Source organism: Marinicella meishanensis (assembly GCF_019931145.1).
In the GTDB taxonomy this organism is placed as follows: Bacteria; Pseudomonadota; Gammaproteobacteria; order Xanthomonadales; family Marinicellaceae; genus Marinicella; species Marinicella meishanensis.
In genome coordinates this window covers 286,140-469,478 of record NZ_JAIOUV010000004.1, presented here as the reverse complement: position 1 = coordinate 469,478, position 183,339 = coordinate 286,140, and the positions used below count along the sequence as shown (strand labels likewise).

Sequence of the window (183,339 nt, the reverse complement as noted above, 5' to 3'; positions counted from 1 at the left end):
CGGTCAATTCATCCATCCAAGTATCTGGATTGAGTCCCATTCTAGCGAGGATTGGTGGTAGGTTTTCAGGGATGTATCCACGCTTGTTTTCAACGATGGCCTGGCCTGAATAATCGACCAATTCCAAATATCCTGAGAGTGAAAAAGGCAGGTCTTTGTCGTCCTTGCCAAAGCCAATCAATCGGGTGTTTGAGTTTTTGATGCGTTCTTGAATCGAAGTGTAGTCAGATTGTTCAGGCGTCTTACACATGGCAGCTCTGATGGGGTTTAAGTCCACATAAGCCATGCAAGTCAAAAGTGCCCGCTCATCCAGCAATGCCTGGCTTTTGAAGCGGGATTCCCAGAAGTGGCCGGTACAACCATCTTCAATATTAGCCCTTCTGGCAATGTACTCATTGAGAGTCTTCATAAACCAAGATATGTCCATCAAACGCTTGCGGTATGTTTCAGTCTTATTGATGACGAATTCCAACTCTGGCTTGGTCAGTTGCTCGCCCCTGACAAAGCGCTCACAGATTAAGGGTAAATCAAACAAGCCAGCCCAGGTCATCAGCACTCTTTTGTCTGCCCAATCTTGGGTTGAGTTGACTTTCAACACGATGTGAAAATGATTGCTCATGATGGCATAAGCACAGATATCCACGGCAAACAATTTGGCCAAGTATTGCATCCGCTGAACCACCCATTTTCTGCGGTGTTCGAAGGACCTGTCAGAGTCTTTATCTTCACCGCAAAGGAAGGCCCTGCGCACACAACGACTGACCACATGGTAATAGGGGGTTTCATCCACACAAATTTGGAATTTCCTGGCCAGGCCCATGATTTTCTCCATTTAAAACGATGATTTTGGTTGTTCGTATCAATTTTATCTGTGGCAAAGCCTTGATTGGCGTGTAAGAATATTTCTATGGAGTGCCTGTCCCGAATTAAACCCCGCCGACATGGTCACGGCCATCATTAAGCCCAACACCGGCCAACAGTTTGAGTGGGTCTATGCGCCGATTTCAGCAGAACTGCCAGGTCGCAGCCATTTCCCCTTGTACACCACTTCAGAACGGGCCGATGGTTGTGACAGCAACCCTGGCACCTGTGGTGACGGTTACATTGATGGTAAATTGGAAGCCATCCAATCTTGCTTTTATTTCAACTCTTCCATGTATGTGGTGGCAGAAATGAGTCAAATCACTGGTTTGGTAGAAGGCTTTCATAATGCTTACGACAACAATGTCATCAACAAAACCCACTACAGCTATGAAGACGCGGTTTACAACAACGAAGGTCGAGGATTCCAAGGCTTCCGCAGAATCTCGGTGTTGACCGAACCCAACTACAGTGAAGATTTGGACCAAAGTACTGGCTTGGGCCAAACCCTCAGCGTGTCCACCTTCCATCAACTGTTTCCTCGGGCCGGTAAACTCGACACAGTCAAAACTTACCAATACCTCAGTGACCTAGACCGCCCATTAATCCAAACCACAAAGTACAATTGGTGGGAAGACAATTTGAGTGAATGGACAGACCACGGTGTTGTTCACATTCCCATGCGCTCACAAACAACCAAAAATTTCGCAGAATTCCAGTATGACGAAATCAACGGTGACCTCAGTTCCGAACAAATCAGACGAAACTACTGCCAATTGGGTGTCAACAGCATCGATGAATATGGCAACATCGAGTGCGCAATAGAAACCACCACCATGCACACCCAAGTGATGCATCACCTAACCGGCGCTGTTGGCTTACAGACCACCACCAACGAGGTGGAAACGCGCAACACCTACAGCAACGATGGAATCAATGGGGTCAGAGACGTTGATTTTATGGAGTGCCTGTCCTGAACAAGACTATATAGCTATATTCTGAACAACCCACTTTCTGGGTAGTGTCAAAAATCTTTCGCACATTTTTCTCACGGCGGTCTCAAGCAGTGAGTTGATTGTCAATTTTCAATTGTTGTAATTTCTCCATACACAAGAAATCAATGGGGTCAGAGACGTTGATTTAGTTCTAAGCCTGAATAGATGTCGAAATTTTCTTACAAAATATTGCGAAAAGGTATCTGTTGCTTCAGTTTACTGGGCACTAAGATGCTTGTATGGCTCGTTTACCCAGATTAAATCTTCCTGATATACCGCAGCACGTTGTGCAAAGAGGTAACAACCGTCAAGTCTGTTTCTTTTCTGATCAAGATTATGTTGTTTACCTCGACAGATTAAAGCATTACAGCCGAAAGTACAAAGTGGCAATTCATGCTTATGTTTTGATGACCAATCACGTGCATTTATTGATGACGCCTTCAGATGAAAAAGGTGTGAGTCGATTGATACAAGCATTAAGCAGTGCTTATGTCAGGTACATAAACATGACCTATGGTCGAACCGGCACTCTTTGGGAGGGAAGATTTAAGTCCTCACTGGTTGATAGTGAAAATTATTTTTTGGTGGTCAGTCGATACATAGAATTGAACCCTGTCAGGGCTCAAATGGTCTCTCACCCCTCAGAGTATCCATGGTCCAGTTATCGTAAAAATGCGCTTGGCATCCCAATCAAATTAATAACTCCGCATTGGTGTTACCATCAACTAGGCAAAAACGATGAAGAAAGAATTCTGACATACCAATCACTGTTCAAGGACAGGATACCTGATTTTACTTTGGCCGAGATTCGAGACTCGATCAATAAAACATGGGTTTTAGGCGATAGCAAATTTAAATCACAAATCGAAGAACAAACTGGCAGGAGGGCCAGTCCTTTACCCAAAGGTGGAGACAGGAAGTCTGAAGAGTATAAAAGTTAGCATCTATAAAAATCAACTTCTCTGACCCCATTGATCTGTGTAAAAATCAACTTCTCTGACCCCATTGATCTGTGAATTTGATAGCTCCGGACATACGCATGTTGAAGGAAATTTGTTCAGCGGACATGATATCCAATATGTTACAAGAGGTACAAAATCTGAAAATGATGATAGAAAGCTGTATTTGGCTGCTCCTGATGGAAAGTTATATTTATTAACACCAAATGTAGCGATTGCAAATAGTAGAAAAGATTCTGCTATCACGTTGTTACCCGTTTATAATCATTTATCAATAGACAAAGTTGAAGACAAAGGATCATACTAGTATGAAAATTTTCCTATTTATATTTCTTTATTTATGGTCCCATGAGGTTCTCTCTCAAATTGATGGTCAGTTAGCAAAGGATGACTGGAATGAATTTCAACATTGTTTGAAAATAAATAATGTAGAACCAATAGCTAACAAAATGAAATTAATTGATTTTTTGGCTGACAGTGAAATACGAGATGAGGATCAATATTTAATCTTGATTGAAAATAGTTTCACTCAAGATATTAGAGATATCTTAAAAGTATCTATTAAGAAGACTGCGTCAAATATCTCGAAATTAAAGAACTATTCTAAAGACCCAGTAACTCTATCGTGGGACATGAGTTATCTTTTTATTAATTATTTCAAAAAATCTTATTCAAATAGATTTGATTTCAAAGACTGTAATAAATTAAATCCAAACTTGTCAGTATTTAACTATTTTTATGTTTTTGGTGAGACTGAAAAAATTATTGAAAAGTTTAAGTTAAAATCAGATGAATGTTGTGAAAAAGAAAATTGTGAAAAGTATTTGACGTTTGCATATTTAATGAAAATGGCAGTTCTTCAATATGAACCGAAATTAGCTGAATATGTAAGTAAAGACATATTACTGCAATGGCAGAATGTGAATAAAAAAGAGAATCTTGGAATTAAAGAGATAAATTACTTGGACGAAATTCTAAATCAAGAGTGGTAAGAGATACTATGGAGAAAAGCAACTACTAAAGGACACACACATCTTAGAAAAGCCAGCTTGAGAAATTGAGCTGGTTTTTTCATATATTTGAAGCGGATTTTCTGGATCTGGAACCTGAATCAATGGGGTCAGAGACGTTGATTTATAGTTTTTCAAAAGAAGAAAAATACAGAACAAACATCAAAGAAGGCTTATCAACCGTCTGAAAGCAACCAGTCCATTGAACCGCAGAATCATTAACATGATGCATTTTATTCAAAGTAAAAATCTTGGTGTGTTGATTGTATTGATCTGTCTGTGGATGACCGGTTGCAGCAACCATCGGTTGTCTGGAGTCAATCATATCTATTTGGATTGGAGTGCCTATTGTTTTGAAGGGTTTGCAGAGCGGGCGCAAGAATTGGTTGCTGGCCAACACCACAATTGTGGGTTTTTCAGCATTTCAAAAAAACATGATCAGGCTGGTAGGTTTTATCGCAATTTGTCTAAAGGATTGACCTGCGTTGATGAAGCCAGCAAGAACCAACAAGCTTTCATCTACGGCATCCACACCCTTTGGCGAGACACCTATGTCTGTGAGGCTTACATTGGCTCCAATGACGGACAGTTGTACCGTTTGTTTTATGATTTTGACGTCAGAGGTGGAATGGACACCACTGGCAAACATGATTGGTATGTTGAAGAAGTTTGTGATGCCATCTCCATCGAAGAACAAATCAGGGTCCCCCATTACATGAACCACATAGTCGATTCGGGATGCCGGCGATTGGATGATTGACTTTTAAGGGGGACAACAACAAGAATGCACACACACAATTAGTAATCGGTTTAACCAAATACTCCACTCTGTAACAGGAGCTCAGTCATCAGTCCTGCAACAACAAATCGAGTCAAACAAGGATTGCTGTCTGTATTACATGAAAAATAACACCAAATTCAGGACCGATCAGGTCAGAATTGTGCCTGGTGATGTGTTGTGATGGGTGCGTTTGTTACAATTCACCGTGACATGTCCTGCGGCCTGTTGGTTGGGTTGCAGGCTTATTTGAATAACCACAGAAAAGGAACAATCATGAAGCAAAAACTGGGCCTGATTTTGGGCTGTTTGTTGGTGTCGGTGCCCGCAGTGGCGGAGCGTTATTTTGCCCTGAAGTATGCACAAAACAAACAGACCCACCACAGCACCTTGCTGGAATTGAATGCCGAATCCGGTGCCGTCATGCAGGAATGGGTGTTGGGAGAAGCCGATCACCGCCCGGTGCAGAAAATGGCCCTGCCGGCGGGCGATTCGATGTTTTTTTATGCCGAAGTGGCGAAAAAACAAGCCCAGGTTGTGCAGGTCTCGGTGGCTGACAGGCGGGTTTTGCCGCCGGTGGCCATTGACCCATTGAACAAGCGGCTGCAGGACAACGGCTTGTGGTACCGTTTCATGCATTTGTCTGAAGACCAGACGCGGTTGTATTTACACACCGGTCACAAAAAGACCCAACAGTTGACCGTCATTGATGTGGTCAACAACCGCATCAGCCAACAAATACCGCTCAACAAACACGACCATGAAGTGCGTTTATCGGCAGACCAGCAGTATTTGATCATCACCGATTTGAAAAAGAACCACCTGTCCTTGTACAGCTTGGCCCTAGGGGCGGTGGTGTTCCAACAGGCGCTGGGTAAACGCGGCCATTTTGGGTTGATCCATCAACACCATGTGTACCTGACGCGGTTTGATGGCAGGCACCGCGACACCAGAAACTCGGTGGCAGATCACATGTTTGGTACCAATTTGCTCAATGACTTCAGCCGCACGAAATACTGGGTGGAAGTGACTGACTTGACCTCTCAAAAGCAAAACACCATCGCCTTGGACAGCACCTATGCACCGGCCTATGCGGTTCAGCCAGCAGCGGATCAGGTTTGGGTCTTGTCCACCACCGATAAAGACAAGACCGCCGTTTTGACCCAATTGCACGGCACCCAAGCCACCGAACTGAAACGTTATGATGTGGCCATTTCGCCCGAAGCCCTGCATTACGATGAGGCGTTCAACCGCTTGTTGGTGATTGGTGGCCATGATTTGGCCTTGATCAACCTCAACGACCTGGATCAATTGACCTTGATTGATCGACCCTTCGATGTGGTTGATCATGTGTTCAGCAGCGATGGCCAACAACTGTATTTGAAAGAAGGGGTGGGCTCTGAAGTGGCGGTGGTGGCGGTTGACAGCGGGCAAATCCTGGGCCGTTCTGGTACTGGCCGACCCGGGGTCAAGGTGGGGCATGCCATGGCCACCGTGGCCTTGGCAGCGGCCACTGGCAGCCAAGGGTTTGGGGTTTATGTGGCGATCTATTCAAACACCGGCATGATCCTCGATGCCAGTGAAAACCACCTGTATGTGATCAACAGCAAAACCCATGATGTGACCCGCTTTCAGGCCAAAGACTTGTCAGACCGGCAGGCCTTGCCCACCGGCCGAGGCACTTTTCTGGTTTACCAGAGTGAAGGCGAGGACCGGCCAGTTTGGGTGTTCAGTCAGCAGCAAGTCAATCAAATTGACAACGCCACGTTCAAGCCCGACAACACCATCGAATACGAAGCCTTGGTTGGCTTGGATTGGGCCCAGGATTCATTCACCATTCAGACCAAGGATCACTTGCAAGTGATGGATCTCAAGACTGGGGCCGTGCGGCAACAATGGCCCATCACCCCAGTCGATTACCTGTGGTCACAGTGAACACTCATTAAGCCGCGTCAACGTCGACTGTTCACAAGCCCGCACACTCGGCGCCGCGGTGGAACACGTCATTGGCGGCCAGTTGCGCTTCGATGATGCCATAACCGATGTCCATCATGTCGCAGCCACAGGCAATGGCGGCCTCGGCGCGGTCTTCGGGTTTGAGCAAGGCGCCGTAACGGTCCACAAAGGCGTCTTTGATCAGGCTGCAAGTGCTTCTTTTTTCGATGAAGGCGCCGGAGCGCAGCAAGTCACTGATGGTGTTTTTGGCCAGCCGTTCGCCGATCAGGTTGAAGTTGATCGATGGTAGGGGGCTGGGGTCACCGGCGACGATGCTGTCTTGGATTTGGCGAATAAACAGCTGCATTTTCTGCGCTTCGGCCTGAGTCATATAGCCGCCGCTCACTTTGTACACAATCATGGGTGTGGGGGTCGGATCGGCTTGGGCCGGCGACAGCATCAGAGCCGAAATGGCGGCCAACAGTGTGGTGGTTTTTTTCATGGTTATCCCTCTGAGAATTGATGTTAATTGGAGGTTGGGCATGCCTGGTAAGAGCCGATGGAAAAATCAGTCCGTTGCGGACACATGTCAACCGTTCACCCATTAATTCGAAAATGCACAAAAAAACCTGACAGGTGAAACTGTTTTTTTGCGGATTTATCGGTACGGGGTTGTGTTCAATACAATTGATAGACCCAGGTGAGGATGCCGGACAGCATCAACCACATGATGATGGTCAGGGGGATGCCGACTTTGACGAAGTCGATGAATTTGTAGCCGCCGGCATTCATCACCAGCAGGTTGGTTTTGTAGGCCATCGGTGTGGCGAAACTGAGGTTGGCGCCAAACAACACGCCGAGCACGAAGGGCTCCACCGGCATGCCCAAGCGTTGCGCGATGCTGACCGCAATCGGGGTGCCGATCACAGCCGCGGCGTTGTTTGATAACACATTGGTCATCACCGCCATGAAAAAGATCAAAATGGCCAACAGGATGCCCGGCGGCATGCCGTGGGTGGAGACCACGAACAGGTCGGCCAGGTAGTCAGCGGCGCCGGTGATAATCAAGGCCGTGCCGAGGGCCAAAGACACCACAATGATCAGGATCACCTGGGCGCTCAAAGCATGGGTGGCATCGCGCCAGCGCAAACAGCCGGTGGCGATCAACACAAAACAGCCGGCTGCGGCACTGGTGGCAATTGGCAAAATACCAAAGGCGGCCAGACCCACCACCACCATCATCACGGTCAGGGCGATGGGCGCTTTGGCGGTGTGTGGCAGCTCTTCACCACCGTCCAGCACCAACAACGAACCGGATCTTTTCACATCCAGGATGGCTTGGTTGGTGCCTTGCACCAGCAGCACATCGCCGGCTTTGAAGATCAGGTCTTCGATGCCTTTGCTGGAAGCCACGGTTTCTTTGCCTTGAGAGTGCACGGCCAACAGGGTCAAGCCATATTTGCTGTGTAAGCGGGCGTCGCCCACCCGCACCCGGTCCAACAAGGAACCACTGGTCACCACCAGTTCGGCGATTGATTGGTCACCGGCGTCCAAGGGATTGGATTCATCGACCACCCCTTCGCCGGTGTACAAAGAGCCGCCCAACTCAGTGGCGAAATCACGCAGTTTATCGGCGGTGTCTTCCACCAACAGGCGATCACCGGCTTTGATTTTGACGTCTGGCAGGGTGGCGATTGACAGGTTGTCGCCGCGCACCACGCGGTGGATGTGCACCTTGCCATCGGTCAGCTCCCGAATCGCCAGGATGGTTTGGTTGACCGCCACGCTGTCTTCGTGAATTTTCACCTCGGCGGCAAAGATGCGCGGTGAGGTATCGGCCATCGGTGGTTGGCGGTCAGGCAAAATTTTGGGCGCGATCAACCACAGGTACATGATGGCCACGATGCCGGTCAGCACCACCGGTAAGGTGAAATCAAACATGCCGAATTTGGGCACACCCAGGTCTTCGGCCACCTTGACCACCAACAGGTTGGTCGAGGTGCCGATGGTGGTGGCCATGCCACCGAGCAAGGTGGCCAGGCCCATGGGCATCAAGGTGCCGGCGGAGGGTTGGCCGGTTTTCATCGACACACTGATTAATACGGGCAACAGCAACACCACAATCGGGGTGTTGTTGACAAAGGCGCTGAGCACCGCGCCGGTGATCAGGGTGAACAACAGCGACAAAGAGGGGCTGATTTTCCACATTTTGGCCAACAGCCGGCCGATGGGTTCCATGGCGCCGGTGCGCACCAGGGCTTGTCCGGCAATCATCAAGGCACAGACCGCAATCAGCGCTTCATTGCCAAAGCCCAAGAAGAATTCTTTGACCGCAAACTCCGCACCATCTGGGGTGGTGTATGGGTACAAGTGGAAGCCCACGGCCAACACGATCAACACAAACAGGCTGGAGGTTTCCAGCGGAATTCGGTCGCGCGTGAACAGGAACAAGGCCAACACGGTCAACACCAACACCGCGATGGCGTGGGGTTGTGGGGAGTTGATGATCAGGTCGGATCCCATCGGTCTGTTGGCTCAATAATCAGGTCTTAAAAGTCTACCAAATCCACCAGAAAAAGGGGTAAATATCGGTCGACGTGGCGCGCTTAACTGTGGTCACAACCACACCGCTGAAGTGCCGCTTTGTGGTGCCATAATGGTGTTTCAGAGTAATTTAAGGTACTTTGGTGCTGCCAGGTGATGCTTTTGCTGTCGTCACACACAGACATACACGGCCGCAGTAAGCTGGTTTGATTTGTGGTGGCTGTGATGGGTAAAAGGTGGCTGATGATGGGACTGTGTGTGGGATGTTGGATGGCCAGTGCAGCACCGCCCCAAGGCTTAGACGGTCACCAATTTGAGGGCACCCTCAAGGCCCGCAACACCTGGTTGCGAGTCGGCGTCAAAGGCCGCATCCTTTTTCAACAAGGCCAATTTTCCTGCCAAGCCCTGGATGAACCGCAGTCAGGGCCGCAGGCGGCTTATCAAACTCAACGAGTGGGAAACTTGCTGCATTTTCGGGTGACGGTACCGGCCGCCGCAACTGGCTTGAATCAGGTGCAGTGGCAGGGAACTTTTGACGGATAACAATTACACACCGTGTCGGCCTTGTGGCTGCGCCAGAATGCCGATTTCATCCATGATTTGTTGTTGCCGGAGCGGGTGATTTTTGATTTCATACCCGATCCGCCACCGGTGCAGACGGTGATGTCTGTGCATCGGTGGTAGCGGTGTGGTCAGCTGTGGTCCTTTTTTGTTGCCAAATGTATCCATGCATTTAAACTGAGGTCTGAATCGGGTATATTGGTGGCTCGATGTTTGACTGCCGCCTGGGATGAAATATTACACGCCGTTGATTCCATTCTCTTTGGGGATCTTGTTGCTGTTGCAACTGCCGATCTTTGCGGATTTGGTGTGGGCCAATGGCATCCTGCAGTTGTTGGTGTTCATTGCCCTGGCCTCATTGCCGGCCTTGCGCACTGGGCGCATGAGCTATGTCGATTTGGCCTGGCCTTGGGGGCTGGTGTTGTTGGGTTTGATCACCTTGATCAATTGCCCCCAACTGAACCTCCGGGTGTGGTTGATCTCAACCCTCTATATCCTGATGGGCTTGCGCATGGGCTTGGGCGCCATCAAATTGTGGCAAGCGGGTTATCTGAACAGTGAACTGCCCCGTTATCAATACCAACGCCGGCGCTGGCGGCGCAAAGGCAAGCACAAAACCCCCTTGGCCATGCAAGTGGAGATCATCCTTCAGGGCTTGGCCAACGTTTCATTTTTGGCCATCCCGGCGTTTGTCATGGCCGTCGATCCGGCCCCTTCAATCGCCATCATGACCTGGCTGGGTTTGCTGTTGTGGATCGCTGCGTACACCATGGAATCGGTGGCTGACATGCAAAAACTCAACTTCTTGCGCGAGATGAGAAAAGCCGGCACCCCCAATCAAGTGTGCAATGTGGGTCTGTGGGCCTACAGCCGCCACCCCAATTATTTCGCAGAATGGATGGCTTGGAATGCCTTGATCATCATGGCCGTTCCATCTTGGTATTACCTGCTTTCCAGTCAGCCGGTGGTGTTGTGGCTGACCCTGGGGGTGGCTTTGGTGTTGGTTTCTTACATCATGTATTCCACCTTGGTGTATTACACCGGCGCGGTCCCTGCTGAATATTATTCGGTGAAAAAACGGCCCCAATACGAGACCTATCAAAAACACACCAACCGCTTTTTTCCCGGGACCAAAAAGTAAGCCAAGCGCCCTGGAATTGCCCATCAATTTGATTTCCATCAACCCACTGGCTGTCCAGTTGCGGCATAATCATTGATTTCACCAACACTGATTCAGGTTTTGAGCGGTATGGCACTGTGGCAAGCAATGGCGGGTTTGGGGTTGTTTCTGTTTGGCATGAAACAGCTGGAGGCCGCCCTGAAATTACTGGCTGGACCGCGGTTCAACCATTGGATCGTGCGTTCCACCAACCAACCCCTGCGTTCGGTCGCCACCGGTATAATGGCCACCGCCATGGTGCAAAGCAGTTCTTTGGTGGGGCTGATCACTTTGGCTTTTGTCGGTGCCGGCATCATGCCTTTGGTCAATGGCATTGGGGTGGTGTTGGGCTCCAATTTGGGCACCACATTCACGGGCTGGATGGTTGCCACCTTGGGTTTCAAGGTGGACATGTCGTTGTTGGTTTACCCCTTGTTGGGCTTGGGCGGCCTGGGCTATGGCCTGCTCAAAGGCCGCAGCCAGTCGGTGGCCTTGGCGGTGCTGGGTTTGGCTTTGCTGTTGTTGGGCCTGGGCTTCATGAAGGACAGTGCCACGGCCTTTTCAGATCAGTTGAGCCTGGGGGTGTTGCAAGGCCACCCGTTGATCGTGTACTTGTTGTTTGGGGTGGTGGTCACGGCCATCATCCAGAGCAGTTCGGTGATGATGATGTTGGCGCTGGCCGCCTTGTATGCAGACCTGTTGACCTTACCCGCAGCGGCGGCAGTGGTGATCGGGGCGGATTTGGGCACCACCAGCACGGTGCTGTTGGGGGGCTTGCAAGGGGCCGCCGCCAAACGCCGCCTGGCCTATGCCCATGTGGTGTTCAATTTGGTGGTCGATGCCCTGGCATTTGTCTCGATTCATGGCATTTTGTGGGTGATAGCGCAGTTGCAGATCAATGACCCGCTGTTGGGATTGGTGGCCTTCCACAGCTTTTTTAACCTGCTCGGTTTGCTGTTGTTTATACCCTTCATCCATGCGTTCAGCCGCTGGTTGGAACGGCGGGTGAAGAACAAAAAACCCGAGCAAATCAGTGCCTACATCAATGCCGTGCCGGTCTCAGTGACCGAAGCGGCGATGCAGGCCTTGTCGCTGGAGACCCACCGTTTGTTGGCTTTGGTGCTGTACTTCAACATGCGCCTGTTGGGCATCAAACACCAACACATTACCCCCAATGACTTGCCTGAGGCCTTTCGCAAACTCAATGACCTGGCATACTACACCGCCTTGAAACGGTTGGAAGGACAACTCATCGGCTATGCTTTGCAGGTGCAAAAATTCAGCCAGGATCGGCCCGACAAGGCCCCGGTGTTGTCCGATTTGGCCCACCAGATTGACCACCACATGCAAGCCATTCGGGCCGCCATTTATGCCGCCAAATCGATCAAAGACATCCAGGGCAACATCCAGGAATTTCAACTCAATTCAGCACCCAGCACCCAAGCCTATTTTGCGCAAATCATGGCTTTCACGGGCCAACACTACCAAACCTTGGCCGCCATGATGGCCACCGATGGGGCCATCTTGCGTGAAGACTTGAACACCCTCAAAGACCATGCCAACAACGCCCGCCGCCAATTCCGGTCGCAAATTCATCAGCACATGGGCAGCACCGATGATGATGCCTTGGTGTTGTCCACCTTATTGAACGTCAACAAAGAGGTGTACAACTCGAAAAGTGCTTTGATCAAAGCTTTGCATGAAGTCAGCCACTATGCCACCGAAGGCTGATGCAGTGGGCGATCAGTAATTGCCAATCAAACATTGGATCAAAGCATCGATGTCTTCGGCTTCCAAATTGGCATTCAGGGTGATGCGCAGGCGGCATTGGTTTTTTGGGACGGTGGGTGGGCGAATGGCTGAGGCGATGATGCCACACTCTTTCAAGTAGGCCGATTTTTCCAGGGCTGCTTGTTCGGTTTTCAGCATGATCGGCTGGATCGGGGATTCGTTGAAGTGCGCTTGATCGGCCAGGCCATATTGTTCGCAGCCTTGTTGAAACTGGTAGATCAGCTCGAGAATTTTTTCCCGCCGCCAGGGCTCTTGTTGGATGATCTCCAGGGCTTTGAGGGTGGCGGCCACCACCGGCACCGGCAAGGCGGTGTTGTATTTATAAGTGCGGGCCTTTTGGATGATGGTCTCGACCAAGGTATCCGAGGCCGCCACATAGGCCCCGGCGGTGCCAAAAGCTTTGCCAAAGGTCCCCGACAGGATCGGCACTTCGGTGTCGCTGAGGACCATGGTGTCCAACACCCCACGGCCTCGCTCACCCAACACGCCCACGCCGTGACAATCGTCGACCCACAACAGCGCATTGTAGGTGTGGGCCGAGAGGGCCGCAGAAAATAAATCGTGGCTGTCCCCATCCATGCTGAACACCCCTTCGGTGACCCACAATTTGAATTTTTTGATGTCCTCACTCAACAAGGCTTCGGCTTTGTCGTTGTTCAAATGCGGGTAGCGTTTCAACTCGGCCCCGGTGATTTGTGCGGCATCGATCAGTGAGGCATGGTTGAGTCGATCCTGGATGAACCAGTCTTTGCGTTTGAGCAAGGCTTGCGCCACACCGAGGTTGGCCAGGTAGCCGGCGGAGAACAACACCACCCGGGGGTAGCCCAAAAACTGGGCCATGGCAAATTCCAACTCTTGATGGATCGAAGTGTAACCCGACATCAGTGGCGAGCCGGTGGCACCAAAGCCAAACTTGCTGGCCGCATCTTGTGCCGCCAGGATGACTGCTGGGTGGTTGGCCAGGCCCAAATAATCGTTGCTGTTGAAATTGAGCATCTGGCGGCCGTCGATGGCGACGTAGCGGCCAGCCTGCGAGGTCCGGGTCATGCGTTCGCGGAACAAATGATCGGCTTTCAGTTGGTCCAGTTGTTGTTCAAAATTCATGCCATGAGGCTCGGTTCAACGGTTTGGTGATTCATTATAGCGGTTTACCGAAGGCAATGGCAGGTGCTTAAATCATTGCCCATGCTGGAAACAGATCATGGGTTCATGTCATAAACCGATACGATTTGACAACCAGGCACATGGCCGTCATGCGCAAATTCAGACAACAGGTGTTGTTGAATTTGTTGGACGGTGGCCAAATCTTTGATCAGGCCATTGCGGCCCAGGTGTTGGTTGACCATGGTGTTGTCGTTGCCCCAATTGGTCAGCAAAGAAACGTCAAACTGGCCGTCGATTAAATCAAAACCCAGAAACTGCGGATGGTTGGGTTCATGTTGTTCCAGCTTGATCCCCACCAAATCGCCTTCACCGATGATTTGCAACAGTTGTATGGCAAAGCCGTGATCGGTGATCAAATGCAGCATGCAATTTTCGTTGACCACATGGGCCCATTCCGTGGGGGTGTTGGGGGTGTGAAACAAGGCGCATCTGAGCATGCCATCGATTGATTCAAAAGCATCCAAGGTCAACCCCCGCCAGGCCACATAAGCCGCCCAGCCTTCACTGTGGGGACCAAAGGATTCAACGATGCTGAAATACACCGGTTAATGCTGTTTGGGCATCGGCTCAATGCCCAGCTTTTTGAACAAGGCCAGGTCTTGGTTTTCTTCCGGGTTGGCGGTGGTGAGCAGCTTTTCACCGTAAAAAATGGAATTGGCGCCAGCGAAAAAGCACATGGCTTGCACCGCCTCGGACATGTCATTGCGGCCGGCTGACAAACGCACCATGGAACGCGGCATCATGATGCGGGCCACCGCGATGGTGCGCACAAAGTCGAGCTCGTCAATTTTTTCGATGCCATGCAGGGGCGTGCCTTTGACCTGCACCAGCGCATTGATTGGCACACTGCCGGGGTGTTGTTCGAGGTTGGCCAAGGCCATCAACATGCCACCACGGTCACGCTCGGACTCACCCATGCCAACGATGCCTCCGGAACAGACATTGATGCCGGATTGTTGCACGTTTTTCAGGGTGTCCATGCGCATTTCGAATTTGCGGGTGGTGATGATTTGGTCGTAGTATTCCTCTGACGTGTCGATGTTGTGGTTGTAGTAATCCAAGCCAGCGGCCGACAGTTTGTTGGATTGTTCTGGCGACAACATGCCCAAGGTCAAGCAGGTTTCCATGCCCAGGGCTTTGACCCCTTGCACCATTTCGATGACTTGATCCAGATCGCGGTCTTTGGGGCTGCGCCAAGCGGCGCCCATGCAAAATCGGGTGGCGCCTTGTTGTTTGGCCAGGCTGGCTTGTTCCAGCACGGTGTCCACGGCCATCAAGGGTTCGGCCTCCACTTCGGTGTCATAGCGCACCGATTGTGGGCAGTAGTTACAGTCTTCAGGACAGGCGCCGGTTTTGATGCTCAACAAGGTGCTGATTTGCACGTGATTGGGGTTGAAGTGTTGGCGATGAATTTGTTGCGCTTGGAACAACAAATCATTGAATGGCTGGGCAAACAGCTGTTCCACTTCTTCGATGGTCCAATCATGGCGGATGGCGGCGAGGTCAGTCATGCGGTGGTGTTGAAAAATTCAAAACCCGAAGTATGCGACACCGGCACTGACTGAGTCAATGCCTGTGTCGGTTTTTACCCTGCAAGCTGAAATCAGGGTGACCTTCATTCAAAATCATCGGCAAAGATCAAATCGGTGGGCATCACGGCGTTGTTGCTGTCCAGTGACCGGAGGTAAGCCAACAAGTCGGCAAAATCTCCACCAGACAGGTTCAAGGCGTTGCGGTGCGGCGCGGCCATGGCCCAGTCATCGGTGGTGGACACGATCACTTCGTCAATCGAGATTTCTTGGTTGCCGCTGTAGGCGAAGCTGATGGTGTTGCTGGTGCCGGCATTGAGGCTGATGCCTTCCAAGCGGTGCGGCTGCCAATCCAGGCGGATGTTGCTGGGTGGCAAGCTCAGGGTGTGGTTGCTGCCATTGACGGTGACGGTCAGGTCAACGGTGATGATGTCAGAGCCGGTGGCCCTGATTTCCAACGCCCCGGTGCCGCCGCTGCCACCATCCACCTGGCCCAAGGTCATGGTGCCCGGCAGGCGCACGAATTCGCCATGGGAACTGGAATCCTGGTTGTATTGAATGAAATCGGGGATCGAGGCACCACCGGACAAAGCCGCGGTTTCGGCCTGATATATGTGGCCGCCGGTGACGGTGAACACATCGCCCAGTGTGGGCGCTGAACCGTCATGGAAATAAGGCGCCGTCTCCCACACCCCCAACAAGGTTGGGGTGTCGATGCCTAACAAGGGGCCGTCCAGTCGTTGGCCGGAACTGTCTCGCAAGGTGCCCACATCATGCAACAGGGCATTGCTGCCCAAGCGGGAATCGGTGAATTCGCTGTTGGGCAGGTGGCAAGAACCACAACCTGACGCCAGGAACACCGCGGCGCCGTTGGCGGCTGCTGGGGTCAAATCACCGGCGAAGTCGCGATAGGGACTGGCCGGTAAGCTCAGTCGATCCAAGGACGTGACGTAGGCGCTGAGTTGGTCCAACTCCACCGCGGTCAACGCGTTGGGTGCCCCCAACGGGTCATTGGGATTTTGACCGGCAGGCAAGAAGCCGGTACCACCAAAATGGTTCACCATGTCCAGCACAAAATCCTGTATTTCGTCGAAGTTGGCAGACCAATGGACATTGCCGTGGCCGACCCCGCGCCGGCCGCGCAGGTCGGTGGTGTTGCGGAAACCTTCGCCGCGTTGGGTGAAGTCCCAAGTGCGGCCATCATGGGAACCATCGAGGTGACAGCTGGCACAAGAAATGTAGCCCTCAAAACTCATGTCATTCTGTCCCACTGGGTTGTTGCCGGCAAAGTAAAAATGGGTTTTGCCGGCCAGCACATCAGCGGGCAGCGACTCAAAACCCACGGTGCCCACGGTGTTCTCATTGAACTGCAAGGTGCCGTTGTTGAAAAAGCCTTGCAGATCAAAGCTGGTCAAATCCCGCGACATGAAGTTTTTGACCCACAGCTTTTGGCGCACGGGGTCGTATAAACTGGCTTGTGGCGCGGCGCCGGTGGCGGCCCGCCACACGCTGCTTTGGGCGACGTTGTCGCGCACCGCAAAATCATCAAAAGCCGCCACGGTGTCATTGCCTTGCAAGGTCACAAACACATAATCGCCGGTGGCATTGAAGGTGATGGAAGACGGCGAATCGGCGTTGTCCACATCCAAGCGGGAAGGGGTGCCGTTGAATCCAAAGAACTCGGGCTCACGTGGGGGTGAGGCGTTCAAATCAATCCGACCCAACACCGCGCGCAAGGTGCTGTCGTGGGAAGCGGCCATGTTTAACTCGGTCGCCTGTTGGAAAAACAGGCCGCGGAAGGTGTCGGCTTTGATGCCGGCAAACCACAGCCAGTCGTGTTCGGGGCTGATGGTCAGGTCGGTGATGTAATTGGGCACCCCGGGGCCATCGCTGCCGCCGGAATCCAGACCGCTGAGGCCGCGATCACGCATCAGGTAGATGCTGGGATTCAGACTCATGTTGCTGGTGTTGATGTGCCACACCACGGCGTGGTTATCGCGGGCCATGAACTCTGCCACAAACAGTTGCGAACCATCACCGGTGAGGGCCATGGCTTTGGGCAAGGGACCGACTTCCACCCGGTCCATCTCTTGGCGGGTGTTGGCGTTGAATTGAATCACCTGGCCGTTGCTTGGGTCCGTGGCGCCGCGGCTGCCGGTGGTCACATACATGAATTGTTGGTCATAGGAACTGAGCACCGCCTGGGGTCTGGAGCCATAACCCAGGTTGATGGTGTCGACCAATTGTCCGGCCGGTGAGATCACCACCAGTTGGTCACCGTCGCGGTCGGTGACCCAGGCATTGTGGTTGCCATCCAGCGCCACTGCAGTGGGGTGCGCTGGGATCGATGATCCGGTCAGCACATTGAGGTTGAATTCAGCCTGTAAAGTTTCGGTGGCACTGTTCACGATGGACACCGAGCCGTTGTCAGGATTGACGGCCCACAGTCGTTGGTTGCTGCCATCCAGCGCCAGCATGGAACTGCTTTGCGGTGGGTTGTCCAACACCGAGACAATCACGGTCTGGGTGAGGGTTTGGGTCACCACCGAGGAGGTGCCATTGGGTTTGATGTCGCGGACCTGGAGTTTGACATTGTAATGGCCGGTTTCACTGAACGCGTGGTTGACCTGGGCGCTGCTGGTCCAGTCAGTGGCTGGTGATCCGTCACCAAAAACAAAGCGGTATTCCACCGGATCGGCCTCCGGATCGGTGGCGTTGGCGCTGAAGTTCACGCCCAAACCCGGGAACGTGGGACTGGCGCTGGAGGTGAATGATTGGATGCTCGGTGCGGCGTTGGTGCCACTGACCGCGCCACCGGTGGCAAAGCTGAAGGCATAGCCTTCGATGCCATTACCGGCCGCGTCTTTGATGCCGCCAGCGGGGATGATCACTTCATAGGTGGTGTCCTCCGCTAAGTACACTTTGGGGGTGATGGTCAGCACGCCATCGTGGGAGAAGGAATGCCACACATCAAGCGGCTGCCCCCCCACGGGCCGCACGATCAAGGATTCGCCGTTGACGATGGTGAACGACTCCAGCTCCTCGGCTATCACCAAGCTGATGGGTGCGCCGGTGGGGTAATTGCTTTGTCCATCTCGGGGGATGTGGTGGCCCACATAAGGTCCCTGGGTGTCGGGTTGGCTGTCGTGACACCAAACCCCGATGGCGTCGCGTCCGGCCGCTGAATAACCACCTGAAATCAGCAGGTTGCCCAGCGGCAACAGGTATTGGCTGGTGTCGATTTGTCCCGCCACGCTGCCCGGAGGGCGGTTGTTGCCCACTTCGTCAAACTCATGCACGATTTCAAAGGTTTCCATGTTGATTTTGTGGCGGCGGGCAAAGATGAACTCGTCTTGGGTTTGCACATAAGGCACATTGGTGCCGGCGTTCAGGTCATCATTGCCGCGCAAGTCAAAGGTCTGGACCAAGCGCATGTCGGTGGGGTCACTGATGTCCACCACTTGTAAGATGTCACGGTCACTGCCGCCAGCCAAGACCAAGTAATCTTGCCAAATGGCGCCCAAATAGCCACCCACCAAACCATTCAAGCGATCGACCAAAGCCGGATCCTCTGGTGGGTCGTTGAACACCGGACTGATGTCGTACACCGCGATGCCGCGCATGGTGGCATCGGAAGTGATGAACAACAAATTGCCCAACAAGATGGAATTGCCGGCGATGCCGTGATCCCCCAATGGCTCCCACTCGGCCAACAACTCCTCGGCACGATACAAGCGGGCGGTCGCTGGGGTCGGGCCATATTGCAACCAATTGAACGGCACCGACCAAGGATAGAAAATGCGGATGGAGCCACTGTCCGGTGCGGCCTGTTGGTCTTGCCAATCAACCCAATCAGGCGGTTCTGGGGCATCCATCAAATTCACCCCCACGCCGACCCGTTGGTAGGCGGCACGCCAGTGACTGGAGGCATAATCGCCAATTTTGAAATGACCGTGGTTGCCTTGATTGGCCAAGGATACCAGGCCGGTATCGGCATTCAGAAAAAAGCTGCTGGGGTCGTTGGTGTCGCTGAATAAAAATTCCCTGACATCACCACCGGCGACGTTGTTGGTGTAGATGTGGCCATTGTGATAGACGATGTTGGTGATGCGTTCCAGACCAGCTTGGCGAAAGAACAGTTGACCTGGGGTACAGGCCTGATTGGGGAAGGCGGCGGGCACCGGTGGGATCTGCGCCCAGCTGGTGCAGCTGACCAACAACAAGGTGAGGAAGCTGATGAGGCGAAGGTTCATGTCGGGTCTCCGTGGCATGCTGGTTGGTTAAGGGCTTTCAAAGCCGGTGAGAAAAATGACGTCGTCCGGTGCGCTGGTGGGCCCGGTGATTTTCAGCAGGCCAGACCACGCCACGGCATACAGTTCACCGGCCTCGTCCTCACCCATGCTGGTCACCGCAAAACCGCCAATCAATTCGCCCATGTTGTGGACTTCCCAACCTTGGGTGGTTTGTCTGGCGGCAAAAAAATCACCGTCACACCAGTCGGTGAACAGGTACCAGCCAGTGAGGCCGCCATACTCAACCCCGCGGTATCGGTAGCCACCCACCGCGGTGCAGTAATTGCTGCCGGGTTGGTCGTGTTCCAAGGCTGCGAATGGCAGCTCATTGGGACCATTGATGTCGCAACCACCGACCCCAGAAAAATCGCCGCCCTCAAAGCAGGGCCAGCCAAAGTTTTCCCCACCATTGCTGGTGGCGGCCACGTGATTGAACTCTTCCCAGGTGTCCTCACCGACATCGCCAATGAACAGATCGCCGGTGACCCGGTCAAAAGAAAAGCGCCATGGATTGCGCAGGCCGCTGACCCACACTTCATCGGCCCCGGTCACACCCACATACGGGTTGTCAGGTGGGATGGCGTAGTTGCGTTGGGTGTCGCCGGGGAAGTCGTCGCCGTCCACATCAATGCGCAGCATTTTGCCCAACAAGCTGTCGAGGTCTTGCGAGGCCATGGGGTCGCCACTGCCATCACCGGAACTGATGTACAAGTAGCCATCCAATGGCCCGAAATTCAAATCACCGCCATTGTGTGCCCCGAATGGTTGTGCGAAAGTCAGGATGATGAGGCCCGAGGCAGGATCGGCGATGTTGGGGTCGCCGGCTGACACCGAGTACCGCTCAATCACGGTGTCGCCATTGAGGTCGGTGTAATTCACATAAAAATAACCGTTGCTGGCATAGTTGGGGTGAAAGGCCAGGCCCAGCAACCCCCGCTCACCGCCAGAAGTGATGCTGCTGCTGATGTCCAAAAATGCGGTCGGCAAATGCACCCCGCCGTCGACCACTTTGATCTGTCCGCCTTGTTGGGTCACGAACAAGCGGTCACTGCCATCGCCGGCATGGGTCACACTGATGGGGCCGGTGAAGCCGCCAGCGACGTCTTCGGTGTCCAGAAAAGCTGGTTGGGCCCACAAGACTGGGGTGGTGATCAAACAGACCACAAATAAATATTTTTTCATTTCTCACCTCTGATTCATGTTTTTTATGATCACACCCTTCACCCGACACGTTTGTGACGCGGTGCCAAGAGTCTAGAGAGGGCCAAGCAAAAGTTCCAGCAGCAATGTCATGAACGGCATTTTTTTTGGGGCCAACGGCAGTCAAATGACCCCATGGTCACGAAATCTTCATCGGCGCGTTGTCCCATCAACTGCTCAGTTCTGTTAGAATCATGGCCAATTCAAACCCCAGTGTCATATGCCCGTTCATGAAATCAAGCACCCCTTGGTGCAACACAAAATTGGCTTGTTGCGTCAACAAGACATCAGCGTGCAAAAGTTCCGCCAAGTGGTGGCAGAGATCGGTGCCTTGTTGACCTATGAGGCGACCCGGGACTTGCCCACCAGTCACCAAACCATCGACACCTGGGCCGGTCAAACAGAAGTCAAAAAGGTCAGCCAAAACCACCTGTCAGTGGTGCCCATATTGCGGGCTGGACTGGGCATGCTGGATGGGGTGTTGCAGTTGTTGCCAGGGGCCGGTGTTTCGGTGGTGGGTTTTGCCCGCAATGAAGAGACGTTGGAGGCCGAAGCCTATTATGAAAAGCTGGTCAGTGACATCAAAGACCGCGAAGTCATCGTGGTGGACCCGATGTTGGCCACCGGCGGCACCTTGGATGCCACTTTGGACTTGTTGAAACAAGCCGGCTGCAAGCGCATCAAAGGCATATTTCTGGTGGCCGCCCCCGAAGGTTTGGCCCGCATTGAAGCGCGCCATCCAGAGGTCGAAGTGTATGTGGCAGCCATTGATGACCACCTCAATGATCAAGGTTACATTCTGCCGGGATTGGGTGATGCCGGCGACAAAATTTTTGGCACCCTCTGAGCCGCCTTGCAACGCCGTCAAGTTTTCCACACCATGATCTCCTTGGCCTTGCTCAAAGTGTTGTTGGGGCCGGTGTTGTTGATCCAAGGCTGGTGGGTGCGGAAGCACACCCCCATATTGCCAGAGCCAGTCAAACAAAATTCTGGCAAACACGGCCAAGGCCAGGCCTTGAGTCTGATGTTGTTGGGCGACTCATCAGCGGCCGGTGTGGGTGCCCCCACTGCTGAACAGTCGCTGTTGGGACAACTGCTGCAACGCTTGTCCACAGACCATTGTGTGAACTATCAGCTGCGGGCTGCCACGGGCAACACCACCGCCGATGTGTTGACCGAGTTGGCCCAACAACCAGCCGAACATTGTGATGTGGTGGTCACCGCGTTGGGCGTCAATGACGTCACCAGCCAAGTCTCGTTGGGTCGTTGGCGGCGCCAACAATTGGCTTTGATTGACTTGATTCAACACCGATTCTCACCGCGTTTGATCATCATGTCGGGGTTGCCGCCGGTGCGTGAGTTTCCGGCGTTGTTGTGGCCATTGAATGCCTATTTGGGGGCTTGTGCCGACGCCAAGAATGAGCTGTTACAAGCGATGTTGGCAGCGCAGGATGGCGTGCATTTTTTGAGTTTGCGGGGCTACCCTGAATCAGCCCAGGCCGCCACCGATGGTTTTCATCCGGGACCTGAGGTGTATGAAATTTGGTCTGAAGACATCGTTAAGGTCATCAAAAACAACCGGTCTGGGTGATATAATCGCCGCATGATCAACCAACTGCTGAATCAACAAACCATCGCGCAAATCGAGCAACTGGCGCAATCCTTTGCCGCGGCCAAGCCATTCGGCCATGTGGTGATCGATGATTTTTTTGCGCCTGAATTTTGTCAGCAGTTGTTGGATCAATTTCCCGACTTCAGTGAACGGGATGCCATTGATGAGAACCAAACGGTGGGCAAGAAAGCCGTGGTCGAGCGGGTCAGCCAAATCGGTCCGGCCTACCGGGCCTTGGATCAACTGGTGCAAAGTGAAGACTTTTTGCAAGCCATTGGCCACATCACCGGCATTGATGACCTGCTGTATGATCCGCATTACATCGGTGGCGGTACCCACAACAACCTGCATGCCCAGGAACTGGATCCGCATGTGGACTTCACCCACCATCCCATCACCAGTGACCACCGCCGTCTCAATTTGATTGTGTACCTGAACCATGAGTGGGAAGCGTCTTGGGGCGGTAACATTGAATTTCATCAAGACCCCCGGTTACCGGCGGCCGAAGATCGGGTGATCAGCGTCAGACCGCTGTTCAATCGCGCGGTGATCTTTGAGACCCACAACCATTCATGGCATGGCTTTCCGCCGATTCAGTTGCCAGCGGATAAACAGCACCTGACCCGCAAATCTTTTGCTTTGTATTATTACACCAAAAAGCGACCGGCTGGCATCGAGCCACATTCAACCATTTATGTCGAACGCCCTTTGGATCAGCAATTCCAAGCCGGGCACACCTTGAGCGCGGCCGATGCCGCGGCCTTGCACACCGCTGTTGATCGCCGCGACCAACACCTGGCGCGTCTGTATGCCACCATCACCGACCAAACCAAACAAATCAGCCAATTGCGCGCTGAAGTGTCAACCCTGAAGTTTTTGCAAGGTGGCCCCAGCAAACAAGAAAAAGATTTGTTGCGGAAAATGGAGCTGTTGAGCTTTGATGAAACGCGGCTGTTGAATCGCATCCAAGAACTGGAAAACTCCACCTCCTGGCGCATCACCGCGCCGCTTCGCCAACTCAAACGCTGGCTCAAGCGCTGAGCGAATTATTCTGAATCGATGCGGCCATAGGTTTGGGGTTCGCCCCAACCAATCAGCTGCAATTGATTGACCTGGCCGTTGTCATCGACATCAAAGGTCATTTTGACTTTGGCCAAATTCAATGTGAAGGTGTGGTCGCCCACATGGGTCATGGCGTACCTGGGTTGTTTGGGCGCCACCATGAACAAGCGGTCATTTTTTCGTTCAATGCGCAGGGTTTTGTCCGAGTTCTGATGTCGATATTGGCCCAGGTATGGGTCCAGTTGACTGGCTTCAATGGGCACCGGGAAGTCATGTTGGCGCATGGGGGCGTCGGGATTCATCAGGTGCGCCACGATGTCTTCTACGTCGTTGTTGCTGCTGTTGGTGATGCCCGCCACCACCCGTTGGTTTTTGGGATCTATCATCAGCATGGAACGGAAGCCACCGGTCCCGCCGTTGTGCCAAATAATGCCGCCCTGACCGAAGTGCCAGCCCAGTCCCACTTGCAGCTGGCCTTGTTCGTAATGAACCGCTGTGGCCAGATCCATGGCGGCTTGCAGCGGTGATTCGGTGGCCGACAAATGGGCCACCCCATAGGCCAACAAATCGCGGATGTCACTGCGGATCGATCCGGCACCGGCCAGTGCCGCAAAATTCCAAGCCTGGCTGGCTCGGTTGCCATTGTGCCCTTGGGCCAAATGGGCCTCAGGCACCGCATCCAGGGTCATGTAAGTGTGTTGTAAGCCCAAGGGTTTAAGAATTTGATCGCTGACCAATTGGTTGTACGGGGTGTTTTGCATCACCGCCAAAGATTCACCCAACAGGCCTGCGCCAAAATTGGAATAAGCATATTGGGTGCCGGCTGCTTGGGGTTGGGCCATGCTGACCCCTTTGAGTAATTGGGCCCGGTCGTATTGGGCATAGGGGTCGGTTCCAAACGCCATCAAGTTGCCCGGGATGCGCGGCAGGCCTGAGGTGTGGGTGGCCAATTGTTTGAAGGTGATGGCTTGTTGTTGTGCATCGACCAACTGTAACGGCGCTGGCCAGTGGTCTTGCACAGCGGCATCCAGGGACAGGTCATGCTGTTCGGCTTGAATGGCCAACAGCAAGGCGGTGAAGGTTTTGCTGATGGAGCCAATCTCATAGACCGTCTCGGTGGTGGCCGCGATTTGTTGGGCGGGGTCCTGCCAGCCAGCGGTGTGAAAAACCGACTGGCCATGTTCATAAACGCCGATCACAATGGATGGGTTGAGTCCGTGTTGAACCCTGAGGTTGATTTGTTCCTGAACATTGGCCGGAATCTCGGCCTGGACCGCACTGGCCATCAGCCAGCCCAAAAGCAAGGTTTTCTTCATGGTGATTACTTGTTTGATGAATGCATTCATTGTACCGCTTGACGGGTGCCAAGCCCATGGGCAGCAGGTCATGATTGTGCCCCACAGGGCGTAACAGATCCGCCCTGCCAGACCAGACAATCGTGACCAACAGCACTATAATTTCACCGCTTGACGCTTACAATGATTGTCTTTTCGATTAAATCATTGGAGCGTATATTATGAAGAGCAAATTTTTCACTGTGGTGGCCTTGTTGGGATCTTCCTTGGTGGTCCAAGCTGAAGACATGACCCTGGACACGGTGCTGGAAGGCTACATTGAAGCCAAAGGCGGCATGGAAGTGATCAACAGCATGAAAACCATGCGCACTTCCGGCAAAATGACCATGGGTCCGATGGAAGCCCCGTTTGCCTTCACCTACAAAGCACCGAATAAAATTCACACCACTTTCGAGATTCAAGGCATGAAAGGCATTCAAGCCTATGACGGTGAGATGGGCTGGCAAGTGATGCCGTTCATGGGCAAGCCCGATGCCGTGGAGCTGTCTGAAGATGAGTTGAAACAAGTCAAAGACCAGGCCGATGTGGAAGGTCCTTTGGTTAATCACAAAGAAAAAGGCATTGAGCTGGAATTGGTTGGCAACACCGAAATTGAAGGCACCCCAGTGATTGAAGTGAAAGCCACCAAGCCCAATGGCGACGTGGTTCACGTGTTTTTGGATGAAGAGTACATGATCGAAGTCATGACCCGTTCGAAAATGAAAATGATGGGTCAGGAAGTGGAAGCCGAGACCTATTTCAGTGACTACAAAGAAGTCGGTGAAAACAACGTACCAGTGGCGCATTCTATGGCTGTTAAGATGAACGGCCAGGTGGTGCAAAACCTGACTTTTGATACGGTTGAAGTGAACGTTGATGTGGAAGACTCGCTGTTCGACATGCCTGAAAAAGCCGCAGCCGACGCGACTGAAACCACTGAATAATCTGGGGTCAAGCACATGCAGATCAAAACTTTATGCTTAATCGCAGGCAGCCTGTTGCCTGCGACTTTGTTGGCCAAACCGGTCAAAGTAGACTCCTATACTTTTGGCGGCCTCCAGGCCCGGGCCATCGGTCCAGCGGTGATGAGTGGTCGCATTTCGGCCTTGGACGCGACCCACGAAGACACCCCGGTGATCTACGTCGGCACGGCCAGTGGCGGGTTGTGGAAATCAAAAGATGGCGGGGTGGGCTTTGAACCCATCTTCGACGATCACAACCAATCCATTGGTGCGGTGAAAGTCGATCCCAGTAACAACGAAACCATTTGGGTGGGTACCGGAGAATCTTGGGTGCGCAACACGGTTTCGGTCGGTGACGGGGTTTACCTGACCACCGATGGTGGCGAGAATTGGCAACACTTGGGTTTGGAAAAAACCGAACGCATTGCCGCCATTGAAGTGAGTAACCAGTCCAGTGACACGGTGTTTGTCTGTGCCACCGGTGCTTTGTGGAATGATGCCAAAGAACGCGGGGTGTACCGCACCACCGATGCCGGTAAAACCTGGGAACAGGTGTTGTACCTGAACCAATCAACCGGGTGTTCTGATTTGGTCATTGACCCCAACAACCCGAACATCGTTTATGCCGGTATGTGGGAATTCCGCCGCTATCCCGATTACTTCACTTCGGGTGGTGAAGGCAGTGGCCTGTACCGTTCGGTTGATGGTGGTGACAGTTGGCAGGAATTGACCAATGGCTTGCCGGCCGATGACAAAGGCCGCATTGCCTTGGCCGTTGCCAACTCACAAAGCACCACGATCTATGCCACGGTTGAAGCCGAAGAAACCGCGTTGTACCGATCTGATGACATGGGCAAAAGCTGGCAACGCAAATCCGATTCTGGCATGGTGCAAATGCGTCCCTTTTACTTCGGTGAGTTGAAAGTTGACCCCACCGATCCAGAACGGGTTTACAAGCCCAGCTTCATCACCGTGACCAGCACCGATGGTGGGGAAACCTTCACCTCCATGTTTGGCGGTGGCTTCAACATCCCCATCCATCCCGATCACCACGCGCTGTGGATCAATGACACCAACCCCAATCAATTGGTGCTGGGCACCGATGGCGGGGTCTACATCAGTTACAACAAAGGTGGTAACTGGCGCATGGTGGGTACTTTGCCGGTGAGTCAGTTTTACCACGTGTCACATGATGACCAGTGGCCATATCACGTCTATGGTGGTTTGCAAGACAATGGGTCTTGGGAGGGTCCTTCGCGGGCACCCGGTGGCATCAAACCGGGAGATTGGAATTCCATCGGCATGGGAGATGGTTTTTGGGCCTTCGTTGACAAACAAGACCACAACACCATTTACTCTGAGTACCAAGGTGGTAAGTTGCTGCGTTTGAACCGCAACATCGGTGAGCTGAAAAACATCCCACCGGTGGCTTCAGGTGACGAAGAACAATTGCGCTTCAACTGGAACACACCATTGTTGGTCAGTGAGGCCAACATCGGCACCATTTATTATGGCTCTCAATACCTGCACAAGTCGACCGATCGCGGTGAGTCCTGGCAAACCATTTCGCCTGATTTGACCACCGATGATCCGAAACGCCAACGTCAAGCCACCACCGGTGGCATCACCATCGACAATTCAACTGCCGAGAACAACGCCACCATTTACACCATTGCCGAGTCCATGTTGGATCCGCAGTTGTTGTGGGTCGGGTCAGATGATGGCTTGATTCATGTCTCGAAAAATGGCGGTGACAGCTGGCAAAATGTCGGTAAAAACATCAAAGGTGTGCCCAAAGGCACCTGGGTGTCGCGGGTCACCACCAGTCCGCATCAGGCCGGTTCCGCGTTTGTGACGTTTGACGGGCACCGCACCGGTGACATGAAAACCTACACCTACCGCACCGATGATTATGGCCAAAACTGGGTCAAGCTGGGGGCCGATGATTTGGGCTATGCCTGGGTTTTGAAACAAGATCCGGTGAACCCAGAGCTGTTGTTCTTGGGCACCGAATTCGGTTTGTACATCAGTCTGGATGCCGGTGACAGCTGGGCCCGTTTCAAAGAAAACTTGCCCAAAGTGGCGGTGCATGATTTGGTCATTCACCCGACCGAACACGACGTGATCTTGGGCACCCACGGCCGCGGTGTGTACATCATTGATGACATTTCTCCCTTGCGGGCCCTGACCGCAGAAAAACTGGCCGAAAATGTGGTCATGTTGCCTTCGCGCCCAGCGGTGATGGTTGAAGGCGGTGCTTTGCAAAGCTTTTCCGGTGGTGATGATTTCATTGGTGCCAATCCGTCTGAAGTGGCGGTGATCACCTATTACCTGAAAAAACGCCACATGTTTGGTGACATGAAAATCAACATCCTGGATGACAACGACCAAGTGATCACCACGTTGGTGGCAGGCAAACGCCGCGGCATCAATCGGGTGGATTGGCCAATGCGCTTGAAAGCCCCGAAATTCCCACCGTCGACTTCATTGGTGCCCGGATTCCTGGGCCCCAGGGTGGCCGAAGGCACTTACAAAGTGGAGTTGATCAAAGGCAAGAAGAAGTACTATTCAACCGTCGATCTGGTGCCCGATCCCCGTTCTTTGCACACCAGCGAAGACCGTCAGGCACAACAACAGCTGTCGATGAAATTGTACGACGCCATCAATGACCTGACCTTCCAGTTGAGTCAATTGAAAGACGTGGTGGAGCAATTGGATGAGAAGACCGACCTCTCGTCTTCAGTGCAAAAGAAAGCCGAGCGATTTGAGGCGGCCTACAAAGACCTCAATGCCAAGTTCACGGCCACCAAAAAAGGCCTGATCACCGGAGAGTCGAAGTTGCGCGAGCAGCTGGGCACGCTGTTTGGCAATGTGGTTGGATACAACGGCAAACCCAGCCAAACCCAGTACCAAACAGCCGATCGTCTGATTGGCGAAGTGGCCGACGCTTTGCAAGAAAGCCAAGCCGTACTGGACAAACAGTTGCCGGGTTTGAACAAGTCTTTGGGTGAAGAGGATGCCATCAAATTGATGGACCGCGCCACCTGGGATGAAAAGAACGGCATGGGCCTGGCCACACCACCGGTTAACAAAGCCTGGTTGGTCAATGGCATGCACATCCACCATTGATGTTGGCTGTTTTTCAAGTCAAACCAAAGGGGCCTCTGGGCCCCTTTTTCACATGGCGGGCTTGATCCGTCCGGCCCAACCCGCCCAAGCACCTGTCTTGAGTGATCTGGCTCAGCGATCCAAAGCCCATTGGGGCTATCCAGCAGATTTCATGCAAGCCGTGGTGGCGGAATTGACTTATTCACCGGAATCCATCAGGCGGCACCCCACCCAGGTGCTGATGGACGGCGAGCAGGTGTTGGGTTTTTATCAGTTGCAAGCCACCAGTGCTGAGGCCGTGGAGTTGGAAGCCTTGTTTGTTGACCCGCAACACCTCAGACAGGGTTTGGGGGGAAAATTATTTCGCCATGCGGTGCTCTGGGCCCAAAGTCAGGGCTTTCAAGAGATGACCATTCAATCCGATCCCCATGCCGCAGCGTTTTATGCCATCCAGGGCTGTACCCAAGTCGGGGAGATGGCGTCTTTGAGCATTCCAGGTCGGCAGTTGCCCTTGTTTCGCTTGTCTCTGTGAAGGCCTGGGTGGGTGCTCAATTTAAATAAATCGCCCCATCAAAAGCGGTCAGGCGATGTGCCGTTTGGCTTTTTCGGCTCCATACCTGGCCAGTAAAGGCGTTTGAGATTTGCATAAAAAAGCGCGCAAAGTCGATGAAACTGGTGCCTTTGGAGTAGCCCCTGGCATGGTCGTCCAGGTTTTCAATGAAACGGGTAGAATCATCCAGCGCCGCCCCCAAATAAACATGTTCCTGATTGGTTTTGATGTAAGTTAAGCGCTGGTAAATGTCGGCAAAGGTTTGCATGTGCGCCGCATCAAGCGAATCCACATACTCACCTGAGAAGCGGGTGTTTAATCGGTCCAGCAATTGCGGCAATGCCGAGTGGTCGTTTGCTTTTTGGAATTTCTCAAGGGTGGTGCACAGGAAGTTTCGGTCTTCCAGGTTTTTGATGGTTAATTTCAGCAGCAGGCTGTCATTGAGGCCGTTGTTGTGGTGGGCTTGGTAAAAATCCGCCCAATGGTCAATGGCCTTTTGGGCTTTCAAGTGGTCTTTGACGGCGGCCAGCTGTTGCTCAATTTCATCGGCTGGCACAAAGTGTTTCATCACGGTTTTGTTCATCAAGCTGAGCCAGCTCAATTTGGCTGATTGTTGGTGGCTCTGTGGATCGCTGTCGCCATCCCAGGCGATCACATGCCAGCAAATGGCTTTTTTGGATTTGCCAATGAACTTCTCCACCGCTTGGTCGTCATAAGTCCTGGCCCAATACTCAAACTGTGGAATCTGATCGAATTGGTCAAAGACCTCTTCCCAGCCCTGTCCCCAGGTTTGTAAAATCGCGTATTGACCTTTCAGCACCAGCTCACTGATGGTCAGTGGATTGGTGGCCAAGGTGCTTGGTTCATCAGGCGACTCAGGCTGAAAAGAATGGGCTGCATAACAGGCAGCCAAAGTGTCCTGGGTGAATTGGTTTTCGGTGTTTTTGAAGGTTTCTTTTAATGCCGCATTCAATTTGATGACGACCGTGCCGGTGCATTCGCTCATGGTGGTGTTTGTCCTGTTCTCAGATGAAAAAACCACACCCCACCGGCCAGTCTGAAGCCTACATTGGTGGTGGCGCAGCCCCAAAAAAGTGGGCCATGTTAACACATCAATGGTGGCTTCCGAACAGTGCGATTGGTCACTGTTGATGGCTCATTGCTTGGCCGTGTCCAACAGCTTGTATGCCGCCATCAACACATTGTCAGTTGGGTTGGCGTCAGGTTTGACCAGCTGATCTGGGGACACCCGTTCGCGCGGGGTGCCGTTGACATGAAACAGCTGTTCAATCGGCATTTGAAACCCATAATTCACGCCGTTGATCGCAAAGCCATTGATGGCACCAAGTAAGCCAGCCATGTCTGTGCCCACCAGGGTGGCGCGTTGCATGCCTTGCAGGCCGATGGCCAGCCCTTCGCCCATGCTGCCGGTCCAGTGATTGACCAACACCACCAGCGGTTGGCGGTAGGTGGTGCCTCGTGGTTCAACCCATTCGGTCCAGATCCGGGGCACCCCGATGGCCCCTTCGCGTTGCTCGACAAAGCGGTGGGTTTGGTACGGCTTGGCCTGTTCGATGAAGCGACCCATGATGGCCCGTGCCAGGTAGCTGTCGCCGCCCCCAATGGTGTGTCGCAGGTCCAACACCAGGCCTCGGGTTTCGGACATCGCATCCAGGGCCTCGTCAAAAGCCGCGATCAGCTCGCTTTGACCCAGTGAGTTGTGTAATTTGATGAGGCCAAACCCAGCATCGGTGATGTGGTGGCTGAGCAGGCCTTCGGTGTGCTGGTACGTCCATGCATCCAAGTCAATGGTGCGTCGTTCATCGCCCTGCTGGATGGTCAGGAGGCGGGGTTGAGAGTAAGTGCCAGCGAGGGCTTTGTTGAGGATCCAGACTTGGTTGTCTGCTTGGTTTTTGTCCAGGCATTGGGTGGGGAATTGGTCAATGACTTGTTGGGGGGTCAAGCCATTGAGCTGCAACAACACCGCGCCGCTGGCCAACCCAACCGGATTTTGCAGGTGGTTTTTCCAGTGGTCATCGATGGTGAATTGATCCCCGCTCAGGGCCACCGTGACCGGCCCATATAGGCGGTATGAGTGCTGGGTGTTGGTGTTCAGGTGCATGTGGTTGTCGGCAAATTCCAACATCAAATGTTCCAGTTTGGTCAGCAAGGCCGTTGGCGACTCCTCGCCGGTGAGGGCATAAGCCTGCTGCAGACAAGCCAGGTCCAAGTTTTGCTGGGGCCAGTAGGCGTGGTGCTGTTGAATCAATTGCAATGTGGTTTGGATGGGGTGGCTGTTTTGGGCCGATACATTCAAGGCCGTTAACTGGGCCACCAAGGCCCACCACCAGGTGCTTAATAACAATGCTTTCATTGGTCTGCTGTTGGTTTTGACAGGCGCCCATTGTAGCCATTGTCCAAGCCCCCGTCTTGTACGATATTGCAGACCGGTTCGGTCAGGATTGTTGAAATGTGGCTGGGGTTACGCCCATGATTTTTTTGAAATGGCGGTGGTAATGCGCGGCGTCATAAAAGCCGGCAGCCAGGGCGCTGTCGGTGATCGATGCGCCAGCAGACAAGTGGTCCAGGCTGTACTTGATGCGGTGGTGAATGACCCATTGGTTCGGCGTCATGCCGGTGCTGTGTTTGAAAGCACGGATCAATTGGTAGGGGCTCATGCCCAATTCCTGGGACCAGGCCGACAGGTCGAAGGGCGCCAAGTAGCGTTGTTGTGCAAACTCATTCAAGGCACCATCCAATGGTTGGCATTGGCCGTTGGTTTGGTGTCGTTTCAGCCGCCGCAACAAACGCCGCAACAAACGCTCACTGGGCGCTTGGTCCTGTTGCACCGCAGCCTGGATGGCCGCCATTAAACAGACCAACTCAGGGTCCTCAATCACATGGTTGAAGCGCCATTGATCGGCGTTTGTCGGCCTGCCCAACAACGGCGGTGGCAGGTATAAGGTGAAAAAAGCATGACCACCTGGCACCTCGCAGACGGTTTGGTGAACCTCTTTGGGGTGAGAAATCGCCAGGGTGTTGGGGCCGGCATGTTGGGTTTGGCCATTGATGTGGTTGACGAAAGTGCCACATCGGTTCCATGTGACTTGTAAGCTGTTGTGGTAGTGGGGGGCAAAGCGGTTGCTGTAGGCTTCGGTGTCCAAAGCCTTGAGGCCGTCATATTGATCAAATTGATGAAATGAAACCAGACTCATGGCCACCAGATCAGTATTCCAAGGCATCGAATTCCTGGATGTTTTTCAACAACAACAAAGTGCTTTTTTCAATGTTGACCCGGTCGTTGGCATCGGCCAATTGGCGCATCGAGTCGGTGATGGCAATCCACCAACGCATGTGGTTGGCGCTCAACTGCGCCGCCACCGGCACCAAGTCGCGCACCAATGCCAATGAGTGGATGCAGGTTTTTTTCAAAAACACCATGCTCTCCAGGTCCAATTGCTGGCTTTCCACCTGGTCGATGAAGCGCTGAATGATTTTGGGGTCTTTTTCCAGCGCCACCGATGGCATGGGCTCGGCGTGCTGGTCCAAAAAGCCGATGTCCAAATAGGACAAGAAGCTGCGCAAGGAACCGCGCAACGACAACCACAGCTCACTTTTGCGTTGCATTTCGCGGGATTTTTGAAAATAGGACAACAGCCCGATCCAGAAAAAACCCTCCAAACAAAAGCCGATCAATTCCGGCACGATGTTGTCTCTGAACGCGCCAGGGGTGTTGTCATGGAAAAAGAAACGAAACAGGAACAAGGCGGTCAAGCCAAACACCGCCATGGGGGCATACATCAGGTATTTATTCATGGCTGGCTCCACCCCCATCGGTCTGTTGCACATAGGCTTTGACCACGTTGACGATTTTGTCCGCTTCGGCGGCACTGAGGTTCAACGGCAAGCCTTGCAGGTACACAATCAAGCCTTCACGCAAAGGAATGGGGATGATGTCATCTTGGGTTCCGGCATGGTGCAAGGCGATCGACTCGAGGGCTTTTTGTTCTTCCAGGTCGCGCTTTTGTACCGGTTTGGCCGGGGCCAGGTTGCTGCCGGTGGAGGTGAATGCTTCGGGGTTTTTCAGGTAGTTGAAATAGTCATCCATCGCCGCTTTTAAGCGCGCATTGTACAGGTTCATGGCCTCTTCGCGAATCGACGAATCTTCCATTTTGTGGATTCTGGAGCACAGTTCATCGACGTCCAGCTGGCGCAGGTTGATGCGTTCTTCGGCATTGAGGTGATCCAACAGTTTTTGGGCGGCGGTTTTGCGACTGCGGGCCACACCTGGGTTCATGATGCCGGTGACAGCGGCTTCTTTGAGGAATTGCATCAGGCCATTTTTGCTGTAGTCCAAGTCTGCCATTTCACGCCCTGCTTTAAAAAATTAGATTATAATCATTACGAACGAGCAACACAAAAGTTATCCCCATGATCAAATTGACCCTAAAAATATGCCTGCTGACTTTTTTTTTACCTGTGACGATGGCTGCTGATCGCGTCACGGGCTTGGGATTTGCCACCCGTTCTCCGGTGTTGGCTTCCGAAGCCATGGCCGCCACTTCCCAACCATTGGCCACCCAAGTGGCGCTGGATGTCATGCGCCAAGGTGGCAACGCCATTGATGCCGCCATCGCGGCCAACGCCATGTTGGGCTTGGTGGAACCCACTGGCAACGGCATCGGTGGTGATTTGTTTGCCATTGTGTGGGATGCCAAAAGCCAAAAACTGTATGGCTTAAACGGCTCAGGCCGCTCGCCCCAGTCATTGTCGTTGCAATGGTTTTTGGACAACGGCTATGACAAGATCCCATCCCATGGACCCTTGCCGGTGTCGGTGCCCGGTACGGTGGATGCTTGGTTTATGTTGCATGAACGCTTTGGTCAACTGCCCATGAAACAGGTGCTGCAACCCACCATCGACTACGCCGAGAAAGGTTTTCCGGTGAGTCAATTGATTGCTTATTACTGGGACCGATCGGTGCCCCGGCTCAGCGAGTTTCCGGGCTTCAGTGAACAATTCACCACCGATGGTCGGGCCCCCAAAGAAGGCGAAATCTGGCGCAACCCGAATTTGGCCAACACCCTCAAAGCGGTCGCGTCCGGCGGCCGGGATGCGTTTTACACCGGTGACATGGCCCGCACCATGGCCGATTACATGCAGGCCAACGGTGGTTTTTTGAGTTATGAAGATTTGGCCAGCCACCGCGGAGAATGGGTGGAACCGGTCAGCACCAATTACCGGGGTTACGATGTGTGGGAACTGCCACCCAATGGCCAAGGCATCGCCGCTTTGCAAATTCTCAACATCATGGAACAGCACGACCTGAGTCAAATGAGCCATGTTTCGGCAGAATATGTGCACTTGTTCACCGAGGCCAAAAAGGTGGTGTTTGAAGACCGCGCGAAATACTATGCCGATCCGGCCTTCAATCAAATCCCTGTGGCTGAATTGATCTCAAAACCCTATGCCAAACAGCGGGCGGCCTTGATCGACCCCAACCAAGCAGGCCGACATTACCCCGCTGGAAATCCGGCTTTGGACCACGGTGACACCATCTACCTGACCACCGCCGACAGTGAGGGCAACATGGTGTCCTTGATCCAAAGCAATTACCGCGGCATGGGTTCAGGCATGGCGCCCCCAGGACTGGGGTTCATTTTTCAGGACCGCGGCGAGATGTTTTCCTTGCAAGCAGGTCACTTCAATGTGTTTGCTGGCGGAAAGCGCCCCTTTCACACCATCATTCCGGCCTTCATCACCAAAGACGGCCAGCCGTGGATGAGTTTTGGTTTGATGGGCGGGGCGATGCAACCACAAGGTCATGCCCAGATTGTGATCAACATGATTGATTTTGGCATGGATGTGCAAGCCGCTGGTGATGCCCCCAGGATTCACCACACCGGTTCTTCTGAGCCCACCGATGAGGTGATGACCGACGGTGGGGTGTTGAATCTGGAAACAGGCTTTCCCTACAGCACCATCCAGGCCTTGATGAAGAAGGGCCACAAGATCCAGTTTGCCCATGGACCCTATGGTGGCTACCAAGCCATCATGAGGGCTGAAAATGGGGTGTACTGGGGTGCTTCAGAATCCCGCAAAGACGGGCACGCCGCGGGTTATTGATTCCAAGGCTGAAGATCAGGGCCTGTTATTAAGGCCCAATCAAGCCCTGGTGTCAACCAAACTTGACAGCTGTCTGCCAGAGTTGCCAATTGGGCGTCTGTGCATTATGCCGCTGTGAAAATCACATTGATCTGGGCTCATTTTGCCCCGGCAATCTGCCCAAACAGCTGAATTTTGGCCTAAAACCTCAAAAAATAAATGTCTATATATATCAATGTTTTACGGGTGTTTATTAAAAAAATAGTGAAATAATTTACTTTATAGCTTGCATCAAAAGCATTCTGTATGTTATTGTTTTACTTAGCAAATGTGCCCTAGAACCGATTTCTCAAACATTCGGTTTATACCTCTTAATCCCAAACCGCCTTGGCTTGGGATTTTTTTTGCCTGTCTGTCACCGGCCATTGAAGCTCAGAAATGGTAGTCAAAAGTCGCCAAATCACCGGCAAAGCGGTCGCTGATGATGCTTTTGGATGTGTCATCAAAGTAATCTCGATAACTGACTTTTTTGGATGCTTTCAAGTGGGGTAAACGCACGTTCAAGTCAAAACGCCGCGCCAAATCCGAAAAATCGGCGGCCAATTGTTCAAACCGATACACCTGATCGACCAGTAAATGGCCTTGGGCATCTGCCAACCACTCGACTTGCGGCATGAACATTTTGGGCTTGTCATAATACTGGGGATCGCGATCACCGTAGCTGCGCCGGACCCATTCGTTGAAAGAAATCGGTGATGTTTGCATTTGTGTTTGGTTGGTCCTGACCCGATAGCGGTAGTGCGAGCAGACCTTGTCAAACGGGTTGCGCACAAACGAAAAAGTGAATTTGCTTTGCCATTTGTTTGCCCCGACCTCGGCTTTCTTTTCCAAGGCCGTGAGGTGTTCAAACGGCAGGCCCAAGGCCTTTTCCACACTGCTGCCACCGGTTTTGTTGATGTGAATGAAGATGTAATCGGGTTCTTCATACCACAAAGGGAAGGTGTGCAGCTTGCGCTTCACCCAACGCCGTTTACTTTTCAATTGGGTTTTGAGCTGTCGGAGGGCGTTCATTGCTGGGTTTTTTTGATCAACTCGGCATGAAAGATGGCATTGATGATCCAGCGTTGGGTGCCATACCAAAAAGCCCGGAAATTGGGGTTGAAGCCAAACTTGATCAAAGTACCCTGGCCAGACCGTTCGGCCACCACCAAGGGTCTGTTTTGCAGTTTTTCCTGCCAATGGTCAGACACATAGCCAGCCGCCCGCACCGTTTCGGTCACTTGTAAGGGCACATGGAAGTAGGCTTCACTCGCTGGATCAATGGCTTGCAGCAGCGACGAACCTTTCATCAACACGTGCTGGGTGGCCAGGTGGGTACCAAAAGCCAGGGGATGGCTCAAGTCGGCTTGGGCCGAAACGATGGCGCCGCCGAGGATTTTTTCGGCGGCTTGTTGGTCGTAATCGGCATAGCTCAAACGCTGTGGTGTTTTGGGTTCGGCTGATTGCTCGCTTGATTGTTCGCCGGTTTTTTTGTCTTTGGCCGTTTCCTCTGAATCGGCTTGCAGGTGTTTTTCCACCCACACAGCACCCCGTTGTAAAGCCACCAAGTGGCCGCCTTGCTTGACCCAGGCAGCCAGGGCTTGGGCTTGTTCATCAGACAGGTGCTTGGCGTAATTGCCATCAGGCATGATGATGTGGGTGTAGTCACTGAGTTTGACCGTGGGCAAATGTGACAAGCGCACCTTGGTCAAGGGTAAATAGACTTGGGTATCAAACAGGTGCCACAAACTGCCCGCTTGGTAGGCGTCGATGCCTTGTCCCACCAACATCATCACTTTGGGTGATGGCAACAGCCGCACATTGGGTGAACCCAAGTCAATGCCTGCCTCCGCCAACGAGGTGGTCAATGGGTACCACTGCACGCCAAAGGCATCGGTGATGGTGCTCAAAGTGGCAAACAGCTCATCCTGGTTGGTGTCTTTGGGCACCGGCAACACAAAACTGCCTGCTGGCAGTTGCCGACCATTGATGGTCATGTCTTTGCCGCTGATGAACACCGATTCGTGTTGTTCGGCGAGGTAGCGCAAGGCCGCTGGGGCGTTGCCACTGTGCCAGTCAAATGCGTAGGCAATGGCTTGGTTTTGGTAGGCGTTGTTGGGCTTGAATGCGGGGATGTCGTCATGCGTTGCAGGGGCCGATTTGACTGCTGACCAATGCAGTCCCCAGGCCATGCCCAAGTGCCAGGCCGAAACGTCATAAAAGGTGTTGTCTTGGAACGAGGTGTCGGTGTTGAACAGCGATTGCACCAATGTGGTTTGATCTTGATTCAAAGGGATGTAGATGGCCGAATCTTGGCGGTAGACGTGTCCTTCGATGTCTTTGTTGCTGCTCAAGAACCGATGCTCAATGCGGTGCTTGTTCAAAAACCAATGCACCTTTTGGGTACCGTGATGGCCATTGGGTGCTTCGACCACATAGCCCTTGGTGGACAATTTGGCGGCCTGTTGCTTGGCCTGGTCGAAAAAGTTTCTTTTGTATGCCAACAACGCCTGTTTGTGTTGTTGGGCCCCTTTGAAGGTCGAAACAGCAGTCAAGAACTGGTTGTGGATGCCAACCGCCAGGGAGCGCTGGCCATTGTGGGTATCGATCACCCCGCCCATGGCCCGGGCTTGTTCAAACAGGATGCCAATGCTGCCTTGCAAATCGGGATAGGTGGACCCTTTGCCCGGATAAAAATCATCAAAGCTTTCTTTGCTGTAGTAAAACTGGCCGGCCTGGTCCAAGGCGTCGGCGTGAAATTGGGCCAATTGGCTGGTTAATGCCACATTTTGCTCGGTGATCAAGGGATTTTTGCGACTGGGCACGCCTGGCTGGAAGAAGAAACTGGCCGCCGAGCCCATTTCGTGGTGGTCGGTCAACACATGAGGCTGCCATTCATGGAATTGATCAATGCGAGACTTGGACTCGGTTTGGGTCAACAGCAACCAATCCCGGTTCAAATCGAACCAATAATGATTGGTGCGGCCACTGGGCCACACTTCGACATGAGACAGGTCATTGGGGTCACTCACGGTGGACAAGGACCGTTGGTTGTTGACGTAGGTGGTGAAGCGTGACAAACCATCGGGATTGATCACCGGGTCGATCAGCACCACGGTGTCTTGCAGGCCGTTTTTGATCGTTGGGTTGTTGGTGGCCAGCAGGTACCAGGCAAACAACACCGACGCATTGGCGCCGCTGGATTCATTGCCGTGGACACTGAAACCCGCCCACAATTTCAGGATGTTTGGATCACTTTTCACGGCATCCAAGTTTTGGATGTTGTCGGCCGCACTGATGGCCAACAACACCAGCCGCCGGCCTTCATTGGTCAAGCCATAATCGATCAAGCGCGCCTCAGGTCGGGAAGCGGCCAACACACTCAAATAGCTGATGATTTGATCGTGGCGCAAATGGCGGTCGCCCAGCTGTTGGCCCAACACCGCCGGTGGTGAGGGGATGGTGGCATCAAACATCTCACCTTCTGGCAGGTAAAATTCCAACGGTTTGGCGGCGGCCAGACCAGTGGCCAGGAGTAAGAACAGGCCCAGGTATTTGTAGTTCATTGTGTGGTCAAGTCAAATGAGGACGTACAGATTGTATGGCAGCGATGCGCAATTGTCTAATCTGCTCACCGAGTTCTTTGCCGGTATAGCCTTGTTCAAACAAGGGTTGTTTGTCGATGTGGCGGGCGGCATTGAACAAGTGTTGGATGGCGTCGGCTTGTGGATAAGACTGAAACGCTGCACCCCAACGACCGGTGGCATCGGCCTGACAGGCGGCGATGAATTTGTTGAGAAGTTTGGGTTGGCGGTAGGCATTCAGGCGGCTGAAGAGCTTTTCAATGGTGCTGGCCCGCAATTCCAATATGGTGTGGGCGTGTAAGTGCCATTGGCAAACCAACAAAGCCAGTTTTTTGTAGTGGTTGGGCACCTTGAGTCGTTGGCTGACGGCCTTGACCAATGGCACCCCGGCGGTTTCATGCCCCCGGTGACTGGGCAGAATGTCAGGCGGGGTGATGCCTTTGCCCAAGTCGTGCACCATCACGGCATAGGCCACGTCATTGTCCAGCCCTTGGGCTTGATCAATGGCCAGCATGGCATGCAAACCGGTGTCCACTTCAGGGTGCCACATGGCGGTTTGTGGGATGCCAAAAAAGTCACTGATTTCAGGCAGCAAAACAGCCAAGGCACCACAATCTTGTAAGGTCAGGAAGAACGCCGAAGGGGTGCTTTGGTTGAGGCTGCTTTTGACTTCTTGCCACACCCGCTCAGCCACCAGATTGGCCACTTCGCCAGCGGCCACCAACTGCCGCATCAAGGCCATGGTTTCGGGGTGGACGGTGAATCCCAGGTGCTGGTAGCGGCTCATGAATCGCGCCACCCGCAACACCCGGACCGGGTCTTCGGCGAAAGCTGGCGAGACGTGTTTGAGCACACGGTTGTTCAAGTCTTGTTGGCCACCGTGGGGATCGATCAGTTGACCGTCTTGGTCCATGGCGATGGCGTTGATGGTCAAATCACGGCGCAACAAGTCGTCTTCCAAAGTGACCCCTGGATCGGTGTTGAAGGTGAACCCATGGTAGCCGGTGCCGGACTTGCGTTCGGTGCGGGCCAGGGCATATTCGTCTTTGCTGTCGGGGTGTAAAAACACCGGAAAATCTTTGCCCACTGGCAAAAAGCCCTGGTCCAACATGGTTTTTGGGTCGCTGCCCACCACCACATAATCACGGTCTTTCACTGGCAAGCCCAACAATTGGTCACGCACTGCGCCACCGACCAGGTAAATTTGTGGCTTGGCTTGGCTCATGGCAAGCAAACCGCTTGGGTGGTTTGTTGTGGGGTGGTCTTGTTGGGCCAGGCCCGACTCGGACTCTGGTTGATCGGCAAGGTGGGCATCCAACTGGTAATGCGGCGCGGTGTTTGGTTGATCAACCAATCATAGATGGTGACGTTGGACAGGATGCGGGTGATGTAATCACGGGTTTCCCGGTAGGGGATGGTTTCCAGCCACAGGTCTGGTGATTGCGGGAAATCCTGGCTCCAGTCCAGCGACTTGCGTTCACCGGCGTTGTAAGCTGCCGCCACCAAGATCGGGTGATCAAATTGTTTGAACAGGTTCTTTTGGTATTGCACCCCCAATTTGATGTTCAACGGCGCTTGGTGTAAATCGCGGCTTTGGTTGACCGTCAGACCCAATTGGCTGGCCACTGAGCGGGCGGTGGAAGGCAACAATTGCATCAGGCCATGGGCATTGGCATGGGACACGGCGTCTTTGGTCCAGGCACTTTCTTGTTTGATGATCGCCATCACCCATTGGGGCAAGGGGTCGTTGCTGGTTTCCTGGCGAATGATTTGCTCGTGGGCCACCGGATAGCGGGAGTGGTAATTCTCCCAGTGACCCAAATCGGCCATGATGGCAATTGACTTGGCATACCAGTGTTCTTGTAACACCCGCTCGGCCAAGGCAATTTTTTGGTCTTTGTTGAGGCCCTTGTAAGCGGTGTTCCATTCCCGACGGGCTTTATACAGCAAGCCCGCATGGTGCAACTCGATGGCCCGCACAATGGCCAGCGGCGGGTTGAAGGCCGCCAACGATGAACTGACTGGCTGGTGGCACAAATGGTAGGGCTGACGCAAATGGTCGGCCGCCAAAAAACCATAGTAATTGGACTCTCGGCTGAGGTTGGTGAAGATCTTTTTGGCTTCATCTGGCTGGCCCAATTTGGCCAAGGCCCGGGCCGTCCAATACTGCCAACGGTCCTGAGACAGCTGTCTCAGGCTCATTTTTTTCAAGGCATCCAAGACATCGGCCCATTGTTCATGGTACAGGTAGTAACGCACAATCCAGGCATGAATTTGGTCGTCTTTCATGCCCGCCGGTAAGCGTTTCATGGCATCGATGGAAAAGGGTTCGTAATCGGTGGCCGCAAACAAGGCCATTTGCCGTTCAACTTGATCGATGTGCGCCTGTGGCAATTTGTGCGCCGCTTTGATTTGTGGCCAAATGGGGTGTAGTTGGGCCGGCATTTTTTTCGCAGCACGCATGCCGGTTTTGTGCAGCAACCAAGGCAATTCGGGGTTCGGTGGCCAGCTGCTGGCTTGACCCAGGGCGGCAATGGGGTCTTGCAGCAGATCCATGGCTTGTTTGACCCAAACCGGTTGACTGCGCAGCTGGGTGCGCAGGTGATTGACCAATGACATGTTGTTGCTTTCAAAGGCCAACTGGATCCGTTTCAAACGTTTTTGATCGGTCAAATGGCCTTCGGCTTGCCACCATTTGAAGGCAAAATCACAGGCATCCGGAGCGGACAGTCCGGACATCCACATGGTCTCTACCAAAGGTGCCAGGCCCTTGAGTTGCTGTTGTTGGATGCGGGCACGCAGATACCAGCACTGTCGTTTGCCGCGGTCAAAACCGTTGTGATACTGCAGGTATTTGGCCCACTGTTGTTGTTGGCCCAAGTGGTCCAGCAGGTATTCCTTGAGCTGTTTGTTCAAGGGGCTGTCCGGGTGTTGTTGGGCAAAATCGGCCACCGCTTGTTCCGGCAAGTTGTGCATGTCGTGGCGGATCAGCGCATAATCCAAATAATGGGTGATGGGGTAGTTGTCCAGCGGTGCCCGCCGTTGGGCCACCTGGCTGGCATCGCCATTCAGTGCCAGGGCATACAGTTGCCGAAACAATTGCCGCTGTTGGTCGGTTTGTGCCCAGCCAGCCAGGCACCAGGCAAGCAAAGCTGCTGTGATCAACAAGCGGTGTCTTTTGTGGTGGCTGTCACGGCCCATGGTTCAAGTCATTTCTCCTTCCAACTGTTGTAAAAACTGCTGCATGAATTGGTGGCGTTCAGTGGCCTCCGATCGCGCTGCGGCGGTATTGAATGAATCTTTCAGCTTCAACAACTTGGTGTAAAAGTGATCAATGATCGCGGCTTGATCGTTGGCTTCCCTATGGTAACAAAACGGATCTTCATGAAACGTTAAAGGGTGGCCAAAACCGGTGCCCACCATCAAGGTGCGGGCGATGCCAATGGCCCCCAATGCATCCATGCGGTCGGCGTCTTGCACCACTTGGGCTTCCAAGCTTTGGCACGGGATGTTGGCCGAATAGCTGTGGGCACAAATGGCGTGGTGGATGGCTGCCAGGTGTTCCTTGGGATAGTGCCATTGTTGCAGCAGGTCCACCGCCGCATCGGCCGCCAGTTGTGAGGCTTGGGACCGAAGTGGCGAATTCTTCGCCACCGGCACACAATCATGCAACCAGGCCGCCGGCAGCACCACCCACAGATTGGCCCCTTCGGCTTGGGCAAACTGCAAGGCCGACTTCACCACCCGTTTGATGTGATTGAAATCATGGCCTGGGTCCGCCGCTTCGATGTGGCCGACGTGTTCGGCCAATCGATCGGTCCATTGTTGTTGGCTGCTGGCATCCATGTCAGTGACTGGAGAACACGTCAAACAAGGCTTTGAACATGGCCCGGAGTTCCAAACTGAACAAGGTGAAACGGCTGTCCAGTAATTGCCATTCAGATTCAATGGATTCATCATCCAATTGGTCCAACACCACGTCGGTGAACTTGATCTTTTTCAGGCCCAGGTCGTGGCCCAACACCAATTCGATGCGGTCGTTGAACAACAAGCCCAGTTGGGTCACCAAATAGCCATTGTCGATGTGCTGTTTCATTTGGTCTTCCAGGTGTGCGATGTTGCGGCCACGCACCACCCCTTTGCTGTCGTCCAAGGTTTCCAACACGATTTCATTGTCTGGCTGAAAGCCCGCATCGCCTTGGGCCTTGATCACCCATTGGGTCAGCACTTGGGCCACCGCGGAGGAGGGGCCGAAAGCCGAAGCTTTGAATGAGCCCAGGGTTTGGCGCAATTGCGAGACCAGGTCTTCGGCGGCATTCTGACTGGCACAATCAACCACCAACAAGTCCAGCTTCAGGTCCAGATAGGCCATGATGGTTTTGGGCTTGACAAATGCTTGGGGCAGCATTTCCAGCATCAGCTGTTGTTTCATGTCGGTTTGTTGCTTGCGGCCGGGTTTTTGTCCCGATTCGGCTTTGATCGATTCCAGCTGTTGGTTCAGCTGGTGGTTGACCACCGCCGCGGGCAGCACCTTTTCTTCCACCCCCAAGGCAAACAGCATGGCATGGCCACTTTTCAGCACAAACAATTCACTGTCAGAACCAAACGGCGACACCCAGCCTTTGGACACGGCTTCCATCGGGGCACAGGCTTTCAAAGCATCGTTTTTGAGGGCGGCAGACAGTTGTTCCGCGTCCAGGGTCAAGGTTTCATTGAGTTGAAACAGGCGCGCATTTTTAAACCACATAGATCATCCTGAATTGAAAGCCGTTATTTTAACCAATCAGGCGTCAATTCACACACTTATTGCAGCCCTCAGTGCCACCCCAGTTGCGGGTCGGATTGTTCAATTTTTTACTGCAGCCAGGCACCATTTGTGATACCGTAATCATGTGGGGGTTAAGCTGAGTGGTGCCACCCAGTTTGACCCAAATGATATTCCGGGACCCGGTTTCATGAAGCCATCAATGGACCAGGTTGTTTTGATTAGGTGATGACGATGTTTGGTTTTTTTAAGAAAAAGAAAAAAGAAGTGAAACGGGTGGACAAGCGCAAAAAACAACGCCGCAACAACGAAAACCCCAGACGCAGTACGGTCCGCTGGGAACCGGATAAAGATGACCGTCGCAGCGGCGAGGACCGCCGCAAAGCCAACAACACTTGGAACGACACCAACACCAAGTAGTCCCTGACGACCCCAGTTCGGTTTATTTATGCGGGTATTTACTGAAATTTCATCCGTGGTGTGGTATTTTTATTGGGTGTGAGAAACTCAAATGACCAGTACCACACAGGTATTTCAGTAACAAACGGGGCCTTTAACATGTTTGAGAGCAACGCCACTTCAGGTTCAGATACCGGCAAAAAAATCAGGTACGAACCGATAGAACGCAGACGCCGAGACCGCCGCAGTGCGGTGTCTGATCGCCGCACTGAAGAGCGGGCCGACAGCGATCGGTCTGATCGTCGACAAAAATCAGACCGCCGAAAAAAATAAGTTGACCAGGGGCCTATTGACACCAACTGAACGACTGCTGTTCAGGCTCCAATGGTCACAATCAAGGCGCGAATCACGTGGTTTGGTCATTCCAATCGAGCGGTGAGTAACACAGGGTGTGGCCATTGCAGTCTGAACCCGTGGGACTGGGTCGTATTTTCCACCCTTCAGCTTTATTCACTCGTTCATGTGGAGTGACCACACATCACGACTGAAGCCTTGATGGATGAAAAATACGATCCAGCAGTCGCCTTTCGGTTGGTATCAACAGGTCCTAATGCCAACTGGATTGGTGATGCTTCGGTGGTAAGGCACCGAGGTATTCATCCAGCGTCAACAATTCAATACAAGGCACCACGCCTGCCGTGGTCTGATTTCGCATAATTTTCTCGCACATCAACACCGCTGGCATTGCCGGCACCCACGGTCCCTGTCCATCGAATACCTCCAAGAACCAAGTTCTCTGGATGCGATCCCCTTGTTCGTTGCGGCCTTCGATGGCCACATGCATGCCGCCATCGGCGGTTCCCAAGCGGTCAAACCAGTGACTCATGCGCAACAATTTGTCCGCTTGTTTGGTCAAGTTGAGGGGCAGGCCCAAACGCACCAATCCGGCTGCCAACCACATCAACACATGCAACAGCTTGCTTTCCATCCCGGCGGCAAAAGACAGTGACTTGATGTTGAAGTGGGCCGCAAAAAAGTCCAAGTCAGCCGCTTCGCAATGCCCCATCAAGCGGCGACCTATGGTGGGATAGGCTTGGGCATGCAAACCGAGCCAGCCATAACTGGTTTGGCGCATGCCTGGCCAGGGTGCCAAGCGCCGGCCCAAATAGGACAGCACCGCTTGGGTGGTGGCCAAGCCCCGGGGTGTTTTTTGGCCGGGCGTGATGCCGATGCGCACCTGATCAAATTGTTGGATGCCATGTCGATCACGCAGTTGCGCCAAGACCGCCGAGGACAAAGCCGGTACGGTGCTGGCGGCAGTGATGGCACTCACCCCACGGGCTTGGGCAGCGGCATCCAGGGCCAACATGTTTTGCACATAATCGCGGCCATCGGCCAGATCGATGTAATGACAACCGGCTTGGATCACGGCCTTGGCGATTTGGGTGTCTTGGCCTTGAAACGGGCCGCAGGTGTGGACCACCACCCGAGGTTTGAGCTGGGCCAATTGGGCAGACAAATCTTGGCTGACATCAAACACCGCCACCGCTACCGAGGCGTTGGGGTGCTGGTGTCGCAAGCGATTACGCAAAGCGATGGCCGGGGCCTGTCGACGGCCATTGATGATGACATGGATGGCCCGCTGGCACAGGGCGGAGGCGATGCGATGGCCAAACACCCCGTAGCCACCCAGCAACAAAACGTCAGGTCGCTTGGCGCTCATGAAACACACCGGTTTGGTAAAAGGTGCGGCCCAACACAGGGTGGTCCATGGTGATGGTGAAACGGAAATCGTCACCACCCAAATCCTGGTGGATCACGTGGGTTTCACCGGGGCTGAGCCAATGCGGCAAGGGCACATACCAGCGCCATAATTTCCAGAAATAGCGGCTGCTTTTGAAATGCAATTCACCGTTTTTGGCAAACACGTCCAAGAACATGCCAAAGCCACCGCCGACCATTTCCATCATCCGCCCCCGGTCGTCTTTTTTCACTGAGGTGACACTGAAGGGCCGTTTGCCTGGAAATTGGTAGGTGCGTTGCCAATAAACCCCGGGTTTGCCAGGGCGGGTGGTCAGCACCACTGCCATGGGCACATGGGTGCCTTGGTGGGGACTCAAAGGGTTGCCAATGATTTGCGACAGGAAGGCGAACAACCAGCCGGCCCGGGAACAGGCGACTTGCTCCATGATGCCATCATATATGATCGGCGCGCCTGCACTGGGTAAGCGGTTGAAGCGGCGTTGCACATTGGGGTGGAGTTGATGCCAATGGGGACCTAAGTGCCATTTGATGGTGTTTTTTTTGGGCATTGGAGGCGTCCTTTGCGGGTGCTGTCATGTTACCATGTGCGGCCACACAATCCCATTGAAATCGCAGGTCACCTGCCATGCTTGAATCGTTGTTGAATCTGGTGCTGTTTGCCGCTGTGCTGCTGGTGGTGGGCTTGATCATGTGGCTGCCTGAGTGAGTACCGGGCGTGGTGCTTGGTTGACGGTGGTGGTCTGATGATGGGACAATTCGCTGATGTACCAAGCATTGGAAATCAGCAAAATCATCCAAACCATTGACCGATTAAGCACACGGATCAATGACTGCTTTCCCGAGTCCGGGATCAAGGGCGTGTGTGTGGAGTTGTTGCAATGTGCCAGGGGCTTGAGTCAAAAAATCTGACAAAAAATGGATTTCTTGCGCCACTGATCCCCTTTGGGTTCCCCGCCCACAAAAAATCCGACAAAAAAATATAACCAAATCCGTGGTGGCTGCGTTTAAGCTGGCATGATGAATGAAATCGATGACAAAACGGTTGTCAAAGCAACCCAGGGCGATAAGAACGCATTTCGCCTGATCGTGTTGCACTATGCACAGGCGGTCAACCGTTTGGCCTATCGATACACGGCCGATGCCAGCCACGCCGAAGACATCGCCCAAGAAACCTTTATCAAAGCGTTTCAAGCGATTGGGCGGTATCAATCCAAAGCCAAGTTTTCCACTTGGTTGTTGCGCATCACCACCAACACATCCATCGACTACCTGCGCAAAGCCAATCGCCAGTTGGCCCATTCACTGGATCAGGAATGTCCCCAATTGGAATTGGCCGAAGACGGCATCGACACAGTGGATCAGCTGGATTTGAATCAGCGTTTGATGCGTGCCATGTCGGACTTGAGCGATGTGGAACGGTTGGCCATCACCATGAAACACCACCAGGGCTATTCCATTGAGGAAACCGCCCAGGAACTGAAAATCAAAAGCAATGCCTGTAAACAAACCATATTCAGGGCGGTGCGAAAGCTCCGCAAACAACTGAAAGTAGAGGTGAGCGCATGAATCACAAAGACGACGAAAAATTATTGATGATTTATTTCAATGAGACCGATGACAAGACCCGCGATGACGGCTTGCAGTCGCCCGAAGTCTGTGATCAATTGAACCAATTGGAGGCTGACATGAACGCCATAGAACGCGCTGCAGAACAACAACATCCACTGGCCGAAGATTATGGCCAACAACTGTGGGAACGGATTGCCGACCGGCTTGACGACAACCCAGGCATTGAATTACCCCGCTTGAGCTGGTGGCAAAAATTGCAGAATTACTGGCTGATGCCACAGTATTCACTGGCCAGTTTTGCCTTGGTGATTGGTCTGGTGTTGGTGTCGTTCTACGTCGGTAAAAACCAAACCGATGATGCGTTGAATCGGCAGCTACAAGAGCAGTTGCTGGCCCAAAACATCCAGTTACACCTGACCCAAAGTGAAATCTTTTTGACCCAAGTCAGCAACGGCAATGGCGCCTTCAACAGCCAAGCCACGGCGCAACGCTTGCTGTCATCCAATCGCCTGTTCAAACGGGCCTTGGCGCAACACGACAGCCAGTTTACCAGCCAATTGTTACAAGACCTGGAACCGATTTTATTGGAGTATGCCAATGGCTCAGCCGCAGGCAACCCCAACCAAACCCATGGCCAACCCCGAGTCAATTGGGTCAAGGACTCATCGTCCAGCGACCTGATGTTTCAAATCAAAACCATGAAACAACAACTGGCTCAAACCAACGATCTTATTTAGGAGCAAACCCATGCAAACCATTCATTTAACCAAAGCATTCAAATCCATGGCACTGGGATTCATGCTGTGCAGCCACACCTGGGTGATGGCCCAATCAGCGGATGCCCTGGAAGCCTATGAATTGGGACAAGTCTCGATGCAAAGCAAGGATTGGCGAGATGCCATCGAAGCTTTCGAGGAGGCTGCCAAAGACCGCAAATTACAGGCCGCTGCACAATACTGGCAGGGCTATGCCCATTACCAGGTCAAACAACGGGCCCAAGCCCGCCGTTTGCTGGAGCGCTTGATCCGCAATCACCCGAACTCTGATTGGGCCGATGACGCCCAAGTGTTGTTGTTCGAACACGGTGACAGCGATGAACAAGGCACGCATCAGGCGGCCTTGGATGAAGAGTTGAAACTGTTCACCTTGCAGCAGATCATGTTCAACAACCCCGAAAAAGCCTTGCCCAAAGTCTATGACATGTTGGAGCAATCGAATTCAGAACGGGTCAAAATGAACGCCATCCAGCTGTTGGGCATCAGCGACAGCGAGGCGGTCGTGGACTACCTGTTCCGTTACATTGGCACCGAACAAAATCAGGGCTTACAACACCAGGCGATTCAAATGCTGAGCTTGCGTGATGGCATCGAAAGCCGCAAGAAACTGTTGCAGCTGTATGAAAACAGCCAAAGCCGCGACCTCAAAGCGGCCATCATCCAGGGCTTCATCCACCACGATGACAGCGACGAATTGATCGCCTTGTTGAAAAAAGAAAGTGACCCTGATTTGAATGTGAGCCTGATCCGCATGCTGGGCATCAAAGGGGAGTCGGCGGCTTTGAAAGACCTGTATCAAAAGTCCCAGGGTGACTCGCGCCGGGCCATTTTGGAAGCCTTGGCTTTGTCCGGTGATGCCGCCTATTTGTACTATGTGATCGACAACGAAAAAGACCCCAGCATCAGAACCAAAGCGATCCAATCACTGGTCATGGTGGATGACGACAACATGGGTGATTATTTGGCCCGCTTGTATCAAAAAGCCACCGATGAGTCGGAAAAGGATGCCATCACCGGGGTGTTCATCGCCACCGATGTGGACCCGCAAGTGGTGATTGACATTTTCCAGCAAGAAAACAGCACCGAGCGCAAACAGTCTTTACTCAGCACCTTGATGGCGATGGACGAAGTGGACGGTTTGCGACAGGTATATGACACGGAAACCGACCCCGAAATCAAGTCCGCCATCATCCGTTTGTTCGGGGTGATGGACGCCACCGATGTGTTGATGGGCCTGTATGAGGCCGACCCCGAATTGGCCAATGACCGCAGTCTGTTTGAAGCTTTTGGTATGAGTTCATCTGAACTGAATGTGGATTTCTTGATGGACCGCTTCAAAGAAGGTGATGCCGAAGTCAAGCAAGGCGTGCTGCATGCCTTGATGATGCAAGGCAATGCCGATGCCATGGTCCAGCTGTTGAAGCAAGAAACCGATCATGAAGTGAAGAAGATGATCATCAAGACGATTGGTATCACCGATCCCGATGCTTTGATCGACGCCATCGAAGACTGACCCCAACAGGGCTGGGCAACCGGCCCAAATCCCCCACCTTGAACTGAACCCGCGCTGGGCCCCAAGTCCAGCGCCAACCGGAGACCTTTATGTTGAAAAAGATGAAACACACCCTGGCCCTGACCGCTGTTTTTTGCAGCAGCGCATGCTGGGCCCAATTCCCCCAGTTGGACATCAATCGCGTTGATGCGTCCTTGTCGGCCCACAGCCAAAAACACGATGGCTGGCTGGCTTACAGCGTGCCAGCGGCGGTGGACACCCCTTCCATGTGTTGTTGGAACCAGGGTGAACAAACGGTCTGTGATTTGAATGAAAAACAGTATGGATATGGCTCGTCCAGTCACAGCCCCAACACCGACTTCATTCATGTGTTTGTGCACATGGATGACGGCGCCATTAAGCGCATGCTGCCAGTCGGAGACCACTGCGAGGTCAAAGCCGATGGACTGACCATTGATTGGCTGACTGCGGTGGACAGCCAGGACAGCATTGATTGGTTGACCGACACCGTCACCAACCAACAAGAAGGTGATGAAAATGGCGCCTTGTATGTGTTGAGTTTGCATGCCGGTGAAGCCGCTGCCCGCGCCTTGTACGACCTGGCAGCCAACAACCAGGACGGTTACTCTGAGCAGTCGGTGTTTTGGCTGGGACAAAGAGAGCAAGATGGGTTTGCCCATTTGCAGGAACTGTATGAGACCTTGCCGGTGGGTGAGGTCAGACGCAAAATCAATTTTGCCTTGAGTCAAAACCGCACCACCGAGGCGGTGGAACTGTTGCAAGCCATTGCCCAAGATGAGTCAGATGGTGAACAACAAGCCGATGCGATTTTCTGGTTGAGTCAAACCGATCAAGTGGCCGATTTGCCGGCATTTTTGGTCGATTTGATGAGCCACACCGAGCGCCGTGAGGTGAAAGAAAAAGCCATCTTCAGCCTGTCACAGATCAACAGTGACGAGGCCAATGACGAATTGGCCAAGTTGGTCAAAGACCACTTGGATGCCGAAGTGCGCGAAAAAGCCTTGTTTTGGTTGGCGCAAAACAGCCCCCAGCGGGCCGAGAAAGCCGCCTTGGCATTGTTGAACACCCGCCAAGATCGCGGTGAATTGGACAATGCGGTGTTTGTGTTGTCGCAATTGCCGTCTGAGCAGTCAGCCAAAGCCTTGTTGCAAGTGGTCAAAGGCCATTATGCCCGCTCGGTGAAAAAGCAGGCCTTGTTTTGGTTGACCCAAACCGAGGATGAAGCCACCTTGAAACAGTTGGAAGACCTGCTCTGATTGACCGTGGCCCCGGGGCCATACCCCAGCCGCCAGGGTTTTCGCTGGTGGCTGGGTCTTCAGGGCCAGCCAACACCGGATCATCGTGATGTGGCTCACGGTAAAACATCGTCCACCATGCTACCCTGAATAAACCAGTCAGCCACCAACAACCATGAGTCACACATTTGGCATCCAAGTCACGTTCAAAGCCGTCAAGGGCAAGGGCGACGATTTGGTCCGCATCCTGTCCGAAGCGGCCGCCATCATTGAAAACCTGCCTGGTTGTCAATCGTTCATCGTGTTGCAGGGCATGGCCGATCCAGACCGGGTGATGGTCACCAAAATCTGGGACAGCCAACAATCCCACCAAGCCTCGCTGGCCAACAGAGAGGTGTTAGGGACTGATGTCGCCAACGAAAATGTATCTGTTAATTCTGAAAATGTCACAATCCAGGCGCGAATCGCGTGGTTTGGTCATTCCAATCGAGCGATGAGCAACGCAGTGTGTGGCATTTTCAGCCTTAACCTTTTGGGCTGGATCGTATTTTCCAGCCCCCTGCGTTATTCATTCGCTCATGTGGATTTACCACACATCACGAATGATGCCTTGATGGCTTAAAAATACGATCCAGCAGTTGCCTTTTCGTTGGCGATATCAGACCCAAATTCAACCCGCTGCCTGATCAATCAAATGGCGCACCACGCCGGTCGCCCCATCACCCACCGCCACCAACAACTCCGACCGATCAGTGCCTGAGTTGGTCCGTTTCAAGTCAATCCGGTAGGACTGTGCCAAACCCTCCCCACGCAGTACCCTCTGTTAACCATGCCGATTGCCCTTTGAAAGCGGTATAATTGAAAATGGTTTCAAACGCAGGAATTGAAGATATGTCGATGAATGTAGTGGCCTGGTTGGTCTATGTGTTGCTGGCAGTGGGGGCATTTTATTGGCATGGACATCCGGAGCTGTTGGTTTTCAGCGGTGCGCTGGGGTGGCTCAAAGCCCTGTTGTGGGCGGTGTTTGTGGCCTTCATGCTGTACACCATTCACTGTTCTCGAAAAGAAAATTTGATCCTCACGGTGCGCAGCATGGCAGGCTATTTTTGGGGCCGTCAAATTATGCTCGACTTGTACATGGGCTTGATCCTGACTTTGCTGATCATCGGCTTGCATCAAGGACTGTGGGTGATGCTGGTTTGGACCCTTCCGGTGTTGTTGTATGGCAACGCCATTGCCTGGTTGTACCTGTTGATTCACTTTGAGTCTTTGGTGGCCATGTTGGGCTCATGATGGCGAAACGCACAGCCATCATGCAACGATCACTGTGGGTTTGGCTGCCAGTGATGTGTTTGCTGTTGCCGGGATGGGTGGCCGCCATGGACATCCGTTTACCCAAGCCGGCTGAAATTGGCCCGGGCTGGCAAGGCGGCACCGGTGTGGTGATCGAAGACTTGCACAACCCACCGGCGTTTTTTGCCCAGTCCATGGGCCAAACCATTGAACAGTACCGCACCATTGGCGTCACCAGCATGGCCAACTTGGCCTACCGCCAGGCCAGCAACCTCACGGTCCAGGTGGAATTGAAATACTTCGAATTCGAGTCGGCGGCTGCGGCCTTGGCCTGGCAACAAAAAAAATATATGTATACCGGATGGAAACAACACTATACCCGCTTGGAAAACGACGGTGTGGTGATCTATGACAGCACCGAAATCAACAAGCGCATCGTGTTTCTGGAGCAACATTGGGTGACGGCTTCAGTCAACGCCGATTCGAAAGACCACATGATGTTTATGAACCACATCATCAGACAAATCAAAGCCCATGAATGAACCTGAGAACAAAGCCAAGCCAAAGCCAACGCCGAAATTGGTCAGCAAAACGAAGTTGGCCATCATGCTGTGCTGGATCCCATTGGGCATTGGCTTCAATGCTTATTTGACCCTGGAGCGGGGTGGGGCATTGAACACCCGGTGGTTGCTGGCTGCTGGAGCCACAGCGGTGATTGCGTTGGTGATCATTTTGTGGCTGTCCTGGTATGCCAACAAGCCGGAGGATGAATGATTGAGATCTATGAAAAATACAGTGGTTTGATTCCTCTCTTGGGCGGGTTGTACTTGACCTTGTTGGCGCATCGGGTGTTGCCCAGGAAAATCAAAGACCCGGCCAAACATGAATTGTGGCATAAAAAATTTGGCCATTCGGCCAAATACCTGGGCCCCTTTTTGATGCTGGCCGGATTGCTTGAGTTGCTGGGGTTCTTGGGGTGACAGCAACCACCGAAATTGAACACATCAGAACCGAAGTGGGCAATCAGATCATCGCGGATCTGAAGCAAACCGGCTGGCGCAAGACCCAGGAATACAGCCCATTGGCCTTTGACAAAGGTATAGATTACGACAGCCTGACTTTGACCAAGGGTGCAGAGACGCTTGAATTCGAATGGAGCAATTGGTTTGAATGGTCGATCAGTGGGCCGGCGGACAGGCTGCAACAGTTGCAACAACAATACGCACTGAAATGACCACAAATCATGCGCTCGGGGCAGCGGTTCTGTTAAGCTAATAAGCCGTTTCAACACCAGGTATCAAACATGGCAATCAAAGACAACCGAGAACGATATGGTTTGGTCAGTCGCACCTTGCATTGGGGCATGGCGCTGTTGATCTTGTGGCAATTCCTCAGTGCCGGCGCGCACTATTTTCTTGAAGACACCGCCATCGAAGCGTTCTTTTGGCCCAGCCACAAACCGTTGGGCGTGTTGTTGTTGCTGTTGATGGTGTTGCGCTTGCTGTGGGCCTTGTTCAATGCCAAGCGGCGCCCGCCATCGATCAATCTGGCGGCCAAGCTGGGTCATGCGATCTTGTACCTGTTGGTGATTGCGGTGCCAACCATTGCTTTGATCCGCCAATACGGGTCGGGCCGGGCTTTTGAGCCCTTCGGCATCCCGCTGTTCGCTGGCTTTGAAGGCGATAAAATTGACTGGATGTTGAAGTTGGGTGGTGACTGGCACGGTGAATTGGGCTGGGTGTTGCTGGTCTTGTTGCTGGGGCACGTGGCCATGGCCCTCAAACACCGCAAAAGCCAAGCCGAAGTGTTTAAGCGGATGGGTGGTTGAGCCAATCCCAATCAGGTCTTAAGTCGCTAGGCAACTCATGATTCACACCCTGTTATCAGCGAGTTTGTTGATGCTCGCGGTGTTGCTGTTGGGTTTGTCGATCAAGTCTGCCCGCCACGACCGTTATTGGCCGATGGTGTTGTTCTTGTTCTGTGTGGGGGTGCAGTTGTTGCAAGCCCTGCTCAGCATGGGCACGTTTTATGAACGCCATCCCAACTGGTTGCATGCCGGTACTTGGCTGCTGTTTGCCAATGGGCCAACCATGTGGCTGATGCTCCACCCCAAACAACCCAATTGGTCTCAAGTGCGGTGGCATGGGGTGCCAGCGCTGTTGGCCTTTGTCTGGTTGTTGACTTTTTACCACCTGGATCCGGCACTCAAATCAGCGGCGTATTATGGTCGGGGTGCGCACAAAATGTGGTTTTGGTTGTTGTTCTTGTTGCACTGGTTTGGGTACTGGCTGTTGATCTGGCGTCGCTTTGGGATGCAACCACAGCCCAATCGCAGCCTGATGTGGCTGGTGTTGGGCTTGTCAGGCAGTTATTTGCTGAGCTCTGGCATCACTTGGCTGGGATTGTTTGTGGGGCAGCGGTATTGGGCGTTTTGGGACCTGCTGTCGCTGGTGTCCCTGGCGCTGCTGGTGGCCGGCATCACTTTGTTGCATGTGACCCGCACCGGACATTTGATTCAAGCCCAGCGACCCGCTCCCCCAATCGATTTTACCGCACCCTTGCAACGCCTGGTACGGGAGCAAAAAATCCATCGAGAAGCAACCCTGGACTTGCCGGGTTTGGCCCAGGCCTTGGGCTGTTCCGCACGGCTGTTGTCAGCCTGGTTCAATCAACCTCCCAACAGCGGCTTTCACCACTGGCTCAACACCCAACGCGTGGCAGATGCCCAACAACAAATCTGCAACCGGCCTGAAGCCCAGGTATCCACCATTGGCTATGATGTGGGCTACAACAGTTCGGCGACATTTTATCGGGCCTTCAAACAAATCACCGGCCAGTCTCCTGGTGTCTTCAAAAAACAGGCGCCATAAACCGCTTTATTATGGATCAATGTTTCTCATCTACCGCCGTTGAGAAGACGGCAGCGGCTTGAGCCCTATCATGGGTGGTTTTCAATGGGAGCAAATGATGAAGATGACGAAGATGTTGGCCGCTGGCTGCACCTTGGTGATGGCAACCTTGCCGGCTGGAGCCGCCACCCCCACCGACTACCAATTCAAACTGGGCCATTGGCAAATCGAGGCCAAGGCCATGCAAGCAGATCAGACCCACGTGTCCGGTTCGGGCACGGGTCATGTGTACCGCAATTCGGTGGGCGTGATCCAAGATGATTTGTGCATCGACATGGCGCAGTCCGCTGATGCGGTGGGTTCCACCCTGCGCACCTGGGATCCGGTGAAACAATTGTGGCAAATCACCTGGGTACCCTTTGGCAGCCCTTCAGGCACAGGTACGGCGATCGCCCAAGCGGGTTCGGTGATTGAATCCTTTCCTGGCCAAGACCAACACGGCACCTATGTGGATCAGATGCGCTTCACCAGCCACAGCCCGGATCACTATGTGGCCAACTTGATCCGCATTTACGACAATGGCGGCTTTCAGTTGGATTGTATATGGTGCTATGAGGCGAAGCGGGTGGCCGCGCCCAAGTCGACCGCATGTGCTTTGGTCCCATGAGCCCGATGGGCCTCAAACTTTGAGTTGTGCGTAGTCAAAAAAGCGCCTGCGGGACTCGCCTGCGGCGCTGGAATTAACCTTGTTGGGGTGTTTCAGCTTGCGCCAAGCGCTGACCTGATTGCCGGCGTTGAGGTGTGGGAAGTCCAGGTCGGCAGGCGCGCTTTGACCCATGAACGCCAACAAACGGCTCAGGCCACCGGCCTGATCGATGGCCAGGCTCAAGCAATCTCGGCGGTGGCTGAAATAGTCCGTCACTTGTTGGTGGTGGCGGTGGAAACAACGACTCAAATTGGCCACCCCCAACGGCTCAGGGTCCTGTAACAGGTCGAAGGTGTCGTTGAAACAGCGTTTGATCACCGGGTTGAAATGGCCTTCAGGTCGCATCTGGACTTGCATTTTGTGCAACAGCTGTTGCATGGATGGCAACCAAGCAGCCAGCGGGCGCTGCAGATGGACAAACCCAGACCCAGGAAACAAGCGGTCCAATTGTGCGTAGTCGGCATAGCACGGGGTGTCGGCCACCACTTGGGCCAACTCAAAGGTGCGGATGGTGTAGGCGGTGTGGGCCACCTTAAACCCGTGTTCTAACAGCGCGGCACACAAACTGGTGGTGCCGGTCCGGGGCAGGCCAATCACGAAGGTTTTGTTGTGGGTCATGGCAGGCATCTGGCTGGCATTCAGTTGTTGTTTTGGCCTCTATGATAACAAATCTGATGCCTTTGCCAAGAAGATTGACTTGGGTCAATCATCGGCCTCGGTGCTTGGCCTACAATCTTGATTCCATGTCAGCAAACCGGAGTCCATGATGAAAAATTTTCCCGCCCAATACGCCGAACTGAACCAATGGATGGAGCAATTCGGACAAGACCAACCGGCTGTGATGCAAGCCTTTGGCAAGCTGCATGAGGCCAGCGTCGAGGCCGGTGTCCTGGATGGCAAAACCAAAGAATTGATAGCCCTGGGCATCGCCATCACGGTGCGCTGTGATGGCTGCATCAGTTTCCATGTGCACGATGCCATGGCCGCTGGTGCCAGCAAAGCCGAAATCGCCGAAACCGTGTCGGTGGCCATCCTCATGGGTGGCGGACCTTCGGTGGTTTATGGCATCGAAGCGATGCAGGCCATGGCCCAGTTCCAAGAGCAGGGGTTGTGAGCTGACATTTCGACGGGTTCAGTCATCAGGCTGATGCCCTTCGACCAATGTTTTCAAGGCGTGCAGTCTTTGATCCCACTGTTGTTCCAACCGTTCAATGAAGCGGCGGGCTTGTTGCAGTTGATCGACGGCCAATGACACTTCGGTTTGGCGGCCTTTTTGCCGCAGCTGGATCAACTGCGCAGACTCCAACACTTTGAGTTGTTTGCGGGCCCCTTGGCGGCTCATGCCGAGGTCGGCCGACAGTTCACCAATGGTTTGCGGTTCGGCCGTGGTCAGGCGGCTGATCATGGTCAGCCGCGCTGGGTCGCCCAGGGCTTTGAACACCTGTGCTTGATTCATGCGGCAGCCTGCAGCAACTGCACCAGGCGATTGACCATGAAATCCCAACCCTGGTTGTTTTGTTGGAAGGCATCGGTTTTGATGTCATCTGGCAAGCCAGCAAAACCCGATTCGGTGACCGTGACGGTGCAGTGGTTGACCGCTTCTTCGGTGATGGTGAATTCCACCAAGGTGGTGGCCACCTGCAACACATCGCCTTCGTAATGGTTGGCGCCTGGCACCCAACGGTAAGCAAAGTAATGATGCGGTTCGGCTGCCACCACATAGATCCGGCTTTTGCCGTGCTCACCGAAGCCAAACAGCGGTTGCTCCCCAGGGGCCAGGCTGCCTTCCACCGAGTTAGGAAACCATTGAACCAACTGTTCGGGGTCGGTGATGGCGGCGTAGATTTTTTCCATCGGGGCCTGGATTTGAATGGTTCGTTCGATCACATCTTGCATGGTTGTGCTCCAAATATTGAGGTTGATGGCATTAAAACATGGTTGTCAATAATATGCAACCTAAAAGTTGCATAAAGCGGAAATCACCCACCGCTCAGCTCAAGCTCATGGCTGATCAGCTGCGCTGATGTCAGCGACTGAAGTCGCTGCTCCGAATAAACGCTGGAGCGGCGACTTCAGTCGCCGTTGTTGTGGCTTGATGGTGGCGTTCAAGTCGTTGGGTCTAAGTCCAATGCGTTGGCCCATTGTTGGTATATGGCTGGGTCATCGAATTCATCGCGGTACGACACGGCAGGTAGCTGGCGTTGCCACTGAACCAGGGTTTTGGTGATCTGGTAGCGGTCATGGGCTTTGATCAGCGGGTTGTTGGGGTGCAGGATTTCACGGGCGGCACCGATGTTGTGGGCCATGACCGGGGTGCCCAGCGCATTGGCTTCGGCATAGATCAGACCAAAGGTCTCGGCAAAGCTGTCTTGGGGGTAAAACACGCACAGGCTGCTGGCCAGGTGTTCACGCACCTGGGCCGCTGGTAAGGCGCCGAGGTAAGTGACATTGGGGATGTCGGTTGGGTTGTCTAGGCGGTAGCCGGGGTTGGCCACAAACAGGCGCAAATCTTTGAGGTGGCGATTGATATGCTGGAATGTTGTGAGCACTTGCCCCAGCCCCTTGTTGGGCGCTGACAGGAACAGCAGCTTGTTGGGGTCGCGCTCGACTTTGGGTTGCTCGCTTAAGGAGCGGGGAATCGGGTTGTAGCAAGTGGCAATGGGCAGCCGGGCTTTGAACAAGTTCAGCAGGCGCCCGACGACACTGCGGTTGACCAAGCGATCACAATGCGCGGCGTGGGTGTGTGAGTTGGTGATCAATTGCCAAGCGGGTAGGCGGCGACCACGTTTGAACACATATTCCCAGTTTTTGTAGGTGTGGATCCACAGGTGCAAACGGGCTTGTGGGAACTGCCGGTGAAAACGAAACAACTGTGGATACTTGCGCAGCACCACAATGTGATCGGGCGCGGACAATTCACCCAATTGTTCGGGGCCGATGAAGTGGATGCCCTGCTGATTGGCCGCCCTTTCGCGGGCTTGTTGGTACACAGTCACCGGATGACCCTGGTTGTGTAAAATGGCCGCGGTGCGCAACAGGCTGGACTCGGTGCCGCCCATGGCTTGGGCCGCCAGGTGGTCAAAATCATAGGCTTTGGGGTGACTGGTGTCGGCCAACAGGATGTGTGACATGATCAGTTGCTTTTGCAGATCACTTCGTTTTGGCTGACATCCGGATAACTGTCTTTCAAATCAGGCAGCCCAGCCAGTTGGGCTTCGGTGACGCTGAAATCCAACCAAAATTCAGGCCACTGTTCAATGCGAATTTCTTTTTTCACATCAAAGCCTTTTTGTGACAACTCGGCGATGCGGTTGTCGGCATTGTAGGGTTCGCGGTACAAGCCCAAGGAAATGGAGTTTTCGTTGTCGCCTGAGGTGACCACGTAATAATCTTTAACAAAAGCAGCGGCCAGTTCGCGGCCTTGTTTCAAGGCTTCGGCGCGGCTGGCCAAGGCCGGCAGGTAGACCCAATAGCCGGCTTCCTGGGTGGTGGTGATTTTGCGGATGTGGGTTTTCAGCACCACCGGATCCATCGATTCTTTGGCCGCGTGGACATTGGCTTCGACATCAAAAGGCCCGGCAGAGAAGCACATTTGTTGCACGTTGGCATTCAACGCGGAGTTGTTGTCGCTGCCGGCGCTGTGCACCACCGCTGGTTCCACCTCACTGGTCAATGACAACTTGGCCACCCCGTCATCCACCACTTTGAAGTTGCTTTGGGGTTGTGGTGACATGCGCTGGGCCCAGACAAAAAATGCCACGTTGGCCAACAACAAGATGATGAACAAATAACGCATGTTTACTTTTGGATGTGGGAGTTGTTAATGGGGCAAATTATAAGGCCTTGACGCTGACTTCGCCACTGGAGAAATGTTTGATTCCTTCAGCGGTTTCCAGGCACAGCTGGCCTTGTGGGTCAACCCCGGCATAGCGACCACTGTGGTTTGGCCCTTCACCGACCAATGCCAGGGTTTGGCCACGCAAAGCATCGTGGGCCTGCCACACAGGTAAACTCGGGGACAAACCATGAGCCACAAAGGCCTGGTTGTGCCGCTGGATGTGTTGCAGCAAGCGAATGATGAAGGCGCTGCGCGTGGGGTGTTGGGTCAACGGCACATTGGTCACTGGCCGTGCCACTTGCTGTCGTTGCGCTGGGGTCAGGGACCAATTGAGGCCGATGCCCAAGGTCACTTCGGTTTGGTTTTTTTGTGGGCGCAGGGTGATCAACACCCCAGCGAACTTGGCGCCGTTGTGCAACAAATCATTGGGCCATTTCAGGGCAACATCAGCGGTGGCTTCAAAGGACCAAATGGACTCGGCAATGGCCACCGCCGCCACCATCTGATACCCAGCCATTTGCGCCGGTGGCAGGGGCAAAGTGAAGCGGTGCGACAAACAAACGGAACGTCCCTGTGGGGTCAGCCAGGCATGACCGCGGCGTCCTTGACCGGCACTTTGGTGATCGGCGATCAACAAACCATCGGCCACCACGGCGCCCTGGGTAGAGTCGATGCTGTCGACATACTGACAGTTGATGGCAGGCAATGCCTGCTGGATGGCTGCCAGATCGATCGGGTCGGGGTGCTTGGGTTCGCTGGTCACCGGCACACCTCACATCACAGCACACACATCAACAGGTGACCTTCAAAGGGACAGCAGAAACCGTTTGATGTCTTCCAATTCATCCATCGACACCCCGTGTTGCAAGGGGTATTCGTGCCAACTGGCCTGATAGCCGGCGGCTTTCATGGTTTGGTAGGACTGCTCGCCCAGCGCTTGGGGGACCACCGGATCAAAGGTGCCATGGCCCATGAACAGGGGCGTTTTGAGGTTGTTACCGGTCTGTTCGGCCGTCAACTTTTCAGGCATCGGCAAGTAACAACTCAGGGCCACGATACCGGCCAGGCGTTGGGTCATGCGGGCGGCGGTTTGCAAAGTGATGGCCCCACCTTGGGAAAACCCTGCCAACACAATTTGCTCACTGCGAAAGCCGGCGGCAATTTGGGCCTCAATCAGTTCCAGCACCGCCTGTTCTGATTCGCGGATGCCGGCTTCGTCGGGTTGTTTGCCGATGTCCATCATCTTGATGTCATACCAGGCGCGCATGCGCATGCCACCATTGATGGTGACGGCTTGAATCGGGGCATGGGGAAAAATGAACTGAATGGCTTTGTCGGGGTTGGCAAATTGCGGCACCACGGGTTCAAAATCGTGACCATCTGCGCCCAATCCGTGCAGCCAGATGACCAAAAGCTCGGGATTTTCGCCTGTTTTGTGGGTTATGAATTCTAACATTGGGCTGGTGACTTGTTATCCGTTGAAAAGCGTTCTATTATACCGCCAAGTGAGGGTAAATCATGTTTAATCAAAAACATCAACAGGGGACCAATGCCATGAACCACAAACCAACTGATTCCACACTTTTCGCCAAGCGCCTGTGGCGCGGTGGCTGCTTGCTTTGCGGGATGTGGTTGTTGAGTGCCTGTGGCAACAAGGGTGATTTGTACATCCCCAAAGAGCCAGTAGAAACTGGCCCCGCCGTTGAGGCTGTTGATGAGGTTGATGATGGGGGCACTGGAGATGGACTTGATTGAAGTTGTGAACTTCGAAAAAATGCACGCCTTGGGCAACGATTTCATGTTGTTGGATTGCCGTGCCGAACCTTATTTACCACCGGCAGCACAAATTGCTGAATGGGCCAATCGCCGCTCCGGCATCGGTTTTGATCAACTGATCATCATTGGCCAAAAAGGCGATGACCTGACCTACCGTTTTTTCAATGCCGATGGCGGCGAACCCGAACAATGTGGCAATGGCCAACGGGCCATCGCCTTGTACTTACACCGCCAACAGGTGGATGTCACCCACCTCAGGCTGACTGGTCTGGGGGGCGAAGTGCACCTGACCTACAAAGACGACGACCACATTTCAGTGACTTTTGACCAAGCCGTGCAAGTGCGGGAACAGGCCATCGCTGGGGTGGATGGGTATTTTGTCGACATCGGCAACCCCCATTGGGTCTACCATGAGCCCGATTTGACCAAAAAAGACCTGGAGCCGTTCAGCCACATCGTGGCCAACCAGTTCCCCAAAGGCGTCAATGTCGAGGCGGTGAAGAAGATCGACGACCACCACATCCAACTGCGCGTGGTGGAGCGGGGTGTGGGTGAAACCCAGGCTTGTGGCAGTGGCGCATGTGCCGCGGCCATTGCCAGTGCCACCTTATTGGCCACCACCACGCCGTTGACCGTGTCGATGCTGGGTGGTGATGTGAAAGTCAGTTATGATTTGGACAGTGATAAAATCACCCTAACCGGTCCCGCCCGCGCCACCTACCGTGGTCAAGTGGTGGTGGCCGACTGAATGGACAACCAGACCCCATGAGTGAAGAACAAAAACTGCAACAAGCGGTGAAAAAATACCTGCTGAAGAACCCGGGCTTTTTCAGCCAGCATCCCGAATTGGTCAATACCTTGGAGATCACCCAGGCGGATGGTTCGGTCAGTGACTTCACCGCCCACCAATTGCGCAGCCTGCAACAAGAAAACCAACAATTGAAAACCCAATTGGCCAACCTGATCCGCAACGCCGGCCAGAGCGAGTCCATGATGAACCGCTTGTTTGATCTATTGACTCAGTTGGCGGTGGTTCGGGAGCAGGCGTTTTTGCCGCAGCTGGTTGAGTTTGTCGAACAAAACTTCAGCAGCGACTATTTCAAGTTGTTATTGGACGCGGCATTGGTCACCGAAGCAACGGATCACCTGGCCGTTATCACCGCCAACCAACGCAAGCAGTTCTCGGTGTTCCAGGCCAAAGCCGAACCGCTGTCAGGACGCCTCAAACAAGAACAGCTCAACGGCCTGTTTCCCGGGGTTAATGACATCGCCTCCGCGGTGGTGTTGCCGATTGGCAGCCAGGCCCAACATGGTCTGATGGCCTTCGCCAGTCGTGATCAGGAAAAATTCCACCCCAATTTGGCCAGTGACCTGTTGCAAAAGCTCAGTCAGATCGTGGCCACCCATTGTGCCCAACAACCTCCGGCCGATGAAACTCAAGTCATGTCTTGAAGCCTATTTGGAACACCTCAGCACCCACCGACAGCTGTCGCCTTTGACGGTGGACGCCAACCGCCGCGACCTGAACCACTTCGCCGCGAGCTTGACCGCAGCCCAGCAGCAGGACCTCAGTCAAATCAAAGAACAGCACATCCGCCAATACCTGATGCAGCGCGCAGCCAAGGGGGCGGCGGCCAAGTCCATGGCCCGTTACCGCTCCAACCTGAAAAACTTTTTTGCCTTCTGTCAACAGCAGCATCCGGGCGTGCTGACGCACAACCCAGTGGCCTTGGTCGGCACTCCCAAGATCAAACGCACTTTGCCAGAAGTTTTGGATGTGGACACCTTGTTCAAATTGTTGGACATCCCAGCCACCACTGAAATCGCGATTCGCGACAAAGCCTTGTTGGAGTTGTTTTACTCCTCGGGCTTGCGCCTGTCAGAGATCGCCGGTCTGACCTGGCCGGATCTGGACCTGGCCTCTGGCCTGGTGCGGGTGTTGGGCAAGGGGCGCAAGGAGCGGGTGGTGCCCTTGGGCAAAATGGCCAAGCAAGCGTTGCAACAATGGCAGCCGCTGTCGCTGGCCTGGAACCAGAGCGACACCCCGCATGTGTTCATCAGCAAGCGCGGCGCGCAGCTGAAAAACCGCAGCATTCAAGCCCGGGTCAAGCATTGGGCCCAACAGCAAGGGCTGTGGGAGCGGGTGTACCCGCATTTGTTGCGCCATTCCTTTGCCTCACACCTGTTGGAGTCGTCGGGAGACCTCAGGGCGGTGCAAGAAATGCTGGGGCATGCCGATTTATCGACCACCCAAATATATACCCATTTGAACTTCCAACACCTGGCCAAAGTGTATGACCAATCCCACCCCCGGGCGAAGAAAAAGAAAGGCCCATCTGTCAATGAGACGGAGTCTTAATTCATCTCATCGTTGATCGTCATGAATCGACGCGAATTTTGCCCGAAAGCGTTGCGTTGCCAAGGTTTAACCATTATAATGCACCCGCTTTTAGTTGAGGCAATCCCATGGGCGGGTCTGATCCCGATGCAGATGGGCTGCTTCCAAGCCACAAATGACCGAACCACTGACCTTGAAAGAGGTGAAGAAAACCGTAATCAAAATACCCATTTATCAGCTGTTAATTGGGCTTCTGATTGCCACCCTTTTTTACTTTTTACAAGGTGACACCGCGGCTTTTTCAGCCGGTTCAGGCGCGCTGGTCAGCGCTTTGGGTTCGTTGGCTTTTACCCTCATTGTCTGTTGGCCCTTCGGCAACCCCGAATCGCTGGTTGGCAGAATGGTCAAAGGGGAAGTGATTAAATTTGTGGTGATTGGTTTGTTGTTTTATGTGGCACTGACCAATTATGCGTTCCAATTGATGCCTTTATTGATTGGATTTATTGCCACCTTACTGGCGTTTTGGGTGGCGTTGTTAACTTCTTTTAAGTGAGAATGATCGATGGCAAGTGGCGAAGGCGGCGCTGGTGGATACATTGAACACCACCTGGTGAATCACACCACACAGTTGGTAGAAGACAATTCCTTTTGGACCATGAACACGGACAGTGTTTTCTACACCATATTGTTAGCAATTCTTTACATCTGGTTTTTCCGCCGCGTGGCCAAAAAAGCCTCAGCCGGTGTTCCCAGCAGAACCCAAAACTTCCTGGAACTGATCATCGGCTTCATCGATGCCCAGGTCAAAGACATCTTCCATGGTAACAGCAAAGTGGTCGCTCCACTGGCTTTAAGCATCTTCATCTGGGTGTTCCTGATGAACTTCATGGATTTGATCCCGGTTGATTTGTTGCCTTGGCTGGGCACCCTGGTGGGCATTGATTACATGCGGGTCGTGCCTTCAACCGACCTGAACATCACCTTTGGCTTGTCATTCGGCGTCATGCTGCTGGTGTTCTATTACAGCTTCACCGTGAAAAAACCTTTTGCTTTGGGTTACTTCAAAGAGTTTGCCACGCATCCCTTTGAAAGCCCCAATTTGTTGGTCCAAATGATTTTGGCCATCCCCAACATTTTCCTGAACATCGTCGAAACAGTGGCCAAGCCGGTGTCATTGGGCTTGCGGCTGTTCGGCAACATGTACGCGGGTGAATTGATCTTCATCCTGATTGCGGTGCTGACTTTGAATTACGGCGCGGCTGACTTGTTCAGCGTGGGCGGTGGCATCATGACCGTTTCGCAATTCTTGTTGGCCTTGGTCTGGGCTTTGTTCCACATCCTGATCATCACCCTGCAAGCCTACATCTTCATGATGTTGAGTATCGTGTACCTGAACATGGCACACGAACAACATGATTCACACTAATTTTTTTAACTTAATTTTTACTTAAAATCTTAATCGGAGAAAACGATGGAAAACTTAGCATTAATCGCTGATATTCAAGGTATGACAGCCATTGCGGTTGCGTTGATTTTGGGCTTGAGTGCCATTGGTACTGGTATTGGCCTGGGTATCTTGGGTGGTCGCTTGTTGGAAGCTTCGGCTCGTCAGCCTGAATTGGCTCCCATGCTGCAAGGTAAGTACTTCCTGTTGATGGGTCTGGTCGACGCGGTGGCGATGATCGGTGTTGGTATTGCGTTGTTCTTCACTTTCGCCAATCCATTTTTGGCCGCAGTGACAGGATCATAAATAAACGCAACCAAACCAACTTAGTCGGAGTACACACATGAACATCAATGTAACTTTAGTCATCCAAATGGTCGTGTTCTTTGCTGTCATTTGGTTCACCATGAAGTACATCTGGCCGCAAATTCTGGGCGCCATGGAAGAGCGTGAGAAAAAGATTGCTGACGGTCTGGCCGCAGGCGATCGAGCTGAAAAAGAATTGAATCAAGCCAAAGCCAAGGTTGAAACGTTGATCACGGAAGCCAAAGAGCAAGCCAGTCACATCAAAGACCAGGCCACGCAAATGGCGACCAAAATCAAAGACCAGGCCAAATCAGATGCCCTGGCTGAGAAAGAGCGTCAATTGCATGCGGCCAAGGCCGAGATTGAACAGGAAGCCAACCGCGCCAAAGAAGCCTTGCGTCAGCAAGTGTCGGCTTTGGCCATTGCCGGTACCGAGCAACTGCTGTCAAAAGAAGTGGATGCTGCCAAACACGCGGATTTGTTGGACGACTTAATCAAAGAGATCTGAGATGAGTGAATTGATCACATTGGCAAGACCCTATGCCAAAGCGGCTTTCGAGTTCGCCAAAGGTGAGTCTGCGGTGGACCAATGGTCCCAAGACTTGCTGGTGGCGGCTGGCCTGGCGCAAACCGAAGAAATTCTGAATTACTTCGGTCGCCCTGATGTTTTGGAAGATGACCTGGTGCGCCTGGTCAGTGGTGAGAACAGCACCGAGCACTACCAAAACTTCGTGCGCTTGTTGGCCCAGAATGACCGTTTGAGCTTGTTGCCTGAAGTGGCCGAGTTGTTTCAATACTACCTGGAACAGGATTCGCAGTCATTGACTGTCGATGTGTTCTCGGCGGTTGAATTGACCGATGCCCAAAAACAGGCCATGACCGAAGCTTTGAGCCGACGCACTGGCAAACAGATCAGCTTGCAAACGCACATTGATGCGGACATGATGGGCGGCGCCAGAATCCATTGTGGAGACTTGGTGATCGATGGCTCATTGCGCGGCAAAGTGGATCGCTTGAAGACACAACTTTTTAATTAATTTAAGTCATCAGACTTAAGCAAGAATACGAGGAAATGCAATGCAAACGACATTGAATCCATCAGAAATCAGTGAACTGATTAAAGATCGAATTAAGGACTTTAAAGTTCAGTCAGAGGCCCGCACAGAAGGTACTGTGGTCAGTACTTCAGACGGTATTGTACGCATCCACGGCCTGGCCGACGCGATGCAAGGTGAAATGATTGAATTGCCTGGTGACACCTACGCCTTGGCCTTGAATCTGGAAAGAGATTCGGTCGGTGCGGTGATCTTGGGTGATTATGGCCACATTTCAGAAGGCGATGTTGCCAAATGTACCGGTCGTATTCTTGAAGTGCCTGTGGGACCTGAGTTGTTGGGTCGCGTGGTTGATTCCTTGGGTAACCCCATTGACGGCAACGGTCCGATTGAAACCAAATTGACTTCTCCGATTGAGAAAATTGCCCCCGGCGTGATCGACCGTAAATCGGTTGACCAACCGGTCCAAACCGGTCTGAAATCGATCGACGCCATGGTGCCCATTGGACGAGGCCAGCGTGAGTTGATCATTGGTGACCGCCAAACCGGTAAAACCGCCGTGGCGATTGATGCCATCATCAACCAAAAAGGCACCGGCGTGGTTTGTATTTATGTGGCCATCGGTCAAAAACGTTCTTCGGTTGCATCCCTGGTGCGCAAACTGGAAGAGCACGGCGCCATGGATCACACCATCATCGTTGCGGCAACAGCCTCCGATTCTGCTGCCATGCAATACATCGCTCCTTATTCCGGTTGTGCGATGGGTGAATACTACCGTGACCGCGGCCAAGACGCCCTGATCATTTATGATGACTTGACCAAACAAGCCTGGGCATACCGTCAAGTGTCCTTGTTGTTGAAACGTCCCCCAGGTCGTGAAGCCTATCCTGGTGACGTGTTCTACTTGCACTCTCGATTGTTGGAGCGTGCCGCTCGTGTGAACGCCGACTATGTGGAGCGCTTCACCGACGGTGAAGTGAAAGGCCAAACCGGTTCTTTGACCGCCTTGCCGATCATTGAGACCCAAGCCGGTGACGTGTCAGCATTCGTACCAACCAACGTGATTTCGATCACCGATGGTCAGATCTTCTTGGGTACCGACCTGTTCAACTCGGGCATCCGTCCGGCGATTGACGCCGGTCTGTCGGTGTCTCGTGTGGGTGGCGCGGCGCAGACCAAAGTGATCAAAAAATTGGGTGGTGGGGTTCGTTTGGCCCTGGCCCAATACCGTGAATTGGCGGCTTTTGCCCAGTTCGCTTCAGATTTGGATGACGCGACCCGTGCTCAATTGGAGCGTGGTCAACGGGTGACCGAATTAATGAAACAAAAACAATACTCACCGATGAGTGTGGCGGAAATGGCGGTTTCTTTGTATGCCATTGACCGTGGATACATGGACGATGTGGACATGAACCAAATCGGTGCGTTTGAAGCGGCTTTGATTGATCACATGAACAACACCCAAGGCGATTTCATGAAATCGTTGAATGAATCAGGTGACTTCAACGAAGAAGTGGAAGGTCAGTTGCAAGCCGGTGTTGAAGATTTCAAAAAAACAGGCAGCTACTAAGCACATTACATCCATACCCCAACTAAGGTAAACATATGGCAGTCGGAAGTGAAATTGTAACCAAGATCAAAAGCGTGAAGTCCACCCGCAAGGTGACCACCGCTTTGGAAATGGTTTCAGCCAGTAAGATCAAAAAGGCACAGGATCAAATGAATGCCTCCCGACCTTACACGCAAAAAATCAGGCAGATGATTGGCCACTTGGCCAAGGCCACACCCGAGTACAAACACCCCTTCATGCACGATCAAGACGGTGCCAATGTGGGTTACATCATCATCTCCACCGACCGTGGCTTGTGTGGTGGTTTGAACTCTGGTTTGTTCAAAAACGCAGTCATCCACATGCGTGACTGGGAAAGCCAAGGCAAAGGCATTGACGTGGTCACCATCGGTAACAAAGCCGCCACCACCTTCAAAAGCACCAATGTGAATTTGAAGGCCAACATCTCGGCCCTGGGCGACACGCCAGAACTGGCCAAGTTGATCGGGGTGGTTAAAGTCATGCTGGACGCTTATGTCAACGGCGAGTTGAGTCACCTGTACCTGGTGTACAACGACTTCATCAACACCATGACGCAAAAGCCCACCGTGGACCAACTGCTGCCGCTGCCAGAAACCGACGAAGAGGAAATCGCAGACAACTGGGATTACCTGTATGAGCCGGAAGCCAAAGACGTGCTGGATCAGTTGATGAACCGTTACATCGAGTCATTGGTTTACCAAGGTGTGTTGGAAAATTTGGCATCAGAGCATGCCTCCAGAATGGTGGCGATGAAGTCGGCGTCGGACAACGCGTCGGATTTGATCAAAGACCTGCAGTTGATTTACAACAAAGCCAGACAGGCAGCCATTACCCAAGAAATTTCAGAAATTGTCGGCGGCGCGGCCGCAGTATAGGAGAAGTCAGATATGAGTTCAGGTAACATAGTACAAATCATTGGCGCGGTGGTGGACGTCGAGTTTCCTCGCGACGCCGTTCCAAAACTGTATGACGCATTAAAAATTGCGGCCACAGACACCACCTTGGAAGTGCAACAACAACTGGGTGACGGTGTGGTCAGAACCATTGCATTGGGTTCTACCGACGGTCTGAAACGCGGTTTGGAAGTGACCAACACCGGTGCCGCCATCACTGTACCCGTGGGTAAGAAAACCCTGGGTCGCATCATGAACGTATTGGGTGAGCCCATCGACATGTGTGGTGACGTGGGTGCCGACGAGCACTGGGAAATTCACCGCGAAGCCCCGGCTTATGATGAGCAAGCCGCTTCTGACGAAATTCTGGAAACCGGCATCAAAGTGATCGACTTGGTTTGTCCATTCGCCAAGGGTGGTAAGATCGGTCTGTTCGGTGGTGCGGGTGTGGGTAAAACCGTGAACATGATGGAGTTGATCAACAACATCGCCACCAAGCACTCCGGTTTGTCGGTGTTTGCCGGTGTGGGTGAGCGGACCCGTGAAGGTAATGACTTCTACTTCGAAATGCAAGAAGCCGGCGTGGTCAACGTCGAGAACTTCGAAGAATCCAAAGTGGCCATGGTATACGGCCAGATGAATGAGCCACCGGGTAACCGTTTGCGTGTGGCCTTGACTGGTTTGACCATTGCTGAGTACTTCCGTGACGAAGGCCGTGACGTGTTGCTGTTCATCGACAACATCTACCGTTACACCTTGGCCGGTACCGAAGTATCAGCCCTGTTGGGTCGGATGCCTTCGGCGGTGGGTTACCAGCCGACACTGGCTGAGGAAATGGGTAAATTGCAAGAGCGAATCACCTCAACCAAGAAAGGTTCGATCACCTCGATCCAAGCGGTATACGTACCAGCCGATGACTTGACTGACCCGTCTCCAGCCACCACCTTTGCTCACTTGGACGCGACTGTGGTACTGTCGCGTTCGATTGCTGAGTTGGGTATTTACCCCGCGGTGGATCCATTGGATTCAACCTCGCGTCAGTTGGATCCTCAGTTGGTGGGTGAAGACCACTACAACACCGCCCGTGCGGTCCAAGGTACTTTGCAGCGTTACAAAGAATTGAAAGACATCATCGCGATTTTGGGTATGGATGAGCTGTCAGAAGAAGACAAGCAAACCGTATACCGCGCACGTAAGATTGAAAAATTCTTCTCGCAACCCTTCACCGTGGCTGAAGTGTTCACCGGTACCCCAGGTACCTACGTGTCTTTGAGCGAAACCATCCGTGGTTTTAAAGGCATCATCGACGGTGAGTACGACCACATTCCAGAACAAGCTTTCTACATGGCTGGTACCATTGAAGAAGTGCTGGAAAAAGCCAAGAAGATGGCCGAGAAAGAAGCAGCTTGAGGTAAATAATCATGTCAACCATTAAGTGTGATATCGTCAGTGCCGAAAAGGCCATTTATTCTGGTGAAGTGACCATGGTCGTGGCCAGTGGTGTGGCCGGTGAATTGGGCATCGCCCCCCGCCATGCACCGTTGATCACACAGTTGAAACCCGGTCAAGTCCGCGTCCACCTGGAAGACGGCACCGAAGAAGACTTCTACGTCTCCGGTGGCATCCTCGAGGTGCAGCCTTACCTGGTCTCTGTGTTGGCCGACACCGCACTGCGTGCCGATGACATCGACGAAGCCGCGGCCCTGAAAGCCAAGGAAGAAGCCGAAGCCTTGCTGAAAGACAAAACCAAAAAACAAGACCTGGCCAAAGTCCAAGCCGAACTGGCCAAAGCCGTCGCGCAAATCCAAGCCATCACCCGTTTGAAGAAAAACCTCAAACGCTGATCGCCGACCATTCTGAAAGAACGAAAAAGCCGACCATTGGGTCGGCTTTTTTTGTGGGAGTTGCAAATGACGTAATCATCATTAAAGTGAACACAATCATTAATCATTGAGTCGGTTGATTTATGGGCACAGACATACATGGAAACGTTGAAATTAACGGAATGGTATTTTCAGATGAAGATGTTTGGTCAAAACAATTGGAAATTTGTATATTGGCTGAAAGAGAATATTTGCTGTTTGGGGCATTGTTTGGGGTCAGAAATGAGGGATGACAGAGCCTGTCGCGAACAAATGTGGAATTCCAGATAACAACCACAGATCCATCCAGCTTTGTCCTATTACACAGTCAAACATGGGCCAGTAGGAGTGAAATAATGGATAACCTTCAAGTTTATGTGGATAATCCGGGTTGGCAAACCATTTTCCAAGTGATGAAAATTCTGGCTGGTTATTGTGGTGGTGATTTTGCAAGACTTGTGGTGGGGTTTGATAATTGAAAGTAGGATGGGCTCTGCCCATTATCGTTTGTTGATTCGCGAAATGAACTATTGATCGTTTCGTCATCCTGCGGCTTGACCGCAGGATCCAGGTAGAAAGACTTTACATAAAATTTAAATAAAAAATTTGGTTGGTTATAGAACTTCAACCTGGATGTATCTGTTGGCATCCTTGCCAACAGCCCTGCGGGTGCTGCGCATGGTAAAACGGCAGTCCTGCCGTTTGATCCCGGGTCAAGCCCGAGGATGCCGTAATTTTGGTTTTTTAGAAGTGTCGATCTTTGTTCTCAGAATTTAAGACCGATGGAATGGAAATTGTCTGTTAGTCGGGCATCGCGAACAGTGGACATACAATTTAATGGAGTTGTCATGAGTAACAAAAAATACGATGATGAAAAGGAATTAAACCGTTACGTTTTGGGTTATTACACTGGATTGCTAACCCGAATTGAATCACTGGGACTGGCTGCTGCATCGGCAAAAAGTGAGAAGATGATTGATATGTTGCGTCAAAAGTGGGGTGCTCAAAATAACCCTGAAGTGGTGGAGGCATTGTCTCAAGGGATAGAGCGTTTCAGAACCACTGTGAGAAACCGAATTTTGACGGAACATGCCGATGAAGTGTTCATCAACCGTTGTCCAGAGTGTAAAAAATTGGTGGCAACACCCAGAGCACAACTCTGTTTGTGGTGTGGGCATATTTGGAAAGACGTGTAGGATGGGCTTTGCCCATCGTTGATCTTACATCCATGTTTGCCAAGTCCGGGATGACGAAAAAAAATGTTGTCATCTTGAGCGCAACAAAGTGGAGTCGAAAGATCTGGTGAAGGTAAGGGTGTCATTGAATCAAATCGCGATGAATTGATGAGGTCCCTCGCCTCCATGGATGGGGGTGTGCCGTGTGAGCAGGACGCGGTAACGGCCGCCTCCATGGGTGGAGGTGTGCCGTGTGAGCAGGACGCGGAAACGGCCGGTTCGCTCCTTAAAGACAACACTCAAGATCGCTGAGCTTGTCGAAGCGAATATGACGCTTGAGCATTTTCCTTAGCAATAAAGACACTTCGACAAGCTCAGTGACATTAATCGATATTTCCTCTTAAAGTCAGGAGGTCACGCGACTCGCTTTGCTCGCTCGGGATGACAGTGGTTCTTTTTTGTTCAATCCACTTCAGCGCACCAACCTGAGCCAACGCCACAGGTTCAAGATGTCGGCCAGGGCGGCAGCGACATAAGTGTAGGCGCAGGCTTTGAGGATTTGGCGGGCATGGGGGAGTTGTTCTTCGGTGATGTAGCCTTCGGCCAGGATCGGCATGGCTTTGTTGAAACTGGCGTCGTACTCTTCGGGCAACACCGCCACGTGCATCAACACCGATACCAGCATGGTCAACACGCCAATCAGGATGGTGAGCAAGGCCAGTTGGGGGATGCGGAACAGCAAACCGATGAGGGGGGAAATCAGCAGAAAGCTGATACCGAATTGTTGGATGCGGTGGGCATGGGTCAGGTATTTTTCGCGCAAGCGACTGATCGGTTCTTCGCGAAAAAATTGGATGGCATGGCCGACTTCGTGGGCGGCCACCGCCACCGCAGTCAATGACTTGCCATCGTACACTTCAGGGCTTAAGGACACGATTTTGTTTTGCGGGTCGTAGTAATCCTCGTCCTCTTCGCCTTTGACCACTTTCACCCCGGTCAATTCGAACCGTTTGATCAGGTGTTCGGCCAACTCGCTGCCGGTGCCATCCAAAGATTCGATGTGGGTTTGGTGCTTGCGCAGCACATGGCGCACCCACCATTGGGGGCCAAAGATGATCAGCAATAAGACAATGAACAACAGTATGGGCATAGGCTTTGAATTTAAGGCAACTGATGTTGTGGGTCAAGTGATCTGGTGTAAACCCTGTTTCACATGCCTGTGGTAACCACAGAACATACCCCTCAGTCCACTCTCGGCCGATACCGCTCCTAGCTCGCTCGGCACCCCCACACCCCTGTAGGCGCCGGTCTCTGATCCGGTCTCGACTCATGCACCCACATCCCTGTAGGCGAGAGGGGAGGTAAAAAACACATCCCTTAGTCCCCTATTGAATTGTCATTCCGACCGGACGCTGAGGGTGGAGGTATCTCGTGTCATTTGTAGATCCCTGGCCTACATGGATGTAGGTCTGCCGCGTTAGCAGGACGCGGAAGCGGCCCGCTCGTTTCACTCGGTCGGGATGACAGATTTTGATGAGTGACGGTTCGTAAGAGACAAGGGGAGGTCTGACAGTCAAAATGATCAATCAGAACGAATCCCGAAAGATCAAATCATTGGCTGCCAGCACTTGCAATGCCGCCGGTTCGGTGGTGGTTTGCAGCAACCAGTCAATGGCTGAAATTTGGCCGTTGTCATCGACGTCCAGGTACAAGGCGGTGACCAGGTCAAAATTGCCGGGGGTGACGATGGGGTCCAATTGAAAAGACCGCTGCAGGACCGAAGTACCGGCTTGGTTGATGGCGAATGCGAGGTCGTTGGCCGGGTCTGAATAATAGCTCATGCCATCATACAGACTCGCACCCAGCAGCAGTGGACCAAAGGGGTGGTTGGCATCACTGGCATTGAACACCTCGTAGTCAATGGTGAATTGATCTTGGACAGCGATGACAGGCACATCGGTGGCGATGGCGTCCAGCCGCACCGGGGTGCTGGCATATTGACTGCGTTGGCCGGAGGGGTTGTTGTTGGCGTTGTAATAAAAGTCGACGATGTCGGCAAAGGTGGCACCGTCCAGGGCCTGAAATTGGGTGCCCCATTGTGACATGCCCCGACCATGACCAAAACAACCCAGTCCGGTGGACAAAGGGTCGGCCAAACAGGTCCAACCGGTGGCCGGTGAACCGACCGCGCCGTCACCACAGGACAGATCGGTGTTGCTGCAATTCAAGCCATCATTGGGGTCATCCCAGCTGTTGTTTTGGGCTGAATATTCCGAGCGCGCCAATTCACCATTCAAATCCAGCATGATGCCGTTGGTGGCCAAGGCGGCATTGATCGGGTTGGTATAGCCAGTGAATTCAAAGGCCTGACAACAGGGTCCGGCACAAATGTCATAGCCGGTATAGACCTGATTCAACACATGCCAGGCGCCGTAGGAGCGGTAGGGGATGGTGCCGGCTTTCAGGCTGTCGGCATCCCAAGACGAGATCCATTCATTGTCCAGTCCGCGTTGCACATAGGTTTCCAGCGAGTAAACCTGGCTGGTGGTGCAATTACCGCCACAACAACTGCCGCCAGAACCATCAAAACCAACCCGAATGCTGGTCGGTGGCGTTAAAAAAACCGCGCCGGTTGACCGTTCTCTGGGACTGGCAACACCACCGATGCTGGGCTCATGTTGTTGTTTGGCCTGCAGCCAAGCAGGATCAATGGGCTGATTGTTAAGGCCTGATAAGGGGTGGGATAAACTGATTGTTTTCAGGCCTGAACCTGGCTGCATATCAATCACCAATGACAGCGGTGAGTGGGTGTCGACTGCGGTCCAACGCTGGGACTGAAACCCGCTGTGTTCAAAGGAAAGGTCAACGGACTTGGGCAGTGGTTCAGCAACGGCAAACAAGCCGAGATGATCGGTAAAGACTTGGCTCTGGAATTGATCCCCGGAGATGGTGACGGCGACATCGGCCAAGGGCAAAGCCGTGGCTTGGTCATACAGGTGACCACAGATGATGGCTTGGTCACAGGCCTTGGTGGCTCCAGTTGTCCCAGCTGTCCCAGTCGTCCATGCTGTTTTGGGGCCTTGATTGGCGGGGTCTAACATGATTTGGGTGATGGGGATGGGCGAGTGGGCCTCCACCCAGGTTTGCAGCGGCTGGTAACCGGCTGCCGTGACACGCAAAACCTGCAGGTGTTGGTTGGGTGGCAACTGGAAAAAATAACCTGCCGGTTGCAGGTTGTGTTGTTGGATCACCGGCACACGGCTTGGTAACTGTTGGCCCAGTTTGATGCCTTGCCATTGTTGGTGGGTTAAGGCGGCTGGGTTGATGGATTGCACCACAATGTCGGCTTCGAGGGCGGCCCCGGTTTGGCTGTCACGGACGGTGAATCGTTGGCCTTGGCTCCAGGCTGATTGTCCCAACAAGAGCAATATGAAGGCGATCAGTTTTCCGGTGTTCATGGCATGTGTGTGGTGCGTTGATGCGTTCAATATACCACAAATGAAGGACTTGCCACCTTGAACCAGTCTTGTCTGACATTCAGGCCAACAGTTTTGATTGAACACACCTTGAAGTGTTCTGGTGAAGGTGCTTCGACAGTCGTACATTGCATTCTGCGGCCGTTGGTTTTAAGGTGGTGGGCTGTGATCAACGGAGAAAGGGCATGCTCAAAGGGGCTTGTAACTGCGGGGCGGTGGCGTTTGAAATACAGGCGCCGATTAAAGACATCTGTGTCTGTCATTGTTCGATTTGTCGGCGGGCTTCGGGGGTGCATGGCATGGCGGTGTTGGTGGTGGCGCAAAGTGCCTTCACCTGGGTTCAGGGCCAGGACCAGATGAGTCATTGGCAAAAACCCGGTCATGACTGGGCCACCTCATTTTGTCGCTGCTGTGGCTCCACTTTGCCAGGTCAGAATGACACCGAGCGGTTGTTTGTGCCGGCTGGCTTGATCTTTGAAGGGTCAGCAAACCTGCAAGTGGCGCACCACATTTTTGTCGGTTCCAAAGCCCCCTGGTTCGAAATAGGCGATGGCGGCAAACAGCACCCTGAGGCATTTGAGGGATGACGATTTGTGGCCTCTTGCCCAGGCTTATGTCATGGTTCGCAAGAAGGGGCTGATTAACTATAATGGGTTCATCCATGACCCAATGAGCCAACCATGAGCAAAACCCTGTATCCAGCCATCGAACCCAACCAGTCTTTTCATCTGCCCGTCAGTGACGTGCACCAGACCTATGTGGAAACCTGTGGCAACCCAGATGGGCTGCCGGTGGTGTTTGTGCACGGGGGGCCGGGCGCGGGTTGTGGGGAGGATGACCGCTGTTTCTTTGATCCAGCCAAATACCACATCGTGTTGTTTGATCAACGCGGGTGTGGCCGGTCCAAGCCCTTGGGTGATTTGACCAACAACACCACCCGTGAACTGGTGGCGGACATCGAGACCATTCGTGAGCACCTCAACATCGACCGTTGGGTGGTGTTTGGTGGGTCCTGGGGTTCGACCCTGAGTTTGGTCTATGCCCAAACCCACCGCCAACGGGTGCTGGGCTTGATCGTGCGCGGGGTGTTTTTTGGCACCCCCGAAGAAAACCGCTGGTTGTGGCAGCAAGGCTTGAGCCGCTTCAACCCAGAGGCCTATGAACGGTACATGGACCTGGTGCCCATGACCCAAAGGGATCAAATCTTGCAGGCTTATTACGCCATGATGACCAGCGGTGATGCCCAGCTGCGCCAACGGGCGTCTTATGAAATGATGCGCTGGGAAGAGGCGGGATTCACCATGCTCGACAATGAAGTGCCAGAGATGACCGATGATTTTCCCTGGCACCAGGGTTTGTTGGAAGCGCATTATTGTGTGCACAACTGTTTCATCGAAGACCGGCCCATCGAAGAACACTTGGCCGTGTTGCGCGGCATGCCGGTGTACATCGTCAATGGCCGCTATGACATGCTGTGCCCACCGGCCAAAGCCCACCAATTACATCAAGCCCTACCCGATTCTCACCTGGCCGTGGTCGACCGGGCGGGCCATGCTTCGAAAGAACCGGCGATGGTGGATGCCCTGGTCAGTGCCACCGATGCGATGTTGACGCGTTTGGCTTGAATGGTGCTGGATCAGTCAGTCAGGCAGTCCCTTAAAGAGGCTGTGTTGTGTTGGTTGGCCACCGCCGATGCCAACGGCAACCCGAGGGTGTCGCCCAAAGAAATATTCTCCGCTTATGGCAGCGATGAAATCATCATCGCCAACATCGCCTCACCCAACAGCGTCAAGAACTTGCGGTCCAACCCATCGGTTTGTGTCAGCTTCATCCACGTGTTCAAACAAAAGGGCCACCAAGTGTTCGGTACCGCCCGGTATTTGACCGCCAAAGACAACGGTTTCACCGAGCGTCTGGCACCACTGCAGGCCATGGCCGGAGACGCTTTTCAAATCCTCGGCATCATCCAAATCCAGGTCTCATCGGTGGCCCCCATGGTGGCCCCCAGTTACCGTTTTGTGGCCGGTACCAGCGAAGCTCAAATGATCAAAGCAGCGGCATCTACTTATGGTGTGCAATTGACCCACAAACCTCCGACTGAAGATTGAAATTGTCAGAAAACACTGATTGCCAGAGCTCATGTGGGTGTCAAGGGTCAAGGGTAAAAGTGAACACAGGCACATGGTTCATTGAAAGAGATGTGGTAACCTACTCGACAGTCAAAAGGAGGTCATTATCGCCGTGAGACATGTCATTATTTGGTTGGGTTTGTTGGTCAGTGGCGTGTTGCAGGCCCAGTTGCCAGAACGGCATGGTGCCTTGGACACCCAATTGTATCTGGGTGATGGCAAGCAGCAGCCTTTGGTGGTTGGTTTCGGTGGTAGCGAAGGCGGAAATGCCTGGACCAGTGACCGTTGGCAAACCACCCGCGAGGCATTCAATGAGGCCGGATTTGCCTTCTTGGCAGTGGGTTATTTTGGTTTGCCCAACGCATCACAGCAATTGGATCGCATTTCATTGGATGCCATCCATGAAACCATCATGGCGCACAGTCAGAACCCCCAAATTGATCCACACAAGCTCATTTTGATCGGCGGATCCAAAGGCGGTGAGTTGGTGTTGAATCTGGCCAGCCGTTATCCTGATTATCAAGCGGTGGTGGCCCTGGTCCCCAGTCATGTCAGCTTCCCAGGGTTGACCTTCAACATGGACCATTCTTCTTGGACCCATCAAGGCAAGGAGGTGCCTTTTGTCAAAGCAACACCCAAAATCGTTGGCCCCAGGATGACCGGTGACCTTCACCAGGTTTTTACCCTCATGTTGGAAGATGTGGATGACCGCCATGAAGCGCTGATACCGGTGGAAAAAATCAATGGTTCGGTGTTATTGATTTCTGCCCAACATGACGAGGTGTGGCCGTCCACCTTGATGTCTGAGAAGGTGATCCTCAGGCTGCAGCAAAAATCATTTCAACACCCCCACGCCCATTGGCCCATTGATGGCGACCATGCCTCGGTGTTGGATCAGTTCCCCCAAATCATTGCCCATTTGAAAGCTCAGTTCATCCATTGATCTGGGGCTGAATTCGATGGGTATTGCTTGCTTCTGATGGCATCTTGCTGTTGGCGCAGTTTTTTTGATTTGAGTCGCAAGCGGTCCGGGTCATTGGGGGCTTGATCCAACATGGTTTGGGTGCGTTGACCCGAACCGTTGGCCAGGTCATTGATCAATGCCGCCTCTGGCAGGTTGTCCCAGTATTTTTTTGGCATCTCACTTTGCATGGCTTGGGTTTTCAGACGCGCTGGGTTGAAAATGTGGCGGTAGTACTGCAGCCAGTATTTGTCCATGTCATCAGACATTTGACCCTGGATTAAGGCATTTGGTTGGTCGACGCCAGGGGTGATTTGTAGGCGGTTCTGGTCCCAGTGGGCGCAAGCGTCGGGGGTCAGGATCGACCAGTTCATGGTGTTGAACCGTTTGACGAAAAAGTCGGCGGTGTCTGGCACGATCAGGTGGCTGGGTTCAAACCAGGACACATACCATTCGCGGTCATTGATCTGCTGTTTTTTGAACCGCACAAAGGCATGCATTTTGTGGGCATCCCGCCGCACCGCTTGGGCCATGTGACGCAGGCGCTTGACTTCAGGGTCGGTGACCAAATGCAGCAAGTGAGATTCACCATGGGTCAAGCGCCACAACAGGCTGTAAAGCAGGGCCCAGCGGCTTTCGTCCCGGTAACAGGCCGCGGCGCGGGCCAGTTTGATGAAGTTTTTTGGCACCTGCCCGGCGGCATAGGCGCGGCTGCTTTCGGCGGTGGCCGGCGGCGAATCGAAGGCCAATTGGGTTTGTTGTTGTCCCGACCAATTCACTGCAGTGGGGTGGATGCCTTGCTGCAGCAGCAACCTGGCTTGGTCCCGCCAATGGTTGAAATCCACCACCGCATCAATGTTCATGGAGCTGTCACCAGAGGCGTGGGCGGGGCTTGGAACAAGTCCAATTCTTGTTGCACCGGTGGGATGAAATGGCGCCGCAGGTTGTCTTGTTCCAGCAGACTGGCAGCAGGGGTGTGGTCCAGCGTTTCGATGAAGGGTCGACACTTGGGTAACGGCACCCGCATCGCTTGCAGGTCGGCCAAGCGCAAGCGGCGATGCCGCCGCACGCGGGTGATTTTGTGCGCGGTGCGGGCACCAATGCCAGGGATCCGCAACAACAATTCCAAGGGGGCCCGATTGACGTTGATGGGGAACCAGTCGCGGTGGCGAATGGCCCAAGCCAATTTGGGGTCGATGTGCAGGTCCAACATGCCGGCTTCAGGGCCAACAGTGGGCACAATTTCTTGGGTGGAAAAACCATAAAACCGCAACAACCAATCGGCTTGGTACAGCCGATGTTCGCGCACCAGGGGGGGTGCTTGTATGGGCAAAGCCGAGGAGGCATCGGGGATGGGGCTGAAGGCCGAATAGTAGACGCGGCGCATGCGATACTGGCTGTACAAGCGGTCCGAGGTTTGTAGGATGGTGCCGTCGGTTGAATCGTCGGCGCCAATGATCATTTGCGAACTCTGACCGGCCGGCGCAAAGTTGAATGTCGCTTGGCTGCGGCGGTTGCTGATGGTTTGGCGGTTTTTGCGTTGGGATTTGGCTTCGTCAATGCCAGCCTGCAGGCGTGACATGGTGGTGGTGATGCCCTGGATGCTCTTTTCCGGCGCCAGCATTTTCAGGCTTTGTTGGGTCGGAAGCTCGATGTTGATACTCAATCGATCGGCATACCGACCGGCTTCTTTGAGCAGTTCGGGTGAGGCATCGGGTATGGTTTTCAAGTGAATGTAACCTTTGAACCCATGTTTCAGCCGCAATTCTTTGGCCACCAGGGTGAGTTGTTCCATGGTGTGATCTTCGTCCTGGATGATGCCCGAGCTCAAAAACAAACCTTCGATGTAATTGCGCCGGTAAAAATCCAAAGTCAGTTTGACCACCTCAGCCACTGAGAAGCGCGCTTTGCGTACTTGGCTGGAAGCGCGGTTCACGCAATAACTGCATTCGTAAATGCAAAAGTTGGTGAACAGGACTTTCAACAAGGAGACACAGCGACCATCCGGGGTGTAGCTGTGACAAATACCGGTGCCGCCGGCCGAACCGATGCCCTGCCCCCCGGCCGAATCTCTGCGGGTGGTGCCACTGGAGGCACAAGAAGCGTCGTACTTGGCGGCATCGGCCAGCACCGCCAGTTTGTCCATCAACTGCATCAGTAACGGCGAAATTGACCGACCAACACACCTTGTATGGTCAGTTGTTCGGGGTGGTACTCCATCGGTTCCATGTCGCTGTTTTCCGGGATCAGACGGGTGGTTTGGGCATCCAGGAATTGGATCCGCTTCAGGGTGGTCTCCCAGCCGTTGATCATCACCGCCACGATGTCGTTCTGGCGGGCTTGGTTGGTGGCTTTGATCACCACCCAGTCCTGGTCCATGATGCCCACATCCTGCATCGACTGGCCTTCGACTTTCAGCACGAAGTGATCGTTGCCTGAGAGCATGGCGTTGATGTCAATGGTCTCATCATCGGCCACCGCTTCGATTGGTGAGCCGGCGGCAATGCGGCCCAGCACCGGCAGTTCACCGCTGTCTAAACTGATGCGCAAACCCTGTGGTGGTGGCGATTGCTGTGGGTTCAGCAAGGTGATGCCGCGGTTGGCGTTGCTGCGTTGGATGAAGCCTTTGTTTTCCAGGGCTTTCAACAAGCGGGAAATGTGGCCCATGGCCTTGATGTCCAAGCCCGCTCCGATGTCCACCAGCCGCGGTGGTTTTTGGTGGTGGTCGATGTAGTCCTTGATGAAATTCAAGGTGTCTTGTTCGCGTTCGGTCAACATCCCTAGATTATAGGGAACAAACAGGGAAAATACAATGCTTTTGTCACGGCCCAAATCGCTGCTTATAATGGGGTTTTGTCCCGGAGCCTGCCACCATGAAAACCCCCAGAGCCGTTGCCATTGAACAGTTGGCTGCCTACAACCGCTGTGATTTGGATGCATTTTGTGCCTTGTTTGCCGAGGATGCCAGCTTGATCGATTTGCCCTCGGGGCAGACCATCGCTGCCGGCATGCAGGAGATCAGGGCCATGTATCAAGACCGCTTTACCACCCCTGGTTTGGCCTGTCGGGTGCATGCCACCAACGACATCGGTGATTTTGCCATCGACCGCGAGACGGTGACAGGCCTGCCCGGTGGCCCAGTGGATGTGGTGGCCATGTACGAAGTCAATAATGAGCTGATCAGGCGGGTATTTTTCATCCGAGAACCCAGTGTCAGTTGATGGCTTCATGCCGGCCAGGCTGTGCTGAAATCAACTCATGGTTTAACAATTCCTGGCTGCAGTAAACAAATACCCAAAACAATCAAGCCCACCGCCAACCAAGATTGCAGTGACAAGTGGTGGTGAAAGACAAAGTGCTGGATCAATGCGGTCCCAAGCAAACCCGCACTGGTCCACACCGCGTAGGTGAAGGTCAAAGGCAAGGTTTTGACGGCCGCTGCCAGAAAATAAAAACTCAGGACCATGGTGACCACGACGATGGCAAGCAGGCTGAATTTGTGGTTGGCTTGGGCGGATGTTTTGAGTAAATTCACCCAAATGATTTCGAACAGGGATGACAGGATCAAGTATTTCATGTTGGCCTCGTGTGTATCAACGGGGCCGTCCCCAAATGCAGGTGAGTGGTCAGGTCGTCCTGACTTCATAGGAATGCGCATTGTAACGGCCCATTCGGTGATTAGCAAATGCTGTCGATGCTGAACATGACCTGGGTCAAGACATCCCAGCGCCAGCCTGGCTACAATGATCATTGATCCACCAGAGCAGTCCAATGACCCGCATTTTGTTGTTACAAGGCCATCCGTCGGCCACTGATGATCATTTGGCCCATGCCCTGGCTGCCGCTTATCAGGCTGGGGCCGAACACGCTGGGCATGAAGTCAGGCAGGTGGCTGTGGGCCAGCTTGATTTTCCCTGGATCCGCAGCCAACAACAATGGCAAGACAGTGCGGTCAACGCCGCCATCCAAGCGGTGCAAGCGGACATCCAATGGTGTCAACATTTGGTGCTGTTCTTCCCCTTGTGGATGGGCGGCATGCCAGCTTTGTTGAAGGCCTTTTTTGAGCAAGTGGCGCGCCCAGATTTTGCTTTTGCCATGGACGCCAAAAATCCCATGAAGATCAAAAAACTACAGGGCCGTTCGGCCCGGTTGGTGGTCACCATGGGCATGCCCGCTTGGGTTTATCGTTGGTATTTTCGGGCCCATGGGGTGCAAACATTGCGCCGCAACATCCTGCAATTCGTTGGCTTCAAACCGGTCAAGACCACCCTGATTGGTGGGGTCGATCAATTGGACTCAAACCAAGCACAACAGTGGTTTGAGCGGCTTCATGCCAGGGGCTCACTGGCCGTTTGATGCCCCCTGACTGGCGTTGGCCTGGGTGGCATTGAGCTGGGTTTTGACAAAGGCATCAATGCGCGCTCCCACATCCACCTCATCGGCAAACCAGGGGTGGATTTTCAGCACCATCTCGGCGTGGCCAACCTCCGGCAGCAGGGCTGTCTGCAGTGGAATTTGGTGCCTGGTCAACATGTTCTTGAAGGTGTCAAAATTGAAGCGGCTGACTTTTTTGTCGTCCATGCCATGCAACAACAGGATGGGGGGTTCGTCACCATTGACGTGGTTGTTGGCCAACATGACCGCAAAATTTTCGCGGCCAAAAGTGGCGACGAATTGGTGGTAGGTCGGGGTGAAATTGTAAGGTCCGGCCAAACCCACAAAACCCAACAACTCCTGCGGTTGCATACCCACCTGCGCCAAATAAGAGGCGTCGGTGGCCAGCAAGGCCCCGGTGTGGGCACCGGCTGAATGACCCACCAGCAGCAACTGTGCCGGGTTGCCGCCGTGCTCAGCGATGTGTTGCTTGACCCAAGCGGTGGCCTGGGCCACGTCTTGCACAAAAGTTGGGAAGCGGCCCTCGGGGTATTTGATGTAATCAGGAATCACCACCACATAACCGCGCCGGACCAAGGCGTCGGCCACGAAATGGTACTGGTCTTTGCTGCCTTTGTACCAGCCACCGCCATGGATGAACAACACCACCGGTGCACTGGACGCTTGGGGATAAACGTTGAGCCGCTGCCAGTCTTGTTCGCCATAGGCCACGTCTTTGATGACATCGACCCAATGGGTTAACTTGATTGCCGAATTAACCACGAACAAGCCGGCTCCATTGCTTTGTGCCGTGCCACAGAGCAACCACAGGAGGATCATCACAGCGAAAAATTTCATGGATATGTTCAGTTCAGCCACACAAAAACCAAATCGAAAGTTTAGCAAATAAGGGGTGAAATCCCGGTTAAGAGGGGGTTGGTCCGGGGAGTGAGCTGGCTTGTCTTAATGATAACTTTCGGTTGATTTAAGGCGGTACTAACAAGTTAAAAATATACATATATGCAACAAAATATTTACCAAATGAAAACATAATATTAACCGCCCAAGGCTATCATGAGGCCAGTTCTGAGGGCGCTTGGGTCAGTATCAGGCCCTGAGTTAACTGCATCAGAACCCCAGCCCAATCCTCCGATTGGGTCTCAATAAATAATGAATGAGAGAGTAAACCATGAATAAATCCTTGAAAACCTTGTTAACCATTGCTTCGCTGTCATTGGCTGGTACTGCTGTGGCCAAAGAATTATCCGCAGAAGAAGATTTGGCCTTGGCCTTGAAAGCCTTACCTGAAGCGGCTGATGATTTGGACAGCGGCCCCATGAACAAATCTTCGGCCATCCGCATGAAGTGTTTTGTCGACACCCCGGCATATGACATGTATACCTATGATTTCTGTGCCAGTGCCGCTGCCGCCAGGACCACCACGGCGGTGTTCAAAATCGACAATGTTCCCACCGGCGCTACCATCAACTGGTCAAACAGCCATTGTCAATCCAACAACAGTTTGTGCTTTGTGCCAATCCGGCAGTATCGGTCCGTCACGGTCAATGCCACGGTGCTGAAGCCCAACGGCACTTACACAAGCGTGTCGGCCACGGCCGAATACGAAGGCTTGTTTTGATCCGAACATGACCGAAAAACGGACCCAAGACGTCACCGCAGGTGACGTTTTGGCTTCATGGGGCCAGGGAATTTGTTATGATGGTCTGCTAACCGGAGGGCATCATCATGAATTCTATCAGCAAAAACATCCTGGCAGTCATCGCCGGATTTTTATTGGGCAGTGTGGTCAACATGGGTTTGGTCAGTGTGGGACCGCATGTGATTCCTTTGCCGCCAGGGGCCGATGTTTCTGACATGGCCAAACTCAAAGCCAGCATGGCATTGTTTGAACCGAAAAATTTTGTGTTTCCCTGGTTGGCCCACGCTTTGGGTACTTTGGCCGGTGCTTGGTTGGCGGCCCGCCTGGCCGCCAGTCACCCCATGCGTTGTGCCCTGGTTGTTGGCCTGGTGTTTCTGGCCGGTGGCATCACCATGGTGTATCTGACCGGTGGCCCGCTGTGGTTTGTGCTGGCAGATTTGGTGTTGGCGTATCTGCCAATGGCCTATTTGGGCGGAAAGCTTGGCAGCCCTCAAGCCAAGACCCGGGCTTGAGGACCCAAGTCACAACCGTTTGAACAACAGTTTTTCTTCTTTCACGCTGCCGTCGCTTTTGCGCATGGCCAGATAGGCGTGCATTTCCTGATCATTGATGCGGTAAAAGCTCAAACCAGAAAAGTGAATGGCGTCGTCTTCAATGGCCACCAATTTAAAATTCACATGGTCCTCTTTGCTTTCCCAGCTGACAAAATCGGCAGTGAAATGTTTGACCAGCAATGACAGGCTGTTGTCCTGTGGGGTGATCAGCATGATCTCATAAAAATTCACCCCCTTATCGGCACTGTACAGCTTGAACATGCCGACCATGGTGCCGGCACTGGGTGGGTTCCACACTTCTTCAAATTGTTGACCAAAAGCCGTGCCTTGCCAGGATCCAGCCAACCAGGCCACTTGTTCAATGCTGGCAGCGGGACGATCGGCCCCTGCAGCCAGACCAAAGGTGTGTTCGGTTTTGGGGACCTTGCCCCAGGCCAAGTTGGGAATAAGCAACAAGACGACCATAAACCATTGATTCATAAAATTTCTCCTCAGTTAGTTGTGTTTGAGACGAACCGGGTCAGGTGATTTCGACTCAGCTGTATCTTAAATTGGATTGGCTTGGTAGAAATCACAGAATTTCCTGTCATTTTAATTTACATTTTGTCATAATTCACAGGCGGGCTTCAGACCCACATGGATTATTCAGGCGAGTATCGTCAACCACATTTTATAAGGAGATAAATCATGAATCGTTCACCCAAGCTTTTAGTGGCAGCGTGTCTATTGTCGTGGATAAACATCAGCACAGCTCATCAAATCGAAGATTTTGCCTTCAACACAAAGCAAGCCAACAGCGATCAAGTCTTGACTCAGGCAATCGACGGTGGAATAGTTCAATCCAATGACAACCGCCGAGCCTTTGTGGTTGATGTGAAAGGATACATCAACAGTGATGGCACCAGAGAACCCTACGCCGCCTATCGCCATGCAATGGATGACATTGAAAACCGGGTTTTTGTTGGCTCTCAGACAGAAGATGATAAGCGTCCTCTGGCAATGGCTTGGAGTGCCGATGGAACACAACTGTATGCCATCAGTCGAACCGAACAAAAGAACCTGTTGAGCATCGATCCGATGACCGCAGCAGTGACTGAATTAGGTGGTCTAATTGGCTTGGGTTCAGGTCAATCAATCCAAGGCATGACGATCGATGAAGGCAACACTTGTTATGTCATTGCCACTGATGATCAAAACCATGACACTTTTGCTAGCCTGTACACGTGTGACTTATCCACGGGTGCGTTGAGTTTGGTGGGATCGCAATCAACGGCACCTGATTTGCACGACATCGCAGCGACGTGTGATGGCAAAATGTTTGGGGTCGATTCAGCCAGTAAAAGCTTGTATGAAGTTTACAAACAAGATGGCAGTGCCTCCTATGTGGGCACCATGGGAGTCAACTCCGATAATGGATTGTTCAACCTCACATTCGACCGAAAGTTTGGTCGGCTCTACCAGTATGTGTTGTCTACCTCGGGCATTTATACGGCATTTGCATTGGTTGATCAAAATGATGGCCAACTGACCTTCACCACAGACATCTACCGATTGGGCGTGATGGTGGGGGCCATCGAGTCGTCTTGTGATGAGCGGGTAGACAACTTTGCTTTGCACAGTGGTTTTGCCGGGGCCTGGATCAATCCCAACACCGGCGGTCAGGGCTTCATGCTCGATGTGTACCCCGACAGCGATGTGTTTTTTGCCGCTTGGTATACCTATGCGGATGACGACACCGGCACCAAGGCACTGGGTGATGCGGCGCATCGGTGGTTCACCGCTTCCGGTGCCGTGGGTGATGACCAAGTGGTGGAGTTGACTTTGTACAACTCAACCGGTGGGGTGTTTGATGACCCAGCCATGGTGGACACGCAGCTGGTGGGCAGCCTGACCATTGAGTTTGAAGATTGTACCTTTGGGCAAGTCAGCTATGAATTCAACGACTCGACATATGCCGGGACATTTCCCATTCAGCGGGTGGCCGCCGATAACATCGCGGCTTGTGAGGCCAGATCAGCGGCGTTGGTTGGCCAATAAGCAGCGCACTGAATCGCCTGGTCTGCGCTCAAAGCCGCATGAGGTTGATCAAGTCATGCAGGGTCGAGGCGTTGCATGCGGGTATAGCCTGGGCCAACAGCAGCAGCAAAGCTTTGACTTTGAGGCCGTGTTTGATCAGTAAATTTTCCAATGGATCCATGTTGATGATGGACCCAGGATCGCCAGTCGAGGCGATCCTGGGTTGTGCAGTAACGGTTTATTCGACACTGTCTTCAAAAATGGTGTCATTGGCCGGCACTTGAAATGCCGAAACGATGCTGGCAGTCAAGTCCAAGGAGCGGGCATTGTCACGGGTGTTGGCAACGCCGGTATCCAGGCCATTGAACTGCACATTGGGATTGGAAAAATACTGCCGCCGGGTGCAGCCGCTGGCACACTGGGCCGAATAGGACATCACGGTGCGGTACTCACCGTTGTGATAATGACCAAAAGACCATGGATAGGAAGCGGTGGCACTGGTCGCACTGGAGTCTTCAGGGTTGTGTTCCAGGCCCATGTTGTGACCGAATTCATGGGCAAATGACAGGTTGCCAACCGCGCAACTGCGCCGCGTGACCTGCACTGCAAAATCGGCAAACCCGGCGCCTGGGGTGCGCATCACATAGCCCCGGCCACAGCCACCCATGGACTCCACCAACATGGCCACCATGTCGGCCCCATAAGCGGTGCGCAGTTCATCCACATAACTGTCGCCTTGTAACCAAGACAAATCGGTTGAAGAGTTGCCGGTGTCGTTGTAGCCAAGTATTTGGGTGTGGGTCATGGTGCCCTCGGCGTCCACATTGCTGTTGCTGAATGACAGGTTCATGGCGTCAACCGCTGCTTGGGCCGTGGCCTCAATGGCCAAGGTGCCGCCGGCACCGGCGCGCGCTTGCGGGGTGTACAGCACCATCACATCAAATTCAATGGTGCCACCACTTTTGACTGTTGGCACGCCTTGTTGTTTGGCCTGAGACCAAGCGGCTGGTTCCTCACCATCGCAGTCGGGAAAGGCGGTGGTTTCCAATTCCGCGATGCGCATCACTTGTTGGTCAGCCGAACTGAATTCAAAGGTGCCAGATTTGGTGTACAAGGAGCCGGCATAGTGGCCACTGACCACGCTGATGAACAGTTGCTCTTCGGGCTGTCCCAGCAGGTGACCAAACCAACTGAAACGATTTTTGCCGTGGTGCTTGACGCGATCTGTCACCGCTGTGACTTGCATGCCGTTGGGTAATTGCAAGTCAAACTGCTTCGACCCTTCGGCCAACATGGCTTCGTTCACTTGTGCCAACATCGCCGATCGTTCAGTTTCAGGTAATTGTTGGTGGTTGAGTTGTTCGGTCTGAATGAACAGGTTTTTGGCCAGGGCCACATGGCTGCAGACCAACAGACAAAAGGTTGAAATTTTCTTCATGATTTTTCCCCAAAAAGGCTGATTTCATTGGTCAGCTCGGTTAATACACCCCATTCATGTTAGCGAGGGAAGGTGGCTTTGTCTTGAATTTCGTGGTTTTTTTTTGCAACAGCTGAGCAGATTGAGAAGCAATTCACAATTCAAGCCAATCAGCACAAGGCCATGCAAGGCTTGTATAATGGCCCCATTATCATTGACCGACAACCCATGAGTGACCCCAAAAAGTCTCAGTCAGCGGCCCAACTGTTGGCCCAAGGTGAAACCCAACAGGCCATAGCGCAGTTGACCGCACAACCCCATGATGAAGCCAGCCAGGTGCAGTTGCGGGAGTTGTACATTGGCGAAAATGACGTGGAAAAAGCCATGCCTTTGTTGCAAACCATGGCATCAACAGATTCGGCCGAAGGGTTGGTGTCGGCTTCGATTCTGGCATTGATCCAGCAAGACCTCACCGCCGCGGTGTCACTGGCAGAGCAGGCCCTGCAGCGCCAAGGTGATTTGGCCACGGCTTACAACCACTTGGGGCGGGCCCTGCAAAACTCAGGCCAGTCTGGTAAAGCCATCAAGTCGTTCAAAACGGCCATCCGTTTGGACCCCTATTATGCCCAAGCCTGGCACAACCTGGGTCACACACGGCGGGCTTTGGGTGTCATGGATGAAGCGGTCAGTCATTACCAAAAAGCCATTGAATGTCAAGGCGGTTACCAATCGGCTTGGTACAATTGGGCCATCACCCAATCGGTGATGGAGCAGCATGAAGGTGCCTTAAAGACGTTTGATCAGTTGCTGAAAATCAATCCGCAGCACACCTTGGCCTGGGTCAACCAAGGTTTGGCCTGGCATGTGTTGGGCCAGCTGGAAAAAGCCATCGAATGCTATGACCGGGCCATGGATTTGGACCCTGATTTGGCCATGGTCTACAGCTACAAAGGGGTGCTGTTGAATGAAATGCAACAATCGGAGCAAGCCATCCGCTGTTTGCAGCATGCCCTGTCCTTGGATCCGAATGAAATCGATGCCTGGTGTGAGTTGTGTGATGTGTATGAAAAAACCAACCAGTTGGCCGCAGCAGAACAGGCCAATGCCAAGGCTTTGGCGCTGGATCCACAGCATCCCACGGCCTTAATCGATGCGGCCAGGATCGACAAACGCAACAAACAATTTGCCGCGGCATTGGCCAAACTGGAGCAAATACAGGTGGCGGCCTTGCCGGTGCGCAAAGCCACCGAATATTGGTTTGAACGGGGCGCCATCGCCGATCACAGTGGTGATTATGAAGCGGCATGGCAAGCTTATCGGCAAGCCAACGAATTGGCCCGGCAAAGCCCCCGGTTTCAAGCGGTTGACGCGACGGCCTTTGAACAACGTTTGGCGGGCATTCGACAACAAATTGCGACCCTGCAACCGCCACCCAAGGCCACCTTGTGGCAACGCCTGCGGGGTCAGGGGACTAATCAAACGACCGCTGTGGATGACCCCGAGTTGGGCAGTGATTTGTGTTTCTTGGTTGGTTTTCCACGCTCTGGCACGACGTTGATTGACACCATTTTGAGTGTCCATTCACAGGTCCATTCCATCGAGGAAATGCCCACCATCGAAACGGTGATCAAAGCCATCGGCCAAGCCGGTGGCCAACACCGCGATCCGCAATGGTTGGCGTCTGCCGATTGGTCCCATTGGCGGCAACTGTATTGGCAGCAACTCAAACAACACGCCACAGTGAGCCCTGGGCAGTTGGTGCTGGACAAATTGCCGTTGCGGTTCCTGGAAGTCGCCTTCATTCAGCAGTTATTTCCAGCGGCCCGGTTTGTGTTCATGCTGCGCCATCCAGGCGATGTGGTGATCAGTAACTTCATGCAGAATTATGTGCCGAACCAGGCATTTGTGCATTTCAGCCGCATTGAAGAGGCGGTCGATATGTATGCCCAGTGCATGGAGGTGTGGCAACAGTTGGCACCGCACTTGGGCCAACAATTGATGACGGTGAAGTATGAAGCCTTGGTCAGTCAACCCCAAACGGTGGTTGACAAATTGTGTCAATTCCTGCGCATTCCTTTTCAAGCCGAGATGTTGGACACCGATCGGCGGCTGGCCACCCGAGCGCGGGTCAGCACCAACAGTTATGCCCAGGTGGCCGAAGACATCAACCAAGGTTCAGTCAGCCGTTGGCGCAACTACCAGGCACAATTGGCGCCATATCAAGACCAGTTGCAAGCTTTGATCAAAGCATTTGGCTATTGATTTCTGGCCCATGGCGGCCTGAATGAACCCCATTGGTGTGCTGCGCAGGGGACTGTTGAGCAGGAAGTCCTGGCATGTTCCGCCCCGCGCTGCTTGCCATCGCCCAGGAAATTGTTTACATTCAGGCTTTCAACAACGCCAATCAATTCATGGATCAGAATCAATTTAAAGTCATTTACACCGGTCAGTTGCAGGATGGATTCGAGTCGGATGCCGTCGCTGAGGCATTTGCCCAGCGGTTTAAATTGCTGCCGGCCAAAGCCAAGAAAATCATTGAGGCCGGTCGCGAAGTGGTGGTCAAGTCCAGTGCCGAGCACGTCAAAGCTTACAAAATGAAGTCGTTGCTGGAGTCCATTGGCATGGTGGTGCGGTTGGAACGGGCGGCCCTGGTTAAGCCGCCAACTGTTACTGAACCCAGTCCGCCGCTCAGCGATGACCAACCGCCATCAGCGGAGGCGTCCGTGCCATCGGATCAGGCCCACAACACGGCTGAACCGAAAACAACCGCCACGCCATCCCAATCAAGCCCAACGACGCCAACCGCCGGCGCTTGGGAACTGGAGCCGATGGCAGAAGAATCAGCGCCTGCAGACGAGGCGGCGGCCGATTCTGCGGCCGACCTGGCGGCACCCACTCCTGCCACACCACCGGCGTACAATGACATGCGGCGACCGGACAAAGTGCTGGAGCCGGTGATTCAGAAAAGCGTTGAGGATGAACCCAGCAGCATCAACGAAGACGCCGCCGAAGAACCACCTCGAAGCACCCATCGCAGCCGCCAAGCGGCTCGGAAAAAAGGCCAGTCAACGGACCAAGCTGCCATGTGGAAGCTGGTGCAAACCATTGGCGGTTGGGTGTTGGGCATTGTCGGTGTGCTGTTCATATTAATCAAAAAATTTGGCTTGTTTAAATTCCTGAAAATAGGTGGCTTGGTGACCGCATCGGCATTTGCCGGCTACCAACCGGACGAAATCTGCATGGGCAATGCCCGGTGTGAAGCCGCGGTGGAAGATCAGGTAGACCATTGTTGGGAACAAGCCGGTATGGATGACATTGATGTGGAAGTCATGTCGGATGAAGCCTACGATGCCATCAAACCGAAGATCGAAGATGAGTTTGTGGGCTGTTTTCGTTATGAGGACACGCTCGATCGGGTGTTTGTATCACCCCTGGATTTGCGCCTGGATTTGATTGACAACTGCTACTTGAGTGACAACCCGGACTGTATGTCGCTGGCCGAATCACAATTCAAAAGTTGTTATGACCGCCACCAAATCGCCTACCTGGTGTCGGCCAACACCACGGATTTCTATCAAGAAGTCAGTGACCATGCCAACAACTTCAAAGGATATTATGCGTGCTTCCTGGACAACCAGGGTGGTCGCTTATTCAGTGACATCATCGATCAATGGGATGAGGTCTATTACTGAGTCCAGGCCACAGGACTGAAATCAGCGGGCCAGGGATGCGGTTGAGCCCTTGGCGCCCGTGAAAGCCTGACAACAGGGCGGCATTGATCAGTTACAATGGCTTCATGACTACCGCTGCCATCAGACCTGCCGGCCCCATCGATTTTGCCGACATCCTGCGCCTCAACCAGGCAGTGGTGCAGTGGACCGCGCCTTTGGCAACAGCCCGTTTGCAGCAATTACATGACTGGTCGGTGTATCACCGGGTCATCATGGTTGAGGATCAAGTGGCCGGTTTTTTACTGGTGATGCCTGATCACGTGGCTTATGACAGCCCCAATTACCGCTGGTTCCAACAGCACCACCAGGGCTTTTGGTATGTTGACCGCATCGTCATCAGTCCCGCTCTGGCCGGTCGGCATTTGGGCCTGAGGCTGTATGCAGATTTGTTTCATCTGGCCAAAATCCAGGGCATTGAACGGATTACCTGCGAATACAACTGCGTACCGATGAATCAGGCATCGGCCGCTTTTCATGCGTGTTTTGGCTTTCGCCAGGTGGCCACCCAATGGTTGGATGAGGGGCGCAAACAAGTCAGCTTGCAAGTGGCCGAAGTGGCCCGTTATCAGGAGCACAAATCATGAAACAGAAACTTTTTTTTGGCTGTTTGGCCTTGGTTGGCTTGATCAACTTTTTGCCGGTTTTGGGCCTGTTTTCTTTGGCTCAAATGAGCCAGGCTTATGGGGTTGAATTTACCCAGGCCGAGTGGGGTATTTTGATGCGCCATCGGGCTTTGTTGTTTGGTCTGTTGGGTGGCTTTGTGTTGGCCTCATTGTTCAAACCGGCCTGGCAAGCCCCCGCCTTGTTCATGGCCAGCCTGTCCATGTTGGGATTCATGGGCTTGGCTTGGCCGGTGGCGGCGTTGAATGCCGGCTTGGCCAAAATTTTTTGGATCGATCTGATCGGTCTGGTGCTGGCGGCTTTGGCTTGGCTGTTGTGGTGGTCAAGCAAGCGCGACCACACCGCATGAGTTTGGTAGTTAACAGGCGCGTGGCATGAAAGACCTGACCCAAGGCTCCATCCCCCGACACATCTTGGTGATGGCCATTCCCATTGGCATCAGCATGTTGATCCAGACCTTGTATTACCTGGTGGATTTGTATTTTGTCGGCCACTTGGGCCCGGCCTCATTGGCTGGCGTCAGTGCGGCTGGCAACGTGTCGTTTTTGGTCATTGCCTTGACCCAGGTGTTGGGGGTTGGCACCCAAACCTTGATCGCCCATGCGGTGGGCCGCAAAGATCGGGATGACGCCAATTGGGTGTTCAACCAATCCTTGTTGCTCTCGGCCTTGTTGGGCTTGATCACTTTGGCCGCAGGCTATGGCTTGAGTGGCTGGTATTTGCACACCGTGTCAAGCGATCCTGCCACCATCCGTGAGGGGTTGACGTATTTGTATTGGTACACCCCGGCCATGGCTGGGCAGTTTGCCCTGATCGCCATGGGTTCGGCCTTGCGGGGCACCGGCATCGTGATGCCCACCATGGTCATTCAACTGATCACCACGGTGCTCAACATGGTGTTGTCGCCGATGTTGATTCAAGGCTGGTGGTTCGCTGCGCCGATGGGGGTGGCCGGCGCTGGTCTGGCTTCCACCATTTCGGTGTGGGTGGCAGTTATTTTGTTGGCCTGGTATTTTTCACGCATGGAAAAATACGTCGAATACGCCGCCAGCAAGGTGCGCCCTCGCTTGTCGGTGTGGCGTCGCATGTTGGGCATTGGTTTACCGGCTGGCGGTGAATTCATGCTGATGTTTTTGTACATGGCGGTGATCTATTTTGCCATCAGTGAATTGGGGGCCGTGGCCCAAGCCGGTTTTGGACTGGGTTCCCGCATCATGCAATCGATGTTTCTGCCGGCCATGGCCGTGGCCTTTGCCGCACCGGCGGTGGCCGGCCAGAATTTCGGGGCCCGGTTGTTTGACCGGGTCAGGGCGACTTTCCATTGGGCGGCCGGCATGAGTTTGGGCATCATGGCGCTGTTGACCTGGGTGGCCTATGCGCAGCCGATGTGGTTGGTGCAAAGTTTTGCCGATGATGCCCAAGCCTTGGTCGTGGCCAGCACCTTCTTGCACATGATCTGTCTGAACTTCATGGCCTCAGGACTCATCTTCACCTGCTCCGGCATGTTCCAGGCCTTGGGCCACACCTGGCCTGCCATGTGGAGCACCGCCACCCGGTTGGTGACCTTTGCCATCCCGGCCATTTGGCTGTCGCGGCAAGCGGATTTTCGGATTGAACAATTGTGGGTGGCCTCGGTGATCACCGTGTACCTGCAGTTGGTGGTCAGTTGGTGGTTGTTGCAGCGACAGTTTCGCCGCAGTTTGTCGCCCGACGCAGCGGCGGTTTAACATGAAGCCCACTGCCATCCAGGGTTTTTTTGGCTGGTCACTGACCCTGTGGTTGTTGGCCGTGGTGGGTTTTTGGCCCGGGTATTTTCAGCCGCTGTGGCAGCAAACTTTTCAATCGCCCGTGGCATTGACCCACGTTCATGCGGCGTATTGTTTTGCTTGGTTGACGTTGATGGTGCTGCAAGCCTGGCTGCAAATCAAGCATCACCGACGGTGGCATCGGCGCTTGGGGCTGTTGGGCGTGATTGTGGCTGCTGGGGTGGTGGTTACTGGGGTGTGGTTGCAAGCCCAGTTCATGCAACATTATTTGACTTTGGGTGAGACGCAACACGCCATCCAGCTGCCTTTCTTTCGCTTGGCCACTTTGTTGGTGTTTGCGGTGTGTGTGGTTTTGGCGCTGCTGATAAGTGACCGATCATGGCACCCGCGTTTGCTGCTGCTGGGCACCTTGTCTTTGATGCAGGCCGCGTTTGCCCGGTTGTACTTGCATCACTTGGGGGTGCTTGAACTGGCTGGCCTGTATGCGGCCATCACCCACCTGGTATTGATGGCTTTTTGGGTTTGGTGGGACCGGTTGCAATTGGGTCGCTTTCATGCGGTTTCGTTGTGGGGCACCGTGCTCATCACCGCGGTGATGTTTGGCACCGCACCGTTGGCCCAATCAGTATGGTGGTCGCAGTGGGCCGTTGCCTTGGCCGCTGCGCTGGGGTGATGTTGGTGTGTCTGGCTAGGGCCTGTTAACACCCACTGCAAGACCACTGTGCAGGCTGCAAAGGTCACAATCAAGGCGCGAATCGCGTGGTTTGGCCACTCCAATCGAGCGGTGAGCAACGCAGGGTGTGGCCTTTGCAGTCTGAACCCATGGGGCTGGGTCGTATTTTTCATCCCTCAGCGTTATTCAGTCGTTCATGTGGAGTGACCACACCTCACGACTGATGCCTTGATGGCTGAACAATACGATCCAGCAGTCGCCTTTCAGTGGGTGTTAACAGGCCCTAAGATTTGACAGGGGCCGAGGCATGTCTTTAAATGTATGGATTGATTGACGGAGAATGACATGACGATGGCAGCGAATGGGGTGATTGGGTTGGTGGCATTGTTGCACCTCTACTTTATGGTGCTGGAGATGTTTTTTTGGACCAAGCCTTTGGGTTTGAAGGCCTTTGGTTTGACCCAGGAGCAGGCCGATCAAAGTCAAACCTTGGCCGCCAATCAAGGTTTGTACAATGGCTTTTTGGCCGCCGGTCTGATTTGGGGTTTGTGGTTGGGAGCCGCTGGCTTTCACATCAAATTGTTCTTCTTGACCTGCGTGTTGATCGCAGGGATTTATGGCGCCGTCACCGCCAACCGCAAAATCCTCTTCGTGCAAGCTTTGCCGGCGGCGGTGGGTTTGATCTTGTTGTGGCTGTCAATCGGCGGTTGATTCACTGGCGTTTGCCATTGAGCAACCAGCCAATGGGTGACCACCTGACCAACAAGGCATAAGTCAACAGACCAATGCCCAGGGTGATCACGGTGGACAGGAAAAATTCCAACCACAGGTTCCAGGCCAGATCCAGCAGCGCAAATTGCACCACAAACAGCACCGGGATGTGGATCAGATATATCCAATAGGACGCATCGGCAAAATACCGCACCACCCGGTTGTGTTGGTTGAGCCAGCGGTGTCCGGCCACCACGCAGACCAGGGTCATGTACCAAGCGGTGAAGGACTCAGCAATGGCCATCAGCCAAGTGCCTTCTGCCGCCGGTACCCGATAAGCAAAATAAACATAACTGCCCAAACCAGCCAACAGCATCCACAGCCAATAACGGTACAAGGCTTGAATCAAGTTTTGGTGGTGGTACAACCAGGTTCCGAACAGGAAAAACACCCCATACAAACCAAAAGGCCACAGCAGGGGCTGCAGGGTTTCGGGTGCCGGGTGGGGGGCATTGACGCTGTAAAAGGCTGGAATCAACAGCAGTGGCATGATGAACACCACCACCCAGGGCCGCATCAAGTGCTGCACCCATGCGCCCATCGCCAGGCGCAAACCGCGCAACAACAACCAAGCCACATAAAACAGACACAGGTAATACAAAAACCACAGGTGTGAGGTGTTGATCGGTTGCTCGGTGTCGGCCGCCATTTGCTGGGTGATGAAGTACAAAGCCGGTGATGGTTTGCTCACATGGTCTGCAGCCCATTCAATGCCAGTGACAATTGACCACAGCACCAAGGGCAAAAAAATCACAAAAGGCAGCAACACCCGCAATGTGCGGTTGAGGAGGAACCGATTGAGCCCCCTTTTTTCCAGCAAAAAAGTGGCAAAAAACCCCGCGATCAAAAAGAACACCGGCATGCGAAACAGGTGCGAAAACCAAGCAAACACGTCGATCACTGGGGCCGATTGGTCGGCGGTCAGCCAAAAAAAATGCAACATCGGGCTGTGGGCCAAGCTGGCATGAAAGACCACGCCGGTGAGCATCGCCAGGGCCCGCAGGTTGTCCATGTAATGGTAACGGATGGCCGGGTCGGCCACGGCATCGGTGCTTGGCTTCATAAGAAATCTCGTTTGCGGCTTTGGCCGTAATAGGTCAGGCCCAAAGCCAGTAAAATGAAGGCCAATTCGGCGGCGATGATGGTCCAGGCGGTGGCATTCCACACCGGATCTGCGGCGTCCATGTGGGATTTGATCGCGGCCACGCTGGACAACCAGTACATGAACAGGGACAAGCCAATGTTGGTCAAGGACATCACCACAATGGTCCAGGTTTGCGATTCACTGATCAGCCCAACACCCAACAACAACACAAACACCGCCAACATCTCCAACAACAAAATGGTGGCATACACGGCCAGGCCGTTGGGGATTTCGGCTTGGCTGAAGATCACCCCCATCACGCCGGCCCACATGATCAGCCAAAAAGTCATGAAGCCCAATAAATTGGCACAAATTTTGGCATGCGTGTATTGGATGAAGGTGATCGGCAAACTCATGATGAAGGTCAAGGTTTGGTCATCGCGTTCGGTGGTCACGGTGTTGATCACCAGGTGGGCACTGGCCACGATGACCATCGACAACAACAGCACACTGCCGGCATAGAACGGGCCTTTGCTGTCAAATGTCAACAACCACAAGCTGATCAAACCCACCACCAGATACAAGGCCAGTGGGGCGGCATTCAGCTCCAGGTCTTTGCGAACCAAGGCTTTGATCAGACCCGGTTTGGTGGTCATGGGGTTGGTGGCGGTGTTCATGGGTTTACTCCAGCGGCTGTTTGGTTTCTTTTGTATTCCACTTCGGCGACAAAAATCTCTTCCAAGGTCATGCGAGAGACGGTGCCGATGGTGGCGCCTTGGGCGGTCAGGTGATCCAGCATGTCCGGTGCATAATCCTTGATCACCAGGTTGGCGCTGTGACCGTGTTGGATCACTTCGGTGATTTGCGGGTGGGGTGCCAGTGCCTCTTTGCTGGGCAGTTTGACCTGCACCCGCCGCCAACTTTCCAGATACGACTCTTTGTCTTTGCTGCTGACCAATTGGCCGCGATCAATGAAGGTGATCTGGTCTGACAGGTGCTCCACATCCTGGGTGTTGTGGGAGGAGAACAACACACTGCGGCTTTCATCGGCCAGCACCTGCATCATTTCATTCAGCACCTCTTTTCTGGCCACTGGATCCAAGCCGGTGGTGGGTTCATCCAGAATCAGCAGACGGGGGTGGCGGGCCAGCATCAACAACAGGCCAGACTTGACCCGTTGACCGTGTGACATGCCTTTGATTTTTTGTGCGGCAATCAAGTCGAACGACTGCAACAGTTGTTGGGCATAGGCCCCATCCCATTGTTCCGGGAACACCTTGGCCACCCAATGCATGTGCCATTGTAAGGTGGCGTTTTTATACAAACGCATGTCTTCGGAGGCAAAACCAATGTCATTTTTGGCCAACACCTGGGCATTGGGTATGCGGTGACCCAGCACCAGCACGTCACCGGCATCGGCGCCCACCAAGCCCATCATGATGCGGATCAAGGTGGATTTGCCGGCACCGTTGGGGCCAATCAGGCCCATGATGCCACCGGTCGGCAAGGCCAAGTTGATGTCCTGCAGCTGAAAATGCGGGTATTGGCGGCTCACACCGCGCAGTTGAATGGCGTACTCACTCATGATCGCCTCCTGAATGGGTTTGGGCCAACTGTTGCAGTCGCTGTAACAGGTCCTCGGTGCTGATGCCAAACGCTTTGGCGTGGGCCAAGGCGGCGGCCAAATGTTTGTCAATTTCTGAACGCATGATTTGGTCTCCCAGTGCTTCGTTTTGGGCCACAAAGGAACCGACTCCGGCCTGTGTCATCAACACCCCTTCGCGTTCCAACTCCTGGTAAGCCCGCTTGACGGTGATGACACTGACTTGGGTGGCCACAGCCAACTCTCGAATGGAAGGGACTTTGGCCCCCGGTTGCCAATCGCCAACGGCAATCAATTGTTTGATTTGCTCCATGATCTGTAAATACATGGGGCGACCATCGGTTTGTGAGAGGATCAGGTGTGGATCCATTGTGTGCCTACTGTATATAATAAATATGCACAGTATACACGCAACAACACAGCCGTCAAGTGTTTTCTGCCAATCCATGAACAAAATCAACCGATTACCATAAAAACGGAGCCTTTAGATTAATTACTCTAATTGAATGCGACACCATGAATGTGTGCAGCGAAACTCGGGGACCGCTGTGCAGATTGATTAACCCAAGAGGAGTGAACATGAAACAGACCCTAATGATGTTGTTGATGTTGGCGGTGTTGCTACCAGCCGCAGCTCAGGATTACCCCGAAAGCAATTTGTTTGCCATGAATCAGACCCTGAACTTTGATTCTTTGGAACAGTTAACGGCCTACATCAAGGACCACAAACCCAGCACCTACCGCTACTATGAGCGGTTGAACACCCAAGCCAAAAAACGCGTGTTGAACCAACATCAGGCCGATCAACAATTGGATCTGACCGAAGTGGTGCTGCAAGAATACCGCCAGCGACCGCGGTAAAATCCAGCCGCTAAGCAGCGGGCATCAACCCAGAAAAACCCCGGTGCCTGGCATCGGGGTTTTGGCTTCAGGGTCAGATGAATTATAATGACTGCTTTTGCAGCATGAGGCGCTGGCCTTGATCATCAACAGACACCCAAGCCATACCCAAACCAAGACCCAACGGAGCCCCGCATGAGTCGCCCTTTGCATGTGGTGATCCTGGCGGCGGGGGCCGGCACGCGGATGCATTCACAAAAGCTCAAAGTGTTGCATGAAGTGGCAGGGCGGGCCATGATTGATCATGTGCTGGATTTGGCCCAGGCATTGGAGCCGGCCCAAATCACCGTGGTCTTCGGGCACCAGGCCGAACAATTGATTCAACACGGCCAGGATTGGCCGGTGAATTGGGCCGAACAAAAAGAACAACTGGGTACCGGCCATGCGGTCCAACAAGCCGCGACTTTTTTTCAAGACGATGAGGACGTGTTGGTGTTGTATGGCGATGCCCCCCTGGTGCAAGTGGCTGATTTGTTGCCTTGGCGGGACCAGCAGTTTGTCTTGACTGCGGTGTTGGCCGATGCCACGGGTTACGGCCGCATCATCCGTGAAGGCGAGCACATCGCCGCCATCGTCGAACACAAGGATGCCAATGAATCGGTGCTGGCCATTCAGGAAGTCAATTCAGGCATCATCCAGGCGCCAGCCAAAGCACTCAAACACTGGCTGGGCCAGTTGTCCAACGACAACCAGCAACATGAATATTACCTGACCGATGTGATCGGTTTGGCCGCGGCCGAAGGCCAGCCGTTTCAAGCCGCGGTGGTGGTTGATGCCGAAGTCGTGAAGGGGGCCAATGACATGGCCCAACTGGCCGAACTGGAAGACCTGTTACAACAGCGAATTCGTCAACAACTGATGCATCAAGGCGTGCGCTTGCTGCGTCCTGAATCCGTGGATGTGCGGGGCACCGTATATTGTGGGGCCGATGTGATGATCGACAAAGGGGTGTTGCTTGAGGGCGACTGTGAGTTTGGTGAAGACGTGCACATCGGTGCGCATTGTGTGATCAAAGATTCGCGTTTGGCCGCCGGCACGGTGGTGGCACCCCATTCCATGCTGGACGGGGTGGTGACCACCGGACCGTGTCACATTGGACCGTATGCACGTTTGCGCCCTGGGACGGAGTTGTCCGCAGGTTGTAAAGTGGGCAATTTTGTGGAAACCAAAAAGACCCACATGGGTCGAAACAGCAAAGCCAGTCACCTGACATACTTGGGTGATGCCGAGATTGGTGCGGCGGTGAACATCGGGGCCGGCACCATCACGTGTAATTACGATGGGGTGAATAAATTCACCACCACCATCAAAGACGGGGCGTTCATTGGCTCAGACACCCAGTTGGTGGCGCCGGTGACGGTGGGCAAAAATGCCACCATCGGGGCCGGATCAACCATCACCAAAGACACCCCCGATGACCAATTGACTTTGTCCAGAAGCCGCCAGAAATCGGTCGAGGGCTGGACCAAACCGGAACAGAAATAACATGTGTGGAATCGTTGCAGTCAGTGCCAACAGGAATGTGGTTGAGGTCATCGTCAATGGCCTGCAGACCCTAGAGTATCGGGGCTATGATTCGGCCGGTATTGCCATCATTGAGGGCGATCACATCGCCATCCGCAAACAAGCCGGCAAACTGAGCCAACTGAAACAAGAGCTGGCCGCCCATCCGGTGGCCGGACATGTGGGTATCGGTCACACCCGCTGGGCGACCCACGGTGAACCGACATCGGCCAACGCCCACCCGCATGATTCGAACAACGCGATTGCCGTGGTGCACAATGGCATCATTGAAAATTACCGGCCCTTGCGGGAACAACTGATCGCTGCCGGCTATGCCTTCAAGTCGGCCACCGACACCGAAACTTTGGTCCACTTGATCCACCATTACCAAGCCCAAGGCATGGGTTTTTCGGCCGCCAGTCATCAGGCCATTGGCCAATTGGAAGGGGCTTATGCGGTGGCCATCACCTGCATGTCCGATCCCAACCGCATCATCGCCGCCCGCAAAGGCAGCCCCTTGGTGGTGGGTTTGGGCGACGGGGAAAACTTCGTCGCTTCCGATGTCCAGGCCTTGATCAATGAAACCAACCAATTTCATTACCTGGAAGACGGTGATGTGGTGGAGATCACCCAGGATTCCTGTCACATATTCGATGCCGCAGGGCAGCCGGTCGAACGGGAATTGAAAACCGTCACTTTGTCATCAGAAGCATTGACCAAAGACGGCTATGCCCACTACATGCTGAAAGAGATTCACGAACAACCCACGGCCGTGGCCAACACCATTGCCGAGCGCTTGTACAACGGCCGGATTTCACCGTATTTCATCAACGAAGCGGCCACCGCCATTCTGCAGCAGGTGGACAACATCCACATCATCGCTTGCGGCACCTCCTACCATGCCGGATTGGTGGCGCGTTATTGGCTGGAAGCCATCACCCAAATCCCGACCCAGGTGGAGATTGCCAGTGAATACCGTTACCGCAAACCGGTGGTGCCGCAGAACACCTTGTTCCTGACCATCTCACAATCCGGTGAAACGGCCGATTCGCTGGCCGCCTTGCGCTTTGCCAAGACCGCCAATTACCTGTCCACTTTTGCCGTGTGCAACGTCGCCAATTCGAGTTTGGACCGGGAAACCGAACATTGCATCTTGACCCACGCCGGCCCCGAGATTGGTGTGGCCTCGACCAAAGCCCTGACCACCCAGTTGACGGTGTTGGCCTTGTTGACCTTGAAATTGGCAGAAATCAAACAGGTCGATGAGGCGGTGCGCAAAAACCTGGCCGAACAGTTGATCACCTTGCCGGGCATCATCAACCAATCGCTGCTGTTGGACGACCAAATCAAAGTCATGGCCGAAAAAATCGTGCAACGCGACAACGCCTTGTTCTTGGGTCGTGGGGTGCACTACCCGATTGCTTTGGAAGGGGCCTTGAAATTGAAGGAAATTTCCTACATCCATGCCGAAGGGTATCCAGCGGGCGAGTTGAAACACGGCCCCTTGGCCTTGGTTGATGAAAAAATGCCGGTGATCGCGGTGTGTCCCAATGACGAACTGCTGGAAAAACTGGAGTCCAACATCGAAGAGGTGCGGGCCCGAGGTGGCGAACTGTTTGCCTTTGTTGATCACAAAAGTCAGCATGGCTTAAAAGACCGGGTCAACCATCTGATCGAACTGGAAGCCAGCGGCAGCTTCACCTCGCCCATCGTCTTCAATGTGCCCCTGCAGCTGTTGTCCTACCACGTGGCGGTGCTGCGTGGGACCGACGTCGACCAACCCAGAAACCTGGCCAAATCCGTTACCGTGGAGTGAAGCCAACCATCACCTGAACAACACGCCAAAAGAAGTCAATCATGGATCAGCATGCAATCAGCCAAGACCAATGGCAACAAATCAAAGCCTGGGTCATTGAACTGCTGGAAGTGGCACCGGCGCAGATCGATCACCGCATCGAGACGTTGACCCAAGACCCCATTCTGCAACAGGCCTTGCGCGAGTTGATGGCAGCCAACCAGTCCATCTCAGGGCTGACCCTGACCCCTGAACAATCGGCCATGGCGGTGGTGGCTGAACGTGACCAACTACAAGCCGGGGACATGTTTTCCAAATTCAAAATCCAGCGCTTGTTGGGCAGTGGTGGTATGGGTGAGGTGTATTTGGCAGAACGCCAAGACCAAGTGACCCAAATGGTGGCACTGAAGGTCTTGTCGCGACAAAGCATGAACCCGCAAACCTTGAACCGATTTGAAACCGAACGCCAAATCCTGGCGGGCTTGGAACACCCCAACATCGCCCGTTTGATCGACGCCGGTATCGAGGGTGGGGTGCCGTTTTATGCCATGGAATACATCGATGGCGTGGCCTTGGATGTGCATTGTGCGGAACACAATTTGGACCTACAACAACGGCTGAATTTGTTTTTACAAGTTTGTGAGGCGGTGGGCCATGCGCACAAAAACCTGGTGGTGCACCGCGATTTGAAACCGTCGAACATCATGGTCAATGACGATGGCGATGCCAAGTTGCTTGATTTTGGCATCGCCAAACCGTTGAAAGTATTACCAGGCACCCAGGATGTGTGGCAAACCATCGAGGGCTTGACCGCCTTGACCCCGCAGTATTCAGCCCCAGAGCAAATCAATGGCGAACCGATCACCGTGGCCTGCGATGTCTATTTGTTGGGTCTGTTGTTGTACAAACTGGTCACCGGCGAAGACGCGTTTGACTTGGCCGACAAAACCTGGGGTGAGATTGAATCGATCATCAATCAGCGCCTGCCGATCAACCCCAGTCGCCGGTTGCAACAATTGGCTGAGCGGCCAGCTGCGATCAAGCCCAGCCAAGTCAGCAGTGACCTGGATGCGATCATTTTTCATGCCCTGAAAAAAGCCCCCAGCGAACGCTACCAATCGGTGGCCGAGATGGCCGAGGACGTGCACCGCTTGTTGCGCCATCAGCCATTGCAAATCAAGAAAGATCAGGTGCTCTACCGATTCAAAAAACACCTGCGCCGTCATTGGTTCCCAATCACCGCCATGACCACCTTGGTGCTGGTGTTGGTGGCCTCGGCGCTGATGTTCCGACAGCAATCGGTTTTGATCGCGCAAGAGCGTGACAAAGCTTTGGTTGAAAAACAAACCGCCGAAGCGGTGACTGACTTTTTGGTACAGACTTTTGAATCAGCCGATCCAGAGCAAGCCAAAGGCAAGGCATTATCGGCAGGTGAAATCCTCAAAATGGCGGAATATCAATTGCAAGAGAGCCTGTTGGGTGATGAGGTCATCAATAAATTGAAAACGGTGATTGCTCAAGTCTATTTCAATTTGGGTGAAGTGACCAAAGCCAAGGCGATTTTACAAGGTATTGATGAGCTGCTGGGGCCTGAAACGGAGTTCAAAAAAATGCTTTTGGAAGCCGACATTTTGATTGATGACCGAGGTCGGGATGCACGCCAAACTGTGGCTGATATGATGCAAGAGGCGCTCACAAATAACGATCATTATTCTGAAATCGAATTGCTTGAGATCAAATACCGCTTGGCTCATGTCTTAAAATCTTTAGAACTGTTTGAAGAAGTCGATACCATCATCAACGATTTGTTAGTCATGGCAGAGTTACAACATGGAGAAGGGACAGTAGAATATGCCAGCTGGCTACAAAAAATTTCCACATTGTTTTATCATTTTGATCATTCAGAAAAGAAGATGGCGATGCTCAACGAAGCCGTTGAAATACAAGAACAGATACTCGGACACAACCACCTTACTGTTGGGCACACCAAATACCAAATGGCATATCTTTCTGCCTTCCATATGTACGATGCAGAAAATGCCCTTAAATTTGCTTTGCTAGCAGAAGGGATATATCGACAAGTATATGGAGAGTATTTTCCAAAGCGGGTGCAATTGGAAAACTTGCTGGCAGCTGCCTACACAGGATTACAGCAGCATGAAACAGCAGTTGAACACTATATCATGGGCATCGAACTGGAAAAAAATCACTACACCAACAACCCCAAAAAAATCGCTATATTGGAATACAACTTGGCTAACTCATATTTGGATAATTTGCAAGATGCAACCAAGGCCTTGGTGTATTACGACAGGGTGATCCCTCACATCAAAAAAACCCGTGGAGCGGACAGCCGTCAATTTCATTTTATGCGCATGAATTACACCCGAGCGCTGGTTATGGATGGACAATTTGACAAGGCAGAATCGGCATTGAGTGAAACCATCACTTATTTTGAAGAAAAGATCAAAAACAAAGAATCTAAAACTAATTACACCATGGCCCGAGCATTGGCCAACATGGGCTTGTCGAAAATGTTGCAAAACCAATGGTGTGAGGCAAAAACTTATTTGAATCAATCATTGCCCTATTTTGATACCGTTGAAGAAGACAACACTGCGTATCAACAAGCAAAAACGAACTTGGCCAAAACCGAAGAGCAACTCGCAAAGGGCTTAGATTGCGGCGAATAATTTGACTTGAGCTGATGATGTTTGTCATACTGACTTGGCTTTTTGGACAAATGACTCACCATGGAGCTGACGACAAACCATGAACCTACAATCCCTGAAATTACAAATCAAAACCCCGTTGTATGACAAGACCGTGCTGTATTTTCAGAAGGTGTTGCAGGCCGAAGTGGTGGACACTTGGCAGAATGGTGAGGTGCATGGCACCATTTTGGGTTTTCGGACTTTGCAGCAGCGGGTGTTTTTGGAGGTGTTTCAGTGCAAAGAAATTCATGACTATTCGGCCTTCAGCATCCAGTTTGCGGTGCCATCCTTGGCCGATTACATGCTGCAATTACCGGCAGAGTACCTGACCGGCCGGCCCATCAAACGCGACTGGGGCTCGACCTATTTGCATTTGCGTGACCCCAACGGCGCGCGGGTCACCATCTACCAACAGGGATGACCGCAGACCAGTCACGACGACCATGGGCTGACTGGTTGCCGCTGGCCATGGTGGTGCTGGTGACCTTGGTGTTTGCCTTCAGCTACAGCCAGTCGGTGGTGTTGATGGACACCGCCAGGGACCTGTACAAAGCCACCGACATCGCCCGTTGGCAAGCCTTTCCCAGCCTGGGACCTGACATTGGCGGATTTTTTCACACCGGCCCCATTTGGTTTTATTTCTTGGCTTTGCCCAGCCTGACCGGTTCTTTGCTGGTGGTGGCCTGGTGGGTGGGTTTGGCCGCCGGTTTGAAATATTATCTGGCTTATCGCTTGGGCAGCGAATTGATTGATCGTCGTTTGGGTTTGTTGTGGGCCATGCTGCTGTTGTTGCCTGGCTGGCAAGTGATCAATCAGGTGTTCATCAGTCATTTCAACCTGTTGGAAACATTGACCTTGTTGTGGTTGCTGTTGCTGTTACGCTTTGTGCAATCCGGACGTTTGTCACATTGGTATTGCGCCGCCTTGGTGGCGGGCCTTGGCTTCCATGCCCACCCCAGTTTTTTGGTGTTGATGGTGTTTGGTGGGCCAGTGATTTGGTATCGACACGCGGCTTTGACCTGGCGGGCCTACTGGGTCGCCGGTTTATTGTTTCTGTTGCCGTTGTTGCCTTACTTGGTGGATCAGCTGCTGCATCAATTTCCTGACTGGCAACGACTGAGCCAACGTGAAGCGACCGCCGATCAGCTCAAGGCCACCGGCGGGGCCATTGAACAACCAGCCTGGTGGCAGCGGCTGTGGTTGACCGTGTATTCACTGCTGGTCACCGGTCCACAGCGAATTGTGCAGTTTGTGGTGGTGCACAAACCGGGGCTGGGCCAATGGATGACTGGCTTGTATGGGTTGGTGGTCCTGGGCCTATTGATGGGCTTGTGGCGCTTGTATTTCAAGCCCACCCACCGCCGCTGGTTCGGTGGCTTGTTGGTCGGTTTGCTGCTGGGTGTGGTGCTGGTGACCAGCTTGCGCTCGTTCACCCCGTTTTATATGTTGTTGACCCTGACGCCATTGTTGGCTGGCCTGATGGCCTTGAGCTTGCACGCGCTGGTGGCGGCCTATCGACCGTTGTTGGGGGTGTTCACCGTGGCTTTGTTGCTGCTCGGTATCGGGCCGATGGTGGCGTTTCATCAAGCCAGCACAAACCAGCAGATCAACCTCGGCTCGGTGATGAATGTCATTGAGCAACCGGCACCCGATTGGTGGCAAAGTCACAACACCTTGGATGCCATCACCCTGCAAGATTCCCATGATTTGTCGACCCTGTTTTGTGGACAAAATTCGGTGGTCAATGGACCCTATGCCGCGGTGTTGGAAATGACCGGTGGCGCCTTGGTGCATTTTTTCTGCCCCCAACAGCAATTGCAATTGGGCGGGGTGAAAAAGGATCATGACCAAGCCGTGTTCATCATGCACAAGTCTTTCTGGGACCGCTTGTCGCGCGGGCCGGAGCAATGGGTGACCCCTTCATGGGGGCTGACCACGGGTCATCAAAACCATGCACCACAAACGGCGGTGACACTGGTGCCATTCGATGACTATGTGCACCCGCCAAGGACCAACATGGCGGCCGGTGAAGTGACCGCCGAGACCCAAACGATTGCCACCACCAATGCCCCTTATTTGGTGATTTCACATTTGATGCCAACCCAGATGCGCTTTGCGGTTGATGCCGTAAAAGCCAATGGCCAGGTGCAAAAACCGGTGGTGCAAAACGCCGTCAATCGGGTGTATCATTGTGCCGACTGTGGCGCGGGGCCCGTGAGTTGGCAGGTGGATTACCGCGCCAATGACCCCACCGCCATTGATTTCAACACCTTGCCGCAATGATGCCATGACAGAACCTGCCAAACACCGACTGACCGCAACCCAACAATGGCTGTTGGTGATGTTGCTGTATGCCGTGTTGGTGACCTTGTTTTGTTATCCGCTGTTGCAAGGCAAAATCATCACCCAGACCGACTTCCTGCATTTTGTCAGTCCTTGGGATGCGGTGAAACCGGCGCACTTGGCGGCCCCGGGCAACCCTTTTTTACAGGACCAAAGCACGGAATTTTGGCCGTTTTTCATGGAGGCCAAAAGGCAATTTGCGGCAGGGACTTTTCCCTTGTGGAACCCCTATATTTTTGCCGGCAACCCACTGTGGGCCAACACCCAATCGGCTTTGTTGTATCCACTGAACGGCTTCCATTACCTGTTTGATGGGCCTTGGGGCTTCACCATCAGCAGTTGGTTGAAGCTGTTCATGGGTGGCATGTTCATGCACCTGTTTTTGCGGCGGTTGGGACTGTCGCACGGGGCCTGTTTGTTGGGGGGCGTGGCTTTTGGATTTTGTACCTTCACGGTGTTCTGGCTCAACCACCCCCACACCAATGTCACCCCATTGATCCCCTTGAGTTTTTACCTGGTGGAGCGCTTGTTGTCGCAACCGGATCGCCAGCGCATGGCTTGGTATGCGCTGTTGGTGGCACTGACTTTGTTGGCCGGTCACGTTGAAATCGCCTTTCTGACTGCCCTGGGCTGTGGTTTGTATTATGTGTTGCGCTTGTGGCAGTTGGGTCAAATCAGTTGGCTGGCTTTGTGGCGTTTTCTGGCAGTGCATTTGTGGGCCCTGTTGTTGGCGGCGATTTTGATCGTGCCGTTCATAGAATTTTTGTTTCACACAGCGATCTGGACCGAGCGCGGCGATGCGGTGCAATTCAGCATCCCGACCGCAGGCTTGTTCAACCTCATCCACGGCGACTTTTTTCGCGCGGCCGGTTGGGATCCCGGTGGCATCGGCTTCCATGCCTTCAGCGCTTATGTTGGTTTGGTGGCTGTGCCTTTGTTGCTTTTTGCGGTGCTGCACAGTATCAAAACCACTTGGCCCTGGCTGTTGCTTGGCGGTTTGTCCTTGGCCATTGCCTTCACCGTACAACCCTTCAATGGCCTGATCAAAAGCCTGCCTTTGTTCAACCATTTGCCGCTGTTTTATTTCAATATTTTGGCGGTGTTTGCCACCTGTGTGTTGGCGGCGGTGGGTCTGCATCACGTGTTGACTCAGCAAGACCCCAAACACCGGCGACTGTTGATGTGGATCGCTGTGCTGTTGGCGCTGATCTGGTTGGCTGTGTGGTGGTTGTGGACGCCCGGAGATTTGGCCCGCTACGCCCAGGACACCAGTGCCATGTTGGCCGCGGCCAAGACTTATTTGCCGTGGGTGGCTTTGGTGTGGTTGTTGGTGTGCTTGTGGTTGTGGTTGACCCCATGGCTGCCGCGATGGTTGTTGGCCGGGGTATTGGTGGCGGTGCTGTATGCCGATGTTTGGCGACTGGGCAGCGATTGGAACCCGGCCATCGAGCCGGCCCTTGCGATGCCGGTGGCAACCCCTGGTTCGTTGGCCTTCTTGCAACAGCAAACCGAGCCGTTCCGCACAGTCGGGTATCACGGCATCTTGCGGCCCAGCACCAACATGTTGGCACAACTTCGCGATGTGCGCGGTTATGACGTGCCAGTGATCGATCGTTACCACCATTTCTTCAACCGAGCACTGCGGGGCCAAGATGCCTTTTGGGTCTACAACTTGCCACACTATGACGCCGAGATCTTGCCATATTTGAACCTCATGAACGCCCGCTATTTGCTGGCCAAAAGACCCTTGAGCCCATTGGTTGATGGCCTGGAGCTGGTCTATGAAGGCGAAATCCTGATTTATGAGAACCAGCAGGCCATGGGTCACGCGCGCCTGTTCCAGCAGGCTGAATACGTGGGCTCGGCGGCCGCTGCCTTGGATCGGGTGATCGAATTGGCGGCGGCTTTGCGCGAGGTGGTGGTGATTGAAGCAGAGGCCCAAGAGCATGGCTTGCCTGCCTTGGTTGAGGCCGCCGAGCCGGCCGCAATCGAGCACTTGACCACCACCGCCAACCGCCTGGCCATGCAAGTCCAAACCAGCCAAGCTGGCTGGCTGGTGTTGTCACAAAGCCATTACCCGGGATGGGTCGCGACCATCAATGGTGAAGAAACTGAGATATTTGCTGCCAATTCTTTGTTGCAAGCCATTAAAATACCGCCTGGAGACCACCGCATTGAATTCAGTTACCATCCCTTGAGTTTCACCCTGGGCTGGTTGCTCAGTTTGCTCACATTATTGGCAACCGTATGGACAATCAGACACAAAAAGTAGTCATCATCATGCCGGCTTACAACGCCGAAAAGACCCTGGAAGAGACCTTGGCGTCGATCCCTGCTGGTTGTTATGATGAGTTGATTCTGGTCGATGATTGTTCTCAGGATGGCACGGTGGCGCTGGCCAAATCGTTGGGCATCAGTGTGTTTGAACACGAAAGCAACAAGGGCTATGGTGGCAACCAAAAGCTCTGCTATCAGGAAGCATTGCGGGCGGGTGCCGACATCATTGTGATGTTGCATCCGGACAACCAATACGATGCCAGCTTGATTCCATTTTTCACCGGTTTCATTGATCACGGGGTCTGCGACTTCATGTTGGGTGCTCGAATCCGCACGCGGCAAGAGGCGCTGCGCGGCGGCATGCCTTTTTATAAATATTTCAGCAACCGCATGCTGACCTTGATGATGAATGTGATCTTGGGCCAAAACCTGGCCGAGGGCCACTCTGGGTTCCGGGTTTATCACCGCCGGGTGTTGGAAAAAATCCCGTTTGAAAACAATTCTGATGATTTTTCCTTTGATGCCGAGTTGATCACCCAAGCGGTGTACCACGGCTTCAAGCTGGGTGATGCCCCCATGCCGGTGCGCTATTTTGCTGAAGCGTCCAGCATCAGTTTCAAAGACAGCAGCATCTACGGCTTGAAAATTCTCAAAACCTTGGGCAAATACCTGATGACCAAATGGCGCATCAAGCAATCCAAGCTATTTGCCGACCGCGTCGACAGCGACTGAGCGTCCCACCTGAGTGGCCGGCAGCGGCCAAATTCCCCACTGCACCATCCCATCATTGTGTCAGCTGTGACTTCCAGCACTGTTGGACCTGACAAAATTGATACATAATGATATCATTGTGATATCAAACGGAGAAAATGTATGATCAATGAGAAAAAAATCAAAGCAATGAATGGCATCCCCATGTTGTTGCTGTTTTTGGCCCTGTTGGTGGCCAATGTGTTTATGCTGGTGCATGCCGGACAAAACCAAATCACCTGGATGTTGGTGGTGGGGATCATTGCCATCCCGGTGATCATTGTGTTGTTGGTGGGCTTGTTCATGGTCAACCCCAATGAGTCCAAAGTGTTGCAGCTGTTTGGCGAATATGTGGGCACGGTCAATGCCCCGGGTTTGCGCTGGGCCAATCCTTTTTACGGCAAGAAGGCGGTCTCGCTGCGGGTGCGCAACTTTGAAAGTGGCAAACTGAAAGTCAACGACAGCGCCGGTAATCCCATTGAGATCGCCACGGTGGTGGTGTGGAAAGTGGTGGACACGGCTGAAGCCATTTTTGAAGTGGATGACTACGAGTCTTTTGTGCACATCCAAACCGAAGCGGCGCTGCGGAACCTGGCCACTGCACACCCTTATGAGTCGCACAACGATGAGAAGATCACCCTGCGTTCAGATCCCCAGGAAATTGCCAACTTGCTGCAAAAGGAAGTGCAGGATCGCTTGAACAAAGCCGGGGTGCAGGTGATCGAAGCCAGGATTTCGCATTTGGCTTACGCCCAGGAAATTGCCGCGGCGATGTTGAAACGCCAACAAGCCCAAGCGATTGTGGCGGCCAGGACCCAGATTGTTGAGGGGGCTGTGGGCATGGTTGAGATTGCCTTGGAGCAATTGAGTGCCAAGTCCATCATTGAACTGGACGATGAGCGCAAAGCCGCTATGGTCAGCAACCTATTGGTGGTGCTGTGTGGAGAAGAGAATGCGCAGCCAGTGGTGAACTCAGGCAGCTTGTATTGAGCCATGGCCAAAAAGAAGTCTTTCCCATTGCGCGTCAATGAAGACATTTTATCGGCAGTCCAGCAATGGGCTGCCGATGATTTGCGCAGTGTCAATGCCCAAATGGAGTTCCTCTTACGCGAAGCCCTGTGGCGCTCAGGCCGCCTCAAAAAAAACCCGGCCAAAGCACCCGCAAACAAGGACTGAAGCCCAATCAGCCGGGTTTTTAGAAATTTTTGTTGAGTCTCCCGCCCTTCTCAAGTATAAAAGGGCATCCCTTATCCTCTGAAGCGTTGAACAACACCCAATCGAACAGTCGATGCCATCTGCTGCTGGTCTGCTTGACCTTGAGCTTGTGGTTGGGTGTGGCCTGGTCCCGACCCACGGTGGGACCACCCAGCATCAAACTGAAATCCACCATTTCCAACATCGCCGTGCTGCAATTGGTCACAGTCGATGACCAAGGTCAACTGCATTTCAAACGCATCCAAGACCTGCACAATGAAGCAGCGGCAGCAGTCAAAATCATGGCGTCGCCTGAGTTGGCCCAAGCCCTGCAAAGCCAGCAAAATTATGTGGTCGGCTACATGGCCTGGCAAACCGACCGTTTCAGCAAAGAGGTCAGACCCAGACCCGGTGGGCCGGTGTTGATGAATTTACCCGGTGCTGAACCGGCATTGTGGGCCAGCAATCCCCAGCTGGAAGCGCTGCTGGCCATGCCAGAGGCGCAGTCTTTGGCCAGCGGACCTGAAGTGCTCGAGCTCATCCAGGCTGGCTTGTCCAGCGATGACCCTCAGGCCAAACATTTTTTTGTGGTGGAGCTGGTCACCCGCCGCGCCCACTTCGAACAAGCAGCGGTGCAACAACAACTCAAAGCTTTGATCACCGATCCGAACACCCAATGGTCCAGCAAACAATTCATCCTGGCCTTTGGCGGTTTGAATGAGCAACAATTGCGCAGCGATTGGTTTTGTCGGATGGCCAGTGACACCCTGAATCTGGCCAGCACGCAAGTCGATCAACAGGGGCAAGACGCCAGCTACTTGAGCCAGTTGCTGGATCACCTCAAGCATTGTGCCACCGAGGCGTTTCCAGTGAATCTCGCGCGATGGGTCACTGGCACCCACACCGGTCTGGCCGAGGCGGCCATCGGCGCCCTGCGCGAACAAGATTTGGACCAAGCCATCGACGCCGTTGAAGCGGGCTTGACCCAGGGCCTTTTGGGGGCCCACAATCGGCAAGTGCTGAACAACTACCTGAAGCGTTTGTACCAAGAACAGCGGTCCAAACAAAAGACACAATAAATCACCAAAAAAGATGGGAAAATTATGAAGAAAAAAACTTTGATGACAGGCATCGTGGCTGCCTTGTTGGCGGCGCCAACCCAGGAAGTCTCCGCCAAAAATGAACAATCGGTCTCGGCCCCGGTGCTGCAGCACGGCCGCGCGGTGCGGCATGACAAATCTGCCCCTTTGCCGGAACTGATCCGCCTGACCCAAGAAAACACCGAGCTGGTCAACCAAAACCTCAAGCCAGCCGATTATGTGTACCCCAATTTCACTGAGCACCCCACCAAAATCCAACAGGCAGACATGCTCAAAGGATCAGAGGGCGTGCAGGATTTTCGCGGCATCAACAACGTACCCGCGGTGGGCATTTCGTTCGATGGCATCGGCCAAAGTGATGCCCCGGGCGGTGGTTTACCACCCGACACCAATGGCGATGTGGGCACCACCCATTATGTGCAATACATCAACACCGATTGGGCCATCTATGAAAAAGCCACCGGAAATCTGGTGGGTACGGTGCAAGAAGGCAACACCTTCTGGGCTGGATTTGGCGGTCCGTGTGAGACCAACAATGCCGGTGACCCCATTGTGTTGTTCGACAAAACCGCCCAGGTGTGGGTTTTCAGCCAATTCATATCTGGCTCCAATCCCAACGGTTCGCAATGTTTTGCGGTGTCTGATCGGGCCGACATCACCGATCCAGCGGTCACCTTCAACCGCTATCAATTTGAGTTCCCCGGGGTCTTCAATGACTACCCCCACATCGGCATTTGGACCGATGAAAATGGCAGCCGCAGTGGTTACTACTTCGTGACCCATGACTTCCAACTGCCCAGCACCTTTTTGGGTGCTTCTTTCTCGGTGGTCGAGCGGGATGAAATGATCGCCGGAAACCCAGCCGAGTTCGTGCGCTTTGAGAATGTCCAAGGCGGTGGCTCCCATGCTTATGGGGCTCTGCCCGCCCATCTGGAGGGTGACGTGTTGCCAGCCGGTGACACCTGTGCCCCGTTTGTGCACACGCGGGCTGACTTGGATGCTTACTTGTTTTGGAACCTGTGTGTGGATTGGACCACGCCAGCCAATTCCACCATCAGTGCAGCGACCATCCTGTCTGCCGGTGACATTTACAGTGCTGGGGTGAACACCGTACCACAACCGGCCCCGGCCCCCAGCGGTGCCAACCTGGACAACTTCAGTGGCCGCACCATGTACCGCGCCAGTGCCCGGGCCTATCCGTCGGCTTCGGGTTTGCCCATTGACATGGCGATCAATCACGTGGCCGATGCCGGTGACGGCATCGCCGGGGTTAAATGGGTCAACTTCAGCATGCGCTATGATGGCTTGGGCGGCTCGCCAGCGGATAATTTCTCAGTCAAAATCCGCGACGAAGGCTTGTTTTCACCCGATGACGATTACCGTTGGATGGGCGCCATCTCGATCGACCAAAACCGCAACCTGGGCTTGGCCTATTCGGTGTCCAGCTTAACCACCTTCCCCTCGGTGCGCTACACCGGCCGCACCGGTGATGACCCCACGGGCCAAATGCGTTCTGAAGCCTCGTGCGTGGTGGGCACTGGGGTGCAGACCTTTGTTGACAGTTCCGGTCGTGCCGGCCGTTGGGGTGATTACTCCTCAATGAGTGTGGATCCGGTGGACCAATGTACCTTCTGGATGACGGTGGAATACGTTGCCAACACCGGGGCGGTTGATTGGGAAAACCGCATTTGTTCTTTCACCTTCCCCGAATGTGGCAATCCTGAGTTTTATGTGGAAACTGAAGATTCCACCGACCTGGCGGTGTGTTTGGCCGATGGTGCGGTGACTTTGGATGTGGATTTGTATGCCCTGGGCGGTTTTACTGGCACCGTGAACATGTCTTCATCAACCATGCCAGGTGGCTCTTCGGTGTCATTTTCCAACATCGCGGTCAACAGCTTCCCCAGCACCACCACAGCCACGTTCAATGATTTGGATCAGGCCGGAGTGAGTGAGCTTGCGGTGTCCATTTTGGGTGATTCGGTGGCACCCAACTTGTCCCGCTCTTTGGATTTGAACTTGCAGGTGTCGATCGACACGCCGGTGGCAGCCACTTTGAGCTTGCCAGCCGATGCAGCAGTGGGCACCAGTGTCAGACCGGTGTTTGAATGGAATGCGGTCAGTGATGCCTTGTCCTATCGCATCGAAGTGGCCACCGATGCCGGGTTCACCAACATCATTGAAACCGGCACAGCGGGCACCACCTCATACGCCATGGTGGCCTCTTTGGCATCCAACACCCAATATTATTGGCGGGTGATCTCACAAAACAACTGCGACAACAGCGTGCCATCTGCCACCTTCAGTTTCACCACCGGTGAACCGGGTGTCTGTGCCGATTCCTTTGCCACCAACACCGCGTTTGCCGATGACATGGAAGGTGACGTCAGTGACTGGACTGTGTCCGGTACCGGCAGCACTTGGACCCAATCTGGGGTGCGTTTCAATTCGGGTGTGACTTCATTCAAAGCCACCGATGTGGCCAGCTCTTCGGACCAGTACTTGACCTCGCCGAGCATCAACATCCCGACCATTGATCAATCGCCCATCACCTTGTCCTTCTGGAACTTCCAAAACATGGAGGCCTTCAATGGCACCGGCAGCGATGCCTGTTGGGATGCTGGCCTGTTGGAGATTTCCACCGATGGTGGCAACAACTACGTGCCGATTGACAACACCAAGATGTTGACCGATCCTTACAATGGCTTGGTGACCTCCAATCCCGCCAATGCCATCACCGGCATGGAAGCTTGGTGTGCCGACGATGCCGTGCCTGCTTCTGGCGACCAGGAAGTGGTGGCGGTGGTTGACCTGGATGCTTATGCTGGGCAAACCGCTCAATTCCGATTCCGCCTCGGCACCGACAGTGCGGTGGGCGATGAAGGTTGGTACATTGATGACGTCTCGGTACAAGGTTGTATCAACGACGTGATCTTCAAAGACGGCTTCGAGTGAGCCAATCGCAACCAGGTTGCCTGGTTGCGCTGAAAACAAAAAAGCCTTGGTCTGGATGCCAAGGCTTTTTTGTGTCCGCTGTAAATTTCGATCACTCGGCTGTGGTGATCACTGACAGCAGTTTACCCTCAGCGGCGTTGACCTGAAACACGATGGGGTGGCAACACACGTAACAGTCTTCCACATAGGTCTGTTCATCGACACTGCAGTCGATGGTGGTGGTGAATGATTCCCAACAATGGGGGCATTGCACCTGGGCGGTGGCCAAACCGGGTTGCATGATCAAGGCTCCACAATAAATACCGTCAGCATACACCAGCGGTGATAAAAAACCGTCAAAACACCCAAATGACTGGGTATTTTGTAGATTGAGCAATGGATCACGCCTTGCTTCGCTGTCTTGCCCTACAATGGTTGTTCTTTGGATCAGGTGTGGGTGCCATGAAAAATTCATTATTTGGACTGTTGTTGTGTGTTTGCTCGGGCGTCAGTTTGGCTGGCTCGGTGTCGATCAGCAACCCCGTGATGTTTGTCACACAATTTCCCATTGCGGCAGATTTTGCCACCATTGGCTCGACTTTTGCCAACCATTCAGGCAGCATGCAAAGCGCCGGTCGCGGCGGTGATCTGTACATCCGCTATCCCGATGGCAGTCTGCGCAACCTGACCCAAGAAGCCGGCTATGGGGTGGTGGGTTTGCAGGATGAAAATGCCATTGCTGTGCGTGATCCACACGTGCACTGGGGTGGTCAAAAAGCTTTGTTCAGCATGGTCATTGGGGCGCCGGAGCAGTTCCAATACAATGACTATTATTGGCAAATCTATGAAGTCAGCGGCTTGGGCCAAGGCCAAACGGTGCAAATCAGTCTGGTGCCCGGCCAGCCCAATGATTACAACAACATCACACCAATCTATGGGTCGGATGATGCGATCATCTTCACTTCAGACATGCCTCGCAGCCAAGACCGCTTCAATTATCCCCAATATGATGAGTACGAGTCCACCCCCACCAACACCGGCTTGTGGAAACTGAAGGACGGCCAAGTCAGTTTGATGCAGCACTCACCATCGGGCTCATTCAGCCCCTTCATTGACCAAGTCGGTCGCCTGGTGTTCACCCGTTGGGATCACCTGCAACGGGATCAACAAGCCTCACCCACCAATGTCAATGGCGCATTCAATTACAGCCGGGAAGGGGCTTCCGCGGTGCGCATTGATACCGTGGCTGAGGTGTTTCCAGAACCCCGGCCAGCTGAATTGGATCTGTTGCAAGGCACCAATTTGGAAGGGCATCGGATCAATCATTTTTTCCCTTGGCAATTGAATCAGGACGGCACCGAAGAAGAAACCCTGAATCACGTGGGTCGGCATGAGTTTCACAGCTATTTCAATCGTTCATTGAACGACGACCCCAACTTGATTGAGTTCATTGCCGGGGTCAGTCCACGACCCAACCAAAACAGCATCTTGAACGTGTTTCAAATGGACGAAGACCCCAACAACACCGGGCGCTTTGTGGGAGTCGATGCGCCGGAGTTTGCCACCCACTCTGCGGGGCAATTGATTGCCTTTGATTTGCCCTTGGGGGCTGACCCTTCCTTGGTGCAAGTGGATTACCTGAGCCATGAAAGCACCCGCAACGTGGTCGATGATGGCGACACCCCACCGCCTGAACATGTGGGTTTCTTCCGCGATCCGGTGACCCTCAACGACGGTCAGCTGTTGGCGGTGCACACCGCCGAAACCCGCCGGGCGGGGAATGACGGCACCCGAGCAAACCCCCAACCCCGCTATGATTTCACCATCAAGTCAGTGACCCCCAATGGCAACAATGACTGGGTGCCCAGCGACCGCCTGACCAGCTTGGGCAATGTGACCATTTCATACTATGATCCCGATGTGTTGGTCAGTTACACCGGCCCTTTGTGGGAGATGTCGCCGGTGGAAGTGGTGTCGCGCACGGTACCACCCATGACCCAAGAAGTGTTGTTGGATCCGGAAGCCCAGGTGTTTGCCGAAGAAAGTGTCGACGTCAATGCGTTCAAAGCCTTTTTGCGCAATTACCAATTGGCGGTGGTGGTGATGCGGGACGTGACCACCCGCGATGAATTGGATTTACAACAACCTTACAACCTCAAAGTGGCCGGCAGCCCGCACCAAACCATTGGCAGTCCTGGCACCTTGTATGAAATGTCGCACATGCAATTTTTTCAAGGCGATCAAGTGCGTGGTTATGGCGGGGTCACCAACCCCGATCCTGGCCAACGGGTGATTGCCCAATACCTGCACAGTGCCAACGCCACCACCCAGAACCTGCCACTGGTCGGTGCCCCCCCAGGCAGCACCGAGATTTACCCGGATGGTTCGGTGGCGGCTTTTGTGCCGGCCGGTCGGGCCATGAGCTGGCAGTCTTTGTCACCTACCGGTGAGCCGGTGGTGCGGGAACGCTATTGGATCACCTTTCAACCCGGTGAAATTCGGGCCTGTGGCGGTTGTCACGGGGTCAATCAAGTGGACCAGGCCGGAAATTTACCATCCATCATCAAAGCCGAAGCGTTTCGCGATTTGTTGCGGCACTGGGCGGACAATTACACCGATTTGATTTTTGCCCATGCGTTTGATTAAACCCACATTGATGCCACATCAGTCAGCGGTTTTAACCAAAGAGTCATTAAATTTAGGTTAAATTTGTTTGCCGCAGCCACTCGATAGCTGTGATAGAATCTATGGTCACAGGCCCGGTGTGTGTTCAGGATCTATGTGTTTGACGCGATTGGGTTTGATCAATAATAATTAATTTGGGAGAAGAAAAAATGAAAGTAGCAGCAGGCGTGATTTTAATCATTGCAGCCGTGTTCAATCTGTTTGCCGGTTTGGCTTATCTGGGTGGTGGCGCAGCCACATCTGGATTGAGTTCGGCGATGGACTCAGCGGTGATGCAAGAACAAATGACTGAAGCCGAGAAAGCCGAAATGGAGCGTGTTCAAGACGAAGTGGGCGGCGCTGGTATGGGCTTCATGGCATTTGGTGTGTTCCTGTTGGTGAGTGTGGGTATTTTGATTGCGGGTGCGGTGTTCCTGTTCACCAACAAAAAGGCCCAATTCATCATGGTGGCAGGTGGCATGGCCATCGTGGCCGAAGTCATAGGGATACTCATTACGACCTTCGGCATCACCAACCTGATTGGTTTGGTGGGTGGTATTTTGGCCATCATCTGTGCCAAATCCATGGGTCAGCCCGACGCGGCTCCGGTCGAATAAGCCAAACCATTATCAACTAACCAGAAGCAACCGAATCGGTTGCTTCTCTTTTTGGGTGTCTTGAATGCGTACACACATGATCAAACGATTGGTGGCACAGGATTTGCACTACGCTTTGCGCAGTGCTCGCGGGGTGCTTTTTTTGGTGTTTTTTTCGGTGTTCTGGTTTTGGGTGTTTTCCAAGTTTGGCCAGATTGACACCCAGTGGTTGCGCAACCCAGAGAGCACCGTGCTCTTGTCGTGGCTGTTTGATCCGAAAACCGCCCAAGCCTTGTTCATCGATCGACACCCGGCATTCTCTTTGTTTTTCTTGGTGGCCATCAACACCGCACCGATGTTTGTGCTGTTGGCTGCCAGTGACCAAACGGCCAATGACATCGGCAGTAAGTATCTGCGCTTCTTGTTGCCCCGCTGTCAACGCACCGAAATCTATCTGGGTCGTTTCCTGGGTTGTGTGTTGTTGGTGTGGGCGGCGTACATCACCGTCAGTCTGGTGGCGGCCTTGTGGGTGGTGTTGTTCAACGGCGCCAACTTGGCTGAGATCATGGTTGAATGGTTTTGGGTGGTCATTTCAATGATGGTTTACGTGTTGCCATTCATCGCTTTCATGTCGTTGTGTTCGGCCCTGGTCGGCTCCGCAGGCTTGTCGGCCTTGTTGGGCATGGGGGCTTATCTGTTGGTGGTGATCATCATTGGCATCGTCGGTATTCGCTATGACGGTGCGGCTGAATTGGTCGGTTGGATTCTGCCCAACACCATCAAACCCTGGATCTTGTTGATGGATCTGGGCCAGTGGCTGAAATCGCTGCTGGTGGCAGCTGTCTATGTGGTGATTTATGGCTGGCTGGGCTGGCTGATGTTTTCTCGGAGGGACATTTGATGAGCAGCGCGATTTCGGTCAACAACCTGAGCAAACAATACGGCCAACAGTACGCTTTAAAAGACGTGACCTTGGAGGTCAAAGCCAACATCACCACTGGTTTGATCGGTCCCAATGGCGCCGGCAAAACCACTTTGATGTCATTGATTTGTGACTTCATTCACCCCACCACCGGCCAAGTCAGGGTGTTGGGCCACCCGGCCAATGACGTGGCGTTGAAAGGTCGGGTTTCCATCCTGCCGCAAGACGCGCGGTTTTTGAAATCATTGTCGATCAAAAAACAATTGGCCATGTTGGCTGAGCTGCAAGGCTTTGCCCCAGCCGAAGCCCATCAGGAGTCACTGCGGGTGCTGGATTTGGTGGATTTGCGACCGGCCCAAAATAAATTACCAGAACACCTCAGTCATGGCATGTTGAAACGGTGTGCCATTGCCCAAGCGTTGATCGGTGAACCGGAATTGATCATGCTGGATGAACCCACGGCGGGTTTGGATCCCAGCACCACCGATTCAATCAAAGCGGTGATCAAAAACCTGCAAAACCAAGCCACCATCATCATCAGTTCGCACAACTTGTCGGTGATCGAGGATTTGTGTCAGGAGGTGATCATCTTGCACCAAGGCCAGTTGCATGCGCACCATGCCTTGGATCAAATCGTGGTCAAACAGGAAGCCCTGACGGTGAAACTGGCCGATCATCCCACCGCAGAACAAGTCGCCGCCATCGGTCAAATTGATTGGATCAAGTCGGTCAAAACCGGCAAACCGGGCAGTTGTTTGATGGTCATTTACTATGATCCGGATGCCACCGAAGACGTCGAAATCAATTTATTGATGGCTTTGAAACAACAGGGCATGACCTATCGAGAGTTCACCAAAGGTGAGCGCTTGCAAGAATACATGACCGACCATTTTTAAGCCGACAGACTGGGTCTGACAGATTCGCTGTAACTTTGTGGGATCTGGTCCGTTAACGATACTGATACCAGCAACAAACAGAGGAAAGACACATGAAAAAAATTGCATTGGCCGGCGCCATCAGCCTGGTCACCGTGGCAGCATTGGCCGGTGAAAAATTAGAATTTGACCGTTCCTTGAACCTGTCAGCCGATCGCCTGAGCGCCGTCGAATTTGACGTCGGAGCCGGCTCCCTGGACATCATTGGCACCGATGACAATGAAATCAACGTCGAGGCCACCATCGTCTCCAAAGACTTCAACAGCTTGGATGACTTGATGGCGGCGTTTGACAGCAAAATGGATTTTCGCCTGGAGCGTGAAAGCGAATATGCCATGTTGTATGCCAAGTCCAACAAAAGCATGAATTGGGGCAAGTCCAAGAACATCGCCATCAACTTAACTGTGACCGTGCCGCGCGGCTTTGATGTGGTGGTGGATGACAGTTCAGGCTCGATCAGCATTGAACGCATCGATGGCACCGTGAAAATCGATGACGGCTCTGGCAGCATCAAGGTCAGTGATATCGGCAATGATTTGTGGATTGATGACGGCTCGGGTTCGATATCGATCAACAACGTCCAAGGCGATGTCGACATCGATGATGGTTCAGGCTCGGTGGAGATGAAAAACATCACCGGTTCGGTGAAAGTCGAAGACGGTTCCGGCGGCATCACGGCCAAAGTGATCGGCGGCGATTTCACCGTTGATGACGGCTCTGGCGACGTGGTGGTCAAGGAATTGGTTGGCGACTTCCGCTTGATCGATGACGGTTCCGGCTCAATCCGGGTCAACGGCGAAAAATGGGGCAAAAGATAAGCCCCGAGCCAGGCCATAGACCAACAACCTGAGGGCGTGATTTTCACGCCCTTTTTGGTGGCACGGATATATGCTGGGACTTTTTTCCAAGGCCACGGTTATGATGATGAAAACGATGTGCTTGTTGTGGGTCTCAGTGGCTTCCAGAGAGCCATTGAAATATGAATAAACCCTGAGTCTACAGGCTGCCCATCTGTCGCAAGCGCACATCATTGCTGGCCAGGGCTCCCTGATGGTCATCGGGGTGTCTGGTGAGCATTCGTGTGTCAGGAGACCTGCGCATCGATGACGGCGATGGCGGCATCATGGTGATCGGTTTGGCCGGGCGATTCATGCTCGACGACGATGCCGGGGGTGCCGTTTCGGTCAATGCTCAAGACCCCCAATAGTCAGCGCACTTCAATGTGGCGAATCAAGCCATCAACCACCACCAACCGTTCGGTGCCGTTGCGGACCACTTGCTGGCCTTGTTGATCAACCGCGAGGCACGTGAAGGTCACTTCGGTGATGTGGGGTGAAGTCAATTGACAATCGTCGATGTGCCACACCAGGGATTGGTGGTTGGCGAAGAATCCCCGCATCATGCGCATGATGTCCTTGACCCCAAAATACAAACCGGTGTGGGCCGATGAGTAGGTGGCTTCGGCATGCAACATGCGTTCAATGGCGGTGAAATCCGCTAGGTTGGCACATTCAAAATAAAGCCGGGTGATGCTGACAGGATCGGTTTTCATGGCCCCATTGTCCCACAAAAAAGACCGGCTGTTGAGCCGGTCTTGGGTTTTCGTGACGGCTTGTGTTGATCAACCAAAAATGGCTTTGAGGATGAAGAAGAACACAATCGACAAACTGGCCCCGGCGGGAATGGTCACCACCCAGGAAGCAAAGATGTTGCGCACCACTTTCAGGTCGATGGCACTGATGCCACGGGCCATGCCGACACCCAGCACCGCTCCGACCAAGGTTTGCGTGGTGGAAATGGGCATGCCGGTACCAGAGGCCACCACAATGGTGGTCGAGGCAGCCAATTCGGCGGCGAAACCGCGAGATGGCGTGAGGTGGGTGATTTTTTGACCGACGGTGCGGATCACGCGCACACCGAACGTGGCCAGGCCGATCACAATGCCGATGCCACCCAACAACAAGACCCAGGTTTGGATGCCAGATTTGGCGGCCACCACCCCGGTTTGGGCCGTCGAAACAATGGCGGCCACCGGTCCCACGGCATTGGCCACGTCATTCGAACCGTGGGCAAAAGCCAAGCCCGAAGCGGTGATCACCATCAGCACGGCAAACACTTTTTCCACGGTGTAAAAGTGAAAGTCTTTTTCTTTTTTCTTGTCTACTTTGATGCGCGAAATGAAGTAAGCGCCGATCAAGGCCACAATCACGCCGCTCAGAGCCGCATAAGAATAGGCTTGGACGTCGCTCAGGTTCAAACCCACGTGCTTCAAACCTTTTTTGATGGTCACCAAAGTCAACACAAAAGCGGTCAGGAACATGTACACCGGCACATAGCGTTTGGCTTTGGCCAACGGGTCTTTTTGTTTTAGGATCAAATGATGCACGGTTTGGAAAATCAAAAAGGCGATGAAGCCAGCGATCACTGGGGTGATGATCCAACTCATCACGATGTCACCCACTTTGCTCCATTTGATTGCTTCGGTGCCAATACCCACCGCGGCAAAACCGACCACCGCGCCAACGATCGAGTGGGTGGTGGATACTGGCCAACCCCGACGGGAAGCCAACAACAGCCAACAGCCGGCGGCCAACAAGGATGCCAACATGCCAAAGACCAACAACTCTGGAGTGTCTTCCACAGAGGACGCATCGATGATGCCTTTGCGGATGGTGGAGGTCACCTCGCCACCGGCGAGCACCGCCCCGGCAAATTCAAAAATGGCGGCGATGATGATGGCCTGTTTGATGGTGATGGCTTTGGAGCCGACCGAGGTGGCCATGGCATTGGCCACGTCATTGGCGCCGATGCCCCAAGCCATGAAACCACCAAAAATGGCGGCCAAAATGAGGTAAGTTAAACCGTACGATAATTCGAATTCCATAAGTCCCCCTGTTTATTTAGCCCACAACAGTTCCAAGCGACGCCCAATGCGTTCGGCCTGGTCTGCCACATCACCCACCATGTCGATGACCTTATACAAAAACATCGCTTCCACTGGTGGTAATTCGGCTTCCATCATGAACACGCTTTCTTGCAGGTCGGTTTGCATGTTATCGGTTTCGGTTTCAATCTTGTCCAGCTTGGCAATCAATTTCTCTACCACCTTGACTTCGGCCCCACGAAAACCCGTTTCATACAATTCGTCCAACTCATTGACGCTTTGTTTGGCTTTCTTGGCAGCATCAACACAGCGTTCGACGAAGCCCATGAAAACATCGGCCAAGGCGGGTGGAATTTGCAGTTTGCGCAAGCGCACCATGCCGGCAATTTGCTTGCTGATGTTGGCCACCTTGTCTTGCACCAGGACCAGCTCCAACAGATCCTGTCGCGGCACCGGCATGAACAGGCTTTTGGGTAAATTCGAACGGATGTCATTTTTTTGATCATCGGCTTCGTTTTCCAGGTGCTTGATTTGTTCGGTGATCTCATCCACCTTGACCCAGTCATTGAGGTTGGCGGCCTGAAACAGGTCTGGTAACAACGCTGCGGCGTCGTAGGCCGTTTTGATGTGTGCTTGAAGAGGCTCGACCGGTGAACGGCCCAGCATGTCAGATATGAAGCTTCCCATGATTGTCCCACAACTTAGAAAGGTCCCCATTATACCCAGCACAGTGGGGGATGCCATGGTCAATGTGGGCAAATGTCATCAAACCTTCATGAAATTGTCATATTGCGGCAAGTTGCCCTGATTATGCTTGAATTTTTCCGCGTGATTCCAATGATTGACATCCAACAAAGCCTGCTGCAGCATTACCCGGAACTGGCCCCCAAAGTGATGAAGTTTGAGAAAGTGTTCAAGCTTTTGGAGCGGGTGCTGCACACCGATGAAATCAATCAGTTCATCCAAAACAACCGCCATTTGACCGGCTTCGCTTTCTTGGATGCGATCCTCAAAGAATTTGATTTTGGCTACAAAGTATCGAACAAAAACCTGATCAAAATACCGGCCGAAGGGCGGGTGGTGATCGTGGCCAATCACCCCATTGGTTCATTGGATGGTTTGGCCTTGATGCGCATGATTTATGACATCCGCCCCGATGTCAAAATCGTCGCCACACCACTGTTGTCGAGCATTGAGCCGATCAAAGAATTGTTTTTACCGATCGACAACATCAGTCAAAAAGCCCAGCACAAACAAAACATCGCCAACATCAATCAGGCGTTGCAACAAGAACAGGCGGTGATCATCTTTCCCGCTGGGGAAGTGTCCAGAATCACGCCCAAAGGGGTCAAGGACGGACCGTGGAAATCGGGCTTTGTGCGCTTGGCCAACAAGAATCAGGCGCCGATTATGCCGGTGTTCATTGACAGCCGAAACTCGGCCATATTCTACGCCGCTTCGATGGTCTACAAACCGTTGAGCAGCTTGTTGTTGATCAATGAAATGTTCAAACAAAAAAGCAACACCATCGAATTCCACATCGGTGATCCGGTGGCACCCAATGATTGGCAGGGCCTGGGTTTGAAACCCAAAGCTTTGGCCCGCAAATTCCGCAAACACCTGTTTGGCTTGCGCAAACAAAAGAGCCAATTCAACACCACCCCAACCATTGCCCACCCGATCAGAACCCGGCGCTTGTGGCATGAAGTCAAGCAACTGCAACCCTTGGGTTCAACCCAAGACGGCATGCGCATCTTCTTAATGCCCTACCAACCCGACTCTTTGCTGATGCAAGAAATTGGTCGCTTGCGGGAATTGTCCTTCCGCATGGTCAAAGAAGGCACCGGCCAACGCCGCGACTTGGATGCTTATGACGTGCATTACCGGCATCTGTTGTTGTGGAATGACCAAGAAATGGAGTTGGTTGGGGCCTATCGCTTGGGCTTTTGTGGCGAAATCATCAGCCAACGAGGCATGGCCGGCATATACAGTTCGACGCTGTATGATTTTGATCATTCCTTGGTCGAAATAGCCGACCAATGTCTGGAGTTGGGCCGCAGTTTTGTGCAGCCCAAATACTGGGGATTGCGGGGATTGGAATACCTGTGGTATGGCATCGGTGCGGTGCTCAATCAGCATCCTGAAATCAAATACCTGTTTGGTGCGGTCTCGATCCCTGGCAATTACCCAACACCGATTTTGGCGCAAATGGCCGCCCATTATTCACACCACTTTCCCAAGCCGGCATCGGCACCCAGTGCCCAGCCCCATCACCCCTTCGATATGGCCGTGTCAGCCCCGAACCTCGAACTCAAACCAGCCACCAAACAGTTGATGGTGGCCATGAAGGCTGCTGGCGTGAAACTGCCGGTGTTGTTCAAACAATACACCGATTTGTGTGAACCGGGTGGGGTCGGCTTCATCAATTTTGCCGTGGATCCTGACTTCAGCGGTTGTGTGGATGGCTTGATTTGGTTGGAATTGGCGCAGATGAAAGCCAACAAACGGGCCAAATACATTGAGCACCACGCGGCACCGATGATGGATCAATCGGCTTGATGTTTGGCTGCTATTCTGGGTTGACTTGCAGCCATTTTCAGCCCAGACGATCGACCCGCACTTGGTGCCACAAGGCTTGGTACCAGTCATTGTGACGGCTGGGCATTCCCGCTTTGAGCCACCGGGTGATGTGATCTGCCACATCGGGAAAAGTCACTTGGACCCGCAATGGGCTGATTAAAAAGGCCTCGATGCTGGCTTGATTCATGTGTTGGGTGACATGGCCATAATGCAATTGTTCCAAGGCCATGGCGTTGGAGATTTGTTCGGATTGTCGATCCAAGGGCCTGACCAAGATTCTTTTGCCCAAGTTCAAAGCTTCGGAAGTCAACTCGAACCCGGCATTGGCGATGACCCCAGAGCAACGCAACAAATCCGCTTGAAAACCAGCCCTGGACAGCGGTTTGACCCGCACATGAGGCGCCGGTGAAATGACTGCTTGCGGGGTGTAAAGCACAAATTCCTGGTGGTCTATGCGGGCCAGCAATCGCAGTATGTGGCTTTGGTTTTCAAACGGCAAATAGACCAGCACAAAGTCTGCAGCCCTCGCCCCAGTGGTGGTGACCGGTTCCACCATGGGTGGCAAAATGGGTGCATGGAAGTGATGCCAATGCATGCCGATGCCGTCGGTTACCGGGGCGAAACGGCGGTACACCTGGCGGGTGATCCAATTGGGTTTTTGTTGCGGCACATGGTGATTGAACACATACTGGTGGCCAATGCCGATGGCGGGTTTGTTTTGTCGGCGACAAGCCCTGGCAGTGATCGGTTCAAAATCACACAGCACCGCGTCATAAGGGCTTAAATCCAGGTTTTTGACGTCCCGATGAAATTGCCACAGGTTGTTGTGCATGGCGGATTTCAAATACTTGATTTGACCATCGCAGATGACGAATGTCAGTCCCCGCTTGTAACGGCGATGTTTGAAACAGGCCAAGTCAAAATAGTCGCTTTCGGGGCGGCCCGAAAACAAGTAATCCACCTCGAATTGGTGCCGATCCAAGGCTTGGGCCATGGCCCGAGCCCGGGTGATGTGACCATTGCCCGTGCCTTGCACCCCATACAAAATTTTCATGCCCGCCGACTGGGTGATCAAATCATCAGCAAGGTCAGTTGGGCCAATCCCACCCCCATCAAAGCGCCGACCACAATGTCGGTGGGGTAATGCACACCGAGCACCACCCGCGACAAGCCGACGGTGGTGGCCCAGAACAACAAGGGGATCCATAACAGCGGCAGCCAAGCGGCGGTGACGGTGAAGAACAGGAAAGCGGCTGAGGTGTGGCCCGATGGGAAGCTGAATTGGTCACTGGGATTGACCTGGTTTTGAATGTTCAAGATTCGAAAAGGACGGTTTCGCTTGAGCGAGTTTTTCAACAGGTAGTAACAGGGCCTCTCAATGGCAAAAGCCATACTCAACACCCAAAAATATCCATGATCGATCCCATTGAGGATCAAGGCAGCCAGCCCAACCAGTAAGTACATCCAGCCATCCCCCATGGCAGAGATGAATTTACAGGTTGGTAACAATTTACCATGCATGCGGGCTGAGAACAACTTGTTAACCAGAGAGGTATCAATGGATTGAATCAAATCTAAGGGCTTCATAACAACCTCTAAGCAGCGAATTGTTGGCAGTTTAAGTCATTCATGTGACAGCCAGATGTGCTTCTCATGAAGATTACTTGACGTCAGATCACGCATTTTATTGGATTCTTGTGGGAAAACCATTGTTGACTTAAAGCTCAGTTCACCACGAACTTCAATTCAAGTCATTTCAATAAAGAGAGGTACTGTAAGCGAATGAAAAGACAGCAGCGGCCCATTGAATGACTGAAGATTGATGTCATTAAACTTGAGGTTGATTAATGGATTTTGTTTGGTTGCGCAGTGTTCGTTTAAACTGCTCAGTTAACTGGTTTAGGTGGGACCTTTGGTTGATGTTCAATTCGCAAGCCGATAAGATGAAATGTGCTGTTTTGACGACCTGTTTCCAGCGAGGATTGGCCGGCAGTTTCTTGATATCAAGGTAACGATTTAAAGTCCTTATCCTGAGTCGCCCATCATGCATGCTGACAAGCCACAAACCACTTTTTTCAGCGAGATCTAAGGGGTCTTGACCGGTGTTTTTTTCCCAGTAATCAACACAGGTATTCATGATTTCAACGGCCATGACCCTTAAGTCATGATTGCTGAGAACTGAATGTTTGATGGTTGGTTGATGCACTTTCATGGCAGCCAGTAATGGAGCGAAGCGATCAATCTGATCAACTGAGAGTTTCTGGCCTGTGTGCCACAGCCGGGACAGGGTATTGAGGTATTCACCGTGCTGTTTGATTTTTTCAGCTTCGCTGATCGCAACCTGTTCAGGTTCGACCGGATTGATGAAAACAGCCACCAACAAATCCTCGAAAAACTTCAATTGATGTATCCACACGTGATGATTGGCCAAGGCAGCTATTCGTTCTGGGTTAACAGATTTCAGCAGCAAATCCTGGTTCAGTTGGTCATCCTCATTGAGGTTGTTCATCACTTCAATCCAGATGTCAGGGTGTTCATTTTTAACATGAGAGTCTTGATCCTGGATTGTGCTTAAACCATGGCTTTGATGATGGATCTTGCCAGCAAAATCAAAACAAATCAGGGGACTTTTGAGCCCTTCTAATACAAGGGCTAAATCAACCGATTTATTGGACAGCGCATTTAGTTGTTTGCTGTGATTTGCTTGATCTCTCAGGGCCTGTTGGCGATACAAATTTTTCTTTTTAATCTGAATGTATAAATAAATAAACAATAAAATCAGCAATACGCTGGCCCCAGCGAGTCCCCACCGCTGTTGTAAAAGCGTCACTTCTTGTTGGGCTTTTTCTGATGCCAATGCCGCAATTTCTCGTTGCTTTTGTGAAGCATCGATTTCATTCTGCAGGCGTAATAGTGATTGGTTGTACTTCTGTTTCAACTCTTGGTTGTGAATGGTTTGAAACTGTTTTTGGTAATCCAGTGATGCTTCAATTTGGTTGTCAAATTCATGAATGACCGCCAGAGATTTTAGAAAATCAGCTTGTGCTTTTAAGTTGGTTTTTTCTCTGGCCATGGCTAAACCACTTTGGGCAATTTCTTTGGCTGCTACAAGTTGATCTGTTTCAATCAATGTTTGAACCAAGGTCAGTTGCAATTCGATGTGTTCGGCTCTGGGTAAAGTTTTTTCCAAAGCAACGGCCTGATTTAAAGTTGTCATGGCTGATTGATATTGTTGCTGAGCAAGATCCAATTTAGCCAGGGTCGTTAACACCCTGACTTGTTGAGCGACCATCTGATGTGATTGATATTTCTGCAAAGCAGATTTAAGCCGGTTGGCAGCTTTTTTGTAATCCTTTGAATCAATCAAGAGTTGTCCCATGTCTTGTTCAACATGTGCTATATAAGGATCATAAAATGCTTCTTGACTTGGGTTTTGCCGAAGGTTGATGGCATGGGCATCATAGGCATCCTGGAAGTAAGTCAATGCCAATTGATGCTCATCTATCAACACAAATACTTCCGCCAAGTTGGCCAATGTTAAGGCCGTTCTGAAATGATCCTGTTTTTGTTGGTGAATGGACAAACTTTTTTGCAGCCATTCTAAAGCTGTTTGATAACGACCTAATTCAATGTTGATGGCTCCCAAATCATTGTAGCCATTGGCAATCAGAGCCTGATCAGCCATTTGGTTGGCAACTTGCAATGCCTGTTCATAAAAAGGCAGGGCATCTAAATACGCTTCCTTTGTGACGTGAAGACTGCCTTTAATTCTTAACCAATTCAATCTGTATATGCCATTTTTCAACATTTCTGGATTGGCATTGAACGCTTGATCCAACAAACCATCTGCTTCTTCGAATCGACTGTTTCTGATCAGGTATTCTGCTTGGGTAATTAAAATGATTGACTGATCATTGGTACTCAAATCTTTTTCTTGCAGGGCGAGCTCACACACTGCCATGGCATTGTTCTTGGATTGACGGCTGGCATCCATGCAGTCTTGTTTGTTATGGGCCAGGGAATTTAAGCTGACCAGAAGTAAAAACAGCAGAAATTTCATGACATCATCTTAGGTGACCATGGCAGTGACATCAAGGTCTGAGGATGATCTGAATACTGGTAGCGACTTCTGAAGGTTAGTCATGGTGGAGCATTCCATGAGTCAAGCAGCGGCTTAATTGGTTGCCCATTTCATGCAACTCATCAATTATTTTACAGTGCCCAGATCATATAACCACTGAACAACAGTGCCATCATACTCAACGAGTATTTGATCGTGGATAACTTGGGTAACCGCAACAACCAGTTTTGTAAGTGCTCTTTGATGCGCCTGAAAGTCGGCCGATTCAGTGGTTCAGGTAGTCTGACCTCAGGCACCAGCAGCACTCCGGTGACAAAAAGCATCAAAGCCCAAAGTATGTTCGCCAAACTCATATGTATCAAGCCAGATATCAATTGAACCAAACCAGATAAAAGCAAGACCAAACAGGCATGAGGTGCGATCAGTACCACAAGTTTGTACCAGTCACTGACTGATGACAAAGAGGGGTTAGTTGGTTGTGAGGCTTTGGGCTTAATAATAAAAAACAACAGTGCAAAGAGTAAACAAAGGCTGACCATGACAGTAAAAACTAAACCAACATAGTATGTCGTCGAACGAACCTTCATTGCATTGGGTGCTCCTTTTAAATCTGCATCCATTGGCTCTTTTTGTCTCAATTGAGGCAACCGGATTTGTGTTGGTGGCACCCAATCTGAAGATATATTTTCTGGATGAAACCGAACCATTTGATCGGTATTTGGCGCTTGAAAATTATTTTGTCGGTCAGATAAGACCACTCTGGAATGATCACTGTTGAAAAGCTCAAACCAGCCACGGTGGGTGGACATTAGATTTTCATTAACCCTCACAACAACCACAACCGGGATTGCCTGATAAGTCTGTAGTTGAGGCAGGTTATCCACAATGATGAATCTTCTCGCAGGCTTCAGGCCCCCATCACGCAAAATGACCTGTGAGGCTTCTTGGCCAAACTGTTGTTCAAACTGGGCTGCGATCTGTTGCCGCAACGCCTGGCCGGCTGCGGCTTCATCCGGGTAGTCATCGGCATGGTAATCCAATGGCAAACTGGATTTGGGTAACATCTCTGCGGCCAGACTATTGGCAATGGTTTCATAGTTCATGTTGAGGTCTTCGAATTGCTGTTGCCACAAGAGCAGTTTTGGGTGGTCAGGTTGATACGCCTGGAGCCACATCAGGTGGGTCTGAATGGTTGCCTGGTTGTTCATCCTTTCTGTGTAACGATCACTGCTTTGTTCAGAAAATGCCTTGGAATTGGTGAGAACTGATCCAGCCACCAAAGAATCCAGTGCTGATTGGTAGCGGTTGAACATGGCTGGTAATGAGCGGTTTCCACCCACTTCTTTCAGATAGATTTCGATCGATGTTTTGAATTCTTCACATCGTTTTAAAGCAGGGTCGTTGAAGGCATCCCGGAACTGGTTGTAGAGGTTTAAAAATGCCTCATCATTGAAATCACTTTCCCGCATGGCCGCCCCATAGGTGTTGATCAGTCGGGAACAATGCGGTCGCATGGTTTCTTGCCAGAATGAAGCAAACTGTTGTAAGTCATGAATCACATGCGGCTTGCGGTGCCCGGAAGATGCCAGGAACGAAGCCTGAGGTCTGAAATCATTCAAAGCAGTTTGGATGCCATCTGCTGAAATTTGATCGGCTGCAAATCGAGGTGAGGCCATCAATTCTTCCAGCTCATAGGCATGAATCGGTATGGCTTTAAACAAAATGATCAAGCTGGCCAATAGGATGCGGCTTAACAACATGGTGAACTCCTGATGGGATTGGGTCTGGGCTGAATGTTCAGTCTGTGTTTATCGGCTCGAAGCCATCTTCAAAAATAATGTCAGACGAGTAATTTTCATGAAAACCGATGTCGTAAACATTGAATTGACTGCTGTTCTGGTTAACAACATTGGGATCATCGTAGCCGCGGAAGTGATCATTGACATCGGTCAACAAGGGCATGGTTGGAGGTTGACAATAGTCAATTCCCAAAGCTCCAGGTAAGGTGCGGTAGTCACCTGCCGCTGGATTGACGAATGCATTGCTGTACTGCGTGTCTGACATCAAAAAACCATCAGTTGGGAGGTTGTTGCTGTCATCCAGAATCAGACAGCTCAGGCTGCTGGTGTCATTGCCCAAAATAGTTAAAAATGGACCCCCATTGGGGTTGTATAAATATGATGCCTCAAGAGATAACAATGATGCATTGTTGGACTGAATCACTTCATTGACGCTGTTGTTATCAATGACGGTGATGAATTTGGCTTCTAATTGAGCGTTGTTTTCAATGGTAAGGATGGTATCATCGGAGAACCCGTTTTGGCCGGCATCACCGTTCTGATCAATCAAAACTGTTTCAAGATAAAATTCGGTGTTTTGGCCATTGATCAAGGCGGCCACGCCTCGCAAAGCTCGGTTTTGGCTGAATCGGGTGTGGCCTATTTCTACTTTGGCTTCGTTGATGGCAAACAGGCCCCCACCGGCTTCGGTCGATTCATTGAGTCCAATGAAGTTGCAATTGATTGCAGACCAACAGTTGGTTGGTTTGAAGATTGATAACTGAGTGTTAACTGAGCTATAAATTCCACCACCCCTGCGGGCTTGATTGGCAAACAGAGCCACGGCTGACATTTGAACACTGGCTGAGGCTCCAATTAATATTCCACCACCAAATCGAGCCCCAGTTACATTGGCTTGATTGCCACTGATGATCAACGGTCCCAGGTTGTTACCATACGTGATTCCCCCGATTGTTTGTGTACTGCCGATGCCAACAAATGTGGCATCTGAACCAAGGACTACTATGCCACCGCCACCTTGTTGACCCGTGTTGTTTCGGATGCCGACTGTGCTGTCAGTGTGGTCACCACCAACCAACAACATCCGACAGTTTTCCAGTGACACCCCTCCGCCTAGAGCAGAAGTGTTGTTGTAAAAGCCAGAGTCGCCTACAACCACGGCCTCGGTGTTGCCTACTCCATTGCCAGTGCCTATGCATTGCAGCCCATTGCCAAATCGAGTTGTATTGATGTTGTTGTGACTCTTCAGGTCTTCAGCAAAGAAATATAAGCCAGGCGCACCACTGGCGTTTTCTAAGAGTATCCCTTGTTCATTGAAGTTGGTGATGACGTTGTCGACAAATATTTCTGCTGATGTGTTGATCAGGTTGACTTCAAGACCAATCAGGCCATTGGTGAATTGGATGTTGGCCAGATTGATGCTGGTGTCCTCAATCAGCATGACAGCATCGTTGTTGGTGCCGGCGATGATGGATCGATCAGCACTGATGATGTTATTGGCAGCATCTGTACAATTGGCAAAACCTCCGATCACTGTACTGAGAAAAGTAGCTCCTCGAATGCTCACCGGAGCGTAGGTGGTGTTGGAGGCCAACCTGATTTCTGTGGGGTCCGCATCGACTGCATCTTGTAACGATAGGGTTCCTATTTGGAAGTCACAGGCAGCATCTGCACCCACGGTTACAAAGCTTCCAGAGCTTGTTTTATTGAAGGATTTTTGGCGCTCCAATTCAAAACGTTGACCTGCCCAAACGGGCAAATTCAACAATGTACCAACGATCAGAATATAGGTTTTCATGGTTTTTACCTCATTGCAAAAACCACATGATCCTTTGAATCAAATATTTTTGGTGAAAATCAGAGACCAATAGTGGGCAGACTTCGGACAAAAAAACACCTAAGTGACTGATAAGAAAAAACAAATCCAAGTCAACACAGCGACATTGAAAAGAATCCCGCTTGATCCGATAAAAGCCCAACCAGATAGATCTGTGGTCGGGAAAAGGGTATATGAGTCAATAAAACGACCAAGCGGGTACCCAACGAGGTCCTTCAATTGTAACCAAATGACCCCAGTCTTCAGCCATTTGAGTGGACAAAACCAGGTCAAACCGGGTACCCAAACTGAGTAAATACTTGATCTTTAGAGCAAATCGACCAGCTGCGGATAGTGATACAACACCACCAGCATCAACAGTTGCAGCACAATGAATGGCATCACGCCTTTGTACAAAGCTTTGGTGCTGATGTCACTGACTCCGCGCAAGTAAAACAAGGCGAAGCCGAATGGTGGGGTCAGGAATGAAGTTTGTAGATTGATGGCGATCATGATCCCCAGCCACACCGGATCATAACCCATCATCAACAGGATGGGTCCCACGATCGGAATCACCACAAAAGTGATCTCAATGAAATCCAGGATGAACCCCAATAAGAACAGGATCAGCATCACCAAGAGCAAAGCCATTAACTCACCACCAGGCAGGTTGGTCAAAAAATGTTGAACCGCTTCATCGCCCCGAAAGCCTTTGAACACCAATGAAAACAAAGCGGCACCGATCAAGATCATGAACACCATGGAAGTCACTTTGACGGTTTCTTGCAATGCTTCGCGCAGCATGGACACCGATAATTTGCCATTGATGGCGGCCAGCAGCAAGGCACCCATGGAGCCGACCGAAGCCGCTTCGGTGGGGGTGGCGAAGCCACTGATGATGGAGCCCAACACCGCCAAAATCAAAAACAACGGCGGCATCAATGAACGCAGAATTTGCCCCAAAGGTGGCCGTTCCGCGGTAGCCATGGCCGGCATCGCCTCGGGTCGGCGCCAACGCACCCAAAACAAGTAAAAAGCATACAACAACACCAACAACAAGCCTGGAATCAGCGCGCCCATGAACAGGTCTTGCACCGACACGGTTTTGGGATTGAACACCTGCAGTTCCAACTGGGCTTGTTGGTAGGCATTGGACAAGACATCGCCCAACAACACCAACACAATCGACGGGGGAATGATCTGTCCCAAAGTGCCTGAGGCACATATGGTGCCGGCTGAGAGTGCCGGGTCATACCCGTTCTTTTGCATCACCGGCATGGCCAACAAGCCCAAGGTCACCACCGTGGCCCCGACAATACCGGTGCTGGCGGCCAGCAACATGCCCACAATCAACAAGGCAAAGCCCAAGCCGCCTGGGCGAGAGCCCAGCAGGGCGGCCATGTTTTGCAGCAAGGATTCGGCCAATTTGGCTTTTTCTAACACCACGCCCATGAACACAAACACCGGCACCGCCATCAAGGTGGCGTTGCTCAAGATGCCATTGAGGCGATTGGGCAGTGCAGCAATGAAATCGGCATCAAACCAACCGGTCATAAAGCCAATCAGGGCAAACCACAAGGACACCCCGCCGAGGGTGAAAGCCACCGGAAAGCCGGCCATCAACACCGCGGTGACGGCCACAAACAACAACAAAGCCCACCAGGCTTCCATCAGTTGGAATCCTCAGTGGATTGGGCTTTGAAACTTTTGAAACTGGCGGCCAACACATAGCCCAACAGGGAGACCGGCATCAACAACAGCAGGCTTTTGAACACAAACATCAGTGGCAGACCACCGGTTTCACCGGAACCCTCCAGACGCAGCCAAGAGTCGATCACGTAGTCCCAGCAAGACCACACCATGAAACCCATCATCGGCACCAACAGCAACCAGGTGCCCAACCCATTAACCAGGCGTTTTTGGCGGTCAGAAAAACCCTGATAAAACACATCAACCCGCACGTGACGGTCGTGGTGCCAGGCATAAACCATACCCAGCATCAAAGCCATGGCATGGCAGTAGATCGCCAGTTCTTGCACCGGGATCCACACCGCATTGAACACGTTGCGGGAGATCACGGTGAAAAAACTGAGCAACACCATCATCAAAGTGACCCAACCCAAAAAGGCGCCATAACGTTCCATCCAACTGTCAATGTGGTTACTCATGCATCAGTGTCTTTCGAGGAGCCATGGATTCTATCATGATTGATCTCTGTTAAATCATCAATAGAATGCCAATGGATCAATCAGTGGCCTGAATTCAAATTGATACACACTGATACAAACAGTCAACAGCAATTGGGTTTGGGCAGTCTTAAAATGTCAGTTCATTCAAAAATGAAATTGGGTTGATCATGAAACAATGGACTTTATATTCAATCTTATTTTTTCTCGCAGCAACCGCCGCCGCGGTTCCAGCCGATGACTTTGTGATTACGGTGCAAACCGATGCACCTGATACTTCCGAACCGGATGTGTTCAGGATCACCACAGCCGGTGCTGGATATGATTTCAATGTTGACTGCAATGACGATGGCGTGGATGAAGCCTCTTCTTTGACTGGCGATTATGTCTGTGATTATTCAGGCCTGGGTGGGCCGGGTGTGTACACCATTCGGATCAAAGACAACAGTGGGATGGGTACTGGGTTCCCGCGTTTCTTGTCTTACCCAGCAGGTCATTATGACAATGCCGATAAGTTACTGTCCGTAGACCAGTGGGGTACGGGTCTCTGGAGCAGTATGGAGCGGGCCTTTGCCTCAGCCACCCACTTAGAGGTGTTGGCCACCGATGTGCCCAACCTGACTGGTGTCTCCAGTTTATCCGAGATGTTTTGGTTTGCCCGCTCAGTCAATCCCAACGTCAGTGCCTGGGATGTGTCGACGGTCACTGACTTGTCTGGTATGTTCCGATCTGCTTCAGGGGCCAATCCCAATGTCAGCAATTGGGATGTCTCAGCAGTGACTGACATGTCAGAACTGTTTGCCTATGCCAACCAAGCCAATCCAGATGTCAGCTCCTGGGATGTGTCGTCAGTCACTGACATGTCTGCCATGTTCTTGGGCTCTTGGCAGACCAACAGCTTGGCCAATCCCGATGTCAGTGCTTGGGACGTGTCATCGGTGACAGACATGTCATTGATGTTCGCCGATACCGGATCAGCCAATCCGGATGTCAGTCATTGGAACGTGGCTTCGGTGACCAACATGACGTGGATGTTTTACAACGCCGCAGTGGCAGATCCGGACGTCAGTACATGGGATGTGTCATCGGTTACTGACATGCCCGGAATGTTTGCCCGTGTCGGATTGGCCGATCCAGATGTCAGTGATTGGGACGTGTCATCGGTTGAGAATATGTCTCACATGTTTCAATACAACAACGCTTCCAATCCTGATGTCAGTCAGTGGGACGTGTCATCAGTGAATGACATGTCCCGCATGTTTCAGTTTTCCTCGGCAGATCCAGAAGTGGGCAGTTGGGACGTGTCTGCGGTCAGTCATTTCTTTTTGATGTTTTATGGGGCTGAAATGGCCAACCCTGATGTCAGTCTGTGGGATGTGTCAGCAGCCGTGGACATGGAGGGCATGTTTTTGCAAGCGCATTCAGCCACACCGGACATGTCGAACTGGACCATCCCAAATGTCATTAACATGACATACATGCTTGGCGAGGTGACGCTGCCCACGGAATTGTATGACGCCATTTTGTTGAACTTTGCCAGCCAATCGGTCCAAGCCAATGTCGAATTCGATGCCGGTGATTCATTTTTTTGTCGCCAAGCGGTGGCCCGAAATGTGCTGATCAACCAACAGGGATGGCGCATCTCAGATTTGGGTCAGGACTGCGCCGGTCAGGGCAGCCAATCGGTTCCGGTGCCGGTTGATGACCCGGTCATGCTCGTGGGCTTGTTGTTGATCATGTTGCTGGTGGCTGGGCGATCCGTGCGCCGAGGTCAACTCTGATCGAATTGGGCTGCTGGAGCCACACCCAATCTTGCATCAGCCACCGCGGGTTAAATATCAATCAACCGGGACGCTGTTGGCCACATAGGGCAGTGACGACAACTCAGCCACCCGTTGGCTGAGTTGGCCGCTGGGTAAATCAAACATGTCGTACAACACCAGGTGGTCCCACAGGCAGACCAGATGAAAACCGTTGTAAGTGGGTTGTGATGACAAGCCATCGACCTGTTGTTCCAACCATTGCAAGCCTTGCTGCACAGTAGTGCGGAATTTTTCAAAGCGGTCGTATTGGCGGGTGTCAATCCCCGTGCGTTCGGCCATCACCAGCTCCACTTCGGCCGCCATCACCCCATTCATCACCGCCCGCAGGTTCAATTGGTCCGGATCGGTGGTCAACACCGCAAAGCGGTCTTGGGGATCAAACTGGCGCACCAGGTAAGCGGCGATGTGGTCCGACTCGTAAACCACCTGCTCGCCATCAATCAAGGTCGGCACTTTCATCAGTGGATTGTGGGCAAAGATGGCCGGGTCTTGTTCCGCGACATTGCCGGCATCGACCAGTTCAACCTCGAGGCCCAAGGCATCGATCAGGATCCGGTCCTTGCGGGCATAATGGGATTTGGGGGTGTAGATCAATTGCATGGTTTGATTAGACCTGCCGCATCAATGGTGTTTCATGAACTGTCGGTACAACACCGGAATCATGAACAAGGTCAACAAGGAGGAAAAGGCCAGGCCGAACACGATCGAAGAGGCCACCGGTCCCCACAGCAGGGATTGGCCGCCCAGGCCAGCGGCCAGGGAGAACAAACCGGCAATGGTGGTGACGGTGGTCATGATGATCGGCACCACCCGGCGGCGGGCGGCGTAGACCGTGGCATGCAAGGGCCGTTTACCCGACTGAATGCGCTCATTGGCCGCCGAGATCAACACAATCGCGCCATTCACGGCAATCCCGGTCAGGGCAATGATGCCGTACAACGTATAGAGGCTTAATGGGTTGTCAGTGATGTACAGCCCAAACACCACACCGGTGAAGGCCATCGGCACGGTGACCATGATCAAAAAGGGTTGGAAGTAGGAGCGCATTTCGGTGGCCAAGATCAAGTAAATCAGTCCCAAGCCCAAAATGAACAAGGCACCCATGGCCCCCAAGCTCTCATTGACGTCATCCAGTTCACCGGAAAAGTCCAAGTCGGTGTTCGGGTATTGGTTGCGGACTTGTTCCCAGGCTTTGACGATGTCGGCATTGATTTTGGCGGTGTTGGTCAGCTCAACATCGATCTCCGCTTCTACCGTGATGGCGCGGCGCAGGTTGTAATGGCGGATGGTGTTGCGACCTTGTGCCGTGCTCTGATGGAATAGATTGGCAAAGGTGGTTTGGCCGCCACCAGGCAGCGCCACCGGATCGTCCATGATGGCATCAATGGCCTGTAAATTGCGCGGTTGGGCACGCACCCTCAGCTCCACTTTTTCGCCTTCATCGCGCATCAAGGCGACGATTTCACCGTCCAGATGCAAACGCAACATGCGCGACACCGTGCCGGGGTCCAGGCCGAAACGGCGGATGTTGGCATGGTTCAGTTCCAGCACCAATTCCGAACGACCCGGGACGTCGTTGTCGATCACTTCTCGCGCCCCTTCGACGCGGTTGTTGACGATGTCCAACACCTCATCGGCCGCGGCGCGCAGTTCCACAAAATCATCGCTGCGCACTTTGACACTGACTGGTTTACCGGCCGGCGGTCCGCCGGAAATTTCCAAAAAGGAAATGACCGCATCACCCGGGGTATTGACCAGGGTTTCACGCACCGTCTCAACCAGTTCATGCACCGAGCGCATGTCACCGGTTTTGGGCATCATTGAAACTTGAATCTGACCGTACTGGTCGCCAAACAGGATTTCCAACTCGGTGAACTTGATCCCCGCCAAGGACGTGATGGCGCGAATCTCGTGGTCCTCGACAAAAGTACGCAGGCGTTTTTCCACCTCAATGGTTTGCGCCAGGGTTTTTTCCAAGGGGGTGTTGGAGGGCATGTCGACGTTGACATAAAACAAGCGGAATGGGTCAAAGGTGAAAAATTCGGTTTTCACTTTTTCCTGTTGCATGATTTGGATCGCCCCGACAAAACACAGGATGCCGAACACGATGATCACATAAGGTCGGCGCATCATGAAGCACAACACGCGGGTGTATTTGGTGCGCAATTTGCGGGTCCAGCGGGTGCGCCAATCCTCAGCGGCGCCTTTGGGAAGAAAATCTGGTGCTGCCTCAGCCATCTGGGGCGGTTTTTTCGGTTGGCGCCATCGGGCCATCATTCGGCGGATTCGCGATGGTTTGTTTTTGTTCTTTTCGCTGCCAATCACATGGGCCGGTAAGATCCAAAACGCCTCGATCAAGCTGATGGCCAAGCCCAAGGTCACCACAAATGGGATCACGAACATGAATTTGCCCAAAATGCCAGGCAGCAACATCAGTGGCAAAAATGCCGCCATGGTGGTCAACACCCCGGCGGTCACCGGGGCGCCCACTTCACGCAGCGAGTCCAAGGCCGCCGTCAAGGCATCGGCCCCCCGCTGCATGCGAAAATAAATCGCTTCGACCACCACCACCGCGTCGTCCACCAGCATCCCCAAGACAATGACAATGCCCAACAGCACCGACACGTTCAAGGTGTTGCCGGTCATGTTCAACACCCACAAGGTGCCGGTGATGGAGAATACAATGCCCAAGGTCACGAAAAAGGCAATTTTGAAGCCCAGGAACAACCAACAGACGAACAACACCAAAATCAAACCCAAGCCGGCATTGGTTTGCATGATCGACAAGGCCGAGCGGGTTTGGATGGTTTGGTCATCGGCCAAAATCAATTCAATGCCCAGCGATTCCAATTGTTGGTTTTTGTCTTCGATGTAGGCGTTGATGCGATCCACCAACTGCAAGGTGTTGACCATCGACACTTTGGTCACCGCCATAGACACCGCTGGTTGGCCTTGATACGCGGCCAGTTGCGCCGGGTCTTCGCGGCTTCTGGAGACCGTCGCCACCTGATCCAAGGTCAGGGCATTGCCGGCCACCGCCGGCAGTTGGATGTTGGCCACTTGGCCCGGCTGATCGGTGGTGCCCGCCACCCGCACCAGCCATTCATTGCCAGCCACTTCAGCACTGCCGGCGGCCACATCGCGAAACGCCCCGCGCACCGTTTCGGCCAATTGCACCGCATCCAACCCATGGGCCGCCAACAACACCGGATCGAATTCAACGTGAATTTCCGGATCGTGCAAACCCGACGGGGTGACCTGATCGACCCCCCGCAGACCTTCCAAATCTTCTTTGACTTTGCGTGCTTGTGAGCGCAGCACCTCATCGTCGGCCTGGCCTGTGACCACCACCAGGGCAGTGGGAAAGCCGTTGGATGTGGTCAGCTCAATGATCAAGGGGTCGGTGGCGTCATCCGGTAATTCGGCGCTGGCCTTGTTTTGAATCTCGCGCCGCAGGTCGTTGATCCGTTTATCAAAGTTGCGTTCGCCGATGTCGCGAAAGCGCACCAGGATGTTGGACACCGATTCGCGCGAGGTGGAGTTGGTGAAACTGATGTCTTGCACGTTTTTGATCGCATCTTCCAACGGTGAGGTGACCAGTTTCTCGACATCTTCGGCCGAGGCCCCAGGCAACACCGTGTTGATGTTGATCCAATAAAAGTTGATCTCCGGGTCTTGTTCGCGCGGCATGATCAGGTAGGACATCAAACCCATGACCACCACCACAGTGAACAGGATGTTGACCAGTGGGTGGTTGGTGAGGATGTTGGACCAAAATTTCATGGTTTGACTCCTGCGCTCACTTGATCATGATGGCCTGGCCATCTTGCAGCCGTTCACGACCGCCGATGATCACCGGTTGATTGACGGTGAAATTGACCACGGCTGGGCGGCCTTCTTGCGCCTCGGGCAGTGGATTGAATTGGGCCCGATCGCCGTTGGCGGTAAAAAAGCCCAGTTGGCCATCGCGTTTGATGACCAAATCGGCGGGCAGCATTTGGCCGGCAACGGTCCAGACCAATTGTCCGCTTTGACCGACCAACACCGCTGCCAGGGGTTTGAAACGGGCGGTTTGTAAGGCCGATTGGGCTTCAATGACGCCGCTCAACTGCAACAATTCAACCGGCACGGTTTGGTCCAAGGCGACAAACTCCAAGCGGTTGGCCGCAGCCAACTGCGCGGCGGTGTGACTGGGAATCTTGGCATGCACTTGCGCGGCATCGCGCTGCACCAAATTCAGCACCGGTGAGCCGGTGACCAACAATTGTCCCAGTTGGGCTTGGCGGGCGGTCACCACGCCGTTAAAAGGGGCATGGATGCGGGTTTTTTCGACCTGTCGGGCGGCTGATTTTTCCGCCACTTTGAGCCGCAACAAGTCGGCCCGCAACACCGCCACATCGGTCTCTCGGGCCAACAAATCATCGGCCGAGATGTACTGGCTTTGTTTCAGCTCATTGGCCCGTTCCAGGCGCAACTCGGCCTGTGTCAGGCGGGCTTGGGCGGCCTGAATGTTGGCCTTGGCTTGTTCCCATTGCAAGTTCACATCGGTGGCATCCAAACGCACCAACAAGTCGCCTTGGGTCACCGCATCTCCCAGCTCCACTTCAACGGCTTGCACCACGGCGGTGATTTCGGTGGACAACTGGCTGTTGTTCTTTGCCACCACTTCGGCGTTGGCAGTCAGGCGGCGTTCAATCAGCACCTCACCGAGCGGTTGGGTGGTTACAGGGATGGTGGTTTCGACGTTGGTTTGGGCGTGGACAGACAGGCTGCACATTAAGATCAATAAATAGCGCACAATGGACTCCGGTATGGGTGGTTTCCTGGGGGGCGGAAAGTTTTCGTTATTGTACTGGATTTGGCTTTGGATTTGGTTAAAACGGTCCAACAATGGGCGAAAAGATGAACATTTGCTCGATATTTTCTCAAGCGGCCTGATCACCCAGCCTATCGTTTCATCTGCAAGCGGTTGCGGCCTTTTTTCTTGGCGGTGTACAAGGCTTGATCGGCGGTTTTGATGGTGCTGGCGGCATCGCCTTTACCAATGGAATCGGTGACTCCGATGGAAATGGTGACTAGCACTTCTTGGGGTTTTTGGCTGCGGCGCCGGTTCACCACAAAGGGGGTGTTGGCCACCGCTTGAATCAAGTCTTGTAAGTGGGATTTGATTTCATCGGCGCCGTGGTTGGGGAACACGATGGTGAACTCTTCACCGCCATAGCGATAAGCCAAGCCGCCACCGGACACTTGACCAATCTTGGCGGCAATCATGCGCAACACATCATCGCCCACATCATGGCCATAGGTGTCATTGAATTGTTTGAAATGATCGACATCCACCATGGCCAAAGCATAAATGCCCAAGGCCCGTTGCAAGCGTTCTTCCAAGGCCCGTCGTCCAGGCAAGGCGGTCAGTTCATCAACATAAGCCAGGTGCCAGGTGCGGTGTAAGGCATTGAACAACAACACCAACAAAAAGGCACTGGCCACAAACAAGCGCAACACCGTTTGATCGCTGCTGAGCAGTGAGCCAACTGCCAGCAGCGACAACAAGCTGTTCAAAGCATGGTGGTCGCGTTGGCGCCAGCCACTGATGATCAAGGCGGTAGCCAACAACAACAGCAAGCCGGCTGTGGTCGGTGCCAACAGCCCGTCATCAACCAGGCCCTCAGGCCAGGTCAGCAGCGTTTGCCACCAAGCCAACCAGTCGGGTTTTCTGCTGGCCAGACCCACGGCCAAGCCGACCAGGATCAACAGCAATGTGTGGCTGGGCCAGGCCGCCCAAGAGATCAAGCCCCGTTCTGGTAACAGCCACACCACCAACACCACCGCAGCGGCCAGCAACCACATCAGTTCATGCGGCAACCCAGCCCAGCCCAGCCAGCCAGCGGCCCACACCACCAACACCAAAGCCGCCTGGTAAAACAACCGCGCGGTGTTGAAATATATCGACAAAGCGAGCAAGGTCAAGGCCAGAAAGTGCGGCAGAAAGCCGAACATTTGTTGTGCCATCGGGGGCCAATGGGCGTGATAAAAATAGCCGATCACCGACAAACCGATGATGAAAAAGACGGGCAATGTGAGTTTCAGTAACTGCAAGGCTGATCTGGGGTTAACGTGGTTTTTATGATAAACACCACACCGGCAAAATGCTATGATAAAGATTGGCAATCTGGGGATGCAATATGACCGAAACAAGAACCGCAGAACGGGTTGGTGGCTGTGCTTGTGGCCAAGTGCGTTATCAACTCAAGGCAGCACCCATTTTCGTGCATTGTTGTCACTGCAGCCGTTGTCAGCGAGAAAATGGTTCGGCTTTTGCGCTGAATGCCATGATTGAAGCGGCACAAATCGATTTATTAAGTGGTGATGTGGCGATGATCGATGTGCCCTCAGCCAGTGGTCGGGGACAAACCATGGCCCGTTGCCCCCAATGCCAAGTGGCGCTGTGGAGCCATTATGGCGGCCTGGGCCAATGGCTCAGTTTTGTGCGGGTGGGCACCTTGGATGATCCGCAGCAACTGCCACCTGATGTGCACATCTATACCAGCACCCAGCAAGCTTGGTTTGATACCGGGGGCCAAATCCCGGTGTTTGCAGAATACTACGACCGCCATGAGTTGTGGGATGCCGATCAATTGGCCCGCTTTGATGCCTTGTTGAAGCTGCGACAAGCGGCCCAAGCCGAATCATGAACATCCGCCCAGCCGAGCCCCACGACATCCAGGCCTGGACCGCCATGCGCAGCGACCTGTGGCCCGACAGCCAAGACCAGCACCTGTGTGAATTGAAGGCTTACTTCAATGGCGAATCAATCGACATTGAGGTGTGTTTTGTGGTGCAGGATGAGGGCGGCGAACTGGGTGGTTTCATCGAGCTGAACATCCGCAATTTTGCCGAGGGGTCGCGCCAGCCAGCGGTGCCCTATGTGGAAGGGTGGTATGTGGCGCCAGCCTGTCGCGGTCGACATTGGGGCTTGGCCTTGATGCAACGGGCAGAACGGTGGGCCACAGAACTGGGTTATACTGAATTGGCCAGCGACACCGAAATTGACAACCACAAAAGCATGGCCTTACACCAGCAAATGGGGTTTGAAGAAACTGAGCGCGTGGTGTGTTTTTTGAAAAATTTGGCCTGTTAACACCCACTTAAAGGCCCCAAACAAGAGAGGAGCATCATGAAAAAAATCATTCTGTGGTCTTGGGCCATGCTGTGGTCGTTCACCACCCAAGCCGAAGACATCAAAGCCTTGGTTGGCGGCATGCTGATTGATGGTTTCAAAGACCAGCCGGTACAAAATTCGGTGGTCATCATCACCGGCGATAAAATCACTGCGGTGGGGCAGGTCGGTGACATTGAGATCCCCGCCGGGGCCGAAGTGATTTCCACCGAAGGCATGACTGTGATGCCTGGCTTGTGGGACATGCATGTGCACTTGATGATCAATGGCCATGCCGATTACAGTCATTGGCACAGCACCTATCCGGATCGCTTTGAACAGGAAATCATGCCGGCCTCAGCGCACCAATTGTTGTTGGCTGGGGTCACCTCGGCCCGCGATTTGGGCGCGCCATTGGAAGCCAGCATCCGGGTTCGTGATGCCATCAACCGCGGTGACATCCCCGGTCCCACCATGTACATGTCCGGCCCATTCATCCAGAAAAAGCCGTATCCGGGCACTGAGCTTTATCGCTGGGGGATCGACGGGCCCCGAGATGCCCGGGCCAAAGTCAAACAGCTGGCCACCGCCGGGGTGGATGTGATCAAGTTGATTGATCAGGACCAAATGAGCGAAGCCGAATTGATGGCCGTGGTCGACGAAGCACACCAACACGGATTGCCGGTGGTGGCCCATGCCCACCGGCCCAAAGAAATCTTGTTGGGACTCAAAGCCGGGGTCGATAACTTTGAACACACCGGCTTGTCCACCGCGCCGGAATACCCGCCTGAAGTGATCGCTGGTTTGCGCGAGCGGGCGGCACAAATGAACTTGGGTCCCTTGTTTTGGACCCCCACGGTGGAAGGCCTGTTCAATTATGATTACGTAAAAAACAACACCGAGAAATTGGACAACGACAGCTGGCACTTGGGCTTGTCAGAGGACATCATCGCCGACATCAAACAATCCATCACCCACCCAGAGCGGTTGCCTTATTTTCAAATAACCAGCAAGCGCAAACCCACCCTAAAACGCAAAATTCACCAGTTGTTGGATGCCGGGGTGGTGTTGATGGTGGGCACCGACAGCGGCATACCTTTGAAATTTCACAGCCAATCCACCTGGAATGAGCTGGACATTTGGGTGCGGGAAATGGGCATAGCGCCGATGGATGCGATCCGCGGTGCCACCTATTGGCCGTCGGTGATGATGAAAGTCGATGATGAGGTGGGCACCATCACCGCTGGCAAGTATGCCGACATCATTGCAGTCAAGGGCGATGTGTTGCGTTACATCAACTTGCTGCAACGGGTCGATATGGTGTTCAAACACGGTCAACGGGTGAAGTGAACCACCACCGATTGCCCCATATTTTCAGGGTTTTTCGTTCGTGTTCTTGGCCGGCGCCAGTTGCCAGTTGATCTGTTGTTGGTAGCTGGCATAATCGGCATAATCGGTGTGACTGATGATCTGTTGGTCGGCAAACACCAACACGGTGGTGATCGGAATGGAAACCAACACCGGACCGGTGGCCCGCTCACCATACCAGGCATCTGGTAACACACTTTCAAAAGTGGCATGAATCACCACATGGTTGCCGGAAACAAACTGTTCTTTGACTTTGAACGTCAGGTGTTGGGGTTTGTTTTCGCCAAAAATGCCGCTGAGAAAAGTGGCCACTTCGGCTTTGCCCCGATGGGAGAATGAACGACCAAAGGCATCGGTTGCCGTGGGGTCATTGAAGTGGATGTTGGCATGCTGCAGTTGGCTCATGGCCGGGATGTCCCAGGCGCTGTAAGCCTGCATGTATTGCGTGGCCAAGGCAGCCAAAGATGGCTGGTGGTCGGCACCGAAGGCACTGCTGCTGGTGATCATCAGCCAGCCAAGGAAGGCATGTTTCATGGGTCAATCAGGTTGTGAAGTGGCTTCATTGTAAGTTCTGACTGCCAGCAGCGAATCTGCCAATGGTCACAGCGGTGATGGGGCAGCAGCCCAAAGGCTGGCAAGGTGCCAGCCTTTGGCTCTGAACCGCCTGAAACCATCAGCCGCGTTTGCAGGCATTGATCGCAGAGGACCAGTTGTCACCTTGCTTGATGGCCTTTTTGAAACAGACCACGGTGCGGTTGGCATTCAGCGAGCTGGCACACAATTTCAAGGCATTTTCCCATTGCCATTGGGTGCCACCACCCCAATTGACCCCGCCGTGCATCACTTGTTTGAAACACTGTGCGGGTTGCTCGGTGCCCACCGAACCACACAAGCGGTCCAGGTTGTTTTGGCCCCAGCGTTTGTTGCCTTGGTAATCCCAAGCAATTTTATTTTGCAGGCTGGCATGGCAGCGGTCTTGGCTGGCATGGACGATGACCGGGACTTGGGTGTTGACCGTGGTGGCGGCTCGGTAATTGAGGTTGATCTGCGCTTCGTGCCGTTGCCCGGTGAAGCGCACCCAAGGTTGGCCTTCCACCGTTTTCATGTCATGTGCTTGGCCATTTTCGATGGCTTTGACGGTCACCCGATTGACATTCCAATTGTCGCCACCCATGCCGCCGGAAAATCGGGTGAGCAATTTGATGTGGCTGATGTCGCTGCGATCGACCGGTTGGTTTAAACTCAATTCGATGGTTTGGGTGTAGTTATCGATCCAGCGCCTGGAGTTGTTGATGTTGTTGAACCGCTGTGGGCTCATGCCATACACCCCGACTTCAATGTCCACATTGTCATTACCGCCTCGCAGGTCGTCACTACCGGTGGTGATTTCCAAGCGCAGTTGATGGACTTTGCCATCATTGTGGACTGCAGCTTGGGCCAAGTTGGGCGGGTTGTGGCTGCGGTATTTGCGGTCGACAAAATAAGTTTGCCAACGTTTGTTGTGGTCATCCACGTAATACCATTGTTCCGAGCCTGGATCGGCTTTCAAAGTTCGCTTGGCGTTTTTCTTGTTGGGGTCATACACATAAATTTCAAAGTCGGTTTGGTACGGACCCAAATCGCCTCGGTACCGGCCCATCTTGTAGCCAATGGCCAGAATCTGGTGATCGCCACCTTCATGGTCATCGGCATGAAACAAACCCAACGGCACCGGTATCCCGCGATCAATGGCTGCACGCAACTCATCGATGCGTCCCCCGGGCTTGCCCTCCAAACCCCATTTGAAGAATTCACTGTTGCGCGCCCCCAAAGGATTCACTCCCAATTCTGCCCATTTGTCGATGTTGTCGGCAATCGAGTGAACTTGACGGTCGTAGATGTAGTCATGCAAGGGGCTGTGCACCGCTGGACGGTAATCTTGTCTGGGAATCGGTTTGCCGGCCAGAAAATGGTCCAAGGCGGTATACACCATGCCGCCGCACAAGCCATTGGTGCGCCAATCGACTTCTTTGATGAAATCATTGGTGAAGGTGTTCTCAAAATTGAAACCATGGATCGCGGGGTCGAATGAAGTGTGACGCTCTTGAGCCAGGATCAGGGTGCTGAAGGTGATCAGCCAGGCGGTAATCAAATGTTTCATGATGTTGCTCCTCGTTTTGATGAATGTATTTCATGCTACGTGGGATGGCGCAGATTCATGACATCGAAAGCGTCTTTTTTTGTGGTTTGGCGCTTGATCGTGGATGGCATCACATTTTGTTGAAAACCACCGTTCAAGTGGCGTTCATTTTGGCCGATTGTGAGGGATGTGGGCCAAATCAACCGTTCAATTCGGGGTATTGTGTTCACCTCGGTCAGTACGCCACCGCTGGAGGGGGTTGTGAAAGAGGCCACCCACAGTGGGCCAGGTTTAGCCAATGACCGAAAAAGGTCAAATGCAATGAAACCGGCGGTACTTTACTCTATAATCATTGACGGATTTTTTGAAGATCCTCTCCCTTTACATAACCTTTAAAAAGAGATAACCATGAAAATAACACATAAAATACTGTTGGCTGGCTCTTTGGGGCTCGCTGCCTTGACCACCCAAGTCAGTGCCCAAACCACCCAAACAGACAAACCCACAGAACCCAAGACCCAACTCGAACTGGATGCCATCAACCAATCACAACAAGGTCTGGAAGTGGTTCGCCATGCCGATGGCAGTGAATCGGTCGATTTGAAAGGTCGTTTTCAAATGTTCTCTGTGGCCAAAGTGGTCAATGGAGAAATTGTATACAGTTGTCAGAACCATGACCAGCTGGGACCTGATCACCAACATGGCCCCGCGCTAGTGGCCACCAAGCGGGGTGAAAAATGAGTCAGTTGAAACTACGCACCCCATGGGCCTTGTTGGCCCTGATGACCTGTGGTTCGGCTTTTGGCCAAGCCACCATCACCATTAACAACACCGATGGTGCCGGTGAAGGATTCAATGACCCCACCCCAGTGGCGCCGATTGGTGGCAACACCGGTACCACTTTGGGTGAACAGCGTTTGATCGCCTTCCAAAGAGCGGCTGACATTTGGGAAACCTTCTTGGACAGCGATGTTGAGATTGTGGTCAATGCCGCATTCAATCCCTTGACTTGTAGCCAAAACGGCGCGGTCTTGGGTTCGGCCGGTGCCGCCAGTGTGCATGCGGATTTCGCCAATGCACCGGTGGCCGACACGTGGTACAACCCATCATTGGCCAGCTCTTTGGCCGGTGTTGATGTCAATGGTGCCCAAGCTGAAATCAACTCCCAATTCAACTCAGAGTTGGACAATGGTTGTTTGAACAGTGGTTGGTACTACGGTTTGGACGGTGCCACACCACAAGGCTTCACCGCATTCTTACCGGTGTTGTTGCATGAAATGGGTCATGGTTTGGGCTTCCAAACCTTCACCAGTGGCACCACCGGCGCCTTCTTTTCTGGTCGACCAGACATTTGGACCTTGTTCATGCGTGATTTGAGCACCGGTGAGCAGTGGGTCGATATGGACAATGCCGAACGTGTGGCCTCGGCCATCAATGACCCCAACTTGGTTTGGACCGGTCCCAACGTCACCGCTGAATTTCCCAATGTGTTGGGCAATCCCGCGGTGTTGACCATTAACTCTCCTGGCGGTATTGCCGGTGACTATGCGGTTCAAACGGCTTCTTTTGGTCCGGCCATTCCAGAAATGGGATTGACCGCCGATGTGGTACTGGCAGATGACGGCACCGGTGGCGATGTGAACGATGCTTGTGAACCGATCATCAATGACTTGACCGGTGCCATTGCCATTGTCAATCGAGGCAGCTGTAACTTCACCCTCAAAGTGATTAATTCACAAAACGCCGGTGCGGTGGCGGTGTTGGTGGCCAACAACGTGTCCCCAGGTTTGCCGCCCATGGGTGGTTCGGATCCTGCCGTGACCATTCCTTCGGTCGGTATTTCGTTGGACGATGGGGCTTTGATCACGGGCAACTTGCCGGGCGTCAATGTGACCTTGGGTTATGACACCGGCCAATTTGCTGGTGCCAATGGTGGCTTTGTGCGGCTGTATGCGCCGAACCCATTTGAACAAGGTTCCTCGGTGTCACACTTCACCCGCGACGCCAACCCGAACCTGTTGATGGAGCCGAGCATCACCCCCACCATTTTTGATGAAATCGACCTGACCTTGCAGTTGTTCCAAGACATTGGTTGGAACACGGTGGAAGATCTGATTTTTGCCGACGATTTTGAATAATAGCGGTCTATCAACAAAGCCTCAAAAACCGGGCCCTGAGCCCGGTTTTTTTGACACTGCAAGAGCAGTGCAAAAAATCACATCCTTCACGGTGGTCGAGTCAAACCGAAAATTGAACCAAGTCGATAAGCGGCCATGATCAGATCAAGCGAGGTTTTTGTGGATTTTTGTGTGGCTTAATATGGTCAGGATGGTTGGAATAATTAGCCCTTTAAGTGGACTCAGAAATTCCGACCAATGCTTCACTTGATCAATGGAAAAATACTGCAAGGTAATCAAAGCACTGATGCTGATCCACATCAGCACCAAGCCATATTTGATGTTGAACACCACCATGATCAAGGCAGCAATGATGGCTGTTCTTATCACCGAACTGATACCATGGATGTCAATGAATCCAATCAAGCTTGTTGCTGCAGTGAACAGCGAATAAACTTTGACTGAATGGTAGCTTATCAGAAATCCAGCCAGCAGGAATATGATGATTTTAAGGGTCATTGGGTGAAGTGTTGTCATTGGTCTGAATTCCCAAATGGATGCCATTTTGCTGGTTTGCCAACACAGTCATAGTGCCATTTGTCATGAACACTTGTTCCATTGATCAATCAATGAATGAGGCGTGTTTCATCATCTTTAATATCGCGCATTAGATGACGTAAGTCAGCTCAATCAAACGTGGTGCGAAAGATCACATCCCAACGGAAATCACTGAGGTGGTAGATGGCGTTGAGCAGGATCTGCAGGTTGTTACCGCTGGTGGCATTGGGCTGGTATTCGCCGGGTTGATAGACCATCACCGGCGCGGTCCAGCCGGGGCACAACTTGGTGTAACCCAGCAGGTGTTGGTTGCCGTTGTCGCTGTAGTTGCTCTGGAACAAAGGCTCGATCTCACAACCGCTGTTGCCGCTGTTGAAATCCATTTGGGGATAGCGCTCATCCGGGGTGTTGTTGAAATAGGGGTAGTTGGCCGTGGGAATGCCCTGGCCGGGGTTGCCATAGGTGGTGGTGCCGGCATAAGTGATCTCATGGGTGCCGATGAAATGGTTGCCACCGACAAAAATCACGTCTTGCCCGTTGACGGTGTTCCAGGGCACCGCGCCGGTGGCTTGTGAGCCCAATAAATCCTGTATGCCTTGTTTGCCGCCGGTCAGGTAAATGCCGTGATGAAAGCTGATCACCCCACCACCGGTTTGTAAGAAGTTGTCCACGGCACTGACGAAAGCCGCCTGGCGACCGGCTGCGTTGTTGCCGTTGTTGGGAATGCGGTGGGCAAAATAAATCAACACCTCGGGGCGGTCCACATGCCCGACCGGTAAATTCAAGGCAGCGGTGGCCAACTCAATGTCGTTGGTGTCTATTTCCAAAATGATGTGGCTGTTCAGGGCCGTGGTTTGGCTCAAGGTTTGTGATAAGTCACCCGGTTGCATCAAGTCGGCATCGGCCAAGCCATGGGGGTTGACTTCATCAGACACGATCAGCACATCCAGCGGCTCATGGGGTGGCAGGGATTGGGCTTGGGTTGCAGCCGCCAAGACCAGGCCCAGCCAGATCGGCAGCCGTTTCATCAATGATTTTGTGTGCAATTTCATGTCTTCATTCTAGCTTAATCAGGGGTCAGGATCAGGTACTGGTTCACAGTGTGGAACCCGGTGGATGACCGGCTTGATGCAAAGGTGTGTAACCAAATGGAGTTTGGCCCGTTGATATAGCAGACCTCTGACTGATTTTCAGAGACAAACACCTTTACGCTCTCCTCTTCTGTTTGTCTTTGAAGTCAGTCAAAGGCCTACTGACATGGGCGCCGGATCAGGACTCTTCTCCTTCCTGAAGATCAGATCCCGACAGTCGGGATCAGCCTGATCTGCTCTTACTTCCTGATTTCGGCGCTTTGTTGGTGATAAACCAGGCCTTCGGCAGCGGCCAATTTGGCCGCGATGTTGGCCAACACCCCGCGACCTGTGGCACTGATTTTTTGGGTGGACAGGACTTTCAAAAATTGATGCACACTCAATCCGCCCGAAAACTTACCGGCCCCAGCGGTGGGCAAGGTGTGGTTGGGTCCGGCACAATAATCACCAAAAGCCACCGCCGAATTTTCACCAATGAACAAGGAACCGTAGTTGGTGAACAAGCCGGTTTTCATGGACTCATCACAGACCATCAGGTGTTCGGGGGCATAATCATTGATGAAGTCCAAGGCCTGTTGTTGATCATCGGCCAACAACAACACGATGTTGTCATTTTCCAGGAGTTCTTGGCCACGCTCGTGTTCGGCCAACAAGCCATGTAAGTTCAACAGCAAGTCTTCCTGTTCACTGACCACCAGACTGACGGCATGGGCGTCGTGTTCGGCTTGGGCCAGGGCATCGAACATCAGCCATTCGGGTTGTTTGATGTGATTGGCATAAATCAACAGCTCGCTGGGTCCGGCCAGTGTGTCGATTTGGGTGCGGTGTTGTATTTGGGCTTTGGCTTGATTGACAAACGCATTACCTGGTCCGACGATCATGTTGACCGGTGGGGTTTGGTCAAAGCCGTATGACAGGGCGCCAATGGCTTGGGCCCCACCCACGTGTAAAAACTGTGTGGCCCCGGCCAAACTGGCAGCGGCCAACAAAGCCGGATCAGCCGAAGGCGAACAGGCCACCCGCACCGGACAGCCGGCCACCTGGGCCGGCGTCAAGGTCATCAAGGCGGTTGAAATCAGTGGAAACTGGCCACCGGGGATGTAGGCGCCGATGCGCTCAATGGGTTGATAGACAAAACCAAAATCGCCCATTTCATCGCTGAACTGGTCGTTCTTCAGGTCCTTCATTTGAAATTGACAAAACTTTTTGATGCGGCGGTGGGCGCTTTGAATGGCATCTTTCAACGATTGCTCAATGGGGTATTCATCGAACGGCAACAGGTCAATGTATTGCACCGGTTGTCCATCAATTTTTTGGCTGATGGCCTGCACCGCCTGATCGCCATGCTGTTTGATCTTGGCCAATATCTTGGCCACCGTGGTTTCGATTTTTTCTTGGTTTTTAAAGGTGGGGCGCTGGTACTCAGACACCCGCACAAATTCATCGCTCATGGTTTCGACTCCGCAAGTCATTGACTATTTCTTGGATGCCCACGCCTTTGGCTTTGGCCATCACCAGGGTGAAGAACAACAAATCGGCGGCTTCCCAGCGCACGTGGTTGTGCTCGGTGGCCTCGATCAACTCATCGCATTCTTCTTTCAGTTTCTCAATCTGCATGGCTTCACTGGCGAGCAGTTTTTGACTGAAGGATGGTGGTCCATCTGTGGCCTGCATGCGTTGTTCCAACACCTCATCCAGGTAGTCCAGTGTATAACTTTTGCGTTGGCTGGGAAAGCAGGAATAGCGATCAAAATGGCAGGCGTTGTTGACTTGTTCAACCAGAAACAACAAGGAATCGCCGTCACAATCCACATCCACTTGCCGCAATTGTTGGGTGTTGTTGCTGGTCAGCCCTTTGGTCCACAATTCATTTCTGGATCTTGAAAAATAGGTGCCGGTGCGGTGCGTCAGGGCGTGTTGTAATGACTCGGCTGATGAGTAAGCCAGCATCAGCACTTTATGGGTTTTCACATCCTGCACCACGGTCGGTACCAGCGGTGCCTTGTTGAAATCAACCAAAGACATGAAGGCGGTGGTCAACGACATGTGTCCGGAATAAATGGCCATGCCAATCTGCGAATTGGCACCGTGTTGGTTGATCCATTGCAAGTCTTCGTAGCTGGTGATGCCGCCGGCCACGGTGACCGGAATGGGTGAAGCTTCGATCACCGCACTGATCCGTGCTTGATCAATGCCTTGCATCATGCCTTCTTTTTTCACTTGGGTATACAAGAACTCACCGCAGTGTTGGGCCCAATCGTCGATGATGTCCAGAACCTTGATGTCTTGTGTTTTTTTCCAGCCATGGGTGGTCAAGTGATCGTCTTTGGCATCGATGGCAAAAATCAGTGATTGGCGTGGTAACTTTTTGACCCAATCCTGACTGGCCGAGGTGCCCAAAATGATCTTGCTGGCACCGGCGGCCAAATAGCTTTTGGCCGTTTCCAGGTCGCGGATGCCACCGCCCACCCGACAAGGTCGCCGGCGCAGCAGTTGTTCTATCAGTGCTTGATTGGAGCCCTGGCCCATGGCCGCATCCAAATCAATGATGGCCACCTCGCCATACAAGGAAAATTCTTCGAGCAATTCAAACACGTCTTCGCGTTCGTGGATTTTATTGTCGCCTTCGCCTTGTTGTAACTGCACGGCTTTGCCGCCCATGAGATCGATACTGGGTATTAACATATTTTCTCCAGGGGTGAATCGATCTGAGTCTCAATCCTGCGTTGTAGACGTACTCGCATGGTCACGTATCTTTATACACTCACATGCTGTGTGCGCCAACGCCTTGACCTGAGCCTCAGCTCAATCCACAAGTTTTTGTTGTTTTATATTCGTTTTTATTTTTTTTGCTTTGTGGACGTATTCAAATGGTCTTGTGTCAATTCATATGCGCACCCATGCCTTGTTATGAACCACAGCTGAAACCACTTATTCTTGGTTCAGTCGGTTGTTAAATTCACAAATCAACAATGTGGTTAAGTTTTTCTGATTTTTATGTTGTTGTTGATTAAAAATTCTTTGATCTCACCGACGGTGTACTCGCCGCGGTGAAACAGGCCGGCAGCCAGCACCGCATCGGCCCCGGCATGGATTGCGTTCAAAAAGTCTTGCGGGCCTTTGGCGCCCCCCGAAGCAATCACTTGCACCGGAAAATCGGCCCCAAATTGGGCCAGCAGATCGGTGTCAAAACCACTGCCGGTGCCGTCTTTGTGCATCGCCGTGAGCAGGATTTCGCCACAGCCCCGATCCACCACTTGCTGAATCCAGTCATGGTAATTCACCGCCACCCGGCGCGAGCCGCCGTGGGTGTAGATCGCCAAGGAGCCATCGGCTTCATGGTTGACGTCGACCGCCACCACGATGCTTTGCGAGCCGTACTGGGTGGCGATCTGGTTGATCAGTTCGGGCTGTTCCACTGCCATGGTGTTGAGGGTCACTTTGTCGGCCCCGGCATGGAAAAAGCGGTGCACGTCGTCCAAGTTTTTGATGCCACCGCCGACCGCAAACGGGATCGACAAATGGGTGGACACCTGATAAACCATGTCCAGGGCCGATTGTTGGCCATCAACCGAGGCTTTGATGTCGAGAAAAATCAATTCATCCGCCCCTTGCTGTTCGTACAATTGGGCCAGTTCCACCGGGTCCCCCATATCCAACAATTGTTTGAAATTGGTGCCTTTCACCACCCGCCCATGGGCCACATCCAAGCAGGGGATGACGCGGGCGGTCAAGTCCGAATTGGACGAGTCATCATTGACATACATGTTGCATCAACCCCCTGCCAAAAAAGCCAGATTTCTCTGGGTGAAATTGAAAACCGTATAAGTTGCCGCGTTGCACCGATGCACAAAAGGCATCACCGTAAGTGACTTTGGCGGTGGCGAATGGACAGGCTTTGATGGCGAAGGAATTGACGAAATAAGCGAATTGGTCTTTCAGTGTCAATTTATATGAGTCCAGTTGGGCCCAGCCGACCATTGGGGTTTTGGGATGTGACAAGCGCTGACAGCGGCCTTGGAACAAGCCCAAGCCGACCGCTTCGGGATCTTCGTCGCTGCCTTCAAACAACACCTGCATGCCGACACAGACACCGACCAGGCGTTTGCCATTGCGCACCCATTCGAGCAGAAAATCGCGCCAACCATGCCGATCGATTTGATTCATGACGTACGCAAAACGACCTTGACCCGGCATCACCAGCACGTCCAATTGTTTCAGCAAACTGGCTCGGGGTTGTTGCAGGGTGTGTAATTCACAACCCGCGGCGGTGATCGCGGTTTGCATGCTCAATAAATTACCCGAATTGAGGTCGATCACCCCGACCTGGGTTTTCGGTTTGTTCAACTCGGCATTCATAAAACCCCCTTGGTCGAGCGCTCACCTGCTACCGGCTGTAAGGCTTCTTTCAAGGCATAAGCCAGGGCTTTGAAGGCGCTTTCCACCAGGTGGTGGTTGTTGCGAAAATATTGATTCTTCAAGTGCAAACAGATTTTGCTGTTGATGCTCAGGGTGTAAAAAAAGTGTTCCCACATCTCGGTGTTGATGCCGCCCAGCATGGGTTGGGAAAAGGGCAGGTCAATCACCGCATAGGGCCGCCCGCACAAATCCACCGCGCACATCGTCAAAGCCTCATCCATTGGCAACAGCCGTTGGCCATAACGCTGGTTGGGTTTGGCCGCTTGCCAGGCTTGGTACAAAGCCTCACCCAAACAAATCGCCACATCCTCAATGCCATGGTGGTCGTCGACTTCCAGGTCGGCGGTGACTTGCAAGTCCAAATACCAGCCGGCATGTGAGGCCAGTTGGTCCAACATGTGATCGAAAAACGGCAAGCTGGTGTCGATGTTTTTGGCACTGGGATCGCCGTTGATGTCCAGCGACAATTTGATTTGGGTCTCTTTGGTGGCTCTGGCTACTTTAATCACAATAAAAACTCCAATTGGTTGATGTGCTCCAGGACCACATCGGCCCCGGCTCGGTATAAGTTGTCTTGTTCGGCTGCGGTGCGCGCACCAATGCCAATGCACACACAACCGGCTTGGGTGCCGGCTTGCATGTCATCGACGGTGTCGCCACAAAACCAGGCACGGCTGGCACCGCTTTGTTGCATCACCCGTTGCAAACCCTCAGGGTCTGGCTTTTGTGCCGTCACGTCATCGGCACTGATCACGTGGTTTGGCTCAATGCCCAATTGTTTGACGCCTTGTGCGGCTTCAGCCCGGGGCCGACCGGTGACGATGGCGGTGGTGTTGGCGGGACTGAATACCGTTTGTTTCAAAGGATTTTGCAACAAGTCCCGCTCCTGGGCAACCAACCCGATTTGTTGTGCATCACCCAGATACAAGGCTTGGAATGTGTCCACCACCTGTTGGTAGGGGACTTGTACGCCTTGTTGTTGAATCAACTCAGCCGCCAACACCCAATCGTTGTTGAAACCGCCTTGGGCGCGGGTGCGTTCAATGTCTCCCTGGGTCACGGTTTGTCCGCTCAGTTGGGCCACGGTCTGGATGATGCATTGGTCATAACTTTGTGAGGTGTCAATCAACACCCCGTCCATGTCAAAGGCCAACAGTTCGGGTTTGAGAATCAGGCGCAAGGCCTGCTCGAACTGGTCCATGTTTTCAGGGATGGTCAAACGCACCGCGTTGGGCAAGCCGCCCAATTCGGTTTTGATTTGGATGCCCCGTTTTTGCATCACCCGCGAAAACAAGGTTTTTTGCGCTGGATTGGTTTCGAACAGCACAAAGTTGCCCCGGCTGGGACAGGGTTGGATGCCGTGGTCTTGCAACAGGCGCACCACCTGCGCCCGATTGTCGGCTATGGTTTGACAGTAGCCTGTGATCTCATCGCGGGCTTGCCAAGCGGCGGCGGCCAATTGCAGGTTGGCCCGCGACACGTTGAACGGCATGGCCAATGCGCGAAACCGTTCGATCATGGCTGCTTGACCGAACAAATAGCCAATGCGGGCGCCGGCCAGACCGAAGGCTTTGGAAAAGGTGCGCAGGGTCACCAGGTTGTCAAAGGCGGCGTAATCAATGGGTTCGGCTTCATTGGCAAACTCGACGTAAGCCTCGTCCAAAAACACCCAAGCCCCTTGTTCTGCCGCACGCTGGATCAAATCGACCAGCACCTCGGCGGCCAGGTATTCGCCAGTGGGGTTGTTCGGCCGGGTCAGGATCAGCCACTGATTGGCTTGCAGTTGGGCGGCCAAACCCTCGGTGTCGATGGTCAAATCATCGCGTGCTGGAACGAATGTGGTTTGGTTTTGCCACACCTGCTGGTTGTGGGTGTATTGGCTGAAACAGGGTTCAGGCACCAACAAGGCTTCATCTTTGAGTTTGCAGTTTTTATACAACAGTTCAATGGATTCATCGCCGCCATTGGTCAACAACACCGAACCGGCCGACAGGCCCATATCGGTGGCGATGCGTTGTTCCAACGCCTGGCGGTTGGGGTAGCGCCACAAATCATCGACGGACAACTGAAAAGATTGCAGCCAGGCCGGTTGGGAATCGGCCCGTTCATTGAAATCCAGTTTGAGGGTCTTGGCAGTCATGTCATCACACCACTTTGCGGATCGGCAGTTCCAGAATGTCGGTGGCACCGGCTTGTTTCAATTTGGGAATCAGGTCTTTGGCCGCGCCTTTGGGAATCGCTGCGCGCACCGAATAGGCATCCGAGTTGAACAATTTACTCACCGTCGGTGCCCGCATGGCCGGCAGCAAGGTGACGATCTTTTCGATGTCCACATCCTGACAGTTCATTTCCAACAACACCCGTTGGCGGGCGTTCATCACGCCATTGATCAACAACAGCATGTCGTCGATCACGGCTTTTTTCTCGGGGTCTTGCAGGGCGTCTTTGTTGGCAAAAAACTGGGTGGCGCTGGTGTACACCACATCGCAGATTTTCAAGCGGTTGGCTTTGATGGTGCTGCCGGTGCTGGTGTTGTCAATCACCATGTCGGCGTCTTCCGGCGGAAACACTTCGGTGGCCCCATAGGAACGGATCAACTGGGCATCAAAGCCTTGGTCTTCGAGGAACTGTTCGGCCAAATTCATGTATTCGGTGGCGACAATGATCCTGCGTTGTTTCAGTTCGGCATAATCCCAGTCCTCTGGGATGCAGGCGACGATTTCCACCGGATTGAAGCCCAGCGGTTTGATGATTTCCACATGGGCCCCTTGCTCGGCGATCCAATCCATGCCGGCAAAACCGATGTCGTGCTGACCCAATTCCACCAAGGAGGGGATGTTTTGTCCTTTGAGTAATTTGATCTCAAAGCGTGGATCCGAACAACTGGGGCGGTAATTGCGTTCATCGCCCATGATGTTGATGCCAATGTCGGACAACAGTCTGAGGATTTCCACTTGCAGTTTGCCTTTGGGGATGGCCATTTTTATTTTCATGTCGTTTCTCTGTGTTTTGTTGTGTGGTTCAGGCCGTTGTTTTGGCCAAAAAAAACCCCGTATTATTGACGGGGCTTGGTGAATTAAATGCGAATCTCAGCAGCGCCGTCCGGATGTGTCGGTCGGGTGATGATGGTGGTTGTTTGCTTGTGTCATGTTGTTCATTGATTCGCTGTGGTTGATTTCATTCAGTCAAAAAAAAAGCCCCGTTGGTATTCACGGGGCTTTTTTTGAATTCTTATCGAGAAAAGTCTTCAGGCACCAAGCCACCCCGTTGCAGACAACGCATGGTGATGGGTATGGGCGAAAATGGTTTTCATGGTTCGCATGTTAGGCAGGTTTGAAAACTTTGTCAACAAAATATGTAATGTAAATACAGCCATAAAGATATTTTTTATGGTAATCATGGTCATGGATTGGTTTAATGAATGAATCGACCAATGTGGTTTTCAATTAAGTTATGAAAAAATATTTTTGTTCAGTATTGTTAATTTTGTCGGGTTGTGTCATGAATCACAATCCTGTGCCAGAAGGCTATACAGGAAAGTTGGCCATAATTTCTGATTCGTACAGTCATTTGGAAAAATCATCGGCACACTTTTTTATTGTCAAGAAAGTCAATGGCTTGACCATTGCAGAGAGTGGCACGACGACACGGATTCGAAACAGAGGCAGGGGCTTTGATCTCAATCCAGTCCTAGAATTTAGAAAATTTCCCATCCAAAAAACCAAGTTACACATTGCTGGATACATTCACTACGCAACAGATGGACAAGCTTTGTTTAAAGATGACTTAAACATTGAGGCCATTTTTGAATTTCTTCCAGAAGCCAATTTTTACTATGAAGTCAAAGGAGTCCTGAGTGAGGATGGTTCAGAGCTTTGGATTGAAGATCAAGATTTTAATAGGGTGAATGGTGAGATGACATACCTAAAATGAATTGTCAGAAAAGTCAAAAAAGCGTGATCACATTCATTGGTCTGCCATTGCTGCTGTGCGGCTTGGTGGGTTGCAGTCACTCAGTCGGTGCCAACCACCCGGCGGTGATGCTGGATGCCTTGTATGACCGCCATGAACAATGGCAGGGCACGCCTTATGAACTGGGTGGCTATGACCGCCAAGGCATTGATTGTTCGGGTTTTGTGGCTTTGACTTTTGCCGAATTGTTCGATGTCCAATTACCTCGTTCGACCCGCGATCAGGCGCAAATCGATGCCGAAATTCCCGAATCTTGGTTGCGCACCGGTGACTTGGTGTTTTTCAAAATCCCCAAACAAGGCGCCATGTATCACGTCGGCATTTATTTGCATGACGACCAATTTTTACACGCCTCCACTTCCCGCGGTGTGATGATTTCCAATTTGCAAGCCGATTATTGGTCGGATAATTTTTGGAAAGCGGTTCGGGTGTTGCCCTGACACAACGACTGAATCATTGCCTGGCATATAGGTTTGACTTGAGCTCAGGGGCACTTCGACAGGCTCAGTGGGCTTGGAGCCTGGTAGCGGGGGACTGGGTATTTCGACAGGCTGGTTTCGACTTAAACCAGCACGGTAACTGAAAATTACAAACTTAAGTTCCCTGAGCTTGTCGAAGGGTGATTGGTTGATGGCGGCGGCTGGCGCCTGGCCAAGTCCCCGAATGAAGTCGGCGCTTCATTGGGAGGTGATTTTTCGTTTAAGCTGCCTGAGCTTGTCGAAGGTTGCTTGGGGGATGGGAGGTTCTACACAAGGTGAAAGGCACTTCGACAGGCTCAGTGATCTTAATTTCAAGGTTGCTGCGGTTGGTACCACAGGGATTGCCGGCGAGCCGTCGGCGCCCCGAGGAAACTGGGTACCACCGCTGCCGGCGTCGATCCCAGGATGGGGTGAATGCAGAGAATGGTCGGGAACCATTCCTGCCTGCCTCCGTGGCGGACCCACGTCCATGTAGGCCATAAGTCAGTTTTTTGCCGTCAAATGGACATTTCTGTGAACCTCTGGTGTGGTTGGGATTCTATATTCGAATCATTCAGAAAGAGGAGACCGCGATGCATGACTTTCATTGGGATTATGAAGTGTTTTTGTTTTTGGCCACGTTGTTGACCTTGGGCGCTTGGCTGTTGGCCAAGTTCAAGAAACACCGATCCAAGCAAGCCAACAAAGCAACCTGGCTGAGCCGCACGGCGGCAGTGGGCAGTTTCTTCCCCATTCTGTTTTTGGTGCTGTCGGTGCGCTCCTTTGCCTTTGAACCGTTTCGCATCCCGTCCTCATCCATGATGCCGACTTTGTTGACCGGTGATTTCATCTATGTCGACAAAACCGCTTATGGCCTGAAAATGCCGGTGTTTCACAACACCTTGATCGAAACCGGCCACCCTCAGCGTGGCGATGTGTTCGTGTTCCGTTCGGTGGAAGACCCAGCGGTGGATGTGATCAAACGCGTGATTGGCGTCCCCGGTGATCACATCCGTTATGATGAGCGCAGCAAACAAGTGTGGCTCAATGGTGCACCCCTGGCCTTACAAGGGGATGGGTTTTACCAGGGCTTTTTGGATGAGATTCCAGGCACCGGTTTGCGTCAAAACCAAGCAACCACCGGCGCAGCTTCACACGTGGTGCTGTTGTCAGATGTGGTGCGTCGCAGTTATCCGCACACCGATTTGGTGGTGCCCGAAGGGCATTATTTTGGCATGGGTGACAACCGCGATTTCAGTGTCGACAGCCGGGTGTTTGGCTTGATTCCGGAACAAAACATCGTCGGTAAAGCGCAGTTTGTGTGGATGCATTGGCGGCCCGATGATTTTTGGCAGGGCCTCAAGCGCATTGGCCATCGGCTTTAGGCCTTGTCGGCAAACTGAATCACCCCATGGGGCTGGGCCGCCCGATCGAAAATGGTGAAGTAACTGGCCATCAACGGCAATCCCAAGATGCATTGATTGGGCCAGCCAGCCAACACCGTGAACTGAAAAGACGCTTGATTGGGTGCCGGGGCGTGGACTTGCCAATAATCTTTGGGTTTCAATTCCAATTCAACTTCGTCTTCCTCGGCCCCATCGAACACAAAGTAGATGCTGGGCCATGCGGCCAAGTCGATCTGCGCCAGATCCACCCCCATTTCAACCCCGGTGAATGACCGGTATGGGTCCAACAAAGCCTCGCAATCGGCATTCACTTTGATCAACGCTTCGAGCAAATGATCGAACAACAGCTGTGGCAAGACGATGAATGAAGCACCGCTGTCAATGATGCCGTTGGTGCGGTGGTTGCGGTCAGCTTCATCCAACTCTGGGGCGGCGATGGGTTCGCTGTTACCCACCCGCATGGAGCGCACGTGCACGTTGTGGTATTTGTCGTCCAACACCTTCACTTTTTTGAATTTACCCTGGAACAGGCTGGTGTGGATTTTCGGTTTTCCCAGCACAAAAAAGCCCCGATTCAAGGGGTGTTTGCGCAGCGCTTCCTGGCTGCGTTGTTGACTGGTTTGGTAGATGCTGGAGCGGTGAATCACGAAGCCAAATTGGTTGCCCACCACGCCCTGTTGTTCCAGCTGAGTAAAATAAGGGGTGAGGTATGATTTGGGGTAGGTTTTCAGAAAACCTTTGAACTCGCGCACCGTGTCATCTTGTTGTTCGTCCGCCAAAAACCAGGGGTAGGTGGCGGCCGGGCTGACGTTGTTGTCGGTCAGGTAATCGGTCAAATCATAGGCCCGATTCAATTCATAATAAGCCAAACCCATGATGCCATCGGCTTCGGCAAAACTGTTTTGCTGTTCTTTGCGGGTCACCGCCACATGGGTTTCTTCCAAGCTGACAGAGAATGGCCCACGGCCCATATGGATGCGGGTTTTCACCACCGGACCAAACCAGCCACCCATGCCATAGGTGCGGTTCTGGGCAAAACAAGTGGTGGTCAGGGAATCATCTTCGCCAGGCTGATAGTCTTCACCTTGAATCACCAGGGCGCTGGAACCCGAATCGAGGATCAGGTTGGCTTGGGCCCCTTGGCTGCCGATGTTGGACAGTTGCGGTGTAGCCGCCTCTGGCATAGACGTTGGTGATGGGAATGATGACCGACTTGGGCACGGGGATTGGCGCTCAGGGGTTATTTCAGTGACCGCGCCACCCCAGTGACCACACCCCAAATCACCAGTTCGGTCTCGCCGGTGATGACGATGTCACTGTAATGGGGGTTTTCGGCTTGCAGTTTCAGGCCATTGCGGGTGCACAGTCGTTTGACGGTGAATTCATTGTTGACCAAGGCCACCACGATGTCTTTGTCGGCCGCCACCAAGGACCGGTCAATCACCAGCACGTCGTTTTGAAACACCCCGGCACCAATCATTGAGTCGCCTTCGACACGGGCAAAAAACGTGCTTTCCCGGTTTTTGATCAACAGTTGATCCAAGCTCAGCGAATCTTCCAAATATTCTTCCACCACCCCGGGAAATCCGGCCGATACTTTGCCGGCATAAAAGGGGATGTTGGTGTAATTGCCCTGGGGTTTTAAGATGGTGACTTTGCTCATCGCGGTTCAACAAGATCAATGTGTCTATGGTAGCACAAGGTGCCACTGATGTTGCACCCGGCGGGCTCATTTATCCGCCGCTGGCTGTGCCGGGTTACAATGGGTTAAGCTGGCGCCGTTGCTTAGAGAGGAAATTCGTTATGAAATATGTCATCACCTTGGTCATTGCTGTGTTGATCATCCTGGCCGTGTGGTTGTGGGTGGACCCCATTCCACAGGACCTGAATTACCACCTGTTTGCCGACAACCTCACCTTTTTAGGGGTCAACCATTTTTGGAATGTGATGTCCAATCTGCCGTTTTTGTTGGTCGGGGTGATGGGCCTGTGGTCACTGCAGCAGGGCAAGCTGCGCGTGGCGGCCGATTACCGGGTGTTCTATTGGGTGTTTTTCATCGGCGTGTTGTTTGTTGGTTTGGGCTCCAGTTGGTATCACTTAAACCCCAACAACGAAACCCTGGTTTGGGACCGCTTGCCGATGACCGTGGCCTTCATGGCCTTTTTCAGCGTGGTCCTGGCTGAACACGTCAATGCCGGCCTGGGCAAAAGCCTGTTGTGGCCATTGATCATCTTGGGTTTTGCCAGCATCGTGTATTGGCAATATTCTGAATCGATCGGTGCCGGTGACTTGCGTTGGTATGGTCTGGTGCAGTTTTTGCCGTTGCTGATGATTCCGGTGATTTTTCTGGCTTACCCACAAAAATTCACCCACAGCCATTTGTTGTGGTGGTTTTTGGGCATGTATGTGGTGGCCAAACTGCTGGAACATTTCGACCAAACGATCTTCTCCGGCCTGCAGGTGATCAGTGGCCACAGCCTGAAACACATCGCCGCCGCTTTTGGCATCTATTTGTATTGGCGTTATTTACGCCTCCGGGTCGGCATCCGTTGAGTCCTGTTTAGATTTCTTTTCATGAATGCGCTGGACCCGTTCATTGGTCGGGTCCATTTCATTCAACTCATAAGGCAAGGTCAAACCAATGGCGTAAACCAGCACAATGATGACCCCGCTGAGCCACCAGGCCGAAACCTCAAATGGAAATTGATAAATCAACCAAGCCAACAACACCAACAAGGGAATGTATGCCACCATGGCCAACAGGTCGTGAATGAATTCGAAAACCCAGCGCACCGGCCCCGGCAAGCGAAAGTTCCAAGGGCGCCTTTGGTGTCTAGCCCCACAAAACCGACAAACCAACGGATAGGCAAACATGATCAAAGGTTTTTGCCACCGGCTTAAACCCGATTGTTCACAAAGTTGACAGCGCATGCCCATATATTAGCTCAATCGGTGCTGCGTTGACTGATGCGTTTTTTGAATGCCACCAAATCTTCTTTGCGTTCCGAATAGCGGTCGACCAGGTGGTCCTTGATGTCGCGGGTCAGCAGGGTGAATTTGACCAGCTCTTCCATCACGTCGACGATGCGATCATACAAGGATGAAGGCTTCATGCGGTTATCATCGTCAAACTCCAGCCAGGCTTTGGGCACGGAAGATTGGTTGGGGATGGTCAACAGGCGCATCCAACGGCCCAGCACCCTGAGTTGATTGACGGTGTTGAACGATTGGGAGCCGCCGTTGACCTGCATCACCGCCAGGGTTTTGCCTTGGGTTGGGCGCACCGATCCCACCGACAATGGGATCCAGTCGATTTGTGATTTCATGATGCCGGTCATGGCGCCATGGCGTTCGGGGGAACACCAAACCATGCCTTCGGACCATTGCACCAGTTGGTGCAGCTCTTGGACTTTGGGATGGCTGCCATCGTTGGTGTCCGGCTGCGGCAAGCCAGCGGGGTCAAAAGTTTTGGTTTCGGCACCAAAATAACGCAAGAGGCGCGCCGCCTCTTCGGTGGCCAGGCGGCTGAAAGACCGTTCTCGCAATGAACCGTACAACAGTAAAATGCGTGGCGGGTGGTCCGATATGCGGTTGTTGAACAGGGTGTCCTGATCAATCGCTTGGATGCTCTCGGCATCGATGTTGGGTAAATCTGTTAACATAAATTATTCTCTGTTATTCCGTCATCCTGCGGCTTGACCGGAGGATCCAGGTGGTTTGTACTTTCACGTTTTTTCTTGGCAAACTGAACTGACAAACTGTCTGCCTGGATTCCTCGGTCAAGCCGCGGAATGACGTCAACTCTTTTAAATAAGTCATCTATTTGAGTAGTCATCCTTGCGGCTCAAACCAATGCCGGGTGCGGTTGGCAAAAGCCACCAATGACAGCATCACCGGTACTTCCACCAGCACCCCAACCACGGTGGCCAGGGCCGCCCCTGAGTTCAGGCCGAACAGGGATATCGCCACCGCCACGGCCAACTCAAAGAAGTTCGAAGTGCCGATCATGCAAGCCGGCGCGGCGATGTCATGCGTCAAGCGCAGTCGTTTGGCGATGAAATAAGCGATGAAAAAAATGCCATAGGTTTGGATCAACAGGGGGATGGCAATCAAAACAATGGCCGTCGGGTTGCCGATGATTTTTTCCGCTTGGAAACCAAACAACAACACCACAGTGGCCAACAGGCCGATGATCGACCAAGGTTTTAAGGTGCTGAGCAAGCCCTCGATGCGGCCCGACAACAGTTTTCGGGTCAAAGCCCCAGCGATCAATGGCAACAACACATACAACACCACCGACAACACCAAGGTTTCCCAGGGAATTTCGATGTCGTTGATGCCCAACAAAAAGGCCGCAATTGGAGCGAAAGCAAAAATCATGATCACGTCGTTGACCGACACCTGCACCAGGGTGTAATTGGGGTTGCCTTTGGTCAGTTGACTCCAGACAAACACCATGGCGGTGCACGGCGCCACGCCCAGCAGGATCATGCCGGCGATGTATTCATTGGCGGTCTGGGGGTCGACCCAGCCGGCAAAAAACACCTTGAAAAAGAGGTAGCCCAATGCCGCCATGGTAAAAGGTTTGATCAGCCAGTTGATGACCAAAGTCAAAATCAAACCACGTGGATTTTTGCCCGAATCTTTGACCGCAGAAAAATCGACTTGCACCATCATCGGGTAAATCATCACCCAAATCAGCGCCGCCACCACCCAGTTCACATGGGCATACTCCAAGGCTGCAATGTGCTGAAACAAGGTCGGAAAATAGTTGCCCAACACCACACCAGCAACAATGCACAAGCCCACCCACACCGATAAATACCGTTCAAATATACCCATTGTTTACTCTTTTTTTTTAATTCCTATTACACAAGCTGACTGAGCTTGTCGAAGTCTGTATCCGTACCGATACAACATCACTTCCATCAAGGCACTTCGACAAGCTCAGTGAACTTCATGGTGTATTGTGCCGAATGCTCCTATAAAGTCACTGCAACACATTTCAATTCAAATGTGCTTCAAATCCCGTATGTGGATGAAACTCATCTAGTCCCAGGTCATTCATAAAAAATGTTCAATCCGCTCAACAAAATCTCGAATCTCATCCCGCACCTGCCGGTAGCAGTCCATTTTGGCCTCATCGCCTGCCACTGCCAAAGCCAGCTTGGGTGGGTCATCAAAGCCCACATGAATCACTTTGGCTTTGCCCAAAAACACCGGGCAGTTTTCGTGTGCATGCCCACACACGGTGAACACATAATCCAAGGCTTGTGCATCGAATTCAGACAACAGCTGTGAGTGATGTCCCGAGATGTCCACCCCAACTTCGGCCATCACTTTGACCGCGTTGGGATTCAAGGCATGGGTCTCGATGCCTGCCGAGAACACGTGGTATTGATCACCCTTGAGGTGCCGCAACCAGCCTTCCGCCATCTGCGATCGGCAAGCATTGCCTGTGCATAAAAATAAAATGTTCTTTTTCATAGCCGCAAAAGCCTAAAATTTCGTCGTTATCAAGGTGGCTGAGCCTGTCGAAGCCCTGTTGTGCAGAAGGCTAAGGTCAAAATGAATGCCACCTCACACAGCCATGCGTCAAACTTCAATCATGACAGCAATGGCCTCAAACTTCGTCCGGGGACCCATATTTCAAATGTTTCTAATTCACCTATGACAACCAACTGTCATTGATCAATACCATGTGGCTCAACAACACCCCGTTTTCTGATAAGTTTTCAGCCGCTCAAAATCGGTCACAAACGGCTCCTGTGTGGCCACTTGCTGCATGTTCTGCAACAACAAATCCCGCCATTGTTCGGCCAGATCAGGGTTCAATTGGTAGTGCACCCACTGATCCTTGCGCTCATCCAACACCAAGCCCGCATCCCGCAAATATTTGAAATGGCGGGAAATGCGCGACTGCGGCGCCTCCAAGATCGCCATGAAGTCGCAGACGCACAAGCTTTTGCATTGTGACAACAAATACAAACACCGCAAACGCGTGGCATCGCTCAAGGTTTTGAAAAATTCAGTGGCACTTAACATGGTTTACAATTGTATATCCGTTTATGCGAATATGCAAAGTAAAATGATGATTGCTCATTCCAGGTGGGCTTTGAGTCCAAGTCAGATCAACCTCTAAATGGGTTAATATTTTTCAATCCTTTGATTCTCAAATGTCTTATGCTTGGTATTTTTCTCTGGATATATCATGATAAATTCAAGCATCAAGCACAGCCTTTTCAGCTGGCTCCTATTGGCGTCGCACTTTGCCATTGCGGATGAGGGCAGGGTTGTAGATGAATTCACGGTCAAAGCCAACATCAACGCCGTGTGGGATGCCTTCACCACTTCAGCAGGCTTGCAATCATGGGTTGCCCCTCTGGCTGACATTGAGTTGAAGGTTGGCGGAAAATGGCGTGCCAATTACAACCTCAATGGCACGTTGGGAGATGAATCAACCGTTGTCAACACCATCCTCAGTTATGACCCCATGCGCATGTTATCGATCAAAGCAACCGGATTTCCGGCAGGCTTTGCTTACGAGGAAGCGGCTCGGGAGACCTGGTCGATTTTTTATTTCAACCCAATTTCTGCAACCGAAACCCAAATCACCATTGTCGGCTTGGGTTACACCGATTCGGAACAATCGAAACAAATGCGTTCATTTTTCAAGCCGGCCAATGAATTTTCCATGGCGCAACTCAAACAAGCCTTGGAACAACAGGAGCGGCCTCAAGAATCAGAACAAAAATAGTCAAATTAGGGCCTGTTAACACCAAAAGAGTGACCACTATTCAGGTTGCTTAGAGAAATCGGCAGACATCAATAGGTATTGATTGACTGTTTAGCAATCAGAACTGTTTCTCCTTTGATCAGGTACCAAACTCAAGGCAATTTTTCCTCTGGTGACTGATCATTCCAAACACCCCTATCAGCACGACCAACAGCATGATTCCTGTCAGTGTTAAAGGTACGGCTATTGGTTGTCCGCGAAATACAAAGGGCACTTCTTGTGTAACCCAACCATCGGGAGTCAGATTATGGATGAACCAAACGGTTTCAATCATGCCAGGGTCGGTAAAAGTGATGTCGATGCCACATGAATAGGTTTCGCCCACGCCAATTCCTGCGTCCACAGTAAAAAAGTGCAAAATCATTATGTCATCAACTGGTGGCCTCGGGTCAATATGAGGCCAGTAAATTTGACAACTGGGGTCAGGGGTGGAACCCATTAAAACTTGATACAAAACCTGCAGATCATGAGTTACGTTGTGTCCAATCGAAATAAAAATCTGACCTTCATTTGGAGCAGAGCCCTGATTGGTGATGTGAATATTCAGTGTTCCGCTTTCATCTGGAGCGATGCCATCGGCAAACTCCCTGGAAGTGATTTCCAAGCTCAGGAAGGCCTCTGAATTGTTGTGTGCTTCTGCCAATTGACCCTGGAACAGCAGGATCAGGAGCCATAGTAACTTTGGTGCGACTGTTTCCATGTTTGATGATAAGTAAGTCCAAGCAGTTACATCATATCAGAACCCTGTTAAATTTTGCTTATGATCGACTTGGCCATTGATTGATCATTGGGAGCATGGTTCAATGACATCCATGCTTAATCTCACCTCAACTCGTTCTCACAAAACCAGCGCATGAAAAAGCAAATTCGACAGGAAATCGCCGCCATTGAGCCGTTGGATGTACTGGAACATAAAACCATCGTAGGTGTTTTGGCCTGGATCGATTCAGGTGCTGAATTGTGTCGGCTGCAAAAGCCGGCGACCCCGCCGGTCCATTTGGTGGCTTATTTTCCGGTGGTGGATGGCGAGTATGTGTTGTTGGTGGATCACATCAATGCACAAAAGTGGCTGCCAACCGGGGGTCATGTGGAGCCCGGTGAACACCCCCGCACCACGGCCCGGCGAGAGGCCCAAGAAGAGTTGGGCATCACCGCCGAATTCATCACAGAGCAACCGGTGTTGTTGACCCAGACCGAGACAGTGGGCCTCACGGCCGGTCACACCGATGTCTCCATCTGGTATGCCCTCAAAGGGGATCGGTCGCTGGCACTGCGCCTTGATCACAGCGAGTTTTTGGGGTATCAATGGTTTCACCACTCGGCACTGCCGGATGACACCGATCCGCATTTGGCGCGTTTCATGCAGAAATTGGTGAAACTGAAAACGGGGCAATCGGTGATATGATGGCTGTGAGCCAAAGCTGGAATTAAACATGAAAGAGTCCGTCGGATTCAATTGGGTCACGCCCATCCTGTGCGTAGACAACGTGGCCAACAGTCTCAAGCACTATGAGCAAGTGCTGGGTTTTGAGGTCTCCTGGTCTTGGTCAGATGAAACTTCTTTTGAACAACCTGACCACCCGACATTCGCTTGCGTCTGCCGCGGACATGTCAGTGTGTTTCTCTGTGAACAAGACCAAGGCAAACCCGGTGCCTGGATGTTTTTGAATGTAGAGAACATGGCCGATTTTGAGGCCATCCATGAAGAATACAAAAAGTCAGGAGCCAACATCATCGAAGGTCCTGAAGATTACTCATGGGGCATGCGCGAGATGCTGGTTGCAGACCTGGATGACAACCGCTTTCGCATCGGCTGTCCTTTGGGCTCGGTGTGATTTGCAGGATCACACACCATGAAATTCAATTGGTTGATTCTGAGTACAAAGTTGTCAGCATCCATCCACCGGGTGATCGTGGCTCTCATGTTAATGGGTTTGGCTGCCTGTGATGATGGGACAAATGACATCAATGAACCGCCGACCAGCCCTGTCACGGTAAAGCAACCGGTCAAAGCCGTCGAGCTGCCCCCCGAATTCAATCAATACCGCGACTCATTGGCCCGCTCAGAACGCAATTATGTCAAGGTGATCCCTGAAATCGCCACCGATCTTCAACCCACCGACAGCAAATTCCGCGGCCAAGCATTTTTACCGGCCGGCCATGAACATCCCTTGAACAAGGATGGCGAACGCTTGGCCTTGTTGGCCCAGATCAACTGGGCTGACATGCCCAGCTTACCAGGCTACCCCAGCCAAGGCATTCTGCAAATTCACATCGACCCAGGCATCAATCAACACCACGTGTGGGGCATGAACAGTTACCGTGGACGGCCATTTGAGCAGGCCGCTTATTTCCAGTCACTGCACCGCCAAGATTATTTCAAAGTCCTGTATTTCCCACATGAATTGGTGAATGGTCCAGTCAGTGATGCCCAGTCAGCTTACCGGGGCGATGACATGCCCATCACCGGCCCCATGAAACTGCATTTTGAGTTGGCGACTGAATGGGTCAATGCCGAGGATTACCGATTTGCGCAATTTGTGGGCCAAACTGATGATGAATTCTATGACCAACACGAGGACTTGGGCTGGGAGGTGTTGGATGCTTTTTATCGGTACTTGATGCCTGATGCGGTGGCTAAGATCGGTGGCTATGGTCGCTTTGTGCAGGAAGACCCCAGAACCATGGACATGTTGGATGAAGACTGGTTGGTGTTGTTGAACATCGAAAGTGCCTCGGTCGGCAATGAAGACATCATGTGGGGTGATGGCGGTACGGCCACCTTCTTCATTCGGCGACAAGACTTGGCCAACCTGGATTTTTCACAAGTGGCTTATTATTGGGACAACCATTGAAATTCATGTCATCAACGGCGACGAACCGCATCATTCATTGACCGCTGCTTCAGGGTGATCATTGACTTATAAATTTAGATTCCAACCATGAGTTCAGGTTGATCGAGGGGGCAAGTGATTGATGAAACATGGCTTAATGGGTGGGCCCCACGCCGGTGGTCTATAATAATTGCTGGTGAATCGAAAGAATTGAGTCATGTATTTTGAATATCCAAGAAATCAAGCGATTTCAACGCAGTCAGTTCTGGCCTTGGACTGGGAAGAAACCACCAGTGACTATCCGTTGGCTTTCAAAGTTTTGGCTGAGCGATTTGAGCGGGTCATCATTGTTACTGTTAATGATGATTTGACGACAGCTGAAGCCTGTGAGTGTTTACATCGCTCACCCGATACCTTGAAAATATTTTGCTGTCCGGACGAGTGGATCGTTGATGTTCCGGGTTGGAAATCAACCGTTTGTCTGGAACAACAAGTTGCATTGATGTTTGATGACAGCCCTGATGTGGTTCGAGCCTGCCACAAAAAAGGCATCAATGCCATTTGTGTGAGTGAGCGCACTTGGAAATTTGACCCGTGATGCATGGCTTCGAACATTCAAAGGGCCCGTTGAATAAGGGGATTGTCTGGCCAATGAACCAACACCTGTGGCTTGTTGTGACATGAGTTTTGTCTTGCGTTGATCAAAACACACCGCGTCTGATCGACCGTTTGAACTTAATCAGCTCTTGGCCCAGACTGAAAACCAAGTTGCCGAATCTGGCCAGCTTGGCCGGCGTCCATCTGTATCATGGTGTTTTTAACAGCCTAATTGACCATGATCACAGACTTCCAAATCCAGGCCTTACCGATTGATCCATTCCTGCCCTGGTTCGACTTGAACCCCGACGAGCTGCGGCAGCGTGGGGCCCGCTGGTTGACCGCTGAGGCCTCGCCCGGTTACCCCTGTCGGGTGTCCTTGACAGATGCTCAGCTGGGTGAACAGGTGTTGGCTTTGCCTTACACCCACCACGACGTGACCTCACCGTACCGGGCTTCGGGGCCCATCTTTGTGCGGCAACAGGCGGTTCAAGCCCAGCCTGAGATCAATGAAATACCGGCCATGTTGCGGCACCGTTTGTTGTCGGTGCGGGCCTATGACGCGTCCCACATGATGATCGCAGCAACGGTGATTGAAGGGGTTGAATTGGCCCAAACCATCCACCGTCAATGGCACAACCCAGCGGTCCAATACCTGCACCTGCACAATGCCATGCCGGGCTGCTTCAATTGTGCGGTTCAACGTGTGGTTCAGACCTGATGTCGCATTCAAATGGCTTTTGTTTTGACGGCGCCACACCCTTGTGGGTATGATCAATGCATGAACCCATCAGGAACCACCATGCAATACCAACTGGCTCAACTCAACATCGCTCAATTCCGACTGCCCCAAGAACACCCGGCCAATGCCGATTTCGTCAACAACCTGGACCGGGTCAATGCCATCGCTGAGTCCCAGCCGGGTTTCGTCTGGCGTTTCACCGGTGAGGGCAATGACGCACTGGATGTGCAGGCCTTTGCCGATCCGCTGATTGCGGTGAACTTGTCGGTCTGGACCGACATTCAATCGCTGGTCAAATTTGTCTACCGCAATGATGAGCATAAGCAGATCATGCGCCGCCGCAAAGAGTGGTTTGATAAGTTGGACTTCCATATGGTGTTGTGGTGGATCGAAGCGGGTCGCATTCCCTCTTTGGACGAAGCCAAAATCCGCTTGGAACTGCTGCGCCGCAATGGCCCCACCTACGCCGCCTTCACCTTCAAACAACCTTTCGCGCCACCGACCGGTGAGCTGTTGAATCCATTCAAAGACGAATGTGCTTGAGCCGATGATGGGGACGGGTCATGCCTGAATTCATTTACCGCTTACAGCTGAATCGACCAGACATCCTGGTCGCAGGACCGACGACCGAGGAAGCCGTTGTGCTGGAGGAACACGGGCGGTATTTGGCTGAGCTGGCCCAACAAGGCACCGTACAGTTGGCCGGCCGCACCCAAGACACCAGCCCAGAGACCTTTGGCATCGTGCTGCTGGAAGCCAACAGCGAAGCCGAAGCCCTGTTGATCATGCAACAAGACCCCGCCGTCAAACACCAGGTGATGAAGGCACAATTGTGGCCATTCAAGACCGCGTTTAAGTCGGCATCACACAACAAGTGATGATATTGATTTCATAAATGCCAACACATGTTTCGAGACAAAAATGCCAACATTTGAGGAACTGTGATGTCTGTGATCATGGTGGATATTGAAAGCGATGGCCCGATTCCGGGCGATTATTCGATGGTTTCCTTCGGCGCCGTGGTGGTCGATGAGCGGTTGGACAAAACATTTTATGGCCAGTTGCGGCCGATCAGCGACCTGTGGTTGCCCGATGCCTTGGCGGTTTCCGGTCACACGCGAGAAGAAACCATGGCCTTTCCAGAGCCCAAAACAGTGATGCAAGAATTTGCCGACTGGCTGCACAGCAACAGCAATGGCAGACCGTTGTTTTTCAGTGACAACAACGGTTTTGACTGGCAATTCATCAACTGGTATTTTCATCACTTTGTCGGTGACAACCCCTTTGGCTTCAGTTCCAGTAACCTGGGCTCCTTGTACAAAGGCCTGGTGCAAGACACCTTCAAAAATTTCAAGCACCTTCGGAAAACCGAACACAGCCACCACCCCGTCGATGACGCCCTGGGCAATGCCGAAGCCCTGCTGCACATGAAAAATGTATTGGGCTTGAAGATCCGTCTGGACTGAGCGGTCAACAAAAGCCTGAGCTTGAACCCGGTGTTTGCTAAAATGGTTGAAGTCATGAACCGGAGTACCGCGTGAACCACCCATTCAAACCCCGCATCGGCGCCGTGATGAGTGCTGACATCGCCATTCCCCGCCATGCCGAGATGGTGCAGTTCTACGCGCAGATCTTGACCACCGGAGAGGAACCCTTGTGGCAAGCCGACTTGATGAACAACCAGGGCACCCCGGTCATCGGTCTGGGCCCACAAAGCCCGGATTATGCTGGGCTGCCGGTGCAGTGGATGCCGCATTTTCAAGTGGCTGATGTGGCGCAAAGCGCCCACCAAGCCGTGAAGCTGGGTGGCACCGAATTGATGCACGGCAAAGACGATGCGGGCATGAGCCAATGGGCCGTGATCCAGGACCACAATGGGGCGGTGTTTGGTTTGATTCCGGTGGTGTCAGAGGCCATGGTGCCGGATTATGCCCAGGACGAATCAGCCCCATATGGTCACATTGCCTGGCTCGATTTGACCGTGCCCAACGCCGAGACCACCCGCGATTTTTACCAAGCAGTGATTGGCAGCCAGGCTGAGGATGTGCCGATGCAGGACGGTGACCAGGCCTATGCCGATTACAACATGTTGGGCAGTGACGGCCAAGCCTGCGGTGGTGTGTGCCACGCCAGCGGCAGCAACCAAACGCTGCCACCGGTGTGGCTGATCTACCTACCGGTCGGCGATCTGGACGCCAGCCTCAAATGGGTAGAACAAAAAGACGGCAAGTTGATCAAAACCTACCAAAACAACGCCGGCCAAACCACCATGGCCGTGATCCAGGACCCGGTCGGCGCTTATGTGGCCTTGGCGCAGGGGTGAGTTTCAGAATCCATGGATCGCCGGCGGCCCGCCGGCTCAATGCTCAAATGGGTTCAGACAGTCAACATGGTGAGGAGATGAACATAGTGGCGGGAGGAAAGAAGTCAATTGATTTGTCTGGCATTGAAAGATCAGATGAATTGCTGTTCCTTTTAGGTCAGGGATTTTGTTTGGGCGGCATTGATGGAAATCATCATGTCAGGGCACTGAATTCGGGCAAAGGTTGGGGACTGAATTGGGATGCATTGGCAGACAGTTTAAGCTGTCTCGAAAGCGGGGGGATTTGGGGAGCCAGCCCGAAGTTCAAATTTCCCCTGGTCTTAAAATTTACTGGGTGTGCCTTGTTTCAGTCTGCGGATGAAAAAGGGTTTGAAATTCTTGAATCCATACTGAGAGACACGAAAGCAAATTATGATAAAGTTGGGTTGAAGTTTGAATATGAACTTCACTTCTAGGAAGTGCCTGTCCTCAGGTTATTAGATTAATAATTTCTTGGAGCATTGCGGTAATGTTTGGAACTCATGATATTTGGTTATTTATTATTTCGGGGCTATTGTTGAATATGGTTCCTGGCCCTGATTCAGTACTTATCATGGCCCGCAGTGCTTCTCAAGGCTGGCGGGCAGGTTCTGCAGCAGCTCTCGGTATTGGTTGTGGAACCTTTGTACATGTTTTTGCGGCAGCAATAGGATTATCTGCAGTTCTTGCTACTTCTGGTACAGCATTTGCAGTAATTAAAATTTTAGGGGCAGCTTATCTGCTTTATATTGGTATCAGTCTGATCCTGAGTAAAAAGCAGCGAACAAGAAACACTGAAAAAAACCTTGGTACTCAAAAATTTTTGTCACACAGGCGTATTTTCATTCAAGGGTTTTTAACCAACATCCTCAATCCAAAAGTTGCAGTTTTTTTTCTTGCTTTCGTTCCTCAGTTCATTTCTCCCGACTCCAACAATAAGGCCCTTGCTTTCATCATGCTTGGATGCATCTTCAACTTTAATGGCATGTTGTGGTGCCATCTTTTGGCCATATCTTCAGCATTTGCCAGTAAACGCATACAGGCCAGTGAATCTGTAGCATTATGGTTAAATAGGCTTATTGGTGGGGTTTTTGTTTCGTTTGGTATCAAGCTTGCTCTAACAGAACGAAGTTAAGAAGCATTACGCAAAAATCAAAGGGTTCAGAATAATTGATTTCATACGGTGGTTATTGGCATGCAAAATCAACTGTTCAGACCCCATTGATTAATGTACATATAAAATACTATGGCGATCAATAAAAAAAACAGCAGGAAGATTGCTGTCGAAGGTCACGATTTTCGTTGGCGAGCATCGGGCAATGATGGTTGGATCACCGTGGTCGTTTGGCCGATCACCAATGAAGATTCCCGGGCGGTTGCGAGTGTTGGTTACCACCATGATTTTTATCGGGTCAGTGAAGGCCATTATTCATCACGAAGTCAGTTGGTTGTGACGAACAGAATGATTCGGGCATTGATCCTGCATACCGGGGTTGAAGTCCTGCTTAATAATCACGGTCAGATTGATGTGGGACACATTGAAGAATTTTATGATGTCGAAAACGCCGTTCGGGGCGGAATCAACGCAAAATAAATGCATTAAATCAGGGTATTTTCTTGGGTTGCTCAACTTCGACAGAGAATTAATTATAGTGCCTTGGTGGCAGGGTCTTATTGAATGAAATTTTTTCAAGAATCAAACGTTGGTGGCAAACCATGAAACAGAACATTGTCCACATTGCACTGGTGGTGAAAGACTATGATGAAGCCATAGATTTTTACGTCAATAAACTCAAATTTGAGCTGATTGAGGACACCCATCAACCTGAAAATGACAAGCGATGGGTGGTGGTTGCCCCACCAAATTCTCATGGTGCCACGCTGTTACTCGCCAAAGCTTCGAAGCCAGAGCAGCAGGAATTCATTGGCAATCAAGCCGGTGGGCGTGTGTTTCTGTTCTTAAATACCGACGACTTTTGGCGTGACTTCGAGCGCATGAAGGCTGATGGCATTCGTTTCGTGCGAGGGCCTCAGGAACAAGATTATGGTACAGTGGCCGTGTTTGCAGACCTGTATGGCAACTTATGGGACCTGTTGCAATTAAACCCCAATCACCCGATGGCCAACAGGTAACCAATTTAATCCATCGAGTGTCTTGCATCAGAAAAGTACCAGGATACATCATTTTAATTTAGGAGCATGGCATGGCTTGGCCCAAAAAAGGCACCCGAAAAATTGTGGTCGATAATGAAGCGTTTTTGTGGCATTACGATGCCCATTGCCCTTGGTGCAGTGATGACGTGTTCACAGCTGGCAAGGCCGGTAAGCCCTTTGTGTTGTTCATTGATCCATTTCCGTGGGTCGCAGAAATGGGTCCCAAATACGTCGCAAAAGCCATTCGCTGGGCTCGAGCCAATGGCTGGTCAAGCTCCGGTGGCCCAACCCGGGCCCTGTCGATAAACAGTGCCGATGAACAGTTCTTTTGGCTGGAAGATGGCGAGCGCCATGCCAAATGCATCGGACCCGCACCAGAAAACGTATAATGAATGCACTGTTAACCGTGAGGGTTTGATGTCCTAGATGTGAACACTGGGCCATTTTGTGGAACAATAGACAGGTGCTTGGCGGAACCAATCTGAAATGATCATGAATTGCTTATTCGTGCAAATAGGGCAGGGCTTGACCCGGGTGAAAGCTTACAGTCAGCCCAGCATTAACCTGTATGTGCTGTTGGTTTTGATCTTGGGTGTGTCAATCAATGTGGTTAATGCCAAAGAGCCCTTGGTGTTACAAAACATCACCCTCATCGATGGCACCGGTGCTCCGGCCAAACCCAATCAAACCTTGATCATTGAAGGCAGGACCATCAAGCAATTGGGCCCCGTCGATCAAATTCAAGTACCTGACCAGGCAACCACCATCGACCTGGCTGGCCATTATGTGATGCCGGGCTTGGTGGATTTGCATGTGCACTTTCCCGAGTACGTTTCGGTGCATCAGCCCATGCTCAATCGGCTGTTGGAATACGGCATCACCACGGTGTTGAATCCTGGGGCGCGACCAGGGGCAGGGGTTGAACTGCGTGAGCAAATCAGCCGTGGAAAATTAACGGGACCACGCCTGCTGACCGCGGGTGCCAGCATCAACCTTCGGCCAACTGATGGCAGATCTGCAGGTGGATCTGTGCTGGTGAGCACCGCAGATGAGATGCGGGAAGCCATCAATGCCCAAGCCAAAGCGGGGGTGGATTTCATCAAGCTTTATCGAAGGCTGCCGCCTGATTTGGTGGCGGCTGGCGTGGCGGCTGCTGAGCAATCGGGGTTGCCGGTGGTGGGGCACATGGGCGAGACCACTTGGACCGCAGCCGCCAATGCGGGGATCAACATGTTGGTGCATTCAGGTTGGGGCACGCCAATGGATGAAATCGTTAATTTGGCCAACCCCATCGAGGCGACCGATGCAGCCTGGTACCGGGGTTATGCCGATGCACCCAATGGTGAGCGTTTTGCCGCACAGGTGGCGGCTTTGATCAAGCATGAGGTCACGGTGGTGCCGACCCTATCGATCACCCAGGCTTCAGGGTTGGGCAAAGACGCGTCACTGCTGCCCCAATTCAAAGTGCATTTGGCCCCCGATGCCGAGGTGGACAATTGGTGGGGCGCTGGTTGGCGCGAACGCCATCCCCAGTATGATCCGGACAGTGAGGAAGAGGCTGAATTGTTGGCGTCGATTTATTTTCCGGCGGTGCTGAACATCTTGAAAGCCCATCATGATCGGGGCGTGCGGATTGGGGTGGGGACCGATGTCGGCAATGCCTGGATGACCCCCGGCTTTGTGTACCATCACGAGTTGAGCCTTTACCAACAGGCCGGCATCCCGCCACTTGAAATACTGACCATGGCAACCCGCAACGGCGCAGAGGCCTTGGGGATCCTTGATCAAGTGGGCACAATCACCGTGGGCAAACAGGCCGATTTGGTGGTGCTGGCTGCAGACCCCACTGTTGACATCAACAACACGCTGACCATACAGCGGGTGTTCTTGGCTGGTCAAGAAGTGGTATTTCAGGCAAAATGACCAATCCATGAGAGAATTGAATCATGACCTGTGAACACTTGATCAAGTTGGAACAAGCCCTCATTGATGCCGGCATGGAGGTGACTTATCGCGGTCAACCGTGGTCAAAAAATTGTCGTGAATGGGTGTATTTCAACGCCGTGTTGCCATTGGATGAGTTCAGGGCCCAATTTGAATTGGCCGAATGTGTCGAAGACCATGAACACCGGGGCACGCACTCGGGTTCAGAGTCTGGCTTGGTTTGTCGGATACACCACGATGCCATCATGGGGTTGCACCCGGATGCGGCTGGGGCCCAGGGTGTCACAGACCTGAAAACAAAGCCTTGAACCCAAACAACACCAGATCCGTGGTTTATACGGCAATTGGGTGGTTCCGAATTTCAGTAGACAGGTGAATGAACATGCATTGGCGCTTAACACAATCAATCTTGGACCAGGGCTGTCGTTGCTGCATTGAGCAGGGCGATGCGGCCATGAGTTACCGTGCGGTGCTGGAAGCACTCAGCAAAGATGAGGCCTTCCGTGATTTTTTCATCCATGTCTTGAAGGACATGCCGCAGCAAGCATTCCGCTGGGAAACACCGGCTTATACCGAGACCACCTTGGACCAAACATTTGAGTTTGTGGTGTTGGCTGACAGGTGGCTGGAAAGACAGGCCAATCCACGCCCATTTCAGGCGTATATATCTGATGCCACCAAGTCGGTGGTGGCTTTTCCCAGTTTGGGGAAGGATGCGCATCTGGTGGTTCCTTCGAATCTGGACCCAAGTGCCAACTATTGCCACCTGGCTTCATTTACCCGCACCGCACCGCTCGATCAACAACAAGCTTTGTGGCAGTTGGTTGGGTCACTGGGTCTTGAATTGGTCTCTGACCAACCCTTGTGGCTCAGCACCGCCGGAGGCGGTGTGGCTTGGTTGCACGTGCGTTTTGATACCCGGCCAAAGTATTACCATTTTGCAGAATACAAACAGCCAGCGAGATCATAACAACACACCCAAATTGGGACTGGATCAACAAATCATTGAATATGAAAACTTTGAGATTAGAACAACAAGACATGGGCATGACATGGGTGTCAGACTTTGGAATGACATTGGAGCTGCATACCAAAGTCAGCTACACCAAAGCCGGTGATCCGATCGCATATCCCTTGTTTAAAATTTATGCCGATGAGCAAACCGAAGAACAATACATGGAAATCGAGAGCCGTGGCAAACTCGTTCAAGTTCCCATTTCTTGCATCAAACAAATGATCCAAGCGGCACAATCTGGTGTGCATTCAGAATACTGGTTCGATGAACATGTGTTTCAGCCAAAAGACACCTGATCAAGCCGTTAATCAGCGATTGATCTCAGCCAGTGGAAGTGGCCGATTAAAATGAAACCAAAAGGCCTGTGCCCGGTCGAACCAAATGATCCAACCGCAGGAGCCGGCCAGTCCTTGGACCACCTCACCACCACGAACTGATGAAACCATGAAACTCACAAGCCTCATCGCCACCACTTCAATGCTGATCTTTGGGGCCAGTTGGTCTGCCGATGCCAATGGGTCAGACAAAAACTTCGTCATCATTTTTGGCGATCAAGCCCAACTCAAAGCGGGCCAGTCCATGTCCACCCTGTGTTATGAAAACACCCAATACACTTTGAATCACAACGGACCACAACAGGCGGTTGATGGCATCACCCCAGTGACCGTTGAGGCAATGCCCAACCGACCCTGGTTCAAGCTGGCTTACCCAGGCGCGTGCACTGGGCTGCCAACGATCGAAGCAGACTCAGTCGCTCTGCCGTCAGCGTCGCCGGAAAACCAGGCTTATTTGGCTGCCGGTATCCAGCTCTATCCACAGCAATTGACCAAACACACCCAATACGATGCCAACCTCAGGTCATTTTATGCGGCCGTGCGGGCAGGTGGTTTCAAGCCGCGGTTTCAGTCGGTCTCCCGGCAATGGCCCTTGGGCGGTGATGCGGCGTTGTTGGAACAATGCTTCAGTGTGGTGGCCCAGGTCAAGCCGTTTCCCAGCATGGGTCAGGACTTTGTGATGGGGCAAATGTACCGCCGCACCCTCACTCTGGACGGCGTCAGTCGGGTGTTGCTGGACACCGATTTGGTGCTCACCTCGGCCTATTGTGAATGTGATGGCAACCCGCCACCCCCTTGTCAGTCCATCCAACAAATCACCGACATCAACGGCAACGGTCGCTATGAAATCAGTGCCCATGAAGAACAGCCGGAAGGCATGATTTTTTCCTTACATGAATTCAATGGCGCGGATTTTTCGCCCGTATTGGCGGTGTGCACCGGCGATTTTGTCTACCCACACAAGGACTTCACCTGCCCAG

Annotated in this window: 193 protein-coding genes (1 of these 193 cut by a window edge); 115 read left to right on the top strand and 78 right to left on the bottom strand. The window is 52.7% G+C overall.

Annotated features, from left to right (window positions below; all coding sequences use genetic code 11):
* On the bottom strand, nt 1-832 hold an 832-nt coding region (locus K7G70_RS09435; RefSeq protein ID WP_223788378.1), incomplete at its 3' end, for a transposase.
* A 109-nt stretch (nt 833-941) separates the two neighbouring features.
* On the opposite strand from K7G70_RS09435, the gene K7G70_RS09430 reads away from it, so the two are divergent.
* The 3 genes from K7G70_RS09430 to K7G70_RS09420 all read left to right on the top strand — a co-directional run bounded on the left by K7G70_RS09430 (nt 942) and on the right by K7G70_RS09420 (nt 3,807).
* Complete coding sequence (locus K7G70_RS09430; protein WP_223788377.1) at nt 942-1,838, top strand: hypothetical protein; 897 nt, start codon at nt 942-944, stop codon at nt 1,836-1,838.
* A gap of 257 nt (nt 1,839-2,095) precedes the next feature.
* Nucleotides 2,096-2,797 (top strand): transposase, encoded by a 702-nt coding sequence (locus K7G70_RS09425; protein WP_223788376.1) that lies wholly within the window; start codon nt 2,096-2,098, stop codon nt 2,795-2,797.
* Between the two features lie 326 nt (nt 2,798-3,123).
* Nucleotides 3,124-3,807 (top strand): hypothetical protein, encoded by a 684-nt coding sequence (locus K7G70_RS09420; RefSeq protein WP_223788375.1) that lies wholly within the window; start codon nt 3,124-3,126, stop codon nt 3,805-3,807.
* A gap of 142 nt (nt 3,808-3,949) precedes the next feature.
* Here K7G70_RS09420 and K7G70_RS09415 read toward each other — a convergent pair whose 3' ends face one another.
* Complete coding sequence (locus K7G70_RS09415; RefSeq protein WP_223788374.1) at nt 3,950-4,222, bottom strand: hypothetical protein; 273 nt, start codon at nt 4,220-4,222, stop codon at nt 3,950-3,952.
* Nucleotides 4,223-4,288: 66 nt separating this feature from the next.
* Between K7G70_RS09415 and K7G70_RS09410 the strand changes: the two genes are divergently transcribed.
* Together K7G70_RS09410 and K7G70_RS09405 are read left to right on the top strand one after the other, a co-directional pair.
* Nucleotides 4,289-4,585: a hypothetical protein gene (locus K7G70_RS09410; protein ID WP_223788373.1), complete on the top strand. Its 297-nt coding sequence runs from the start codon at nt 4,289-4,291 to the stop codon at nt 4,583-4,585.
* A 294-nt stretch (nt 4,586-4,879) separates the two neighbouring features.
* Nucleotides 4,880-6,538, top strand: a complete 1,659-nt coding sequence (locus tag K7G70_RS09405) for a YncE family protein (protein WP_223788372.1) — start codon at nt 4,880-4,882, stop codon at nt 6,536-6,538.
* Nucleotides 6,539-6,569: 31 nt separating this feature from the next.
* On the opposite strand, the gene K7G70_RS09400 is transcribed toward K7G70_RS09405, so the two are convergent.
* Nucleotides 6,570-7,040, bottom strand: a complete 471-nt coding sequence (locus K7G70_RS09400) for a hypothetical protein (protein WP_223788371.1) — start codon at nt 7,038-7,040, stop codon at nt 6,570-6,572.
* A gap of 176 nt (nt 7,041-7,216) precedes the next feature.
* Nucleotides 7,217-9,061, bottom strand: a complete 1,845-nt coding sequence (locus K7G70_RS09395) for an SLC13 family permease (protein WP_223788370.1) — start codon at nt 9,059-9,061, stop codon at nt 7,217-7,219.
* A gap of 291 nt (nt 9,062-9,352) precedes the next feature.
* Between K7G70_RS09395 and K7G70_RS09390 the strand changes: the two genes are divergently transcribed.
* From K7G70_RS09390 to K7G70_RS09380, 4 genes are all read left to right on the top strand, one after another.
* A complete protein-coding gene (locus K7G70_RS09390; RefSeq protein ID WP_223788369.1) occupies nt 9,353-9,625 on the top strand; it encodes a hypothetical protein in 273 nt (90 codons plus the stop codon).
* A 12-nt stretch (nt 9,626-9,637) separates the two neighbouring features.
* Nucleotides 9,638-9,766, top strand: coding sequence for a hypothetical protein (locus K7G70_RS17920; protein ID WP_255589932.1), 129 nt, complete (start codon nt 9,638-9,640; stop codon nt 9,764-9,766).
* A gap of 106 nt (nt 9,767-9,872) precedes the next feature.
* Nucleotides 9,873-10,784 (top strand): DUF1295 domain-containing protein, encoded by a 912-nt coding sequence (locus K7G70_RS09385; RefSeq protein WP_223788368.1) that lies wholly within the window; start codon nt 9,873-9,875, stop codon nt 10,782-10,784.
* Between the two features lie 108 nt (nt 10,785-10,892).
* Nucleotides 10,893-12,533: a Na/Pi cotransporter family protein gene (locus K7G70_RS09380; RefSeq protein ID WP_348525073.1), complete on the top strand. Its 1,641-nt coding sequence runs from the start codon at nt 10,893-10,895 to the stop codon at nt 12,531-12,533.
* Nucleotides 12,534-12,545: 12 nt separating this feature from the next.
* On the opposite strand, the gene K7G70_RS09375 is transcribed toward K7G70_RS09380, so the two are convergent.
* The 5 genes from K7G70_RS09375 to K7G70_RS09355 form a co-directional block, all read right to left on the bottom strand.
* Nucleotides 12,546-13,697, bottom strand: coding sequence for an aminotransferase class I/II-fold pyridoxal phosphate-dependent enzyme (locus K7G70_RS09375; protein WP_223788367.1), 1,152 nt, complete (start codon nt 13,695-13,697; stop codon nt 12,546-12,548).
* Between the two features lie 95 nt (nt 13,698-13,792).
* A complete protein-coding gene (locus K7G70_RS09370) occupies nt 13,793-14,299 on the bottom strand; it encodes a hypothetical protein (protein ID WP_223788366.1) in 507 nt (168 codons plus the stop codon).
* A gap of 3 nt (nt 14,300-14,302) precedes the next feature.
* The gene (gene bioB / locus K7G70_RS09365; protein ID WP_223788365.1) at nt 14,303-15,268 is read right to left on the bottom strand and encodes a biotin synthase BioB; all 966 of its coding nucleotides are present in this window, start codon (nt 15,266-15,268) and stop codon (nt 14,303-14,305) included.
* A gap of 104 nt (nt 15,269-15,372) precedes the next feature.
* Complete coding sequence (locus K7G70_RS09360; RefSeq protein WP_223788364.1) at nt 15,373-19,539, bottom strand: Ig-like domain-containing protein; 4,167 nt, start codon at nt 19,537-19,539, stop codon at nt 15,373-15,375.
* Nucleotides 19,540-19,566: 27 nt separating this feature from the next.
* The gene (locus tag K7G70_RS09355; protein ID WP_223788363.1) at nt 19,567-20,760 is read right to left on the bottom strand and encodes a PQQ-dependent sugar dehydrogenase; all 1,194 of its coding nucleotides are present in this window, start codon (nt 20,758-20,760) and stop codon (nt 19,567-19,569) included.
* A 238-nt stretch (nt 20,761-20,998) separates the two neighbouring features.
* Here K7G70_RS09355 and upp point away from each other — a divergent pair, with 238 nt between their 5' ends.
* Genes upp through K7G70_RS09340 form a run of 3 tightly spaced genes read left to right on the top strand, consistent with a single transcriptional unit; the run spans nt 20,999 to nt 23,431 of the window.
* Nucleotides 20,999-21,625, top strand: a complete 627-nt coding sequence (gene upp / locus K7G70_RS09350; RefSeq protein ID WP_223788362.1) for a uracil phosphoribosyltransferase — start codon at nt 20,999-21,001, stop codon at nt 21,623-21,625.
* A 6-nt stretch (nt 21,626-21,631) separates the two neighbouring features.
* Nucleotides 21,632-22,369 (top strand): SGNH/GDSL hydrolase family protein, encoded by a 738-nt coding sequence (locus K7G70_RS09345; RefSeq protein ID WP_223788361.1) that lies wholly within the window; start codon nt 21,632-21,634, stop codon nt 22,367-22,369.
* A 12-nt stretch (nt 22,370-22,381) separates the two neighbouring features.
* Nucleotides 22,382-23,431, top strand: coding sequence for a 2OG-Fe(II) oxygenase (locus K7G70_RS09340; protein WP_223788360.1), 1,050 nt, complete (start codon nt 22,382-22,384; stop codon nt 23,429-23,431).
* 5 nt (nt 23,432-23,436) lie between these two features.
* Here the strand turns inward: K7G70_RS09340 and K7G70_RS09335 are convergent, their stop codons facing one another.
* Nucleotides 23,437-24,768: a serine hydrolase gene (locus tag K7G70_RS09335; protein WP_223788359.1), complete on the bottom strand. Its 1,332-nt coding sequence runs from the start codon at nt 24,766-24,768 to the stop codon at nt 23,437-23,439.
* A gap of 200 nt (nt 24,769-24,968) precedes the next feature.
* Here K7G70_RS09335 and K7G70_RS09330 point away from each other — a divergent pair, with 200 nt between their 5' ends.
* From K7G70_RS09330 to K7G70_RS09320, 3 genes are read left to right on the top strand one after another with little or no spacing between them, the layout of a single operon-like run.
* Nucleotides 24,969-25,730: a hypothetical protein gene (locus K7G70_RS09330; protein ID WP_223788358.1), complete on the top strand. Its 762-nt coding sequence runs from the start codon at nt 24,969-24,971 to the stop codon at nt 25,728-25,730.
* A gap of 15 nt (nt 25,731-25,745) precedes the next feature.
* On the top strand, nt 25,746-28,877 hold the full coding sequence (locus K7G70_RS09325; RefSeq protein WP_223788357.1) for a VPS10 domain-containing protein: 3,132 nt from the start codon (nt 25,746-25,748) through the stop codon (nt 28,875-28,877).
* A gap of 52 nt (nt 28,878-28,929) precedes the next feature.
* The gene (locus K7G70_RS09320) at nt 28,930-29,388 is read left to right on the top strand and encodes a GNAT family N-acetyltransferase (RefSeq protein WP_223788356.1); all 459 of its coding nucleotides are present in this window, start codon (nt 28,930-28,932) and stop codon (nt 29,386-29,388) included.
* Between the two features lie 16 nt (nt 29,389-29,404).
* On the opposite strand, the gene K7G70_RS09315 is transcribed toward K7G70_RS09320, so the two are convergent.
* The 5 genes from K7G70_RS09315 to K7G70_RS09295 form a co-directional block, all read right to left on the bottom strand.
* Nucleotides 29,405-30,412: a hypothetical protein gene (locus K7G70_RS09315; protein WP_223788355.1), complete on the bottom strand. Its 1,008-nt coding sequence runs from the start codon at nt 30,410-30,412 to the stop codon at nt 29,405-29,407.
* A gap of 150 nt (nt 30,413-30,562) precedes the next feature.
* Nucleotides 30,563-31,780 (bottom strand): S41 family peptidase, encoded by a 1,218-nt coding sequence (locus K7G70_RS09310; RefSeq protein ID WP_223788354.1) that lies wholly within the window; start codon nt 31,778-31,780, stop codon nt 30,563-30,565.
* An 82-nt stretch (nt 31,781-31,862) separates the two neighbouring features.
* Nucleotides 31,863-32,648 carry a helix-turn-helix domain-containing protein gene (locus K7G70_RS09305; RefSeq protein WP_223788353.1) on the bottom strand — a complete coding sequence of 262 codons (786 nt, stop codon included), beginning with the start codon at nt 32,646-32,648 and terminating at the stop codon, nt 31,863-31,865.
* Nucleotides 32,632-33,222, bottom strand: coding sequence for a hypothetical protein (locus K7G70_RS09300; RefSeq protein WP_223788352.1), 591 nt, complete (start codon nt 33,220-33,222; stop codon nt 32,632-32,634). The genes K7G70_RS09305 and K7G70_RS09300 overlap by 17 nt, the downstream gene beginning before the upstream one ends.
* A complete protein-coding gene (locus tag K7G70_RS09295) occupies nt 33,215-33,772 on the bottom strand; it encodes a hypothetical protein (protein ID WP_223788351.1) in 558 nt (185 codons plus the stop codon). Before K7G70_RS09295 ends, K7G70_RS09300 begins: the two co-directional genes overlap by 8 nt.
* A gap of 65 nt (nt 33,773-33,837) precedes the next feature.
* Here K7G70_RS09295 and ggt point away from each other — a divergent pair, with 65 nt between their 5' ends.
* Complete coding sequence (gene ggt / locus K7G70_RS09290; protein ID WP_223788350.1) at nt 33,838-35,532, top strand: gamma-glutamyltransferase; 1,695 nt, start codon at nt 33,838-33,840, stop codon at nt 35,530-35,532.
* A 411-nt stretch (nt 35,533-35,943) separates the two neighbouring features.
* Here the strand turns inward: ggt and K7G70_RS09285 are convergent, their stop codons facing one another.
* From K7G70_RS09285 to K7G70_RS09260, 6 genes are read right to left on the bottom strand one after another with little or no spacing between them, the layout of a single operon-like run.
* Nucleotides 35,944-36,582, bottom strand: a complete 639-nt coding sequence (locus K7G70_RS09285) for a sulfotransferase family 2 domain-containing protein (RefSeq protein ID WP_223788349.1) — start codon at nt 36,580-36,582, stop codon at nt 35,944-35,946.
* Complete coding sequence (locus K7G70_RS09280) at nt 36,579-39,116, bottom strand: M14 family metallopeptidase (RefSeq protein ID WP_223788348.1); 2,538 nt, start codon at nt 39,114-39,116, stop codon at nt 36,579-36,581. Before K7G70_RS09280 ends, K7G70_RS09285 begins: the two co-directional genes overlap by 4 nt.
* Nucleotides 39,117-39,123: 7 nt before the next feature.
* Nucleotides 39,124-40,359 carry a multifunctional CCA addition/repair protein gene (locus tag K7G70_RS09275; RefSeq protein WP_223788347.1) on the bottom strand — a complete coding sequence of 412 codons (1,236 nt, stop codon included), beginning with the start codon at nt 40,357-40,359 and terminating at the stop codon, nt 39,124-39,126.
* Nucleotides 40,356-42,335, bottom strand: a complete 1,980-nt coding sequence (locus K7G70_RS09270) for a transglycosylase SLT domain-containing protein (protein ID WP_223788346.1) — start codon at nt 42,333-42,335, stop codon at nt 40,356-40,358. The genes K7G70_RS09275 and K7G70_RS09270 overlap by 4 nt, the downstream gene beginning before the upstream one ends.
* A 3-nt stretch (nt 42,336-42,338) precedes the next feature.
* Nucleotides 42,339-42,980 (bottom strand): HD domain-containing protein, encoded by a 642-nt coding sequence (locus tag K7G70_RS09265; RefSeq protein WP_223788345.1) that lies wholly within the window; start codon nt 42,978-42,980, stop codon nt 42,339-42,341.
* A 1-nt stretch (nt 42,981) separates the two neighbouring features.
* Nucleotides 42,982-43,881, bottom strand: coding sequence for a recombination-associated protein RdgC (locus K7G70_RS09260; protein ID WP_223788344.1), 900 nt, complete (start codon nt 43,879-43,881; stop codon nt 42,982-42,984).
* 252 nt (nt 43,882-44,133) lie between these two features.
* Here K7G70_RS09260 and K7G70_RS09255 point away from each other — a divergent pair, with 252 nt between their 5' ends.
* The gene (locus tag K7G70_RS09255; RefSeq protein WP_223788343.1) at nt 44,134-44,319 is read left to right on the top strand and encodes a hypothetical protein; all 186 of its coding nucleotides are present in this window, start codon (nt 44,134-44,136) and stop codon (nt 44,317-44,319) included.
* 138 nt (nt 44,320-44,457) lie between these two features.
* Nucleotides 44,458-44,631: a hypothetical protein gene (locus K7G70_RS09250; RefSeq protein ID WP_223788342.1), complete on the top strand. Its 174-nt coding sequence runs from the start codon at nt 44,458-44,460 to the stop codon at nt 44,629-44,631.
* 274 nt (nt 44,632-44,905) lie between these two features.
* On the opposite strand, the gene K7G70_RS09245 is transcribed toward K7G70_RS09250, so the two are convergent.
* Both K7G70_RS09245 and K7G70_RS09240 read right to left on the bottom strand, forming a co-directional pair.
* The gene (locus K7G70_RS09245) at nt 44,906-46,021 is read right to left on the bottom strand and encodes a saccharopine dehydrogenase family protein (protein ID WP_223788341.1); all 1,116 of its coding nucleotides are present in this window, start codon (nt 46,019-46,021) and stop codon (nt 44,906-44,908) included.
* Nucleotides 46,002-46,610, bottom strand: coding sequence for a DUF4166 domain-containing protein (locus K7G70_RS09240; RefSeq protein WP_223788340.1), 609 nt, complete (start codon nt 46,608-46,610; stop codon nt 46,002-46,004). Before K7G70_RS09240 ends, K7G70_RS09245 begins: the two co-directional genes overlap by 20 nt.
* A 214-nt stretch (nt 46,611-46,824) precedes the next feature.
* Here K7G70_RS09240 and K7G70_RS09235 point away from each other — a divergent pair, with 214 nt between their 5' ends.
* From K7G70_RS09235 to K7G70_RS09210, 6 genes are all read left to right on the top strand, one after another.
* Nucleotides 46,825-46,971 carry a hypothetical protein gene (locus K7G70_RS09235; protein ID WP_223788339.1) on the top strand — a complete coding sequence of 49 codons (147 nt, stop codon included), beginning with the start codon at nt 46,825-46,827 and terminating at the stop codon, nt 46,969-46,971.
* Nucleotides 46,972-47,076: 105 nt separating this feature from the next.
* Complete coding sequence (locus K7G70_RS09230; protein ID WP_223788338.1) at nt 47,077-47,628, top strand: RNA polymerase sigma factor; 552 nt, start codon at nt 47,077-47,079, stop codon at nt 47,626-47,628.
* Nucleotides 47,625-48,368 (top strand): hypothetical protein, encoded by a 744-nt coding sequence (locus K7G70_RS09225; protein WP_223788337.1) that lies wholly within the window; start codon nt 47,625-47,627, stop codon nt 48,366-48,368. Before K7G70_RS09230 ends, K7G70_RS09225 begins: the two co-directional genes overlap by 4 nt.
* 10 nt (nt 48,369-48,378) lie before the next feature.
* Nucleotides 48,379-49,920 carry an outer membrane protein assembly factor BamD gene (bamD, locus tag K7G70_RS09220; protein ID WP_223788336.1) on the top strand — a complete coding sequence of 514 codons (1,542 nt, stop codon included), beginning with the start codon at nt 48,379-48,381 and terminating at the stop codon, nt 49,918-49,920.
* A gap of 89 nt (nt 49,921-50,009) precedes the next feature.
* Nucleotides 50,010-51,197 carry a HEAT repeat domain-containing protein gene (locus tag K7G70_RS09215; protein WP_223788335.1) on the top strand — a complete coding sequence of 396 codons (1,188 nt, stop codon included), beginning with the start codon at nt 50,010-50,012 and terminating at the stop codon, nt 51,195-51,197.
* Nucleotides 51,198-51,351: 154 nt separating this feature from the next.
* Nucleotides 51,352-51,798, top strand: a complete 447-nt coding sequence (locus tag K7G70_RS09210; RefSeq protein WP_223788334.1) for an antibiotic biosynthesis monooxygenase family protein — start codon at nt 51,352-51,354, stop codon at nt 51,796-51,798.
* A 48-nt stretch (nt 51,799-51,846) separates the two neighbouring features.
* On the opposite strand, the gene K7G70_RS17915 is transcribed toward K7G70_RS09210, so the two are convergent.
* Complete coding sequence (locus tag K7G70_RS17915; protein ID WP_255589931.1) at nt 51,847-51,975, bottom strand: hypothetical protein; 129 nt, start codon at nt 51,973-51,975, stop codon at nt 51,847-51,849.
* Between the two features lie 98 nt (nt 51,976-52,073).
* Between K7G70_RS17915 and K7G70_RS09205 the strand changes: the two genes are divergently transcribed.
* The 8 genes from K7G70_RS09205 (at nt 52,074) to K7G70_RS09170 (ending at nt 55,985) form a co-directional block, all read left to right on the top strand.
* Nucleotides 52,074-52,469 (top strand): hypothetical protein, encoded by a 396-nt coding sequence (locus K7G70_RS09205; protein ID WP_223788333.1) that lies wholly within the window; start codon nt 52,074-52,076, stop codon nt 52,467-52,469.
* Between the two features lie 20 nt (nt 52,470-52,489).
* Complete coding sequence (locus K7G70_RS09200) at nt 52,490-53,011, top strand: hypothetical protein (protein WP_223788332.1); 522 nt, start codon at nt 52,490-52,492, stop codon at nt 53,009-53,011.
* Complete coding sequence (locus tag K7G70_RS09195; RefSeq protein WP_223788331.1) at nt 53,004-53,243, top strand: hypothetical protein; 240 nt, start codon at nt 53,004-53,006, stop codon at nt 53,241-53,243. Before K7G70_RS09200 ends, K7G70_RS09195 begins: the two co-directional genes overlap by 8 nt.
* Nucleotides 53,240-53,449, top strand: a complete 210-nt coding sequence (locus K7G70_RS09190; protein WP_223788330.1) for a hypothetical protein — start codon at nt 53,240-53,242, stop codon at nt 53,447-53,449. The genes K7G70_RS09195 and K7G70_RS09190 overlap by 4 nt, the downstream gene beginning before the upstream one ends.
* The gene (locus K7G70_RS09185; RefSeq protein ID WP_223788329.1) at nt 53,446-53,703 is read left to right on the top strand and encodes a hypothetical protein; all 258 of its coding nucleotides are present in this window, start codon (nt 53,446-53,448) and stop codon (nt 53,701-53,703) included. Before K7G70_RS09190 ends, K7G70_RS09185 begins: the two co-directional genes overlap by 4 nt.
* 69 nt (nt 53,704-53,772) lie before the next feature.
* Nucleotides 53,773-54,297, top strand: coding sequence for a cytochrome b (locus K7G70_RS09180; RefSeq protein WP_223788328.1), 525 nt, complete (start codon nt 53,773-53,775; stop codon nt 54,295-54,297).
* A gap of 37 nt (nt 54,298-54,334) precedes the next feature.
* Entirely contained in the window at nt 54,335-55,339 is a 1,005-nt protein-coding gene (locus K7G70_RS09175) for a helix-turn-helix domain-containing protein (RefSeq protein WP_223788327.1), read from the top strand.
* Nucleotides 55,340-55,442: 103 nt separating this feature from the next.
* Nucleotides 55,443-55,985: a hypothetical protein gene (locus tag K7G70_RS09170; RefSeq protein ID WP_223788326.1), complete on the top strand. Its 543-nt coding sequence runs from the start codon at nt 55,443-55,445 to the stop codon at nt 55,983-55,985.
* A gap of 12 nt (nt 55,986-55,997) precedes the next feature.
* Here the strand turns inward: K7G70_RS09170 and K7G70_RS09165 are convergent, their stop codons facing one another.
* A complete protein-coding gene (locus K7G70_RS09165; protein ID WP_223788325.1) occupies nt 55,998-56,642 on the bottom strand; it encodes a sulfotransferase in 645 nt (214 codons plus the stop codon).
* A 148-nt stretch (nt 56,643-56,790) separates the two neighbouring features.
* Between K7G70_RS09165 and K7G70_RS09160 the strand changes: the two genes are divergently transcribed.
* Complete coding sequence (locus K7G70_RS09160) at nt 56,791-57,138, top strand: carboxymuconolactone decarboxylase family protein (RefSeq protein ID WP_223788324.1); 348 nt, start codon at nt 56,791-56,793, stop codon at nt 57,136-57,138.
* 18 nt (nt 57,139-57,156) lie between these two features.
* Here the strand turns inward: K7G70_RS09160 and K7G70_RS09155 are convergent, their stop codons facing one another.
* From K7G70_RS09155 to K7G70_RS09130, 6 genes are all read right to left on the bottom strand, one after another.
* Nucleotides 57,157-57,480, bottom strand: a complete 324-nt coding sequence (locus tag K7G70_RS09155; protein WP_223788323.1) for an ArsR/SmtB family transcription factor — start codon at nt 57,478-57,480, stop codon at nt 57,157-57,159.
* Nucleotides 57,477-57,920, bottom strand: coding sequence for an SRPBCC family protein (locus K7G70_RS09150; protein WP_223788322.1), 444 nt, complete (start codon nt 57,918-57,920; stop codon nt 57,477-57,479). Before K7G70_RS09150 ends, K7G70_RS09155 begins: the two co-directional genes overlap by 4 nt.
* Before the next feature lie 209 nt (nt 57,921-58,129).
* Complete coding sequence (locus tag K7G70_RS09145; protein WP_223788321.1) at nt 58,130-59,155, bottom strand: glycosyltransferase; 1,026 nt, start codon at nt 59,153-59,155, stop codon at nt 58,130-58,132.
* Nucleotides 59,156-59,157: 2 nt separating this feature from the next.
* Complete coding sequence (locus tag K7G70_RS09140; RefSeq protein ID WP_223788320.1) at nt 59,158-59,820, bottom strand: SPOR domain-containing protein; 663 nt, start codon at nt 59,818-59,820, stop codon at nt 59,158-59,160.
* A gap of 37 nt (nt 59,821-59,857) precedes the next feature.
* Nucleotides 59,858-60,625 (bottom strand): biotin--[acetyl-CoA-carboxylase] ligase, encoded by a 768-nt coding sequence (locus K7G70_RS09135; protein WP_223788319.1) that lies wholly within the window; start codon nt 60,623-60,625, stop codon nt 59,858-59,860.
* A gap of 42 nt (nt 60,626-60,667) precedes the next feature.
* Nucleotides 60,668-61,318 carry an alpha/beta hydrolase gene (locus K7G70_RS09130; RefSeq protein ID WP_223788318.1) on the bottom strand — a complete coding sequence of 217 codons (651 nt, stop codon included), beginning with the start codon at nt 61,316-61,318 and terminating at the stop codon, nt 60,668-60,670.
* Between the two features lie 62 nt (nt 61,319-61,380).
* Here K7G70_RS09130 and lptM point away from each other — a divergent pair, with 62 nt between their 5' ends.
* The 16 genes from lptM (at nt 61,381) to K7G70_RS09055 (ending at nt 72,323) form a co-directional block, all read left to right on the top strand.
* Entirely contained in the window at nt 61,381-61,617 is a 237-nt protein-coding gene (lptM, locus tag K7G70_RS09125) for an LPS translocon maturation chaperone LptM (protein ID WP_223788317.1), read from the top strand.
* Entirely contained in the window at nt 61,610-62,386 is a 777-nt protein-coding gene (gene dapF / locus K7G70_RS09120) for a diaminopimelate epimerase (RefSeq protein WP_223788316.1), read from the top strand. The genes lptM and dapF overlap by 8 nt, the downstream gene beginning before the upstream one ends.
* Before the next feature lie 17 nt (nt 62,387-62,403).
* Nucleotides 62,404-63,090: a DUF484 family protein gene (locus K7G70_RS09115; RefSeq protein WP_223788315.1), complete on the top strand. Its 687-nt coding sequence runs from the start codon at nt 62,404-62,406 to the stop codon at nt 63,088-63,090.
* Nucleotides 63,068-63,997 carry a tyrosine recombinase XerC gene (locus K7G70_RS09110; protein WP_223788314.1) on the top strand — a complete coding sequence of 310 codons (930 nt, stop codon included), beginning with the start codon at nt 63,068-63,070 and terminating at the stop codon, nt 63,995-63,997. The genes K7G70_RS09115 and K7G70_RS09110 overlap by 23 nt, the downstream gene beginning before the upstream one ends.
* 154 nt (nt 63,998-64,151) lie before the next feature.
* Nucleotides 64,152-64,529 (top strand): ATP synthase subunit I, encoded by a 378-nt coding sequence (locus tag K7G70_RS09105; protein ID WP_223788313.1) that lies wholly within the window; start codon nt 64,152-64,154, stop codon nt 64,527-64,529.
* A 9-nt stretch (nt 64,530-64,538) separates the two neighbouring features.
* Nucleotides 64,539-65,402, top strand: a complete 864-nt coding sequence (gene atpB / locus K7G70_RS09100; protein WP_223788312.1) for a F0F1 ATP synthase subunit A — start codon at nt 64,539-64,541, stop codon at nt 65,400-65,402.
* 45 nt (nt 65,403-65,447) lie between these two features.
* Nucleotides 65,448-65,726 (top strand): F0F1 ATP synthase subunit C, encoded by a 279-nt coding sequence (atpE, locus tag K7G70_RS09095; RefSeq protein ID WP_255589930.1) that lies wholly within the window; start codon nt 65,448-65,450, stop codon nt 65,724-65,726.
* A gap of 37 nt (nt 65,727-65,763) precedes the next feature.
* Complete coding sequence (locus tag K7G70_RS09090) at nt 65,764-66,234, top strand: F0F1 ATP synthase subunit B (RefSeq protein ID WP_223788311.1); 471 nt, start codon at nt 65,764-65,766, stop codon at nt 66,232-66,234.
* Nucleotide 66,235: 1 nt separating this feature from the next.
* Complete coding sequence (locus K7G70_RS09085) at nt 66,236-66,763, top strand: F0F1 ATP synthase subunit delta (RefSeq protein WP_223788310.1); 528 nt, start codon at nt 66,236-66,238, stop codon at nt 66,761-66,763.
* A gap of 40 nt (nt 66,764-66,803) precedes the next feature.
* Nucleotides 66,804-68,351, top strand: a complete 1,548-nt coding sequence (atpA, locus tag K7G70_RS09080) for a F0F1 ATP synthase subunit alpha (protein WP_223788309.1) — start codon at nt 66,804-66,806, stop codon at nt 68,349-68,351.
* Nucleotides 68,352-68,386: 35 nt separating this feature from the next.
* A complete protein-coding gene (gene atpG / locus K7G70_RS09075) occupies nt 68,387-69,247 on the top strand; it encodes a F0F1 ATP synthase subunit gamma (RefSeq protein ID WP_223788308.1) in 861 nt (286 codons plus the stop codon).
* A 12-nt stretch (nt 69,248-69,259) separates the two neighbouring features.
* Complete coding sequence (gene atpD / locus K7G70_RS09070; RefSeq protein ID WP_223788307.1) at nt 69,260-70,675, top strand: F0F1 ATP synthase subunit beta; 1,416 nt, start codon at nt 69,260-69,262, stop codon at nt 70,673-70,675.
* Between the two features lie 11 nt (nt 70,676-70,686).
* Complete coding sequence (locus K7G70_RS09065; protein ID WP_223788306.1) at nt 70,687-71,109, top strand: F0F1 ATP synthase subunit epsilon; 423 nt, start codon at nt 70,687-70,689, stop codon at nt 71,107-71,109.
* 122 nt (nt 71,110-71,231) lie between these two features.
* Nucleotides 71,232-71,381, top strand: coding sequence for a hypothetical protein (locus K7G70_RS09060; protein WP_223788305.1), 150 nt, complete (start codon nt 71,232-71,234; stop codon nt 71,379-71,381).
* A gap of 102 nt (nt 71,382-71,483) precedes the next feature.
* Entirely contained in the window at nt 71,484-71,606 is a 123-nt protein-coding gene (locus K7G70_RS17910) for a hypothetical protein (RefSeq protein ID WP_255589929.1), read from the top strand.
* 369 nt (nt 71,607-71,975) lie between these two features.
* The gene (locus K7G70_RS09055) at nt 71,976-72,323 is read left to right on the top strand and encodes a hypothetical protein (RefSeq protein WP_223788304.1); all 348 of its coding nucleotides are present in this window, start codon (nt 71,976-71,978) and stop codon (nt 72,321-72,323) included.
* 451 nt (nt 72,324-72,774) lie between these two features.
* On the opposite strand, the gene K7G70_RS09050 is transcribed toward K7G70_RS09055, so the two are convergent.
* Both K7G70_RS09050 and K7G70_RS09045 read right to left on the bottom strand, forming a co-directional pair.
* Nucleotides 72,775-73,452, bottom strand: a complete 678-nt coding sequence (locus K7G70_RS09050; protein WP_223788303.1) for a zinc metallopeptidase — start codon at nt 73,450-73,452, stop codon at nt 72,775-72,777.
* A 436-nt stretch (nt 73,453-73,888) separates the two neighbouring features.
* Nucleotides 73,889-75,760, bottom strand: a complete 1,872-nt coding sequence (locus K7G70_RS09045; RefSeq protein ID WP_223788302.1) for a SpoIID/LytB domain-containing protein — start codon at nt 75,758-75,760, stop codon at nt 73,889-73,891.
* A 203-nt stretch (nt 75,761-75,963) separates the two neighbouring features.
* Here K7G70_RS09045 and K7G70_RS09040 point away from each other — a divergent pair, with 203 nt between their 5' ends.
* The 4 genes from K7G70_RS09040 (at nt 75,964) to K7G70_RS18055 (ending at nt 78,850) form a co-directional block, all read left to right on the top strand.
* Complete coding sequence (locus K7G70_RS09040) at nt 75,964-76,365, top strand: GFA family protein (RefSeq protein WP_223788301.1); 402 nt, start codon at nt 75,964-75,966, stop codon at nt 76,363-76,365.
* A gap of 93 nt (nt 76,366-76,458) precedes the next feature.
* A complete protein-coding gene (gene pip / locus K7G70_RS09035) occupies nt 76,459-77,403 on the top strand; it encodes a prolyl aminopeptidase (RefSeq protein WP_223788300.1) in 945 nt (314 codons plus the stop codon).
* Entirely contained in the window at nt 77,404-77,886 is a 483-nt protein-coding gene (locus K7G70_RS09030) for a pyridoxamine 5'-phosphate oxidase family protein (RefSeq protein ID WP_223788299.1), read from the top strand.
* A gap of 133 nt (nt 77,887-78,019) precedes the next feature.
* Entirely contained in the window at nt 78,020-78,850 is an 831-nt protein-coding gene (locus K7G70_RS18055; RefSeq protein WP_223788298.1) for an acyl-CoA thioester hydrolase/BAAT C-terminal domain-containing protein, read from the top strand.
* Here K7G70_RS18055 and K7G70_RS09020 read toward each other — a convergent pair.
* From K7G70_RS09020 to lexA, 3 genes are read right to left on the bottom strand one after another with little or no spacing between them, the layout of a single operon-like run.
* Nucleotides 78,835-79,731, bottom strand: coding sequence for a TIGR03915 family putative DNA repair protein (locus K7G70_RS09020; protein ID WP_223788297.1), 897 nt, complete (start codon nt 79,729-79,731; stop codon nt 78,835-78,837). The genes K7G70_RS18055 and K7G70_RS09020 overlap by 16 nt on opposite strands.
* Nucleotides 79,728-81,023 carry a putative DNA modification/repair radical SAM protein gene (locus tag K7G70_RS09015; protein WP_223788296.1) on the bottom strand — a complete coding sequence of 432 codons (1,296 nt, stop codon included), beginning with the start codon at nt 81,021-81,023 and terminating at the stop codon, nt 79,728-79,730. Before K7G70_RS09015 ends, K7G70_RS09020 begins: the two co-directional genes overlap by 4 nt.
* Nucleotides 81,023-81,646 carry a transcriptional repressor LexA gene (gene lexA / locus K7G70_RS09010; protein WP_223788295.1) on the bottom strand — a complete coding sequence of 208 codons (624 nt, stop codon included), beginning with the start codon at nt 81,644-81,646 and terminating at the stop codon, nt 81,023-81,025. The genes K7G70_RS09015 and lexA overlap by 1 nt, the downstream gene beginning before the upstream one ends.
* A 95-nt stretch (nt 81,647-81,741) precedes the next feature.
* On the opposite strand from lexA, the gene K7G70_RS09005 reads away from it, so the two are divergent.
* Nucleotides 81,742-82,089: a nuclear transport factor 2 family protein gene (locus K7G70_RS09005; RefSeq protein ID WP_223788294.1), complete on the top strand. Its 348-nt coding sequence runs from the start codon at nt 81,742-81,744 to the stop codon at nt 82,087-82,089.
* 35 nt (nt 82,090-82,124) lie between these two features.
* Here the strand turns inward: K7G70_RS09005 and K7G70_RS09000 are convergent, their stop codons facing one another.
* Nucleotides 82,125-82,445: a DMT family transporter gene (locus tag K7G70_RS09000; protein ID WP_223788293.1), complete on the bottom strand. Its 321-nt coding sequence runs from the start codon at nt 82,443-82,445 to the stop codon at nt 82,125-82,127.
* A 194-nt stretch (nt 82,446-82,639) separates the two neighbouring features.
* Here K7G70_RS09000 and K7G70_RS08995 point away from each other — a divergent pair, with 194 nt between their 5' ends.
* Nucleotides 82,640-83,224: an NAD(P)H-dependent oxidoreductase gene (locus tag K7G70_RS08995; RefSeq protein ID WP_223788292.1), complete on the top strand. Its 585-nt coding sequence runs from the start codon at nt 82,640-82,642 to the stop codon at nt 83,222-83,224.
* Here the strand turns inward: K7G70_RS08995 and K7G70_RS08990 are convergent.
* Nucleotides 83,210-84,100 (bottom strand): alpha/beta hydrolase, encoded by an 891-nt coding sequence (locus K7G70_RS08990; protein WP_223788291.1) that lies wholly within the window; start codon nt 84,098-84,100, stop codon nt 83,210-83,212. The two genes, K7G70_RS08995 and K7G70_RS08990, sit on opposite strands and share 15 nt — an antisense overlap.
* Before the next feature lie 331 nt (nt 84,101-84,431).
* Here K7G70_RS08990 and K7G70_RS08985 point away from each other — a divergent pair, with 331 nt between their 5' ends.
* Both K7G70_RS08985 and K7G70_RS08980 read left to right on the top strand, forming a co-directional pair.
* Nucleotides 84,432-84,881 carry a hypothetical protein gene (locus tag K7G70_RS08985; protein ID WP_223788290.1) on the top strand — a complete coding sequence of 150 codons (450 nt, stop codon included), beginning with the start codon at nt 84,432-84,434 and terminating at the stop codon, nt 84,879-84,881.
* Between the two features lie 107 nt (nt 84,882-84,988).
* The gene (locus K7G70_RS08980; protein ID WP_223788289.1) at nt 84,989-85,414 is read left to right on the top strand and encodes a hypothetical protein; all 426 of its coding nucleotides are present in this window, start codon (nt 84,989-84,991) and stop codon (nt 85,412-85,414) included.
* A gap of 9 nt (nt 85,415-85,423) precedes the next feature.
* Here the strand turns inward: K7G70_RS08980 and K7G70_RS08975 are convergent, their stop codons facing one another.
* Nucleotides 85,424-85,936: a DUF6265 family protein gene (locus K7G70_RS08975; RefSeq protein WP_223788288.1), complete on the bottom strand. Its 513-nt coding sequence runs from the start codon at nt 85,934-85,936 to the stop codon at nt 85,424-85,426.
* Nucleotides 85,937-86,143: 207 nt separating this feature from the next.
* On the opposite strand from K7G70_RS08975, the gene K7G70_RS08970 reads away from it, so the two are divergent.
* On the top strand, nt 86,144-87,493 hold the full coding sequence (locus K7G70_RS08970; RefSeq protein ID WP_223788287.1) for a hypothetical protein: 1,350 nt from the start codon (nt 86,144-86,146) through the stop codon (nt 87,491-87,493).
* A 28-nt stretch (nt 87,494-87,521) separates the two neighbouring features.
* On the opposite strand, the gene K7G70_RS17900 is transcribed toward K7G70_RS08970, so the two are convergent.
* On the bottom strand, nt 87,522-87,653 hold the full coding sequence (locus K7G70_RS17900; protein ID WP_255589928.1) for a hypothetical protein: 132 nt from the start codon (nt 87,651-87,653) through the stop codon (nt 87,522-87,524).
* 57 nt (nt 87,654-87,710) lie between these two features.
* Nucleotides 87,711-88,910, bottom strand: coding sequence for a M12 family metallo-peptidase (locus tag K7G70_RS08965; RefSeq protein ID WP_223788286.1), 1,200 nt, complete (start codon nt 88,908-88,910; stop codon nt 87,711-87,713).
* Between the two features lie 207 nt (nt 88,911-89,117).
* Here K7G70_RS08965 and K7G70_RS08960 point away from each other — a divergent pair, with 207 nt between their 5' ends.
* The 7 genes from K7G70_RS08960 to K7G70_RS08930 all read left to right on the top strand — a co-directional run bounded on the left by K7G70_RS08960 (nt 89,118) and on the right by K7G70_RS08930 (nt 96,391).
* Complete coding sequence (locus K7G70_RS08960) at nt 89,118-91,151, top strand: tetratricopeptide repeat-containing sulfotransferase family protein (protein WP_223788285.1); 2,034 nt, start codon at nt 89,118-89,120, stop codon at nt 91,149-91,151.
* Between the two features lie 74 nt (nt 91,152-91,225).
* Nucleotides 91,226-92,581 carry an RAD23 family protein gene (locus K7G70_RS08955; RefSeq protein ID WP_223788284.1) on the top strand — a complete coding sequence of 452 codons (1,356 nt, stop codon included), beginning with the start codon at nt 91,226-91,228 and terminating at the stop codon, nt 92,579-92,581.
* Nucleotides 92,582-92,685: 104 nt separating this feature from the next.
* The gene (locus K7G70_RS08950; RefSeq protein WP_223788283.1) at nt 92,686-93,204 is read left to right on the top strand and encodes a GNAT family N-acetyltransferase; all 519 of its coding nucleotides are present in this window, start codon (nt 92,686-92,688) and stop codon (nt 93,202-93,204) included.
* Complete coding sequence (locus K7G70_RS08945; RefSeq protein WP_223788282.1) at nt 93,201-93,590, top strand: hypothetical protein; 390 nt, start codon at nt 93,201-93,203, stop codon at nt 93,588-93,590. Before K7G70_RS08950 ends, K7G70_RS08945 begins: the two co-directional genes overlap by 4 nt.
* A 25-nt stretch (nt 93,591-93,615) precedes the next feature.
* On the top strand, nt 93,616-94,968 hold the full coding sequence (locus K7G70_RS08940) for an MATE family efflux transporter (protein ID WP_223788281.1): 1,353 nt from the start codon (nt 93,616-93,618) through the stop codon (nt 94,966-94,968).
* 1 nt (nt 94,969) lies between these two features.
* Nucleotides 94,970-95,680: a hypothetical protein gene (locus K7G70_RS08935; protein WP_223788280.1), complete on the top strand. Its 711-nt coding sequence runs from the start codon at nt 94,970-94,972 to the stop codon at nt 95,678-95,680.
* A 345-nt stretch (nt 95,681-96,025) separates the two neighbouring features.
* Nucleotides 96,026-96,391 (top strand): DUF1304 domain-containing protein, encoded by a 366-nt coding sequence (locus tag K7G70_RS08930; RefSeq protein WP_255589927.1) that lies wholly within the window; start codon nt 96,026-96,028, stop codon nt 96,389-96,391.
* A 1-nt stretch (nt 96,392) separates the two neighbouring features.
* Here the strand turns inward: K7G70_RS08930 and K7G70_RS08925 are convergent, their stop codons facing one another.
* Genes K7G70_RS08925 through K7G70_RS08910 form a run of 4 tightly spaced genes read right to left on the bottom strand, consistent with a single transcriptional unit; the run spans nt 96,393 to nt 99,508 of the window.
* Nucleotides 96,393-97,514, bottom strand: coding sequence for an acyltransferase family protein (locus tag K7G70_RS08925; RefSeq protein WP_223788279.1), 1,122 nt, complete (start codon nt 97,512-97,514; stop codon nt 96,393-96,395).
* On the bottom strand, nt 97,511-98,212 hold the full coding sequence (locus K7G70_RS08920) for a hypothetical protein (protein WP_223788278.1): 702 nt from the start codon (nt 98,210-98,212) through the stop codon (nt 97,511-97,513). Before K7G70_RS08920 ends, K7G70_RS08925 begins: the two co-directional genes overlap by 4 nt.
* The gene (locus K7G70_RS08915) at nt 98,209-99,120 is read right to left on the bottom strand and encodes an ABC transporter ATP-binding protein (protein WP_223788277.1); all 912 of its coding nucleotides are present in this window, start codon (nt 99,118-99,120) and stop codon (nt 98,209-98,211) included. The genes K7G70_RS08920 and K7G70_RS08915 overlap by 4 nt, the downstream gene beginning before the upstream one ends.
* Nucleotides 99,113-99,508, bottom strand: a complete 396-nt coding sequence (locus tag K7G70_RS08910) for a GntR family transcriptional regulator (RefSeq protein WP_223788276.1) — start codon at nt 99,506-99,508, stop codon at nt 99,113-99,115. The genes K7G70_RS08915 and K7G70_RS08910 overlap by 8 nt, the downstream gene beginning before the upstream one ends.
* Nucleotides 99,509-99,717: 209 nt before the next feature.
* On the opposite strand from K7G70_RS08910, the gene K7G70_RS08905 reads away from it, so the two are divergent.
* From K7G70_RS08905 to K7G70_RS08850, 12 genes are all read left to right on the top strand, one after another.
* On the top strand, nt 99,718-99,999 hold the full coding sequence (locus K7G70_RS08905) for a hypothetical protein (protein WP_223788275.1): 282 nt from the start codon (nt 99,718-99,720) through the stop codon (nt 99,997-99,999).
* Nucleotides 100,000-100,173: 174 nt separating this feature from the next.
* Entirely contained in the window at nt 100,174-101,523 is a 1,350-nt protein-coding gene (glmU, locus tag K7G70_RS08900; RefSeq protein WP_223788274.1) for a bifunctional UDP-N-acetylglucosamine diphosphorylase/glucosamine-1-phosphate N-acetyltransferase GlmU, read from the top strand.
* Between the two features lies 1 nt (nt 101,524).
* A complete protein-coding gene (gene glmS / locus K7G70_RS08895; protein WP_223788273.1) occupies nt 101,525-103,357 on the top strand; it encodes a glutamine--fructose-6-phosphate transaminase (isomerizing) in 1,833 nt (610 codons plus the stop codon).
* A 41-nt stretch (nt 103,358-103,398) separates the two neighbouring features.
* Nucleotides 103,399-106,029 carry a serine/threonine-protein kinase gene (locus tag K7G70_RS08890; RefSeq protein WP_223788272.1) on the top strand — a complete coding sequence of 877 codons (2,631 nt, stop codon included), beginning with the start codon at nt 103,399-103,401 and terminating at the stop codon, nt 106,027-106,029.
* Between the two features lie 79 nt (nt 106,030-106,108).
* Nucleotides 106,109-106,471, top strand: a complete 363-nt coding sequence (locus K7G70_RS08885) for a VOC family protein (RefSeq protein WP_223788271.1) — start codon at nt 106,109-106,111, stop codon at nt 106,469-106,471.
* On the top strand, nt 106,468-108,333 hold the full coding sequence (locus K7G70_RS08880; protein WP_223788270.1) for a hypothetical protein: 1,866 nt from the start codon (nt 106,468-106,470) through the stop codon (nt 108,331-108,333). Before K7G70_RS08885 ends, K7G70_RS08880 begins: the two co-directional genes overlap by 4 nt.
* Before the next feature lie 4 nt (nt 108,334-108,337).
* Nucleotides 108,338-110,665, top strand: coding sequence for a YfhO family protein (locus tag K7G70_RS08875; RefSeq protein WP_223788269.1), 2,328 nt, complete (start codon nt 108,338-108,340; stop codon nt 110,663-110,665).
* A complete protein-coding gene (locus tag K7G70_RS08870) occupies nt 110,641-111,402 on the top strand; it encodes a glycosyltransferase family 2 protein (protein ID WP_223788268.1) in 762 nt (253 codons plus the stop codon). Before K7G70_RS08875 ends, K7G70_RS08870 begins: the two co-directional genes overlap by 25 nt.
* Before the next feature lie 144 nt (nt 111,403-111,546).
* On the top strand, nt 111,547-112,410 hold the full coding sequence (locus tag K7G70_RS08865) for an SPFH domain-containing protein (RefSeq protein WP_488801377.1): 864 nt from the start codon (nt 111,547-111,549) through the stop codon (nt 112,408-112,410).
* 3 nt (nt 112,411-112,413) lie between these two features.
* Complete coding sequence (locus K7G70_RS08860) at nt 112,414-112,596, top strand: type II toxin-antitoxin system antitoxin (RefSeq protein ID WP_223788266.1); 183 nt, start codon at nt 112,414-112,416, stop codon at nt 112,594-112,596.
* A gap of 134 nt (nt 112,597-112,730) precedes the next feature.
* Complete coding sequence (locus tag K7G70_RS08855) at nt 112,731-113,693, top strand: hypothetical protein (protein ID WP_223788265.1); 963 nt, start codon at nt 112,731-112,733, stop codon at nt 113,691-113,693.
* Nucleotides 113,694-113,717: 24 nt separating this feature from the next.
* Complete coding sequence (locus tag K7G70_RS08850) at nt 113,718-116,669, top strand: fibronectin type III domain-containing protein (RefSeq protein WP_223788264.1); 2,952 nt, start codon at nt 113,718-113,720, stop codon at nt 116,667-116,669.
* Nucleotides 116,670-116,760: 91 nt separating this feature from the next.
* On the opposite strand, the gene K7G70_RS08845 is transcribed toward K7G70_RS08850, so the two are convergent.
* Nucleotides 116,761-116,949 carry a CPXCG motif-containing cysteine-rich protein gene (locus tag K7G70_RS08845; protein WP_223788263.1) on the bottom strand — a complete coding sequence of 63 codons (189 nt, stop codon included), beginning with the start codon at nt 116,947-116,949 and terminating at the stop codon, nt 116,761-116,763.
* A gap of 161 nt (nt 116,950-117,110) precedes the next feature.
* Here K7G70_RS08845 and K7G70_RS08840 point away from each other — a divergent pair, with 161 nt between their 5' ends.
* From K7G70_RS08840 to K7G70_RS08815, 6 genes are all read left to right on the top strand, one after another.
* Nucleotides 117,111-119,294 carry an HzsA-related protein gene (locus K7G70_RS08840; RefSeq protein WP_223788262.1) on the top strand — a complete coding sequence of 728 codons (2,184 nt, stop codon included), beginning with the start codon at nt 117,111-117,113 and terminating at the stop codon, nt 119,292-119,294.
* A gap of 188 nt (nt 119,295-119,482) precedes the next feature.
* Nucleotides 119,483-119,929 (top strand): hypothetical protein, encoded by a 447-nt coding sequence (locus K7G70_RS08835; RefSeq protein WP_223788261.1) that lies wholly within the window; start codon nt 119,483-119,485, stop codon nt 119,927-119,929.
* A gap of 64 nt (nt 119,930-119,993) precedes the next feature.
* Entirely contained in the window at nt 119,994-120,809 is an 816-nt protein-coding gene (locus tag K7G70_RS08830; protein WP_223788260.1) for an ABC transporter permease, read from the top strand.
* Nucleotides 120,809-121,726, top strand: coding sequence for an ABC transporter ATP-binding protein (locus K7G70_RS08825; protein WP_223788259.1), 918 nt, complete (start codon nt 120,809-120,811; stop codon nt 121,724-121,726). Before K7G70_RS08830 ends, K7G70_RS08825 begins: the two co-directional genes overlap by 1 nt.
* Nucleotides 121,727-121,818: 92 nt before the next feature.
* Nucleotides 121,819-122,583 (top strand): DUF4097 family beta strand repeat-containing protein, encoded by a 765-nt coding sequence (locus K7G70_RS08820; protein ID WP_223788258.1) that lies wholly within the window; start codon nt 121,819-121,821, stop codon nt 122,581-122,583.
* Between the two features lie 251 nt (nt 122,584-122,834).
* Nucleotides 122,835-122,972 carry a hypothetical protein gene (locus K7G70_RS08815; protein WP_223788257.1) on the top strand — a complete coding sequence of 46 codons (138 nt, stop codon included), beginning with the start codon at nt 122,835-122,837 and terminating at the stop codon, nt 122,970-122,972.
* Here K7G70_RS08815 and K7G70_RS08810 read toward each other — a convergent pair whose 3' ends face one another.
* From K7G70_RS08810 to K7G70_RS08800, 3 genes are all read right to left on the bottom strand, one after another.
* Entirely contained in the window at nt 122,973-123,317 is a 345-nt protein-coding gene (locus K7G70_RS08810; protein ID WP_223788256.1) for a nuclear transport factor 2 family protein, read from the bottom strand.
* A gap of 69 nt (nt 123,318-123,386) precedes the next feature.
* A complete protein-coding gene (locus tag K7G70_RS08805; RefSeq protein ID WP_223788255.1) occupies nt 123,387-124,649 on the bottom strand; it encodes an inorganic phosphate transporter in 1,263 nt (420 codons plus the stop codon).
* Nucleotides 124,650-124,661: 12 nt separating this feature from the next.
* The gene (locus K7G70_RS08800) at nt 124,662-125,336 is read right to left on the bottom strand and encodes a TIGR00153 family protein (protein ID WP_223788254.1); all 675 of its coding nucleotides are present in this window, start codon (nt 125,334-125,336) and stop codon (nt 124,662-124,664) included.
* A 123-nt stretch (nt 125,337-125,459) separates the two neighbouring features.
* Between K7G70_RS08800 and olsF the strand changes: the two genes are divergently transcribed.
* Complete coding sequence (gene olsF / locus K7G70_RS08795; protein ID WP_223788253.1) at nt 125,460-127,208, top strand: bifunctional ornithine lipid synthase OlsF; 1,749 nt, start codon at nt 125,460-125,462, stop codon at nt 127,206-127,208.
* Between the two features lie 37 nt (nt 127,209-127,245).
* On the opposite strand, the gene K7G70_RS08790 is transcribed toward olsF, so the two are convergent.
* The 7 genes from K7G70_RS08790 to K7G70_RS08760 form a co-directional block, all read right to left on the bottom strand.
* Complete coding sequence (locus K7G70_RS08790; RefSeq protein ID WP_223788252.1) at nt 127,246-128,283, bottom strand: MJ1255/VC2487 family glycosyltransferase; 1,038 nt, start codon at nt 128,281-128,283, stop codon at nt 127,246-127,248.
* Between the two features lie 17 nt (nt 128,284-128,300).
* Nucleotides 128,301-128,816, bottom strand: a complete 516-nt coding sequence (locus K7G70_RS08785) for a phosphatase PAP2 family protein (protein WP_223788251.1) — start codon at nt 128,814-128,816, stop codon at nt 128,301-128,303.
* A gap of 241 nt (nt 128,817-129,057) precedes the next feature.
* Entirely contained in the window at nt 129,058-131,289 is a 2,232-nt protein-coding gene (locus K7G70_RS08780; RefSeq protein WP_223788250.1) for a tetratricopeptide repeat protein, read from the bottom strand.
* A 152-nt stretch (nt 131,290-131,441) separates the two neighbouring features.
* Entirely contained in the window at nt 131,442-133,070 is a 1,629-nt protein-coding gene (locus K7G70_RS08775; protein ID WP_223788249.1) for a hypothetical protein, read from the bottom strand.
* A gap of 37 nt (nt 133,071-133,107) precedes the next feature.
* Entirely contained in the window at nt 133,108-134,787 is a 1,680-nt protein-coding gene (locus K7G70_RS08770) for an autotransporter outer membrane beta-barrel domain-containing protein (RefSeq protein WP_223788248.1), read from the bottom strand.
* 465 nt (nt 134,788-135,252) lie between these two features.
* Nucleotides 135,253-136,596 (bottom strand): TRAP transporter large permease, encoded by a 1,344-nt coding sequence (locus K7G70_RS08765; protein WP_223788247.1) that lies wholly within the window; start codon nt 136,594-136,596, stop codon nt 135,253-135,255.
* The gene (locus tag K7G70_RS08760; protein WP_223788246.1) at nt 136,596-137,093 is read right to left on the bottom strand and encodes a TRAP transporter small permease subunit; all 498 of its coding nucleotides are present in this window, start codon (nt 137,091-137,093) and stop codon (nt 136,596-136,598) included. Before K7G70_RS08760 ends, K7G70_RS08765 begins: the two co-directional genes overlap by 1 nt.
* Nucleotides 137,094-137,281: 188 nt before the next feature.
* Here K7G70_RS08760 and K7G70_RS08755 point away from each other — a divergent pair, with 188 nt between their 5' ends.
* Complete coding sequence (locus tag K7G70_RS08755; RefSeq protein WP_223788245.1) at nt 137,282-138,892, top strand: BspA family leucine-rich repeat surface protein; 1,611 nt, start codon at nt 137,282-137,284, stop codon at nt 138,890-138,892.
* 57 nt (nt 138,893-138,949) lie between these two features.
* Here K7G70_RS08755 and K7G70_RS08750 read toward each other — a convergent pair whose 3' ends face one another.
* The 4 genes from K7G70_RS08750 to K7G70_RS08735 all read right to left on the bottom strand — a co-directional run bounded on the left by K7G70_RS08750 (nt 138,950) and on the right by K7G70_RS08735 (nt 145,033).
* Complete coding sequence (locus K7G70_RS08750; protein WP_223788244.1) at nt 138,950-139,534, bottom strand: glutathione S-transferase family protein; 585 nt, start codon at nt 139,532-139,534, stop codon at nt 138,950-138,952.
* Nucleotides 139,535-139,555: 21 nt separating this feature from the next.
* Nucleotides 139,556-142,717: an efflux RND transporter permease subunit gene (locus K7G70_RS08745; RefSeq protein ID WP_223788243.1), complete on the bottom strand. Its 3,162-nt coding sequence runs from the start codon at nt 142,715-142,717 to the stop codon at nt 139,556-139,558.
* Nucleotides 142,718-142,733: 16 nt separating this feature from the next.
* The gene (locus K7G70_RS08740; RefSeq protein WP_223788242.1) at nt 142,734-143,711 is read right to left on the bottom strand and encodes an efflux RND transporter periplasmic adaptor subunit; all 978 of its coding nucleotides are present in this window, start codon (nt 143,709-143,711) and stop codon (nt 142,734-142,736) included.
* Between the two features lie 170 nt (nt 143,712-143,881).
* On the bottom strand, nt 143,882-145,033 hold the full coding sequence (locus K7G70_RS08735) for a GGDEF domain-containing protein (protein ID WP_223788241.1): 1,152 nt from the start codon (nt 145,031-145,033) through the stop codon (nt 143,882-143,884).
* Nucleotides 145,034-145,119: 86 nt separating this feature from the next.
* Between K7G70_RS08735 and K7G70_RS08730 the strand changes: the two genes are divergently transcribed.
* The 3 genes from K7G70_RS08730 to K7G70_RS08720 are packed head-to-tail and all read left to right on the top strand — an operon-like array spanning nt 145,120 to nt 147,443.
* On the top strand, nt 145,120-145,629 hold the full coding sequence (locus tag K7G70_RS08730) for a GFA family protein (protein ID WP_223788240.1): 510 nt from the start codon (nt 145,120-145,122) through the stop codon (nt 145,627-145,629).
* Complete coding sequence (locus tag K7G70_RS08725; RefSeq protein WP_223788239.1) at nt 145,626-146,075, top strand: GNAT family N-acetyltransferase; 450 nt, start codon at nt 145,626-145,628, stop codon at nt 146,073-146,075. The genes K7G70_RS08730 and K7G70_RS08725 overlap by 4 nt, the downstream gene beginning before the upstream one ends.
* A gap of 36 nt (nt 146,076-146,111) precedes the next feature.
* Nucleotides 146,112-147,443 (top strand): amidohydrolase family protein, encoded by a 1,332-nt coding sequence (locus K7G70_RS08720; RefSeq protein WP_223788238.1) that lies wholly within the window; start codon nt 146,112-146,114, stop codon nt 147,441-147,443.
* A gap of 24 nt (nt 147,444-147,467) precedes the next feature.
* Here K7G70_RS08720 and K7G70_RS08715 read toward each other — a convergent pair whose 3' ends face one another.
* Nucleotides 147,468-147,995 (bottom strand): nuclear transport factor 2 family protein, encoded by a 528-nt coding sequence (locus K7G70_RS08715; RefSeq protein ID WP_223788237.1) that lies wholly within the window; start codon nt 147,993-147,995, stop codon nt 147,468-147,470.
* 139 nt (nt 147,996-148,134) lie between these two features.
* Nucleotides 148,135-149,601, bottom strand: coding sequence for a cysteine peptidase family C39 domain-containing protein (locus tag K7G70_RS08710; RefSeq protein ID WP_223788236.1), 1,467 nt, complete (start codon nt 149,599-149,601; stop codon nt 148,135-148,137).
* Between the two features lie 387 nt (nt 149,602-149,988).
* Between K7G70_RS08710 and K7G70_RS08705 the strand changes: the two genes are divergently transcribed.
* The 3 genes from K7G70_RS08705 to K7G70_RS08695 all read left to right on the top strand — a co-directional run bounded on the left by K7G70_RS08705 (nt 149,989) and on the right by K7G70_RS08695 (nt 152,151).
* Nucleotides 149,989-150,321 carry a hypothetical protein gene (locus tag K7G70_RS08705; RefSeq protein WP_223788235.1) on the top strand — a complete coding sequence of 111 codons (333 nt, stop codon included), beginning with the start codon at nt 149,989-149,991 and terminating at the stop codon, nt 150,319-150,321.
* Entirely contained in the window at nt 150,318-151,718 is a 1,401-nt protein-coding gene (locus K7G70_RS08700; RefSeq protein ID WP_223788234.1) for a PA domain-containing protein, read from the top strand. The genes K7G70_RS08705 and K7G70_RS08700 overlap by 4 nt, the downstream gene beginning before the upstream one ends.
* 253 nt (nt 151,719-151,971) lie before the next feature.
* Complete coding sequence (locus K7G70_RS08695) at nt 151,972-152,151, top strand: hypothetical protein (protein WP_223788233.1); 180 nt, start codon at nt 151,972-151,974, stop codon at nt 152,149-152,151.
* 232 nt (nt 152,152-152,383) lie between these two features.
* Here K7G70_RS08695 and K7G70_RS08690 read toward each other — a convergent pair whose 3' ends face one another.
* The 8 genes from K7G70_RS08690 to hisG form a co-directional block, all read right to left on the bottom strand.
* Entirely contained in the window at nt 152,384-153,307 is a 924-nt protein-coding gene (locus K7G70_RS08690; protein ID WP_223788232.1) for a hypothetical protein, read from the bottom strand.
* Between the two features lie 278 nt (nt 153,308-153,585).
* Entirely contained in the window at nt 153,586-154,797 is a 1,212-nt protein-coding gene (hisD, locus tag K7G70_RS08685; RefSeq protein ID WP_223788231.1) for a histidinol dehydrogenase, read from the bottom strand.
* The gene (gene hisE, locus K7G70_RS08680) at nt 154,787-156,031 is read right to left on the bottom strand and encodes a phosphoribosyl-ATP diphosphatase (protein WP_223788230.1); all 1,245 of its coding nucleotides are present in this window, start codon (nt 156,029-156,031) and stop codon (nt 154,787-154,789) included. The genes hisD and hisE overlap by 11 nt, the downstream gene beginning before the upstream one ends.
* A gap of 293 nt (nt 156,032-156,324) precedes the next feature.
* Nucleotides 156,325-157,113: an imidazole glycerol phosphate synthase subunit HisF gene (gene hisF / locus K7G70_RS08675; RefSeq protein WP_223788229.1), complete on the bottom strand. Its 789-nt coding sequence runs from the start codon at nt 157,111-157,113 to the stop codon at nt 156,325-156,327.
* Complete coding sequence (gene hisH, locus K7G70_RS08670; protein WP_223788228.1) at nt 157,100-157,705, bottom strand: imidazole glycerol phosphate synthase subunit HisH; 606 nt, start codon at nt 157,703-157,705, stop codon at nt 157,100-157,102. Before hisH ends, hisF begins: the two co-directional genes overlap by 14 nt.
* A complete protein-coding gene (locus tag K7G70_RS08665) occupies nt 157,702-158,274 on the bottom strand; it encodes an imidazoleglycerol-phosphate dehydratase (RefSeq protein WP_223788227.1) in 573 nt (190 codons plus the stop codon). The genes hisH and K7G70_RS08665 overlap by 4 nt, the downstream gene beginning before the upstream one ends.
* On the bottom strand, nt 158,271-159,905 hold the full coding sequence (locus tag K7G70_RS08660; protein WP_223788226.1) for an aminotransferase class I/II-fold pyridoxal phosphate-dependent enzyme: 1,635 nt from the start codon (nt 159,903-159,905) through the stop codon (nt 158,271-158,273). Before K7G70_RS08660 ends, K7G70_RS08665 begins: the two co-directional genes overlap by 4 nt.
* Before the next feature lie 4 nt (nt 159,906-159,909).
* The gene (hisG, locus tag K7G70_RS08655; protein WP_223788225.1) at nt 159,910-160,758 is read right to left on the bottom strand and encodes an ATP phosphoribosyltransferase; all 849 of its coding nucleotides are present in this window, start codon (nt 160,756-160,758) and stop codon (nt 159,910-159,912) included.
* Between the two features lie 460 nt (nt 160,759-161,218).
* Here hisG and K7G70_RS08650 point away from each other — a divergent pair, with 460 nt between their 5' ends.
* The 3 genes from K7G70_RS08650 to lepB all read left to right on the top strand — a co-directional run bounded on the left by K7G70_RS08650 (nt 161,219) and on the right by lepB (nt 163,580).
* Nucleotides 161,219-161,698, top strand: coding sequence for a hypothetical protein (locus K7G70_RS08650; RefSeq protein WP_223788224.1), 480 nt, complete (start codon nt 161,219-161,221; stop codon nt 161,696-161,698).
* Between the two features lie 23 nt (nt 161,699-161,721).
* Nucleotides 161,722-162,177 (top strand): NlpC/P60 family protein, encoded by a 456-nt coding sequence (locus K7G70_RS08645; RefSeq protein WP_223788223.1) that lies wholly within the window; start codon nt 161,722-161,724, stop codon nt 162,175-162,177.
* A gap of 611 nt (nt 162,178-162,788) precedes the next feature.
* Entirely contained in the window at nt 162,789-163,580 is a 792-nt protein-coding gene (lepB, locus tag K7G70_RS08640; RefSeq protein WP_223788222.1) for a signal peptidase I, read from the top strand.
* On the opposite strand, the gene K7G70_RS08635 is transcribed toward lepB, so the two are convergent.
* Nucleotides 163,577-164,785 (bottom strand): pepsin-like aspartic protease, encoded by a 1,209-nt coding sequence (locus K7G70_RS08635; RefSeq protein WP_223788221.1) that lies wholly within the window; start codon nt 164,783-164,785, stop codon nt 163,577-163,579. The two genes, lepB and K7G70_RS08635, sit on opposite strands and share 4 nt — an antisense overlap.
* A 56-nt stretch (nt 164,786-164,841) precedes the next feature.
* Nucleotides 164,842-165,264: a LexA family protein gene (locus tag K7G70_RS08630; RefSeq protein WP_223788220.1), complete on the bottom strand. Its 423-nt coding sequence runs from the start codon at nt 165,262-165,264 to the stop codon at nt 164,842-164,844.
* 140 nt (nt 165,265-165,404) lie between these two features.
* Between K7G70_RS08630 and K7G70_RS08625 the strand changes: the two genes are divergently transcribed.
* Nucleotides 165,405-166,154, top strand: coding sequence for a ceramidase domain-containing protein (locus K7G70_RS08625; RefSeq protein ID WP_223788219.1), 750 nt, complete (start codon nt 165,405-165,407; stop codon nt 166,152-166,154).
* Here the strand turns inward: K7G70_RS08625 and K7G70_RS08620 are convergent.
* From K7G70_RS08620 to K7G70_RS08600, 5 genes are all read right to left on the bottom strand, one after another.
* The gene (locus K7G70_RS08620; RefSeq protein WP_223788218.1) at nt 166,128-166,394 is read right to left on the bottom strand and encodes a hypothetical protein; all 267 of its coding nucleotides are present in this window, start codon (nt 166,392-166,394) and stop codon (nt 166,128-166,130) included. The two genes, K7G70_RS08625 and K7G70_RS08620, sit on opposite strands and share 27 nt — an antisense overlap.
* Nucleotides 166,395-166,546: 152 nt before the next feature.
* Nucleotides 166,547-167,263: an arsenical resistance protein ArsH gene (gene arsH / locus K7G70_RS08615; RefSeq protein ID WP_223788217.1), complete on the bottom strand. Its 717-nt coding sequence runs from the start codon at nt 167,261-167,263 to the stop codon at nt 166,547-166,549.
* A gap of 169 nt (nt 167,264-167,432) precedes the next feature.
* A complete protein-coding gene (arsB, locus tag K7G70_RS08610) occupies nt 167,433-168,443 on the bottom strand; it encodes an ACR3 family arsenite efflux transporter (RefSeq protein ID WP_223788216.1) in 1,011 nt (336 codons plus the stop codon).
* Nucleotides 168,444-168,665: 222 nt separating this feature from the next.
* Nucleotides 168,666-169,088, bottom strand: coding sequence for an arsenate reductase ArsC (locus K7G70_RS08605; protein ID WP_223788215.1), 423 nt, complete (start codon nt 169,086-169,088; stop codon nt 168,666-168,668).
* A 219-nt stretch (nt 169,089-169,307) separates the two neighbouring features.
* Nucleotides 169,308-169,646 (bottom strand): ArsR/SmtB family transcription factor, encoded by a 339-nt coding sequence (locus K7G70_RS08600; protein ID WP_223788214.1) that lies wholly within the window; start codon nt 169,644-169,646, stop codon nt 169,308-169,310.
* Nucleotides 169,647-169,812: 166 nt separating this feature from the next.
* Here K7G70_RS08600 and K7G70_RS08595 point away from each other — a divergent pair, with 166 nt between their 5' ends.
* Entirely contained in the window at nt 169,813-170,358 is a 546-nt protein-coding gene (locus K7G70_RS08595; protein ID WP_223788213.1) for an SRPBCC family protein, read from the top strand.
* Nucleotides 170,359-170,476: 118 nt separating this feature from the next.
* On the opposite strand, the gene K7G70_RS08590 is transcribed toward K7G70_RS08595, so the two are convergent.
* Complete coding sequence (locus K7G70_RS08590) at nt 170,477-171,097, bottom strand: hypothetical protein (protein ID WP_223788212.1); 621 nt, start codon at nt 171,095-171,097, stop codon at nt 170,477-170,479.
* 153 nt (nt 171,098-171,250) lie between these two features.
* Between K7G70_RS08590 and K7G70_RS08585 the strand changes: the two genes are divergently transcribed.
* The 19 genes from K7G70_RS08585 to K7G70_RS08495 form a co-directional block, all read left to right on the top strand.
* A complete protein-coding gene (locus K7G70_RS08585) occupies nt 171,251-171,802 on the top strand; it encodes an NUDIX domain-containing protein (RefSeq protein ID WP_223788211.1) in 552 nt (183 codons plus the stop codon).
* A 28-nt stretch (nt 171,803-171,830) separates the two neighbouring features.
* A complete protein-coding gene (locus tag K7G70_RS08580; RefSeq protein WP_223788210.1) occupies nt 171,831-172,232 on the top strand; it encodes a glyoxalase superfamily protein in 402 nt (133 codons plus the stop codon).
* Between the two features lie 18 nt (nt 172,233-172,250).
* Complete coding sequence (locus K7G70_RS08575) at nt 172,251-173,252, top strand: YwqG family protein (RefSeq protein ID WP_223788209.1); 1,002 nt, start codon at nt 172,251-172,253, stop codon at nt 173,250-173,252.
* Between the two features lie 196 nt (nt 173,253-173,448).
* Nucleotides 173,449-173,829, top strand: coding sequence for a hypothetical protein (locus K7G70_RS08570; RefSeq protein ID WP_223788208.1), 381 nt, complete (start codon nt 173,449-173,451; stop codon nt 173,827-173,829).
* A gap of 237 nt (nt 173,830-174,066) precedes the next feature.
* Nucleotides 174,067-174,549, top strand: a complete 483-nt coding sequence (locus K7G70_RS08565) for a DUF1203 domain-containing protein (protein ID WP_223788207.1) — start codon at nt 174,067-174,069, stop codon at nt 174,547-174,549.
* A gap of 60 nt (nt 174,550-174,609) precedes the next feature.
* Nucleotides 174,610-175,113 carry a DUF3291 domain-containing protein gene (locus K7G70_RS08560; protein WP_223788206.1) on the top strand — a complete coding sequence of 168 codons (504 nt, stop codon included), beginning with the start codon at nt 174,610-174,612 and terminating at the stop codon, nt 175,111-175,113.
* 20 nt (nt 175,114-175,133) lie between these two features.
* Complete coding sequence (locus tag K7G70_RS08555; protein WP_223788205.1) at nt 175,134-175,448, top strand: YciI family protein; 315 nt, start codon at nt 175,134-175,136, stop codon at nt 175,446-175,448.
* 66 nt (nt 175,449-175,514) lie between these two features.
* Nucleotides 175,515-176,036, top strand: a complete 522-nt coding sequence (locus K7G70_RS08550) for a 3'-5' exonuclease (RefSeq protein WP_223788204.1) — start codon at nt 175,515-175,517, stop codon at nt 176,034-176,036.
* Between the two features lie 71 nt (nt 176,037-176,107).
* Nucleotides 176,108-176,893 carry a VOC family protein gene (locus K7G70_RS08545; protein WP_223788203.1) on the top strand — a complete coding sequence of 262 codons (786 nt, stop codon included), beginning with the start codon at nt 176,108-176,110 and terminating at the stop codon, nt 176,891-176,893.
* A 77-nt stretch (nt 176,894-176,970) separates the two neighbouring features.
* The gene (locus tag K7G70_RS08540; protein ID WP_223788202.1) at nt 176,971-177,348 is read left to right on the top strand and encodes a barstar family protein; all 378 of its coding nucleotides are present in this window, start codon (nt 176,971-176,973) and stop codon (nt 177,346-177,348) included.
* A 53-nt stretch (nt 177,349-177,401) separates the two neighbouring features.
* On the top strand, nt 177,402-178,046 hold the full coding sequence (locus K7G70_RS08535) for a LysE family translocator (RefSeq protein ID WP_223788201.1): 645 nt from the start codon (nt 177,402-177,404) through the stop codon (nt 178,044-178,046).
* Nucleotides 178,047-178,157: 111 nt separating this feature from the next.
* Entirely contained in the window at nt 178,158-178,505 is a 348-nt protein-coding gene (locus K7G70_RS08530; RefSeq protein WP_223788200.1) for a hypothetical protein, read from the top strand.
* Between the two features lie 122 nt (nt 178,506-178,627).
* The gene (locus K7G70_RS08525; RefSeq protein WP_223788199.1) at nt 178,628-179,044 is read left to right on the top strand and encodes a VOC family protein; all 417 of its coding nucleotides are present in this window, start codon (nt 178,628-178,630) and stop codon (nt 179,042-179,044) included.
* A gap of 71 nt (nt 179,045-179,115) precedes the next feature.
* Complete coding sequence (locus K7G70_RS08520; protein WP_223788198.1) at nt 179,116-179,454, top strand: hypothetical protein; 339 nt, start codon at nt 179,116-179,118, stop codon at nt 179,452-179,454.
* A 103-nt stretch (nt 179,455-179,557) separates the two neighbouring features.
* Nucleotides 179,558-180,988 (top strand): amidohydrolase family protein, encoded by a 1,431-nt coding sequence (locus tag K7G70_RS08515; protein ID WP_223788197.1) that lies wholly within the window; start codon nt 179,558-179,560, stop codon nt 180,986-180,988.
* 23 nt (nt 180,989-181,011) lie between these two features.
* Nucleotides 181,012-181,317, top strand: a complete 306-nt coding sequence (locus K7G70_RS08510; protein ID WP_223788196.1) for a hypothetical protein — start codon at nt 181,012-181,014, stop codon at nt 181,315-181,317.
* 74 nt (nt 181,318-181,391) lie between these two features.
* A complete protein-coding gene (locus tag K7G70_RS08505; RefSeq protein WP_223788195.1) occupies nt 181,392-181,979 on the top strand; it encodes a DUF6940 family protein in 588 nt (195 codons plus the stop codon).
* Between the two features lie 41 nt (nt 181,980-182,020).
* The gene (locus K7G70_RS08500; protein ID WP_223788194.1) at nt 182,021-182,320 is read left to right on the top strand and encodes a hypothetical protein; all 300 of its coding nucleotides are present in this window, start codon (nt 182,021-182,023) and stop codon (nt 182,318-182,320) included.
* An 85-nt stretch (nt 182,321-182,405) separates the two neighbouring features.
* A protein-coding gene (locus K7G70_RS08495) for a hypothetical protein (protein ID WP_223788193.1) crosses the window boundary here: on the top strand, nt 182,406-183,339 show its 5' portion. Its footprint extends 17 nt past the window's final position; the window shows 934 of its 951 coding nt (coding positions 1-934); it begins with the start codon at nt 182,406-182,408; its stop codon lies beyond the right edge, outside the window.

Bases quoted from the DNA above. Each gene is read 5' to 3' on its own strand.
- K7G70_RS09055 (WP_223788304.1), top strand. From the start codon at position 71,976: ATGAGTAACAAAAAATACGATGATGAAAAGGAATTAAACCGTTACGTT.
- K7G70_RS08570 (WP_223788208.1), top strand. From the start codon at position 173,449: ATGTATTTTGAATATCCAAGAAATCAAGCGATTTCAACGCAGTCAGTT.
- K7G70_RS08845 (WP_223788263.1), bottom strand. From the start codon at position 116,949: ATGCAACCCGGTTTGGCCACCGCCCAGGTGCAATGCCCCCATTGTTGG.
- K7G70_RS08910 (WP_223788276.1), bottom strand. From the start codon at position 99,508: ATGGATCCACACCTGATCCTCTCACAAACCGATGGTCGCCCCATGTAT.
- K7G70_RS08860 (WP_223788266.1), top strand. From the start codon at position 112,414: ATGGCCAAAAAGAAGTCTTTCCCATTGCGCGTCAATGAAGACATTTTA.
- K7G70_RS09205 (WP_223788333.1), top strand. From the start codon at position 52,074: ATGAATGTAGTGGCCTGGTTGGTCTATGTGTTGCTGGCAGTGGGGGCA.
- K7G70_RS09325 (WP_223788357.1), top strand. From the start codon at position 25,746: ATGCAGATCAAAACTTTATGCTTAATCGCAGGCAGCCTGTTGCCTGCG.
- K7G70_RS09190 (WP_223788330.1), top strand. From the start codon at position 53,240: ATGATTGAGATCTATGAAAAATACAGTGGTTTGATTCCTCTCTTGGGC.
- K7G70_RS08650 (WP_223788224.1), top strand. From the start codon at position 161,219: ATGAAAAAATATTTTTGTTCAGTATTGTTAATTTTGTCGGGTTGTGTC.
- K7G70_RS09150 (WP_223788322.1), bottom strand. From the start codon at position 57,920: ATGCAAGATGTGATCGAACGAACCATTCAAATCCAGGCCCCGATGGAA.
- K7G70_RS08660 (WP_223788226.1), bottom strand. From the start codon at position 159,905: ATGACTGCCAAGACCCTCAAACTGGATTTCAATGAACGGGCCGATTCC.
- K7G70_RS08700 (WP_223788234.1), top strand. From the start codon at position 150,318: ATGAGTCAGTTGAAACTACGCACCCCATGGGCCTTGTTGGCCCTGATG.
- K7G70_RS08805 (WP_223788255.1), bottom strand. From the start codon at position 124,649: ATGGAATTCGAATTATCGTACGGTTTAACTTACCTCATTTTGGCCGCC.
- K7G70_RS09270 (WP_223788346.1), bottom strand. From the start codon at position 42,335: ATGGGCCGTGACAGCCACCACAAAAGACACCGCTTGTTGATCACAGCA.
- pip (WP_223788300.1), top strand. From the start codon at position 76,459: ATGAGCAAAACCCTGTATCCAGCCATCGAACCCAACCAGTCTTTTCAT.
- K7G70_RS09040 (WP_223788301.1), top strand. From the start codon at position 75,964: ATGCTCAAAGGGGCTTGTAACTGCGGGGCGGTGGCGTTTGAAATACAG.
- hisD (WP_223788231.1), bottom strand. From the start codon at position 154,797: ATGAGCGATGAATTTGTGCGGGTGTCTGAGTACCAGCGCCCCACCTTT.
- K7G70_RS09160 (WP_223788324.1), top strand. From the start codon at position 56,791: ATGAAAAATTTTCCCGCCCAATACGCCGAACTGAACCAATGGATGGAG.
- K7G70_RS08550 (WP_223788204.1), top strand. From the start codon at position 175,515: ATGTCTGTGATCATGGTGGATATTGAAAGCGATGGCCCGATTCCGGGC.
- K7G70_RS09230 (WP_223788338.1), top strand. From the start codon at position 47,077: ATGATGAATGAAATCGATGACAAAACGGTTGTCAAAGCAACCCAGGGC.
- K7G70_RS08820 (WP_223788258.1), top strand. From the start codon at position 121,819: ATGAAAAAAATTGCATTGGCCGGCGCCATCAGCCTGGTCACCGTGGCA.
- K7G70_RS08600 (WP_223788214.1), bottom strand. From the start codon at position 169,646: ATGTTAAGTGCCACTGAATTTTTCAAAACCTTGAGCGATGCCACGCGT.
- K7G70_RS09175 (WP_223788327.1), top strand. From the start codon at position 54,335: ATGATTCACACCCTGTTATCAGCGAGTTTGTTGATGCTCGCGGTGTTG.
- K7G70_RS08995 (WP_223788292.1), top strand. From the start codon at position 82,640: ATGACCCGCATTTTGTTGTTACAAGGCCATCCGTCGGCCACTGATGAT.
- K7G70_RS09015 (WP_223788296.1), bottom strand. From the start codon at position 81,023: ATGCAGTTGATGGACAAACTGGCGGTGCTGGCCGATGCCGCCAAGTAC.
- ggt (WP_223788350.1), top strand. From the start codon at position 33,838: ATGATCAAATTGACCCTAAAAATATGCCTGCTGACTTTTTTTTTACCT.
- K7G70_RS08955 (WP_223788284.1), top strand. From the start codon at position 91,226: ATGTTCCGCCCCGCGCTGCTTGCCATCGCCCAGGAAATTGTTTACATT.
- K7G70_RS09170 (WP_223788326.1), top strand. From the start codon at position 55,443: ATGACGAAGATGTTGGCCGCTGGCTGCACCTTGGTGATGGCAACCTTG.
- K7G70_RS08780 (WP_223788250.1), bottom strand. From the start codon at position 131,289: ATGAAATTTCTGCTGTTTTTACTTCTGGTCAGCTTAAATTCCCTGGCC.
- K7G70_RS08875 (WP_223788269.1), top strand. From the start codon at position 108,338: ATGACAGAACCTGCCAAACACCGACTGACCGCAACCCAACAATGGCTG.
- K7G70_RS09380 (WP_348525073.1), top strand. From the start codon at position 10,893: ATGGCACTGTGGCAAGCAATGGCGGGTTTGGGGTTGTTTCTGTTTGGC.
- K7G70_RS09060 (WP_223788305.1), top strand. From the start codon at position 71,232: ATGGGCACAGACATACATGGAAACGTTGAAATTAACGGAATGGTATTT.
- K7G70_RS09090 (WP_223788311.1), top strand. From the start codon at position 65,764: ATGAACATCAATGTAACTTTAGTCATCCAAATGGTCGTGTTCTTTGCT.
- K7G70_RS08930 (WP_255589927.1), top strand. From the start codon at position 96,026: ATGACGATGGCAGCGAATGGGGTGATTGGGTTGGTGGCATTGTTGCAC.
- lepB (WP_223788222.1), top strand. From the start codon at position 162,789: ATGCATGACTTTCATTGGGATTATGAAGTGTTTTTGTTTTTGGCCACG.
- K7G70_RS08970 (WP_223788287.1), top strand. From the start codon at position 86,144: ATGAATCGTTCACCCAAGCTTTTAGTGGCAGCGTGTCTATTGTCGTGG.
- K7G70_RS08625 (WP_223788219.1), top strand. From the start codon at position 165,405: ATGAAATATGTCATCACCTTGGTCATTGCTGTGTTGATCATCCTGGCC.
- K7G70_RS09065 (WP_223788306.1), top strand. From the start codon at position 70,687: ATGTCAACCATTAAGTGTGATATCGTCAGTGCCGAAAAGGCCATTTAT.
- K7G70_RS08785 (WP_223788251.1), bottom strand. From the start codon at position 128,816: ATGAAGCCCTTAGATTTGATTCAATCCATTGATACCTCTCTGGTTAAC.
- K7G70_RS09320 (WP_223788356.1), top strand. From the start codon at position 28,930: ATGGCGGGCTTGATCCGTCCGGCCCAACCCGCCCAAGCACCTGTCTTG.
- K7G70_RS08840 (WP_223788262.1), top strand. From the start codon at position 117,111: ATGAAAAATTCATTATTTGGACTGTTGTTGTGTGTTTGCTCGGGCGTC.
- K7G70_RS09375 (WP_223788367.1), bottom strand. From the start codon at position 13,697: ATGAATTTTGAACAACAACTGGACCAACTGAAAGCCGATCATTTGTTC.
- lexA (WP_223788295.1), bottom strand. From the start codon at position 81,646: ATGTTGACCGAACGCGAACAAGACACCTTGAATTTCATCAAGGACTAC.
- K7G70_RS09115 (WP_223788315.1), top strand. From the start codon at position 62,404: ATGAGTGAAGAACAAAAACTGCAACAAGCGGTGAAAAAATACCTGCTG.
- K7G70_RS08515 (WP_223788197.1), top strand. From the start codon at position 179,558: ATGAATTGCTTATTCGTGCAAATAGGGCAGGGCTTGACCCGGGTGAAA.
- K7G70_RS09145 (WP_223788321.1), bottom strand. From the start codon at position 59,155: ATGTCACACATCCTGTTGGCCGACACCAGTCACCCCAAAGCCTATGAT.
- K7G70_RS08990 (WP_223788291.1), bottom strand. From the start codon at position 84,100: ATGAAATTTTTCGCTGTGATGATCCTCCTGTGGTTGCTCTGTGGCACG.
- K7G70_RS09130 (WP_223788318.1), bottom strand. From the start codon at position 61,318: ATGTTAGAATTCATAACCCACAAAACAGGCGAAAATCCCGAGCTTTTG.
- K7G70_RS09020 (WP_223788297.1), bottom strand. From the start codon at position 79,731: ATGAACATTGATGCGGTGGTGGATTTCAACCATTGGCGGGACCAAGCC.
- atpE (WP_255589930.1), top strand. From the start codon at position 65,448: ATGGAAAACTTAGCATTAATCGCTGATATTCAAGGTATGACAGCCATT.
- K7G70_RS17900 (WP_255589928.1), bottom strand. From the start codon at position 87,653: ATGGATCCATTGGAAAATTTACTGATCAAACACGGCCTCAAAGTCAAA.
- K7G70_RS08960 (WP_223788285.1), top strand. From the start codon at position 89,118: ATGAGTGACCCCAAAAAGTCTCAGTCAGCGGCCCAACTGTTGGCCCAA.
- K7G70_RS08915 (WP_223788277.1), bottom strand. From the start codon at position 99,120: ATGAGTGAGTACGCCATTCAACTGCGCGGTGTGAGCCGCCAATACCCG.
- atpG (WP_223788308.1), top strand. From the start codon at position 68,387: ATGGCAGTCGGAAGTGAAATTGTAACCAAGATCAAAAGCGTGAAGTCC.
- K7G70_RS09280 (WP_223788348.1), bottom strand. From the start codon at position 39,116: ATGAACTACAAATACCTGGGCCTGTTCTTACTCCTGGCCACTGGTCTG.
- K7G70_RS08760 (WP_223788246.1), bottom strand. From the start codon at position 137,093: ATGAGTAACCACATTGACAGTTGGATGGAACGTTATGGCGCCTTTTTG.
- K7G70_RS08835 (WP_223788261.1), top strand. From the start codon at position 119,483: ATGAAAGTAGCAGCAGGCGTGATTTTAATCATTGCAGCCGTGTTCAAT.
- K7G70_RS08800 (WP_223788254.1), bottom strand. From the start codon at position 125,336: ATGGGAAGCTTCATATCTGACATGCTGGGCCGTTCACCGGTCGAGCCT.
- K7G70_RS09245 (WP_223788341.1), bottom strand. From the start codon at position 46,021: ATGAGCGCCAAGCGACCTGACGTTTTGTTGCTGGGTGGCTACGGGGTG.
- K7G70_RS09030 (WP_223788299.1), top strand. From the start codon at position 77,404: ATGGTGCTGGATCAGTCAGTCAGGCAGTCCCTTAAAGAGGCTGTGTTG.
- K7G70_RS09225 (WP_223788337.1), top strand. From the start codon at position 47,625: ATGAATCACAAAGACGACGAAAAATTATTGATGATTTATTTCAATGAG.
- K7G70_RS09000 (WP_223788293.1), bottom strand. From the start codon at position 82,445: ATGAAATACTTGATCCTGTCATCCCTGTTCGAAATCATTTGGGTGAAT.
- K7G70_RS09335 (WP_223788359.1), bottom strand. From the start codon at position 24,768: ATGAAGAAAACCTTGCTTTTGGGCTGGCTGATGGCCAGTGCGGTCCAG.
- K7G70_RS09305 (WP_223788353.1), bottom strand. From the start codon at position 32,648: ATGCCTTGGAATACTGATCTGGTGGCCATGAGTCTGGTTTCATTTCAT.
- K7G70_RS08565 (WP_223788207.1), top strand. From the start codon at position 174,067: ATGATCACAGACTTCCAAATCCAGGCCTTACCGATTGATCCATTCCTG.
- K7G70_RS09395 (WP_223788370.1), bottom strand. From the start codon at position 9,061: ATGGGATCCGACCTGATCATCAACTCCCCACAACCCCACGCCATCGCG.
- K7G70_RS09330 (WP_223788358.1), top strand. From the start codon at position 24,969: ATGAAGAGCAAATTTTTCACTGTGGTGGCCTTGTTGGGATCTTCCTTG.
- K7G70_RS09430 (WP_223788377.1), top strand. From the start codon at position 942: ATGGTCACGGCCATCATTAAGCCCAACACCGGCCAACAGTTTGAGTGG.
- K7G70_RS08715 (WP_223788237.1), bottom strand. From the start codon at position 147,995: ATGAAACATGCCTTCCTTGGCTGGCTGATGATCACCAGCAGCAGTGCC.
- K7G70_RS08595 (WP_223788213.1), top strand. From the start codon at position 169,813: ATGATAAATTCAAGCATCAAGCACAGCCTTTTCAGCTGGCTCCTATTG.
- hisH (WP_223788228.1), bottom strand. From the start codon at position 157,705: ATGAATGCCGAGTTGAACAAACCGAAAACCCAGGTCGGGGTGATCGAC.
- K7G70_RS09005 (WP_223788294.1), top strand. From the start codon at position 81,742: ATGAAAACCCCCAGAGCCGTTGCCATTGAACAGTTGGCTGCCTACAAC.
- K7G70_RS08745 (WP_223788243.1), bottom strand. From the start codon at position 142,717: ATGAAATTTTGGTCCAACATCCTCACCAACCACCCACTGGTCAACATC.
- K7G70_RS09140 (WP_223788320.1), bottom strand. From the start codon at position 59,820: ATGCGTTATTTGTTCATCATCTTGTTGTTGGCCAACGTGGCATTTTTT.
- K7G70_RS09215 (WP_223788335.1), top strand. From the start codon at position 50,010: ATGTTGAAAAAGATGAAACACACCCTGGCCCTGACCGCTGTTTTTTGC.
- K7G70_RS09050 (WP_223788303.1), bottom strand. From the start codon at position 73,452: ATGCCCATACTGTTGTTCATTGTCTTATTGCTGATCATCTTTGGCCCC.
- K7G70_RS08540 (WP_223788202.1), top strand. From the start codon at position 176,971: ATGAACATAGTGGCGGGAGGAAAGAAGTCAATTGATTTGTCTGGCATT.
- hisE (WP_223788230.1), bottom strand. From the start codon at position 156,031: ATGTTAATACCCAGTATCGATCTCATGGGCGGCAAAGCCGTGCAGTTA.
- K7G70_RS09340 (WP_223788360.1), top strand. From the start codon at position 22,382: ATGATCAACCAACTGCTGAATCAACAAACCATCGCGCAAATCGAGCAA.
- arsB (WP_223788216.1), bottom strand. From the start codon at position 168,443: ATGGGTATATTTGAACGGTATTTATCGGTGTGGGTGGGCTTGTGCATT.
- atpA (WP_223788309.1), top strand. From the start codon at position 66,804: ATGCAAACGACATTGAATCCATCAGAAATCAGTGAACTGATTAAAGAT.
- K7G70_RS08920 (WP_223788278.1), bottom strand. From the start codon at position 98,212: ATGAACACCGCCACCAACCCCATGACCACCAAACCGGGTCTGATCAAA.
- K7G70_RS08695 (WP_223788233.1), top strand. From the start codon at position 151,972: ATGGAAAAATACTGCAAGGTAATCAAAGCACTGATGCTGATCCACATC.
- K7G70_RS09240 (WP_223788340.1), bottom strand. From the start codon at position 46,610: ATGCCCAAAAAAAACACCATCAAATGGCACTTAGGTCCCCATTGGCAT.
- K7G70_RS09275 (WP_223788347.1), bottom strand. From the start codon at position 40,359: ATGAGCCAAGCCAAGCCACAAATTTACCTGGTCGGTGGCGCAGTGCGT.
- K7G70_RS08510 (WP_223788196.1), top strand. From the start codon at position 181,012: ATGACCTGTGAACACTTGATCAAGTTGGAACAAGCCCTCATTGATGCC.
- K7G70_RS08965 (WP_223788286.1), bottom strand. From the start codon at position 88,910: ATGAAGAAAATTTCAACCTTTTGTCTGTTGGTCTGCAGCCATGTGGCC.
- K7G70_RS08975 (WP_223788288.1), bottom strand. From the start codon at position 85,936: ATGAATCAATGGTTTATGGTCGTCTTGTTGCTTATTCCCAACTTGGCC.
- K7G70_RS09255 (WP_223788343.1), top strand. From the start codon at position 44,134: ATGTTTGGTTTTTTTAAGAAAAAGAAAAAAGAAGTGAAACGGGTGGAC.
- K7G70_RS08905 (WP_223788275.1), top strand. From the start codon at position 99,718: ATGAAACAGACCCTAATGATGTTGTTGATGTTGGCGGTGTTGCTACCA.
- K7G70_RS09200 (WP_223788332.1), top strand. From the start codon at position 52,490: ATGCAACGATCACTGTGGGTTTGGCTGCCAGTGATGTGTTTGCTGTTG.
- K7G70_RS08585 (WP_223788211.1), top strand. From the start codon at position 171,251: ATGAAAAAGCAAATTCGACAGGAAATCGCCGCCATTGAGCCGTTGGAT.
- K7G70_RS09360 (WP_223788364.1), bottom strand. From the start codon at position 19,539: ATGAACCTTCGCCTCATCAGCTTCCTCACCTTGTTGTTGGTCAGCTGC.
- K7G70_RS09300 (WP_223788352.1), bottom strand. From the start codon at position 33,222: ATGAATAAATACCTGATGTATGCCCCCATGGCGGTGTTTGGCTTGACC.
- K7G70_RS08720 (WP_223788238.1), top strand. From the start codon at position 146,112: ATGAAAAAAATCATTCTGTGGTCTTGGGCCATGCTGTGGTCGTTCACC.
- K7G70_RS08940 (WP_223788281.1), top strand. From the start codon at position 93,616: ATGAAAGACCTGACCCAAGGCTCCATCCCCCGACACATCTTGGTGATG.
- K7G70_RS08520 (WP_223788198.1), top strand. From the start codon at position 179,116: ATGGCTTGGCCCAAAAAAGGCACCCGAAAAATTGTGGTCGATAATGAA.
- K7G70_RS08755 (WP_223788245.1), top strand. From the start codon at position 137,282: ATGAAACAATGGACTTTATATTCAATCTTATTTTTTCTCGCAGCAACC.
- glmU (WP_223788274.1), top strand. From the start codon at position 100,174: ATGAGTCGCCCTTTGCATGTGGTGATCCTGGCGGCGGGGGCCGGCACG.
- K7G70_RS09425 (WP_223788376.1), top strand. From the start codon at position 2,096: ATGGCTCGTTTACCCAGATTAAATCTTCCTGATATACCGCAGCACGTT.
- K7G70_RS08935 (WP_223788280.1), top strand. From the start codon at position 94,970: ATGAAGCCCACTGCCATCCAGGGTTTTTTTGGCTGGTCACTGACCCTG.
- K7G70_RS08850 (WP_223788264.1), top strand. From the start codon at position 113,718: ATGAAGAAAAAAACTTTGATGACAGGCATCGTGGCTGCCTTGTTGGCG.
- K7G70_RS08740 (WP_223788242.1), bottom strand. From the start codon at position 143,711: ATGTGCAGCCTGTCTGTCCACGCCCAAACCAACGTCGAAACCACCATC.
- K7G70_RS09165 (WP_223788325.1), bottom strand. From the start codon at position 56,642: ATGACCCACAACAAAACCTTCGTGATTGGCCTGCCCCGGACCGGCACC.
- K7G70_RS08750 (WP_223788244.1), bottom strand. From the start codon at position 139,534: ATGCAATTGATCTACACCCCCAAATCCCATTATGCCCGCAAGGACCGG.
- K7G70_RS08830 (WP_223788260.1), top strand. From the start codon at position 119,994: ATGCGTACACACATGATCAAACGATTGGTGGCACAGGATTTGCACTAC.
- K7G70_RS09420 (WP_223788375.1), top strand. From the start codon at position 3,124: ATGAAAATTTTCCTATTTATATTTCTTTATTTATGGTCCCATGAGGTT.
- K7G70_RS09210 (WP_223788334.1), top strand. From the start codon at position 51,352: ATGAGTCACACATTTGGCATCCAAGTCACGTTCAAAGCCGTCAAGGGC.
- K7G70_RS09385 (WP_223788368.1), top strand. From the start codon at position 9,873: ATGAAATATTACACGCCGTTGATTCCATTCTCTTTGGGGATCTTGTTG.
- K7G70_RS17910 (WP_255589929.1), top strand. From the start codon at position 71,484: ATGGATAACCTTCAAGTTTATGTGGATAATCCGGGTTGGCAAACCATT.
- K7G70_RS08560 (WP_223788206.1), top strand. From the start codon at position 174,610: ATGAACCCATCAGGAACCACCATGCAATACCAACTGGCTCAACTCAAC.
- bamD (WP_223788336.1), top strand. From the start codon at position 48,379: ATGCAAACCATTCATTTAACCAAAGCATTCAAATCCATGGCACTGGGA.
- K7G70_RS08555 (WP_223788205.1), top strand. From the start codon at position 175,134: ATGCCTGAATTCATTTACCGCTTACAGCTGAATCGACCAGACATCCTG.
- K7G70_RS08630 (WP_223788220.1), bottom strand. From the start codon at position 165,264: ATGAGCAAAGTCACCATCTTAAAACCCCAGGGCAATTACACCAACATC.
- K7G70_RS08870 (WP_223788268.1), top strand. From the start codon at position 110,641: ATGGACAATCAGACACAAAAAGTAGTCATCATCATGCCGGCTTACAAC.
- K7G70_RS09405 (WP_223788372.1), top strand. From the start codon at position 4,880: ATGAAGCAAAAACTGGGCCTGATTTTGGGCTGTTTGTTGGTGTCGGTG.
- K7G70_RS09105 (WP_223788313.1), top strand. From the start codon at position 64,152: ATGACCGAACCACTGACCTTGAAAGAGGTGAAGAAAACCGTAATCAAA.
- K7G70_RS09110 (WP_223788314.1), top strand. From the start codon at position 63,068: ATGAAACTCAAGTCATGTCTTGAAGCCTATTTGGAACACCTCAGCACC.
- K7G70_RS08925 (WP_223788279.1), bottom strand. From the start codon at position 97,514: ATGAAGCCAAGCACCGATGCCGTGGCCGACCCGGCCATCCGTTACCAT.
- K7G70_RS08880 (WP_223788270.1), top strand. From the start codon at position 106,468: ATGACCGCAGACCAGTCACGACGACCATGGGCTGACTGGTTGCCGCTG.
- atpB (WP_223788312.1), top strand. From the start codon at position 64,539: ATGGCAAGTGGCGAAGGCGGCGCTGGTGGATACATTGAACACCACCTG.
- K7G70_RS09180 (WP_223788328.1), top strand. From the start codon at position 53,773: ATGGCAATCAAAGACAACCGAGAACGATATGGTTTGGTCAGTCGCACC.
- K7G70_RS09390 (WP_223788369.1), top strand. From the start codon at position 9,353: ATGGCCAGTGCAGCACCGCCCCAAGGCTTAGACGGTCACCAATTTGAG.
- K7G70_RS08605 (WP_223788215.1), bottom strand. From the start codon at position 169,088: ATGAAAAAGAACATTTTATTTTTATGCACAGGCAATGCTTGCCGATCG.
- K7G70_RS09295 (WP_223788351.1), bottom strand. From the start codon at position 33,772: ATGGCAGACTTGGACTACAGCAAAAATGGCCTGATGCAATTCCTCAAA.
- K7G70_RS08790 (WP_223788252.1), bottom strand. From the start codon at position 128,283: ATGAAAATTTTGTATGGGGTGCAAGGCACGGGCAATGGTCACATCACC.
- K7G70_RS08575 (WP_223788209.1), top strand. From the start codon at position 172,251: ATGAAATTCAATTGGTTGATTCTGAGTACAAAGTTGTCAGCATCCATC.
- K7G70_RS09400 (WP_223788371.1), bottom strand. From the start codon at position 7,040: ATGAAAAAAACCACCACACTGTTGGCCGCCATTTCGGCTCTGATGCTG.
- K7G70_RS09235 (WP_223788339.1), top strand. From the start codon at position 46,825: ATGTACCAAGCATTGGAAATCAGCAAAATCATCCAAACCATTGACCGA.
- K7G70_RS09085 (WP_223788310.1), top strand. From the start codon at position 66,236: ATGAGTGAATTGATCACATTGGCAAGACCCTATGCCAAAGCGGCTTTC.
- atpD (WP_223788307.1), top strand. From the start codon at position 69,260: ATGAGTTCAGGTAACATAGTACAAATCATTGGCGCGGTGGTGGACGTC.
- K7G70_RS08890 (WP_223788272.1), top strand. From the start codon at position 103,399: ATGGATCAGCATGCAATCAGCCAAGACCAATGGCAACAAATCAAAGCC.
- K7G70_RS08725 (WP_223788239.1), top strand. From the start codon at position 145,626: ATGAACATCCGCCCAGCCGAGCCCCACGACATCCAGGCCTGGACCGCC.
- K7G70_RS09265 (WP_223788345.1), bottom strand. From the start codon at position 42,980: ATGGATGCCAGCAGCCAACAACAATGGACCGATCGATTGGCCGAACAC.
- K7G70_RS08945 (WP_223788282.1), top strand. From the start codon at position 93,201: ATGAAACAGAAACTTTTTTTTGGCTGTTTGGCCTTGGTTGGCTTGATC.
- K7G70_RS09250 (WP_223788342.1), top strand. From the start codon at position 44,458: ATGTTTGAGAGCAACGCCACTTCAGGTTCAGATACCGGCAAAAAAATC.
- K7G70_RS08505 (WP_223788195.1), top strand. From the start codon at position 181,392: ATGCATTGGCGCTTAACACAATCAATCTTGGACCAGGGCTGTCGTTGC.
- K7G70_RS09285 (WP_223788349.1), bottom strand. From the start codon at position 36,582: ATGAACGCCCTCCGACAGCTCAAAACCCAATTGAAAAGTAAACGGCGT.
- K7G70_RS09195 (WP_223788331.1), top strand. From the start codon at position 53,004: ATGAATGAACCTGAGAACAAAGCCAAGCCAAAGCCAACGCCGAAATTG.
- K7G70_RS08530 (WP_223788200.1), top strand. From the start codon at position 178,158: ATGGCGATCAATAAAAAAAACAGCAGGAAGATTGCTGTCGAAGGTCAC.
- K7G70_RS09260 (WP_223788344.1), bottom strand. From the start codon at position 43,881: ATGTGGTTTAAAAATGCGCGCCTGTTTCAACTCAATGAAACCTTGACC.
- K7G70_RS08985 (WP_223788290.1), top strand. From the start codon at position 84,432: ATGAATAAATCCTTGAAAACCTTGTTAACCATTGCTTCGCTGTCATTG.
- K7G70_RS08775 (WP_223788249.1), bottom strand. From the start codon at position 133,070: ATGTTGTTAAGCCGCATCCTATTGGCCAGCTTGATCATTTTGTTTAAA.
- olsF (WP_223788253.1), top strand. From the start codon at position 125,460: ATGCTTGAATTTTTCCGCGTGATTCCAATGATTGACATCCAACAAAGC.
- K7G70_RS09310 (WP_223788354.1), bottom strand. From the start codon at position 31,780: ATGAAAGCATTGTTATTAAGCACCTGGTGGTGGGCCTTGGTGGCCCAG.
- hisG (WP_223788225.1), bottom strand. From the start codon at position 160,758: ATGAAAATAAAAATGGCCATCCCCAAAGGCAAACTGCAAGTGGAAATC.
- K7G70_RS08690 (WP_223788232.1), bottom strand. From the start codon at position 153,307: ATGAAATTGCACACAAAATCATTGATGAAACGGCTGCCGATCTGGCTG.
- K7G70_RS08525 (WP_223788199.1), top strand. From the start codon at position 178,628: ATGAAACAGAACATTGTCCACATTGCACTGGTGGTGAAAGACTATGAT.
- K7G70_RS08730 (WP_223788240.1), top strand. From the start codon at position 145,120: ATGACCGAAACAAGAACCGCAGAACGGGTTGGTGGCTGTGCTTGTGGC.
- K7G70_RS08765 (WP_223788247.1), bottom strand. From the start codon at position 136,596: ATGGAAGCCTGGTGGGCTTTGTTGTTGTTTGTGGCCGTCACCGCGGTG.
- K7G70_RS08885 (WP_223788271.1), top strand. From the start codon at position 106,109: ATGAACCTACAATCCCTGAAATTACAAATCAAAACCCCGTTGTATGAC.
- K7G70_RS09355 (WP_223788363.1), bottom strand. From the start codon at position 20,760: ATGAAAAAATATTTATTTGTGGTCTGTTTGATCACCACCCCAGTCTTG.
- upp (WP_223788362.1), top strand. From the start codon at position 20,999: ATGCCCGTTCATGAAATCAAGCACCCCTTGGTGCAACACAAAATTGGC.
- K7G70_RS08635 (WP_223788221.1), bottom strand. From the start codon at position 164,785: ATGCCAGAGGCGGCTACACCGCAACTGTCCAACATCGGCAGCCAAGGG.
- K7G70_RS08535 (WP_223788201.1), top strand. From the start codon at position 177,402: ATGTTTGGAACTCATGATATTTGGTTATTTATTATTTCGGGGCTATTG.
- K7G70_RS08710 (WP_223788236.1), bottom strand. From the start codon at position 149,601: ATGAAACATTTGATTACCGCCTGGCTGATCACCTTCAGCACCCTGATC.
- K7G70_RS08705 (WP_223788235.1), top strand. From the start codon at position 149,989: ATGAAAATAACACATAAAATACTGTTGGCTGGCTCTTTGGGGCTCGCT.
- K7G70_RS09045 (WP_223788302.1), bottom strand. From the start codon at position 75,760: ATGAACACCGGAAAACTGATCGCCTTCATATTGCTCTTGTTGGGACAA.
- hisF (WP_223788229.1), bottom strand. From the start codon at position 157,113: ATGTATGTCAATGATGACTCGTCCAATTCGGACTTGACCGCCCGCGTC.
- K7G70_RS08825 (WP_223788259.1), top strand. From the start codon at position 120,809: ATGAGCAGCGCGATTTCGGTCAACAACCTGAGCAAACAATACGGCCAA.
- K7G70_RS08980 (WP_223788289.1), top strand. From the start codon at position 84,989: ATGAATTCTATCAGCAAAAACATCCTGGCAGTCATCGCCGGATTTTTA.
- K7G70_RS09155 (WP_223788323.1), bottom strand. From the start codon at position 57,480: ATGAATCAAGCACAGGTGTTCAAAGCCCTGGGCGACCCAGCGCGGCTG.
- lptM (WP_223788317.1), top strand. From the start codon at position 61,381: ATGTTTAATCAAAAACATCAACAGGGGACCAATGCCATGAACCACAAA.
- K7G70_RS08580 (WP_223788210.1), top strand. From the start codon at position 171,831: ATGAAAGAGTCCGTCGGATTCAATTGGGTCACGCCCATCCTGTGCGTA.
- K7G70_RS08590 (WP_223788212.1), bottom strand. From the start codon at position 171,097: ATGGAAACAGTCGCACCAAAGTTACTATGGCTCCTGATCCTGCTGTTC.
- arsH (WP_223788217.1), bottom strand. From the start codon at position 167,263: ATGTTAACAGATTTACCCAACATCGATGCCGAGAGCATCCAAGCGATT.
- K7G70_RS09315 (WP_223788355.1), bottom strand. From the start codon at position 30,412: ATGAGCGAATGCACCGGCACGGTCGTCATCAAATTGAATGCGGCATTA.
- K7G70_RS08950 (WP_223788283.1), top strand. From the start codon at position 92,686: ATGACTACCGCTGCCATCAGACCTGCCGGCCCCATCGATTTTGCCGAC.
- K7G70_RS08810 (WP_223788256.1), bottom strand. From the start codon at position 123,317: ATGAAAACCGATCCTGTCAGCATCACCCGGCTTTATTTTGAATGTGCC.
- K7G70_RS08500 (WP_223788194.1), top strand. From the start codon at position 182,021: ATGAAAACTTTGAGATTAGAACAACAAGACATGGGCATGACATGGGTG.
- bioB (WP_223788365.1), bottom strand. From the start codon at position 15,268: ATGACTGACCTCGCCGCCATCCGCCATGATTGGACCATCGAAGAAGTG.
- glmS (WP_223788273.1), top strand. From the start codon at position 101,525: ATGTGTGGAATCGTTGCAGTCAGTGCCAACAGGAATGTGGTTGAGGTC.